A 185,372-nucleotide genomic window follows, 5' to 3' on the forward strand; every position below is an offset into this window, starting at 1 on the left:
ACAGCACTGGGCGGACAGCCCGGCAAGGTACGGGTACAGGTCGTGCCGGGGAAGGGAGAGGCGGAGCCACCGTTCGACGTGGAGGTGCCGGCGGCGCGGACGCGAAACGTCCCGCTGAAGGCGAAGGGCGACTTCGCGGTCGTCGTCACACCCGTTTCTGGGGAGGTGTACGGCGGGAGAGTGGTGGAGGAGCGCCTCAAGACCGGCCTGCTGATCACGGCCCAGCCCCTGGCGCCGGCCCGCATGTGGACCTTGCTCCCTCCTCTCACCGACACGCCTCACGTGGTCCAGCCGTAGCTCTTCGGCGCCGATGACCCTGCCTCCAGCGCTCTTCGCCGAGGTCAGTGGCCGACGCTCTGGTAGTGGTCGAGCTGACGCCGCCAGATGAGGTAGGCCAGCGCGACCAGGACCACGCCCAGCAGCGGGGCCGCCAGGGCCCAGGGATTGTCGAGCTTGCCCAGCACGACGCCCGAGGGCACATACGCCACGAAGGCGACCGGCAACACGAAGGTGAGCAGCCACTCGACCGTGCTACCGAAGATCTTCATCGGGTACGAGCCGAACTTGCTGAAGATGTCGTCGACGAAGACACGCAGGGCGAATGTGTCGATCATGCGCAGCGACAGCGAGCAGAGGGCGACGAAGAAGGCGGCCTCGATGAGGGCGCCGCCAATGATCGCCACGAAGCAGAAGGCGATCAGCCAGGCGTTCCACTGGACATGTGCGTTCTGGCCGGCGACGGCGAGCAGTGTGACGCCCACGAGCAGGTCGCCGAACTGGCTGATGCCCATTCGGTTGCCCATGAGCTGGACGAGGGGATTGAGCGGACGGAGGAGGAAGCGGTCGAACTCCCCGTTGCGTACCACCGAGTGGATGTCGTTCACGCTGATCAGGGGGATCATCGCCAGGGCGTGGGCGGTCAGGCGCAGGCCGTACAGGAAGGCGATCTCCGCAAGTCCCCAGCCCGCCAGCGATGGGAAGGTGTGCATCACCACCCAGATGAAGGCGAACCCGGTGCCCTGCCAGATGGCGCCGCTGATGATGCCGATCACGGTGTTGAGGCGATATTGCATGGCGCCGCGGGCCGAGGCGCGCTGGAGGAGCACGTACAGGCGTAGGGCGCGGAGGACTTCAGCCACCCTGGATCACCACCCTTCGATGGGCGCGGGACCAGGTCAGGACGAGCACGGCCCACAGCCCTGTGATCCAGGCGAGCTCAACCACAACAGGACCTGCGATATCGGAAATGTGCCCGACGTAGACCGCCGCGGGCACGTACCCCATGTACTTGAAAGGCAGGATCTCGGCCACCTCGCCCAGGACGCCGGGGAAGAAGGCGAGCGGCACCATCGTCCCGGCGAAGAACTGGCTGACGAGCCGGTAGAGCAGCGAGATGGCGCCGATCTCCATGGTCCAGAAGCCGATCAGACTGATCAGCAGCGCCAACTGCACGGCGATCACGTACCCGAGCACGAGTGTGAGCACATAGCCCGGACCGTTGACCGGCACGGTGATCGAGCCCACCAGCAGGACCACCGGGATGACCGGCGCGAGCATCAGCAGCCCGCCCAGGGTGTTCCCGATCTGGAAGGCGGCCATCTGCCGCAGGTAGCCGATCGGCCGGGCCAGGTCGAAGAAGACCATGCCGGTACGGATGCGGTGGTGGATCGTGCTGGAGACGATGGTGTGGGTGGCGAAGGCCTGCAAGTTGGCCAAGGTCAGGTAAGCCAGCAGCGCCTCCAGCGTGAGGCCGGCGGCTGCGGGGCGCGAGCCGTACACCGACGTCCAGATCATGCGCAACAGGAACACCTGGGCGACGAGTGCCACACAGGTCATGATGATGTTGCTGCGGTAGGCCAGGGCCAGGCGGAAGCCGATGCGGGTCATCGGGTGTAGATCCCCTTGATCACGCTCTCCAGGTCAGGCTCCACGATCGACATGTCGCGGATGGTCTGCTCGGCGGCGATCGAGGCGATCAGGCCTGGCAGGTCGTCGTGGATGTCGAAGACGTAGCGGCCGTCGGCGTCCCGGGACACGCCGCGTACCTGCTCCGGCTCGGACTCCAGCAGGACCACCAGCCGCCTGGGCTGGTTCACCAGCGCGTCGATGGTGCCGTCGAAGAGCACCCGGCCGTGGTCGATGAGGATGATCCGCTTGCACAGCGCCTCGACGTCGGCCAGATCATGCGTGGTCAGGATGACGGTGGTCCGCCCGACGCGGTTGGTCTCGACGATGAAGTCGCGGACCGCCTCCTTGGCCAGCACGTCCAGCCCGACGGTCGGTTCGTCGAGATAGAGGAGCGGAGGTTCGTACAGCACGGCCGCCGCCAGGTCGCCGCGCATCCGCTGGCCGAGGCTGAGCTGGCGGACCGGAGTGTCGAGGAAGTCGTCCAGCCCCAGCAGGTCGCGCAGCTTCTTCAGCGACGTCTCGAAGCGCGGAGCGGGAACGTCATAGAGCGAGCCCACCAGGCGTAACGACTCGATCAGTGGCAGGTCCCACCACAGTTGGCTGCGCTGGCCGAAGACGACGCCGACGTGGCGCGCGTTGGCCGAGCGGTCACGCCACGGCACCAGGCCGTTGACCTCCACGGTGCCCTTCGTCGGCGTGAGGATCCCGGTGAGGATCTTGATGGTGGTGGACTTGCCGGCGCCGTTGGGCCCCAGGTAGCCGATGACCTCGCCCTCTTCGATCTCGAAGCTGACATCGTCGACGGCTGTGGTCTCCTCATGCTGGCGGGTGACGAGCGTGCGAAAAGCTCCGAAGGGTCCGGCGAAGGTGCGTGGCCGGCGGAAGACCTTGGTTAACCCATCGACCCGGATCATGCAGAAATCTTTTCTCTGCCGTACCCGCGCTGCAAGTTGTTTTCATGGCTATCCGGGCCACCGGCATCACCGTCCCGGCCGTTTGAACGAGCACCGGGGAACGACCTCGTGCGGAGACCGCTACTTGATCCGTTCCTCCAGATGAACGGTTACGGTATCGCCGACTTCATTCCCGAGGAGCTTGCGGAGATCGTTCTTCACGGGCAGCTTGTGCGTGCCGAGCCCGGCATCACGACGTACGTCCAGCCCCCCTGGCTCGGGCTCTTCAGCAGTGTCGCGGTGAACTCCTTGTCGAGATTGCTCGCCATGGCGAAGCCCCTTTCGCTATTCGACGATCACGAGACCGTTGCCGTCCGGGTCGCGGAAGGTGAACATCGGCGGGACGCCTTCCCAGAGCAGCAGCTCGCCCACGTCGACCCCGCGCTTCACAAGCTCATCCACCGCCCGCCAAGCTGCTCGATCGGGGCGTCCAGGAGCTTTTCCAGACCCAGGGTGCTCACGTAGAACTCGACGGCGCGGTCCTGGTCGGTGACGGGGATGGCTACAGTCCTGATGCCGGTGACCGCGGTGCTGACTCGCTCGCCCATGCCGGGCCTGCTGTCTTTCGGCTCGCAGGGTTTGACTTGTTGAGCCGGCAGAACTCATCGCTGTGTCTGTGAAGCGATCTACGCTTGTTGCGCTGAGCCAGGAATTGGGCATGTGAGCAGTACAAGCCGTTGATCGAGGGACTGAGGTGGTGTCATCGAGTCTGCGGATGCCCTTCGACGCCCGTTCAGCGGCGGTCGTCGTATCCGGGGTCGACGGTTTCGGGAGAGAGGCCGAGCAGGACGGCCACTTGTTCCACCACCGTGTCGTGAACCATGGCGCCCAGCATGTCGCGGTCCCTTGCCCGGGCCTCCAAAGGTCGCCTGTAGACCACCACCGATGCCGGGCTCTGGCCGGTGGCCGCGTCGGCGCGGCCGAACGGGATCGGGTCCGAGGTCAGGCGCGGGCCGTCGTCCAGCTCGCTCAGCGGCGGCACTTCCTCCACGGCGAACTCCACGGCCGACAGTTGCCGCTCCCAGCGGGGGCGAAGGCGGTCGACGGCGTCGAGGACGAGGTCGTCGAAGCGTTCGCTGCGGGACTTGGCCATGGGAACGTGGGAGGGGGCGAGCGGGCCGCGGAGGCCGCGACCGTGGCGATCGCGCCGTCTGGGACCGCGCTTCGGAGTCACAGGGGCAAGTCTAAGGGGAGGCCGCTCCCGTTCTCAGGGTGGCGGCGCCGTTTCGGTGGGTGATCGTCATCTGATCGTTGCGCCGGGCAGTGGGGCCGCGTGGTGCTGCTCGTGTGAGGGTGACCGTTAAGTGATCCTTTTGTGGGGGACAATTGCGGTGGTCTCGGGATACGGCCAGGTTGTGGGCGGTGGTGTCATCGGGGCATGTAGGTGGAAAGGCTGCGACAGGTGTCCGAATTGTGGCGACACGCTCGTTAAGAGCGCTCAGGTAGTGGCGCCTCGCACGCTTACCAGATACGGTCCCTCCGTGAGCCCCGTCCGCCGCTGTTCCCGCACCGCTTGCAGCCAGCCTGCCGTCTTCACGCTCACGTACGTATACGCCGACTCGACCGCGGTTCTCGGCCCCCTGGCGACGTACGCGGAGCCACACTGTTACGACCTGTGCGCCGAACACGCCGAGCGGCTGACCGCTCCCCGCGGTTGGGAGGTGGTGCGGCTGCCGACGGACGGCGCCTCGCCCAGCTCCGACGATCTCGAGGCGCTGGCCAACGCGGTCAGGGAGGCCGCCAGGCCGGCACGGGCTGGTGGTGAGCCTGTCGGCGACGCCGTCGAGGTCGGACGACGCGGCCATCTTCGGATCCTGCGCTCGGCCAATCCGAACCGGGATCGATGAAGCGCGTCGCCTGCCTGCGCCGGTAGAGTCGAGTCACGTTCCCGCGGTCGATTTCGTAGGAGTTCCGATTAACCGCCAATTCTCCCTGCTCGCTTTCGATCTGGATGACACCTTGGCGGTGTCCAAGTCCCAGATTGATGATCGAATGGCGGAGCTCCTGGCCCGTCTGCTCGATGTGGTGGATGTCTGCGTTATCTCCGGCGGCCAGTTCAGCCAGTTTCAGAACCAGGTGCTGAGGCATCTGCCGGTCGGCGACCGGCAACGCGCCAGGCTGCATCTCATGCCGACGTGCGGGACGCGCTACTACCGTTGGGAGAAGGCCGAGTGGCGCCTCGTCTATGCCGAAGACTTCAGTGACGCCGAGAAGGCTGAGATCATCCAGGTGCTCACCCAGAGCGCCAAGGAGCTCGATCTGTGGGCTGATGATCCCTGGGGGGAGATCATCGAGGACCGAGGCAGTCAGATCACCTTCTCTGCCCTGGGCCAGCAGGCCCCGCCCAGCTCGAAATATGCCTGGGATCCCGACGGCTCCAAGCGCCGCAGATTGTGCGCGCATGTCGCGGAACGCCTGCCTGGTCTCGAGGTTCGCAGTGGCGGCTCGACGTCGGTCGACATCACGCGAAAGGGTGTCGACAAGGCGTATGGCATCGGCCGTTTGCTCGAAGCCACTGGCCTCGGAATTGATGACGTGCTGTTTGTCGGTGATCGTCTCGACGAGGGCGGCAATGACTATCCCGTCAAGGCGATGGGCGTGGAGTGCATCGCGGTAGAGGGCTGGGAGCAGACGGCGGAATTCGTCGAGAGCTTCCTCGGCATCGAGGCTCGATGAACCAGCGAAGGTAGGTTACATAGATCGCACCGTGGGCCCACAGGGCTCTCGAGGGGCGGCACGAGCAATTTCGCGGCCGGACTGCCGCACTACGGGATCATGGTCGGGTTGTTGGAGGACGCGACGCCCATCACCGGTGGCGGCGTCGCCGGTCGAATGCTCTGTTACGGCATTGACGCGGATCCGGCGCACCCCCAGGTCGCGCGGGCCGAGTGTGCCCTTCTCGCCGAAATCCTGCTGGCCGGGCCGTACAGGCTCCGGGGCAGCAACTCCGCGTTCGACATCGCGATGGTGGCGAGAGGGCGCTACGGTGCGTTCTTGAACCGGACCTCCAAGATCTGGGACAATGTCGCGCCGCAGATCATCGTGGAGGAGGCGGGGGCCGTTGGACGGCGTTCGACGGATCGCCGATCGACTATTCCAGCGCCGTGACGCAGGCCGAGCGCAACTTCACGCACTGTGGTGCGAGTCAAGCGGTGTTCCACCACATACAGACCATCATTCGTCGGACTCGATCCGCCTGACCGGTGACACCGTGATGTTACGGTCGAGCTAACGAGTGAAAGCGAGATTGGTGAAAGAGTGAAGATCGACGACTGGCTGCTGGAGATCCTGGCCTGTCCGGCGTGCAAGGCGCCCTTGCGTGCCGACAGCGAGGCCGAGGAGCTGGCCTGCACGGGCTGCGGCCTGATCTATCCGGTCCGGGATGACATCCCCGTCCTGCTCGTCGACGAGGCCAGGAAACCGTGACCTGGGAGCCCGGCCGGCTCGACGACCAGGCTCACCTCAGTGAAGGCGACCCTGGCGGGATGTTGCCCGCGGTCGCCTCATCCGCGGCTCACATACGCACCGGCCACCGTGTGGCCGTCGAGGCCCGCCTCGACCGGCTGGCCGCCCACGGGCGGCCGCGCGCCATCGTGGTCGCGGGCATGGGCGGTTCCGGCCTCGCGGGCGACATCCTGGCGGCGGTGGCCGGCAACGGCGTGCCGTTGCCCATCGTGACCTTGCGTTCCTATCAGCTCCCCGGCTGGGTCGGCGCCACCGACCTGGTCATCGCCGTCTCCGGCTCGGGCGACACCGAGGAGACGCTGTCCGTCGCCACCCAGGCCGTGCGGCGCGGCTCGACGCTGCTCGGCGTCGGACCCTCGGGTTCCCCGTTGGAGGCCATCGCCGTGCAGGGATCGGCCTTCTACGTGGCGGTCCCGGTCGACGGGCAGTCCAGGGCGAACGTCTGGCTCCTGACCATCCCCCTGATCGTGGCCGCCGCCGAGCTGCGGCTCGTGCCGGCGGAGGCGGACCTGTTCGAGCGGGTGGCCAAAGCTCTGGAGGACATGGCGCACCGGTGCCGGCCGTCCAGCGAGTCGTTCATCAACCCCGGCAAATCGCTCGCCATGGACCTGGCCGAGAGCGTCCCGATGATCTGGGGGTCGTCGCCGGTGGCGGCCGTGGCCGCGTACCGGCTGGCCTGCCAGCTCAACACGAACGCGAAATATCCCGCTGTTTACGGAGAGCTGCCCGAGGCCGGCCACAACCAGGTGGCCGCCCTCGACGGGCCGATGGCCGAGCACGACATCTTCGCCGACACCGCCGGACTCACGCTCCGGCTCGTCGTCATGCGTGACGTCGAAGAGCACCCCCAGGTGACGCGGCGGCGCGAGGCGGTGCTGCGGCTGGCGCGCGAACGCGACGTCAGGGTCACCGAGCTCACGGCCGAGGGGGTGCATCCGCTGGAGCGGATCGCCTCGCTGATCGCCCTGGGCGACTACGCCAGCACGTACCTGGCGCTGGGATATGGCGTGGATCCGACCCCTGTGTCAGCGATCACTGAGCTGAAGGCCAGAATTTCGCAATAGGATCCTTTTCCAGGCCTTAATACGTGATCTTTATGAGTGGAGAAGTGCCGTGAGCGCGAGCGGCGGAACCAAAGCGATCGTTGCGGCATTGGCCGCGAACCTGGCCATCGCCGTGTCCAAGTTTGTGGCCGCGGCATTCACCGGGTCCTCGTCCATGCTGGCGGAGGGCATCCACTCCGTCGCCGACTCGGGCAACCAGGTGTTGCTGCTGATCGGCGGTAAGCGGGCGCAGCGGGCCAGCACCAGGGAGCACCCGTTCGGCTACGGGCGTGAGCGCTACTTCTACGCCTTCGTGGTGGCCGTCGTGCTGTTCACGATCGGCGCGGCGTTCTCGCTCTACGAGGGCTACCAGAAGATCACCCATCCGCATGAGCTCTCCTCGCCGATCTGGGCGTTCGCCGTGCTGATCTTCGCGATCGGCGCGGAGACAATCTCGTTCCGCACGGCGATCAAGGAGTCGAACGCCGTGCGCGGCCAGCAGTCGTGGTGGGCGTTCATCCGCCGGTCCAAGTCGCCCGAGCTGCCGGTCATCCTGCTGGAGGACTTGGGCGCGTTGTTCGGCCTGGTCTTCGCGTTGTTCGGTGTGACGATGGCCGTCGTCACGGGCGACCCCGTCTGGGACGCCATCGGCACCCTGATGATCGGCGTGCTGCTCGCCGTCATCGCGATCGTGCTGGCCATCGAGACCAAGTCGCTGCTGGTCGGTGAGGGCGCCTCGCCCGAGATCGAGGACCAGATCCGCCACGCGCTGGAGAGCGCGCCCGAGGTGGACAGGATCATCCACATGCGGACGCTGCACCTCGGGCCGGAGGAGCTCCTCGTGGGCGCCAAGATCGCCGTGTCGCACGACGAGACGGCCTCGGAGGTGGCGCGCGGCATCGACGAGGCCGAGCGCCGCATCCGCGAGGCGGTGCCGATCGCCCGGGTCATCTACCTGGAGCCGGACCTGGACCGCGAGCGCGCCACGGCCGCCGAGACGACCTCATGACGTTCACGGCCGCCGAGACGACCTCATGACGTTCACCGCCTGAGGAGCCGCAGGGCCTTCTCCTTCTCGAAGTCGAGGGCCCTGCGGGGCACCTGGATGCGGCCGATCCGCACCCCCAGGTCGCGTACGGCGGCCGCCACCGTCGGCTCGCTCAGCACCCGCAGTGCGAACGCCAGCTCGGCCGGCGACACGTCGAACCGCTTCTCCAGCTCCACCCCCTGAGCCACGGCGGCCAGCTCATCGGGGCCGAACCGCCGGTGCGCCCCCTGCTCCCGCACCGGCGGCAGCAGCCCGAGAGACTCCCGGTATCGAAGCATTCGTGGGGACATGCCGAGCCGCTTGGCTGCTTCCGTGATGCGCATTCTTACATTCTTACGTCAGTTTCAGCGTGCTGGGAATGCGATCCCGGTCATGCGGGGCCTAGACTCGTCCCCGAGAATCACCGTCAGCGCGAGGGGACACCCGATGGACTTCAAGGTCGCCGACCTTTCACTTGCCGAGTTCGGCCGCAAGGAGATCCGGCTCGCCGAGCACGAGATGCCCGGCCTCATGTCGGTCCGCAAGGAATACGCGGCCTCACAGCCCCTTCGCGGTGCGAAGATCATGGGCTCCCTGCACATGACGATCCAGACGGCCGTCCTCATCGAGACGCTGGTGGCGCTGGGCGCCGAGGTCCGCTGGGTCAGCTGCAACATCTTCTCCACGCAGGACCACGCCGCCGCCGCGGTAGTCGTCGGACCCAACGGCACCATGGACAACCCGCAGGGTGTGCCGGTGTTCGCCTGGAAGGGCGAGACGCTGGAGGAATACTGGTGGTGCACCGAGCAGGCGCTCACCTGGCCCAACGGTGACGCCCCCAACATGATCCTGGACGACGGCGGCGACGCCACGCTCCTCGTGCACAAGGGCGCCGAATACGAGAAGGCCGGCGCCGTGCCGCCCGCCACCGCCGACGACCCGGAGGAGTGGCACGTCATCATCGACCTGCTCACCCGCACGGTCGGTTCGGACAAGAGGTGGACCCGGATCGCCGAGAGCATCAAGGGCGTCACCGAGGAGACCACGACCGGCGTGCACCGGCTCTACGAGATGCACAAGAACGGCCAGCTGCTGTTCCCGGCGATCAACGTCAACGACTCGGTCACCAAGTCCAAGTTCGACAACAAGTACGGCTGCCGCCACTCCGTCATCGACGGCCTGAACCGGGCGACCGACGTGCTGATCGGCGGCAAGGTGGCCGTGGTCTGCGGCTACGGCGACGTCGGCAAGGGCTGCGCCGACGCGCTGCGCGGCCAGGGCGCCCGGGTCATCGTCACCGAGATCGACCCCATCTGCGCGCTCCAGGCGGCCATGGACGGTTTCCAGGTGACGACGCTGGACGAGGTCGTCGGCATCGCCGACATCTTCGTCACCGCCACCGGCAACTTCAACATCATCACCGCCGAGCACATGGCGAAGATGAAGCACCAGGCGATCGTGTCCAACATCGGCCACTTCGACAACGAGATCGACATGGCGGGCCTCGCCAAGCTGCCCGGCATCGTCAGGAACACCATCAAGCCGCAGGTCGACGAGTGGGTCTTCGCCGACGGGCACTCGATCATCGTGCTCGCCGAGGGCCGGCTGATGAACCTCGGCTGCGCGACCGGGCACCCGAGCTTCGTCATGTCCAACTCGTTCACCAACCAGGTGATTGCGCAGATCGAGCTGTTCACGAAGACCTCCGAATACCCGATCGGGGTCTACACGCTGCCGAAGCACCTTGATGAGAAGGTCGCCCGCCTGCACCTCGACGCCCTCGGCGTCAAGCTCACCGAGCTCACGAAGGAGCAAGCCTCCTACATCGGCGTCCACGTCGAGGGCCCCTACAAGTCCGACCACTACCGCTACTGAGTCTTCTTCTCTCGGAGAAGATTCAGGAGCTCCGGGAGGGGTTCTCTTCTTCCGGAGCTCCTTTGGAGCTCCACAACCGGGAGGGGTTCTCTTCTCGTGGAGCTCCTTTGGAGCTCCAACCACCTTCTTTTACGGTCGCCCAAGGTCACCGCACGCGCCGCACCCGGTTCCCGTCTGTCATGGCCGGTCGTGAAGGCTCACGGGGTGCTCGCCGTGACGAGCGTATTCTTGGCCGTCTTCTTCGGTTAGCAGGCACCCATGGACGTCAGTGAAAGCGGTGAGCGGCAGATCTCGTGGGCTGCTCGTTCGATGCCGGTGTTGACCGCGATCGGTGAGCGGTTCGCGCTCTCACGGCCGCTTGACGGGCTGCGGATCGCGGCGTGCCTGCACGTCACCGCTGAGACGGCGGTGCTCATGGGGGCCTTGAAGGCGGGCGGTGCGCAGATCGAGCTGGCCGCCTCCAATCCCCTCTCCACGCAGGACGATGTTGCCGAGGCCCTGCGGACCTATGGCATCGGCGTGCACGCGCGGGCTGGAGTGGACCGGGCCACCTACTACCGGCATATTCATCAGGCGCTTGATCTTGAGCCCGACCTCGTGCTCGATGATGGATGTGATCTTGTCAACATCCTGCACACCGAGCGGACTGATCTGCTCGAGCGGGTGAGCGGCGGGTGTGAGGAGACCACGACGGGGATCATTCGGTTGCGGCAGATGGCGGCCGAGGGGGCGCTGCGGTTTCCTGTGGTGGCGGTCAACGACACGCGGACCAAGCGCATGTTCGACAACCGGTATGGCACCGGGCAGTCGACGCTTGACGGGATCATGCGGGCGACCAACACCATGCTCGCCGGGCGGACCGTGGTCGTGGCCGGGTTCGGCTACTGCGGGCGTGGGGTGGCCGAGCGGGCCAAGGGGTTCGGGGCGCGGGTGATCGTGACCGAGATCGACGCGGTCAAGGCGCTCGACGCCACCCTGCAGGGCTACGAGGTGCGGCCGATGGCGCAGGCCGCGATGCTCGGCGATCTGTTCGTGACCGTGACCGGCAACCGGGACGTGATCAGAGGTGAGCACCTGTCGGTCATGAAGGATGGGGCGATCCTGGCCAACGCGGGGCACTTCGATGTGGAGATCGACGTGCGCGCGCTGGACGAGCTGGCCCAGGAGGTGCACCGGGGGGTGCGCCCCAACACCGACGAGTACGTGATGCCCGACGGCCGGCGGCTGCTGCTGCTGGCCGAGGGGCGGCTGGTCAACCTCACCGCCGCGGAGGGGCATCCGGCGGCCGTCATGGACATGTCGTTCTCCGCCCAGGCTCTCGCCGTGGAGTGGCTGGTGGGCGCGCGGGCGGAGTTGTCGCCTGGCGTCTACGACGTGCCGGGCGAGATCGACCATGAGGTCGCCAGGCTCAAGCTGGCCGCCACCGGCATCGGCATCGACACGCTCACCCCCGAGCAGGAGGACTACCTGCATTCGTGGCGGGCGGGCTCCTGACACTGCACTCGTGGCAGGGCGAGGGCTAAAGGGCCGACTGCATTTCCTGCATGCGGCGGATCTCGGCTGCCTGGGTGACGCTGACGTCGCTGGCCAGTTCCTCGATCCTGATGTGGGAGCCGCTGCTCAGCACCTGCTCGGACATCTTGATCGCGCCAAGGTGGTGGTTGATCATGAGCTCAAGGAACATCCGGTCGAAGTCCTTGCCCGTGGCGGCCTTCAGCGCCTCGAGTTGCTCGGGCGTGGCCATTCCCGGCATGCCGTCGTGCGCGGCGTGATGGTCGGGCACCTTCTGGTCCAGCTCGCGTAGCCAGCCCGTCATGAACTGGATCTCCGGCCCCTGAGCCGCCTTGATCCGGTCGGCCAGGCTCTTGAGCTTGGCCGAGTCCGCCCGGTTGGGCGCGAGCAACGCCATGTCGAGCGCCTGCTGGTGATGGACGATCATGTCCTGCACGTAGGTGACGTCGGCGGCGTTCGCGGTGGGTGAGGGCACGGCGGTGGCGGCCTCGCCAGGCGAGAGCGTCTTGGCCAGCTCGCCGGGGCGGCCGGGGGCGATCACGGGTGCGGTCGAGTCGGCCCGCGGGGCTTGCGGCGGCGTACTGGAGGTGCAGCCGGAGAGAGCGATGACCGTGCCTGCAAGGACCGTGCTTGCAATGAACCCGAGCGCGGCGCGCACTCAGCCCTCCCTGACTGATGTGGTGGAGAATGCGCACTCTAGGTGAAAAACGCCCCAATTGAAAGGGGGTGAACCGGAACAAAAATTGACAGGTTGGACACTGGCCCTTCAAGGCCGAAGACGCGAAGATTACGTAGATTTATGCCCCCTTTATTGGAGGTTGACCAGTGTTAACCCCGCGCAGGGCCCTCATCCTCGTGGCGGCGGTCGTGGCGCTGGCGGGCAGCACCCTGCCCGTCCAGGCCGCAGACATCCCTGCTCCCGGTCAGATCGTCATGAGCCCCAACATGGAGCACGTCACCAACGTGCCCAAGCCCGAAGCGCTGGCCGACATCCACACGGACATGGCCTTCCAGGGCGACTACGCCTATGTCGGCAACTACTACGGCTTCTCCATCTACGACGTCAAGCACCCGAAGCGGACCTCGCTCGTCAGCTCCGTGGTCTGCCCGGGCGGCCAGATGGACGTGTCCGTCTACGGCAACCTGCTGTTCGGCTCCGTCGACTCCTCCCGGAACAACGACTCGTGCAGCAGCACGTCGCAGTCTGCGACGATCAAGGAGTCGTGGGAGGGCATACGGATCTTCGACGTCTCGGACAAGGCCAATCCGAAGTATATCAAGGCGGTCGAGACCAACTGCGGTTCGCACACCCACACACTGGTGCCCGACCGCTCGCGTCAGAACGTCTACATCTACGTCTCGTCCTACAGCCCGAACGACACGTACCCGGACTGCAAGACGCCGCACGACCTGATCTCGATCATCAAGGTGCCGCTGAACAACCCGACGGCTGCGACCGTGATCGCCACGCCGAACCTGTTCCCGCAGGGCGGCTACGGCGGTGTCCCGCTGCCCTATCCCAACGGGAAGTCGGCCACGACCGGCTGCCACGACATCACGGCCTACCCGGAGAAGGGCATCGCGGCGGGCGCCTGCATGGGTGACGGCATCCTGCTCGACATCCGCAACCCCGAGCAGCCCCGGGTCACCGCGACCGTGCGCGACGAGGCGAACTTCGCGTTCTGGCACTCGGCGACCTTCAACAACACGGGCACGAAGGTGATCTTCACCGACGAGCTCGGCGGCGGCACCAGGGCCACCTGCAACGAGGCCATCGGGCCGAACAAGGGCGCCAACGCGTACTACGACATCGTGAACGGGCAGCTCCAGTTCAGGAGCTACTTCAAGATCGCACGGCACCAGGCCGACACGGAGAACTGTGTGGCCCACAACGGCTCGCTGATCCCGGTCAAGGGCCGCGACATCATGGTGCAGGCGTGGTACCAGGGCGGCATCTCGGTGGTCGACTTCACCGACTCGGCGCACCCGCAGGAGATCGCCTACTTCGAGCGGGGACCGGACAACACCGCGCCGGCCCTCAGCGGCGGCTTCTGGTCGGCGTACTACTACAACGGCTACATCTACGGCTCAGACTTCAACCTGGGCCTGGACGTGGTGAAGATCAATGACCCGCGGACGAACCAGGCGAACTGGGTCAAGATGCGTTCGCTGAACGCGCAGACGCAGGCTTCGTACCCCGGCCACCACTGACCGTTCTCATCGGCTGACGAGGGCCCCTGACCCGGGGTCCTCGTCGGCGTTGCTCCATCGGGACATAAGTGATCAAGGAGGCTCCCGAGTGTCCACTCCGCGTCGTACCCTCGTAGCGGCAGCGGCGGCTTTCGCGTTAGCGCTGACCGGAATGCCCGCGCTGGCCGCCGACATCCCACCCCCCGACACGGTGGTCATGAGCCCCAACGTGACCCACGTGCTCAACATCCCCAAACCCGCCCCGATCGCAAGCACCATCAACACCGATATCGCCTTCCAGGACGGCTACGCCTACGTCGGCAACTACGGCGGCTTCTCGATCTACGACATCAGGGACCCCAAGAAGGCGACGGTCGTCAGCTCCACCGTCTGCCCGGGCGCCCAGATGGACGTCAGCGTCTACGGCAACCTGCTGTTCGGCGCCGTCGACAGCTCGCGCAGCAACGATTCGTGCCAGAGCACCAGTCTGACGGCCGACCACAAGGAGGCCTGGGAAGGCGTACGGATCTTCGACATCTCCGACAAGGCCAACCCGAAGTACATCAAGTCGGTCGAGACCAACTGCGGCTCCCACACCCTCACGCTGGTGCCGGGCAAGGGGCGCGACAGGCACAAGAACGTCTACGTCTACGTGTCGTCGTACCTGCCGGCCGCGAACTTCCCCGACTGCATGCCGCCGCACGACAAGATCTCGATCATCAAGGTGCCGCTGAACAACCCGACCGCGGCGGCGGTCGCGGCCACCCCGGTCGTCTTCCCTGACGGCGGTAACGAGACCCAGCCGGGCCTCCTCCTGCCGACCCAGGGGTGCCACGACATCACCGCCTACGCCGAGAAGGACATCGCGGCGGGCGCCTGCATGGGCGACGGCGTACTGTTCGACATCTCGGACCGGCTCAACCCGAAGGTCACCGCCAGGACCACGGACCCGAACTTCGCCTTCTGGCACTCGGCCACCTTCAGCAACAACGCCAGGAAGGTCGTCTTCACCGACGAGCTCGGCGGCGGCGGCGGGGCCACGTGCAACGAGGCGACGGGCCCGAACAGGGGCGCGGACGCGATCTACGAGATCGTGAACGGGCAACTCGTCTTCAAGAGCTACTTCAAGATCCCGCGCCACCAGGCGGACTCGGAGAACTGCGTGGCCCACAACGGCTCGCTGATCCCGGTCAAGGGCCGCGACATCATGGTCCAGGCCTGGTACATGGGCGGGCTGTCGATCTGGGACTTCACCGACGCCGCCAACCCGAAGGAGATCGGCTACTTCGAGCGCGGTCCCCGCTCGGTCCCCGGCGGAGGCGGCATCTGGTCGGCCTACTACTACAACGGCTACATCTACGGGGCCGACTTCCACCAGGGTCTCGACATCGTCAAGATCAACGATCCGCTGACGGACAGCGCCAAGTACGTTCGCACCGGCCGGTTGAACGTGCAGACGCAGGAGTCGTACCGGGGCGGATGGCACTGATCCTTTACTGAGGTGGCGCGAACCCACCCGGAGTCGCCTTCGGCGGCTCCGGGGCGGGCGCCGGGGGCCTGGGCTGCGCATAAGGCCCCTGGTACGGGCCCGGCTGGGGCGTCTGGTACGGGCCTGGCCGCGGCACGCCGTTGGCGGAGGTGGCGCCGGCGCGCTGTGCGAGGCGCGTCTCCTCCCGCCGGCGGCGCTCGGCCAGGACGGCGCTCAGGTACGCGTGCGGCGGCACCCCCGGCGGCGCCGCCGGGGAGACGGACGCCGCCACCTGGGTCGCGATCCGCACCCCCATCTCATGCTGCACCTGCGGCGAGAGGTCGTGCCACCGCGACAGGTACTGCCGGGCGGCCTGGACCACCTCGTCGGGCAGCTGGGACAACTCCAGCCTGGCCGCCCAGCTCGCCAGCGGCGGCGGCATCACGATCAGCTGGCCCCTGTCGCGCGGCGCCCGCTCGGAGATCACGATCGTGCCCGCGAAGATGTCGCCGAGCCGCTTGCCCCGCTGCGACACCAGCGAGGAGATCAGCGCGGGCGCGCCGTACAGCAGCCAGAACTCCACCACCCCGGCCAGCCCGCGGAACAACGCCTGTCTGAACCGCTCAGGGCTGCCGTCGTCGCTGACCACGCGCAGTCCGAGCGCCAGCTTGCCGAGGCTGCGTCCCCTGCTGAACGACTCGAACAGCACGGGATAACCCACCATCACCAGCACTACCAGCGCGATCATGACGGCTGTGAGCATGGCCGTGTCCGAGATGACGGCGAACGCGCCTAAGAGCGCGTACGCGCCCACCAGCACGGTCAGCTGCACGGCCATGTCGATGATGATCGCCACCGCGCGTGAGGGCATCTGCGCGATGCGCACCTCGACGACGACGGCGTCGCCGGTCACAACCTCTGACATATGTGGAGCCTAACGGCTATGTACGGGTGATCGAGCGGCCAGAATGTTCAGGTGGACATCGACGCGTTCATCGCAGCACACCGCCAGGCCTGGGACAGGCTCGACCACCTGGTCAAGCACCGCTCGTCGCTGACCGGCGCCGAGGTGGACGAGTTGGTCGACCTCTACCAGCGGGTGGCGACGCACCTGTCCATCGTCCGCTCCTCCGCCGGCGACCCGATGCTGACCGGCCGGCTGTCCGCGCTGGTGGCCAGGGCCAGGTCGGCGGTGACCGGCGCGCACACGCCCGCGTGGCGGGAGCTGGTGAGGTTCTTCACGGTGTCGTTCCCCGTGGTGGCCTACCGGGCGCGGTGGTGGTGGCTGGCGAGCGCGCTGGCGTTCGTGGCGGTCTCCTGGGTGATGGGCGCGTGGGTGGCGGGCAATCCCGACGTCCAGGCGTCGATCTACACCGAGGACGAGATCACCCAACTCGTCGAGCACGACTTCGCCGACTACTACTCGGAGAACCCGGCCGCGTCCTTCGCCAGCGCCGTGTGGATCAACAACGCGTGGGTCTCCGCATTGATGATCATCTACTCGGTCCTCCTGGGGTTGCCGATCCCGTACGCGCTCTACGCGAACGCCGAGAATGTCGGCGTCGCCGGCGGTCTCATGGCCTCCAGGGACAAGCTGGATATCTTCTTCGGGCTGATCATGCCGCATGGGCTGCTGGAGCTGACCGCCGTGTTCCTGGCGGCGGCCGTGGGCATGCGCCTGGGCTGGACGGCGATCGACCCCGGGCCTCGGCGCCGGGTCGACGCGCTGGCCGAGCAGGGCCGGGCGGTGATGAGCGTGGCGCTCGGGCTGGTCGTGGTGCTGTTCGTGTCGGGGCTGATCGAGGCGTTCGTGACCCCGTCGGGGCTGCCCACCTGGGCTCGGGTCGGGATCGGGGTGCTCGCGGAGGCGATTTTCCTGACGTACGTGATCGTCTTCGGCCGCCGGGCCCTGCGGGAGAACGAGACCGGCGACCTCGAACGCGCCCCCGACGTCGCCCCCACCGCCTGACGGCCTACAGCCGTCCGGCGGCCTTCAGCGCCAGGTACGCGTCCGCGAGGGCGGGCGCGATGTCCTCCGGCGGTGCGTCCACGACCTCCACCCCGTGCCGCCGCAGCCGGGCTGTGATGCGCCGGCGTTCGAGCTGGCTGTGCTCGGCCGCCGCCGCGTCGTACACGTCCTCGGCCGATCCCCGGCGCGCCGCCATCGCCGCCACCCGCGGATCGGACACGCCGGCCACCAGCACCAGATGGCGCGACGACAACTGCGGCAGCACCGGCATGAGCCCCTCGTCCAGGGCCGCCGAGTTCAGGTCCGTGAGCAGCACCACCAGGCAGCGCCTCTTGGCCCGCGACAGAATGGCCGCCACCATGCCCTGGGAGTCGGCCTCGATCAGCTCGGCCTCGATCGGCGCCATCACGTTGACCAGCGACGACAGCAGCTCGGTCCGGGACGCCCCGGCCACCCAGGCGCGTACGGCCCGGTCGTAGGCCAGGAAGTCCACCTGGTCGCCGGCCCTGGCGGCGAGCGCGGCCAGCAGCAGCGCCGCGTCCATCGACCAGTCGAGCCGCGGCCAGCCCGGCCGAGCCTCGGCGGGCCGTGGATCCGGCCTGACCAGCAGCGCGCCGCCGCCCGCCGCCGCGCCGGCCATGGGGATCGGCGCGTCGCCCACCCGGCCCGCCGAGGTGCGGCCGGTGTCGAGCACGATCAGGACGCGGCGGTCGCGTTCCGGGCGCCAGGTGCGCACGACCACGTCGTGGCGGCGCGCGGTGGCCCGCCAGTCGATGGAGCGCACGTCGTCGCCGACCACGTACTCGCGCAGCGAGTCGAACTCGGTGCCCTGCCCGCGGACGAGCGCCGGGTGCTGGCCCTCCAGCTCCCGGAGCCTGGCCAGCCGCGACGGCAGATGCTTGCGCGACAGGAACGGCGGCAGCACCCGCACCGTCCACGGCGACCGATGACTGCCCTGGCGGGCGGCCAGGCCCAGCGGGCCCAGCGAACGTACGGTGACCGCCACCGACGACCGGTCGCCGCGCCTGGTCGGGTCCAGCGTCACGACGATCTTGCGGCGCTCGCCCTTGGGGACGTCCACCGCGGCGACCCGCGGGGTGGCGTTCGCGGACGGCGGCCAGGCGTCCCTCAGCACGCCGCGTACCCGCCTGCCGCCCGGATTCTCCACGATCAGCTCGACCGTGGCCCGCTGGCCCAGGCGTACGAGCGTGTCGCCGGAGCGGTGGAACCGCAACGGCCGCACAGCCCCCGCGAACACCAGGTCCACGACGATCGCGGCGGCCAGCAGCAGGCATACGCCCGCGAGCGCGGGGCCGGGCTGGGGCGCGAGCAACACCACCACGATCCCGAGCGCCGCGACCAGCCCGGCACGTCCCGTCAGAGCCATCGGCTCACCGCCACGCCAGGTTCGGTCGGACATGGGTTCACCGCCATGGCGGTTTCCGTCAGAGCCGACATCAGCGGGGGACCGGGACCGAGGCCAGGATGCCGTCGAGCAGGCCGTCCGCGGTCGCGCCCTCCAGCTCGGCCTCCGGCCTGAGCTGCACGCGGTGCCGCAGCGCGGGCCTGGCCAGCGCCTTCACGTCGTCCGGCGTGACGTACGTGCGGCCGGACAGCCACGCCCACGCCCGCGAGGCGGCCAGCAGCGCCGTCGCGCCACGCGGGGAGACACCCAGCTGCAGCGAAGGGGAGCTTCTGGTGGCGCGGGCCACGTCCACGATGTAACCGAGCACCGCGGGCGCCACGTGCACCTTACCGGCCGCCTCCCGTCCCGCCGCCAGGTCCTCGGCCGACGCGACCGCCTTGACCTCCGACAGGTCACGCGGGTCGAATCCGCTGGCGTGCCGCTCCAGCACCATGATCTCCTGCTCGCGCGGCGGCAGCGGCACGGTCAGCTTGAGCAGGAACCGGTCGAGCTGCGCCTCGGGAAGCTGGTAGGTGCCCTCGTACTCGACCGGGTTCTGGGTCGCGCACACCACGAACGGGTCGGGCAGCGGCCTGGCCGAGCCCTCTACGCTGACCTGCCGCTCCTCCATCGCCTCCAGCAGCGCGGCCTGCGTCTTCGGCGGCGTACGGTTGATCTCGTCGGCCAGCAGCAGGTTCGTGAACACCGGCCCCTCGCGAAACTCGAACTCCGCGGTCTTCGTGTCGTAGATCAACGATCCCGTCACGTCGCCCGGCATCAGGTCGGGCGTGAACTGCACCCGCTTGAAGTCCAAGGACAAAGCCGACGACAGCGTACGCACCATCAACGTCTTGGCCACGCCGGGCACGCCTTCGAGCAGCACATGCCCTCTGCACAACAGCGCGATGACCAGCCCCGTCACCACCGCGTCCTGCCCCACCACGGCCTTGGACACCTCGGCCCGCAGCGCGCCGAGCGCGTCCCTGGCGGCGTCGGCCGAGGTCGTCACGCGGAAAGTCTCCTCAGAGTTCACTGACCTGCCTTTCGATGAAGTCCAAGTATCCGGCCAGGGCCACGAGGGCGGCGTCGTCAGCCGGGGGTGGTCCGTACAGTGCCGCGCCGACCTGGTGGGAGTCCTGCCGGGTACGGGCGGCGAGCGCCGCGACGACCTCCTGCGGGCCCGCGCCGGACGTGAGGCCCAGCCTGGGGGTCAGGCGGTCGATCGTGCCCGCGCGTAGCGATTCGGCGGCGCGTTGCCTGGCGCGTCGGGCCCGGTAGAGGCGGCCACGGCCCTCGACCGTCTCGGCCGCCCGGACGATGACCGGCAGCCGCTCGGCCACCACCGGGCCCAGGCGCCTGCCCCGCCAGAGCGCGGTGACGCCCACGGCGATGATCGCCATGTAGATGGTCCAGCGGATGTTGTCGGGCATCAGGTCGTACATCGACTGGCCGCGCTCGCCGGGCAGCTCCGTCGCCGGTGGGCGCTCGGGGCGGATCAGCCAGGTGACGGGGCGGCCGGTGCCGATCAGGTTGAGGGCGAGCGCCGCGTTGCCGTCCTCGGCCAGCCGCCGGTTCGTCATGAACGAGCCGTCGCCGACGACCGTCGTGACGCCACCCGCGTTCGGGTAGCTGACCAGCGTGTGTCCGCCGCCGGACGCTGGGTAGCAGCCGGTGCCGCCCGCCGGGGCGTCGAACACCACGCCGCCCATGTACGCGCTGCCCGCCAGCCTGGCCGCGGGCAACTGGCACTGCGGCTCGCGGGAGCGGGGGCGGGCCGCTTCCGGGCGGGTGCGTACGCCGGGGGCGAGGGCCTGGAGGCCGAAGACGTCGCCGGCGATCAGGCGGTCGCCCGGGATCCTGGACAGGGCATGTTCGTCGAAGTACGTGGTGTCCGTGATCAGGAGTAGGCGGTTGCCGCCCCGTGCGGCCAGGTCGGCCGCCGCCTGCACGGAGTCGGCCCTGTCCACCTGGACGCCGCGCGAGCGCAGGAGCTCGGCCAGCGCCTTGGAGCCGGCCACGGAGGTGTCCGTGGGGTCGAAGGGGCGGGACGGGCCCTGGGACGGGGTGATCAGGACTCCTATCACGGCTGCCAGGATGAGAACGACGCCGAGCAGCACGATCATGCGGCCGGCGGTCCAGATGGAGCGGGCGGTGGGGGAGGTGGGTTCTGACCCGCCGGGCGCGGTGCCGGCCTGCGGCCCGCCGGGCGCCGCCGTCTGACGCGTGATCACGCTCACGTCTGCCCTCCACCGGACTCGGGCGCGCGCCGCTCCCCGGCCTCGTCAGCCTCACCCTGCGCTGCGCCGGATTGGTCCGCCGCGCCTCCCGGCGGCCTGCGGTCGGCTTCGTCGGAGGGCCCCTCACCGGTCGGGCGGGAAGCGTCCTCCGGCCGCCCACCCGATGGCTCCGCCGGCGGATCGCCATCCGGACCTGCAGCGGACCCTGCAGCCGGACCTGCGGCCGGGCTCACCGCAGGGTCGCCCACCTGCGCCCCGCGCGGCCCCGCCACGGGCATCGTCGGCAGCGCGTCGGCCCCTGCTTCCGGTGGCGCGGCGGCCGGGTTCGGTGGTGGTGCTGTGGCGGGGCTTGCTGGTGGCGTCGCGCTGGGGCTTGCTGGCGGTGCCGTGCCGGGGCTCGCTGGCGGACCAGCGGGCGAGCCCGCCGACGGCATGCTCAGCGGTCCCGCGCCGGGCCCCCGGCTCAGGCTGCTCAGCGGCCCGCTGGCCGAGCCGCCGACAGGGCCGTGCGGCGCGGGGCCGAGGCCGGGGCCAGGGCCGGGCGGAACCCCGGCGCCGGTGGGAGCCCCGACGCCGACCGGGACGCGGGCCGCGGCCGTGGCGGTCAGCGGGGCGGGGCGGGCCTGGCGGAGGTGGTCGTCGAGGAGCGCCATGGACTCGTAGGCCTCGCGGGTCCCGGGCACGCCGCCGTACGTGACGTCGTCGAACGAGCGCGCCGCCGCAGCCAGCTGCGTGGCGAACCCCGGCAGGGCCACCGCCGCCTCCGCGGCCAGCTCGTCGGCCGTGCGTCCCGGCATGCCGTCGACCAGCGCCCGTTCTTCCAGGTCACGGGCGATGGTCCGCAGGCGTTCCTGGATGGCCTCGCCCCAGCGCCCCTCGAGGGCGAGCCGTTCGGCGGCCCGCCGGTGCTCGGCCGCGGTCATCGCCCGCTCCCCGAACAGCCCGCCGCCGGCGAGCGCGTTCTTGCGCGCGGTCTTGCGCAGCCGCCAGGAGATCAGCACGATCAGGCCCACGAGGATGAGGACGATCAGCATGGCCGCGATGATCCCGCCCGCCGGCCCGCCGCCCGTGGCCGCGTCGACCAGGTCGCCCAGGAACTGGGTGAAATGCCGGTAGAACAGGTCGGCCAAGGATTCTTTCTCGTAGTCAGGCTTGAGGAGCTCCGCCGCGGCCCGGCGCGCGGCCTCCTCCCTGTCGATCGGGCTCACGACCTGGCGGAGTTGGACGGGTGCCAGAGCTCGTCGGCCGAGGCGTGCACCCAACCCTGGCGCTGCTGCTCGATGGCCGCCGTCTGCAGCACCAGGTCGAACGCCTCGCTGCGCATGCGCCGGTCGGCGTAGAGCAGGCCGGCCACCCCTGCCTCGAAGGGATAGGTGAACATCGCGCTGAGCGTGGCGCCGAGCGCGATCAGCACCGCGGACACGACGGCGTTGGCCACCGAGCCGGTGCCGAGCATGCCGAACAACGTGCCCGCGAGCGTGAAGGGCACCGACACGACGAACGCCACCAGGCCGACGAGCAGGGAGGTGAGCAGCAGGATGCCGAGCACCCGCCAGAAGTCGCCGGTGACCAGGCGCCACGAGCGGCGCATGGCCTCGATCGGGCCCTTGCCCTCCAGGACCACGATCGGCGAGGCGAACGCGAAGCGGGTCCTGATGAAGAGGTACAAAGCGAAGTAACCGATGACGAACAGGAAGATCAGCCCGATCATCAGGCCGATGGTCCCGTTGCTGGAGGAGCCCGCCGAGATCGCCGTCATGAGCAGCACGAAGAGCAGCACGAAGAGCGCCATGGGCACCAGCATGATGGCGGCCAGCAGCCCCACGACGCCGAACAACGCCGGGATCCGGCCCTTGACGAGCTGCCATGCCTGGCCCGCCGTGAGGTTGCCGCCGAAGACGGCCCGGCCGAGAATGCGGGTCAGCACGCCGGTCAGCAGGGTGACCACGACGAACTGGATGGCGTAGGAGATCAGCGTGCCGCCGTACTGGGCGGCGACGCCGTAGACGCCGGTGAGCTCGCCGGGCGGAGTCGTGGGGTCGGCCAGCGCGCCGCCCATGGTGTTGAGCACGAACGCCTGGCCGATGGCCAGGGGCACGGAGACGAGCAGGGCGGCGATGGCCGACAGGCCCAGCACCGACTTCGGGTTGGACCGGATGAACTTGATCGTGCCGTCGAGGATGTCGCCGAGGCCGAGGGGGCGCAGCGGGATGATGCCCGGCCGCAGCGCCGACGGGGGCGGAGGCGGCATGTAACCGTAACCGGGTTGCGGCTGGGGCGGATATGGTGTTTGGGGCCCAGGTCCGTAAGACGGCTGCTCTCCGTACGGCTGCCCGTAAGGAGCCTGCTGCTGTGCGCCCGGGGCGGTCCACGGGGAGGCCGGCGGGGCGCTGTAGGGCGGGGGCTGTTCGGCCGACCAGCCTGATGGCGTCTCGGGCGTGGGACCGTGACCGTCTGACATATCCCAATCCTGGCACGCTGTACGAGGCATTGGTGTCACGGAAGCGATTCCCTGTCCCATCTTGCCCGCATTCTCGGGCGAATCGGGTCAAGGTTCACGTCCGGGGATGGCCGAAAGTTGCCCTGTTACCGCAGACTGAGATTGCGGTCGCGTGGCGGGCCTAAAATTCGCCTTTTGTGGGTCTCAGGTCACACTCATAGGCCGACCAAGGGTAACCTTCAGCGATCGTGCGGGTATGTCCCACAATGCGTAGAACGAATGAGGGGCCATGAAAGGTCGCGTGCTGGTCGTCGACGACGACGCCGCTCTCGCCGAGATGCTCGGGATCGTGCTGCGGGGAGAGGGCTTCGAACCATCCTTTGTCTCAGACGGCGACAAGGCCCTCGACGCGTTCCGGGATACACGCCCGGACCTGGTGCTGCTCGACCTGATGCTGCCCGGCGCGGACGGCATCGACGTCGCGCGCAGGATCAGGGCTGAGTCGGGGGTTCCGATCGTCATGCTCACGGCGAAGAGCGACACGATAGACGTCGTGCTGGGCCTGGAGTCCGGCGCCGACGACTACATCGTCAAGCCGTTCAAGCCGAAGGAGCTGGTCGCGCGGGTGCGGGCGAGGCTTCGCCGCACCGACGAGCCGACCCCGGAGATCCTGCAGATCGGCGACATCACCATCGACGTGGCCGGTCACTCGGTCAAGCGGAGCGAGGAGACCATCAACCTCACGCCGCTCGAGTTCGACCTGCTCGTCGCGCTGGCCCGCAAGCCGCGCCAGGTGTTCACCCGCGAGGTCCTGCTCGAGCAGGTCTGGGGCTACCGGCACGCGGCCGACACACGGCTGGTCAACGTGCACGTCCAGCGACTCAGGGCCAAGATCGAGAAGGACCCCGAGCACCCCGAGATCGTCGTCACGGTCCGCGGCGTGGGCTATAAAGCCGGCCCTGCCTGACCTTCGCCTCCCCCTGACATGCCCCCGACGAAGCAGAAGAGGTCCCGCCGACGGACACTCCGCCAGATTCTCGGCGGAGTCCGCCGGCGGGTGCGCCGTGCGGCCGGCCGGGCCCGCCGCGTCTGGCGGCGCTCGCTCCAGCTCCAGGTGGTCACCAGCACGCTGGTGATCTCCATGGTCGTGATGGTCGTGCTGGGGGTGTTCCTGTCCACCCAGATCAACAAGTCCGTCGTCGACAGCAGGACCCGGTCCTCTGCCAGCGAGGCGATGGCCGACCGCCTGCAGATCGCCGACGCGCTGGCCCCCGAGGTGGACGACCAGGCGGCCAAGGCCGCCGACGGCGGCAAGATGTCGGCCAACCCGCTCGACGACGTCATGGACACCGTCACCGGCTCCGGCGACGACGGCTCCAAGAAGCGCTACGACGTGCTGATACTCAACGAGGCCAGCCCGGGCCAGTCCCGCGCCTCGGGCACCGTCGTGCCCGCCAACGTGCCGCACAACGTCAGCGCCGGCGTGCGGCGCAACGTGGACAAGCTGGAGTACGGCAAGACCGTCCACTCCATCGACCGGATCATGTTCAGCGGTCAGAGCCAGCCCCGGTTGACGTTCGTGGTCGGTGGCGTCGTGCACTCCTACACCGGCGACAACTACGAGGTCTACCACTTCTTCCCGCTCGATGAGGAAGAGGAGCTGCTGTCCAGCGTCCGGCTGGCCCTCGTCGTGGTGGGCCTCGGGCTCGTGCTGCTGCTGGCCGCCATCGCCTACCTGGTCGCCCGCCAGGTCGTCACCCCGGTACGGCTCGCCAGGCAGGCCGCCGAGCGGCTGGCCTCCGGCAAGCTCGACGAGCGGCTCAAAGTGCGCGGTGAGGACGACCTCGCCCGGCTGGCGAACTCGTTCAACGAGATGGCCGCGAACCTGGCGCTCAAGATCCACCAGCTTGAGGAGCTGTCGCAGGTCCAGCGGCAGTTCGTCTCGGACGTCTCGCACGAGCTGCGCACCCCGCTGACGACCGTGCGCATGGCCGCCGACCTGCTGTATGACGCCCGGGAGGACTTCGACCCGATGGCCGCCCGCTCGGCCGAGCTCATGCAGGCGCAGCTGGAGCGGTTCGAGTCGATGCTGGCCGACCTGCTGGAGATCAGCCGCTACGATGCCGGCGCCGCCACGCTGGACCTCGACTCCGTGGACGTGCGCCAGGTGGTGCTGCGCGCGATCGAGGACTCCGAGGCACTGGCCGAGCGGCACGGCACCCGCTTCGACCTGCGACTGCCCGCCGAGCCCTGCATGGCGGAGATCGACAACCGCCGGGTCGAGCGGATCCTGCGCAACCTGCTGTTCAACGCCATCGAGCACGGCGAGGGCAGGGAGATCGTGGTGACCGTGGGTGCCGACCGGGACGCCGTGGCCGTCGCCGTACGCGACCACGGGATCGGACTGAAGGCCGGCGAGGACACGATGGTGTTCGACCGGTTCTGGCGGGCCGACCCGTCGCGGGCACGGACCATCGGCGGCACCGGCCTGGGGCTGGCGATCTCCCGCGAGGACGCCACGCTGCACGGCGGCTGGCTGCAGGCCTGGGGGCAGCCGGGCGAGGGCTCGCAGTTCAGGCTGACGCTGCCCAGGACGGCCGGGGCCGAGCTGAAGGGCTCGCCGCTGTCGCTGGTTCCGCCGGAGATCGAGATGCGGCGCACGTGGCGCGGGGCGATGACGCCCGTGCTGCTGCCTGCTTCGGGGGCTGTCCATGACGAGGATTAGGCGGCTCTGGGTGGTCGTCGTGCTCGCGGCCGCCGTGGTCTGCGCCGGGTCGGGCTGCACCGTGATCCCGGTGAGTGGCCCGTACACCATGAACGACGCCGCCGGCGCCGATCCGCTGACCAAGCCGTTCCAGCGCCTGATCGCCACCTCGCCGCAGCCCGGCTGGGGTATCGAGCAGACGATCAGCGGCCTGCAGGCCGCCATGGCCGCCTACGCCGACGACCCGACGGTCCTGCCCCAATACCTGACCGCCGACGCACTGAAAGGCTGGACCCCTTCGGGGGCGGTGACGGTGCTCGACGACCGTCTGCAGGTCGACCTGCCCGAGCAGGACGGCGCCGCGTCCGCGCAGCGGGTCACGCTCAAGGCCAAGCAGGTAGCTCGCATCGAAGAGGACGGCACCTACGTGCCGCAGTCCGGGAACTGGGGGAGGCCCTTCGACCTGGTCAAGGTCAAGGAAGGCGGCTACCGGGTCAGCGGCCTGCCCGATGGGCTCATCCTCACCAGGTCGGACGTGGAACGCGCGTACCGGCCGACCAAGCTTTATTACCTCAACGGCAGCACGCAGGACAGGCTCGTCGTGGACAACGTGCGCCTGCGGCTGAAGCCGGCGGAGACGTACGCGAAGGTCATACTCGAGCGCCTGCTGAAGCAGCCGAGCGGGGCCCTGGTGGGCGCGGCGACCACGGCCTTTCCGCCCGGCACCAAGGTCGAGTCGGTCAGATCGGCCGAGGACGAGAGCGTGGTGATCAACCTTTCGGGCCCGCTGGACCTTTTGGACCTGAGTGGCGAGGACGCCCTCATGGCGCAGATCAGGTACAGCCTCAACAACAACGACGTCGCCAAGGGCCGCAGCATTTCGGTGCTGGTGGACGGGGAGCCGTACACGAGCCACCACCCCAATACCGACGACCAGCGCTGGCTGGACAACAGCGGCAACAGCGCCTACTACGTCAGCAACGGCGCCGTCCACTACCTGACGAAGGACGGGCCGGGCGGCGCCGTGGCGGGACCGGCCGGCGAGCGGCGCCAGGGCTACTCCGACTTCGCCATATCCAAGAAGGGCGCCTACGTCGCGGCCAGGACCTCCACCGGCATCTCGGTGGCACCCCTCGCGCAGGGAGGGCAGTGGCAGGAGGTCATCCAGGGCACCGACCTGACCCCGCCGTCGTGGCACCGGGACGGGTCGTTGTGGACCTTCGACCGCAAGAACAGGGCCGTGCTGCGGTACGACCCGGCAGCCAAGCGTGGGCCGGAAACGGTGTCCGCGCCCGGGGTGGAGAAGCTGGACGTCACCAACCTGCGCGTCGCCAGGGATGGAGTGCGGGTCGTGGTGACGACCGGCAAGAACACCGTCTGGCTCGGCGCGCTGACGGTCATGGGAGGGCTCGAGCTGAGTAACCTCCGGTCTCTGACCACGACCGAGGCGGGGGACGAGATCCGGGATGCCGCGTGGCGAGATGACGAGCATCTGCTCGTGCTGGTCCAGACCAAGGCGGGGCAGATACTGAACGAGATCGACGTTGGTGACGGGGCGGTCGCCGAGATTCCGCTGAAGGATCCGCTCCAGGCCCTGGCGGCGCTGAACGAGCGCGTCCTGGCGGAGTCCGAGCCGGAGAAGAAGGGGCCGGGGGCCAAGCTCCTGGAGCTCAACGAGGACCAGAGCTGGACCTCCAAGATCGACTCTGACGTCGAGACCCCGCTGTTCCCCCTGGGCTGAGGCCAGAGCCCGGGCCGGCGTCCCTGCCCGGCGGTCATGTGGTCGCGGGACGGGCGGGAATTGTCGGTGGCGGGCGGCATGCTGGGCCGCGTGCTGAGCGTCGTGCTCGATCTCGTCCTGCCGCAGACCTGCGCCGGCTGCGGTGCGAAGGGGGCGCGTTGTTGCGGCCGCTGCCTGGCCGAGCTGACCGCCCGGCCGGCCCGGCGCCTGCCCAGGCCGCGGCTGCCCGGCACGCCGGACTGCTGGTCGGCGAGCCCCTACGAGGGGGCGGTGCGCAAGGCGATCGTGGCGTACAAGGAGCGGGGCGCGGTGGCGCTGGCCGGCGTGCTGGCGGAGGCGCTGGCCTTCACCGCCCTCACGGCGATCGGCCGCACCGGCGCGCCGTGGGCGGCACGGGGGTTCGCCGTCGTGCCGGTGCCCAGCGGGCGGGCGAGCATCGGCGCCAGAGGGCATGACCCGGTGGGCCGGTTGGCAGAGCTGGCGGTGCGCAGGCTGCGGATGTTCGGCATCCCCGCGGTGTCGTGGGCGGCGCTGAGCCAGGCACGACGGGTGGTGGACCAGGCGGGCCTGAGCTCGCCGGAGAGGGCCGCCAACCTCGCCGGGTCCCTCAGAGTCGCGCTCGCCGCGAAAGGGCCTCCAGTGGCCTCTGTGCTGCTCGTGGACGACATCGTCACGACCGGCGCCACCGTCGTCGAGGCCGCCAGGGCGCTGCGAGCGGCCGGGGTGAGCGTGCCCATGGCCGTGACTGTCGCGGCGACACGCCGAAGATCTTGAAAAGCATTACGGTCACGGTGAGTAAAGAAAGATCCAAATCAACAGTCTCACCGGAAGGTCACATGTCACTTCCTCCGGGTACGTGGTGGGGCAGCTAGGCGGAAGGGAAGCCCGTCCTGGTAAGGGTTGCTGATCGGTTAAATGGGGTATCAAACAGGCCTCGCGGACCATCCGAAAATCACGGAAAGTGATCCTTTGGCCGATCCTCCGGCTGACATTCGCCCTGGATGCGGATAGCGTTCTGACATGGCACCCGTTCGGGTCCGTGGTTGCGCAGGGTCGGGGCTCCCGGCTCTGCTAGCCGATGCCAGCCGCAGGCAAAACGGTCCACGTAAGGCGACTCTTTGTCGACCGATCACGGTGCGGCTTAGGGATAAGTCCTGCCTTCCCGAGGGGTCAGATACCTCTCGCCAGAAGAGAAGGGCAGTAGTGGCAACAGAGCTGCGAAATCCTCAGCAGGCGGATGTGGGGTCGAAGACCAGGTCGGCCGGACGGGTGCCACCCGAGTTCCCGGAGACCGTGAGTCGGAAGAGGGTAACGGTGACAGAAAGGCAGACAGAAGACCCCGCCCGGCAAGCACGTCGTCGGGCGCTCTTGCTCAGTCGTTAGACCGAAAGGGGGGCTGTTGCATGGACATCATCGTCAAGGGCCGGCACACCGGAGTGAGTGACCGGTTCCGTGACCACGTGACGACCAAGCTGGCCAGGATCGAACGTCTGGACAACAAACTCATCCGAGTTGATGTGGAGGTGTCGAAAGAACGCAACCCGCGCCTTGCCAGTCAGCGCGAGCGCGTAGAGCTCACCATTCACTCCCGAGGACCGGCCATCCGCGCCGAGGCCTCGGCCGACGACCGATTCACAGCCCTCGACGTCGCCCTCGACAAGCTGGAAGGCCGCCTCAGGCGGCTGGCCGACCGGCGCAAGGTCCATCACGGCAGCCACTGCCCGCCCTCTGTGGCGGAGATCACCGCGACGCTCCCCGAGGCCGCAGGCCTGGCACCGCGGAAGGAGGCCCTCGTCCCCGAGCAGGCGGAGCCGAGCGAGGACGAGCTGCAGGAGCGCAGCGACCAGCTCTACGACGACATCGTCCCGATCGAGATGGACGGCGAGGGGCCACTCGTCGTCCGGGAGAAGTTCCACAAAGCGGAGCCCATGACCATCGACCAGGCTCTGCTCGAGATGGAGCTGGTCGGGCACGACTTCTACCTGTTCCGCGACAAGGAGAGCGGCCAGCCGAGCGTCGTCTACAACCGACGCGGGTACAACTACGGCGTGTTGCGGCTCGTAGAGCCCTGATCGCGCGCTAAAAGATCTTCTCGACCACCCAAGAACCGCTGGTTACATGCCATCATGGCGGTTCAACGGCTCTGGCCCCCCGACGAGGAGGAGACGTGAGCGAGCTCAGTCAGGTTCGGATGAGCGAGCGAAGTGCAGGCGCGAGGCGGATCAGGGAGGCCTCGTGACTGAGTCAGGCGAGGCTCGCACGTCAGCGAGCGAGCCGATCCGCGTGCTGATCGTCGACGATCACGAGCTGATCAGGCGAAGCCTGGCACTGGCGCTGGCCGCTGAACCCGACATCGAGGTGGTCGGTGAGGCGAGCGACGGGCAGGAGGCGGTCGAACTCGCCGATCGCCTCATGCCTGACGTCGCGCTCATGGACGTGCGCATGCCACGGCAGGACGGCATCGAGGCGGCGAAGGGCATCAAGGCCTCCGTCCCGAGCACCCGCATCATCATGCTGACGGTGAGCGACGAGGAAGAAGACCTCTTCGAGGCCATCAAGGCAGGTGCCACCGGCTATCTGCTCAAGGACGTCCAGATCAACGACGTCCCCGCCGCGGTGCGCGGCGTGCACGAGGGCCAGTCGTTAATCAACCCGGCGATGGCGGCCAAGCTCATCAGCGAGTTTCAAAACATGAGCCGCAAGGAGTCCGAGCGCCCGCCCCAGCTGCCCGTGCCCCGTCTGACGGACCGGGAGATGGAGGTCCTGCGACTGGTGGCCAAGGGCATGAACAACCGCGAGATCGCCAAGCAGCTGTTCATCTCCGAGAACACCGTGAAGAACCACGTACGCAACATTCTCGACAAGCTGCAACTGCACTCGAGGATGGAGGCCGTGGTCTACGCGGTGCGGGAGCGCATGCTGGAGATCACGTAGCGAGGTCGTGGCCCGCTGGATCGTCCAGCGGGTTACGGGCCGGCCGTGTTGAGGATCGGCACGAGCTCTGGCGGGTCGGCGCGTTCGACGCGGATCGCGTCGCAGCCCACCCACTCGGCGGCCGACCACAGGGCATCGGCTAACGCGCCGGCCCACTTGGCCGGGGACAGGCCAGGCTCCAGGCTGACCTGCCTGGCCACCAGGGTGGAGCCCTCGCGGGCCGGGTCGACGCGGCCGATCAGCCGGCCGCCGGCCAGCACCGGCATCGTGAAGTAGCCGTGGACCCTCTTGTGCTTGGGGACGTAGAGCTCCAGCGTGTAGGTGAAGCCGAAGACGCGCTCGGTGCGGCCGCGGTGCCAGATGAGCGAGTCGAACGGCGACACCAGCGTCGTGCGGTGGCGGCCACGCGGCTCGGACTCCAGGGCCGCGGCATCCGCCCACGCGTTGGCCTGGCCCTTCTTGCCCGGCCAGCCCGCGACGGTCACCGGCGTCAGTCCGGCCGCGCCGCTGAGCAGCACGTCGTCGAGTATCGCCGCGTAGCGGCCCTTGAGCCGCAGGAAGTCGATCAGGTCGGTCCTGCTGGCCACGCCGAGCGAGCGGCCGGCGATGGCGGCCAGGCGGACGACGCACTCCTCGTCCGTCAGGTCCTCGGCGAGGAGGTCGGCGGGGACCACGCGCTCGGCCAGGTCGTAGACGCGGCGCCAGCCGACGCGGCGGCTGCAGACCAGCTCGCCGATGTCCAGCAGCCACTCCAGGCCGATCTTGGAGTCCGACCAGTCCCACCAGGGGCCGCCGTTCTTGGCGCCGCCCACGTCGGAGGTCATCAGCGGGCCCGACTCGCGCACCTGCTCCAGGAGCTTCTCGACGTTGTCGGGGACCTCGTGCCAGCGGTATTTCCGGTCGCGGTAGGCGCGGCGGCGGAACGCGTAGAGCGGCCAGTGCTCGATGGGCAGGATGCAGGCCGCGTGGCACCAGTATTCGAAGCTCTGGGCGGGGTTGTGCCAGTAGGCGCGCTCGACCTTGGCCCGGCCCACCGCGCCCAGGCGCGCGTAGGCGACCAGCTCGTGGGAGCGGGCCAGGACCGAGATCGTGTCGAGCTGCACGGCGCCCAGCCTGCGCAGCATGGCGTGCACCCCGCCTTGGCGCGGCCCGGCGCCGATCAGGCCTTGCGAGCGCAGGATGATCCGGCGAGCTTCGTCGGCCGTCAGGTCCGTCGGGCCGGTCATGTCAGCGTTCGTGTAGGGCGATGCATACGCTGAAACCTAGCGCCGGGCACCGACAAAACGCCGAGGGCGAGCGCGGCCGGTGGGTGACCGAGCCGGCTCCGGCATCCCGCGGCGTGCCGGCCCTGCTCGGCGGGAACGCAAAAAGGCGGGCAACCGATGGGGTTCGGGGGCCCGCCTATGAAGCGCGGTTCAACGATGATCTTCGGCGCGCATGCCCACGCGAGGCGCGTCGATCACGACATCGGTGAAGATGTCGAAGACGAGAGCGAGGATGCCGCCAACGACGAAGAGACCGGCGCCGACCCAGATGAGCGTCCAACTGGTGGCGACCAGCCCGAAGCCGGCGGCGGTGAATCCGACCAGCATGATGGTCACCGCCAGCCACGATGACGCACGCCCGCCGTGGCTGCCCAGATTCTCCGAATGCTCCGACTTCTTCCCCTCAACCATGACCAATCCTTCCTTTGCCGGTTTTGCCGCTATTGATGCGGGCCGGCGCTCAACCGGCATACCCTCTGCCTTGCCCCCATTCTCCCAGACGCGTACCGCGCCCTTGTCGGCACGGTGGCTGTGTCTGGTTGCTGAACCGCCTACGATGGCAGGCGGGGAAGTTTGTCTCGGCCTCTCCTCCTGGCGGCGCCGCCGGGGTAGACCTGCGAGGAGCTTTACATAAAGTGGCAGCCATTCTCGACAAGATCCTACGTGCCGGCGAAGGCAAGATCCTGCGCAAGCTCAAGCGGATCGCAGACCAGGTCAACTCCATAGAGGACGACTTCACGAGCCTGTCCGACGCGGAGTTGCGCGCGATGACGGACGAATTCAAGCAACGCTACGCGGATGGCGAAACGCTCGATGATCTGCTTCCCGAGGCGTTCGCGACCGTGCGCGAGGCGTCCCGCCGCGTGCTCGGCCAGCGGCCCTTCGACGTGCAGATCATGGGTGGCGCGAACCTGCACATGGGCAACATCTCCGAGATGAAGACCGGTGAGGGCAAGACCCTCACCTGCACGCTGCCCGCCTACCTTAACGCGCTGGCGGGCAACGGTGTGCATGTCATCACCGTCAACGACTACCTGGTCAAGGTCGGCGCCGAGAACATGGGCCGGATCTACCGGTTCCTCGGCCTCGAAGTCGGCATGATCCTTGCGGGTCAGCAGCCCGACGAGCGCCGTAAGCAGTACCAGGCGGACATCACCTACGGCACCAACAACGAGTTCGGCTTCGACTACCTGCGCGACAACATGGCGTGGTCGCTCGAGGAGTGCGTGCAGCGCGGCCACCACTTCGCAATCGTGGACGAGGTCGACTCCATCCTGATCGACGAGGCCCGCACGCCGCTGATCATCTCCGGCCCCGGCGAGCAGTCCGGGAAGTGGTACCAGGAGTTCGCCAAGATCGTGCCCCGCCTGCGCAGGGGCGTCGAGGCGAAGAACCCGGGCGAGGAGAGCACCGGCGACTACATCGTCGACGAGAAGAAGCGCACGGTCGGCATCCTGGAGTCCGGCGTCGAGAAGGTCGAGGACTGGCTCGGCATCGATAACCTCTACAAGCCGGAGCACACCCACCTCGTCGGCTTCCTGAACAACGCGCTCAAGGCCAAGGAGCTGTTCAAGAAGGACAAGGACTACATCGTCGCCGACGGCGAGGTCCTGATCGTCGACGAGTTCACCGGCCGCATCCTGCACGGCCGCCGCTACAACGAGGGCATGCACCAGGCCATCGAGGCCAAGGAGAGCGTGAAGATCAAGGACGAGAACCAAACTCTCGCCACGGTCACGCTGCAGAACTACTTCCGCCTCTACGAGAAGTTGTCCGGCATGACGGGCACCGCCGTCACCGAGGCCAACGAGTTCCACCAGACGTACAAACTGGGCGTCGTCCCGATCCCCACCAACCGGCCGATGATCCGCAAGGACCAGGCCGACGTGGTCTACAAGACCGAGGACGCCAAGTTCAACGCGGTGGTTGAGGACATCAAGGAGCGCTACGAGGCCGGGCAGCCGGTCCTCGTCGGCACCACCTCGGTGGAGAAGTCCGAGCGGTTGTCCAAGGCGCTTAAGCGCCGCGGTGTGCCGCACGAGGTGCTCAACGCGAAGAACCACGCACGCGAGGCCGCGATCATCGCCGAGGCGGGCCGCAAGGGTGCCGTCACCGTCGCCACCAACATGGCCGGTCGAGGCACCGACATCATGCTCGGCGGCAACTCCGAGTTCCGCGCCGACCTCGAGCTGCGCCAGCGCGGGCTCGACCCGATCGAGACGCCGGAAGAATACGAGAAGGCCTATCCCGAGGCGCTGGAGAAGGCCAGGGCGGCGGTCAAGGCCGAGCACGACGAGGTCACCGCACTCGGCGGCCTCTACGTCCTCGGCACCGAGCGGCACGAGTCGCGCCGCATCGACAACCAGCTCCGCGGCCGCTCCGGCCGACAGGGTGACCCCGGCGAGTCGCGGTTCTACCTGTCGCTCGGCGACGACCTCATGCGCCTGTTCAACTCGGCCAGGGTCGAGATGATCATGACCAGGCTCAACATCCCCGACGACCAGCCGATCGAGTCCGGCATCGTCTCCAAGGCCATCGCCTCCGCCCAGCACCAGGTCGAGCAGCAGAACTTCGAGATCCGCAAGGAAGTTCTGAAGTACGACGAGGTGATGAACCGCCAGCGCAAGGTCATCTACGCCGAGCGCCACCGCGTGCTCGAGGGCGCCGACCTGCACGAGCAGGTGCAGGGCTTCATCGGCAACGTGATCGACGGTTACGTCCAGGGCGCCACGGCCGAGGGCTTCGCCGAGGAGTGGGACCTCGACAAGCTGTGGAAGGCCTTCGGCGAGCTCTACCCGGTCTCGGCGCGGATCGACGACCTCGTCGAGGAAGCCGGCGGCCGCGAGGAGCTCAGCGCCGAGTTCATCAGCGAGAAGATCAAGAACGACGCGCTGGAGGCGTACGCCCGACGCGAGGCGGAGTTCGGCGCGGAGGCCATGCGCGACATCGAGCGCCGGGTCATTCTGTCCGTCCTCGACCGTAAGTGGCGCGAGCACCTCTACGAGATGGACTACCTGCGCGAGGGCATCGGGATGCGGGCCTACGCGCAGAAGGACCCGCAGATCGAATACCAGCGTGAGGGCTACGAGATGTTCACCGCGATGCTCGAGGGCATCAAGGAGGACTCCGTGGGCTTCCTGTTCAACCTCGAGGTCGAGGTGCAGGAAAACCCGATCGTGGAGGAAGAGGACGCGGTCATCGCGGAGACCCGTTCGATCATCGCGCGCGGGCTGCGCGGGCCTGAGCGGCCGGCCGAGCTCGAATACACCGCGCCCGGTGAGCAGGGCGGGGTCGAGCACACCAAGGTGCGCACCACTCAGGCGGAGCGGGCCGCGTACGGCAACGTGGAGCGCAACGCGCCGTGCCCGTGCGGGTCCGGCAAGAAGTACAAGCGCTGCCACGGCGACCCGAAGCACGCGGCCTGATCACCTGGGTCATTCGCCAGGACCCCCGCCTTCACCAGCCAAGAAGGCGGGGGTCTTCGTTGTGCTACGCGGTCTCGAAATCGGTGCACAGCCAGTGGATGCCGCGGCGTTCCAGTCGTACGGCGAGGACGTGGTTACGCTCGCCGCAGTGGACGAGCACGCACATCTCGACCGCCCCGTCCCGGGGTTCCTTCACGTGCATGCTCCCGGCGAACGGCGGGCGGCTCGTCCGGATCATTCGTCCCGCCTTGAGTAGCTCGCGGTAGGCCCGGGAGGTGAGCCGGTCGGCGAGGGTCTCCGGGGCCCGCCGGCCCGCGAGCACCTCGGCCAGGGCCTGCCCGAAGTGGCGCAGTTTGCGCTCATCCGGTGTGGCGCCCGGCGGTCCCCATATCAAGGGCTGGCTGTCCAGTGCCAGGGCTCCATCGACCTGCGGGTTCTGCGGTGCTGCCGACACGCGTCCTCCAAATTCCTGGGCGGGAAACAATCGCCTATAAGAGTTTTCGGCTCGGCCGGGATATACGGAGGCCGCCAGCTTCCATGGCTTCCAATCCCTTTTGCACGTTCCGGCGAGGAAAGTGATAGGCGAGTTGGGTCCCTTCGCCGTTGTTATGGGCCGGGGCCGCCGGACGCTATGACTCGCCCGTAACCTCGCGGCCGGGTGTGGGCAGGTTCAGGGCACGGATGAGCACGGAGAAGATCACGTAGTAGATGAAGAAATAGGCGATCCCAAAGGCGATGAGCAACCCCAGGCCGTGCGTGTTCGACTTGCTGGCGTTCAGCAGCAGGTCGATGGCGCCGCCCGAGAACGTGAAACCCAGGCGGACGCCCAGCTCGGCCATCAGCGCCATCGACAGGCCCGTCAGGACGGCGTGCACGGCGAAGAGCACCGGCGCCACGAAGATGAAGGCGAACTCCAGCGGCTCGGTGATGCCGGTGACGAAGGCCGTCAGACCGGCCGACAGCATGATCCCCCCGACCGGACGGCGGCGGTCGGGCGGGGCGGCCCGCCACATGGCGATGGCCGCGCCCAGCAGGCCGAACATCATGACGGGGAAGAAACCGGTCATGAAGCTCCCCGCGCCTTGTTCACCGGCGAAATAGCAGTTCAGGTCCCCGGCCGCGTCGCGGATCGCGCCGTTCACGCCCGCGTGGCACTCCGGGAGCGTGAACCAGACGATGGTGTTGAGGAAGTGGTGCAGGCCCACGGGGATGAGCAGGCGGTTGGCGACGCCGTAGATGCCGGTGCCGGCGGTGCCGTGGGCCGAGAGCCAGTCACCGGCCGCGGTCAGCCAGTCGCCGACCGGACGCCACAGCAGGCCGAAGGCCACGCCCAGGAGCAGGGCGGCGACGGCGGTGACGATGGGGACCGAGCGGCGTCCCCCGAAGAAGGCCAGCCATGCCGGCAGTTTGAGCCGGTAGAAGCGCTGCCACAGCAGGGCGGCCGTGATGCCGATGACGATGCCGCCGAGGACGCCCGTCGGGTTCTGCGCGCCGACGTTGAGCGTACGGGTGCCGTCCCGGAGTACGAGGAGGACCTTGTCGTACACGGCGCCTCCGCCCGCGTCGAAGAACAGGGTCTTGGTGACGCGGTCGAAGACGAGGTAGCCGACGACGGCGGCGAGCGCAGTGGTGCCGTCGGACTTTCGGGCGAAGCCGATCGCCACACCCACCGCGAACAGCAGCGGCAGATTCTCGAAGAGGGCGCCGCCGGCCGCCGCCAGCACCTTCGCCACGGGAAGCAGCCACGGCAGCACGCCGCCGAGGCCGTTCGCGCCGAGGAGGTCGTCCTGGCCGAAGCGGAAGAGCAGGCCGGCGGCGGGCAGGACGGCGATGGGCAACATGAGCGAGCGCCCGATGCGCTGCAGCATCCCGAAGATCGATGACCAGGCTGATGACTGGGCCGAGCCGCCGCCCATCGCCGCACTCACCCCCGCTCGGTGATCCGTTCGCAGGGGAATGGTGGGTTCCTACCACGGGCGCCCGGGGAGAAAACCGCGCTAGGTCGCGCCCGGGGCGACCCGGCCGGTCTCGCCCGAGTCGACGTCGGGCTCGGGCTCCCGGCCGGGGGTCATGATGTCGAGGCGGCGGATCAGGAACGTGAACACCACGTAGTAGACCGCGCCGTAGATCAGGCCGAGCAGCAGGATGCCGGGAAGGTTCTCGGTGTTGGACTTGCTGGCGTTCAGCAACATGTCGAGCAGCCCGGCCGAGAACCCGAAGCCCAGTTGCCCGCCGATCAGCGTGGTCAGCGCCATGGCCAGCCCGGTCAGGACCGCGTGCACGGCGAACAGCAGCGGCGCCACGAAGATGAAGGCGAACTCGATCGGCTCGGTGATGCCCGTGACGAACGACGCCAGCGCCGCCGACAACATGATGCCGCCCACGCTCGCGCGCCGGTGTTTGGGCGCCGCTCGCCACATGGCCAGGGCGGCGGCGGGCAGGGCGAAAATCATGATCGGGAAGAAGCCGGCCATGAACTGGCCGGAGTGCGGCGCGCCGCCGAAGTAGCAGTTCCAGTCGCCGCCGAGCACGCGGCCGCCCACGTCGCACTGCGGGACGACGTACCAGACGACCGAGTTGACGAAGTGGTGCAGACCGAGCGGGATGAGCAGGCGGTTGATCAGGCCGTAGATGCCGGTGCCGACAGGGCCGATCGCGGCCAGCGCCTCGCCGCCGTGCCGGATCCACTCGCCGATCACCGGCCAGAACCAGCCGAAGAGCACGCCGATGACCAGCGCGACGATGGAGGTGATGATCGGCACGAACCGGCGCCCGCCGAAGAACGCCAGCCACGACGGCAGCTTGATCCGGTGGAAGCGCTGCCATAGCAGCGCGGCGACCAGGCCTATCACGATGCCGCCGAGCACCTTGGTGGGGTTCTGCATGCCGTAGTTGATGATCTCTACGACGCCCTGGTCCTGGACCTCTTTGATCGAGACGGTGTCCCGGATCTGGGAGCCGAAGAACATGACCTTGGTGACGCGGTCGAAGACCAGGTAGCCGACCACGGCGGCGAGCGCGGTGCTCCCGTCGGCCTTGCGGGCGAAGCCGATCGCGACGCCCACGGCGAACAACAGGGGCAGGTTCTCGAACAACGCCGCGCCGGCCGCGGCCAGCACCTCGGCGACCTGGTTCATCCAGGCGAAGCCCGCCACGTCGGCCAGCCCGCCGGGCTCGCCGCCGTTGGAGCCGAGCATGTCGGGCTGCCCGAAGCGCAGTAGCAGCGCGGCCGCGGGCAGGGCCGCGATGGGCAGCATCAGGGAGCGGCCCAGCCGCTGGAGCACGGTCATGACGCGCGCGAGCGGCGAGGGCCGGGCGGCGGCGGTCTCGTTCACCGGCGTTCCTCCGGGGGGTGGGATCCGGGGACGACCCCGGCAGCGTACGGCCCTCAGCCCCGTCTTACGGGCATTTCCAGAATGGTGCGCAACTGGTAGCGGTCGGCGCGATAGGTGGACACGCCCAGTTCCGCGCAGACGCCGCCGGAGAACGACCTGCGCTGCAGCAGCAGCACGGCACCGCCACGCGGCAGCTTCAGCAGATCGGCGTCGCTCGGGTCGGCGATGCCGCCGTCGATGGTGAGCTCGCCGGCGTCCATGACCAGGCCGTAGCGGCTCTCCAGCAGCTCGTACAGCGACTTGTCCGACAGGTTGTGCTCGGCCAGGTCGGGGGCGAGTTTGACCGGGATGTGCGCCCGCTCGATGGACAGCGGCTCCCCGTCGGCCATCCGGAGCCGCTCGATGAAGTGCACCTCCTCGCCCGGCTGGATCCCCAACTCCTTGGCCAGGTGGGCGCTGGCGCGCACGATCCTCCTGTCGAGGTCGCGCGATCCGGGAACCATTCCGCGGGCCCTCATGTCGTCGGTGAACGACGTCAGCTGCAGCGCCAGCTCGATCTTCGGCCGGGCCACGAACGTGCCCTTGCCCGGCACGCGGTGCAGGCGGCCCTCGGACACGAGGTGGTCGACGGCCTGCCGCACGGTCATGCGGGACAGGCCGAAGCGCTGGCACAGCTCGCGCTCGGACGGGATGGCGGCGCCGATGCTCAGCTCGTCGCTGTCGATGAGGTCCAGCAGGATCTCGCGAAGCTGGAAGTATTTGGGCACGGGGCTGTCCGGATCGATGTGCGCCACGCATCCTCCTCTCGTCTCGTCGCTATCTGGACAATAGGCTATGGTTCGTACTGGTCTAGTCCGGACTAGACCACATCACGCGAAAGACGGTCAAGCCCGAAGGGGAACGAGCCCACGATGACCACGAAGATGCGCAGCGAGATCGCCGAGCAGCCGGCCGCGCTGCGGGCCACACTGGACTCCCTGCTCCCCAGGATCGACGAGGTGAGAGCGGTGGGCGAGCAGACTCGCCAGCTGCTGTTCATCGCGCGGGGCACCTCCGACAACGCAGCAGTGTACGGCCGCTACCTGGTCGAATCGCACACGGGCCGGCTGGCCGCCCTGGCCGCGCCGTCGATCGCGACCACGTACAAGCGCAAGCTGGACCTGGACGGCGTGCTGGCCGTGGCGATCTCGCAGTCGGGGCGGACCGAGGAGATCGTCGAGACGCTGGCCTGGGCCAAGGACTGCGGGGCCGCGACGGTCGGCATCACCAACGGAGGCCCGGACAGCCCGCTCGCGCAGGCCTCCGACGTGGCGCTGTGCACGGAGGCGGGGGAGGAGAAGGCGGTCCCCGCGACCAAGACGTACACGACGCAGCTGGCCGCGCTGGCCGTGCTCGCGCTGGGGCTGGGCGCCGACGTGGACGTGGCCGAGCTGCTGCGGGTGCCGGAGGCGGTGGAGAAGCTGATCGCCGAGCCGGGTGAGGTCGAAGCGGTGGTCGAGGGGCTGCTGGACAAGCCGGGCGTGGTCGTCTCCGGGCGCGGGCTGGCGTTCTCGACGGCGCTGGAGACCGCGCTCAAGCTCAAGGAGGCCTGCTACCTGCACGCCATGGGCCTGTCGTACGCCGACCTGCTGCACGGCCCCATCGCCGTGGTCGACGCCGACACCCCGGCGCTGCTGGTCGCCGCCGAGAACAGCCCGACACTGTCCGGCACGGTCGCGCTGGCCGAGCGGGTGGTGGCCGCAGGGGCGGCGGCGTACACGATCGGGGGCGGGGACGCGCTCGCCAAGGCGGGCACGGCCGCGCTCAACGGCCCCGACCTGCCCGAATGGGTGGCGCCGATGGGGCTGATCGTCCCTGGGCAGCTGCTCACCGAGGCGCTCGCCCGCCGGCTCGGCATCGACCCCGACGCGCCGCGCGGTTTGAACAAGGTCACCCAGACCGACTGATTTAACCTGGTCACAAGAGCTAGGGAGGCCGGATGGCGGCGGATGCGAACGCGATCATCGCCGGGCTCGGTGGCGCCGACAACATCATCGACATCGAGCCCTGCATCACCCGCTTGCGTACGGAGGTCCACGACGCGTCCAAGGTCGACCAGGCCGCGCTCAAGGCGGCCGGCGCGCATGGCGTGATGGCCGCGGGGAATGTGGTCCAGGTCGTCGTCGGGCCGGAGGCGGACACGATCGCCAGCGACATCGAGGACATCATCGGCTGAGGCGAGACCATGACGACTGTTCTCGCCCCGGTTGAGGGGGCAGCTGTGGGGTTGGCCGCCGTGCCCGATCCGGTGTTCTCCGCGGGCATGGTGGGGCCGGGAACGGCGATCGATCCGCTGCGGGGGCCGGGCAAGGCCGTGGCCCCCATCGCGGGAAAAATCATGAAGTTGCATCCGCATGCGTACGTCATCGTGGGGGACGACGGCAAGGGTGTGCTGGTGCATCTGGGCATCGACACGGTCCAGCTCAAAGGGAAGGGGTTCCAGCTGCTGGCGGCGGAGGGCGACAGGGTGAGCGCGGGCCAGCCGGTCGTGGCGTGGGACCCGGCGACGATCGAGGCGGGCGGCCGCTCGCCGGTCTGCCCGGTGGTCGCGCTCGACGCCCTGTCGGAGGCCGTGACCGGGGTCGCCGAGGGTGCCGTGCACGTCGGAGACGAGCTCTTCCGATGGGAATAGGACTCGCGTTTTTCGACACAATATGCACGGCAGTCGCAACCACGCGTCCAGCTGGTCTGGACCGGCACAGAAGGAGAAGTCGATGGGTGAGCGCAAGGTCACCGTGGCGGCGGAGGTGGGGCTCCATGCCCGCCCCGCGGCGACGTTCGTGCAACGGGCGATGAAGGCCCCGATGGACATCACGGTGGCGAAGATGAACAGCGCGAAGGCCCCCGTCAGTGGCAAGAGCATCCTCGCGATCATGGCGCTGGACGTCAGGCAGGGTGAGACCGTGGTGATCAGCGCGGAGGGCGAGGGCTCGGAAGAGGTCCTCGACGAGCTGGCCGAGATCGCCGGTACGCCGTGAACCTCCGGGGGGTGGGGGTCAGCCCGGGCATCGGGCACGGCCCCGCGTACGTGTTGACCGTCTCTGTGCCCGAACCCCCCAAGGGCGCCACGTACACCGGTGAGGCGGATCAGGAGAAGGAGCGCGCGATGGCCGCGCTCCGGCAGGTCGCGGGCGAGCTGGAGGCTCGCGGCAACCAGGCGGGCGGCGAGGCCGAGGAGATACTCAAGGCCCAGGCGCTGATGGCCGAGGACCCTGGTCTGGTCGTGAAGGTGCGTACCCTCATCGACCGGGGCTTGGCCGCGCCTAGGGCGGTTTTTGAGGCATTCACGAAATATCGGGACGTGCTGGCCGGCTCCGGGGGTTACCTGGGCGAACGGGCCGCCGATCTGAACGACATCAGGGACCGCGTGATCGCGCTGCTGTACGGGCAGGCGATGCCGGGGTTGCGGGGGGCGCCCGCGGAGCCGTACGTGCTGGTCGCCAGGGATCTCGCGCCCGCCGACACCGCGTTGCTGGCCAAGGGGCAGATCGCGGCGTTCGTCACCGAGGAAGGCGGTCCCACCAGCCACACCGCGATCCTGGCCAGGGCCATGGGCGTGCCTGCCGTCGTGGCCTGCCGGGGCGCGACCGGCATCCCGAACGGCGTCCGGGTGATGGCCGACGGCACCTCCGGCGACGTACGGGTGGAACCGGCCGAGTCGGACGTCGCCGACGCGCTCAGCGCGGCCACGGCCAGGCAGGCGGCGATGGCGTCCGCGCGGGGGCCGGGCAGGACCGCGGACGGGCACCCGGTTCCGCTGCTCGCGAACGTCGGCGGGCCCGCTGAGCTGGAAGCCGCCGTGGCTGCGGGAGCCGAGGGGATCGGGCTCTACCGGACCGAGTTCCTCTTCCTCGACCGGGCCGAGCCGCCTTCTCTGGAGGAACAGACGCGGGCCTACCGGGCGGCTGTGGAGGCGTTCCCCGGGGGGAAGGTGGTCGTGCGGACGCTGGACGGGGGTGCGGACAAGCCACTGGCGTTCCTGCCTACCGCGGCCTCGGATTCGGCCGCCTCGGCTTCAGCCTCAGCCTCGCCCTCTGCCTCAGCGTCGCCCTCTGCCTCGGCCTCGGTTGAGCCGAATCCGGTGCTCGGGGAGCGCGGGCTGCGGAGGCTCAGGAGATTTCCCGAGGTGTTGGACGCGCAGCTGGCGGCGATCGCGGCCGTGGCGTCCGAGGATCTCCTGGTGATGGCGCCGATGGTGGCCACGGGGGAGGAGGCCGCGTGGTTCGCGCGGTCGTGCCGGGCCAGGGGGCTGGCAGGTGTCGGCGTGATGATCGAGATCCCGGCGGCCGCGCTGCGGGCCAGGGACCTGCTGGCGTCTGTGGACTTCGTCTCGATCGGCACCAACGACCTTGCCCAGTACGCCTTCGCCGCCGACCGCCAGTTGGGCGCCGTGAGCGCGCTGCTCGATCCGTGGCAGCCCGCGCTGCTCGACCTGGTGGCCATGACCGCGCGTGCCGCGTCCGTGGCGGGCAAGCCGTGCGGGATCTGCGGCGAGTCGGCTGCCGATCCGGCCATGGCCTGCGTGCTGGTCGGGCTTGGTGCCTCGACGTTGTCGATGGGGGCCGGCGCGCTTGCTGCCGTACGCGCCGCGCTGGCCGCGCACACGCTCACGCAGTGCCGGCTGGCGGCCGACGCGGCGCGGGCGCGTACGACGCCGGCCGACGCCCGTGCCGCGGCCCGCGTCCACCTCCCCGCGCTCGCCCATCTCGGGCTGTAACGGCCCGCGACGCTTCCTCCGGCCCGGGATGGCAGCACGTCGGCCGTCCGCCGTGACCGCCGACCCGCTGTCGCCGACCCGCTGTCGTGGACGCGCTGTCGTGGACGCGCTGTCGTGGACGCGCTGTCGCCAGGCCGCTGTCGCCAGGCCGCTGTCGTCGGCCCGTTGTCGTGGACGTGGTGTCGTCGGCCCGCTGCCGGTCGTCCGCCGCCGTGATCGTCCGCCGCCGTGATCGTCCGCTGCCGTGATCGTCGGCCCGCTGTCGTGGACGTGGTGTCGTTGGTCTGCGGTCGTGGACGCGGTGGTAAGTCTGCGTGGTCGCGGGCGCGGTGTCGTCGGCTTGCGCGGTCGCTGACCTGCTCTCACCGGCCTGCTCTCACCGGCCTGCTCTCACCGGCCTGCTCTCACCGGCCTGCTCTCACCGGCCTGCTCTCACCGGCCGGTGTGGCTCGGCCGTATCGGGCTGTGGCGCGCTGCTCGCCGAGCGGCTCGGCTCGGATCGGCCGACCTGAGCTGTGGCTGGTTGCTTGTGTGGGCGGCTGGGCTGGGCTGTGGCTGGTTGCTTGTGTGGGCGGCTGGGCTGTGGCGTGGGCGTCCGCGTGGTGCCGGCCCGGTGGGTTTCGCTGGGCGCGGAAACGGACGGGTCGGGCGTAGCGGGGCGCTTCGCTTGCGCGCCGGCCCAGCAGGGTCGTCGGATGGATACCTTTGGAGGCATGTTTCGACGGATCGGTACGGCAGGCCTCCTGGTGATCGCTCTGGCGGCCTGCGGCAATGGCGGCGGCTCGGCGGGGGCGACCCCGATCGGGGGCAAGGCCGCACCGCCCGCGCCCACCACGCAGAGCCCGTCCCAAGCGCAGGCCCAGCCGGACCCGGTCGAGCGCGTCCTGTCGAAGATGAGCGCCGAGGAGAAGGTCGGCCAGCTGTTCATGCCCGTCCTCTATGGCTCGTCCGCCGACACGGCCTCGGGAGAGAATCAGGCGAGATACGCCGCCCAGACCCCCGCCAAGGTGATCGCCAAATATCACCTTGGGGGCGTGATCCTCTTCCCGCACAATGTCAAGAGCGTCGGCCAGGTCGTCGGCCTCACCAACGGCATGCAGCGGGCGTCGAAGCAGGTCCCGCTGCTGATCGGCACCGATCAGGAAAACGGCCTGGTGTCGCGGATGTCCGCGCTCATGACCGACTTTCCCGGCGCGTCCCGGATCGGCGCCACCAAGGACGCGGAGCTGTCGCGTGCCGTGGCCGAGGCCACCGGCCAGGAGTTGCGTGCGCTCGGCGTCAACCTCGACTTCGCTCCGGTCGCCGACGTGAACGTCAATCCGAATAACCCGGTCATCGGCCCGCGGGCGTTCGGCAAGGACCCGAAGCAGGTGGCCACGATGGTCGAGGCGGCGGTCAAGGGGTTCGCCGACGCGAAGGTGGCCGCCACCGCCAAGCACTTCCCCGGCCACGGCGACACCACCGTCGACAGCCACACCGGCCTGCCCGTGATCAAGCACTCGAAGGCCGAGTGGGAGCGCATCGACGCGCCCCCGTTCAAGGCCGCGATCGACGCCGGGGTGGACGCCGTGATGAGCGCCCACATCGTCTTCCCCAAGCTGGACCCGTCGGGCGACCCGGCCACGTTGTCCAAGCCCATCCTGACCGGCTTGCTTCGGGAGAAGCTCGGCTTCAAGGGCGTGATCTCCACGGACGCGCTCAACATGGCCGGCGTGCGGCAGAAATACAACGACGGCGAGATCGCGGTCCGCGCCGTGCTGGCCGGCGCTGACCTGCTGCTCATGCCGAACGACCTGCCCAAGGCCTACCAGGCGGTGCTGGCGGCGGTGAAGTCAGGGCGGATCAGCAAGGAGCGCCTCGACCAGTCGGTGACCCGGTTGCTCACGCTCAAGCAGGCCAGGGGATTGCTGACCGAGGCGCCCACGGCGTCGGCCGAGGAGGCGGCCCGCGTGCTGCGCTCCGCCGAGCACCGCAAGCTGGCCGCCCGCGTCGGGGGTTAACGCGCACGGTTTTCGGTCAGGCGTCACGCCGCCGCAGCAGCAGCCAGCCGGTCAGCAACGCCGTGGCCGCCCACGCGGCGAGCACGCCCAACCCTGCCCACGGACCGAGGGGCAGGACGGCGGTGTCGGTGGTGGCCTGGACGGCCAGTCCCGCGTTCGTCGGCGAGATGCTCCAGAGGAAACGCTGGGTGTCCTCGTCGGCGACCATGCGGATGGCGATCGGGAACAGATAGAGCAGGCCGAGCACGACGCCGGTGGCCGCCGCGGAGTCGCGTACCGCGATGGCGACGCCCACGCTGAGCAGGCCGATCAGCCCGAGATAGAGCACCGAACCGACGGCGGCGCGCAGCGTCGGCCCGTCGGCCAGAGACAGCAGGGCGTAGCCGTGCTCAGCAGTGAAGCCGCTCCCCGGCAGGAGCAGCCGCCCGGCCAGCACGGATCCGAGCACCGCGATCGTTCCGGCGGCCAGCGTCAGGGCGGTGAGCACGCCGGCCTTGGCGGCCAGCAGGGTGGTCCTGCGCGGCATCGCGGCAAGGCTGGTGCGGATCAGGCCCGTGCTGTACTCGCCGCAGACCGCCAGCACGGCCAGCAGCGCGACCATGGCCTGGCCCAGCTGCACGCCCATGAGGCCGAGCCGGGTGGCGTCATGGCCGCAGCCGGCCGACCCGCAGGTCACGGTAGTGGCGGCCACGGCGCTCAGTGCCACGGTGAGCACCACCATCCCGGCCAGCAGCCAGCCGGGCCCCGGGACGGTGCGCAGTTTCGTCCACTCGGCGTGGATCGCCCGCCTCATACGTCGCTCCGGCGCAGCCGGTGCACGGCCAGCGCGAGGGCCAGCGCGGCGTACCCGCATGTCACGGCGAAACCGGCCCACGGCGCGAGCGGGTAGTAACCGGCCACCGGCGCGTAGTGGGCGGTCACCTGTGGGTACTCGGGGATGCTCTGCTGGATCGCGAACCCGGCGGCAGGCGTGACCCGCAGCAGCCAGTCCGACACCGACTCGGGCAGGATGGACGCGGTCGCCAGCACGTACGGGACCAGGATCGCCGCAATCGCCACGATGACCGCCATCGCGCTGCGCCGGAACAACGAGCCGAGGGCGAGGGCGAAGACGGCGGCCACGGCGAGCAGCGCCGCGACGCCGGCGACGACGCGCAGCTCGGTGAGCGTGGACACCGGGAGCGTGTAGATGTTGTTGCCCCGCAGGACTTGCCGGCCGATCGGCAGCGTGACGGCGGTGGCGGCCAGCCCGGCGACGAAGGTCACCACGCCGATTACCAGGGCCTTGGCCGCCAGCACCCGGCCGCGCCGCGGGCTGGCGAGCAATGTCGTGCGGATCAGCTGCCGCCGGTACTCGGCGGTCACGAACAGCACCGCCACCACGATCACCACGATCAGCCCGAACATCGTGCCGGTCAGCGTGCGTTCGACGGTGCTTTCTTCGGTGATCGGCGCGATGTCGCCGACTCCGGTGATGGTGAACGTGCCACCGGAGCGCTCCAGCCTGCCCGGGTGATGAGGCGTCACACCGTCGAGCCCCGTCGTGACTCCGATGTCGTCGATCTTCCACGTGCCGCCGGTTCCCGTCCCCCGCACGTCGACCTCGTCCAGGACGGCGGTGGCCTCCGTGAAGCGCGACGCCGCGGTGGACCCGCCGATGGTGTTCTGCGTCACGGTCAGGTCGCCGGGGGAGGCGGCGAACAACCCGATCCGGGCCTGAGTGGGCAGCCCGGCCAGGCGGGCCGTGCCGACCCGGGTCCACTGCCTGCCGTCGGGCGACTCCTCGCCGGTGATCGTGTCGCCCGTGCGGGTCAGCCGCAGCCAGCGTGGGGACTGCGCCGACACGCCGCCCGGGCGGCCCGCTACGTCCTTGGTGAAGTTGTGCTGCATCCGCACGCCGTGGCTGCCGGTCATCATCACGGCCGCGTAGGGAGCGCCCTGCTCGGTGCTCTCCTTGATCATGACGCCGGCCTTCGCCCAGGGCACGACACCCGTGACGACGTTCCTGACGCCGGGGGTGGCGTCGGGCTTGCGGATCTGGCCGGTCATGGAGTTCACGCGTACGGTGATGCTGCCGTCCCCGTCCAGCGGCTGGTGCACGAAATAGAACCTGTCCCGCACCGCCTCGCCGCCGGGTCCCAGGATGGGGGCGGGACACGGCACCTCGACCGGCCCCTTCATGCAGGAGGAGTGGCTGCCCGTGGCGAACAGCAGCCCGAGCCCCACGATGAGCAGCGCCGCGACCACCGTGCCCGCCACCCAGCCGCGGACGGTGCGGAACTTGGTCCACTCGGCGCGCAGCAACTGCGCGAAGCCGTCGCGCCCGGGCCGCAGGTCCGAGCGGTAGGGGGTGACAGTGCTCATCGGGCCGCTCCACGGAACTCGACCGCGTCCCTGGTGAGGTCCAGGTACGCCTCTTCCAGCGTCGCGCGGTGCGCGCTCACCTCGGAGAACGGAATCGACTGCGCGCCCAGTAAGCGCACGATGTGCTCGGCCGCCAGCCCGGACACGGTGAGCGTGTCGCGGTCGGTGACGGTGACCGTGCCACCGGCCTGGGCCAGGGCCTGCATCGCCGCCGGCCGTTCCGGCGTACGCAGGGTCACCCGGCCGTCGGACGCGGCTGCGATCAGATCGGCCACGCTGGTGTCCGCCACCACCCGGCCCCGGCCCACCACCACGAGATGGCCGGCGGTGTCCTGGAGCTCGCTCATCAGGTGGCTGGACACCAGCACGGCACGTCCCTCGGCGGCCAGCGAACGCAGGAAGCCGCGGATCCACACGATGCCCTCGGGGTCGAGGCCGTTGAACGGCTCGTCCAGCATGAGCACCGGCGGGTCGCCGAGCAACGCCGCGGCGATCCCGAGCCGCTGGCGCATGCCCAGGGAGAATCCGCCCGCCTTGCGCTTCGCCGCTGAGCGCAGGCCGACCTGCGCCAGTACCTCGTCCACCCGGCCGGCGGCCAGCCCTTGGGAGTGGGCCAGCCAGAGCAGGTGGTTGCGCGCGGTGCGGCTGGGTTGCAGCGCACCGGCGTCCAGCAGCGCGCCGACGTGGCGGAGGGGGGTGGGCAGGTTCTGGTACGGTCGCCCGCCGATCAGGGCGCGGCCCTCGTCGGGCGCGTCCAAGCCGAGCACGACCCGCATCGTGGTGGACTTGCCCGCGCCGTTCGGCCCGACGAAACCGGTGACCTGGCCGGGGCGGACGGTGAAGGTCATCCCGTCCAGCGCCAAGGTCTGGCCGAACCGCTTGCGCAGCCCGCTGACTTCGATGGTTGCTTCCACGCCAGGCAGACTAGGCATCCGGCGTGGCTGTGGTCGTCACGCGGCGGAGCGATCTCCGTCGTCGCTGGCGGCAGCTACGGGGGGTCCCTCGTGTGAGGGATGCCAGGATGCGGCGGGGACCGTGACAATGGCTTTCGTGGAGCGCGCGCGAGACCGGGGCTGGACCTGGCGAGGACACCGGGACCTGGCCGTCGGAGTGCTGCTTGCACTGCTCGTGCTGCTCGCGCTGGCCGAGTCGATCGGAGGGGGCAGCGAGACGCAGCCGGTCATTGGCCACACGGTGAGCGCCCCGGCCGGCGAGGCGGCGCCGGTGGAGGCCGCCTTCGGGCCGCGCACCGGCGGCGGCGACCCGCCTCTCAACATCATGATCTTCGCGTTGCTCGCCCTGGCCACCACGCTCCCGCTCCCGCTGCTGTGGTCGCAGCCGCTCGTGGCCGCCGTCCTGATCTGCATGGCGAGTGTGTTGTCGATCACGGGTTTCCACACGCTGACCGTGGCCGGCCTGATCGCGCAGCTGATCGCCGCCTACCGGTGCGGCCGCCATGGGCCGCCGATCCCGGCTGTGCTCGTCACCGTGCCGTTCCCGATGCTGGCCTTGGCGCTGGAGCTCGCCGGCGCGACAAGCGGCGGCCAGGTCTGGGTCCTGACGCTGCTGGCGGCCTGCCTGGCCCCTGCGGCCGCGCTGGCCGGGATCGCCCGCCGGGCCCGAGGCAAGGCCATGGCCGACACCGCCGCGCGGCAGGTGGTCGCGGACAGCCTGCTGGAGCACACCGCCCGTGGCGAGCGGGCCCGCATCGCCCGGGAGTTGCACGACGTCGTCGCCCACCACATCTCCATGGTCGCGGTGCAGGCGGAGACCGCCCGGCTGGCCGTCCCAGGGATGCCCGATGCCGGCGCTGAGCGGCTGCTGGCGATCGGCGACACTGCCAGGGCGGCGCTGACCGAGATGCGGCGGCTGCTCGGCGTGCTGCGCGAGGACGCGCAGGCGGAGGCGACCTGGCAGCCGCAGCCAGGCCTGCGGCTGCACGAGCTCAACGAGTTGCTTGACGAGTCACGCGAGGCGTCGGGTGCCGGGACTCGGCTGATACTCCGCGGCGCGCCGGTCGAGCTGGATCCGGGGGTGGAGCTGGCCGCGTACCGGATCATCCAGGAGGCGCTGACCAACGCGCGGCGGCACGCGCCCGGTGCGGCCGTGGACGTGGAGTTGCACTACGCTGACGACGCCCTGCGGGTGACGGTCCGCGACAACGGGCCGGGACCGTCCGGCGGCAACCAGGCCGGCCATGGCCTGGCGGGTATGAGGGAGCGTGCCGTGGCCGTGGGCGGCGAATTGCGGACCGGACCCGCGCCCGGCGGCGGCTTCCTCGTCGAGGCACGCCTGCCCGGAAAAGACGCCGACGACGCGTCCATGACCGGCAACGCCCCCGTGACCGCCAACGCCCCTGTGACAGGAAAGGACGCCAGCGCCTCATGATCCGTGTGGTCATCGCCGACGATCACCTGGTCGTCCGGACCGGGTTCGCCGAGTTGCTCGACACCCAGCCGGACTTCGAGGTCGCCGGGACCGCAGCCGACGGGGCAGAGGCGGTGCGGATCTGTCGGGAGCTGGCCCCCGACGTCGTGCTCATGGACGTGCGCATGCCGGGTATGGGCGGGATCGAGGCCACCAGGCAGCTCGCCGGAGCCGGTGCGGACGGGCCGCGGGTGCTCATCCTGACGACGTTCGACCTGGACGAGTACGTCTACGACGCGCTGCGCGCCGGAGCCAGCGGCTTCCTGCTCAAGGACGTCACCGCCGAGCGGCTCTTCGACGCGGTACGCGTGATCGCCGCCGGCGAGGCGCTGCTGGCGCCGGCGGTCACCAAGCGGCTGATCAGCGAGTTCGCCCGCCTCGGCCCGAGATCGCAGGCGCCCGCGCTGTCGACGCTGACGCCGCGCGAGACGCAAGTGCTCCGGCTGGTCGCCGAGGGGCTGTCCAATCCGGAGATCGCGGTCCGGCTGGTGGTCACGGAGGAGACGGTCAAGACCCACGTCAGCCGGGTCCTGAACAAGCTCGGGCTGCGCGACAGGACGCAGGCCGTCGTCACCGCGTACGAGACGGGCCTGGTCGTGCCGCGCAGCCGGTCATGAACTTAGAAATCGAAGTCGTCGATGTTGTCCTTGTTGAACACGGTCGGCTTGCCGAGCAGCACCTCGCCCTTGGCCCCGATCGTGTACTCGCCGAGCTTGCCCGCCTTGAACTTCTCGCCCTCGGCGCCGGTGATCTGCCCGGAGGCCAGGGCGGCGCCCGCGTACGAGGCCAGGTAGCCCAGGTCGGCCGGGTTCCACAGCTCGAACCCGTCGATCGTGCCGTCCTTGACGAACTTGCGCAGCTGGTTGGGCGTGCCGAGCCCGGTCAGCTTGACCTTGCCCTTGTACGGCGAGTCCGACAGGTAGCGGGCGGCCGCCGCGATGCCGACGGTCGTGGGCGAGATGATGCCCGCCAGGTCCGGGTACGAGCGCAGCAGACCCTGGGTCTCGGTGAAGGACTTCTGGTCGTCGTCGTTGCCGTAGGCGACCTTGACCAGCTCCATGTCCTTGTACTCGGGCTTCTTGAGCTCGTCCTTCATGAACTCGATCCAGGTGTTCTGGTTGGTCGCGTTCGGCGTGGCGGACAGGATGGCGATCTTGCCCTTGTGGCCGATCTGCTCGGCCAGGAGCTGCACCTCCGTACGGCCGAGGTCCTCGGGGCTGGCCTGGTTGACGAACACGTCCCGGCCCTCGGGGGCGGTGTCGGAGTCGTAGCTGACGACCTTGATGCCGGCGGCCCTGGCCTGCTTGAGCGCGGGCACGACGGCGTTGGGGTCGTTGGCGGAGATGACGATGGCGTCCTGCTTCTGCTGGATCAGCGTGTTGATGTAGGACACCTGCGAGGAGGCGCTGGCCTCGGACGGGCCGACCTCCTTGCCCTCGCCGCCGAACTCCTTGGCGGCCTCGACGCCGCCGTTGTCGGCGATCGTGAAGTACGGGTTGTTCACCTGCTTCGGCAGGAAGGCGATCTTCAGTCCCTGCTTGAGCGGGGCGTTCGGGTTGGCCGCGGCCGACGACGCGGCGGTGGCCGGGGCGGAGGACTGCTGCTGTTGCACGTCGGTCCTGGTGGTGCCGCCGCACGCGGCCGTCATCAGGACGAGCCCGGCCAGGAGTGCTGTATGACGCATTCCCATTTTCATCATGGGGACTTCCCTTCCATTTGTAGTGATGTGCGCCGTCGCCAGACCGCCCCCAAGTTAGGCGCCAGCACGGACGCGACGAGGAGCAGGCCCGTCACGAAATTGAGCACCTCGTTGGCCACGTCCGCCAGGATCAGCGCGTTGCGGACGACGCCGAGGAGCAGGACCGCCATGAGGACGCCGGGCAGTGAGCCGCGGCCGCCGAAGATCGACACTCCGCCCAGCAGCACGGCGGCCACGACGGCCAGCTCCAGGCCGACGCCGTTGTCGGCACGTGCGCTGGCGTACCTGAACGTGTAGACCAGCGAGGCGAGCGAGGCCATGACCCCGGAGGCCACGAACAACCAGAACTTGATGCGCTTGACCCGGATCCCGGAGAAGTACGCCGCCTCCTCGTTCGAGCCGAGCGCGAAGATCGACCGGCCGAGGCCCGTCGCGTGCAGCACCACGGCGGCCACCGCCGCCAGCAGCGCCACGAGCACCGTCATCAGCGGCACCGGGCCGATCGAGGCCGTCGCCAGGCTCGTGTAGGCCGGCGGCAGGTCAGCCACCGCCTGGTCGCCCAGCATCACGTACGCCAGGCCGCGGAACAGGGCGAACGTCCCGATCGTCACCGCCAGGGAGGGGAGGCCGAGGCGGGTGACCAGCAGGCCGTTGAACGCGCCGCACAGGGCGCCGACCAGCAGGCAGATCGGCATGATCGCCTCGATCGGCAGCCCGGAGTTCCACAGCCAGCCGAGCACGGCGCAGGACAGGCCGAGCGTGGAGGCCACGGACAGGTCGATCTCGGCGGCCACGATGACCAGGGTCATGGTCAGGGCCATGAGGGCTATCTCGGTGGTGTCGAGCAGCAGGAACGAGACGTTGGAGCCGTTGGCGAACCCGTCCACGCCCAGCGACGCCCAGACGACGACGCCGACGAGCAAGGCGAGGATCAGCGTCTCCCACCGGCGGAACAGATCAGTGGTCGCCGACTGGCGGAGCCGGTCAGTGGTCGCCGACTGGCGGAGCCGGTCAGTGGTCATCGTGGAACCTCCGGCGGCGGAGTGCGGCGGCCACCCGCAGGGCGAGCAGCCGGTCGAGGACGATGGCGGCGATCAGCAGGGCGCCGTTGATGGCGGTCTGGGCGAGTGCGTCCACCCGGAGCACGGCCAGCGCGCTCGTGATGCTCGCCAGCAGCAACGCCCCCAGGGCGGCCCCGTAGACCGTGCCGCCGCCGCCGAAGATCGCCACGCCGCCCACCACGACGGCCGCGATCACGTCGAGCTCCTTGCCGGTGGCCACGGTGGCGTCCACGGTGCCGAAGCGGGCCGCCCACATGACGCCGGCGAGCCCTGCCAGCGCGCCGTTGGCGACGAACGCCGCCATGATCCGCCGCTGAACCCGGATCCCGGCCAGCACCGCGGCCTCGGGGTTGGAGCCGATGGCGTACAGTTCGCGGCCGGCGCGCAGGTTGCGCAGCATCCAGCCGACGACCAGCAGGACGATCAGGGCGACCAGCGCGAGCAGCGGCATCCCGAGCACCGAGCGCGAGCCCAGGGACAGGAAGCCGTCGGGCATGTCGGCCGCGTTGACCTGCCGCCCGCCCGCCCAGGCGTAGTCGATGCCGCGGAAGGCGTACAGGGTGCCGAGCGTGGCCACCAGGGCGGGCACCTTGGCCACCCCGACGAGCAGCCCGTTGATCGCCCCGCAGGCCGCGCCGAGCACCACGCAGCCGGCGATCACGATGGGGATCGGCACGCCGGGGTTGTCGGCGAGGACGAGCGCGCCCCCGAACGCCGACAGCCCGACCACCGAGCTGACCGACAGGTCCACGTTCCGGGTGATCACGACGAGTGTCTGGCCGACGGCGAGCATGGCCACGATGGCGGAATTGAGCAGGATGTCGCGCAGGCTGCCGTAGGTCAAGAAGCTCGGGTTCACCGCCCCCGTGACGCCGAACAGGGCGGCGAGCGCGACCAGGATGCCCAGCTCTCGCACCCGCGCGACAATGTCGACGAGCCGCCGGCCGCCGTTGCGCGTGGCGCTCACGGGCCGGGTCGCGGTGGCGGTCATCCGAGATCCCTCCTTTCAGTGGTGGTCCTTCCGGTCGCGGCGGCCATCACGTTCTCCTCGGTGGCCTGCGCGCGGTCGATCTCGGCGACCAGCCGTCCTTCGTGCATGACCAGCACCCGGTCCGCCATGCCCAGCACCTCGGGCAGCTCGGACGAGATCATCAGCACCGCCACCCCGGTCCCGGCCAGCTCCGACAGCAGCCGGTGCACCTCGGCCTTCGTGCCCACGTCGATGCCCCGGGTCGGCTCGTCCACGATGATCACCGACGGCTTACGGGCCAGCCACTTGGCCAGCACGACCTTCTGCTGGTTGCCGCCGGACAGCACGTTCACCGGGTCCGTCAGCTGGGCGAACTTCAGTTGCAGGCGTACCGCCCAGTCCTTGGCCCGCTGCCGCTCGGCGAGCCGCGAGATCAGCGGCCCGCGGTGCAGGGCGGCCAGCCCGGCCAGGCCGATGTTGCGCTCGATCGACAGGTCCATGACGAGCCCCTGCTGGCGGCGGTCCTCGGGGACCAGGGCCAGACCGGCGGCCATCGCCGCCGTGGGGCTGGCGGGCCGCAGTCGCTTGCCGTCCACCTCGACGCTGCCGGCGTCCCACCGGTCGATGCCGAACACGGCCCTGGCGACCTCGCTGCGCCCGGCTCCCACGAGCCCGGCCAGCGCGACGATCTCGCCTCGACGCACGTCGAACGACACGTCGGTGAAGACGCCCTCGCGGGTGAGCCTGCGCACGCTCAGCGCCACCGCGCCGGCGGTCGTCTCCTGCTTGGGGAACAGGGCCTCCAGCTCCCTGCCCACCATGCGGCGCACCAGGTCGTCGGGCGTGATGTCGGCGATCAGGTCACTGGCGACGAAGCCGCCGTCCCGCAGGGTGGTGACCCGCTGGCACAGCTCGAACATCTCCTCCAGCCGGTGCGAGATGAACAGCAGCGCGCACCCCTGCTCGCGCAGCGCCTTGGCGACGCCGAACAGCCGGGCGACCTCCTTACCGGACAGCGCGGCGGTCGGCTCGTCCATGATGAGCACCCTGGCCTGCCGCGACAGCGCCTTGGCGATCTCCACGAGCTGCTGGTCGGCGATCGACAGACCGCGGGCCGGCTGGTCGGGGTCGAGCTGCAGGCCGAGCCTGGTGAACAACTCGGCAGCGCTCGCGCGCATGGCCCGCCGGTCGATGCCGAGGCGGCCACGGGGCTGGCGCCCCATGAAGATGTTCTCGGTGACCGACAGGTCGGGAAACAGGGTCGGCTCCTGGTAGATCACCGCGACCCCGGCCTGCTGCGCGTCGGCGGGACCGGCGAACTCCACCGGCGCGCCGTCCAGCAGGATCTCTCCGGAGTCAGGCCGGTGCACGCCCGAAAGGATCTTCACGAGCGTGGACTTGCCCGCGCCGTTCTCGCCGGCGAGGGCATGGACCTCGCCCGCATACAGTTCTAGAGAAACCTCGCGTACGGCCCGCACCGCGCCGAACGCCTTGCTGACCCATGAGAGGGACAGCACGGGAGTATCTGGCATGCCACACCCTGGCAAAATCGTTTTAATCGGTGGATGGAAAGTAAGGCAGTAACCAGGGGCGCGTCAATGCCCTGTTAAGGGCGGCTTTCCAGAAAGTTGCGATGTGTCCGGGCGTTACGCTGATTGTTACGTTTTAACAACAGCTCTGGTGGGAGCCGTGGGAGCCGCCGGCGCCGAGCAGGGGTTGCGGCGGTATCTACCGGGCGCCAGGCCGTACTGCCGCTTGAACGCGTTGGCGAACGCGAACTCCGAGCCGTAGCCCGCACGGACCGCGATCTCGCTCAGCGGCGCGTCCGACTCCCGCAGTAGCCGCCCCGCGCTCGACAGGCGCCACCAGGTCAGGTACGCCAGCGGTGGCTGCCCCACCAGGGCGGTGAACCGGCGCGCGAACGCCGCCCGCGACGACCTCGCACGGCCGGCCAGCTCCGCCACCGTCCACGGATGCGCCGGATCGCGGTGCATGGCGTCGAGAGCGGCGCTGATGCCCGGATCGGCCAGCGCCTGCGCCCAGCCCGAGACCGCACAGTGCCCGTGCTCGGCGTCGAACCAGGCCCGCAGGATGAACAGCAGCAGCATGTCCAGCAGCGACGAGACCACCGTGTCGGCGCCCAGCCGGGGGCGCTGGATCTCCGCGCCCAGCAACTCCACGGCCGCCCGCAGCTCCGGGTTGCCGCCGAGCCTGGCCGGCAGGTGGATCAGCGCCGGTAGGTCGTGCAAGATCGGATGGGTTTGGGTGGGGTCGAGCCGGTATCCGCCGCAAAGGAGGACCGTCACGGCGCCCGGGCCGCCGCCGGCCGACGCGGACGAGAACAGGTCGAGGTCCTCCGTCAGCGGGTCGCATTGCGGCTCGGCCACCGGCGTGGACGGGCTGTCGGCCATGGCGTAGCTGCCGCCGTGCGGGAAGAACACCACGTCCCCGACGGACAGCGCGATCGGCTCCTCGCCAGGAGGGAGCAGCCAGCCCGACCCCTGCAGGACCACCTGGAACCCGGCCGACCCGGGGACGTCGGGGAAGCGCTGGCCCCAGGGCGCGCGCCATTCGACGCGGGCCGAGCGGGGCCGTCCGGCGCGCATGACGGCGATCACGTCGCTGAGTACGTCCATAGCGTGACTCTAGCGTCTGAGACGATGACGTATTAATCTCAGATAACAACGCATTGGGCATCTCTCCCGGCATCTCTACGGTTGTGCCCATGAAGCGAGTCCTGGTGACCGGCGCGACCGGAACCGTCGGCCGGCACGTCATGGCGTTGTTGAAGGAAGCCGGGGCCGAGCCCCTGGCCCTGAGCAGGAGCACGGGTGATCTGACCGATCCGGCCACGATGCCGCTCGACGGGGTGGAGGCGGTGTTCCTGGTGTGGCCGTTCGCCACGGCCGAGGGGGCGCGGGCGGTGGTCGAGGCCGTCGCCGGGCGGGCCCTGCGTGTCGTTTACCTCTCGTCGGTGGCGCGGCGCGATCACGAACGCGAGGTCGAGCGGCTGATCGAAGAGTCGGGCACGGAGTGGACGTTCCTGCGCCCGCACGCCTTCGCGGCCAACGCCTTGCGGTGGGCTCGGCAGGTGCGGGCGGGTGCGGTGCGCGGCGCGTACGGGCAGGCCGCCGGCCCCGTGGTGCACGAGCGGGACATCGCGGCCGTGGCCGTGCGGGCGTTGCTGGACGAGGGGCACCACGGCGCGGCGTACGAGCTGACGGGCCCCGAAGTGATCACGCAGGCCGACCAGGTGCGGATCATGTCTGAGGTCACCGGGATACCCGCCCGCTGGGAGGAGATCCCGCTGGACCGCGCCCGCGCGGACCTCCTGGCCAGGGGCTGGCCACCTGAGGCGGTGGACGGCGTCCTCCAGGCCCAGGCCGAGGGGAGCCGGGTGCAGGCATCGGTCACCTCGACGGTCGAGGAGATCACGAAGAGGCGCGCGAGCACGTTCCGGCAGTGGGTGGCGGAGCACGCCGGCGAGTTCCGCATCCCTCCCGAGGCGGCGTCCACGATGCGGGCGGCACGTATCCACCGGTTCGGTGACGCCTCGGTGATCCGCCAGGACGAGGTTCCCACGCCCCGTCCTGGACCCGGGGAGGTACTCGTCGAGGTGGCGGCCACCTCGTTCAACCCGTCGGAGGTCGGCCTGCGCTCCGGGCTGCTCCCCGAGGTGTTCCAGGCGACCCTGCCGCACACGCTCGGCTGGGACGTCTCCGGCACGGTCGTCGAGACCGGTGCGGGCGTCACCACCCTGGCACCGGGGGATCGCGTCTTCGGCGTGGTGAGCGGCGCGGCGGCCGAGTACGTGACCGCCCCCGCGGACGTCCTGGTCAAGGCGCCGGAGAGCATTCCGCTCGCGGACGCGGCCGCCATCCCCGTGGCCGGGCTCACCGCCTGGCAAATGATCTTCGAGCACGCCCGCATCACGCAGGGGCAGCGCGTGCTGATCAACGGCGCGGGCGGCGGCGTCGGCCGGTTCGCCGTGCCATTGGCCAAGCTGGCAGGCGCGCACGTGACCGCCACGGCCGGCCCGCGCAGCGCCGATGCGGTGAGACGGACCGGTGCCGACGAAGTCGTCGACTACACCGAGGCTCCGCTGCCCGGCGGCATGGACGTGCTGCTGAATCTGATCCCGATCCCCGAGGACGCGGCCAAAGCTCTGGCCGGGCTGGGCCGGGTGATCGTCACCATCGCCACCCCCATCGAGGGCGGCACACATTTCGTGATGCGTTACGACCCCGGGCAACTGGGCGCGATGGCGGCCCTGATCGACGAGGGACGGCTCGCGGTGGAGGTCGCGGAGTCACACGCCCTGTCCGAGCTGCCCGAGATCCACCGCAGGGCGGAATCGGGCGACACGCACGGAAAAATCACGCTCTATCCCTAAGTGGTCTGCGGCGATCGGGCCAGCGGGAGGGGATGGGTGGTGCCGGTTACGCGGCGGCGTACAGTAGCGCTCTGGTCGAGATCGGGGCGGAGCCGCACTCCGTGGCCGGGGGCCGTTCCCGGGCTCAGCCGACCGGCGGAGATGTCCGGCAGGCCGGTGACAAGCTGCGGATACCAGCTGGAGTAGTAGGCCCTGGTGGTCTCCTGGATGAACACGTGCGGCAGCTGGACGGCCAGGTGTGCCGAGGCGCCCAGCACCACGGGCCCGCTGCAGTCGTGGAGCGTGAGGGGCACTTCGGCCGCGAGCGTGCGCTCGGCCAGAGCCAGGACCTCGCTGATCCCGCCACACCAGCCGAGGTCGGCGATGAGGACGTCCACCCCGCGCCGATCGAGCAGAGGGGCCACGGCCGTGCGGCCACCCAGCGTCTCACCGGCGGCGATCGGAACCGGGCTGGTCGCTCGGAGTTCGCCGAGCTCGGCGTAGCGATCCGGCCGTATCGGGTCCTCGACCCACAGGGGATCGAACTCCGCGAGCGCCGCCAGAATGACCCGCGCCACGGAAGGCTCCCACAAGCCGTGCAGCTCCACGAGGAGGCGCATGCGATCGCCGACGGCGTCGCGCACCTTGCGCAAGGGGCCGAGTCCGGCATCGAGGTCGGCCCGGCTGATCTCGCGTCCCGCCGAACGTTCGGCGTAGACGTCGAAGGGCCAGATCTTCATGGCCGACACCCCTTCGGACAGGAGATCCTCGGCCAGTCGGTCGGCGTGGTGGAGGAAGCCGTAGAGGTCCTCGTAGCGTCCTTCGCCGGCCACCCCCCAGTTGGCCGACTTCTGGCCGCTGGGGTGGCGCATGTAGTGCGGGCCCGCACAGGTGTTGTAGATCTGCACGTCGCTCCTGACGCGGCCGCCGAGCAGTTCGGCCAGCGGCAGGCCGGCCTCCTGGCCCATCGCGTCCCACAGTGCCAGGTCAATGGCCGACAGCGCGCGGACCTCGGCGCCGCTGCCCAGGTAGCCGACATAGCCCACCAGCTCCGTCAGCAGCGCCCGCAGCTCGTCCGCGTCCCGCGGCATGGCGCGCCCGACCAGGGCGGGCGCCAGAGCCTCGTAGAGGTGCGCCTCGGCCGCTGAGGCCCCGTAGTAGGTCTCGCCCAGCCCGACGATGCCCGACTCGAGGTGCACCTGAACCAGCAGCAGGTTGGGCAGTTCCTCGACGACGAGTGTCTCGATGCCTTCGATGCTCATGCATGTCTTCTTATCGGCCAGACTGGTCTGACCGCAACTCCTGGATGACGGTCGGCATGGTTGACGAAACCTCCCGTTTACCTAGATGGTGGTCTGACCGGTAAGCCCGCAAAGGAGTCTGCGATGACGTTGACGACACGTACGATCGCCGGCCTGGCCCTCATAGCCGCCACCGTGACGGCCTGCGCCCCTGGTGCCGCACCCACCGAAGCCCCCGACGCGGGCAAGGCCGTGTCCAGTGCGCTACCGACCGAGCCGGTCACGTTGACACTGAGCCACTTCGAGGAAGGTGGCCAGGGGAAGGCGATCGAGCAGCTGGCCGCCAAGTATCAGCAGCTTCACCCCAACATCACGATCAAACCGACTTACACGGCCTTCGCCGACTACGGCAAGAACATCAAGCTGCAGATGTCCTCGGAATCGGCGCCCGACATCGCCCAGGCGGGCCAGGCGCAGACGATGCAGGGCCCGCTGGTCCAGGCGGGCCTGCTCCGGCCGCTGGATGAGTACGCCAAGCTGTACGGCTGGAGCGAGCGGTTCAAGCCTGGCCTGCTCGACCAGGCCCGGTTCTCCAAGGACGGCAAGACCTTCGGCACCGGCGAGCTGTACGGCATAGCCTTGGGCGGCAACCTGGTCGGCATCTACTACAACCGGGACAAGCTCGCCAAGCTCGGCATCACCACCCCCTTCAAGGATCTCGCCGCCTTCCAGGACGCGCTGGCCAAGGCCAAGGCGGCGGGCGAGACGCCGATCCAGCTCGGCAACCTGGAGGCCTGGCCGGGCAATCACGTGCTGTCCGACCTGATCGCTCAGTACGAGCCGCACGAGAACGGGCTCAACTGGGTCTACGGCCGCAAGGGTGCCACCTTCGACAGTCCCGGTGTGCAGCAGGCCACCAAGACCCTCGCGGAATGGGCCAAGGCCGGCTACATCGACTCCTCCGCCAACGGCACCTCCGACAGCGACGGCGTCGGCAAGTTCATCAAGGGCAAGGGCGTCTTCATGGTCTCCGGTAGCTGGAACCGGTCGCGTATCGACGAGAACATGGACGGCAAGGCAGGATTCACCGCGATGCCGCCGGTCAAGGCCGGTGACCCGGTCCGCGCGACGGGCGCGACCACCTCGCCGTTCAGCATCTCCGCCAAGACCAAGTACCCCGACGTCGCCGCCAACTTCATCGACTTCATGACCCGGCCGGAGAACGCGGCCACGCTCTTCCAGGGCGGTTACCTGCCCGTCGCCGAGCGTGACGCGGGCGAGCCCAAGGCGGGCAGTGCCCAGGAGGGTTTGGTGGAGACCTGGCAGCAGGTTCTCGCCGACGACGGGCTGGCGCTCTACCTCGACTGGGCGACCCCGTCGATGGGCGACACCCTCTTCCCCGCGGTCCAGCAGCTGATCGCCGGTAAGACGACGCCGGACAAGCTCATCTCCACGGTCCAGGAGAACTGGGCCGACGAACGCGGTAACGGCTAGGGCGATATGAGGGCCAACTCCAGAGTCGCCTACCTGTACATCCTGCCCGGTTTCCTGGTCTTCGCGCTGTTCGTTCTGGTGCCGCTGGGGCACACCGCCTGGCTGTCGCTGTACGACTGGGACGGCATCACCCTCGGCACCTGGACCGGGCCGGACAACTACACCGAGCAGCTGGCCGATCCCGACGTCCGCACCGCTTTCAGCCACTCGATGGTGTTTCTGTTCTTCTTCGCCGCGCTGCCCGTCGGCCTGGGACTGGTGCTGGCCTCGGTACTGTCGCGGTTCCGGCTGCGTGGGCTGGGCTTCTTCCGCACCGTGATCTTCCTGCCTCAGGTGGTGACCGCGGTGGTGGTCGGCATCGCGTGGCGGTGGATGTACGCCGACGAGGGGACCATCAACCAGCTGCTGTCCGCGGTCGGCCTGGACGGGCTGGCCCGCGCCTGGCTGGGTGACTTCACCTGGGCGCTGCCCGCGCTCGGGCTGGTCGGCACCTGGGTGATGTCCGGGCTGTGCATGGTGTTGTTCCTGGCCGGCATCAGCAAGATTGACGCCAGTCTGTACGAAGCGGCCCGCGTCGACGGAGCCGGACCGGTCAGGGAGTTCTTCGCGGTGACCTTGCCAGGACTCAAGCAGGAGATGGCCGTGGGGCTCACGCTCACCACGATCGCAGCGCTGCGCTCCTTCGACCTGGTCTACGTCACCACCGGTGGCGGCCCGGGCAACGCCACCAACGTCCCCGGTTTCGAGATCTACAAGCTGGCCTTCCGCCAGGGGGCCGTGGGCGAAGCCTGTGCGGTCGCCGTGATGCTCACCGTGCTCATCTTCACCGTGGTCCTGTTGATCACCCGGTTGCTGCGGGAGAAGCTGTGAACGCCCGTTTCGAACGGCTCGGCGCCTACACCTTCCTGTGCCTGTTCGCCCTTGCCGTAGTGCTCCCCCTGTTCAGCATCCTCTCGGTCGCCCTGCAGCCCCAAGGGGCGCCGGTCGCCGGCCTGAGCTGGCCAGACGATCCGCAGTGGGGCAACTTCGCGCGGGCGTGGACCACCGGTTCCTTCGGCGACCTCATCACCTCGAGCGCGATCGTCGCGGTGGTGGTGGTCCCGGTCGCGACGGTGCTGTCGATCATGACCGGGTACGCCTTCGGCACCATGCGGTTCCGCGGCAGCACCCCGCTGTTCTACGTGATGCTGATCGGCATCGTCATGCCGTACGAGGCCACCGTCGTGCCGCTCTACTACGACCTGCGCCAGTTCGGTCTCACCGACAACTACCTGGGCCTGATGCTGCCCGAGATCGGGTTGTCGGTGTCGTTCGGCACGTTCTGGATGCGGGCCTTCTTCCTTTCCACGCCCCGCGCGCTGATCGAGGCGGCCCGCATGGACGGCGCCAACTCCTTCACCGTCCTGTTCCGTATCTTGCTGCCTGTCGCCCGGCCCGCCGTCACCACGCTCATGGTCCTGTTCTTCGTCTGGAGCTGGAACGAGTTCCTGCTGTCGCTGGTGCTGCTGCAGGATCCGGCCGTCCGCACCGCGCCCGCCGGCCTGGGCCTGTTCGTCGGCCAGCGCACCACCGACGTCGCCGGCCTGTCGGCCGGGGCCCTCATCGTCACCGTCCCCGTCGTCCTCGTCTACCTTTTCCTGCAACGCCATGTGATCCGCGGCATGCTGCAGGGCGCCGTCAAGGGCTGACCCTTAGAAGGAAGGCTCCGTACGTGTCCCACGCCATCGACTTCCGGTTCGCGCCTCCCTCGCGCTGGACAGCGATCTGCCTGCCCGACGACCCGCACAAGACCCTGGTCCGCGAGGACGGCGCCCTGCTCTACGGCTTCACACAGACGCACCTCGCGGCCTGGCACTTCGCCACCGTCGTGGAGTTCTCCGCCCAGACCGCCGACCGGCCCGTGTCGGTGACCCAGTGCACCGAGTCCGCCGCACGCCCCATCGTGGTCACCACCATGCGCTACCCCCGGCTGGAGCTCACGCTGACCGCCTTCGCCCACGAGCACGACGGCTTCCGCGCCGATGTCGTGATGTGGGAGCTGACGCACATCGGCGACGACGGCGAGGTGCTCACCGGACTGCACATCGACCACCACGACCGCGACGCGGTGCTGACGGGTGGCACGACACCGTTCCACGTCGCCTACTCGGTGGCGCCCGAGCAGGCTCCTGTCCAGCCGATCTGGATGGACGACACCGCCGAACAAGACGGCACGCCGCTCGGCCCTGTCGCCCTGGTCCACCGGCCGCAACGGCTCCATCTCGCCCACCCGACCGGATTCCACCCCGCCACCGGCCTTGACGTCACCCCCGAGATCCTGCGACCAGGCGGGCGGACCGGCGGGGCACTGGTCCTGCCGCAGCCGGCCGTGGCCGAGACGCCCGCCATCGCGGACCTGGCCTGGGCCGAGGCCGCCCTGACCCGTGCCCGCGCCTTCTGGGACGAGCTTCCAGCGCTACGGCTGCCGATCACCGTGCCCGATCCGGCCGTGCAGGACCTGCTGGTGGCCTGCGTGCGCAACCTCCTGCAGGCGCGGGAGATCCGCGACGGGCTGCCGGTGCCGCAGGTCGGCGCCACGGTCTACCGCGGCTTGTGGATCGTCGACGGCCATTTCATCCTGGAGACGGCCCGCTACCTCGGCTTCGCCGCCGACGCCGACGCCGGTGTGCGCGTCCTCCTGCGCCGGGTCAGACCCGACGGCTCCATCACCGGGTTGGAGCTGGCACCGCACATCAAGGAGACCGCGATCGCGATCGCGACGCTGGTGCGGCAGTCAGAGCTCAGCGCCGACCCGCGCGGCGCGCTCAGCTCGCACTGGCCGGTGGTGCTGCGCGCCATCGACCACATCGCCGACCTGCGTCGCCAGGCCGACGCGTTGCCCGTCGGTCACCCGCTGCACGGCCTGATGCCGCCGGCGTTCGCCGACGGAGGCGTGGCAGGCGTACGGGCGGAGTACACCACCACGCTGTGGACGCTCGCGGGGCTGCGCGCCGCGGCCAGGGGAGCGACGATGCTCGGCCGCGCATCCGATCGCGACGCGATTCACGCGCAGTACCTCCAGTTGCGCGCCAACTTCGACAAGGCGGCCCGCCGACACCGCGAGGAAGGACTCGCGTACCTGCCCATGATCCACCCGGAGAGCGGCTCGCATCACTACCACGCGGGTCCCGTCGAGGCCGACGTGGCCGCATGGCATCGGATCCGGCCCGGCAGCGCCACGTGGGCGCTGTGCCAGGCCATCTGGCCAGGAGAGGTGTTCGAGCCCGGCGACCACGTGGTCACCGACCTGCTGGCGCTGTTCGACGCGCTCGATGACGAGCAGGGGATTCCTGCCGAGACCGGCTGGCTGCCCTACCGCGCCGTCTGGCCCTACGCCGCCTCGTTCGCCGCGCACGCGTGGCTGTACGCCGGCCGTGCCGACAAGGCGGTCGACTACCTCTACGCCTTCGCCAACCATGCCGCGCCCACCCGCGTATGGCGGGAGGAGCAGTCGCTGACCGCCACCGGCAACGGGCAGCTGTGGGGAGATATGCCGCACAACTGGGCCTCGGCCGAATTCGTGCGGCTGGTCAGGCATCTGCTGCTGTTCGAGCGGGACGACACACTCGAACTGCTGCCTGCCGTACCGGCTGGGTGGTTCGGGGCCGGTCAGACCATCGAGCTGGAGCGCAGCGCCACCCGCTTCGGGCCGGTCAGCCTGCACGTCACGACCGAGCACACGGACGTGATCACGGTCACCGTCCGCTACACCCGCCAAGGCGACAGCCACCCGGCACCGGACCGGCTGTCCCTGAGCCTGCCCCTTCCCGAGGGGACCGCGGAGCGGCCCACCGAGATCACCGTCGACGGCCGCGCGGTGCCGCCCGCCGACGGGCGGATCCCGCTGGCCACGGTCGACGACGTCACCGTCCGCATGACCTACCGTCGGCTACCATGATCAGGGGCGTTTGCCTCCGGCGGGGACGGGACATAGCATCCGGTCTGACCGCGCGGGGTGCTGTCGGGGAGGATCACCGGTGACGATTGACGCCGTTCCGCGTGACATGCTGTCCACCTATCTCGAGGACGCCCTGCTCACCGGGAAGATCAGCCCGGGCAGCCGGCTTCCCTCCGAGCGGCTGCTTGCCCAGCGTTTCGGGCTCAGCCGCCCCTCCGTCCGCGAAGTCATCAAGGAACTACAGGAGCGTGGGCTGGTCCGGGTCATTCCCGGGCGCGGCACGTTCGTACGCGAGCCGAGCAGCGTCGACAGCATCCGCCCGCTGGAGGCCTATTACCGCCGGCGCAACGCCACCCCGCGTGAGGTGACCGACGCGCGGATCATGCTGGAGACCCACGCCGCCGTGCTGGCCGCGCGAAACGCGACCGAGGACGATCTGACCGCGCTGCGCAAGATGCTGAGCGCCTTCGAGATGGCCGGGAATGTCGTCGAGAAGGCCCGCGCCGACATCGCCTTCCACATCCTCATCGCGCGGGCCGCCCGCAACTCCGTGCTGGAGGTGATGTTCCTGTCGATCGCTGGGCTCACCTTCGAATACATGCTGCGCAGCCTCGCCGACCCCACGATCGTCCGAGAGGGCGCTCCATACCACGACGACATCCTCGCGGCGATCGCCGACCGCGACACCGAACGGGCTCGCCGCGCCATGGAAGGACACCTGTCAGTGGCGCATTACCACTACGGCGAAGACCTTGACAAGGGGCTCGACACGCTCGCCCGCCGCGAGCTCACCCGGCTGATGGGGCCGGGTGTGTCACTCGACGGCATCATCGAATCGGTGCTGACCGCGCTCGACGGCCCTGACGACGACCTGCTGCGACTGGAGCCCAACTCCCGTCAGCGCTAGGGTCTGTTTCAAATTGATCTTCAACTCCTGGTCAGTCCTGGTTGAACAGCGAGCAGCCGCCGTCGGCCAGCAGGGTCGTGCCGGTGATGTAGTCGGCGTCGGGTGAGCACAGGAACGCGGCCACCCTGGCCACCTGCTCGGCGGATTGCGGAACTCCCAGCGGAATGGCCTGGGCGGCCCGCGCGGCGTAGGCGGGCTCGTTGTCGAACTGCCACTTGGCCAGCCCCGCGGCCACAATTCCCGGCGCGAGGGCGTTGACGAGGATGCCGTGCGGTGCCAGCTCCTTGGCCATCGACCGGGCGAGCATCGCCACGCCGGCCTTCGACGCGCTGTAGGCCGCGATCTCCGGCCACGGCACCGTGCCGACCCAGGATCCCGTCAGCACGATGCGCCCGCCAGATCCTTGGGCCACCATGCGCCGTGCGGACGCCTGGGCCGTGTGGAAGCAGCCGGTGAGATTGATCGCCAGCTGTTGTTCCCAATCCTCGACAGAGATCTCCAGGAACGGGGCGGATTTGACGACGCCGGCGTTGGCGATGGCGATATCGAGATGTCCGACCTCGTCGACGGCGGCGTCCAGGGACGGCCGATCGCGCACGTCGGCCTGCACATAGCCCACCTTGCCGTGCGCGGATGCGGTGGCGATCCACGGGCCGGCCTCGGCCGGCGACTTCACGTCGAGGAGCGTAACGCGAGCTCCCCTGCGAGTCAGCTCGGCGGCCATCGCGGCACCGATGTCTCCTGCGCCACCGGTGATCAACGCGGAGCGTCCCGCCAGTACGGGCATGATCCATCCTCCTCTGGTTTGACCGGTAAAACCAGAATCCTATGCCGGAGAGGAGGTGTTCTCCCTCGAGGCCAGCCGGTGGGAGGCGCAGACTCGGAAGCACGCCGTCCCACCCGCCGGCCCGATGCGGTCAGCGTTGCGGTTGCTCGGCGAGATGGTCCAGCTCGCCGGCCACGTCCGGAATGGTCCGAACGCCGATCGGCGGGTTGTCCGCCGTCTGGTGCAGGCCGGGGTTGCCCGCCTCCACCGCGAACGACGCACGAGTCGAGATGGCCGCCCCCGGCCGCGTGACGTAGGGCACGATCCGGTAGTCGACGGTCAACGCCTCCGGAGTCGCCGTGGCGCGCACGTAGCCACGCTGAACGTTGTGGAACTTCAGGTGCGGATTGGCGGCGAGGAACGTCTGCCCGAGCCCGTCCTGGTCGGCGCCGTCCTTACCGGAGGCGATCGAGGTCCCGGCGAACTCCACGCCCATGACCGGAGAGTTCGGGTCGTCGAAGTCGGGCCTGAGCTCAGCCGCCAGGCTGCGGTGGATGTCACCGGACAGCACCACCGGATTGCGCACGTTGTGCTCCACCATCCCCGACAACAGCCGGGCGCGGGCGGAGGCGTAGCCGTCCCACAGATCCATGCCGAAGGCCTGCACGTCAGGACTGGCGTCGTGATCGAGCGGCGCCATGAGCAGTTGCTGCGCCAGCACGTTCCACGTCGTACGCGAGCGCGCGAGGCCGCCGAGCAGCCACTCCTCCTGCCTGGCGCCCAGCATCGTCCGGTTCGGGTCCAGCCGGTCCGCGCATCCGACGTCCAATCCGTCGCCGCACGGCTGGTCGTCGCGATACTGGCGGGTGTCGAGCACGTTGAAGGTCGCCAGCCGTCCGAAGGACGCGCGCCGATAGAGCCGCATGTCAGGCCCTCCGGGCATGGAGGCGCGACGCAGCGGCAGGTGCTCGTAGTACGCCTGAAAGGCGGCGGCCCGCCGTTGCAGGAAGACCTGCGGGTCCTGGTCGGGCTCGGTGTCGATCTGGGAGATGTCCTTGGCCCAGTTGTTCTCCACGTCGTGGTCGTCGACCGTCACCATCCAGGGGAACGCCGCGTGCGCGGCCTGCAGGTCAGGGTCGGTCCGGTAGAGGGCGTGCCGGTTGCGGTACTCCGTCAGGGTGAAGGTCTCCTTCAGGTACTGCTCGGGCAGGCTGAGCCCGCGCACCCCGCCGGTGGCGCCCACGCCGTACTCGTAGATGTAGTCGCCGAGGTGGAGGACCACGTCCAGGTCCTCCTGGGCCAGGTGCCGGTAGGCGGTGTAGAAGCCCTCGTACCAGCACTGACAGGAGACGAAGGCGAAGGCCAGGGCGCTCAGGTCCGCCCCCGGCGCAGGCGCGGTCTTGGTCCGGCCGACCGGGCTGATCTCGCCGCCCGCGCGGAACCGATAGAAGTATTCCCTGCCGGGACGCAGGCCGTGCAGCTCAACGTGCACGCTGTGCCCGAGCTCCGGTCTGGCCAGGCTGATCCCCTCGCGAACGACACGCCGGAACCGGTCATCGGCGGCGACCTGCCACTGCACCTGTACGGCCTGCTCTGGCATACCGCCGCGGCCGTCCACGGCGAGCGGCTCAGGAGCCAGCCTGGTCCATAACACGACCCCGTCGGGCGCCGGATCGCCCGACGCCACCCCAAGGGTGAACGGGGTGCTCGCGGCAGCCGCCGTTCCCGTCCCCGCCCAGCCCGGTATTGCGGCGGCCGAGCCCGCCACCAGTGTCGCTGTGAGGAATCCTCGACGGCTGTACCTGTTCATGCGCGAGCTCCTGTCGATCATGGGGTCTACCCCACCATGACTGCAGGAGCCGAAAGTGATCAAGAGGTTGAAATATCGTTGCTTTGTGCTAAATGAACGTCGCCCGCTGGGTGCACGACCTGGCCGTCAAGCGCGTCGGCTACGGCGTGGACGGCGGCGTGCGGGCGACCGAGCACCTGCCGCTCAGGGCCGCGGCCTGAAGTGTTGCAGCACCTCGGGGTTGGCCATGGCGTCGGGATTGGCGGCCTCCTCCACCGGCGTGCCGAGCAGGATCTTGCGTACCGGCACCTCCAGCTTCTTCCCCGACAGGGTGCGGGGGATGCCGGGCACCACGCGGATCTCGTTCGGCACGTGCCGGGGTGACAGCTCCTCGCGCAGGGCCGCGCAGAGCTCGCGTTCCAGCGACTCGGTGAGCTCGGCGCCCTCGGCGAGCGTCACGTACAGGAGCAGCCGCCCTTCCTGCCCGAGCTGGCCCGTGTCGATCACGAGGCTGTCGGCGATCTCCTCGAACCGCTCGACGACGCGGTAGAACTCGCTGGTGCCCATCCGGACGCCGCCCCGGTTGAGTGTCGAGTCGGAGCGGCCGTAGATCACGCAGCTACCGTCCTCGTTGATCTTGATCCAGTCGCCGTGCCGCCACACGCCCGGATAGACGTCGAAGTAGCTCTCGGCGTAACGCTCGCCGCCGGGGTCGTTCCAGAACATCACCGGCATCGACGGCATCGGCTGCGTCAGCACCAGCTCGCCGACCTCGCCGACGACCGGCTTGCCCGAGGGGTCGTACGACTCCACCTTCGCGCCCAGCGACCGGCACGGGATGATCCCCGCCCTGATCGGGTGGAGCATGGTCGCCCCGACGAAGCCCGTGCACACGTCCGTGCCGCCGGAGAACGACCCGATCGGGATCCCGGGCAGCTCGGCCGCCACCCACGCGAACCCCTCCGGCGGGAGCGGAGACCCGGTCGAGCCCACCCCGCGCAGCCGCTCCAGCCCGGACGGCCGCACACCGCTCTTCAGCGAGGCCATGATGTACGGCGCCCCGACTCCGAAGTACGTCACGTCCTCAGAATCGGCGATCCGCCACAGCGCGGCCGGCGACGGATGGGTGGCCGAGCCGTCGTACAGCACCGGCGTGGCACCCACCAGCAGGGCGCCGATGAGGTAGTTCCACATCATCCAGCCCGTGGTGGTGTACCAGAAGAACACATCGCCCTCGCCCAGGTCCTGGTGGAAGGCGAGCGACTTGAGATGCTCCAGCACCACCCCGCCGTGGCCGTGCACGATCGGCTTCGGCAACCCGGTCGTGCCGCTGGAGTAGAGGATCCACAGGGGATGATCGAACGGCACCCGCTCGAACTCCAGCGGCCCCAGCTCGGCCCGCAGTCCCTCCCAGCCGACCACCTCGCCGTGCGGCATCTCCTGGGTGTGCGCCGGAGTGGGCTCGGCCTGCTGTGGCGCGCGGCCCTCGTCGGCCGCCGCCAGGTAAGGGATCCACACGGTGGCACGCAGCGAGGGCAACTCGGCGGCGATCTCGTTGACCGCGGCCGAGCGGTCGTAGCTCTTGCCGTTGTAGTGGTAGCCGTCGACCGCGATCAGCACCTTCGGCGCGATCTGCTTGAACCGGTCGACGATGCTCGGCACCCCGAAGTCGGGCGAGCCGGCCGACCAGATGGCGCCCAGTGAGGCGGTGGCCAGGAAGGCGATCAGAGCCTGCGGGATGTTCGGCAGGTAGCCGGCGACCCGGTCGCCCTGTTGCACGCCGAGCCTGAGCAGCCCGGCCCGCACGCGGGCGACCTCCTCACGCAGCTCGGCGCGGCTCAGCTCCTGGCGGGCGCCGTCCTCGGAGACGAAGACCAGCGCTGTGCCCTCGGCCCCGCGCAACGCGTTCTCGGCGTAGTTGAGCGAGCTCCCGGCGAACCACCGGGCCTCAGGCATGGTGCCGGACAACACCGGCCCGCCGCCGCGCTCCCCGATGACGTCGAAGTAGTCCCAGATCGACGTCCAGAACTCAGCCGGCTGGTCGACCGACCACCGCCACACGTCCTCGTAGGACTCCTCCCGCCGTCCCAGCCACTCCAGGTAGCGGGTCAGCCGGGCCCTTTCGACCACCTCTTCGCTCGGCTCCCAGAGAAGCTCGCCCTCAGCAACCATGTGCCCATCCTGTCGCCCGATCAGTGGGAGGACATACCTGTACCCCCCACACAACTGACTATCTCCGTAGGTGGTCCACCGCCATACGCGCGGCCGTGCCGATGACGGCGTCGGCGCGCGGCTGGTTGAGCGCGGTGCTGAAGGAACGGGTGAAGACCGCCACCGCGTAGCGCCTGCCGTCGGGATATTCGACGACGCCGGACTCGGTGCGCAGCGTCGGCAGCGTGCCCGTCTTGCCGCTGACCGCGACGTCGTCGTACGGGAAGCCGGAGGCCAGCCGGTGCGGCCACACCTGCATGTTCAGAACAGTACGCATCCAGGCGCAGGAGGCAACCGAAGCCGCCTCGTCCCGCCAGATCAGCCCGAACAGCCGGGCCATCTCCCGCGGCGTGCTGCGGTTCGCCCGCGCCGGGTCCAGCGCGCTGAGCCGGGCCACCTCGTCCGGATCCAGGTACGGCCACCCGTGCCCGGTGTCCTTTCGCATGCTCTCGTTGAGCTCCTTGGCGCTCTGCGTCACGCGGGTCGCCGTCAGCCCGTGGCGCGCCAGCATGGCGTTGACCGCGTCCATCCCGACCCGCCCGAGCAACACGTCGGCCGAGCTGTTGTCGCTCACCGCGATCATCAGGTACGCCAGGTCGCGCAGCGAGATCGTCACGTCGTCGAGCATCGCCGAGATCCCCGTCGGCCCTGCCACCCGGTCGCCGGCCGTCACCGTCACCCGGCTCGTCGGGTCGAGCAGCCCGGCGTCGGCCTGCCGGCAGAACTCGACCAGCAGCGGCACCTTGAACATCGACGCCGTGGGCAACGGCTCGTCGGCCCCGTGGCCGATGCCCCGCCCGGAGTCGATGTCGGCCGCGTACAGCCAGCCGGCGACGCCCGCCATCCGGAACAGCGTCTCGAAGTCAGGACTGCTCATGCCAGCATCCCCGGCCTGCGGCTGACCCGCCGCGCGGGCACGGCGCCTGCGTCCGTCATCCCGGCGCTCTCCTTCAACGTCCGTACGGCCACGGCCGAGAAATCGTCGATCGGGCCCGTGGCCACCCGCCAGGCCGTGGAGACCCGGTAGGCGATCGGCGAGCCTAGCAGCGGCCGCCACGCCAGCCCCGGCACCTCGGCCTTCGGCGCGAACGCCACCGCCGCACCCGCCAGCACCAGCCCGAGCCCGGCGCCCTGGTGCATCTGCGGGGGGACATAGCCGTGGCGACGGCACTCCGCCAGCGTCTCGGCGTACATGCCGGGCTCGCCGTCCTTGGGCGGCATCAGCAGCTCCCGCCCGGCCAGGTCGGCCAGGTGCACCTCGCCCGCGCCGGCCAGCGGGTCGCCGGCGGCCAGCAGCACGCCCTGCACCTGGACGAGCGGATCGCCGAAGCGCAGTCCCGGCGCGGTCACCGGATGCCGGACGAGCCCGACGTCGATCATGCCCTCGGCCAGCGCGGTCACCTGGTCGGCGGTCCAGATCTCGGTGGGCGCGAGGCGTACCTCGGGATGGGTCTCGCGGAAGTCCGCGACCAGGGCGGCGATCACGGCGGCGGCCAGGTCGGGCGGGACGCCGACCTTGAGCACCGTGTCCTCGCCGTGCCTGGCCAGCTCGTGCAGGCGGTCCACCCTGGCCACGATCTCGCGGGCCTCGCCGAGCACCAGCCTGCCCGCCTCGGTGAGCCGGACCTGGCGGGCGGAGCGGTCGAACAGGCGGGTGCCGAGCTCCTCCTCCAAGCGCTTGATGCGCTGGCTGAGTGGCGGCTGGGCCATGCCGAGCCGGATCGCGGCGTTGCCGAAGTGCAGCTCTTCCGCCACCGCGATGAAGTAGCGAAGATGGCGGACCAGGTCCATAACCAGCAACTATATCTAGATTTATATGAGTGAGGCAGCCATATCAATATTGGACACTCCCGCCGCGCTTCTGGTGTCCTCTCGGTCATGGCACCACAAACGGGGACAATACGACGACGGCCGCGGTCGCGAAGGTGGCCGTGGATCACGGCGGGGCTCTTGGTTCCCGCCGTCGCGGCGGGCGGCGTGATCTGGGCACTGCGTACCCAGGGCACGCCGGAGGAGACGGCCGACCGGTATCTCACCGCCTGGACCGCGCAGGACTATGCGGCGATGCGGGCGCTCGTCGCCGACCCGCCCGCCGACTTCGAGGCCCGGCACCGACGGTTCCACGACGACCTCAAGGTCACGGAGGCGACCTTCCGCAGACACGTGCCGACGGGGGTCTTCGCGGCCACGGCCGAGGACATGGGCGGCGTCGTGACGTTCCAGGCCAGGCTGAGCGGTCGGCAGCTCGACTGGGACTACGACGCAGAGCTCAGGTTCGTCGAGCGGGACCGCACGTGGAAGGTCGCCTGGAGCCCGGCCGCCCTGCACCCCCTGCTCAAGGCGAGCCACTCGTTGCGGGCGGTCGCGAAGCAGGGCGACCCGCTGCGGGTCCTGGCCGCCGACGGCACCCCCCTCAACACCCCGGAAGCGCCCGGCTCGGTGCAGCAACTCGTCGAGGGCCTCAAGCAGACCTACCCCGACCGCTTCAAGGCCCCCGCCCGCTACAGAATCGACCTCTACCAGGGGGACCAGCCCATCAAGACGGTCGTCGAAGCAGGCGGGAACCGGCCGCTCAAGACCACGCTCGACCTGGCCGTCCACCGGGCCGGGGCGGCGTCTCTGGAGGGCGTGCGCAAGCCGGCCTCGCTGGTGGCGCTGCGGGCCTCGACCGGGGAGATCCTGGCCGTGGTCAACAAGCCGGGCGGGTTCAACCGGGCGTTGCTCGGCAAGTATCCGCCGGGGTCGACGTTCAAGGTCGTCACGGCCTCCGCGCTGGTCGCGGGCGGGGTCTCGCCGGGGGAGCGGGTCGCGTGCCCGGCCGAGAAGAACATCGGCGGCTTCCCGTTCCACAACGCCGGCTTCAAGGACTATGGGACGTTGACGTTCCAGGAGGCGTTCGCGCACTCGTGCAACACGACGTTCGGTGAGATGAGCGTGGCCTCGCTGGGCGGTGCGCGGCTGGCCGAGGTCGCCAGGAGCTTCGGCTTCGGGACGGCGATCACGCCCGGCGTGCCCGCTGTACGGGCCGAGTTCCCCGACCCCAAGGACGACACGGACCTGGCCTCCGCGTCGATCGGTCAGGGCCGGGTGCTGGCGAGCCCGCTCAACATGGCCTCCGTGGCCGCCGCCGTCGCCTCCGGCGCCTGGGTCCCGCCCCGGCTCGTCAGCGAGGAGCCGACCGGGCAGGACTCTGGGCCCCGGCCCCTGGAGCCCGCCGTGGTGTCCGCGCTGCGCAAGCTCATGCCCGCCGTCGTCACGGACGGCACCGCCCACGCCGTACGCTTCCCGGCGGGCACGGCCGGCAAGACCGGCACGGCCGAGTACGGCTCCGGCAAGGAACCACCCGCGCACTCGTGGTTCATCGGTTACAAGGGCGACCTGGCGTTCGCCGTGATCGTCGAAGGCGCCGGCGCCGGCTCCGCCGTGGCCGCCCCCATCGCCTCCCGCTTCCTCACCGCCCTACCCTGACCCCGTCCCGTCACCCCGTCCCGTCACCCCGGCCGACTGGCCGCGCCCCTCCGGGCCGGTTGGCCGTGTCGGGTCGGGTCGGGCCGGTCGGTCGTGTTGGTTTGGGCTGGTCGGCAGGCGCTATCGCGGCGGGGCGGGGGCCGGGCGGCTTTGTGGTCGAGCCGGGGAGGTGAGTCCGGCGACCGCGGCCACCACTTCCGAGGCGTTGGAGAGGTCCGGCAGGACGACGTCGGCGCCGGCCTCCCGAAGCTCGCTCGCCATCGAGCGCCCCGAGGCAACGCCGATCATGGCCGCGCCGCCGATCTTGGCGGCCTGCACGTCCCGCGTAGAGTCCCCGATCACCACGGTGTTGGCCGCCGTGAACGCGGTCCCCAGGCGCTGCTTGGCCCGTCCCTGGGCCACCTGGAGCAACGTCGCCTTGGGATAGGGCTCCTCGCCGTAGCCTCCAAGCTCGAAGTCGATGTATTTGTCGAGCCCGAACGCCTTCAGCTTGTGCACGGCGTTGCTCTTGATCGTGCCCGTCAGCACGGTCTGCACCACACCGTCCAGCCTGGACACCGACTTCAACGCATCCCTGGCCCCCGGCATCATCCGCCCTTCCTTGGCCAGCCGCCCGCGCCGGTCGGCGAAGGCTGCGGCGAGCGCCGACAGGAACCGGGGCAGGTGATCGTCCTCGGACTGGATCCCGTTGACGGCGAGCGTCTCGAAGACGATCTCGGAGTCCGGGCGGCCCATCGGCGCTACGAGTTTGACCAGCGGCCGGCCGGTCACGGCGCGGAAGGCTTCCGCGTAGGCGTCTCTGGACACGATGGCGACGTCGACCAGCGTCAGGTCGACGTTCCACAGCACAAGGCGATTAATGGCAGCCTCCTGAGGGGGACACTGCAAGGGTACGGGCGGCGCCCGGCCGACGTTCGCCCCGTGCGCGATTTCGGTGGTATTAGGCGTAATCCAGGGCGTCGGCCAGCGTGTCGACCACCGGCAGCCCGGTGCTCTGCAGTTCGGCGCGCGTCGTCATGCCGCCGGTGTAGAGCACGGCCTTGGCCCCCACGTATTTGGCCGCGAGCCCGTCGTCCACGCTGTCGCCGATCACCAGGATCTCGCCCGGGTCCACGCCCATGGCCTGGATGTGGGCCGTCATGTGCGCGGCTTTCTCGCCGCCCGTGGTGCCGAGCAGCCCGTCGATCCTGGTGAAGTGCCTGCTGATGCCGAACGAGTCGACCTTGGGCACCAGGTGCGCGTGCGGCGCCATCGAGCAGAGCGACTGGCTGCCTGTCCAGCCGGTGAGCACGAGCTCGGCGTCGGCGGCCAGCCCGCAGGCGTCGCTCAGCCGGTAGTAGTGCTCGTGGAACCCGTCGTCAAGCAGCTCCCACTCACCGTCGGCGAGCGGACGGCCCAGCAGGCGCTCGTAGGCGACCCAGATGGGCCGCGTGTAGACGGCTCGGAAGCCGTCGGCGGTCAGCGCGGGCAGCGCGTATGGCTTGAAGACCTCGTTGGTGGCCCCGACCACGGCGTCGATGTCGTGGAACAGCGTGCCGTTCCAATCCCAGACAATGTGCTTCGTCATCGCGTCCAGCCTAGTGGGTGGCCGTGACATTCCTGTGAACGGCGAGGGGCCTCGACCGGTCGCGGCCCCGCGCCGGCGGGGGAGCTCACGACGAGGGTGACCTCAGCAGGTCTGGGATCTCTTGCGTCGCGTACCACATGAGCTCGTGGGCCTCCGCCCCGTCCACCGTGAACCGGGCGTCGTCGTCGCCCTGGTCGGCGGCGGGCAACGCGCCGATCGCCGCCTCGATGTCGGAAGTCGCGGTGGAATCGTCGATGTGCACCGAAGCCACCTTGGCCAGCGGGACCGGCTCGGACAGGCGGACCCGCGCGCGTTCCTCGAGATCGACGCCCGCGGAGACCGCGCCGTCCGGCACCTCGGCGGCCACCACCACGCGGCGGGGCGCTGCCGCCACGCCGTCGGCGCGGTCGGCGGCCAGCATCCGCAGCGAGGCGCGGGCCGCCTCGGTCAGTGCGACGTACTCGAGCTCCTCGGTGTCCCCCGAGGCGTACCACTCGGTCAGGGCGGGGGTCACCGAGTAGCCGGTGAGCGGGGCCGGGCCCAGCTCTCCCGCTTCGACTGCCCTGGCCAAGGCCGGGAGAGTGCACGGCAGATAGACGCGCATCAGGAACCTTTCGTGCTTTCTGGCCGAGCTCCGCTCGGCGCGCTGAGACGGAGGTCCTCGCTTGGCCGCGAATTCGTCTCAACCGTTGAGGTCACTATGATGCCCGCCGCAACGTGAGGCGTAGGAGAGACTCGAGTTCCGAAAGGGTCGAGTCCGTGTCGCGGTGGTGGATCCCGGTCATGCCGAGCGCGCGGGCGGCCACGATGTTGGCCTCGATGTCGTCGATGAACACGCACTCCTCGCCCGGCAGCCCGACCTGGCCGAGCGCGTAGTGGAAGATGCGCGGCTCGGGCTTGCGCATGCCGATCTCGCCGGAGATCACCACCGCGTCGAAGAGCCCGTCCCAGTCGTGCCGCGGGTATTCATTGGACCAGGAGTTGGACACCAGGCAGGTCTTGACGCCGTGCTCGCGCACGTCGCGCAGCATGTCGTACATCGCCTCGACCCGCTCGAACCCCGCGAACATGCGGGCGAGCAGCCCGTCGGCCACCGGCGGCACCCCGTCCAGGGTCAGCAGGCGGGCGGCGAGATCGCGCTCGAAGGAGGGCCCGTCGAGCTCGCCCCGTTCGAGCGCGTGGATGGTGCTCTCGCCGTCGCCGTTGTAAGCGTGGTCGACCATCTCGCGCATCACGTGACGATAGTGCTCGCCGTCGATCCGGTCCGCTTCGATCCATTTGGCGATGGCGTCGGAGAGGCTGGTCGTGAGCACCCCGCCCCAGTCGATCAGCACACCCGTGACCACGAACACCTCCTGGCTCGAATCTCGTTCTAGGGTAAGACCTCCGCGGGATCGGCGGGCCCGGCGACATGCGCCAGCGACGCCGATGGCCGATCGCCCAGCGGCCGACCCGCTCACGACTTATTTTCCGAAATGACGCATTTAGTGGGACTCATTAGATCGACGAGCCTTTGCTTGCCAAAACCTCTATTGGAGGTGGATTCTCGGCGATCCGGGTACGCGTCGATATATGAGCACAAAGGTACGGGGAATTGCCGCTCTGGTTCTCGCCTTCGGCCTGCCTTTCCTGGTGAGCAAGCCCACCGGAGCGGAGGAGGAAATGGGCACGGAGACGGCGGTCCTGAAGCCGGGCGACCGCGGCGAGAGCGTCACGCTGCTGCAGCAGCGGCTGCACAACCGCGGCTACTACTACGGCAAGATCAACGGCGTCTACGACGAGCAGACCATGTTCGCGGTCTGGGCCTTGCAGAAGAGCGGCAGGCTGAAGCCGAACGGCACCGTCGGCCCAGAGGTCTGGAAGGCGCTGGAAGGGCCGAGCCGCAACCGCCCCATGGTGCCCAATGGGGGCGCGAACAGGGTCGAGGTCGACCTGCGCGACCAGTTGCTCACCCTCTACCGCCACAACCGCCCGGTCCTGATCTCGCACATCTCCTCGGGCGCCGAGGAGCCGTACTGCCTCAACGGGAAATGCGGGAACGCGGTCACCCCGGTCGGGGACTTCCGCGTCACGAAGCGGGCGCCCGGCTGGACGACGGGGCCGCTGGGACCGATGTACAACTCGCTCTACTTCGTCGGCGGCGTCGCGCTGCACGGCGCGATGCGGGTGCCGCCGTGGCCGGCCTCACACGGCTGCGTACGCCTGCCGCTGGCCGTCTCCAAGCGCCTGTACGAGCTCGTCGGGGTCGGCGACCGCGTGTACGTGCGCGGCAAGATTTGATCTACAAGCCCTGAGGGAGCCGGAAGAGCCTGCCGGGATCGTAAGTGGCCTTCACCTCGGCCAGCCGCGCCGCGTTCGGCCCGTAATACGCGGTACGCCAATTTTCCAGGTCAGGATCGATGTAATTCACGTAGGCATTAATACCGAAATATTTGGACATGTCGGTGTGGAGTGCGCGCAGCCACGACCGATCCATTCCGTCCTGGTAATACTGAACGCTGAAAAGCGCCGCCCGATGCGGGAACGCCGTCGCCGTCGGATCAACCCGGCGGATCGCGCCTCCCATGGCGTCCATCAGCACCATGTGCCGCCCGCCGCGAGCCACCCCGCTCACCAGTGCCCGGATCCCGTCCTCGGGCAGGCTTCGGTACGCCATGTGCGACTTGGCGGAGAATGTCGTCCGCGGGATCCGCCGGCACTCGGCCACCGGCTTCGACGAGCAGCCACCCATGATCTTCATGGCCTCCAGATGGGAGACCGTCCGCGCCGAGCGCGACGAGGGCCGGCCGATCCGCCGCACGAGCGGGGCCAGCAGCCGGTCGAGCGAGGATTTGCGGCCGAGATAGGTGCCGACGAGCTCCACGTCCAGGCCGCTCCCCGACCGCGCCAGGTGCAGCGACGACCACAGCTCGTCGGGCGCCGACGGGGCCCACGACTGCCACGCCCGCACCGCCGCCCGCGCCCTGGACCACGGCCAGTGCAGGAAGAACACGGTCGCGTCGCCTGTCTCGAAGGTCCGGAACGTGAAGGACACGGCCACGCCGAAGTTACCGCCGCCGCCACCCCTGCAGGCCCAGAACAGCCCGGGATTGCGGGTGGCGTCGCAGTCCAGGACCCGGCCGTCCGCGGTGACGACCCGTACCGACTCAAGGGCGTCGCAAGTCAGGCCATGCTTGCGGGACACGACCCCGATCCCGCCGCCCAGCGTGAGCCCGCTGATCCCCACTGTGGGGCAGGTGCCCGCGGGCACGCTCACGCCGTGCCGGGACAGCCGGTCGTAGACGTCGATCAGCTTGGCGCCCGCGCCGATCGTGGCCCGGCCGTTCGCGTAGGCGACCGAGCTCATCCTGGACAGGTCGATCACCACCCCGGTGCCGGTGGACCAGCCCGCGTACGAGTGACCGCCCGAGCGGGCGGTGACGGGGACGCGGGCGGCCTTCGCGAACGCCAGGCACGCCGCCACGTCGGCCGCGTTCTCGGCGTACACGACCCCGCCCGGCCTGATGCGGTCGTAGGCCGGGTTGTACAGGCGGCGGGCGGTGGCGTACCCCGCGTCCCCCGGCAGCACGAGCGTCCCCGCCAGCCGCCGGCGCAACCGCGCCCAGTCGGGCGGCGGCGCGGCCAGTGCGGCCAGCGGGGCCAGTGCGGCGGCACGCAGGAAACCGCGCCGGTCCACGGGCGTCTCCCGGCGTGGCGAATCCCGGCGGTCCATCGGCGCCTCCTCGTCATCGACGTCAATCGACTGGTGAGACGCCCGGATGGCCCACCGGGTTCGGCACTGCCCATGCGTTCACCCAGAGGTCATCCGGCCGTCCCTCGGGCTCTCACGCTCGGAGCGGCGCCTACCCGCGTCAGCCGTGGCACACTCGAACCTGCTTTCATCATGCCGTCCTTGACCAGCCGCAACGGCGACCCGCTCGTCTTCGGTCCCGGTCCGCCGTGTCCGTCGCCGCTGCTGGAGGCCAGCCGGAGGGCCAGCGCCGGGCACATCTCGACCGCCCGCCGCGCCTCCTTGGCCATCCACCCGGGGACGCTCCTGAACGACGGGAACCCGTAGTCGTCCAGGTCCACGAACTCGGGCAGCAGGTGCGCGCACAGTCCGTGTCCCTGACAGCGGGACCAGTCCACCTCCAGGCGATAGGAGATCTCGGCCTCGCGCTCGGGCATCGGCAGCACACCGCGCACCGGCCGCCCGCACGAGCCGTGCTCCAGGTGGATCGCGATCTCGGTCTCGAACGCGTCCAGCGCCGACAACACGAACTTCGCCGTGCCGTCCGGGTGGAAGCACGCGCCGCGCCGCTCGACCAGGCGTACGGACCGCCGGATCGCGTCCACGGAGCCCTTGCCCTCGACGAGGTCGCACATGAGCCTGGCCACGTCCGGCAGACCGAGGCGGCACGGACCGCACTGGCCCGCCGACTCGGCGGCCAGGTAGGAGGCGACCCTGGCGGCCTCGCCCAGCGAGCACGTGGACTCGCCGAGCGGGACGATGATCCCGGCCCCCAAGGTGGCGCCGGCGGCCTTCATGCCCTCGCGCGAGATCACGGCCGTCTGGACGGCCTCGGCCGACACCCACGCGCCGTGGTAGCCGCCGATGAGCACGCCGTCGCCGATCTCGGCCTCGCACAGGTCGAGCACGTCGGCCAGCATGGTGCCGGTCGGCGTCTCGATGACCGCCCCGTGGGCCGCGCCGCCGCTGACGGTGAGCAGGATCGTGCCGGGCTCCTTGCCGGTGCCGACCTCGGCGTACTTCTGCGGCCCGTACTCGGCGAGTAGCGCGAGCTGCGCGTAGGTTTCCGTGTTGGACAGCAGGGTCGGCAGCCCGTCCACGCCGCTCGTCGCGGCCCGCCTCTTGCGGCCGGGCGGGATGCCCATCTCGCCGTTCACGGCGTTGACGAGCGCGCCGCCCTCGCCGGAGATGAAGCTCTCCTTGATGCCGACCACGCGGATCGGCACCCGGCTCTCGGCCCCGCCGGACACGTTCGCGGCCCGGCGCTCGGCCACGGCGGCGGCGACGGACGCCTCGGCGACCTCGCCCCCGGCCGTGGCGAGCACCACCTCGCGGGCGCCGAGCGCCTCGGCGGCCAGCACCGCGCCGTCGAGGACCAGGTGGGGATTGCGGGTGAGCAGCATGGCGTCCTTGGAGCTGGCCGGCTCGCCCTCGGCCCCGTTGACGAGGATGACGCACTCGCCGCCCGGGCCCACTGCGTCGGCGACGGCCCGCAGCTTGCGGGCGAAGGGGAAGGCGGCGCCGCCCCGCCCGCGCATGTCCACCTCGTTGGCGTACGAGATGAGCTCGTCCAGCGTGCGCGGCTCCACGACGCCGTGGAGCGTGCGGTGGGCGGGCAGGTCGAGGCGGCGGCAGTGGTCGAGCCCGGCGGTCAGCCGGGCCGGACCCATGCGTAACACCCGTGGCACTCGAGCCGGAATCACGGTCGCTCCTTTGCGATGACGTTCGGGCTCATCCGGCCTCCCGGTATCTGCGTCGAGCCTCGGCGAGGCTCACCGGCGCGTTCGTCCTGGCCGACTCGGCGGCGGCCGCCCTGGCGGCCTCGGCGGCGGCCGCGTTCCGCGTCGCGGCCGTCTCGGGCCGTTCGGCGGGCACGCCGACGGCGGCGGGGGAGGTCACCGCGGGCGCTTCGACCATCTCGGGTACGACCGGCGGCCGGCGCAGCGAGGCCAGCACGCGCACGATCAGCGCCCCGCCGACCGCCGCCAGGCTGGCCACGTAGGACCAGGCCACCCATCCGGCCGGCGGGCGGCCGGCCGTCAGTCCGTGCATGATGCCGATGGGCCAGGCCACGTACGCGGACGAGTGCAGCACCCGCCACATCCACGGCTTGGCCCGTACGGCGAAACGACCCCTGAGCATTCCCGTGACCACGGCCACGATCATCAGATCGAAGGCCAGCGTCCCGAGTGCCACGTAGATCCCGGCCACCGGCACGACCGCGGCCCCCAGCGGCACGTGCCCCAGACTGATCATGAGTGAGATGTGCGTGACCAGATAGGCCAGCCCGATGAGGGCGGTGGCCCGGTGCGCGAGCTGCGCCCTGACCCGGTTGGCCGGCGACAGGAAGACGCGTTCCGTGGTGATGATGCCGAGCGCGACCGTCGCGGTCAGCAGCACCAGACCGAACACGCCCGCGTAGTACTCGAGGAAGCTCACCCCGCGGCCGAGCAGCGTGATGCCACGTTCCGTCCTGGTCAGCGCGAACGCCGACAGCAGGAGGGCCATGACGGTCGCGCTTGCTCCCAGCCGGATGCTTCGGGTATCCAGCATCGTGGGAGCGTGCCGGGGGTGTCGTCTGTGGAGCATCTCATTCCCTCCAAGGTCGAGTGAGGGTGCGACTCGGAAGGCGGAATTGCCCTTCAGGGCGCGGTTTTCAGGGTCAGCAACGGCGGCCCCGGTTGATGCAATCGACGACGAAGCGCATCAGCCGATCGGGCATGACGTTGGCGAAGTCGGCGTGGTCGGTGACCGGGTTGTGCTTCTGCTCAGGGAAGGCGTCCACCGCGAATGACTGGCCCTGCGGCACGGAGTACGCGAGGGTCATGCGAAGCTGCGGAATCGCCCGGGTGCCCTGAGGACAAGCACCGTTCTGGCCGGGGAAGACCACGTGTGTGCGGTGGTTGGCGCTGTCGGTGTTCTGACCGTCCCAGCAACTGGGGAAGTCCAGAATACGAAGAACGAGGCTGCCGCGCGGGCAAAGCGGATATTTGTCGGTCGCTATACGGTTTTGGAATCCCGTGCAGCTCCACGCGGCCCGCGCGTTGGCCCCGCCGTTGGTGGCGGCCTTGGCGTCACCGGTGATCAGCCTGAGGAACCTCGGCATGGCGACGACCCTGGAGGTCGCGTTGCCGCGGAACTGCAGCTGCACCGCGCGGGCCGTCAGCACCTGGCCGACGTTGCCGTCGGGGTCGTTGGAGTTCTGGTCCGAGTTGCGGTCTCTGAGCACGGGCCAGAAGTAGGTCGACCGGTCGTTCAGCCGGCACGTGGTGCCCGCCGCCGCCAGGCTCTCGTCGGTGGAGAACCCGTCCGTCGACACGTTGCCCACGTAGTCGTGCAGGTGGTGCGCCCCGTTGCTCACGCCGGGGGCGACGATGAAGTTGTCGGGGTTGTTGTGGCGGTTCTCGTTGCGGCCGCACTGGGAGACGAACGTGCCGCGCGAGCCGCTCCTGCCGATCCGCGCGCCGAGCTGGCGCGGCGGGACCTGGCGGATGTCGATGAAGTCCTCGGGGAAGGGGCCGAGGTCGGCGCACGCCTCCTCCTCGCCGTTCCCGGTCTCGGTGGGCGAGGGCGACGCGGTTCCGCTCGGCTGCTCGTCGGGGGCCTCGGACTGCGTCGGGGTCGGTGTGGCCGTCCTGGTGGGCCGGCCGCGGCGGGAGAACGTCGAGGCGCTCTGCTCCTCCTCGGGAGCCTGGGCCTGGTCGTCGCCCTCGGGGGCCTGCGTCTGGCCGTCGCCCTCGGGGGCGGGGGACGCGGCCGGGTCCAGGATCGCGGCGCCGCCGCCCTGGGGAGCCTGCTGATCGGCGTCCTGCTGCTGGCCGGTGCCTTGCTGCTGGTCAGCGCCCTGCTGGCCCTGGTCCTGCTGCTGGCCTGGGTCCTGCTGCTGGCCCTGGTCCTGTTGCTGTCCTTGATCCTGTTGCTGGTCCTGATCCTGCTGGTTCTGGTTCCCGTTCCGCTGCTGCGCCGAGGGACTCGGGCTCGCGGTGGCCTCTCCGGGGACGCAGTGGTCGGCGATCGCCGGGCCGACGCCGATCACGGCCGCGGACACCAGCCCGGTGGCCGCCATGGCCAGGACGGACACGGCCGCGGCCATGCGTCTGGATCTACTCATACGTGTCTCCTTGTTTCGACCGCCAGAGCGACGGGTGGTGCAGGCGGGGGCGTTGGGGCCTCGGGCAACTGGGTGTGGTCGACCATGCCGGTGGACTCCAGATACGCCATGTGGCGCATGACGGCGTTGATGCCTTCCTGGGCGAACTTCCGTATCTCGGAGTTACGGGTCCCGGACCGTACGCCCGCCACGACGGTGAAGACCTTGCCGTGCGCGGCACGCAACAGGTTCACGTAGTCCTTGTCGAAGGCAGGGCCGCTCTCGGCTGCCAACTGCGCAAGCCACCGCTGCTGATCGGCGTTGGGCTCGTCGGGCAGGGCCACGCCGAGCTTCTTCGCCGTTTGGCGGACCATCTGGTCCAGCCTCGCGTGCTCCTCCATGATCAGCCTGCCGACTTCCTTCACGCGCGGGGACTCGGCGCGAGTCCTGGCGTAGTCGCCGGCGGGCATCTCCCAGAGGCCTGCCTGTCGCACCTTGACCAGCAGGTCGCGGTCGGCTGCCGTGAGCGGTCCCGAGGGTGTCTCAGTGAACTGAGCGGCCGCGGGGTCGATCGACGGCGGCATGACCAGCACGATCGTCACCGCAGCGGCTAGGACGAAGCCGCCGAGCATGAAGAGCTCGCCACGCAAAAGCCTGTGCATGGTCGGAGGTACGCGGGCTCCCCGGGCCAGGTTCACCTATGGCCGGAGATAGTTAGAAATGACTGGAGTTATCGGAGTGGCTACCGAACCAATAACAAAGGTGTAAAGATGTGCCCCGTGCTAGGTCACCTCGACGGCAGGTTCGAGAGTGCGGATGCCGAGGCGGAGCATCGCATTGCGGTGCTTTACCAGGAGTTCGGCGGCCCTCTGCTGCGCCACGTACGCAAATCTACAGGTAACGACCTTCAATGGGCTGAAGACGTCGTGCAGGAGACGCTCGTCAGAGCCTGGCGTAACTCGGCAAGACTGCAATGGGAACCAAGCCTCATATGGGCGTGGCTACTGACAGTGGCCCGCCGCATCGTTATCGATGGGCGTCGGCGGAAGAGCGTGCGGCCTCACGAGGTCGAACCGCCCGAAGTCGACATGATGGCGGTGCCCGACGGCTCCGAGCGAGCCCTCTCGGCGATCGTTGTCGCCGACGCGCTCCGGAGTCTGTCCGAAGAACACCGCGAAGTCATTGAGCAGACCTACCTTCGAGACCGTACGATAAGTGAAGCGGCGGAGATTCTGGGGATCCCGCCGGGCACGGTGAAGTCCCGGCTCTACTACGGGATCCGGGCTCTCCGCGAGCTGCTGCGGGACAAGGGGGTAGCCGGCTGATGCATGACGAGGTGGCCGCCTACGTCCTTGGTGTCCTCGATGAAGAGGAGCACGAGGCGTTCGAACGCCACCTCGACACGTGCGAGCAGTGCCAGGCGGAGCTCATCCAGCTCGCCGAGCTGCCCGATCAGCTCGACGTGCTCAAGAACACCCCCTCGGCCTCCGACGACGACCCCCCGATGTCCATGTCACGTTGACGTCTGTCCCCTTTTCGGGTGGTATCGGTACGGCGAGGCTTTACGCCCGGCAACCGGAAAAGCCGGGTGGTTCAGGGGGAGGTGTTCGGTGGGCATCGACGGTGATGCGCCCGGTCCCCCGGATCGGCAGTTCGGAGAGGAAGGCGGCCGGCTGTCGTACGGCGGCTACCTTTGCCTGCCCGCGTTGCTCGAGCAGCAGCAGCCGCAGTCCGAGGCGCCGGACGAGCTGCTCTTCATCACCATCCACCAGGTCTACGAGCTGTGGTTCAAGCTGCTGCTCCACGAGCTGGAGGCCGCTCGCGCCGCCATGTTCGGCGGCGAGCTGTGGCAGGCCAGGCACCTGTTCCAGCGGGTGCACGCGGTCGAGCGGGTGCTGATCGAGCAGATCGAGGTCCTGGAGACGATGACGCCCCAGGACTTCCTGGAGTTCCGCGCAAAGCTGGCGCCGGCCAGCGGGTTCCAGTCGGTGCAGTTCCGCGAGCTGGAGTTCTTGTCGGGGCTGAAGGACGAGCGCTACGTCGGCAGCTTCCGCCATGCCTCGGACACCGAGCTCGCCAGGCTGCGCCGCAGGCTGGAGGAGCCCACACTGTGGGATGCTTACCTGGCCGCCCTCGCCCAGCGTGGCCTGCCGGTCTCGGACGACGAGATCATGGCCTCGCTGCTGGCCGTGGCCAGAGACCGCCGGTCCCACGACGACCTGTGGCAGCTGGCCGAGGACCTCCTCACCCACGACGAGACCACCGCACTGTGGCGGATGCGTCACGTTCAGATGGTCGAACGCCAGATCGGCACCAAGTCCGGCACCGGCGGCTCGACCGGCGCACCCTATCTGCGCAGTAGGGCGCGCCTGCACTACTTCCCGCTGCTGTGGGAACTAAGGGCCTGGCTATGAACGCCACGGCGAACCCTCACAAAGGAGTGAGACCTACGATGCCCCTCGACGAGGCCAAGGATGAGCTGCTGCAGCGAGCCGCCGAGAGCTGTGCGGCGAGCAGCGAACACGTGACCACCGAGGAGGCGCTGTCCTTCCTCCGGTTCTACTACCGTCACGTGGCGCCCGAGGACCTGCTCGACCGCAACCCGGTCGACGTTTACGGCCCCGCGATGTCGCAACGCCAGCTGGCCGAGGTCCGCCCGCAGGGCCGGGCGGTGGTCCGGGCCTATGCGCCCACCTTGGAGGAGCACGGCTGGGACCCGGGCCACTCGGTGGTCGAAGTGGTCACCGACGACATGCCGTTCCTCGTCGACTCGGTGACGATGGAGCTCGACCGGCACGACCTGGGCACCCACCTGGTGGTCCACCCGCAGATGCGGGTGCGCCGCGACATGACAGGCCGCATGCTCGGCCGCGGCCAGGAGGACGTCACCGGCCAGATGCTGGTCGAGTCGTGGATGCACATCGAGATCGACCGGCAGTCCGATCCCGCCGTGCTCAAGGGACTCGAGGCCGACCTCCAGCGGGTGCTCGAAGATGTGCGCCACGCGGTTGAGGACTTCAGGAAGATGCGGGCACTGGCCGTGCAGACCGCCGAAGCCCTGAGCATGAACCCGCCGCCGCTGGAGCCGGCAGAGGTCGAGGACAGCATCGACCTGCTGCGCTGGCTGGCCGACGGGCACTTCACCTTCCTCGGTTACCGGGAATACCGGCTCGAGGACACCGACGAAGGCGAGGCGCTGCGCTCGCTGCCGGGGGCGGCGCTGGGCATCCTGCGTGACGACAGGCCCGGCTCGGCCAGTTTCTCCGTGTTGCCGCCCGAGGTGCGGGCCAAGGCACGCGAGAAGCACCTGATGATCATTACCAAGGCCAACTCCCGTGCCACCGTGCACCGGGCGACCTACCTCGACTACATCGGGGTCAAGACGTTCTCGCCCGAGGGCGAGGTGATCGGGGAGCGGCGCTTCCTCGGCCTGTTCACGCATGTCGCCTACAACGAGTCGATCTCCAGGATCCCGGTGCTGCGGCGCAAGCTGGCCGACGTGCTCGACGCGGCCGGGCTGCAGCCCGACAGCCACGACGGCAAGGACCTGATCGAGATCCTCGAGACGTTCCCGCGCGACGAGCTGTTCCAGACCTCCGTCGAGCAGCTGCTGCCGATCGCGATGGGCGTGTTGCGGCTGCGTGAGCGCAAGCAGGTCAAGCTGTTCCTGCGGCGCGACGACTACGGACGCTACATCTCCTGCCTGATCTACCTGCCGCGCGACCGCTACACCACCAAGGTGCGGCTGAAGATGCAGGAGATGCTGCTCAAGGCCCTGGGTGGCAAGTCGCTGGACTACAGCGCGATGATCGGCGAGTCGGTGCTCGCCCGGCTGCACGTGGTGGTGCGGGGCGAGCGGGGCAGGCAGCTGCCGCCGCCGAGCGGGGACGTGGAGGAGCTGGAGGCCAGGCTGGCCGCGCTCACCCGTTCCTGGGAGGACGACCTGGCCGCCGCGCTGGGGGAGATGACCTCCGAGGAGGAGTCGCCCGCGCTCATCCGGCGGTACGCGTCCGCGTTCCCCGAGGGATACAAGGCGGACTTCCCGCCCAAGGTGGCCGTCGTGGACCTGCGCCGCCTGGAGGAGCTCGTCGCCGCGGGCGACGACGAGCAGGTCGGGATCAACCTCTACGAGCCGTACGACGCGACCGAGGGGGAGCGGCGGCTCAAGATCTACAAAGTCGGCTCGCCCATCTCGCTGTCCCAGGCGCTGCCCCTGATCCAGCGGCTCGGCGTCGAGGTCGTCGACGAGCGGCCCTACGAGATCGACAGGGACAACGACCCCAACACCAAGAATGCCTGGATCTACGACTTCGGGCTGCGCTACACGCCCTCCGACGAGGTGGACAGGAACGACTTCAAGCGGTTCTTCCAGGACGGGCTCACCGCGCTGTGGAAGGGGCGGGTGCAGGCAGACGACTTCAACGCGCTCATCCTGCGGGCCGGGCTGACCTGGGAGGAGGTGGAGATCCTGCGGGTCTACGCCACATACCTGCGTCAGGCCGGGAGCACGTTCTCGCAGTCCTACATCGAGCGGGTGCTGAACGGCAACGTGCGGCTGGCGCGGCTGCTGGTGAGCCTGTTCGAGGCCAAGCTGGATCCGCGGCGGAGCGACGACGTGCGGGCCGAGCTCCTGGACGCGCTGCACGAGGAGGCCCTGGGGGCGCTGGACGAGGTGGCCTCGCTGGACGAGGACCGCATCCTGCGCGCGTACCTGGAGATGATTCAGGCGACATTGAGGACGAACTACTTCCAAACGGTAAATGGACGGCGCAAACCGTATATTTCACTTAAGTTCGATCCGCAGGCCATCAGCGTTCTCCCGTTGCCGCGGCCGAAGTTCGAGATATTCGTTTACTCGCCCCGGGTCGAGGGCGTGCATCTGCGATTCGGGAAGGTGGCGCGCGGCGGGCTGCGGTGGTCCGATCGGATGGAGGACTTCCGGACGGAGATATTGGGCCTGGTTAAGGCGCAGATGGTGAAAAACACCGTCATTGTTCCGACTGGGTCCAAAGGTGGATTTGTCGTGAAACGTCCGCCAGTGGGCGGCACTCGCGAGGATCTGCTGGCCGAGGGCGTGGCCTGCTACCGGATCTTCATCTCTGGACTGCTGGACGTCACCGACAACCTCGTGGACGGCAAGGTCGTGCCGCCGCCGGACGTGGTCAGGCACGACGGCGACGACCCCTACCTGGTCGTGGCGGCCGACAAGGGCACCGCCACCTTCTCCGACATCGCCAACGGCGTGGCCAAGGACTACGGGTTCTGGCTGGGCGACGCGTTCGCCTCCGGGGGGTCCATCGGCTACGACCACAAGGCCATGGGCATCACCGCCCGAGGCGCGTGGGAGTCGGTCAAATACCACTTCCGCACCATGGGTGTGGATACGCAGACCACCGACTTCACGGTGGCCGGCATCGGTGACATGTCGGGCGACGTGTTCGGCAACGGCATGTTGCTGTCGCAGCACATCCGGCTGGTGGCCGCGTTCGACCACCGGCACATCTTCGTGGACCCGTCCCCCGACGCCGACCGCTCCTACGCCGAGCGGCAGCGCCTGTTCAACCTGCCGCGCAGCTCGTGGGAGGACTACGACACCAAGATGATCTCGGCGGGCGGCGGCGTCTTCCCGCGTACCGCCAAGTCCATCCAGATCACGGCTCAGATGCGCGAGGCGCTCGGCATCCCCGCCGGGGTGAGCTCGCTGGCGCCGAACGACCTGATCAGCGCCATCCTGCGGGCCCCGGTGGACCTGCTGTGGAACGGCGGCATCGGCACGTACGTGAAGGCCGCCTCCGAGTCCCACACCGACGTGGGCGACAAGGCCAACGACGCGCTCCGGGTCAACGCCGCCGACCTGCGCTGCAAGGTCGTCGGCGAGGGCGGCAACCTGGGCTTCACCCAGCTGGCCAGGATCGAGTTCGCGCTGAACGGCGGGCTGGTCAACACCGACTTCATCGACAACTCGGCCGGCGTGGACACCTCCGACCACGAGGTGAACATCAAGATCCTGCTCGACCAGGTCGTCCGGGACGGCGAGCTGACCGACAAGCAGCGCAACCAGGTCTTCACCTCGATGACCGACGAGGTCGCCGCGCTGGTGCTGCGGGACAACTACGCGCAGAACGTGGTCCTGGCCGCCGCCCGTGCCCAGTCTGTCGAGATGCTCCACATCCACGCCCGCTACCTGCGGCGGCTGGAGCGCGAAGGGCTGGTCAACCGGGAGCTGGAGTTCCTGCCCTCGGACAAGACGCTGGCCGAGCGCCGCCAGGCCAGGCTCGGGCTGACCGCGCCCGAGTTCTCCGTCCTGCTGGCCTACACCAAGCTGGTGGCCGACGCCGAGCTGCTCGCCTCCGACCTGCCCGACGAGCCGTACCTGGAGTCGTGGCTGGTGTCGTACTTCCCGTCGGACCTGCGGGAACGCTTCAGGACCTACATGGACGGGCACCCGCTGCGGCGGGAGATCATCACCACCTGTGTGGTGAACGAGCTGGTCAACTCCATGGGCACCACGTTCATGCACCGCTTCGCCGAGGAGACCGGCGCCTCGACGCCCGACATAGCGCGGGCCTGGCTGGTGGCGCGGGAGGTCTTCGACCTGCCGTCGTTCTACCGGGCCGTGGAGTCGCTGGACAACAAGGTGAACACCGATGTCCAGATCGCCATGTTGCTGGAGGCCCGCAAGCTCGTCGAGCGCGGCACCCGCTGGCTGCTGGTCAACCGGCGCCCGCCGCTCGACCTGGCCGGGTCCGTCAGCTTCTTCATGAAGGGCGTCAACGGGCTCGTCGCGCACATCCCGAAGATGCTCACCGGTCCCGACCTGGCGGCGTACGAGGAGCGCCGGGACTCGTTCGTGGCCCGGGGCGTGCCGCTGGAGCTGGCCGAGCGGGTGGCCGGCATGGTGCCCGCGTACTCCACGCTGGATCTGGTCGAGGTCTCCTCGCTGACGGGACGGCCGGTCAACGAGGTGGGCGAGGTCTACTTCGACCTGGCCGACCGCCTCCAGATGGCCCGCCTCAGGGAGCGGATCATCGCCCTGCCCAGGGACAACCGGTGGAATTCCATGGCCCGCTCGGCCCTGCGCGACGACCTGTACGCCGCGCACGCCTCGCTGACCAGGGATGTGCTGGCCCACAGCAAGCCGGGGCTGCCCCCGGAGGAGCGGCTGGCCCGCTGGTCCGAGGCCAACTCCGCGGCCGTCTCCCGGGCCAGGCAGACGTTGTCGGAGATCTGGGAGAGCGACAACTTCGACCTGGCCACGCTCTCGGTCGCGCTGCGTGCCATCCGCACGCTGGTGGCCGCCAGCAACCTCCCGCACACGGAGGCGTAGCCCTTCGCCATCGGCGCTGCGACGGCTCTGTCCGCCGCCGCAGCGCCGTGGGCCGTCACGGCGCCGCTCCCAGGCGTGCGCTCAGCCGACGCGCCGCAGGGCGCGCTCGCGGCGGGCGGCCACGCTCGACCCCGACTCCCCGCGTGCCATCCTCCGCAACACCACCGGCGCCACGAGCAGCCCGAGCACCGCCCAGGCGCCCAGCACCCCGGCTGTCTCCAGGTGCCGCCAGGACTCGCCGATCTCGATGGCCGCCGCCGCGTCGGGCAGCAGGGCCGAGCGCATGCCGAGCCCCATCCAGTAGACCGGGAAGATCTGGGCGATCCACTGGAGCCACTCGGGCAGTGCGGTGATCGGATAGAAGATGCCGGAGATCCCGATCACGCCGAGGAACGGCAGCTGGAGCAACCCCTGGGCCCGGGCGCTGGCGAACGCCGAGCCGAGCACCGCGCCGATGGGCAGGGTCGCGACCAGGCCCAGCACCAGCACCCAGGCCAGGGTGGGCCAGGAGCCCGGGCCGACCGCCAGGCCCTCGACGATGAGCACGCCGGGCACCAGGAAGATCATCAGATCGGCGAGCAGGCCGCCGGAGACCGAGATGACCTTGCCGATGAGGTAGGCCGGCATGCCGTGTGGGGTCGCCTTGGCCCGCAGCAGCGTGCCGTCCTCGCGGTCGGCGGTCAGCTGCTGGCTCATGCTGATCATGCCGACCGCGGCGTTCATCCCGAGGATGCTCGGCAGGGCCAGGGTGCTGAGCAGGAGCCCGCTGGAGCCGAACGACAGGTCCCTGATGAAGAACATGGTGGCCACCATCAGGCCGGGCCAGAGGACATGCGAGAAGAGCTCGGGCCCATTGGTGAAGGACTGGCGCAACTCGATCAGGCCGCGGGACCAGCCCGCGCGCAGTGCCGTCGTGGTGGGGTTCATCGGCTCGCCTCCGGGGTCGATTCGGCCTGGCGGACCAGGGTGAGGTACGTCTGCTCCAGCGAGGCCCGGTGGATCTCGAGCTCCTGGACGTCATCGCCGTACCGGGCGAACAGGTCCTGGGCGAACCGGGTCGAGTCCGCTGTCTTCTGGACGAACCGCTGCCCGTCGAGGAGCCAGCGCACCTCGTCCTCACCGGCGATCCGCCGCGCCAGTTCGCCGGCCGTGCCATCGGCGATGATCCGGCCGCCGTTCAGCACGACGATGCGGTCGGCCAGCTTCTCGGCCTCGTCCAGATCGTGGGTGGTGAGCAGCACGGTGGTCTCGTGGGCGTCGACCAGGCCGCGTACGAGGTCGTGGAACTCGCTCCTGGCCTGCGGGTCGAACGACGCGGTCGGCTCGTCGAGGAACAGCAGCTCAGGGCGGCCCACGATGCCGATCGCCACGTCCAGCCTGCGCCGCTGTCCGCCGGACAAGGTCTTGATCTTCTTGCCCGCCTGCCCGGTGAGGCCGACCGCCTCGATCAGCTCGGCGCCGTCCCACGGCCGCCGGATGTGAGGGGTGGTGTAGCCGGCGTAGTAGCCGCCGAGGTGGTCCAGGAGCTCGCGGACCCGCCAGTTGCCGTGGTCGCGCCAGGACTGCAGCACGACCCCGAGCCGGGCCCGCCACCGCTCGTCGCCGTGCGCGGGATCGGCGCCGAGCACCTCGACCCGGCCCGCCGAGCGGGTGCGGAAGCCCTCGAGGATCTCGATCGTGGTGGTCTTGCCCGCCCCGTTCGGCCCTAACAGGGCCACGACCTCGCCGTGGCGGACCTGGAACGTGACATCGTGCAGCACGTCGACCGGGCCGTAGCGCATGCGCAGCCCGTCGACGTCGAGCGCGGCTTGGTCGCTCATCGTCATGAAATGACCTCTCTTCGTGATCGGACGTCCCCGTGACGGGACGCGTGCCGGCGGCACCCGTCGCGAGGGCATGACTGGTCGCGACCCGAACCGGCCGGACCGCATCGCTACGCGTGGGCGGTCCGCGGCAAGGGCCGGGACGACAGGGGGATGGGGGTGGTGAATCGGGCAGCTCGGAGACCCGAGCTACCAGCTCTCGTGCGCGAGGGTCTCCCGGGCGCGTGCCATCAGGCCCGCCCGGTCGGCGCCGGCCAGAGTGAGTGCACGGGGCACGGTGCCGATCTCGGTGTCCAGGATGCCGAGCAGTAGATGCGCGGGTCGCAGGTCCTTCTTGCCGGTGGCGGCGGCGAAGCCGCGTTCCAGGGCGAGCCTGGCCGAGGCGCCGATCTTCGGCAGCTTGGGGTCGCGGCTCGGCTTCGGGAGGTCGTAGGAGGCGAGGGACACCCCCACCGTGCTGAGGCTGTGCTCGAACTCCCGGTCCAGCGCCTCCCTGATCGCCTGCCGCCCCAGGCCGGCCGCGAGCAGCACACGGTGGGCGGCGGTGCCCTCGTGCGCGGCGATCGCCAGCAGGAGGTGGTGCGCTTCGATCACCGCGGAGCCGTCCTCCAGCGTCTCTGCCCCGCCTCCCACGATGATCGCCTGGATGTAGTGGTCGATCGCGCTCATTGTCGTCTCCTCAACGTGACGCCGGCCGCGATGAGCCGCTTGGAATGCTTCTTGTGGACCGCCTGCCGGGTGACGCCGAGCGCCTCGGCCACGTCGGGCCAGCTCCAGCCCGCCCGCATGGCCTGCTCGACGGCGGCGTCCTCCAGCTGGTCGGCCAGGCGCCGCAACGCCATCACGGCCGCGAGCGCGTCCGCGGGGTCCTTTGGTACGGAAACATCATCTGCCGGCATACAAGCAACCGTAGTTGACTAATGGAAGGTTAGTCAACTGCGGTTGCTTAGCGCGTGCGGGCAAGGCGGGCTTGCCGTAAAAATAGGCCTCTTCTTGGGCTTTATTGACCGGAGGCCCGGGTGAGAGCGCCTTCGTGGGCGATCACGGCCGCCGCGGAGGGGCGGGACAGCGGCGGGACGGCGGTGGCATATTGGTGGGTTTCGATCAGGCGCAGCGTGCGGCGCAGCACCGGCGCGCTGATCGCCCATCGGGCCGACTCCGGCACCGGGATGTAGTCGTCCTCGGCCGTCTTCGTCGTCGTGGTCGACGTCCGCGACAGCGAATACTGGATCAGCGCCCCGCCGTTCTTGGTGCGCAGCGCGTACACAGGGAAGTTGTCGGCGCTGAAGATCGAGTCGTAGCTGTAGCCGCCGACCTTTCTGTCGCCCTTGGCCTTCTGCCGCAGCTCGGCGATCTGCTCGGCCACCTCGGTCGTATAGGGCCCCGGCGCGAGGAGCCCGGCCGTGACCCCGGCCGTCCCGGTTTCGGCCACGCTGGCGTGCACGGGCTGCATGAACTGCGGGCTGATCGTGACGGTCTTGTCGTCGGGAGCCAGCGCCGTCGCATAGCCCTCGGAGTCCAGCTCGATCTCCGGCAGCTGCTGTCCCGGCAGGAGCTGCGCCACGGAGCTCAGCCGCCAGTCGTCCGCCGACTTGGCGAACGTCAGCAGCGTCGGCCGCCCGTCGCGGGTCGCCAGCGCGCTGAACCAGGGCGCCTTCTCCGTCGGGACGAACCTGGGCACGTAGAGCGTGGGCGGGCCCCACTTGTAGCGGGGCGGCGCGTAGTCGGTCGACAGGTATGCCGCCACGGTCAGCAGCACCTGCCCGCCGGTCGTGAGGTCCTTGGCCGCCAGATCCAGGCGGCCCTCCAGGTCCTCCTCGTCGCTCTTCACCCGCAGCGCGTCGTCGGTGGCCAGGATGTCGTGGAACTCCTTGGCCGCCTCGGCCCTGGTGATCGCGACCGCGCTCGCGGAGGGCGTGGGCGTCGAGGAGGCGGACACGGCCTGCTTCGAGGGGGAGGGCGGCGGCGCATTGCCCGTGCAGGCGCTCGCCGCGGCCAGCACGCCGGCGGCGAGCGCCAGCACCTTCCGCCGCCCGAATACACGCACGTCGCCATCGTATTGGGTGCGCGGGAAGACGACGCCTTGGGCGGGTCCGGGGTTGGAGGACGGAGTTCTCCCGTGAGGCGCGTACCCTAGGGAGACGTGGCAGGCATCGATCCGGCAGAAGAGATCAACGAGCTCGCGGGCACGGTCCGCAGCATCCAGGACGTGCTCGACCTCGACGCGCTGCGCAAGCAGATCGCAGAGCTGGAGCAGCAGGTTGCCGCGCCCGACCTCTGGGACGACCCTGAGCAGGCCCAGAAGGTCACGAGCAAGCTCTCCCATCTCCAGGGCGAGCTCAACCGCGTCGAGGGCGTCGCGCGCCGCCTCGACGACCTGACCGTCCTCTACGAGCTGGCGGCCGAGGAGGGCGACGACGACACGCGCGTCGAGGCCGACAAGGAGCTCGAGTCGCTCAAGTCCGATATCGGCGCGCTCGAGGTGCGCACCCTGCTCTCGGGCGAATACGACGCCCGCGAGGCGCTGGTCACGATCAACTCGCAGGCCGGCGGTGTGGACGCCGCCGACTGGGCGGAGATGCTGTTCCGGATGTATCTGCGGTGGGCCGAGCGCAAGGGCTACGCCACAGAGGTCTACGACACCTCCTACGCGGAGGAGGCCGGCATCAAGTCGGCCACGTTCACGATCAAGGCGCCCTATGCCTACGGCACGCTGCGCGGCGAGCACGGCACCCACCGTCTGGTCCGCATCAGCCCGTTCGACAACCAGGGGCGCAGGCAGACGTCGTTCGCTGGTGTGGACATCGTGCCGGTCGTCGAGCAGACCGACCACATCGACATCAACGAGGACGAGCTCCGCATCGACGTCTACCGCTCGAGCGGCCCGGGCGGCCAGGGCGTCAACACGACCGACTCGGCCGTGCGGATCACGCACCTGCCGAGCGGCATCGTCGTCTCCTGCCAGAACGAGCGTTCGCAGCTGCAAAACCGCGCCAGCGCGATGAACGTGCTCCAGGCCAAGCTGCTCGAGCGCAAGCGGCAGGAGGAGGCGGAGAAGATGTCGGAGCTGCGTGGCGCGACGACCACGTCGTGGGGCACGCAGATCCGCAACTACGTGCTGCACCCCTACCAGATCGTCAAGGACCTGCGCACGGGCACCGAGGCAGGCAACCCGTCGGCCGTGCTGGACGGCGACCTCGACGGGTTCATCGAGTCGGAGATCCGCTGGATGCGGCGGCAGGAGTCGGGGGCGGAGTCCTAGGGCCCTAGAGCCCGCTGAGGTGCTTGAGCGCCAGGCTCGCGAAGAGCAGGACGACGAGCAGCAGAATGATGAGGGCGGGTGACAGCCCGGCGAAGCCGTGGTGGTGCATCCGCTCTCTGTTGGCGCGGCAGAGGGCGCAGCGCCCCTCGATCACGGGGTGGGCGCACTGCGCGCATACGAGGTGTTCACAACTCATGACAGCCCCAAGTGTAGCCGCACAATCGTTTTGTTTCCGTTATGGACGTTCCATGCCAGTCTTCCCCCTAGACTGTGCTCTGGCCAATCGGAACGTCGATCATCAGTAAAGACGAGGTCCCCGATCGGCCAGCGGCGGGAAGTGGGCATGTGCCACCCTCGCTTCCGTCCTGACCCCTAGACTGGCATGCCGTGATGCTCTCGTGATCCATTTCGATAATGTCACCAAGGTCTACGCGAACCAGAACCGGCCCGCTCTCGACCACGTCTCCGTTGACGTGGACAAGGGCGAGTTCGTGTTCCTCGTCGGCCCTTCGGGGTCAGGCAAGTCCACGTTCCTGCGTCTGATCCTGAAGGAGGAGCGGCCCAACTCCGGCGCGATTCACGTCGCGGGGAAGGATCTGGCCCGCCTCTCCAACTTCAAGGTGCCGCACCTGCGCCGCCGCATCGGCTGCGTCTTCCAGGACTTCAGGCTCCTGCCGAACAAGAACGTCTACGAGAACGTGGCGTTCGCCCTCGAGGTCATCGGCAAGCCCCGGCGGTTCATCCGCAAGGTGGTGCCCGAGGTCATCGAGCTGGTGGGCCTCGAAGGCAAGGCCCACCGCATGCCCGACGAGCTGTCCGGCGGCGAGCAGCAACGCGTCGCCATGGCCCGCGCGTTCGTCAACCGGCCGATGATCCTGTTGGCCGACGAGCCCACGGGCAACATCGACCCCGCGACGAGCATCGGCATCATGAAGGTGCTCGACCGCATCAACAGGACTGGCACCACGGTCGTCATGGCCACGCACGACGCGGCCATCGTCGACTCCATGCGCAAGCGTGTCGTGGAGCTGGAGGACGGCAAGATCGTCCGTGACCAGTCGCGTGGCGTTTACGGCCAGGCGTACTGACAGGGAGCTGCAGACACAACATGCGGGCGAATTTCATCTTCTCCGAGGTCTGGATCGGCCTCCGTCGCAACCTGACCATGACGATCGCGGTCATCATCACCGTGGCGGTCGGAATGGCGATGCTGGGCGTCGGCTTGATGATCAACGCCCAGGTCGGCTTGATGAAGGGCTATTGGGGCGACAAGGTCGAGGTCTCGGTCTTCCTGTGCAACAAGGGGACCGCCATGCCGGCGTGCAACGGCAAGGCGATCACGCAGACCCAGATCAAGGCGCTCGAAGCGCACATCCGGGGCACCCAAGGGGTCAAGGACGTCTTCTTCGAGAACCAGGACACGGCTTACCAGAACTTCCAGGAGGCCTACGCCTCCAACCCGGCTCTGGTCAAGGCCACCCAGGTCGAGGACATGCCGCAGTCGTTCCGCATCAAGGTCGCCGACCCGGACAACTACCAGCCCATCATCCAGGCGGTCCAGGGCCAGCCGGGCGTCTCGCAGGTGACCGACCACAAGCAGCTGATCGGGCCGTTCTTCCAGATGCTCGACAAGCTCGCCTTCTACGCGCTGGGCGTCGCGATCACCCTGGTGCTCGCCGCGGCGCTGCTGATCGGCAACACGGTCCGGCTCTCGGCGTTCAACCGGCGCAGAGAGACGGGCATCATGCGGCTGGTCGGCGCGTCCAACCTCTACATCCAGCTGCCGTTCGTCATGGAGGGCGTGATCGCGGGCCTGATCGGCGGCGTGTTCGCCGCGGTCATCCTGATCGTGACCAAGGTCCTGCTGTTCGAGGAGCTCGGCAAGTTCTTCGGCGATGCGACCGCTCAGCTGGGCTGGGACACCGTGGCGCAGACGATCACGTACACCATGATCATCGGTGTGTTCATCTGTATCCTGGCTTCGTTCGTCACGCTCCGCCGCTACCTTCGGGTGTAGCCGCCGCGACGTACCCGAGGTACGGAGGATCGCCGGTAAAGTCGAAGCATGCCACGTGAGACCGGGCGGAAGGTCATCGCCCAGAACAAACGTGCTCGGCACGACTACCACGTCGAAGACACCTTCGAGGCGGGTCTCGTGCTGCAGGGCACCGAGGTGAAGTCGCTCCGCGAGGGCCGCGCCTCGCTCGTCGACGGCTACGCCAGCATCGACGGCAACGAAGCGTGGCTGCTCAACGTGCACATTCCCGAATATGCGCAGGGCACGTGGACCAACCACGCCGCCCGCCGCAAGCGCAAGCTGCTGCTGCACCGCAAGGAGATCGACAAGCTCGCCGCCAAGACCAAGGAAGGCGGGCTCACGATCGTGCCGCTGGCGCTCTATTTCAAGGACGGCCGCGCCAAGGTCGAGATCGGTCTCGCCCGAGGCAAGAAGGACTGGGACAAGCGGCAGTCGCTGGCGGAGCAGCAGGCCAAACGGGAGATGGCCCGCGCCCTGCGCCACCGCAACCGATGAGATCGGCATGAGACGCCTGCGCCGCACGCTCTCCGCGACCGCCACCCTGGCGGTCGCGTGCACGATGCTGACCGGCTGCTTCGAGGAGCCGTCGCCGCACGACGCGGTGCGCGACTTCCTCGTGGGCTGGCAGACGGAGGACTACGACCTGGCCGCGGGACGCACCGACGGCGATCAGGCGACCGTACGCAAGGCCCTGTCCGACGCCAAGCTGGAGCTGGACGCGGCCTCGTTCCGCTTCAAGATCAAAAACTTGAGCATGAACGGCGACGAGTCCACGGCCGCCTTCCACGCCGAGGTCGACCTGGGCGAGAACAACCCGCTCTGGCAGTACGACGGGATGTTGCCGCTCCACCTGGTCGACGGCGCGTGGAAGGTGCGCTGGTCACCCTCGGTGCTGCATCCGGAGCTGAAGGAGGGGCAGCGGTTCGCGGTCGACATCGATCCCAAACCGCGCCAGCCGGTGGTCGACTGGACCGGCGAGGCGCTGCAGACCGACTCCGTGGTCTACAGCGCCGGCGTCTATCCGGCCAAGCTGGGCGATCAGGCCGAAGAGGTCGTCGCGAGGTTGTCGGAGATCACGGGATACGCCCAGGACCGGCTGCTGAGCCGCATCCGCTCCTCGCCGCCCGACAAGTTCGTGCCGCTGGTCACGTTCGGCGGCTCGCTTTATCAGAAGATGAAGCCCAAGCTCGACGCCATCTCGGAGATCGAGACCCAGAAGCAGGACCAGCCCGTCAACCCCGACGCTCCCCGGCAGATCGTCGGCACCGTCAGCGCGCTCACCCCTGAATACGAGCAGAAGCTCGGCGGCCCGCAGCGGGCCGGTGACTCGGTGGGCAAGAGCGGGCTGCAGCAGGCCTACCAGAGCTACCTGACCGGCTCCACGCAGACGAGGGTGATCACGCTCGACCTCAAGACCGGCAAGCAGGCCGCCCTGTTGGAGGAGTGGCCGGGCCGGCAGAACGTGTCGGTGCAGACCACCATCGACCGCGGCATCCAGGCGGCGGCCGAGCAGGCGGTGGCCGACAGCGACACGAGCGCGCTGGTGGCCGTGGACCGGAAGACCGGCGAGATCCGCGCGGTGGCCACCAACGGCGGCATGCATCAGGAGAAGGACGCGCTGGCCGGCAAATACCCGGCGGGCACGGCGTTCTCGATCGTGGCCGCGGACGCGCTGGTCAGGGCTGGGATGGACCCCAAGCAGCGGCTGGACTGCCCGCAGGAACGCACGGTCGGCGGTGCCAGGTTCGTGGCCGCCGGTCAGGCGGCCGGCAGCACGACGTCGGCCACGTTCCAGGACAACTTCGCCAAGGGCTGCGTCACCGCCCTGGCCTCGCTCGCCCGCCGCGTCGAGGCCGACGAGCTGCGCAAGAGCGCCGAGGCGTTCGGCGTGGGCCAGTCGTGGCGGCTGCCGCTGAAGTCGTTCAGCGGCTCGTTCCCCAAGTTGTCCAGCGACGCCGACAAGGCCAAGGCCATCGCGGGCCAGAACGTCGAGGTGAGCCCGCTGGGCATGGCACTGGTGGCCGCGGCGGTGTCCTCGGGCACCTGGCGCTCGCCCGTGCTCGTCACCAACCCCAAGTCGCCCGACCCGTCGGTCGAGACCGCGCCCATCACCCAGCCCGCCCCTGTGCCCGTCGATCCGCGGGTGCTCGCGGCGCTCAGGCCGATGATGCGGGCCGGCGCCTTCGGCACGCCCGCCCAGGCGGGCAAGGGCAAGGTCTACGGGGTGACGGCGACGGCCGGGGACCAGCTGACGTGGTTCGTCGGCTGGCAGGGGGACGTGGCCGTTGCGGTGTTGTCGAAGAACTACAACGCCTCGGCGGTCGCGGGCGGCTTTTTCCAGGCCCTGCAGGACCCGTCGTGAGCCGTGGTGAGCTCATCGTGAAAATGTCGCGACGCTGAGCAACCATCCGGGGCCGCGGTGGCGTCTTACAGAGTGACTGGGCCCGCTCGGGGGGTTGCGGATCCAGTCGCCGTGATGAGATCAGGACTTCATCTCGGGGGAAGTCCTGCCGTCCGGACCGGCTCGACCCTGCCGGTCGGCCCCCGGGAGCGCGAGCTGCTGTGCCACTCTCCCGGGGGTTTCGCCATGGGGAATTAAGGTGGCGTTGAGGGCGTTGTCCCCTGTAGATTCATGTTGCGCGCCTTCCCCGGAGGGTGTGTTGACAACTGCACAGGGGGTGACTGGCTTCGACTTCGACTTTGCAAGCCAGGTGAAGCGGGCCGAGGACTGCGGACATAACCTCGTTAATCCTGTGACCGCAAACAACAAGTGCCAATTCCAAGAGCACTGTGGCGGCCAGGGACTCCCTGGCCCTCGCTGCCTAAGCAGCGAAACCACTGTCAGCCCGGGAGTGCCTTCGGCCCGGGATCTGGCATCGCTAGAAGGCTCAACCGATCGACCCGGCCACGGGGGAGATCGGGAAACCAAACAGTGGCTGGGCCCGTCGGCGACTCGCCTGCGTGATCGCCGGGGCCGAGAAAAGCACAGCAGGCTGCGCCCGGAGAAGCCCTGACTTGGGGTTGAAGGACGCGGGTTCGATTCCCGCCACCTCCACTCACACGGCATTACTCGAACGCGGCTCTTCCAGAGCGATGGCGAGTAGTGTTGAGGTGTCATCAACGGCGGTGTCCTTGTGGACGCCGCCGTTTTTGCGTTCGCACGCTCAGGACGTGACGCCCAGCGCCAGAGTCGTGACGACCGGCGCCATGGAGAGCAGCGGGAACGGCAGGTGCGCGTACGAGCGCGCGCGGGCCACCGTGAGCGGGGCACACCATAGTCGGCCAGTGGCCGCACCACCCAGGCGGCGTGGAGGGTCATGCCCAGGACGCGCCGGCGGGCTCCTTGATGGTGGCGTTGATGCGGTTGAAGAAGTTGGTCATGGAGATCGTCAGGATGATGGCGGAGAGCTGCTTCTCGTCGAAGTGGTCGGCGTGCCCACGAGGGCCTGGCGCACGTCCATCGCGATCGGGGCCGCGTCGACGCGGCCCGCGATCATGCCAAGCAGGCGCTGGACCTCTACGCCGAACTGGGCGTGCCCGACGCAGGAGCAGTCGAGGTGTTCCTGGCGGAGCTGGGTTGACGGGACTCAGCGGCGCAGCCGCAAGGTCAGCACCTGGAACGGCCGCAAAGAAATCGGGATACCGCCGTCGGCCTCCACGGTGACGGGGTTTGCTGGCAGGGGACGTTCGAGCAGGTCGGTGATCGTCACGCCGGTGACCGGGAAGGAGGCGCGCAGCCGGGTGGTGGCCCGGCCGCCGAGCGCCTCGTAGACCCGGACGACGACATCGCCGGACTGGTCGTCGGCGAGCTTGACCGCCTCGATGCAGGCGGCGGTCCCCTCGAGTGTCACCAGCGGCGGCGGCGTCGCAGCCGCACCGCCGCTCGTCACGCGGAGCGGGAGGTTCAGCGCGTAGCCTGCCGCCACGGCGTCGCTGATGGCGGCGCCGGGGACGAGCGCGTAGGTCATCCGATGGCGCCCCTGGTCGGCTTCCGGGTCGGGGCAGCGCGGCGCGCGGACCAGGCTCAGCCGCACCGTGGTCGTGGTGCCGCCGTCGGCACGCGTGGTACGGGTCACGTCGTGGCCGTAGGTGGCGTCGTTCGCCAGCGCGACGCCGTATCCCGGCTCCCCGAGATGGACCCACCGGTGGCAGGAGATCTCGAACCTGGCCATGTCCCAGCTCGTGTTGACGTGCGTGGGCCGGAACACGTGACCGAACTGGATCTCGGCCGCCGAGCGGTCGGCATGGACGTCGAGCGGGAACGCCACCTTGAGGATCTTCTCCCGCTCGTGCCAGTCGATCTCGGTTTCGATCTCCACCCGGGGACTGCCCGCCGTGAGCCGGACCGTCTGGGCGATCCTGGACGCCCCGAAGCGGCGCTCGACGCGTACGGCGCCGACGAGCGGGCCCGCGTTGACGACGGTGATCGCCTCCGCCTCGTCGAGGTCGGTGCGCCGGCGGCGATAGTGCGCGTCGAGGTCCCAGGCGTCCCACTGGTTGGGCAGATCGGTGTGCAGCTGCAGCTGGTTGCCGCGGGAGCCGGGGGCCAGCAACTCGCGGTGGGCCGCCACGTCGAGGACCGACGAGAGCAGGCCGGCCGCGTCCAGCTCGACGCGGATCAGGCCGTTGTAGAGCACCGTCCCGGTCTCGCCGGTGGTCGTGGTGACCGGGGAAGGGGACGATGGCGCCTCGAGGCGTACCATGCCGGAGGCCGGGACCTCGACGAAGACGGCCGAGCCGTCGGGAGCGGTCACCACTTCGGCGCGCGGCCGCGGCGCCGCGTTGCAGACCCAGGTCGCCTCGCCGGCGCCGGTCAGGGCGGAGACGGCCGAGGTGATGATCTCCTCCAGCTCCGCACGCACGCGGGCGTAGGTGACCTCGGCCTCGCGATGGACCCAGGCGATCGAGCTGCCGGGCAGGATGTCGTGGAACTGGTGCAGCAGGACCGTCTTCCACAGCCGGTCCAGCTCCGCGTAGGGGTAGGGGACGTCGGCGTGCACCGCGGCGGTCGCCGCCCACAGCTCCGCCTCGCGCAGCAGGTGCTCGCTGCGCCGGTTGCCGGCCTTCGTCCTGGCCTGACTGGTGTAGGTGGCGCGGTGCAGCTCCAGGTAGAGCTCGCCGGACCACACGGCCGCATCCGGCAGCTCCGCGTGGGCGGCGGCGAAGAACTCCTCCGGGCTCTCGATCACCACGCGGGGGGAGCCCTCCAGGTCGCGCAGCCGCCGCGCCTTCTCCAGCATCTCCCGGGTGGGGCCGCCGCCCCCGTCGCCGTGCCCGAAGGGCAGCAGCGAACGGGTGCCCGCGCCCTTCTCCGCATAGTTGCGTACGGCGTGCGCCAGCTCAGCGCCCTCGAACGTGCCGTTGTAGGTGTCGGCCGGCGGGAAATGGGTGAAGATGCGGGTGCCGTCGATGCCCTCCCACCAGAACGTGTGGTGCGGGAACTTGTTGGTCTGGTTCCAGGAGATCTTCTGGGTGAGGAACCACTCCATGCCGGCAAGCCTGGCGAGCTGCGGATAGGCCGCCGTGTAGCCGAAGGAATCGGGCAGCCACACGCCGCGGCACTCGACTCCGAACTCCTCCATGAAGAAACGTTTGCCGTGCACGAGCTGCCGGGCCATGGCCTCCCCGCCCGGCAGGTTGCCGTCGGCCTCCACCCACATGCCGCCGATCGGCACCCACTGCCCGGCCTCGACCGCCTTGCGCATGCGCTCGAAGATCTCCGGGTGGCGCTCCTTGACCCACGCGTACTGCTGCGCCTGCGGCCCGGCGAAGACGAACTCCGGATAGTCGTTCGCCAGGGCCGTGACGTTGGCGAAGGTGCGGGCGGCCTTGCGCTTGGTCTCGCGGATCGGCCAGAGCCAGGCGCTGTCGATGTGCGCATGGCCGGCCGCCGAGATGGTGTGGGCGCCGGCGTGGGCAGGCGAGGACAGCACACCGGTCAGGCAGGCGCGGGCCGCCCCGGCCGTGCCGGCCACGTCGTGGATGTCGAGGGCGTCCATGCTGCGCTCCAAGGCGCGCAGGATCTCGTGCCGCCGGGGATCGCCGATCGGCAGCTCGGCCATCAGCTCGCGCAGGACCTCGACGTCCAGCCGAAGGTGCCAGACTTCCTCGTCGAGCACGGCCACGTCGGCACGGGTGAGGCGGTAGAGCGGCTCGTCACCGGCCGTGGCCTTGTCGCCCAGAGGGGTCGGGAGGAAGCCGTTCGCCAGGATGTCGGGGTTGGCGGCCATCTCCAGCAGCAGGCCCACCCGGTCCCCGGCGATCGGGACGTACTGGTTGCGCGGTTCGATGCCCTTGATCGGCCGGCCGCTCAGGTCGTAGACCAGCGCCTCGGCCTGGCTGCCCGGCCAGTCGCCGACGAAGCCCAGGTCGAAGACGGCCTCCACGCGCCGTCCCGCCCACCGTTCGGGAACGGATCCGGTGGCGCGCAGCCACGTCGTCGACCAGGGGCGTCCCCAGCGCGTGCCCACCTCGAACGGCTCGTAGCCGGCGGCCAGCGCCTCCGCGACGGGCACCGGCTCGTCGGGGACGTGCCAGGCGGCCAGCTCGAGCGGCACCGTCTCCGCGTACACGGCGGGAGCGATGCGTTCCCGGAGCACGCGGTCGATCCGGTCCTCGACGAGGCTCCTGTCGTCGTGCATCGGGGTGTCAGTTCCTTCCGCGGAGGTAGCCGAGCTGAGGCAGCTCGCGCTGGTATCGGTCGAGGAGCCGGTCGGCCACCGTGACGGAGTCGACCAGCGGGTGGAGGGCGAAGGCACGCAGCGCCGCCGCGCGCGAGCCCGTGGCGGCCGCCTCGATGACCGCCTGCTCCACCTCCTTCACGGCGCTCACCAGGCCGAGCGCATGGCCGGGGAGCGGATCGACCGAGATGGGGCGGGCGCCGTTGGCGTCGACGAAGCAGGGCACCTCCACCACGGCGTCCGGATCGAGGCCGCCGATCGCGCCCCGCCCGCGGACGTTGAGGATGAGCGTGGTCCGCTCGTCGAGCGCGATCGCGCGCATGAGAGCCAGGGCGACCTGTTCGTAGCCGCCGGACTCGAGGTCTCCGGGCGCACGCTCGCCGGCGCCCGAGGCCTCGCGGGCCTCCGCCATGTAGGTGGCCTCCCGCTCCAGCCGGACGCTCTCCCACGCCGCCAGCGCCGAGCCGCCGGTGTGCGTGTAGAACCGCCGTTGCTGGTCGATGAGCACGGAGCCGCGAGTCTGCCTGGCGGCGCGCGCGGCGGCCACCGCCTCGCGGGTGAAGTAGTAGTAGTGCAGGTATTCGTTGGGGATGCAGCCGAGGGCGCGCAGCCACTCGACGCCGAAGAGCTTGCCCTCTTCGAAGGAGCCCAGCGCGTCGGCGTCCCGCAGGAGATCGGGGAGCAGGTCGCGGCCCTTGACGCGCAGGCCGCGCAGCCAGCCGAGATGGTTGAGCCCGGCGTAGTCGAGCCACACGGTCGCGGGGTCCACGCCGAGCGCTCCGGCCACCCGACGGCCCAGGGCGATCGGCGAGTCGCAGATGCCGATGACCCGATCGCCGAGGTAGTGGGACATCGCCTCGGTGACCATGCCCGCTGGGTTGGTGAAATTGATGACCCACGCCTCGGGCGCCGCCTCGGCGATGCGTCGCGCGAGCTCGCAGGCGACGGGGACCGTGCGCAGGCCGTACGCGATGCCGCCCGCGCCGACGGTCTCCTGCCCTGGCACGCCCTCGTCTAGGGCCACCCGCTCGTCGATGGCGCGCCCTTCGAGACCGCCGACGCGGACGGCGGAGAAGATGAAGTCGGCTCCCGAGACGGCCTCGGTGAGGTCGGTGGTGGCATGCACCTCGGGCGCGTCGGGCACGCCGTCGGCCAGCTCGCCCAGCACCCGCTGGATCGCCGAGATCCGCGAGGCGTCGAGGTCGTGGAGCGTGACGTGGGTGACCCGGCCCTTGCCGCGATCGGCGAGCAGGGCACGGTAGACGAGCGGTACGCGGAACCCGCCACCGCCGAGAACGGTCAGCCTCATACCGTGATCACCTCGACCCCCGCCTCCCGCATGGCGGTGAGCGTTGCCTGGTCGCCCGGGGCGTTGGTGACGATGACGTCGAGATCCTCAGGACCGCACACCCGGGCCATCCCGGTGCCGGGGAACTTTCCGACGTCCGCGACCAGGACCACCTGGTCACTCGCCGCGATCATGGCCCGCTTGACCGGCACCTCCACCACGGTGGTGTCCATGACGTGTCCCCCGGGACGCACCCCGCTGGTGCCGAGGAAGAGCCGGTCGGCCTTGATCTGGCGCAGGTTGTCCTCGGTGAGGAAGCCCACCAGCGACCGGTAGTCGCGACGGACCATGCCGCCCAGCATGATGAGCTGGATGTTCTCCTCGTCCTGCAGCTCCTCGAGGACGGCGAGGCTGCTGGTGACGACGGTGAGAGGCCGGCCGCGCAGGTAGCTGGCGACGCGGTGCGCGGTGGTGCCGATGTCGAGCAGGACCGTCTCCTCGTCCTTGACCATCTCTGCGCACCTTTGCGCGATCCTGTCCTTCTCGGCTCCGCGGACCGCGGCCACATCCACGAACGGATCGTCGCGCTCGTCGATCGGCATGGCGCCGCCGTAGACCCGCCGGAGCAGCCCGTCATCGTGTAACTGCACGAGGTCGCGGCGGATCGTCGCGGGACTGGCATCGAGGCGCTCGGCCAGCGCCTCGACGGTGGCGGGGCCTTCTGAGCGCACAATGCGCACGATCATCTCGTGGCGTCGGTCCCGGAGCATGACTGGGACAGTAGCGCTCAAACACGATCATTGCCAGAGGAATTTTTAGGAATTCTCGAGCGAACTATTGCACAGTCGCTCAGCAGGGTGCACGATCCTGCCTAAATTCGGCAAGGTGCCAGTGCGCCAGAAGTGGGCGGAGCGATGCCAGACAACGCGGTCCAGCCGCAACTCGATGTCTTCGTGTCCGGCCTGCTCTTCTTCGACGTGGTCTTCGCCGGCCTGGACCAGGGGCCCAAGCCAGGAATGGAGATCTGGACCACCGAGATGGCCTCGGGGCCCGGCGGGATCGCCAACTTCGCGTTCACGCTGGCCCGGCTCGGCCTGCGGACCGGCCTGGCGGCGGCCTTCGGCGACGATCCCTTCGGCCGGTACTGCTGGACGGCGCTCAGCGAGGAAGAAGGCGTGGACCTCAGCCGGTCCCGTCTGTTCTCCGGATGGTCCACCCCGACCACCGCCTCCCTGGCCTACGAGGGCGATCGCGCCCTGGTGACCCACGGCGCCCCGCCACCCCTGGGGGCGGACCAGATGATCGGCGATCCTCCGGCGGCTCGGGCGGCGATCGTGCACCTGGGCCCGCAGCCGGTGGAGTGGCCGGCGCGGACCGGCGGCCTGGTCTTCGCCGATGTGGGCTGGGATCCCACTGAGGAGTGGTCGTCGGCGATGCTCGATCAGCTCGCCGGGTGCCACGCCTTCATGCCCAACGCTCATGAGGCCATGAGCTACACCAGAACGCACACACCCGCGGCGGCGCTTTCCAGGTTGGGGGATCTGGTGCCGCTCGCGGTCGTCACCTGCGGAGGTGACGGTGTCCTCGCCGTCGATGCGATCAGCGGCGAAGACGCGAACGTCCCCGGACTGCCGGTGGACGTCCACGACCCCACCGGCGCCGGAGACGTGTTCGGCGCGGCCCTCGTCGTGGGAACCCTGGCCGGCTGGCCGCTCGCCGAGCGGATCCGGTTCGCCAACCTCGTCGCGGCCCTGTCGGTGCGGCGGGTGGGCGGCGCGCCCTCGGCGCCTGGCTGGGCCGATGTGGCCGGCTGGTGGCGGGATCTCACCGACCAGCGGCTGCGCCACGAGTACGGCTTCATCCCCGATGTCATCCCCCATAACCCGGAGGGTTAGAAATGGAACTTTCCCGCAGAAGGCTCATTCAGTCCGGACTTCTCTCCCTAGCGGCGGCAGGCATCGGGGGCACGGCCGCCTGCGGTGGCTCAGGCGGCACCGCTGCCGGCAGCGGCGGCGGCGCCACGGAGCTGACCCTCTGGTACTGGGGTGGCGGCCTGAGCGACAAGGTCGTGGCCGACGCCGTCAAACAGTTCGCCCAGACCACGCTCAAGCCGTCGGTGATCGGCGGCGACTTCAAGCAGAAGCTGATCGCCACGATGAACGGACGCAAGTTCGTGCCCGACATCACGGGGATCAAGGGCGAGAACATCGCCTCCATGCTGGCGGAGTCCGACCGGTTCATCGATCTCAACACCCTCGGCGCGGGCAAGCTGGCCTCGCAGTACGTCGAGTGGAAGTGGAAGCAGGGCTCCACCACCGACGGCAAGCTCATCGGATTCCCGATCGACATCGGACCCACCGCGCTGTTCTACCGCGACGACATCTTCGAGAAGGCAGGCCTGCCCAGCGACCCCACCGAGGTCGGCACGTCCATGTCCACGTGGGACACGTTCTTCGAGGCCGGGGTGAAGCTGAAGAAGGCCAACCCGGACGCGTTCATCATCGACTCGGCCGAAGGGCTGTTCGACAAGATGGTCGGCCAGGGCCCCAAGCGCTTCATCGACGAGAGCAACAAGTTCATCGGCGACCAGCCGCACATCCGCGGCGCCTGGGACATGGTGATCAAGGCCAACGGGCTGGGCATCATCGCACCCAAGTACGATGGCCCGGACTGGAACGCCGCCGCCGCCCAAGGCAAGATCGCCGGGACCGTGGGAGCGGCCTGGTTCGCGCTGGACCTCAAGAGCGGCGTGGAGGCCACCTCGGGCAAATGGCGGGTGGCGCCCATGCCGGGCGGGCCGGCGAACATCGGCGGGTCGTTCCTGGCGCTGCCCAGGGAGTGCCGGGATCCCCAACTGGCCTTCCAGATCGTCACCTGGCTGCTGAGCGCGGACAACCAGGCGCGGGGATTCACCGACGCGGCGCTGTTCCCCTCCACCCCCGCCTCCTATGACCTGCCCGCGCTGACCGGAGGGGACCCGTTCTTCGGGGACCAGAAGACGATCGAGGTGTTCGGGCCGGCCGCGAAGAGCATTCCTGTCCAGTACGAGGCGCCCGCGGACGCGGCCGTGGCCCAGCCCTTCAAGGACGAGATCATCAATGTCTGGACCAAGGGCAAGAACGCCGACACGGCGTGGACCGACGCGGTGAGCGCGGCCAAACAGATCGCCGGGCGCCAGGGCGTGAGCTGAGAGGACGGCATCCCCCTCATGTCCGCCCGCACCTCCACGAATATGCCCCGACCCGCCGCGGCCGCCTCCGGCCGCGGCGGGCCCGCCCACGCCCGGCACTCCCGGCCGGAGAGGGCATGGCGCCGCTATTGGCCGCAATATCTGTCCATCTCGCCCTTCTTCCTGCTCTTCACCGTGTTCATGCTGGTGCCAGTGCTCTTCTCGCTCTATCTGGCGTTCCACAAGTGGGACGGCCTGGGCGAGATGGAGTTCGTCGGCCCGCGTAACTTCGAGCTGCTGATGCAGGACGGCATGTTCTGGCAGGCGCTGCAGAACACCTTCCTGATCTGGTTCATGTCCACGATCCCGATGCTGTTCCTGGCTCTCGTCGTGGCGAACATGCTCAACTCGGCCGTGCGGTTCGCCGGGTTCTACCGGATCGCCTACTTCGTGCCGAACGTCACCTCGGTCGTCGCGGTCACGATCTTCTTCGGCTCGGTGTTCAGCACCAACTTCGGGCTGATCAACGCCATCCTGCAGGGGCTGTCGGCCTCGCCGGTCCCGTGGCTGGTCAACGAGTGGACGATCAAAATCGTCATCGCCATGATCATCGGATGGCAGTGGACCGGCTACAACGCGATCATCTACCTCGCCGGCCTGCAGGCCATCCCGAGCGAGCTGTACGAGGCCGCCAAGATCGACGGCGCGGGTCCCGTGCAGCTCTTCTTCCGCGTCACGATCCCCATGCTGCGCCCGATCATCCTGTTCACGGTGGTCGTCTCGACGATCAACGGCATGCAGACCTTCACCGAGCCGCAGGTGCTCTTCGGCATCAACTCGGCCAACAACGCCAGCTCGGGCGGTCCCGGCGGGGCCGGGCTCACCGCGATCCTGTACTTCTACCGCGAGGCGTTCAACAACAACGACTACGGGTACGGCGCCGCCATCGCGTGGGCGGTGTTCGTGGTCATCCTGCTGTTCACCGCGATCAACTGGCGCCTCGTGCAGCGCCGGGAACGGGGCTTGTGATGACCGCCACGCGGCTGAGGGCCGCCGCCCTGCACCTGGTCCTGGTCGCGGGCGCGCTCGTCTCGCTGTTTCCGTTCTATTGGACCGCCGTCATGGCGACCAACACCACCAAGGACATGTACCAGGTGCCGCCGAAGGTGACCTTCGGGCCCGCGCTGTTCGATAACCTCGGGCGGCTGATCAGCTCCATCGACCTCTTCGGCTCGATGCTGAACACGTTGATCGTCGCGTGTTGCACCACCGCGCTCGTCCTGTTCTTCGACTCGATCGCGGCCTTCGCCTTCGCCAAGTACGAGTTTCCCGGGCGGCGGGTGCTGTTCGGCCTGCTGCTGCTCACGTACATGTTGCCGATGCAGCTCGCCCTCATCCCGCAATTTGTGATCATGGTGGAACTGGGCTGGGTGGGCACGCTGAACGCGCTGATCGTCCCGGCCGCCGCGAACGCGTTCGGCATCTTCTGGATGCGTCAGTACATCAAGGGGGCGGTGCCCGACGAGGTGCTCGCCGCGGCGCGCATCGACGGCTGCGGGTTCTTCCGGCAGTACTGGCACGTGGGGCTGCCCGCCATCCGGCCCGGCCTGGCTTTCCTCGGCATCACCACGTTCATCGCCGCCTGGAACGACTACACCTGGCCGCTGATCGTCATGGTCGACCCGTCGAACCTCACCCTGCAGGTCGCGCTCTCCCAGCTGAACACCGTGCACAACCTGGATTACAGCCTGGTCCTCACGGGGGCGCTGGTCGCCGTTCTCCCCCTCGCGGTGGTCTTCGTGCTGTTCGCCCGCGGCTTCATCCGCGACGCCATGAAGGGGGCGCTCCGTGGGTGATCTTCCTTCCGGAGACGAGGGCCGCCCGATGCCCGCCTGGTTCGCCGACGCCAAGTTCGGCGTGTTCATCCACTGGGGCGCGTACTCGGTGCCGGCGTGGGCCGAGCCCACCGGTGAGCTGGGGGCCGTCGACCCGGAGGTGTGGTTCGCCCACAACCCGTACGCCGAGTGGTACTGGAACACCAGCCAGATCGAGGGCAGTCCCGCCCATGAGCACCACCGCACCGTGCACGGCGGCCTTCCCTATGACACCTTCCTCGACGCGTGGAAGGCCGAACTCTTCGACCCGGCGGAGTGGATCGATGTGTTCGCCCGTGCGGGTGCCCGCTACGTCGTCGTGACCACCAAGCATCACGACGGCATCGCCCTGTGGGACGCGCCGGGCACCGGCACCCGCAACACGGTGCACCGCGGCCCGCACCGTGACCTGGTCGCCGATCTCGCCGCCGCCACCCGGGCCCGCGGCCTTCGATTCGGCGTGTACTACTCCGGCGGGCTCGACTGGCACGCCGGCCGCCGGGCCGTCATCCAGCACGAGGATCTGATCGACGAGTGCCGCCCCCACGAGGCCGCCTACGCCGCCTACGCGTTGCGCCAGGTCCACGATCTGATCGACCGTTACCGGCCGGACGTGTTGTGGAACGACATCGGCTGGCCCGACGCGGGCCTGGCCGACCTGCCGGGCCTGTTCGCCCACTATTACGCCACCGTCCCGGACGGCGTGGTCAACGACCGGTGGGACGGCGCCCACGCCGACTACCTGACCAGCGAATACCAGGCGAACCGCCAGAACGAGACGGCCGCGCACTGGGAGCAGTGCCGCGGCATCGGCCTGTCCTTCGGCTACAACAGCAACGAAGGCCCGGAGCACCTCCTGGACCCGGCAGGCGCCGTCCGCCTGCTGGTGGACGTCGCCGCACGAGGCGGCAACCTGCTGCTCAACGTCGGCCCGAAGGCCGACGGCACGCTGCCCGGAGAACAGCGTGCCGTCCTGGAGGGCATCGCGTCGTGGATGGCCGGCCACGGCAGCGCCCTGTACGCGACCAGGCCGCTGGAACCGGGCGCCACCGAGCCGTGCGACGGCGCTGCGTGGATCCGCTGGACCCACGACGACCAGCACGCCTTCGCCTTCCTCGCCGACGTCCCGGACTCGGCCCGCGGCCAGGTTGTGCTGAAGACCCGGCCGGGACTGCTGGATCCGGCCACGGTGGTCCGCCTGGACGACCTCCCGGTACGGGCCGACGCCGTGCCGGACGGCATCCTGGTCTCGTCCGTCGAACTCGGCACACCGCTGCCCGCAGTGCTCCGATTCGCCCTCCTGCGAGGCCCGGCTACCAGCGCAGCGGGAGTGTGGCGATGAAGGCGTCGAGCCGTTCGGCGATGATCTGGTGGTCGTGGACGGACGGGTGCCAGTGGCAGCCCATGTAGTCCAGGCCTGACTCGCTGTAGTACCAGTAACGGACGCGGTCGTCGCCGCTGCTGTTGCGCTCCTGGACGATCCGCTGAGCGGTCTCGGCGAAGACGGTGGTGTTGGACATGTAGGTGGCGCTGACCACGATCATCGTGCCGGGGCCGTACTGGGCCCGGAGCTTGTCGAGGAATGTGTGGTAGGCGGTGCGGTAGGCGGCCGCCAGGGTTTCCGGGGTCCACTGCTCGCCTGGGTTGATGGCGGTGGAGAAGTCGTTGATGCCCAGTCCGACCACGACCAACTGCGGCCGCCAGGTGCCCGGGTTCTGCCAGACATCGCCGTCGACGTTCAGCAGCGCCCGGTCGTAGTACGTGCGGTAGGTGACCTGGGGGTTGCTGCCGTTGTAGTTGCGCACCATGCCGAGGCCGGAGAAGGCGTTGATCTGGTAGTCGGCGTTCAGGCGGCGCGCGGTGAGGGCGCCGAAGCTGAGGTTGGCATCGGTGGTTCGGTGGAGCTTGTCGTTGGTGCAGTCGCGGCTGTCGGAGCGGTTGCCGTACCCGACGGTGTAGGAGTCGCCGATGAACTCGATCTGCCGGTGGCGGGCGGCGGGCTTGCCGAGGATCACGCCACCGGGGGCGGCGACGAAGCCGCCGAAGGCGCTCGTGGCCCACGGGCTCTCGGTACGTTTGACGAGTCGCACGCGGTGTACGCCGCGCGTGAGACCGTTGACCCAGTACGTGGTCCGGCCCGGGGTCACCATGGTGGCGACGGTCGCGCCATCGACCTCGACGTCGTAGTCGTTGTCGGAGTCGTTGAGGATGATCCCGACGCCGGTGCCGCGGAAGCGGCCTTCGAAGGAGACGCCGGGCCAGCTGTACTGAACGGAGTCCCCGGCAACCTCCACGCGTCCGGCGGTGTGCGCTTTGGCCAGGACACCAGATGCCGGCGCTTGCGGGACAGCGGCGCCGGCCGTGCCGGGCAACGCCATGGCGGCCACCAACGCGGCCAAGACTGCGGTCAGACGTGAGGGTCGCACAGATTCTCCTTCAGGACATCACGGCTTTCGATCTGGCTGGGCTTGCCGCGCCTACCGGCAGATCGCACATCCGACGAGAACCCCCGATATGGCACCACACTGTCACCCAAAGGTTGCTTTCCGTGTGCTTAGGTGGGTCTTTGACAATTAACGTGTCGGATGGGGTTCAAGGGTGTCAAGGTACGGTTGGCGTCACTCGGCGTTCGCGCCCGTGGTGGGGTTGATAGTCTCCGCGCTGCTCATGGTGGCCGGGTTTGTGGAAATGTTGCTGGTGTCCGTGGGCGCGACCACGGCACCGCCGGCCGCCGAGCTGGTGGTCACCCTCATCATCGGGGTGTTCCTGACCACCGTTCTCAGGATCGCCAGGGCCGTGCCGGACATCCGGCGGGAGAGCGCGGCGACGGCGCGGGCCGTGGTGAGCGTCCAGGCGGTGCGACCGACCGATGACACGCTGGTGGCGCGACGGCTCAAGCTGTTCAAGGAGGCCGCCGAGGCCGGCAACGACTGCGAGGCGGTGTTGAGCGCCCGGTCCGCGCTGGACGAGGGCGAGATGGCCAACAAGCACCACCTCGACCACGCGCTCATCTGGGCACTGCCGGTCTTCGGGTTCATCGGCACCGCGCTGACGATGGGCGCGATGGTCAACTCGTTCTCGAACGCCCTGGACAACCAGGCGGACCCGGGCGTGCTGATCGCCGCGCTCAAGCAGCACGTGCTGCCCGAGCTGGCCTCCGCGTTCGGCGTCACCCTGGTCGCGTTGTTCCTGAGCGTGCTGGCGTTCGGTGCGATGGCCCTGGTGGAGCGGGCGGAGCGGGCCGGTGTGGCGGCCGCCGACGAGGTGTTCCTCACCTACATCGCGCGCCTGCCGGCGAAGCAGGCCGCTCCCGCCATGCACGGGCTCACCCAGGAGCTGGCCCTGTCCAGGGGCAGGACCGAGGAACTCGTCAAAGGGCTGGACGCGCTGCGTACCGCGGTGGAGCGGTTGAGCGCCGTGGAGAGCCGGCCGCAGAAGTACACGCTGGTGAGGGAGCCGTGAGGAAGCGGGCCGCCAGGCCGTTCGCGCCGCCGCTCGACCTGCGCTTCATCGACCTGTTCATGGCCATCGTCCTGGCGTTGTCGTTCGTCGCGATCATGCTGACCGTCGTGGCGCGGATGTTGCCGACGGAGGACTCCTCGCCGCCGACGCGGCAGGAGAAGAGCGTGGCCCAGCTGCAGCGCGAGCTCGACGCCGCCGAGCAGGCCAGGCAGAAGGCCGAGGTGGAGCTGCGTACGGCGCAGGCGCAGATCACCGCGCAGACCGCCTTCACCCTGCCCTGGTGGCTGATCGGGTTCTGCGCCCTGCTCGGCGTGCTCGCCGTGTTCATGAGCTGGCGTATCCGGTTGTGGAACGAGGGGAGTCTGCCGCGCCTGCGTAGTTGGTTACTGGTCACCTTGATCGTGGCCGTGGTGACGATGGTGATCAGGTCCCTGAGCGACAGCGACGGGAACCTGCTGCTCGCGGAGATCCCCTGGTGGGCGGCCGACGCCCTCTGTCTGGGGCTGCTGCTCGTCGCGTACGTGTTGATCTCCGACATCCGGTCCAGCCGCGCGACGCTCGGCGAGATCAGGAGGCGGCCCGCGAAGAGCCATGAATTCCGCTGAACTTCACTTCTGTCACATCTGACGCAAATAGCGTTACCTGCATCCCCTGACCTCGTAAGGAGATGCGATGTTGCGCCGAGTCCTGGGTGCGCTGGCCGCCGCCGGAGCCGTCCTGCTGACGGCCCTTCCCGCCGCGGCGGCCAGCGGTGCCGAGCCCCTTCCCCGGGCGCACGCCCACAACGACTACGAGCACGAACGGCCGCTCCTGGACGCCGTCGACCACGGGTTCACCAGCGTCGAGGCGGACATCTACCTGGTGGAAGGCGAGCTGCGCGTCGGTCACGACCCCGAGGACCTGCGGCCGGGGCGCACACTCCAGTCGCTCTACCTGGATCCGCTGGCCCAGCGCGTACGCCAGGGCCACGGGCACGTCTTCCCGGGCAGCCGCCAGCAACTCCAGCTCCTGGTGGACATCAAGAACAACGGCGCGGCCACGTACACCGAGCTCGACAAGGTGCTGGCGTCGTACCGGAAGATGCTCACCACCTACCACAAGGGCAAGGTGAAGCCGGGCGCGATCACCGTGGTCATCAGCGGGGACCGGCCGCGCGAGCTCATGGCCGCCCAGGAGCGGCGCTACGCCTTCTACGACGGGCGCCTGGCCGACCTCGGACAGGGCAACCCGGCCCTGATCCCGCTGATCAGCGACAACTGGACGAGGCACTTCACCTGGCTCGGCGAGGGTGAGATGCCGGCCGCCGAGCGGGACAAGCTGCGGCAGATCGTGGCCACGGCGCACCGCGACGGGCAGCGGGTGCGGTTCTGGGCCACCCCGGACGCGGCCGGTCCGGCCCGGGATGCCCTCTGGCGTGAGCTGATCGCGGCGGACGTGGACCACATCAACACCGACGATCTGGCGGGGCTCCAGCAGTTCCTGCGCGAGCACGACGGAGAGCGTGCGGCTGCGTAAACCCGTCGCGTTGTCCAAAAACGCCCGGTAAGGTCCGGAACCAGACTGGCCGCGGGACTTCGGTGCGACTTCCGGAACCCGCCTGTACAGCGATGCTTCGCAGCTCGTGCCCCCATTCCCCGGCCAGTCCGCGACCCCGGGGGAGCCCATGGACACCTACGCCGACCTGATCGAGTGCGAGGACGTGCTGCTCTTCGCGAACGCGGCGATCACCTCGACCGGCCAGCGCGAGTTCCACAGCGCGGCCGGTCAGCAGCGGCTGTCCCTCGGCTTCCTGCATCGCTACATCCACGGCAACTACCCGGACCTGTACGCGGCCACGCTCGCGCTCGACATCAACGACCACAACGCCGCGATCGTCATCGCCACCTTGCTGGCCCACCCGGGGCAGGGCGACGGGCGGCTGATCGCGCGGCGGCTGGCCAGGATGAGCCCGCCCCGCGTCTACCGGCTCTTCCAGCGGCTGCGCCACGACGGCGTCAACAACCGGCGCACCCGCGCCCTCGTCCGCGACTGGCTCGCCGGCCGCCCCGACCTGGCCTTCGACGCCGTCAAGTACCGCGCGGCGGTGAAGTCGGCGGTGCGGCACGCGCACCTGCGGCTGCCGGGCGAGCTGGGCGACTTCCTCTTCGCCCCGTTCAGCCGCGCCCGTTATGAGACGCCGGTGCTGGAGGCGTGGCGGCGCTCGCATTACGACAAGGCTGCTCTGTACGAGCTGCCGTACACCGTCGCCGAGGGCTTCGCCGCCCGCCACGGCATCAGCAGGACGGTGTTCCTCGAACGCATCGCCCCCAAGCTGACCAGGCTCGAACGACTGCGCCTCGCCGAGTCGGCGAGCAAGGACGGCCTGGACACCGAGGCAGACCTGGCCGCGATGCCGCTGGTCCGGCTGGCCTCGTACGTGATGGCGCTGCCCGCGGACACGCGCACGCGGCGCCGTGCCGAGCTGGTGGGCGCGCTGCGGGCCGTGGCCGCCCGAGTGGCCGGGGCGCGGGCAGGCACGTGGGGCAGCGTAGCTGCCGTGCTCGACGACAGCTTCTCGTCGTTCGGCTCGCCGGTGAAGAAGCGCCGTCCGCTGGCGGTGGCGCTGGCCTGTCACTACCTGCTGGAGGCGCTGGCCGGTTCCTACCGCGGTCTGTGGTTGTCGCTGCGGACCGATCCGCTCCAGACCCGGCCGTCCGGGCCGACGCCGCTGGGGCAGCGGGTGCTCGACGCGCTCGAAGCGCGGCCCGGCATGCTCGTCATCGTCTCCGACGGCTGGGACAACGCGCCGCCGGGGCTGGCGGGCGAGGTGCTACGGGTCTGGCGGCGCAAGCTGGACCCCGGCGGTGACGTGGGCATCGTGCACGTGAACCCGGTTTACGATGCGGACCAGTTCGACGTGCGGCGGTTGTCGCCGATGGTGCCGACCGCCGGCATCAGGGACGCCGAGGACCTGCCGGCGCTGGTGGAGCTGGCCAGGTTCGCGGAGGGCAGGACGGGGCTCGCCGAGCTGCGGGCGTACCTGGCGGACCGGGCGGCGCAGCTGGAGGCACGATGATCGATCTCACCGGTCTCGACACGCGGCCCGCGCAGACCTGGGGTGCGATGCGGCTGGTGCCGCTCGTGCGCCGCGAGCCCATCGAGGACCTGCGGCTGCACGCCAAGGTCTACGGTGACGAGCCGTCCGTGGTGTTCCTGCCCGACAAGACCGTCTACACGTCGTACGTCCCCCACGCCTTCGTCGCGTCGTGGACCGGCGACGGCACCCCGGCGGCGGCGTACGGCACCCAGCTCGGCCAGCCGCTGCGCCACATGTGCATCAGGACCCGGCGCAGGATGGCCCGCCGGGTGGACAAGAACCGGCTCAGGTTCCTGCCGCTGCACCTGGCGGTGGAGGGTTTCCTCGCGCTGCACTTCGGCGGCCCCGTGATCGCCTGGGAGGAGTGGTCGCGCCAGGCGATCGCGCACGGCCTGTCCGCCCGCGCCGAGGACGCCTACACAGGCGCCGAGGTACGCGGGCTCGACGACGCGCTCAAGGTGTTCGAGATCTACCCGGGGCAGTGCGGGCTGCTGCTGCACGCGGGCGACACGCTGGCCAGCGCCTTCGTGGTGCCGCACCCGGAGGACTACCGGGCGCTGCACCCCACCCTCATCAGGGACCTATACGGCGAGCTGGTCTACGAGTACGCGCTCTTCTACCCGGCCAGGGACTTCCCCGCCGTCATCGACGAGACGACGGTGACCACCCTGGCCGACCTGCGGGCTCAAGCCCTGCTGCGGGAGCGCGAGTGGGCCGCCTTCCACGACTCGGTCATGGCCACCGGCCTCCTCCAGGCCCCCGTGCACGTGGAGGAGGTCTACCGGCTCGGCCGGTTCACGCTGAGCCGTTTCCTGCCGGCGTTCGAGCGGAAGAGCGAGAACCACATCGGCGAGATCATCACCGACGGGGACGGGCGGCTGGCCTACCTGAAGACGTTCCGGCTGTCGGAGGCGCAGAGCAGGCGCGGCCACCTGCTGAGCAAGCTGGCCGAGCACGGCTGGAGTCTGCCCGCGACGGCCGCCGCGCTCGGGACCGACGCGGCGGCACTGGGGCTGCGGCTGGAGCGGGCCGGGTTCGGGCATCTGCTGCGGCAGGACGTCCTGGACGGCTACCGCAAGGCGGTCAATGGCAACCGGCGTACTCGTCGAGGCGGCGGAACATCGCCGCCAGCATGAGCGGGAACATCGCCACGTGCGCGACCATCATCACCCCGTGGCCGTCGATGACGCCGAGCCACAACAGGGGGAAGAGCGGCACGACCGGGACGAACATGGCCGCGCACATCTCCAGCGTCGCGGCCCAGCCGTGCCCGCGGATGCGCATCCACACGGCCATACCCACGGACATGTTGAAGGCCATGATCAGATAGGCCGGCTCCGGGTACTCGCTGGAGGAGACGCCGAGGCCCAGGACGTCGAGGAGGGCGCCGAGCGCGAACATCCCGACGAACATCGCGATGATCATCTCGACGTAGTGGAGGGTGAACCTGCCCCAGCGGCGGCGGGGCTTGGTAGCTGCTGTCGTCGTCATGTCTTCGACTGTCCCGGAGGGCATGGCCACGGGCCAAGGCGCGGGGAAGGGGAGGTCCGGAAACTTGGGTTGTACGTCTTTCGGACCTACAGTCGGTCCTATGGACCGACGACGGGTCGTGGTGGTGGCGTACGAGGCGGCGGAGCTGCTGGAGATCGCCTCCATCACCACGACGCTGGAGAGCGCCAACTGGCACGGCGCGTTACCGTACTACGAGTATCGCGTCGCCACGCCCGGCGGTCACGCCGTCACCACCGCCACTGCGCTCATCCTGCAACCCCAGCTGACCCTGGAGCGGGTCACCGGACCGCTCGACACCCTCGTGGTGGCGGGCGGGATCGGCCACGAGGACGCCGCCGGCAACGCGCTGGTCGTCAGCCATGTCCGCCGGCTGGCCCGGGAGAGCCGCCGCGTCGCGTCCGTGTGCACGGGAGCGTTCGTCCTCGCCGCAGCCGGCCTGCTCGATGGGCGGCGCGCCACCACGCACTGGGATCAGGCGCGGCTGATGGCCAGCCGATACCCCGAGGTCGTCGTCGATCCGAATCCGATCTTCGTCCGCGACGGCAACGTCGCCACCTCCGCCGGCATCACCGCCGCGCTGGACCTCATGCTGGCCTTCGTCGAAGAGGACAACGGCCCCGAACTGGCCAGAACCGTGGCCAGGAACCTGGTCACCTACCTGCAGCGGCCCGGCAACCAGGCGCAGATGAGCATGTTCGTCAGCCCTCCCTCGCCCGTCAACAGCCTGGTCAGGCGGACCGTCGAGCACATCACGGCCCACCTCGCCGACGACCTGTCCACGCTCGCGCTCGCGGAGGCGGCCGGCGTCAGCGAGCGGCACCTCACCCGGCTGTTCCTCAAGCATCTGGGGCAGACGCCGGGCCGGTACGTCCGCCAGGCCCGCGCCGAGGCCGCCGCCCATCTGCTGGCCAGCACGTCGCTGCCGATGGCGTCTATCGCGGTCCGGTGCGGGTTCGGGACGGCGGAGACGCTGCGGCAGGCCTTCATCGACCGGTACGGCGTCCCGCCCTCCCGCTACCGGCTGACCCAGTCCTCAGCCGCCGGATGACCTCTGCGCTCACCTGGCTAATGTGTCTGGGATGAATGGTGACCGGCTCATAGGCGGGTACGCGCTGCGGCGCCTGCTCGGCCGGGGCGGCATGGGCGAGGTGCACCTCGCGGCCACGCCCACCGGCGGCCTGGCCGCCGTCAAGGTCATCAATCCGGCGCTGGCCCGCGATCCGGCGTTCCGGCGGCGGTTCGAGCGGGAGGTCGCGGCGGCCCGGCGGGTTGCCAGGTTCTGCACCGCGCCCGTGCTCGACGCGGGGATCGACGGGGATGTCGCCTATCTCGTCACGGAATACGTGAAAGGGCCGTCGCTGGCGGAGGTCGTACACGATCAGGGGCCTTTGTCCGGTGGGAACCTGGAGGCGCTGGCGGTCGGGATCGCCACCGCGCTGAGCGCCATCCACGGGGCCGGGGTGATCCACCGCGACCTGAAGCCCTCCAACGTGCTGCTCTCGCCGCTCGGGCCGCGTGTGATCGACTTCGGCATCGCCCAGCTGGTGGACCACGACAGTCTGGCCAGCCAGGCGATTCTCGGCACGCCTGCGTTCATGGCGCCCGAGCAGGTGCGCGCCGAGGTGCTGACGCCTGCTGCCGACGTCTTCGCGTGGGGCGGGGTGATCGCGTTCGCGGGGACCGGGCGGCTGCCGTTCGAGGGCGGGGCGCCTGGTGAGGTGCTGTACCGGATCATGCAGGAAGGGCCGCGGCTGGACGGGCTCGACGAGGGGATCAGGGAGGTGGTGTCACGGGCGCTCACCAAGGACGCCCGCCTCCGGCCCACCGCCCAAGGGCTGCTGTCCGAGCTGGTCGGTGGCACTCGCCTGGCCACGGCCACCGAGGTAGTGGAACGTACGTGGACGGGCACCCCGATGGCTGCCCCTCCCGTCGCCGCGCCATCTTTCGGCGCGCGGCCTGCCGATGCGCTGACGCCCGGCGCGCGGCCCGCCGCCGGCGCCGGTTTGGACGAGGCGCAGCCGCACCGCCCGCCGGTGGGCGGCACGCATTCGGGCGGCACGCAGTCTGGCGGTGCGCCGGAGGGCAGGCGGAGGAGGCGGTGGTGGCCGTGGGCGGCCGGCGTCGCCGCGATGGCGCTTGTCGGCGGAGCGGCACTGGCCGTGCCCGGACTGTGGCAGGAGACCTGGCCGTACGAGGCGGACTTCGGCGACGCCTGGGCGGTCGGCACGTCCGAGGGCGGAAACGCCCGCCAGGCGGGCGCCGGCTACGAACTGACCGTCAACCCCGGCTGGCGCCTGTGGAAGTCGGCGCCCCGGCGGGAGCCCGGCGGCGGCGTGATCGTCAGTACGAAGGCCACCCTGACCCAGGGAAGCGGGGAGTACGGTGTGTGGTGCCACGGCTCGGCCGGCTCCGGAGACCGCTACGAGTTCGCGGTGACCGGCTCGGGAAAGATCACGATCGTCAAGCGCCGCACGGGCACGCGCGGCACGACCCTGCACGGCCCGGCGAATGAGCCCGTCACCGCCGTCAACCGCATCGTGGCCGAGTGCGCGAGAAGCGGGGACAAGGTGACGTTGCGCATGTGGCTGAACGAGCGCCTGGTCGCCGAGGCGTCCGACGCCGACGCCCCGTACACCCCGGACGAGGCAGGCGTGCACGCCGCCGCCGGCGCCACCGCCTCCGCCTCCGCACGCGTCCGCTTCGACTCCTTCGCCCTCCGGCCGGTAGGTCGATGACATGCCGGTTGAGGGGTGAGTGAGGGTGCGGTTCGGCGTGCTGGGGCCGCTGCGGGTCGACGGGGCCCGGGCGCCGGGACCGGCCAAGCACCGTACAGTGCTGGCCGCGCTGCTGGTGTCCGCTCCCGAGCGGGTCCCCGTGGAGCGGCTCATGTCCGTGGTCTGGGACGACCGGCCGCCGGTGTCCGCGGAGTCGGTGCTCAGGGTGTACGTCAGCGCGCTGCGCAAGCTGGTCGACGGCATCCGCACGGTGCCCGGTGGCTATCTGATCGAGGTCGGGCCGGACGACGTCGACTGCCACCGGTTCGAGCGACTGGTCGCCGCGGCGCGGCGGGCCAGGGCGGCGGGTCAGGCCGCGGAGGCGGCGGACGGGTTCCAGGCGGCGCTGGGGTTGTGGCGGGGGCAGGCGCTGGCCGACATCAAGTCGTCGTCGTTGCGCCGGGCGCACGCCGTACCGCTGGAGGAGTTGCGCCTGACCGCGCTGGAGGAGCGCGTTGAGCTGGACCTGCGGCTGGGCCGGGGCGCGGAGGTGGTCGGCGAGCTGCGGGCGCTGGTCGGCGCGCACCCGCTGCGGGAACGGGCCTGGGTGCGCCTCATCGAGGCCCTCCACCAGGCGGGACGCCGGTCGGAGGCGCTCGGCGCCTACCAGGACGCGCGCCGCACGCTGGTCGAGGAGCTGGGCCTGGAACCCGGCGCCGACCTGATCGCCGCCCAGCAGCGGGTCTTGTCCGACGCCGCCCCGCAGCCATCACATGACGACCTCTCGTGGCCGGCGCACGGAGGCCATCAGCCGCCGGACGGTGTGGGTCTGGGGGTGGCGATCGACGGCGGGCGGCGTGCCGCTGCGGTGAGTGATGAGCTGCCGCCGGACATTTCCGACTTTGCTGGGCGGCAGGCGGCGCTCGACTGGATTCACCGGACGGCCGGCGAGCAGGCGCCGGCGGCCCCCGTACACCTGGTCCTGCACGGCCCGCCGGGCTGCGGGAAGTCGGCGCTGGCCGTGCACGCCGCCACCGGGATCGACCTCCCGGACGGCCGGCTCTACGCCGCGCTCGGCACCCGGCCGCCCAGCGCCGTGCTGGAGGATCTGCTGCGCTCGCTCGGCTGCCCGGACGGCGCGGTGCCTCCGGCGCTGGACGACCGCGTACGGCTCTACCGCACCATGACGGCCCGCAGACGGCTGGTGGTGGTGCTGGACGACGCCGCCGACGAGGCCCAGGTACGCCCCCTGCTGCCGACCGGGCCGGGCAGCCTCACCCTGGTGACCAGCCGGTCGTCACTGCCGGGCTTGGAGGCGGCGCGGGCGTACGAGCTGGGTGTGCTCGAGGAGGACGAGGCCGTGGCCATGCTCGGCGGAGTGGCCGGGCACGAGAGGGTCCACGCCGAGCCCGAGGCCGCCCGGCGCATCGTCCGCCTCTGCGGTCACCTGCCGCTGGCACTGCGCATCGCCGGGTCCCGGCTGGCCAGGAAACCAGGCTGGACGCTCGAGCACCTGGCCGGCCGCCTCGGGGACGAGCGGCGCAGGCTCGACGAGCTGAGCGCGGGCGACCTGGCCGTACGCGGCAGCCTGGCACTCGGCTACCGCGGCCTGCCCGACTCCGAACGCCGCCTGCTGCGTGAGCTCGGCGCGTGGTCCGCACCCGACTTCGCCTCCTGGGTGCTCGGCGCGGAGCTGGAGTCGCTGGCCGAGGCCGGGTTGCTGCAGTCGCGCGGGCTCGACGAGGCCGGCCAGGAACGCTACGGCTGGCACGACCTGACCAGGCTCTACGCCGCCGAGCGGCTGGCCGAGGAGGACGGCGGCCCGGGCGGCGTGCTGGCAGTGCGGGCGGAGGCGATCGTGGAGCGTACCCGCCAGGCCCGGGCGGCCCTTCTACCTGCCGAGCCCGGCACTGGCCGCACCGAGGTCCACCGCCCCGACCATGACCCGCCGGGGAACCATGCCCTCAAAACCGGATCGGCGGGAGGACCGCCGGTGGACCCGGTCGTGGAAACCGGGTGGTTGCGGCAGGAGGCGCGGTGGTTGAGCGCCGAACGCCGCTTCCTGGTCGCGACCGTCGACGACTTCTACCGGGCCGGCCTGCATGAGGCGGCCTGGCGGCTGGCGTTCTACCTGACGCCGCTGTTCGAGCTGGGCGCACACCACGACGACTGGCACGCGACCACGGCGATCGGCCTGGACGCGGCCAGGGCGGCGGGTCACCGGCGCGGAGAGGCGCTCCTGCTTCGGGGCCTGGCCGACCTGCACAGGGCCGAGGGGCGCACGGAGGCGGCCGCGGCGGCCCTGCGAGCGGCCCAGCCGCTGGCGGAAGGGCTCGAACTGGCCAGGATCACGCTGCGGCTCGGCCTCGTCCAAGCCCGCCGACCCCAGTCCTGTTCCGGCTCCACGCACCCGTCGCCGCAGGTGGCGCAGGCCGAGCAGGCCTTCGTGCGGGCGCTGAGCGCGTTCGAGGAAGCCGGCGATCGGCGCGGCCGGGCGGATGCGCTGCGAGCGCTCGGGGGCCTGCGCCAGGATGAGCCGCTGCTGCGGGAGAGCCTGGCCGCGTACCGGGATCTGGGAGATCCACGCGGCGCGGCGGAGGCCCTGCTCGTCCTGGCTGCGGTGGCGCGGGCGGAAGGAGCCCTCGACGCCGCCGCGAGCGCCGCCCGTGAGGCGCTGGAGACGTTCACGCAGTACGGCGACCGCAGGAACGCCGCGCAGGCCCTCATGCTGGTAGCCCGCACCGCTTTGGATAGTGACGATACTGATGGTGCTGTTGATGCTCTTGTGAGTGCTATGGGAGAGTTTGACGGCCTCGGCGACCAGGAAGGCAAGGCCGAGGCCGTACGGCTCGCACAGGAGGCTCGCAGGCGACGTGGTCAGCGCATATAGCGGACTATGCGGATCCTGAAGGTCGCCTCCCTAGGGTGAGGGCCACATCCCCGAACGACGAAGGTGATCACATCATGCGAAGGACGATCGCGCTGGCCGTCGCGGCCGCGAGCTCCGTCGCGCTGGCGGGCTGCGGAATGCTTCCGGGCCAGCAGGGCGGCGGTGGCGAGGAGAGGCAGTCGCACGCTGTCTCGGACGAGAAGGTGACGCCCACCCAGACTCGGCAACCGCGGAGCGCGCCCGCGCAGCAAGGCCAGGTGATCGCCAGTCGCGAGGCCAAGGTCGGCGCCGGGGACATGTTCGGCAAGGCCCGCGTCGAGATCACTGCGCTCAAGCGCCAGGGCAGGACTGTCAGCCTCAACTGGACGGTCACCGCGACCGACGGCAAGGTCAACGTGCACAACGGCCTGGGCACCGCCGCGCTGGACTTCACGGTCTCCGGCGTCTCCCTGATCGACCCCGTCAACGCCAAGCGCTACCGGGTCGCCCGCAACGGCACCGGTGAGGACGCGAAGTGCGTCTGCTCCGGCACCCAGGGCCAGTTCCTGGAGTCGGGAGAGGCCTCCACGCTGTACGCGGTCTTCGCCGCGCCGCCTGCGGACGTCACCAAGGTCAACGTTGAGATGCCCATGATCGGCGTGTTCACCGATGTTCCGATCTCTTAGCCTGACCGTCGCCCTCGTCCTGTCCCCGACCCCGGCGCCGAGCGTGCCGGAGCTCCCACCCGACGCCACCGGTCCGGTCGAGAACCTGGTCCTGCCCGTCGAGGACATCATCGGCGAGGTCGAGTCGATGGACGGCACCGAGAGCGAGACCAAGCAAGGCCGCCAGGTGACGGTCGCGTTGACCAGCGACGTGCTGTTCCCGCTGAACAAGTGGCAGCTGACCGCCAAGGCCCGGCAGCGGCTGCGGCAGGTGGCGGAGAAGGTCAACGCCGAAGGCGCGGGAGGCGTGGTCAAGATCGAAGGGCACACCGATGACCAGGGGAGCGACGCCTACAACGTCGCGTTGTCGCGGCGGCGGGCGCAGGCCGTGCAGCAGGCCATGCGCGCGCTCCTGACCGGCCCGGGCATGACACTCCAGGCCGGCGGGTACGGCGAGAGCCGGCCCAAGCTGCCCAACATCGTGCAGGGCAAGCCGGTGGAGAAGAACCGGGCCAAGAACCGCCGCGTGGAGATCGTCTTCACCGCCAAGCAGTGACCGGTCAGTCGCCCGGGAGCTCCCCCAGCGTCACGTTGAGCGTCTGCCGGGCGCCGGCCCGCATCACCGCCACCCGGGCCTGGTCGCCCGGTTTGAGAGTGGTGAGGATCTCGGACAACTCAGCCATGGTGGGCGTTTTCTTGTCGTTGACCGACACGATCATGTCACCGGGCCGGATGCCCGCCTTCTCCGCGCCACTGCCCGGCTCCACTCCGACCACGCCCACCCCGCTGGGCTCGTCGTCGGGGCCGACGACGGTGCGGCCCCTGATGCCGAGCGCGGCCCGGCGGGTGTTGGTGACCTTGCCGTCCTTGACGATCTGGCCGGCGATGTCGGTGGCGGTGTTGCTCGGGATCGCGAAACCGATGCCGGGTGCGGCGCCGCCGCCCAGCTCCGGGTCTCTGGCGGCGAGCGTCGGGATGCCGATCACCTGGCCGGACAGGTCCACGAGCGCGCCGCCGCTGTTGCCCGGGTTGATCGCGGCCGAGGTCTGGACCGCGCCCGCGATCGTGGCGCCGGGGGAGCCGGGGTTCTCCGGCTCGGTGACGGTACGTCCGACCGCCGAGACGATCCCATTCGTCACGCTGCCGGACAGACCGAGCGGGTTGCCCATGGCGAGCACGATCTGCCCGACCCGCAGCTTGGAGGAGTCCCCGAACTTGGCCGGCCGCAGCCCGTCGGGCTTGTCCACCTTGATCACCGCCAGGTCGCCGGCGGCGAAGGAGCTCACCAGGCGGGCGGGGCGGGGCGCGCCTCCGGTGGCGATCGTGACGTTCATCTGCGTGGCCTGCCCGACCACGTGGGCGTTGGTGACGATGTGCCCCTGAGAGTCGAAGACGATGCCGGAGCCGAGCCCGACCTTGGTGTTGATCTGCACAATGGAGGGCAGGACATCCGTGATCACCTGCTCGTACGCCGCCTCCAGCGACTGCGCCGGGCCGGCGGCCGTCGCCGTCGGTGATGGCGACGGTGACGGTGACGTGGCCGTGGGCGAGGCGGCGCCGGTCGTGGTGATCGTGCCGCAGCCGGTGAGCAGCACGGCAAGCAGTCCCGCGATGATCTGCCTGATGGGCTCCCTCATGGGAGGTCCCTGCCCAGCTCAACTGGAAAGATACGCTTCACGGAATATCCGCAGACCTTACAGAATTAGATTCTGCAGGGGGAGTAGGGGAATTATCCCTCTCTGTAGTGACGTAACCTCAAGGCCATGGCGGACGTCGGCGACCAGAAACCTTCCTTCGATTCACCCACCACCCCGTTCCGCAAGGTCGTCCTGCCTGCGGAGGAGACGATCAGGATCCCTCGCCCTCCGGCGCCGGGGAATTCTGTGCCGATCAAGCCCTCGACCCCGCCCCCGACCGGGCCTCCCATCCAGCCGCCGGTGCAGCGGCCACCCTTGCCGCCCATGCCGCCGGTGCTGCCGCCCGAGCCCCCGGCCCGCCGCATCGGGGACCTGCCGATCAAGGTCGTCTACCTGTTCGGCGCCATCCTCGCCACCGTCCTGGCGGTCGGGCTGATCTTCGTGGTCTTCTCCGGGGACGTGCCGACCAACAACCAGCCGGGCGAGCAGGTCGTCCGCGTCGCCCCCATACCGACGTCGTCGGCCACGCCCACGGCGGCCTCGCCCAGCCCGACCGTCAGCGAGAGCCCGATCGTGTTGCCGCCGGTGCCGGAGAGCAAGGCGTACAAGAACCTTTCGGGCACGGCGTCCGTGGTCACCGGCACCATCACGGACACCAAGTCCGGGATCAGCTATCCGCGGCTGGCCTCGCCGTGGAAGGCCAGGTCCTACCCGCCGTACTCGATCGCGCAGCGGATCGGCAAGGTCGAGATGCCGTTCACACTGATCGCCTCGGCGATGTATCCCGGCGAGTCGCCCGAGAAGAAGCCCAGCTCGGACGCCGACTACCGGGAGATCGCCACCCAGGCCGTCCGCTGGAGCATCCGCACCCAATACCCCAAGGGCGCCACGGTCGAGTGGACCGCCTCCAAGAAGATCCCGCTCGGCAAGGGCTGGACGCTCGGCTACAAGGTGACCTACACCAATGACGGCGAGCAGGGGGTCGCGCAGGCCATGGTGACGGTGGTCGAGGTGGGCAAGACCAAGCCGGCGATGCTCATGGCCTCGATCCCCGAGTCGAACAAGGCGCGCTGGCGCGATCTGAACACCCTCGCCCTGCAGGTTCGCCCGATCTAGCCGGGGAGTCAGAAGCATCCTCTAGAATATGGTTCTGGGCATGACTCGGACCTGGCTGGAGGATGAGCAATGGCGATCGGGTTGAGCGAGGAGCATGAGGCGCTCCGCGAGTCGGTGAGCGGCTGGGCCGAGCGGAACATCCCCTCGGAGCTCGCGCGCGCCGGTTCGGACGGGCGTCCGCCGTTCTGGGCCGGCCTCGCCGAGCAGGGGCTGCTCGGCCTGCACGTGCCCGAGGAATACGGCGGCTCCGGCTATGGGCTGCTGGAGACGGCGGTGGCCGTCGAAGCCCTGGCCGAGCGCGTGGCCCCCGGCCCCTACGTGCCGACCGTGCTGGCCAGCGCCGTGATCAACGCGTCGAAGCGCCCCGAGCACCTCGAATCCTTCGCCGACGGCACCCGCACCGGCGCCGTCGCGCTGGCCGGGGACTTGCACGGCACCCTTGCCGAGGACGGCTCCCTCGTCGTCTCCGGCACGGCCGAGCCCGTGCTCGGCGGCTCGCTCGCCGACGCGCTGGTGTTGCCGGTCGCCACGGCCGAGGGCGAGGAATGGATCCTCATCGACGCCTCCTCCGCCACGGTCACCGAGATCAAGTCCCTCGACCTGACCAGGCCGGTGGCCAAGGTCGAGCTGTCGAAGGTGGTCGTGCCCGCCGAGGGCATCCTGGGCGGCGTCCAGGCCTCCGACGTACGCAACCTCGCCGCGATCCTGCTCGGCGCCGAGGCCACGGGCCTGGCCTCCTGGTGCCTGTCCGCCGCGGCGGACTACGCGAAGGTCCGTGTGCAGTTCGGTCGCCCGATCGGGCAGTTCCAGGGCATCAAGCACAAGCTCTCCCGCATGCTGGTCGCGCTGGAGCAGGCGCGAGCCACCGTCTGGGACGCCACCCGCGCCGCGGAGCGGCGAGCCGGGCCGGAGAGCGGTAGGGCGTTCAGCCCGTGGCCAGCGGAGGCCCGAGGGAGCGCGACCATCAACACAGGTAAGGAGCTGGACTACGCTGCCGCCATCGCCGGCGTGATGGCCCCCGACGCCGCGGTCCAGTGCGCGAAGGACGCTATCCAGACGTTCGGCGGCATCGGCTACACCTTCGAGCACGACGTGCACCTCTACTACCGCCGCGCGCTCACCCTGCGCGCCCTGCTCGGCTCGTCGGCCGAGTGGGCCGCCACGGTGGCCTCGCTGGCGCTCCAGGGCGTCTCCCGCGACATGGAGATCGACCTGCCGGAGGACGCGGAAGAGCTGCGCGAAGGCATCCGCGCCGAGATCGCGGAGATCGCCCGGCTCGAGGGCAAGGAGCAGAAGCGGGCGCTGGCCGCGCGCGGCTTCGTCATGCCCCACCTGCCCAAGCCGTGGGGCCGCGACGCCAAGCCGCTGGAGCAGGTGCTGATCGCGCAAGAGCTCAAGGCCGCCAAGGTCCGCACACCCGCACTGATCATCGGCGCGTGGGTGGTGCCGTCCATCGCCGTGTACGGCACCCCCGAGCAGCAGGAGCGTTTCCTGCCCAAGACGCTCAGCGGTGAGATGATCTGGTGCCAGCTGTTCTCCGAGCCCGGCGCGGGGTCCGACCTGGCCTCGCTGCAGATGAAGGCCGAGAAGGTCGAGGGCGGCTGGAAGCTCACCGGGCAGAAGATCTGGACCTCGGTCGCCCACGTGGCCGAGTGGGGCATCTGCATCGCCCGTAACTCCAGCGAGGGCACCAAGCACGAGGGCATCACCTACTTCCTGGTCGACATGAAGGCCCCCGGCGTCACCGTCAGGCCGCTGACCGAGATGACCGGCGAGAACCTGTTCAACGAAGTCTTCCTCGACGACGTCTTCGTCTCCGACGACCTGGTCGTGGGTGAGGTCGGCGAGGGCTGGAAGGTCGCCCGCAACACGCTGTCCAACGAGCGGGTCTCGCTGTCGTCCGGCTCGGGTGGCACCGGCGCGTCCGTGCCCGACCTGCTCGGCCTCATCGGGCGGCTCGGCCGCGAGCTGACGCCGGCCGAGGCGCAGACGGTGGCGGCGGTCGTCTGCGAGGGCCACTCGATCAACGCGCTCTCGCTGCGGGTCACGCTCAAGCAGCTCGCGGGGAACGAGCCGGGCGCGGACGCCTCCGTACGCAAGCTGCTGTCCACCTCCCACGCCCAGCACGTCTCCGAGACGGCCGTGGAGTTGCTGGGCGCCGCCGCCACGACGGCGGCCGACGCCAGGCTCGGCGACGCCGGCTACTGGACCCGGGCGGTGCTGGCCACCAGGGCCATGACGATCTACGGCGGCACCACGGAGGTGCAGCTCAACATCATCGGCGAGCGGATGCTCGGCCTGCCCAGGGACCCCGAGCCCGGCAAGTAACGCATGTGACGCTGCGGCGGCTACGCTCCCCTGTGCCTGGAATGTCCGGGAGCAGGGGAGAGGCGGTGCTTCGATGGAGGTCGAGCGCCCCCTGCGTGTGCGGCTGATGCCCGCGCTCCTGGGCATGGTGCTGGCGGCGCTGGCGCTGGGGCCCGCCTTGGGCTGGGGACTGGTGCTCCGCTACGACCTGTTGTTCGTGCCCGATCCGCCGCTGTTGCCGGACAGCGGCGGCTTCCCTCGTGCCGTGCCCAGCGATCTGGTGGTGGCGCTGCTGTCCCACGTGCTCCCCGTGGAGATCGTGCAGAAGGGCGTGCTGGTCGCGATTTTCGTGCTGGCCGCGACCGGCGCGGCGGCGCTGGTGCCGCCGGAGCGCAGGCTGGCGCGGCTGGTCGCGGCCGCCTGCTACGCGTGGAACATCTATCTCGCCCAGCGGCTCATGCTCGGCCAGTGGGCGCTGCTCCTCGGCGTGGCCGGCCTGCCGTGGGCGGTGCGGGCCGTGGGCATGCACTGGACGCGCCTCGCCCTGGCGCTGCTCCCCGCGGCGATCGGCGGGTTCCAGGCCATGCTGGTCTCGGCGCTCACCCTGATGCCGATCGCCGTCACGCGCCGCGCAGTGCCGGTGGTCGCCGCGATCCTGATCGTGTTCAGCCTGCCCTGGGCGATTCCCGCGATGGCCTCGGGTGCGGTGACGGACCCGGCGGGGGTCGACGCGTTCGCGGCGCGCGCCGACGGGCCCTTCGGCGTCGTGGGCAGCCTGCTCTCCCTGGGCGGCATCTGGAGCGCCGACGCCGGGCTGCCCGGCCAGGAGTCGTGGTGGCTCGCCACCGCGCGCCTGCTCCTGGTCGCGGTGGGCGTCTTCGGCTACGGACGGCTCCGCGCCGCCCCGGACCGGCCGGCGTGGTGGGGCGGGCTGGCCGTGGCCGCGGCGGCCGGGCTCTGCCTGGCGGCGCTGGGGGCGTTCACGGCCGGCCGCGAGGCGCTCAAGTGGCTCATCGCCCTCTGGCCGGGATTCGGGCCGCTGCGCGACGGCCAGGTCTATCTGGCGCCCCTCGCCCTCCTGGTCGCGGTCGGCCTGGCCGCGGCCTTGAAGGAGGGAGCGCCCGCGCTGGTCGGGATCGTGGCGCCGGTGCTGGTGCTGCCCACGCTCGCGTTCGGGGGGTTCGGGCGGCTGGCGGCGGTCACGTACCCGCCGGAGTGGACGGCCGTGCAGCGGATCGTCAACGCCGACCCCGTCCCCGGAGCGCTGCTGTCGCTGCCCTGGGGCGCGCACCGTGCCTTCGCCTGGAACGGCGGCCGGATCGTGCTGGACCCGGCCACGAAGCTCTTCGAGCGCCGGGTCGTCTGGGACGACTCGCTGTACGTCGGGCTGCCGGACGGCGTCCGGCTGCGGGTGCGCGGCGAGGACCCGCTCAACCGGCACGCAGGCGAGCTCCTGGCCGCCGGTGATCACGCTCGGCTGCCCGTCAGGTACGTCCTGGCGCCGGCAAGTCAGAACGGGTTCCTGCTTGAGGTGGCCGGCTTCAAGACCATTTTCCGCGGCCAAGAGCTCCACTTGCTGCGGCGTTGACCCGGCGTTTCGTGATATACCAGAGAGTAACTTGCTTTATCACGGTTTGACCAATCTTATGGATTCAAGCCGGAACACGTTCTAGTCTCGGCACACTGCGCCACCGATCGGAAGGAGTGCTCTGTTGTTGCGACTTCTCGTGGCCTTGGCCATCGGAGCTCTGCTGGCGGTCGGTGCTTCCGTTGCCGTGGTCAATGTGGCGTCACCTTCGCTGACCCCGCCGAACCAGCCGCTCTACAACTACGGCACCAGGTGACCCTCCCCGCTTGACGGGGCCATACCAGCTCAGCAGCACGGAGTGTGGCTCCGCCATGCCCGCATGCCAGCTGACGAGGAGTGACGGTGGTCTTTACCGGTGAGCAGCGGGCCGAGGCGGCAGGCCTGGCAGCGCTGACCTCTTCCTCGGGGGACGAGCAGCCGCTCGCGGGGGTCCGCGTCGCCATGCTGAATTTTCGCGAGCCCCGGCAGTCGACCGCCGGCGGCGCAGAGGAGTACGCCTGGCAGGTCAGCCGGTTCCTGCTGGCTCAAGGAGCCTCGGTCGTCTTCGTGACCGGCCGCCAGCGGGGGCAGCGCCCCGGCGAGGCACTGGAAGGCATCCAGGTGCGGAGGATGGGCAATCCCTATCTGGTCTACCTGCTGGTGCCGCTCTGGCTGCTGTTCCACCGGCGCTCGGTCGACATCGTGATCGACACGATGAACGGCATCCCCTTCTTCTCACCGCTCGTGGTACGCCGCCGCACCCCCGTGCTCTGCCTCGTGCACCACGTCCACGACCGGCAGTTCCACGCCTTCCTCCCACAGTGGCTGGCCAGGATCGGCTGCTTCATCGAAGGGCCCGTCGCCCGGCTGCTCTACCGTAACTGCCTGACGATCACGGTCTCGGAGTCGTCCAAGCAGGAGCTGGTCAAGAGGCTGCGCTGGCTCGCGGCGATCGCCATCGTGCCCAACGGCTGTGCCGCGCCCGAGAGCGGGCCGCCAGAGTCCGGCCATGGCGACCCCGCGATCGTGTACGCCGGGCGCCTGGTCGGGCACAAGCGCATCGAGCGGGTCGTGGACCTGGCCGCCGATTTGCACGCCGCCTGGCCGCGGCTGACCGTGCACGTCATCGGGCGCGGACCCGAGCAGGGCCCGCTGGCCAGGCAGGTCGCGGACAAGGGGCTGTGCGGGCGGGTCGTGTTGCACGGATTCCTGTCAGAGGAACGCAAGAATGCGCTGCTCGCCGCCGCGCGGCTCAATGTGACGGCCTCGGAGTTCGAGGGCTGGGGGCTGACCGTGATCGAAGCCGCCGCGCTCGGGGTGCCGACGGTGGCCTACGACGTGGCGGGGCTGCGCGACTCCGTACGCCACGGCGTCACCGGATGGCTCGTGCGTGAGGGGGAGACCCTGCCGGACGTCGTCGAACGCGCGCTCAAGGAGTTGTCGGACCCGGCCCGCCGGACAGAGGTGGCCGACGCCTGCCGCGCATGGGCGCGGGAATTTACGTGGGCTCGAACGGGGGCTAGCATAACCGGACTTATCCTGGCAAAACTCCAAGATTGCGGCGGAGCCTATCAGTGACCCAAGCCTCGCCTGGACTCCGGGGGGAGCTCGCGGAGTCCACCGCCGAGAGCTACGAGACACGGATCAGACACAGGCTGCGATTGCTCGCATCCTGCCTCCTGCTCGGCGCCATCGCGTTCAACACCTCAGCCGAGAAGATCATCCCCGAGACCAAGCTCGACATGGCGGTCAACCCGCTGGGCTTCCTCGGCCGGGCCCTGCACCTCTGGGACGGCGCCTACTTCGGCCACCTGCAGAACCAGGCCTACGGCTACCTCTTTCCGATGGGCCCGTTCTACGCGCTCGGCCTCGAACTCGGCATGGAGGCCTGGACGGTCCAGCGGTTGTGGATGTCGCTGGTGTTGTGCACCGCGTTCCTCGGCGTGGTCCAGCTGGCCCGCGCGTTCGGCATCGGCGGCCCGCTCACCCGCGTGCTCGCCGGCTTCGTGTACGCGCTCGCGCCGCACGCCCAGGCGCTCATCGGCATCAACTCCTCGGAGTTCCTGCCCAGCGCCGTCCTGCCGTGGATTGTTCTCCCCCTGGTCAAAGGGGCCAGGCGGGAGTTGTCACCGCGCCGGGCGGCCGCGTTGTCCGCGCTCGCCTTCCTCTCCTGCGGCGGAGTCAACGCCGTGGCCGAGGCCGCCGTCCTCGTCGTCCCGCTGTTGTACCTGCTCACCAGGCGCGGCGGGCTGGAGAAGTGGCGGCTGACCGCATGGTGGCTGGCGCTCATCGCCTTGGCGTCGATGTGGTGGGCCGCCCCGCTGCTGACGCTGGGCGGCTACATCTTCTCCTTCCTGCCCTTCATCGAGACGGCCAGCGCGACGACCGGCGTCACGTCGCTGGTCAACGCGCTGCGCGGGACGTCGAGCTGGCTCAGCTTCCTGACGGTGGACGGGCAGACCTGGCTGCCCGACGCCAACCAGCAGTCCACGGTTCCGTGGCTGATCGTGATCACCGCGGCCGTGGCGGCGCTCGGCTTCGCCGGCCTCACCCTCCGCAGGCTGCCCGAGCGGCCCTTTCTCCTGATCAGCCTGCTGTGCGGCGTCGCCGTCATCACGACGGGCCACCCGGGCACGCCCCACCACGAGCTCATGGTCGAGTTGCTGGACGGCCCGCTCGCCGTCTTCCGCAACCTGCACAAGTTCGACGCTCTGGTCAGGTTGCCTGTGGCGCTCGGCGTCGCCGGGCTGCTGTCCCTGGTCCGGCTGCGCTGGCGCACGCCGCTGACCGTCGCCGCTGCCGGGCTGATGGGGTTGTCGACCCTGCCCATCCTGTACGCGGGGCTCGCGCCGGCCGGCGGCTTCACCGCGATCCCCGACTACTGGAAGCAGACCGTCTCCTGGCTGGGGCGCAACGCCGGAGACGGGATGGTCCTGGCCGTGCCCGGCGCCAAACGTGGTGAGTACCTCTGGGGGCGGCCCCTGGACGAGCCGCTGCAGGCGCTCTCGCAGGGTCGCTGGGCCACGCACACCATCGTGCCGTGGGGGTCGGCCGGCATCTCGCGGCTCATGGCCGCCATTGACGAGCGCCTGTCCACCGGCAAGGGATCGGCGGGGCTCACGGCCACGCTGCGCCGCATGGGAGTGACGTACCTGGTGGTGCGCAACGACCTGGACCGCGCCACCATCGGCACGGCCTGGCCGATCCGCGTGCACCAGGCACTCGAGGACTCGCCCGGTATCTCGCTCGCCGCCCAGATGGGGCCCGGCGTCGGCATCGGCCAGTACGGCAAGGCGGCCGCCTGGGTGGACCAGCCCTATCACGCGGTCGAGATCTACAAGGTGGCGGACGCCGCGCCGCTCGTCGGCACCGTCGAGGCCACCCGCCCGCTCCGCGTGGGAGGCGCCCCCGAGGCCCTGCTCGACCTGGCCGAGCAGGGCCTCCTGGACGATGACCGCCCGGTCCTGCTCAACGACGACCAGGGCCAGGTCGAGGTGCCCGCCGGCGACACGGTGCTGACCGACACCCTGCGCCGCCGCGAGCTCTCCTACCCCGACCTGCGCCGCAACGCCAGCGCCACGCTCACCGCCGACGAGCCGTTCCGCGGCGACCTGCCGTCGAACGACATCCTCGATCCCGGATGGGAGAAATACCTGGCCACGGCGACGCTCACCGGGATCGCGAAGGTCACGGCGTCCAGCTCCGAGGCCGATGTCACGGCGTCCCCACGCTCCAGGGAGCCCGGCCGTCAGCCCTTCGCCGCCCTCGACGGCGACCGGCGGACCAGTTGGCGGTCCACGGGCTGGAACGGCGCGGTCGGCGAGTGGCTGGAGGTCACCTTCACCCAGCCTCTGACGGTCGCCACGATCAAGGTGACCTTCGAGAACGCGCCCATCGGCCCCCCGCCCAGTGAAGTGGTGGTGGAGACCGACACCGGCTCGCTGCGCCAGCGGGTACGCGCCACCGCGGACCCGCAGGAGCTGGTGGTGCCGAGTGGCCCGATCAGCCGCTTGCGCGTGAAGGTCACCGCCACCGGCTACGAGCCGCAGAGCAGGCTCGGCGGCCGCGTCGGGATCACCGAGCTGACCATCCCCGGCGTCCAGGCCGGACGGTCGATCACCGTGCCCGACCCGGGCGCAGGCTCGGGCGAGCCGGTCTCGGTCGCGGTCAGCAGGACCGGTGACGTCCCCGGATGCGTCAAGGGCTCCGTCGCCTGGAGCTGCGCCAAGGGCCACGAGGTCCTCGGCGACGACGGCAACGGCTTCGACCGTTCGTTCACCGTCAGGAAGGACGGCTCGTACGCCGTCTCCGGCCGTGCGGTGCTCACCGAGCGCACCGCCATCGAGCGGCTCAGCACGCTGCCCGGCGACGCCATAAAGGTGCAGGCGTCCTCGACCGCGGTCGAGCACGGCGCTGCCGCCGGCCGTTGGGCGTTCGACGGGGACCCGAAGACCGCCTGGTTCGCCGATCCGCTCGACCCGCGGCCCACGCTGAGCGTCGAGTTGGCCCGCAGGACGCGGCTGTCGCAGATCCGCGTCGTCACACCCGACTCCTACCTCGGCGCCCCGCCCATCCGGGTGACGATCCGGGCCGAGGGCGGGGTGCGGCAGAGCTGGGTGGGTAAGGACGGCCTCATCCGTTTCCCCGCCATGGAGGCCCAGAAGGTCAAGCTGGAGTTCGGCGCGTCCGGCGGCCGCTCCATCGAGATCAGCGACATCGCCTTCCCCGGGGTGCGCCCGCTCGGTGCGCTGACCGGCTTCCCGCTCAGGATGCCCTGCGGGTTCGGCCCGACGCTCATCATTGACGGCGACGCCGTGCACACCGAGGTCGTCGATGGCACGCTCAACGACGTGGTCATCGGAAAACCCATCACGTTCAGGAGTTGCGAGCCGCAGCGGCTCGCTGCCGGTCAGTCCCGCATGTCCGTACGCCCTGGAGAGTCCTACCGCATCGAGTCCGCCATCGTCAGCCCCCAGCCGGGCGTCCGCGCCGCCGCCCTGGACATGAACCCCGTGGACATGAACGACGTCGCCGTGCAGTCGTGGGACGCCGCCGAGCGCGTGGTCAAGGTCGGCGTCACCGTCGACTCCTACTTGGTCGTCAACGAGAACTTCAACGCCGGGTGGCGGGCCAAGCTGGGAGCGGTCGAGTTGAAACCCGTCCGGCTCGACGGCTGGCGGCAGGCGTGGTTCCTGCCCGAGTACACCGTGGGCACCGTCACGCTCACCTACGAGCCCGACGGTGCCTACCGGGCCGGGCTGGCCGCGGGCGGCGCCCTGGCGCTGCTGGTGGCGCTCCTCGCCCTGGCGAGAACGGGCCTGCCCCCGCGGCACCTGGCGCCGATCCGGCCCGCTCGCCTGCGCCCGGCCCATGTCCTGCCCTTCACCGTCGCCCTGGGGTTCTGGGTCGGCGGACCGGCCGGCGCGGGCGTCGTCGGCGTGGTCTATGCGCTCGGAACCCGGTTGCGCCCGCTGCGCGAGGCCGAGCACGGGCGCCTGCGGACCCGTGGGCGCCTCCTGCTGGGCCCGCCGGCCGGTGTCGCCCTCTACCTGTCCGCCGCGGTGCTGGTCGCCGCGGGTGTGGGCGGTCTGTGGCCGCAGCTGCTCTGCCTACCTCTGCTGGCGCAGCTGCTCGCCGAGGTCCCCGCCAGGCGGGCGCCGGCCAAGCGGATCGAGATCCCCGTACCCGTCGCCGCGGGCGGCCCGACCATGACGAGCGTGTCATGACCGAGACCACCAAGCCGCGCACCGGGTTCGCCCTCACCATCCCGGGGCCGATGGCCCGCAGCGCCGGGGCGGCGTCCCGGTGGGCGCGGCGACACGGCGTCCTGCTGGCCGCTCTCGTGCTCATCGCCGCGGCCCTGGCCTGGAAGACGGCCATCGTCCAGAGCTCCTACTTCAAGGAGGACGACTTCGAGTTCGTGGCCAGGGCGATGGAGAACGATCTCTCCTTCGACTACCTGACCCGGATCCACTTCGGCCAGTTCATGCCGGGCGGTTTCCTGCTGGCCTGGCTCACGTCCAGGCTGGAGCCCTTCGGCTGGGGGTACGCGGCCGGCGGGATCCTGGTGCTGCACGCCTGTGCCGCCCTCGCCGTCCTGCGGATGCTCCGCGTCGTGTTCGGCGAGCGGCCGGCGATCCTCGCGCCGCTCCTGGTCTTCCTCGTCGCGCCGATCACCGTGCCGGCGCTCGTGTGGTGGGCGGCGGCGCTCAACACCGTCTTCCTGCAGATCGCCCTGCCCATGGCGATCGCCTCGCACTGGCTGCACCTGCGTACCGGGCGGCTCCGGCACGCCGTGGCCGCGGCGTTGTGGGTGCTGTTCGGGCTGCTCGGCTTCGTCAAGGGGTTCGCTCTGCCGCTGGTGCTGCTCGCGCTGACGGTGATCTATCACGGCGGTCTGCGCGCCGCGCTACGCAAGTACGTGGTCGCCTGGTCGATGTACCTGCTCGTGCTGGTGGGTTTCGGGGCTCTCTACGTGTATCGGGCGCTCTCGTCGCCCAACACCGGAGCACTGCCGATCTTCGACCAGGCCGCGGGATTCCTGTGGGAGCTGCTCGGCAAGACCTTCGCCACCACCGTGCTCGGCGGCCCGTGGCGGTGGTTCGCGGGTGGCGACTGGGGAGTGGCCTCGCCGCCGCTGCCGGTGGTGATCGCCTCCCTCGTCACCCTCGTGGCCCTGGTGGCGGTCACCGCGTACTACCGCAGGCGGGCGGGTCTGGCCTGGGCGCTGTTGCTCGGGTACGTCCTCGTGGCCGACGCCCTGCCGGTGTTGTGGGGCCGGGTTCACCTGCTCGGCTCGTTCGCCGGCACGGACACGCGGTACGTCGCCGACGCCGTACCGCTGATCGCGCTGGTCGTCGGGCTCGTGCTGCTGCCGCTTCCCGGTGAGGCGGAGCCGTACCGGAGGATGCTGCCCGGCAGGGAACGGGTGAGCGGGATCTGCGGGGCGGCGCTCGGCCTGTTCGTGGGCGCGTCGCTGGTCACGGTCACGCTCTTCACCGGCTACCTGGGCGCGGACCGGCGCTACCACTACATCGAGAACGCACGGGCCGACCTGGTCAAGGCGGCGCCCGGCACCGTGATCTACGACCGGCTCGTGCCGTCCGACGTGCAGCCGGCGGGCTACAAGACCTACAGCCTGACCTCCAGGGTGCTGGGGGCCATGGCCACGCCTCAGCTCCGGGCCATGATGCAGGCGCCGCCCGCGGCGCTCGGCGGCATGGTCTTCGACGACCAGGGCCACCTGCGGCCCGTGGACGTCCAGGGCATCCCGCTCGCCCCCACGACGCGGGACCGGTGCTGGCCGGTCACCAACGGAACCGTGCAGGTGCCGCTGGACAATCGCGTCAGCCGCCTGGAGGGCACCCTGGTCAAGCTCGGGTACGCCGCCCGCGCGGACACGAAGATCACGTTCTGGATGGGCGAGCGCGCCGTTGACGTGCAACTGCGCTCCGGCCTGGGCAAGGTGTTCATGCTCGCCCAGCCGGGCGCCGACCGCATCGTCGTGCACGACATGCCGCCAGGCGTCTGCATCGGCGACGTGACGCCGGGACAGGCGGTGCCGCGACCGTGAACGTCATGAGCCGCAGGAACCTCGCGCTGGTGCTGGCCGGCGTGGGCGCCTTCCTGCTGACGCTCATCCCCCTGACCCGCCTGTATGTGTACGGCCAGCTGCTCAAGGCGCCGCTGGAGCAGCAGAGCATGACCAGGTCGGTGGCGGAGTCTGCGACCTACCTGGACCCGGCCACGATGCGGCCGGCGGCGGGGGAGCTGGTGCAGACCCGGTGGCTGATCGGTGATGTGCTGGCCGGTGACGACGACCGCGCGGTGTGGGGCGAGTCGATCTCCATGGCCACGCGGGACGGCGAGCGGCTGGACTACCACGAGCGGCGCCTTGCCTTCGACCGCCGCACCGGCGCCATTGTCAACTGCTGCGCCGAATACCTGGACGAGGACACCTCGATCGAGCAGTCGGGACAGGCGTTCCGCTGGCCCTTCAACGCCCAGCGCCGCGACTACACGCTGTTCGACCTGCGGCTGCGCCAGCCGGTCACGGCCGCGTTCGACGGGGTGGAGCGGGTGCGCGGCGTCGAGACCTACCGCTACGTCCAGCGCACACCGCGCCGGCTCCTCCCCGGCGAGACCGCGCCGCTGCCGCGCCACCTTCTGGGGCTGCCGGGCAAGGGCGACGTCGGGCTGGGCCGGTACGCCGAGATCCGCCGCACGTACTGGGTGGAGCCGGTCAGCGGCCAGCCGATCAAGACACTGGACGAGGTGAAGGAGACGCTGGTCACGGCCGACGGGCGGGGCCGGCTGACCGCGCTGGAAGCGGCGTTCCGCACCGCCGAGACCGACGTCGTGGCGGCGCTGAACACCGCGGCCGCCTACCGCCGCTGGATCCTGCTGCTGGGAACGGTCGCGCCGGTGGGCGGCGGCGCGCTCGGCGCCGGCTGTGTGGTGACCGCCATCTGGCTCATGCGGCGGCGCTCACCTGCGGCGCAGGACGAGGAGCAGGTTCCAGGTGACCAGCTCGCGGATGCCAGGTAGGTGGACGACATGCCGGGCCCAGCGGGGATGGTAGCGAGGGATCGCATCAAGGATCTCCGCGTCGCGGCACCGGCGGGCCCAGGCCAGCGGCTTGGCCACCCCGATGGCGTACATGCTCTCGCCGTAGACGTTCTTGGGCGGCTTGCCGTGCCTGCGCGCGTACCGCCGGGCGGCGTAGTGGCCGCCCAGGTAGTGCCAGGGAGAGGTCTCGTGGCCGCCCCACGGCCCGAGCCAGACGGTGTACGACAGGTAGACGATCCCGCCGGGACGGGTGACCCTGACCATCTCGTCCGCCATCCTGAGCGGGTCGGGGACGTGCTCAAGCACGTTCGACGAGAAGCACACATCCACCGAGCCCGTGGCGAGGGGCAGGTCCAGGGCGCTGCCCAGGATCGAGTCCCGCGGCGGCACCCCGTCGCGCAGGCGCATCTCCCCGGCGTCGCAGTCCACGCACAGAGGCCGGGCGCCGACGGCACGCAGCGCGTCGGCGAAGTAACCGGGGCCGCCCCCCACGTCGGCCACCGTGGCGTCGGCCAGATCCGTGTAGGTCGCCAGCTGGGCGACCGTGTCACTGGCCAGGGTGCCGTAGAAGAAATCCGGATCGCTCTGCTCCAGGCGGAAGGCACGCAGCAACCGGACGGATCTGCCGAGATCCGCTCGGAACGGTTCGGGGGTGTCCACGGCGCGGAGCTTACTGCAGCGGAAGGAAATGACGATGTCCGAGCACGTCAAACGCTCCGACACGGAAACGACGCAGACCGAGGACGTCGAGCGGTCGGAAGCGGGCACGACGCCGGCTGAGGAGGTCGAGCGCTCCGGCACGGAAGCGACGCCGGCTGAGGACGTCGAGCGCTCCGAAACCGAAACGACGCCGCCTGACGACGCCAGACGCCCTGAGCCGGTGCAGATCACGTTGCCCGCGATCCGCACCGGGCCCGTCATGGGTGTCGGCCTGCTGCTCATCCTGGTCTCGCTGGTCTTCAAGGCCGGCGTATTCAGCAAGGCGTACTTCGTCGAGGACGACTTCCTCTTCGTGGCCGGCGCCAGTGACAGCGGGCTGACCTGGGAGTACCTGACCCGGGTGCACAAGGGCCATCTGATGCCCGGCGCGCTGGCCCTGGTGTGGGTGCTCACGTCGGTGGCACCGTACACCTGGGTGTTGGTCTCGTTCGTCACCCTCGCGCTCCAGGCGGCGGCCTCGATCGTGTTCCTCGTGTTGTTGCGGCGGCTGTTCGGGGACCGCGCGGTCGTGCTCGCCGCGCTGACCGTCTACGTCTTCGCCCCGCTCACCGTGCCCGCGATGAGCTGGTGGTCGGCCGCGCTCAACGCGGTGCCGCTGCAACTCGCGCTGATCGCCGCGCTGGCCTCGCACATCAGATACCTCCGCGAGGGCAAGGGCCGCTGGCACGCCCTCATCTGGACCGCCGTCGGGATGGCCTTCTCCACGAAGGGAGTGTTCATCCCCTTCGTGGTGCTCGGGATCACCAGCGCCTACCTGGGCAAGGGGTTGTGGGCTCGCGCGCTGCTGACGGAGCTGCGCAGGCCCGTCTGGTGGGCGCACGGCCTGCTGCTGGCCGGGTACGGCGTGCTGTACTGGCTGCGCGGTGACAGCGCCGGCTCCGACGGGCTGACCGGCCCGAAGGCCGAGATCGTCCCCGGGCTGCTGCGCCGGTTGCTGGGGGAGACCTTCCCCACGGGCGCGGTCGGTGGCCCACTGCGCTGGGGCGGGCTCACCGCCACCGGAGGGCTGGCCGACCCGGCCCAGGCCACCGTGATCGGCTCATGGGCCGTGATCGTGTTACTCGTCGTGGTCACGTGCGTTTATCGCAGGCGGGCGTGGCGGGCGTGGGCGATTCTGGCCGCCTACGTCGTCGTGGCCGACGCGGTGCCCACCGTGATCGCGCGGGCCACCGCGTGGGACCTGGTGGGCGCGGAGACCAGGTACGTCGCCGACGCCGCGGTGCTGGTCGCCCTGTGCCTGGCGCTGGCCTGGCAGCCGGTCGAGGGCGAGCCCGACGACACCCGCCGCAGGCCGGTTCCTGGCACGCTGTCGCTGGCCGCGGGCGGGCTGACCGTCGCCTTCGTGGCCGTGTCGCTGGTCTCGATCAACGCCTTCGGCGACACGCTCAGCGGGGACAAGGTCAGGCGCTACCTGGACAACGCGCGGGCCTCGCTGGCCACCGCCGCGCCGGACGCCGACATCTACGCGCGTCCCGTGCCGCCGGAGATCGTCCTACCCTGGAACGGGCCGCGCCGCCTGACGTCCTACGTGCTCGCGCCGCTGGCCGACCCCGAGATCAGAGAGCGCATGCGCGAGCCGCAGCCGTCGGCCGAGCCGTACGTCTTCGACGCCACGGGCAAGCTCGTCCTCGTGGGCCGGGTGGCGCCCTTCTTCGACGCGGTCAAGGGCAGGAAGTGTTACCCGGCGGCCCGGGTCTTCCCCGTCGAGTCCTTGGGCGGTCCCGGCATGGTGGTGGCCATGGCGTACGTCAGTCCCCAGCCGGTGCAGGTCGTGGTGGACCTCGGCGGCACCCAGCGGGCGGCCACGCTGCCCGCGACCGGCGCCATGGGAGCGCTGTTCTACGTCCCGCACGACGGGGCGGGCAGGGGCATGCGGATCAGTGCGGCCGGCGGCCAGGGTCAGGCGTTCTGCCTGAGGGCGGTGGCCTTCGGCGAGCCGGGACCGGCCCCTCCGGCGCTCTGAGGGATGAAGCGGATCAGCCGCCTTGCGGGCTCCTCCACGTAGCGGTAGGTGAGCCCGGAGAGCGCGACCGTGATGGCGCCGACGGCGGCCAGGTTGAGTAGCAGGTTGCCGGACCACGGCTCTTGGCCGGTGAAGTCGTACCAGAGGTAGATGACCACGAACTGCCACAGGAAGACGCCGTAGGAGATCCGGCCGAGATAGCTCATGACACGCCCGCCGAGCAGCGCGCGCACCGGCGTGGCGCGCTCCGGCTCCAGGGCCGCGGGCGCGACGAGACAGAAGGCGATGACCGTGTAGAGGGCCTGCTCGTAGAACGCGGTCCAGATGCCGCCCAGACCGACGAAGCGCGGCCCGGTCACCGGGGTGGCGGCGATCAGGTACGCCAGCCCCGCGATGAGCCACAACGTGCCCCACGAGGAGGCCAGGGCCGCGCACAGGCGGCGGATGCGGCCGTCATCCGCCCGGGCCCAGACGGTCAGTACTGCCAGCGCCATGCCCGGCACGAAGAACGTCCACGAGCGCGGCAGCCACACGTTCATCCACGGCCGGTACTCGGGGAAATACTCGAAGATCGTGTACACGTAGGAGACGGCGGCCATGGCCACCAGCCCGATCAGCAGGCGCCTGGCCCTGGCGCCCAGGTCCGGTCCCGCCCGCAGCGCGAACCCCCGCAACGCGGCCGCTACCAGCGGGAGCGTGAGGTAGAACGTCAGCTCGACCGCCAGGCTCCACATCTGCCCGAGCCCCTTGGGCCCGAGGCCGAACCACCACGGGTTCGTGTCGTAGATATGCACCAGGAACAACATGTTCCCCCACGTCCACGGATCCGACCGGTGGACCTCGCCCCACAGCAGCAGGGCCACGGCCACCACCAGCCAGTAGGCGGGGATGATGCGCAGGAAACGCCTCCACAGGTAGCGGCGCTTGCTGGGAGCCGGGTCTCCGATCAGGACCTCGGCGGCCCAAGCGCGGTAGAGCAGCAGGCCGGACAGCGTGAAGAAGATCGGCACGCCGATCTCGCCCCTGGACAACACGCCACCCAGGAAACCCGGTTCCAGCGCCGTGCCCGCCTCCATCGCCACGTGGAAGACCAGGACGGCGAACGCGGCCACCGCACGTATGCCATCGAGAGACGCCTGGTGTCCGGAGACCGCGGGCACCCCCGCCGATGTAGAACCTGTTTCGGTCACGTTTCCGCATCCCTGGTGACGTCGGTCACTCACCGCAATAACATACCGGCGAGTAGGAACTAGTTTCAGTTACTTAATCACCCAGACAGGCGTCCGTGCACCTGCACATGGAGGGTCGATGAACCGGGTCGTCGTAGGCAGCGTCCTCATCGCCGTCGGGGCATTCCTCATCGTTCTGGCTCCGCTGATGCGCCTCCAGGTGGCGCCCGCGCTCATGGCCGCCGCGGGCGACCACTACGGGATCACCAAGCTCCAGGCGACCGGCGCGCAGTACTTCAGCATCCCCGACGGCAAGGTGCTCACCGCCGACCTCGACATCATCGTCACCACCCGTGGTGACGTGAAGGAGGCGTCCGGCGACCGGGTCGTGTGGGACGAGTTCACCGCCGTGAACGACGTCACCAACGGCAAGCCCGGCATCAACTTCACCGAGCGGCGCAGCGCTTTCGACAAGCGCTCCGGCGTCGGGCTCAACTGCTGCGGCGTCAGCATCGACAAGGCTCCGGTGCAGTTGCAGGGCCAGATCTACAAGTTCCCGTTCGACGTGGAGAAGAAGACCCACCTGGTCTTCAACTCCAGCGCGGGCAAGGCGTTCGAGGCCAAGTTCGTCGGCGAGGAGCAGGTCAACGGCCTGAACACCTACAAGTTCGAGCAGGTCGTCCCCGAGACCCAGACCGAGACCCTGAACGTGCCCGCCGCCTTGTTCGGCATGGGCGAGTCCGGTGACGTGCAGCTCAACCGCGTCTACTCCGGCACGGTCACCTACTGGATCGAGCCCACCACCGGCGCCCCCGTCCGTCAGGAGCAGCAGCGCAACGAGGTGCTCAAGAGCCAGGACGGCATCGAGCGCTCCAAGGCCTTCGTGGCCACGGCCAAGATGACCGACGAGACCGTCAACGAACTCGTCACCAGCGCACGCGAAGGCAAGAGCCAGATCAACCTGATCAGGACCACCTTGCCGATTGTGCTCGCGGTGGTCGGTATCGTGCTGTTCGTGGGAGGCGTTTTCCTGACCGTGCGCGGCCGCAGGACCTCATGAGCCAAGGCGTGGTGTCGCGGCCCCGCACGGCCGCGCCCGCGCTCGCGTTACTCAGAGCGGCCAGGCCGCGCCAATGGGTGAAGAACGTGCTGGTCCTGGCCGCGCCCACGGCCGCCGGGGTGCTGGGCGAGCCGGGCAGCCTGCTCGCGACGTTATTGGTCTTCGTCGCGTTCTGCCTGGCGGCGAGCGGCGCCTACCTGCTCAACGACGCCGCCGACGTGGAGGCCGACCGGCTGCACCCGCGTAAGCGGCACCGGCCGATCGCGGCGGGTGCGGTGTCCGTGCGGACGGCCCGGGTGACCGGCGTCGCCCTGCTGATCCTGGCGCCCGCGGTGGCCGCGCTCACCGGGAGCTGGCAGTCGCCGGCCGTGGTGGCCGGCTACGTGGCGCTGACGCTGTCGTACACGGTGTGGCTCAAGCACCAGGAGGTCGTGGACCTGATCGCGGTCGCCGGGTGCCACGTGATCAGGGCCTACGCCGGGGCCGTGGCGGTGGACGTGCCGGTGACCGGATGGTTCCTGGTGGTCATCTCGCTGGCGGCCCTGCAACTGGTGGTGGGCAAGCGCGAGGCGGAGCTGCGGACCCAGGGCGTGACGGGGACCCGCGCGACGCTGGCCGCCTACTCTCCCGCCTACCTGGCCCAGGTCCGGATCATGTGCTCGGGCGCGATGATCGTGACGTACTGCCTGTGGGCGCTCAACGCGCACGCGGACCTCTTCTACGGGCTCAGCATCATCCCGTTCCTCCTGCTCGTGCTCAGGCATAATCTGCTGGTGGACCGGGGGAGGGGCGAGGAGCCCGAGGAGCTGGCGGCCCGTGACCGGCCGACCCTGCTGTTCGCCGCCGGGCTGATCGTGCTGGTGGCCTTGGGGATCTACACATGACGACGTTCCTGACCGGCTGGGGGCGTACGGCGCCCACGCCGGCCACGCTCGCGCGGCCCCGTTCCGTCGAGCACCTGAGCGAGCTGGTGGCCTCGGCGCCACGGCGGGGCGCGGTGGCGCGCGGCCTGGGGAGGTCGTACGGCGACGCCGCACAGAACGCCGGCGGCCTCGTCCTCGACTGCACCGGCCTGGATGCGTGGACCTTTGACGAGGCGGCAGGCCTGGTGACCGCCTCCGGCGGGGTCAGCCTGCACGACCTGATGACGGCACTCGTCCCCCGGGGCTGGTTCGTCCCGGTCAGCCCGGGCACCCGGCACGTCACCGTCGGCGGTGCCATAGCGGCCGACGTGCACGGCAAGAACCACCACCGCGACTCCTCCTTCGGCACGCACGTCCGCTCGCTCACCCTGGTGACCGCCGGCGGGACGGTCCGCACGCTGCGCCCCGGCGATCCGCTCTTCTGGGCCACCGTCGGCGGCATGGGGCTGACCGGGGTGATCGCCGAGGCCACGTTCGCCTGCGTGCCCGTCGAGACCGCCCTCATGCGGGTGGACGTGCAGCGGACCGGCGACCTGGACGAGACGCTGGCGACCATGGCGGCCACCGACGACCGCTACCGCTACACGGTGGCCTGGATCGACCTGCTCGCCCGCGGCCGTGCGATGGGGCGCAGCGTGCTCACCAGGGGCGATCACCTGCCACGTGCCGAAGGGAAGGAGTCGCCGGCCTTCGCGCCGGGCGCGCTGCTGCGGGCGCCCGTATGGGTGCCCGGCGGGCTGCTCAACAGGCTGAGCGTGCGCGCGTTCAACGAGGTCTGGTATCGCAAGGCGCCGCGGCGCCGGACCATCGTGCAGGGCATCGCGCCGTTCTTCCACCCGCTCGACTTCGTCGAGGACTGGAACCGGGTCTACGGCTCGCGAGGCTTCGTCCAGTACCAGTTCGTGGTGCCCTTCGGCGCGGAGGACACCCTGCGCGACATCGTCGGGTCGTTGTCGGCGCACGGCACCGTGTCGTTCCTCACCGTGCTCAAGAGGTTCGGGCCGGAGTCGGGCGGGCTGCTGTCCTTCCCCATGCCAGGCTGGACTCTGGCCCTGGACATCCCCGTCGGGCAGCGCGGCCTCGCCGGCCTGCTCCGCGGCTTCGACCGGCAGGTCGCCGAGGCCGGCGGACGGGTCTACCTGGCCAAGGACTCGAGGCTGCGCGCTGACATGATGGCGGCGATGTATCCCGAGCTGGAGCAGTGGCGGGGGATCAGGGACGAGGCCGATCCCGCCGGGCTGTTCCGCTCCGACCTGGCCAGGAGGCTCCGGCTGTGAAGAACGCTCTCGGCGCCGTCGACACCGTGCTGCTGCTCGGCGGACGCAGCGAGATCGGCCTGGAGATCGTCCGGCTGCTGGTGGCCCAGGGCGCGAGCCGGGTGGTGCTGGCCGTGCGCGGCGAGTTCGTCCCGCCCGCGCTGGGCGCGGAGGTCCATGTCCTGCCGTTCGACGCGCTGGACGTCCACGGGCACGGCGCCGTCTTCGACAAGGCGGTGGAGCTGGTCGGCGATCTCGACGTGGTGATCTCGGGTTTCGGTGTGCTGGGGAGCCAGGCGGACTACGACGCCGACCCGGCGGCCGCCGCCCGGGACGTGGCGGTCAACTACGGCGCCCACGTGTCGGTGGGGCTGCACGCGGCCAGGGTGCTGCGCGAGCAGGGACACGGCACGCTGGTGATGTTGTCGTCCGTGGCGGGCGCGCGGGTCCGCAAGGCCAACTTCGTGTACGGCTCGGCCAAGGCCGGGCTCGACGGGTTCGCTCAAGGGCTGGGCGACGCCCTGCACGGGTCGGGCGCCCGGGTGCTGATCGTGCGGCCGGGCTTCGTGATCGGCCGGATGACGAAAGGGCTCACCCCTGCCCCGCTGTCCTCCACACCCCGGCAGGTGGCCTCGGCCACGGTGCGGGCGCTGCGTGAGGGCACGTCCTCCGTCTGGGTGCCGCGCGCGCTCGGGCCGATCTTCGTGGTCATGCGGCTGCTGCCCCGCGCTCTGTGGCGCAGGATGCCGCGTTAGAACCCGTTCCATCTGACGAACCGACCAAAGGTTCTAGAGTAGAACGCGTTGCAGTTTGGTGGGTGCGCGACTTATCGTCGGCTCATGCGGACACGTGTCACGGACATGTTCGGAATCGAGCTCCCGATCTTCGCCTTCAGCCACTGCAGGGATGTCGTGGCCGCCGTCAGCCGCGCGGGCGGTATAGGGGTGCTCGGGGCTCTCTACTTCACGCCTGAAGAGCTCGAGATGGAGCTCAAATGGATCGACGATCACGTGGACGGCAAGCCGTACGGCGTGGACGTCGTCATGCCCGCCTCCTACGAGGGTGCCGAGTTCGCGCCCGAGGAGCTGGTGGGCCGCCTGCAGTCGATGATCCCCGACGGGCACCGCTCGTTCGTCGAGAACCTCCTGGCCAAGCACGGCGTGCCGCCCCTGTCCTCGGACGCCGACGCCGGCAAGGTCCTGCTGGGCTGGACGGACGCCACCGCCCGCCCGCAGGTCGAGGTGGCCCTGCGCCACCCGATCGCGCTCCTGGCCAACGCGCTCGGCCCGCCTCCCGCCGACGTCGTGGACCTGGCCCACGCGCACGGGGTGAAGGTCGCCGCCCTCGCCTCCACGCCCCGCCACGCGCTCAAGCAGGTCGAGGTCGGGGTGGACGTGGTGGTCGCCCAGGGCACGGAGGCCGGCGGTCACACCGGTGAGATCTCCACGATGGTCCTGATCCCTCAGGTGGTGGACGCTGTGGACGTCCCCGTCCTGGCCGCCGGCGGGATCGGCAACGGCCGCCAGATGGCGGCGGGGATGGCGCTGGGCGCGGAGGGCGTCTGGACGGGCTCGTTGTGGCTCACGGTCGAGGAGGCCGACACCCCGGAGATGGCCAAGCGCCGCATCCTGGAGGCCACCTCCCGGGACACCGTCCGCTCGCGCAGCTGGACCGGCAAACCGGCGCGGCTGCTCAAGAACGAGTGGACGGAGGCGTGGGAGTCGGAGGAGTCGCCGGGGACGCTGCCGATGCCGCTGCAGTTCATGCTGGTCTCGGACGCGCTGCGGCGCATCGGCCGCTCGGACGCCAGCGAGCTGGCGACCTTCCCCGCCGGGCAGATCATCGGGGTGATGAACCAGGTCCGCTCCACGAAGGACGTGGTGTTCGGGCTGGTGGAGGAGTACGGCGAGGCTCTCGACCGGCTGTCCCGCATCACTGAGGACTGAGCGCGACGGTCTCCGGCCGGAGCCGGGGACCGTCGCCGGCCTCAACGGCCCTCGTAGCGCGGCGCGCGCTTCTCGCGGAAAGCGCGCGTGCCCTCCTTTGCGTCTTCCGAGCCGATGACCGGCCATCCGAGGTCGTCGGAGACCTTCAGGGCCTCCGGCTCGGAAAGCCCCAGTGTGTCCCGGTACGTGCGCAGGATCGCCTGGACCGCCAGCGGGCCGGAGGCGGCCACGTCGTCGGCCAGCTCGCGGGCCGCCGCCAGCGCCTGGCCGTCCGGGACCACGCGATTGACCAGCCCCATCGACAGGGCCTCGGCCGCCGTGACCGCGCGGCCCGTCAGCAGCAGGTCCATGGCGTGGCAGTACGGGATCTGCCGGGGCAGCCGGACGGCGCTGCCGCCCATGGGGAACAGCGCGCGCTTGGCCTCGAACAACCCCAGCGTGGCCGACTCCGCCACCACCCGCAGATCCGTGCCCACCAGCAGCTCGGTCCCACCGGCCACCGCGTAGCCCTCCACCGCGCTGATGATCGGCTTGGTGGGCAGGTCTTCCCGCAGCAGGCCCTTCCAGTGGAAGTTGGGGATCTGCGCGGCCCTGGCCTGGACCTCGGGGTCCGCCGACGGCTGTCCCATGGCCTTGAGGTCGGCGCCCGCGCAGAACGTGCCCTCCGCGCCCGTCAGGATCGCCGCCCTGATCCCGGGCTCCGCCGACGCGTACGCCCATGCCGAGGCCAAGCCGATCAGCATGTCCGAGGAGAGCGCGTTGCGGGCCTCCGGCCGGTTCATGGTGACGATGAGAACGTGGCCGTCGCGTTCCACTCGGCAGTGGGGGGTGCTGATCGGCAGAAGCTCCACGGATGCCTCCGAAGTCTCTAATCAAGCGCTTGCTACGCACTTCGGCCCCAGGATACGCTCCCACCAGCGAACGAGAACAGGTTCCTGTTTTTTGCCGGCGCCGCGAGGGAGTGCATATGGGCACGCTCGGTTTCTGGAGGCTCGCGCAGGCGGATCCCGAGTGGATCGCGGCCGTGGATCCCGACGGTACGGAGCACCGCGCGGGCGAGCTCCTGGCCCGATCGAACCGCCTCGTCCACGGCCTGCGCGACCTCGGGCTCAAGCCCGGCGACGGCATCTGCGGCCTGGTGCCCAACGGCGCCGACGGCCTGGTGCTCTACCTGGCCGCGATGCAGGCCGGCTGGTACTACACGCCGGTCAACTGGCACCTCACCGGCTCGGAGATCGCCTACATCGTCTCCGACAGCGAGGCCAAGGCGTTCTTCGTCCATCCCCGCTTCGCCGCGACCGGGGCCGAGGGCGCGCAGGCCATCGAGCCGGACCGCCGCTTCCTCCTCGGAGAAGGGCCGGGATTCCGGGCGGCGAGTGAGCTGACCGACGGACGGCCCGACAGCACGCCTGCCGATCGCACCGCCGGCGCCACCATGCACTACACGTCGGGCACCACCGGCAAGCCCAAAGGCGTCAAACGCCCGCTGAGCGGCCTGGATCCGGACGACTCCGCTGAGCTCATGACGTTCTTGCTCGGCTTGTTCGGCATCACGCCGGGCCGGCCCAACGCCCACCTGGTCACCTCGCCCTGCTACCACACCGCCGTGACCCAGTTCGGCGGCACGGCCCTGCACATGGGGCACACGCTGGTCTACATGGACAAGTGGGACGCCGAGGAGCTGCTGCGGCTCTGCGAGCGGCATCGCGTCACCAACTCCCACCTGGTGCCGACGCATTTCAAGCGGCTGCTCGCGCTGCCCGAGCCGACCCGCAAGCAGTACGACCTGTCCTCGCTCAGGTGGATGATCCACGCGGCCGCCCCCTGTCCGATCCCCGTGAAATGGGCGATGTTGAACTGGTGGGGAGACTGCGTCTACGAGTACTACGCGGCCACCGAGGGCGGCGGCACCCTGGCCACGCCCGGGGACTGGAAGACGCATCCGGGCACGGTCGGCAAGGCCTGGCCCATCAGCGAGCTGCTCATCGTGGACGAGCAGGGCGAGCCGGTGCCCACCGGCGCCACGGGCACGATCTACATGAAGATGATGGGCGCCTCGTTCGAGTACAAAGGCGACCCCGCCAAGACGGCCGCGAACCGGCTCAAGGACTTCTTCACCGTCGGCGACATCGGATACCTGGACGAGGACGGCTTCCTCTACCTCTGCGACCGCAAGGCCGACATGATCATCTCTGGCGGCGCGAACATCTACCCGGCCGAGATCGAGAACGAGCTCATGATCCACCCGAAGGTGGCGGACGTGGCCGTGTTCGGCATCCCCGACGAGGAGTGGGGCGAGCAGATCAAGGCCGTGGTCGAGCCGGCGGCGGGTGTCGAGCCGGGGTCGGAGCTGGCCGCGGAGCTGCTGGCCTCGCTGGAGGGCCGGCTGGCCCGGATGAAGTGGCCCAAGAGCATCGACTTCATCGCCGAGATGCCCCGTGAGCCGAACGGCAAGCTGCTCAAACGCAAACTCCGCGCCCCTTACTGGGAGGGACACGACCGTGCCATCTGATCCGCTGGTCGCTCAGCACGTCCTGGAGTTCCCCGGCGGTTACACCCGTTCGACCGGGCCGGTGGTCGGCCGGTTCCTGAGCGAGCTGCGCGCCCGCCGCATCGTGGGGGCGCGGACGGCGGAGGGCCGGGTGCTGGTGCCGCCCCTCGAGTACGACCCCGCCACCGGCGAGCCGGTCACCGGCGAGTACGTCGAGGTCGGCCCGGTCGGCACGGTCACCACGTGGTCGTGGGTACACGAGCCCCTCGACGGTCATCCGCTGGACCGGCCCTTCGCCTGGGCGCTGATCCAGCTCGACGGCGCCGACACGGCGCTGGTGCACGCGGTGTGTCCCGAGCACATCAAGGTGATGAAGACCGGGATGCGGGTCTGGCCCGTATGGCGTGACCAGCCCACCGGGCACATCACCGACATCGCGCACTTCGTCCCCGAGGTCACGCAGATCGTCTCCCAGGTGCGTGCCGAGTACCGCCTTCAGGCAGGCGGCGCCCTCCGCGTCTTCCTCGAGGGCATCGAGCGGGGTGTCTTCCTCGGCGGTCGCTGCGACCACTGCGCCAAGGTGTACGTCCCCTACCGCGCGGCCTGCCCGGAATGCGGCAACGCCATCCCCGACACGCTCGAGCTTCCCGACACCGGCACGATCACCACATTCGCCATCAACAACCTGCCCGACCCGCGGGCCCCTGAAGTGCCCTTCGTGTCGGCGTACATCCTGCTCGACGGGGCCGACATTCCCATCATCGCCCTGACCGGCGACGTGCCCGCGCACGAGGTGCGCCAGGGCATGCGGGTCAAGGCCGTGTGGGTGCCCGAGAGCGAGCGCACGGCGTCCATGGCGAACATCCGCTGGTTCGCCCCCACCGGCGAGCCCGACGTGGAGTTGTCATGAGAGAGGTCGCGATCGTCGCGTTCGCCCAGACGCGGCACACCCCCCACGACACCGGCCTGACCGAGCCCGAGCTGATCCTGCCCGTGATCAAGGAGGTCAAGCGGCGCACCGGGCTGGAGCGGTTCGGCTTCACCTGCTCGGGCAGCTGCGACTATCTCGCGGGCGCGCCGTTCTCGTTCGTGTCGGCGCTCGACGCGCTGGGCGCCTGGCCGCCCATCTCGGAGAGCCACGTGGAGATGGACGGAGCCTGGGCGCTGTACGAGGCGTGGGTGCGTCTCCAGCACGGCGACGTCGACTCGGCCCTGGTCTACGGCTTCGGCAAGTCGTCGCTCGGTGACCTGCGTACGATCATGACGCTCCAGCTCGACCCCTACTACCTGGCTCCGCTGGGCCTCGACCAGCTCTCCTACGCCGCGCTGCAGGCCGCCGCGGTCGACGCGGACCGGAAGGAACTGGACGAGATCGTGCGCCGCAGCCGGGCCGACGGCCGCGCCAACCCGTACGCGCTGGACCTGTCCGAGCCGGAGGACGAGGACTTCGCCGTCCAGCCGCTGAAACAGACGGACGTGCCGCCGATCACGGACGGCGCGGCCGCGATCGTGCTCGCGACCGGCGACCTGGCCCGTGAGTTGTCCGCCAGTCCGGCCTACATCAGGGGCATCGCGCATCGGATCGAGCCTCACTACCTGGGCATGCGCGACCTGGCCCGGTCGGCCTCCGCGGCCGACGCCGCGCGTGCCGCCGGGGTGGGCAAGGGGCCCGTCGAGGTGGCCGAGCTGCACGCCCAGTTCCCGCACGAGGAGATCATCCTGCGCGAGGCGCTGGAGTTGACCGGCGACACGGTGATCAACCCGTCGGGCGGGCCGCTGGCCGCGAACCCCGTCATGGCCACCGGGCTCATCCGGATCGGCGAGGCGGCGCAACGCATCCTCGATGGCCATGCCCGCCGCACCGTCGCCCACGCCGCCGGCGGGCCGTGCCTGCAGCACAATCTCGTCACCGTACTGGAGGCCTGATCATGGGGAACCGCTGTGCGGTCATCGGCGTCGGGCAGACGTACTACACGACCAGGCGCAGGGACGTGTCGATCGCCGGGCTGGTGCGCGAGGCGGCGCTGCGGGCGCTGGAGGATGCCGGGCTGACGTTCAAGGACATCGACGCCGTGGTTATCGGCAAAGCGCCGGACCTGTTCGAGGGCGTCATGATGCCGGAGGCGTACCTGGCCGACGCGCTCGGCGCGGCCGGCAAGCCGATGATGCGGGTGCACACCGCGGGCAGCGTCGGCGGCTCCACCGCGCTGGTCGGCGCCAGCCTCGTCCAGGGCGGCGTGCACGACCGGGTGCTGGTTGTGGCGTTCGAGAAGCAGTCGGAGTCCAACGCCACCTGGGCCCTGTCCACGCACCTGCCGTTCAGCTCGTCGCTGGTGGTGGGCGCGGGCGGCTACTTCGCGCCGCACATCCGCGAGTACATGCGCAGGTCCGGCGCCCCCGAGCACATCGGCACGCTGGTCGCGGTCAAGGACCGGATCAACGCGCTCAAGAATCCGTACGCGCACCTCAAGATCCCCGGCATCGACCAGAAGATGGTCGAGTCCACGCCCATGCTCTGGGAGCCGATCCGCTACCTGGAGACCTGCCCGTCCAGCGACGGCGCCTGTGCCATGGTCCTGTCGTCGGAGTCCGCGGTCACCGGCACCCCGGCCTGGGTGCACGGCACCGCCATGCGCTCCGAGCCGATCTTCCGGGCGAGTCGTGACACGGTCAACCCGCAGGCGGGCAAGGACTGCGCCGCCGACGTCTACCGCCAGGCCGGCATCGCCGACCCGCGGCGGCAGATCGACGTGGCCGAGACGTACGTGCCGTTCTCCTGGTACGAGCCGATGTGGCTGGAGAACCTGGGGTTCGCGGCGGAGGGGGAGGGATGGAAGCTCACCGAGTCGGGCGCGACCGCGCTCGACGGTGACATTCCGTGGAACGCCTCGGGCGGGGTGCTGTCCAGCAACCCGATCGGGGCCTCGGGGCTGATCAGGTTCGCCGAGGCCGCGCTGCAGGTGCGCGGGATGGCCGGCGAACACCAGGTGGACGGCGCCCGCACGGCGCTCGGTCACGCCTATGGCGGGGGAGCCCAGTTCTTCGCGATGTGGATCGTCGGACGGGAGAAGCCCTAATGGAGTTCAACCATGCGGACTTGTACGAGGGGTTAGCGGACGCGATCGGGGACCGGACCGCCGTCATCTGCGGTGATGATCGCCGCACCTACGCAGAGCTGGACACCGAGGCCAACCGGCTCGCCCATTACCTCATGGATCTGGGCATCCAGCCGGGCCAGCACGTCGGCATCCAGCTCTACAACGGCATCCCGTACATCGCCGGCATGCTGGCCGCGCTGAAGATCCGGGCGGTGCCGATCAACGTCAACTTCCGGTACGTCGAGGCCGAGCTGCTCTACCTGTACCGGGACTCCGACATCCGGGCGCTGATCTACGACGTCGAGTTCGACGCGCGGGTGGCCGCCGTCGCCGGCGAGGCGCCGCTGCTGCAGCACCTGATCTCGGTGGGCGGCGAGTCGGCGATCGGCGCCGCGGTGCCGTACGAGATCGCGCTGGAGCAGGGCAAGCCTGAGCGGGGCTTCCCGCCGCGCTCCGGGCAGGACGTGTACATCATCTACACCGGCGGCACCACCGGCATGCCGAAAGGCGCGATGTGGCACGTCGAGGACCTGTTCATGGGCTTCGGCGGCGGCAACCCGTACGGCGAGCCGCGCGCCACCCCGCAAGAGGTGATCGACGCCGCGGTCGTGTCAGGACCCTTGCTGATGTTCCCCGTCGCGCCGCTGATGCACGGCGCCGCGCAGATGGCCACGTTCATCACGTGGTGGATGGGCGGGAGCGTCGCGTACATCCGCAAGTTCGACGGCGCCGAGGTGTGGCGGACGGTCGAGCGCGAGCGCGTGAACACGATCAACATCACCGGCGACGCCATGGCCAGGCCCATGGCCGAGGCGCTGGCGCAGGGCTCCTACGACGTCTCGTCGCTGATCGTGATCAGCTCGACCGGCGCCATCCTGTCCGGCGCGGTCCGCGACCGGCTGCAGGAGCTGCTCCCGAACGTCATGATCCTGGACAACTTCGGCTCGACCGAGTCCGGCTACACGGCGTCGGGCACGGCCGGGTCGTCGCCGGAGACCGGCCTGCGCTACCAGCCGAACTCCGTGGTCAACCTGGCCGTCCTCGACGAGAAGGGCCGGCCTGTCGAGCCCGGGTCCGGGCAGCTCGGGACGGTGGCGCGGTCGGGGCGGGTCGCGTTCGGCTACTACAACGACCCGGACAAGACCGCCCGCACCTTCGTCACCGACGACCAGGGCGCGCGCTGGTTGCTGACCGGAGACCTGGCGACCGTCGACACCGACGGGACCGTGAACGTCTTCGGCCGGGGCTCGCAGTGCATCAACACCGGCGGTGAGAAGGTGTTCCCCGAAGAGGTCGAAGCCGTGCTCAAGGGGCATTCTGCCGTGTTCGACGCGGTGGTGACCGGGGTACCGGACGAGCGCTGGGGGAACAAAGTGGCGGCCGTGATCGAGCCGCGGCCCGGTGTCGAGGTCACGGCCGAGGAACTGGACGCGCACTGCAGGAAGCTGCTGTCCGGGTACAAGGTGCCGCGAACGTACGCGTTCGTCGAGAAGATGGTGCGCTCGCCGGCCGGCAAGGCCGATTACCGGTGGGCTCGGGAGACGGTGCAGGCCATCACGTCCTGAGGGCGCGCAGGTCGTCCTCGACCTGCCGCACCTCCTCGCCCTTGCCGGCCTTCTCCAGGAGCGTCAGCCTGCTGCGCAGCACGTCGCGCAGCAGGTCCGCCAGGCCCTCGTCGCGCTCGCCGGCGAGCAGCTCACGCAGCAGCCCCGCCGCGACCCGGAGCGCGGCGTCGGCCGCGTCGTCCCTGCCCAGCTCCTGCTGGCACAGGCCGAGCCGGGCGTGCGCGACGGCCCTGGAGAGCACGTCGCGCGTCACCTGCGTGCCCCGGTGGAAGACCAGACCGGCCTCCAGCGGACGGCCCGCCTCCATGAGGGCGTCGCCCAGCATGAGCATCCCCCTGGCCAGCAGCCCGGACAGCGGCGGGTTGCCCGGCGCGTACCTCTCCAGCGCCGCCACCGCCTCGCGGAGCGGCCGCACCGCATCCGCGGCGAGGTCGCGCATCCGCAGGGCGGCGGCCAGCGTGAGGCTGGCTCCTGCCCGGCTGGTGTGCAGGGCCTCGGCGTTCATGCCTGTGGTCATCAGGTCGTCGTAGATCGCGATGGCCTCTCGGGCCCTGGCCTCGGCCTCGGTGCCGCCGTCCAGCCGCAGCAGCGGCAGCAGCTCCGAGCTCTGGGCCAGGGAGTCGGCCAGGATCGCCCGGTACGTGAGATCGTCCGGCGACCGTCTGGCCAGGGGGATCAGCTGCTCCACGAGGGCGTTGGCCTCGGTCAGCTCGCCCAGCATCATGTGACACCTGGCCAGCCGCTGGAGGGCGAGCGCGTGCTTGACCGTGCCCGGCTCGTGTCCGGTCGTGGCGGTCCTGGCGTACTCGGCGGCCTCCTCCGCGCGGCCGCCGGCCAGCAGATCGTCGGCGATCATCGCGGCGACCTCGGCGGTGGCCGACGGGTGCGACAGCCGCGTGTAGATCTGCAGCGCCTCCACCAGATGCGCCAGCGCCTCGTGCGTCCGCCCCGAGGCCCGCAGCATCCTCCCACGCACCACGATGGCCTGGGCGCGCACCTGCGGCAGCTCCTGCCCCCGCTGGGTCGCCCGTTCCAGCTCGGCCAGCGACCAGGTGACCGCCTCCAGCGCGGCGTGCGGCCGGTCCAGGGCGGCCAGGCTGTCGCCCAGCTGGGCGTAGACGGCGGCGGCGACGGCCGGGTCGTCCAGCTCGTCGCACAGGTCCGCGGCCCGTTCGCAGTGGGCCAGGGCCTCCACAGGGCGGCCGCGCTCGAGCAGCTCGGCTGCGTACCGGGCGAGGGTGGAGGCCAGCTCCCTGCCGTGCTCCGCGTCGTCGAGCAGCGCGATCGCCTGCTCGGCGGCGGCCAGATCGGTGCGGTCGAGCCTGGCGAGAGCAGCGAGCGCCAGTCCCAGCCGGCCGCGGTGTGCGCTGGAGAAGGCGGTCAGGTGCCGGTGCACGCGGACGGCCAGCCCGGCGGCCTGAATGGCGCTCTCGGTGTCGCTCGCCTGCGCGGCGGCGGTGCTGAGGCGAGACAGGCAGCGGGCGTGCCTGTCGTGCAGGTCGGCGTCGGCGCTCAGCGGCACCTCGCGTTCGAGCGCCTCGGTGAAGGTCGTGAGCGGTGGCAGCAGCACGGCCAGATCCGCGCCGTCCGGCAGATCGCTCAGGTACGCGGTGAGCTCGTCGATCAGGGTCCTGAGCACGCCGGCCTCCGGGAGCGGGCGCGTCTGCAGGATCCGGGCGTACATGTCGATCCCGGCGGCCGGGCCTTCCTCGCCGGCCCGCAGCCTGGCCAGGCGTACCAGGGCTGACAGGTGCACCTCCGCCAGATCGGCGGGCGCGGGACCGTGCTCGGCCATCAAGGCGGTGCCCTCGGCCAGCTTGGCCCTGGCGGCCTCCTCGTCGTGCAGCTCGGCCAGGCACAGGCCGCTCAGCTCCAGGCAGGCGGCGCTCACCAGCCGATCGCCGCTCGACGGCTCCTGCGCGAGGACGTCGAGGGCCCGGGTCGCCGACTTGAGCGCGCCGCCCACGTCCTGCCGGCTGAAGCGGAGGCCGCCCTGGAGGAGCAGCGCCCCGGCGAGGGCCAGGGGGGATTCGATGCCTTCGGACACGAGCGCGGCGTACAGCCTGACCAGCCGATCCGCCGACGCCTCCGCGTCCGCCGCGCAGGCGGCGTGGGACAGCGCGACGGTCTCCAGGATGAGCAGCTCGGCCAGCTCCTTCCCCGACGCCGGGCTCGCCCCGGCCTGCCCGTGGGACTCGATGGCGGTGAGCAGGTGGGGCACGGCCTCCTTGTGCCGCCCGAGGCCCACGAGTGTGCGCCCGAGCGCCGCCGCCACCTGGCCGACCGCCATCGCGTGCGGCCGATCCTGTCCCGCGTGCCGCTGGAGCAGCTCGGCCGCCCGCATCGCCAGCGCGAGCCCGTCCGCCGCCCGGCCCGCGTCCGACCAGGCGCGGGCCAGCATGGCTTGGGCGGACAGGTATGCGTGGATCTCCTCGAGCTTCGGCTCGCCGGCGCCTTCGACGGACTCGCGGCGCTCGGCCACCAGCTGCTCAGCCCGTGCCACGGTCTCGTCGGGCCGGGAGGTGACCAGCGCCAGCATCCAGTGCCGCGCGCCGCCCGGCGCCGGGACCGTTCGCGTGCGGCCCAGCCGGGCTCGTATCTCGGCGAGATGGCGCCGGTAGGCGTCGTCGTCCGCGCTCAGGACGTCGTACAGCTCGGCTGCGATCTCGAGCTGCGCCAGGGCGTCCGCGGAGCGTCCCAGCTCGTCCAGGCACAGGCCGAGCAGCCGCCTGGCCCTGGCCTGCGGGTGCCGGCCGTCCGCCACGCCCATGGCCTCGTGCAGCGGGTCGAGCGCCTCCTCGGGGCGGTCGTCCAGCAGCAGGAGCTCGCCCAGGTCGAGTAGCTGCCCGGCCAGCGCGGGGCGATGTTCGCCGGGGTCGAGCACGACCAGCGCGCGCAGGTTGCGCGCGGCCTCGGCGGCGGCCCGCGCGGCGGCGTCCAGGTCGTCCAGAGCGCCGTGCAGCCGGGACAGCAGGCCGGCCGCCGTGGCCAGCAGGAACCGCAGCCCGGGCTCCTCGGCCGCCAGGCCGCGCAGCCTCGCCACCGCCTCGACGGCAGGGACGAGAGCGTCGGTGGTCCTGCCGCGGTCGTGGAGCCAGGCCGCGAGCAGGTGGAGGCGGTGGGCCAGATCGCGGTCCATGGGAGCGACGGTCCTGACGGCCGCCGTGGAGGCGATGGTGAGACAGGCGGCCAGCTCCGCAAGCGCGGCGGTGGGCGGCCCGTCCTCGAGACCCTCGAACGGCGTCAGCGGCGCGGCGGTGATGAGCTCCTCGAACGGGGGCAGCGGCTCGGCAGCGGATAGGACGCCTGCCACGTTCGCCGCGACCTCGGGATCGCCGCCTGCTGCCGAGAACGCCTCGACGGCCTCGTCCGCCCGCCCGACTCCCAGCAGTGCACACGCCAGGTTGTAGTGCGACCGCGCGGCCCGCCCCGCATACCGGGCCTCGTGCTCCTCTTCGGCGAGGATGCGGAACCTGGTCGCCGCCTCGTGCACGGGCTTGAGCGCACTGCCGGGCTCGCCCGCGAGCAACAGGCAAGCGCCCAGGTTGTCCAGAGCCTCCGCCTGCGCGCCCGCCGCCTCGTACGGGGGAGCGGCGGCGAAGATGTCGACGGCCTCGGCGGCCGCCACGACCGCCTCACCCACCCGGCCCGCGGCCGCCAGCCGTTCCGACAAGACCGACAGCGCACCGGCCAGCGCGATGGGCCCGCCCTCCGCCCGCAGGTGCCGCACGGCCAGCTCACCGATCGTCACGTGGAGGGCTCGCAGCCCCAGTCGCACGTCCCGCCGTACCGGGAGTCCGGCCGCTCGAGCTCCGGCCCGCGCGATCTCCCGATCGCCGGCGAACAACCCCACTGCCGCATGGAGCGCGTCCCCCAGCCGCGTCCCCGACGCCGCCGCGGCCTCCGTCACCATGCTGTCGATCCTGGCCACCACCAGCTCCCGCAGCGCCGACCTGACCCGAGCCGAGCCCGCCGACAGCCGGAGGGCGTCGAGCATGCGCACGAGGTGCCGCGCCGTACGGCCCTCGTGATCGTGCAGGGCGAGCACGAGCCGGTCCAGGTCCTGCGTCTCGGCCAGAAGCCGCTCGGCCAGCACATCCGGCCCCAGCGGCCGGCCGTCGTCGAAGATCCGGCCGAGCCACTGCACCGCGGCGGCGATGTGGAGACCCGGCACGGCGGTCAGCAGGCCGGGCAGCTCGGCTGGGGCCGGGGCGGTCAGCGTGACCACCGCCACGGCGTGCCGCGCCGCCAGGTCGTTCACCCGTTCGCCCGGCCATACATGCGCCCACTGCTCGAATTCGCGCTCCAAGAGCCGGTCTACCAGCCCGCCCGCCTCGACGTTGCCGTGAGCTCCGTCCCGCAGACGCGTCAGGGCGGCCAGGTGGACATGGAGCGGCAGACCGTAGTCAGGGTCGTCGAGAGGAGGCGGCCAGGGAAGGGCGGCCCTGCTGGGTGCGAACGCCTTCATGGCCGCGTGCGCGTGCTCCGTCCGTTCGTCCAGGGTGAGCGGACGGGCGTTGAGCTGGACGGTCGCGGTGTTGAGCCGCCGCAGCCAGCCTCCCGCGGCCGTGTCGAGCCGCCTCCACCATTCGGGCTCGCCCGGCTCACGGACCAGCAGCAGGATCCGTACGGGTGGGTTGTGCTCGTGCTTGGCCAGCCGCCGCACCAGCTCTCCGACCAGCGGCGAGGACGGCTCGGGGTGGTCGACCACCAGCAGGGTCGGGCGCAGCACGTCCAACGTCACGGCCCGGCCCTCCGCCTCACCGGACAGGGCGGCGCAGGCGGAGCCCAGCGGCAGGAACCCGGCGTCCCACCCCGCCCGCGCGAGCACCTCGCACAGCTCGCCCGCCAACCTGGTCCGCCCCGTGCCGGGGCGCCCGCTCAGCACGGCGATCGACAGCGCCCCAGGCTCCTCGGCCCACTCCCGTAACCGGGCCAGCTCCTCCGCCCTGCCCAGGAACGGCACCACCGCGTGCCGCGGCATCAGCAGTCTCCAGTCGGGGCAGTCCGGCGGCAGGTCCTCGCGGGCGGGCGAGAGCAGATCGGGCAGGAGCACCGACGGATCGCCCTCGGCCACGGTTTCGAGCCGCCCGGGCGGCACGTTCGCCAGCTCGCGGAAGCGTTCGTCACTCAGCAACGCGGTCACCGGGATGACGTCGAGGCGCCGCTGGGCGTACCCGTCGCGGCCGGTGACGATCACGCCGATGACCTGCCCGGCCGGCTCGGCCAGCAGGGCGGCGCCCGACATGCCCTCCCAGAGGGCGATCGGCGAGGAATCCAGCACGCCGGCCGCCAGCGCCTTCGACACCGCGCCCGCAGGCGGGTCCACCAGACCCGACAACGTTTGCGCGGCCCCCTCCCCGTCCCTGGGAAAGCCCCTGGCCACGCAGCGCAGCCTGTACGGTCCCTGACCGACCCGGGCCCAGCGCACGTGGTCGATGCCCGGCACCCCACGCCAGGGTGCTTCGTCGGACGAGGCGCCGGTCACCCGCAGCAGCACGGCCCCGGTGCCGCCGCGCCCCCGCCAGACCTCCTCGGCGCGGACCCACCGCGGCGACCACGCCGCGCGCACCCGGCACGGCGCCTCGGGGTCGACGAGGTCGCCGGAAGTGAGCACGAGATCGGCGCCGATGGCATAGCCCGAACCGGTCACGCCGACGAGGTCATCGTGACCGGAATAAACCTCGACGGCCCGCTCGAGCCCGAGGCGGTGCGGTGGCGTGTCCATGGGGTCCGCCTATAGGCCTACTTGGTACGTCCGGACGTGCCGTCCCCTCGATCAGCGTTTGATCTCACTATCGCACTAAGGGCCAGAAATTTCCTGGCTTGTCACGCCTTCTCGGTGGTGAGCCAGGCCGCCAGCCCGAGGTACACGAGCCCGCTGCCCACATCGAGCCGCCGCCGTGCGCGGGCCGAGCGGCGTACCCTATCGGCGAGCGCCGAGGCGAGCATCGCGTACGTGCCGTCGGAGGCCATGCCGAGGACGATCCACAGCAGCCCGAGCAGCAGCATCTGCGGCCCGACCGGGCCGGCGTCCGGCTTGACGAACTGCGGCAGGAACGCCAGGAAGAAGATCGCCGTCTTGGGGTTGAGCACGTTCACCACGAACCCCTCCCAGAACAGCCGCTGCTTCGACTGCACCCGCAGCTCGATCGCCTGCTCACCCTCGGACCGCCGCACCAGCTTGCGTACGCCGAGCCAGACCAGGTAGGCGACGCCGACGTACTTGACCACGGTGAACGCCGTGGCGGAGGCGGCCAGCAGCGCGCTGATGCCCAGCGCCGCCGCGGCCACGTGCACGACCGAGCCCGCGTGCACGCCCAGCACGGAGATCATGCCTGCCGCGCGGCCTTGGGAGACGCTCCGGGTGACGATGTACAGGACCGCCGGCCCGGGCACCACGAGCAGGCCGAGCGTGACCACACTGAAGAGGGCGAGTGTCGAAATATCCGGCATGAAGCCATCGTAGGAGCGGCGTCAAAGCCTTTCTTTCAGCGCCTCCCGCAGGGCCTCCAGCAGCGCACCGGTGGCCGGTGGGTGGGGCGGGTCGCCGTAGACGGCGGCGTACACGTGCCTGGTCGAGGCCGGCACCTCCGCCACCTCCACGCCGGGATGCCGGTGGGCGCGCAACGCCAACCCAGGCAGCATCGTCAGCCCGAGCCCCGCCGCCACCAGCGCCTGCACGGCCACGATGTCGTCGCTGGTGAACGAGATCCGCGGCTCGAACCCCGCCTTCTCGCAGATGTCCAGCAGGTGGCTGCGGCACCGGTCGCAGCCCGCGATCCAGGACGCCTCGGCGTGCCCGGCCAGCTCTCCGTCCGTGGGCGCGCGGGACACCAGGTAGCTGGGGTCGTCGAGGAGATGGATCATGGTGATGCCGCTGTCCTCGGGCGCGGTGTCGTCGTACCTGAACACCACCGCCACGTCCACCCGCCCCGCCCGCAGCAGCCTGAGCGCCTCCGGGGGCTCGGTCTCGGTGAGGTGCAGGCGTAGGCCGGGATGCGCCTCGCCCAGCACCGTCGCCGCCTTCGGAACGAAGGTGCCGAGCGCGGAGGGGAAGGCGGCCAGCCGCACGCGGCCGGACCGCAGCCCCACGTGCGCGGCCAGCTCCTCGGCGGTGGCGTCGAGCCGGCCGATGATCTCCGCGGCCCGCTCGGCGAGCAGCCTGCCCGCGTCCGTGAGCCTGATGCCGCGGCCCGCTCGCTGGATGAGCCGGGCGCCGGTCTCGGCTTCCAGCCGGGCGAGGTGGTGGCTGACGGACGGCTGCGAGTAGTGCAGCTCCTTGGCGGCCGCGGTCAGCGAGCCCTTGCGGGCGACCGCGAGGAGGACACGGAGACGGACGACATCCAGCATTCATCAATCGTATCTATGGCTCGCCCATAAGACTTCTGTTGGACCTATCGGTCGCGGCGTAGGACCGTAGAAGGGGAAGGATGATTATCCTCATTCCCTAGGGGGACACCATGAATATGCCCGCCACCACTCTCGCCAGACCGGGCCTCCAGCCGCTCGTGACCGGCATCTCTGACATCGTGGCCGTGCGGCTCGGGCCACGCCGCACCGCCTACACCGTCGCCGACCTGCTCCGCGACCGCCTGCCCCGCCTCGACATCCTCACGCCGCAGGAGCGCGAAGGCTCGCCCGACGGGTACGTCTCCCGCCCGCTCTACGCCCAGGAGGACTTCTCCATCGTGTCGGTGGTGTGGCGCCCCGGCCAGGAGACGGTGATCCACGACCACGTGGCGTGGTGCACGTTCGGCATCATCAGCGGCATCGAGTACGAGACCCTCTACCAGGACATGGGCGACCATCTACTGGAGATCGGCCGCGCCGACAACCGGCCGGGGGAGGTCAGCGGGTTTGCCCCGCCCGGGGACATCCACAAGGTCCGCAACACCAGCGGCGAGGTGGGGGTGTCCATCCACGTGTACGGGGCCGACGTGAGCCGGCTCGGCAGCAGCGTCCGCCGCGTCTACGACCTGCCGATCAGGTAATCGGCCAGCTCCTTGGGACGCGCGAGCATGGGGGCGTGCCCGCCGTCGATCTCGTCCAGTGTGATGCCGAGCCGGTCGCGGACGACACCGCGCATGAATTCAGGCGTGAAGAACCGATCGTCGCGGCACAACAGGAACCTGGTCGGCACGTCCGGCCACGCCTCCAGCGGCCACGGCTCCCCGTACGCCATGCCCACGTGCTCGCGCTCTCTCCTGACCGCCTCCTCTGCCAGCTCCCTGGGCACGTCGTGCAGGAACAACCCGATCGGGTCGCTGATGTCCTTGTGTCCGAACCCGGTGTTGCCCCACCAGTCGCTCGGCGGTTCGCCCGGCACCGGGATCATAGCCGTGACCAGTACCAGGAGGTCGGCAGCCAGGCGGTCGCAGACGAGCGGGCCGACGAACCCGCCCCACGAATGTGCCACCACGACCAGGTCCCGCCGCTCCCCGACCGCGTCCACCACGGCGTCGGCATAGTCCCACAGCCCGGCGGACTCATCGTCGATCGGCAGGTCCACCGCCACGACCTGGTGCCCCCGCCCGCGTGGTTCCTCCGCCACCAGATGCCATTCCCAGGCGGACCCGCCGCCGCCGTGAATCAGCGCGAACGTCGCCATCGCTTCACCTTCCGCCGATGAGTTCCTGAGCTCCGGTAGGTCCATCCAAACGTAGGAGCCCGGCTTAGGAGATGCCATGGAACCGACCATGAAACTGGATGCCCGTTTCAGCGATCCGAACGCCACCGCCACTTCCTGGGCGCAGGCCCGTGACCAGCTGGAAAAGGCGGAGACGTACTGGCTGACCACCGTACGCGCCGACGGCCGCCCGCACGTCACCACGCTGCTGGCCGTCTGGCAGGACGACGCGATCTACTTCTGCACCGGCGCCGAGGAGCAGAAGGCCAGAAACCTGGAGTCCAACCGCAACTGCGCGCTCACTACCGGCGCGAGCGCCCTGCACGAAGGGCTCGACCTGGTGGCCGAGGGCGCCGCCGAGCGCGTCACCGACCCGGGCAAGCTCAAGGGCCTCGCCACCGCCTGGGAGGCGAAGTACGGCAGCGCGTGGCACTTCGACGTGGGGGACGGCGTGTTCACCCACCCGCAGGGCGGGGAGGCGCTGGTGTTCGAAGTGCGGCCGGCCAAGGTGCTGGGCTTCCGCAAGGGCGAATACAGCCAGACCAGCTGGCGCTTCCCGAGATAGACCAGGTGGACGAGGCTGTCTCCCGCGACGCCCCGGAGCGAGCCGCCGCCCATTCCGCTTACTGATCCAGCTGGAGTTGGTGCCGCATCGCCACCGCGTCCCGTATGGCCCAGTGCTCGACGATCCTTTCGTCCCGCACCCGGATCATGTCCATTCCCCGCACCTCGTAGCGCCGCCCCGACGCGGTGTGCGTACCCCGGCTGAGGTAGACATTCGCCGACAAATCATCTGTCGCGACGTTCTGCTCGACGACGACGGACACGTCATGGAATCCGCTCTCTCCGGAGAGCACCTGCTCCCACTTCTCCCGCCACGCGTCCATCCCGTGGTGGTCGCCGTCCGCGCCGCCCCGATGGTCGATCACCTCGGGATCGACGAGCGCCAACGCCTCCTCCATGCGCCCGCTCGCGATCATCTCCGGATAGAGCGCGACGATCCGCCGATGCACCTCGCCGGCTGTCATCACCAACACCCGCCTCTCTAACTGGGGAAGTCCCCATTTATGGAGATGTCGCTACACTAACCGGGGAGTTCCCCAATTAGCAAGGAGGCGAATGTGGCAACGCGCCCCCGCCGCGCGGACGCGCAACGCAACTACGATCTGCTGCTGGCCGCGGCCGCTCAGGTCTTCGCCGAGCGCGGCACCGATGCTCCTCTCGACGAGGTGGCCCGTCGGGCCGGCGTCGGCAACGCCACCATGTACCGACATTTCCCGACCCGATCAGACCTCCTGGTAGCCGTCTACGCCGACGAGGTCGCGCGCCTGTGCGCACGTGGCCAGGCACTCCTGGCGGCCGACTCCCCAGCGGAAGCGCTCCACGAGTGGCTGCGCCTGTTCATGGCGCACATCACCACCAAACGAGACCTGGCCCTCGCCGCCACCGAGAGCCGGAGCACTGACCTGGTCGTGGAGTGGCACCAGTCCATGCTCACCACCGCCTCCGCACTGCTGGACGCGGCCAAGCAGACGCATGCCGTTCGCGCCGACCTCGACGTACGGGACCTGCTGGCCCTCATCAAGGGCATCGCCCTCACCGCAGCGGACGCGGCTCAGGCGGAACGGCTCCTCACCCTCATCGGCTGGCGAAGCGGAACATCTTCTCACCGACCGCCAGAGGCCGAGGCTGCCTGGTGAAACGATGAACGCCCACACCGAAGCCCGCGTCCGGATCCGACACCCATTCCCGCTCGAAACCGAGCTCTTCGAACCAGGCGCAGATCACCGGAACCAGGTCAGGCGCACGGCGATTGCGCGTCCAGATCACCGCGCCGCCGCCGGCGCACAGCTGTGGGGAGAACCCGACGGCGCGCTTGATGTCGTCATCGGCGATGTTGCCGAAGATCCCGCACAACATCACGATGTCCGCCGGCGCCATGCCGTGATACTGGTCGGTGAGCGTCGCGTCGCCCGTCACCACGTCGACCTGATCCAGCCCGGCGGCCTCGGCCGCGGATCGCGCGGCCGCGGTGTTACCCGGACCCAGCTCCACAAGACGCGCTCGCACGTCACCACGGCGTGGATGGTCGGCCAGCACGGGCAGTAGGTCGCGGCCCTGCCCCGCGCACAGGCTGATCACCTTCACCGGCCCCGGCGCCGCGGCATCCAACGCCTGCCGGACACGGCTCTGGACGACCCGCAGCCGCTGGGATAGGCGTGAGTCCGGGCGATCGTATTCGTCATGCCATTCCTGCCAGTCCATGAGACAGACTCTAGGGAACGATCACGTCGAAGGGGGCACATTGCTACGGCTGCTCACCCGGGTGTGGCGGTCTCTGGGCGGCCGCTTGCAATGGCGGCTGGTGTGGCTGAAGCACGCCACGTTCATGGTCGGTGTCACGGGGGTCGTACGGGACGACGAAGGGCAGGTGCTGGTGCTCAAGCACCGGCTCTGGCCGGAGGGCCGCCCATGGGGATTCCCCACCGGGTACGCGAAGCGGTCGGAGACGTTCGAGCGCACCGTCGAACGGGAGGTCTTCGAGGAGACGGGTCTGACCGTGAAAGTGGGCCGGCTCATCCGGCTGAAGAGCGGCTTCGCGCTGCGGGTGGAGGTGGCCTACGAGGCCGTGCTGACGGGCGGCACGCTCAAGCTCGACCCGCTGGAGATCCTTGAAGCGAAGTGGTGCCGGCCCGATCGGCTCCCGGAGGGAACACAGGGTTCCCACCGGGAGCTTCTCGAGCTCTGCTCACACCTCTGACGGCCGACTCAGATGCCCAGCACCGAGGGCAGGCTGAGCTCCTGGAGGAACAGGGCCTCCGTCGTGGCCACCTTGCGGAGCTCCTCCAGGTCCACCCGCTCGTTCGGCGCGTGGATGGCCGCGTCCTCGTCCTCCGCCCCGAACAGCAGGATCTCCGCCGCGGGGAACTGCCGCAGCAGGGTGTTGACCAGCGGGATCGAGCCGCCCGCGCCCACGTCGCGCGGCGGCCGGCCGAAGGCGCGCTCCATCGCCCGGTTCAGGGCCGAACGGGCCTTGCCGCCCGAGTCGGCCTGGAAGCCCGAGCCCACCGTGAAGTCGCCGAACGCCACCTGCACACCCCACGGGGCCACCTGGCGCAGGAACTCCACCACCGCGTTCACGGTCGTCTTCGGGTCTCCGGCCGGGGGCACGCGCACGGTGACGCGGGCGCGCGCGACCGGCTGCACGGCGTTCACGGCGCCGGACACCGTCGGCACGTCCAGGCCGGTGACGGTGATCGCGTAGGAGGACCAGAGCCGGTCCGCCAGCGACCCCGAGCCCACCAGCGACACGCCGTCCACAACGCCCGCCGTCTTCCTGAACTCCTCCTCCGACGGCCCCTGCCCGAGGAAGGACCCGCGCGGCAGCCCGGGCACGCGGATGTCGCCGTTGTCGTCGTGCAGCGCGGTCAGCATGCGCATCAGGGCGGCCAGCGCGTCAGGAGCGGCGCCGCCGAAGGAGCCGCTGTGTACGGCCTCCCTCAGGGTGCGGACCTCGATGGTGAACGCGGCCATGCCGCGGAGCGAGGTGGTGACGGCCGGGTCGCCGACGCGCGGGTTGCCGGTGTCGGCCACCACGATGGCGTCGGCCCGCAGCAGGTCGGGGTTGCGCTCGGCGAACGCCTCCAGACGCTCGCCCGCGTACTCCTCCTGGCCCTCGATGATGACCTTGATGCCCACGGGGAACCGGCCCTGGAAAACACGCAGGGCGGTGACGTGGGAAATGATGCCCGACTTGTCGTCCGCGCAGCCGCGGCCGTAGAGGCGGCCGTCGATCAGGGTCGGCTCGAAGGGCGGCGTGCGCCAGGCGGCCGGGTCGCCGGCGGGCTGCACGTCGTAGTGCGCGTACAGCAGGACCGTCGGCGTGCCGGGAGGCGCGGGCGCCTCGCCGTAGATCGCGGGGAAGCTGCCCTCGACGGCCACCTGCTGGACGTGCGGCAGGCCGACGGAACGCAGGAGCTCCTCCGTCACCGCGGCGGCGGCGAGAACGGGCTCTTGCGGGTGCCCGGGGAAGGCCACGGAGGGGATGGCGGCCAGCCGCTTGAGCTCCTCGACGGCCTGGGGCATCGAGGCGGCGACGGCGCTCTCAATCTGATCAGGAGTCACGGACGGGTCCCCCGGTAAACAAATCTGGACAGTTTGTCTCTCATTGGATCACACCAGGACCCCTGGGTGTGGGAACACGCGTGACCCCCGGGTCAATCTACATGCGGATTTCGTTGCCGTTACATAGTGGTTCTGCGGATCTCGACTTTCATCCACAATGGCGCGACCGATTCGCTTGGCAAACCGCAGGTGAACATGCAGACTGTGGGGAGTTCAGAGACGAGGGAAGATAACCATGACGCAGCCGGAACACGACGTCCTGAAGGCCGCGCAAGACCACCTGTGGTTGCACTTCACCAGGCACAGCGCCTATGAGCAGTCCGAGATCCCCACCATCGTGCGCGGTGAGGGGTCGTACGTCTACGACATCCACGGCAAGCGCTACCTCGACGGCCTGGCCGGGCTCTTCGTGGTCCAGGTCGGCCACGGACGCCATGAGCTGGCCGAGGCCGCCGCCAAGCAGGCCCAGGAGCTCGCGTTCTTCCCGCTGTGGTCCTACGCCCACCCCAAGGCCGCCGAGCTGGCCCAGCGCCTGGCCGCCCTCGCTCCCGGCGAACTGAACCGCGTCTTCTTCACCACCGGCGGCGGCGAGGCCGTCGAGACCGCGTGGAAGCTGGCCAAGCAGTATTACAAGCTGATCGGCAAGCCGCTCAAGCACAAGGTCATCAGCCGCCAGATCGCCTACCACGGCACCCCGCAGGGCGCGCTGTCGATCACCGGCATCCCGGCGTTCAAGCAGATGTTCGAGCCCCTTGTGCCCGGGTCCGTGCGCGTGCCCAACACCAACCACTACCGCGCCGACGAGATCACCGGCGTCAAGGGCATGACGCCCGAGGAGTACGGCATCTGGGCTGCCGACCGCGTGGCGCGCGCCATCGAGATGGAGGGCCCCGACACGGTGGCCGCCGTCTTCGCCGAGCCCGTGCAGAACGCCGGCGGCTGCTTCCCGCCGCCCCCCGGCTACTGGCAGCGCCTGCGCGAGATCTGCGACGAGTACGACGTGCTGCTGGTCTCCGACGAGGTCATCTGCGCCTTCGGCCGGCTGGGCACCATGTTCGGCGGCCAGAAGTTCGACTACGTGCCGGACATCATCACCTGCGCCAAGGGCATGACCAGCGGCTACTCGCCCATCGGCGCCATGATCGCGCACGATCGGCTGTTCGAGCCGTTCAAGAACGGCGACGAAATGTTCGCGCACGGCTACACCTTCGGCGGGCATCCCGTGTCCGCGGCCGTGGCCCTGGCCAACCTCGACATCTTCGAGCGCGAGGACCTGCTCGGGCACGTGACGAGGAACGAGCCGCTGTTCAAGCAGACCCTCGACGATCTGAGCGACCTGCCGATCGTCGGCGACGTGCGCGGCGCCGGTTACTTCTGGGGCATCGAGCTGGTCAAGGACAAGGCCACCAAGGAGACGTTCACCGCGGACGAGTCGGAGCGGCTGCTGCGCGGCTTCCTGTCGAAGGCCCTCTTCGACGCCGGCCTCTACTGCCGCGCCGACGACCGCGGCGACCCCGTCATCCAGCTCGCACCCCCGCTGGTCGCCGGCCCCGAGGAGTTCAAGGAGATCGGCTCGGTCCTGCGCGGCGTGCTGACCGAGGCCTGGTCCCGGCTCTGATACCCCTCCATCCGGCACATCGCTGTGCCGGTTCCCGAAAGGAACCACTCCAATGAAGATCGGCGTCCCTGCCGAGGTCAAGAACCATGAGTACCGCGTCGCCGCCACGCCCGCGGGCGTTCACGAACTGGTGCGCAACGGCCACGACGTCCTCGTCCAGCGGGGCGCGGGCCTGGGCTCGCACATCACGGACGAGGAATACCTCTCCGCGGGCGCGAAGATCCTCGACGGCGCCGACGCCGTGTGGGGTGAGGCGGACATGGTGCTCAAGGTGAAGGAGCCGATCGCCGAGGAGTACCACCGGCTGCGCGAGGGGCTGGTGCTGTTCACCTATCTGCACCTGGCCGCCTCCCGCGCCTGCACGGACGCGCTGCTGAGCGCGAAGACGACCGGCATCGCGTACGAGACCGTCCAGGTCGGCAACGCGCTGCCGCTGCTCGCCCCGATGTCCGAGGTCGCGGGGCGCCTGGCGCCGCAGGTGGGGGCGTACAACCTGATGCGCTTCAACGGCGGCCGCGGCGTCCTGCCGGGCGGCGTGCCGGGCGTGGCCCCGGCGAAGGTGGTTGTGATCGGTGGCGGGGTCTCCGGGCTGAACGCGGCGCAGATCGCCGTCGGCATGGGCGCCGAGGTCACCGTCCTCGACACCAACATCGACCGCCTGCGTTACATCGACGCCATCTACCAGGGCCGGCTCAAGACCCTGGTCTCCACGCGGTACGCGATCGAGCAGCAGGTCCTGCAGGCCGACCTGGTCATCGGCGCGGTGCTGATCCCCGGCGCGAAGGCCCCGACGCTGGTCTCCAACGACCTGGTCGCGCGGATGAAGCCGGGCTCGGTGCTCGTCGACATCGCCATCGACCAGGGCGGCTGCTTCGAGGACTCGCGCCCGACCACGCACGCCGAGCCGACGTACAAGGTGCACGAGTCGGTCTTCTACTGCGTGGCCAACATGCCGGGATCGGTGGCCAACACCTCCACGTACGCCCTGACCAACGCGACCCTCCCGTACGCGGTCAAGCTCGCCAACCAGGGCTGGCGCGACGCGGTCAAGGCCGACACCGGCCTCGCGGGCGGCCTCAACACGCACGCCGGCCTGCTGACGAACCAGCCGGTCGCCGAGGCGCTCGGCCTGCCGTTCACCCCGGTCGCCGAGGTCGTTTAGTCCTCTGGGCGGTACGTCGTGCCCCGCACGATCTCGTCGGGCGTCAGCTGCTCCCTGGCCGTCGTCACCGCCCACCGGTGGCCGAAGGGGTCGCGCAGCACGCCGTAGCGCTCACCCCAGAAGACCTCCCGCACCGGCTGCTCCACCTCGGCCCCGGCGTCGATAGCCTGCTCGGCCACCGCGTCGGGGTCCGCCACCTCCAGCAGGATCAGCACCGGGCTGCCGCCCAGCGTCGGCGGCGCCAGCGCGCCCAGGCCCGGCGTCTCCTCGCTCACCAGCAGCCGCCCGGCCCCGAGCTGCAGCTCGACGAAGAGGATCGTTCCGTCCGACAGCGTGTTGCGGAACACCTCCACCGCGCCCAGGCCCTCGCGGTAGAAAGCGATCGCCGCTTGCGCGTCGCGCACGAACAGGTGCGGGCACAGCCCCTGCGGCCGTAGCGATGTCATGCGATCAATCCTGCCTCACGTGCCGCGCCGACCACGCGGGCCATCAGCTCGGCCTCGGCTCGCGCGGCGCGCTCGCCCTCCGGTGTCAGCTTGTAATAGCGCCGCCTGGCGTCGTGCGGCGCCGCGGGGTCGGCGACGTCGGACTCCTCGACCAGACCGTCGGCCATCAGGCGGCTGATCGTCCGGTAAAGGGTGCCAGGGCCCAGCCGGATCGCGCCGCCGCTGACCTCCTCGACGAACCGCATCACCGCGTAGCCGTGCCCTGCGCCGCTGGCCAGGGCGAGCAGCACGTGGAACCCGGCCGCGGTGAGCATGATTGACACGATAGCACCGCGATGGTTATATCCAACGTGGATACAATCAGAGGAGGAGCAATGGCGCTCGGCATCAGCCAGGTCACCATCTACGTCGAGGACCAGCAGCGTGCCCTCGACTTCTGGAGCGGCAAGGTGGGCTGCACGGTCACCAGGGACATGCCCTACGGCGAGGACCGCTGGATCGAGGTCGAGCCGCCCGCCGGCGGCACCAGGCTGGCCATCCTCAAGGCCGACCCCAAGTGGCCCGCGATGGTCAAGGACATGCCCAACTACGTGTTGTTCGAGGCCGACGACATCGTCAAGACGCACGAGGAGCTCGCCGCCCGCGGCGTGGAGTTCACGCAGGCGCCGAAGCAGGAGCCGTGGGGCTGGTCGGCGGTCTTCAAGGACGAGGACGGCCACCTGTTCCACCTCGGCCAGCGTTAACGCACGCCGAGCCGCTTGCGCAGGTCCCTGGCCGTGGCCAGGACGTGCTGGATCTCGCCGGGGCTCGGCCACGGCGCGCTGCCGGGACGCAGCAACGTGCCGCGTACGGACGCCAGGTGCTCGATGGCGCTCACGTGCACTCCGCTGCGCCGCACCAGCCACCCCACCACGTCCGAATGGTCGTGCAGCGGCCTGGTCACCACGTCCCAGGTGCCCAGGACCTCGGTCAGCTCCGCCACGTCCAGCGGGACCCCGCCCCTGCGGCCGGTGGCGGCCGCGGCCAGCTCGGCCCGCGCGGCCAGCTCGGGCTCCGCGGGGCCGGCCCACGCAGGCGGCGGCGGGTCGGACAGCCACTCCCGCGCCTCGCCCAGCTCGCCGGCCACCGACAACAGCCCGCCCAGCTCGAGCGCCGCTCCGTGGTGGCCGGCCAGCGCGGCCTGGCGGAACCAGTGCCGGCCGCCGGCCAGGTCACCGAACTCGGCGATGAGCAGCAGGCCGTAGTTGAAGGCCGACTCGGCGTCCCCGCCGGCCGCCGCCCGGCCGAACCAGTGGCTGGCCGCCCCGCAGTCGCTCAGCTCCACGCACACGAACCCGGCCATCCGCTGGTCCTCGACCCGGCCCGCGTTCGCGGCCTGCTCGAACCAGGCCCGTGCGGTACGCAGGTCGCCCCTGGACAGCGCGATCCCGCCGAGCCAGGAGGCGGCGCCCGGGTGCTCGCTCTTGGCGGCCAGCCGGAAGTACGCCTCGGCGCCCTCGGGGTCGCGCCCGGCGTTCAGGTAGAGGCCCATGCAGTACGCGGACTCGGCGTGGCCGGCCCTGGCGGCGTACTCCCACCACCGCACGGTCTCCTCGTCGTCGCCCGCCGCGTAGGCCAGGAAGCCGAGGTCGTGCGCCGAGGCCGGGTCGCCGTCGATCGCCGCGCGGCGATGCCACTCGCGGGCCCCGCCGAGCTCGCCCGCGTCCTCGCACACCAGCGCCAGCCTGCGCGCCGCGGCCCGGGAACCGGCGAGGGCCGCGCTCTCGAACCACCTCCTGGCCCCGGCGACGTCGCCGCGCTGCTCCAGCAGAAGCGTCGCCAGGTTGGTGGCGGCCTCGGCGTCGCCGGTCGCGGCGGCCGTCTCGTACCACGTGATCGCCGCGTCCAGGCTGCCGTGTTTCTCGTGCCAGACACCCAGGTTGAAGGCGCTGTCGACGTTGCCGCTCAGGGCGGCCCGCTCCCACCAGTGCCTGGCGGCCACCCGGTCGCCATGCTGCGCATAGAGCTTGCCGAGCCGGTGCGCGGCCTGCGGGTCGCCTGCGCGCGCGGCGGCCAGCAGCTCGGGCTCATCTCCCACGCGGGGCGCCGGTATGGCAGGCGCCGCCACTTCTCCTTGCCAGGCCATGGCGACAGGGTGGCACGTGATCACGCGATCGCGAACCGTAATGGCCGACACACTAGGAGAAGTTGATGAAGCCCGCGTACATGCCCATCCCGCAGACGTACCGCAGCGTGCCGGGTGGCTGGGGTGGCAGCCGTACGGTGGCCGGCAGCGCCACGTCGCGCCCGCCGATCACGACCGTGCCGGTGCAACCCCGGTCGGCCTGCTTGAAGACGATCTCGACCGGCACGCCGGCAAGCGCCGGCACCATGGCCGGGCGGTAGCCGTCCCGGGTCGCCCACACGGTGACGGTCGTCGAGACGGGGCGCGCCGCGGCCGGGGGCGCGGCCGGGGGCGTGGCCGCGGGCAACCAGCCGCCCAGGTTGAGCCCGGCACCGATGGTCCAGAGCCCCGCGGCGATCGCCACGAGCCCGGTGAGTCTGGCGAGCCTGGTGCGGGAGACCCGCCGCAACACGTAGCCGAGCAGCGCGAACGCCGGGGCGGTGCCGGCCACGAAACCTGCCATGGCCGCCGCGCCCGCCAGCGGCGAGCCGCTGGAGACGGCGATCATCTCCATGCTCAGCGTGACGCCGCACGGCACGAGGATGGTGGCCGCCCCCAGGAGCGGGGCCTTGTAGCGGGAGACCTGGCCGTCGCGCGGCGCCGCGCAGTGTCCGCGCCGCATGACCCTGACGGCGAAGACGATCACCGTGACACCGGCGGCGACCAACAGCGCCGCACGGGCCGCGGGCGGCGGGCTGATGGCCGAGCCGAGCAGCCCGAGCAGCGCCCCGGCCAACGTGTACGAGGCCAGCCGCCCGGCCAGGAACCACCCCACGAGCGCCGGATCACGCCCGTGAGGCCGACCGGCCAGGCCCATGAGCAGCCCGCCCTGCGTCGCGGTGCAGGTCGCGGTGCCTGCGACCAGTCCCGCAGCGAGCCCGCCGGCCAGCAGGCCGGCCGCCTGGGCGCTCAGTGGACGAGCGCCAGGCTGTCCAGGGACCTGCTCTTGGCTTGGCGCTCCTCGGGCGCGTCCCGGTCGACGAACAGTTCAGGGCAACCACAGCTGCACTGGCCGCAGAACCTGGCGATGGACTGCATGCGTGTCCCCACTCATTCGGAAGCCGTATACGCAACGTAACGCGACCTCCTGGACGCGGCCAGTGACAGTAGTTGCACCCTTGGTGAGGTCTATCTGGCCGGCACCACCACCATCGCGCTGCCGCCGCCTCGTCTCGCCGGCTCGGCCACGGCCTGGACGCGGCCCCCGCCGAGGAACTCCAGCGCCGTGGCGGCGCCGATCTCCGGGTTGGGAGCGAAGCTGTGTCCGCGGTCCATCAAATCCTTCTGGTGCAGGGCCAGGAACGCCGGCTCGGCCTGCGTCTGCGCGGTGTTGCGCTGCGTGGCGCGCGGCGCGGCCAGCGCCTCGGGCAGCTTCATGCCGAACTCGTACCGGTTGAGGAGGATCTGCAGCACGGTCGTGATGATGGTCGAGCCGCCGGGGGAGCCGACCGCCAGCACCGGCCTGCCGTCGTCGAACACCAGCGTGGGCGCCATCGACGAGCGCGGCCGCTTGCCCGGGCCCGGCAGGTTCGGGTCGCCGGGGGCCGGGCCGGGCGTGAAGTCGGTCAGCTCATTGTTGAGGAGCACGCCGCGGCCCGGCACCACGATGCCGTTGCCGCCGGTGGACTCGATGGTCAGGTTGTAGGCGATCACGTTGCCCCAGCGGTCGGCCACGACCAGGTGCGTGGTCTCGGGGCCTTCGTCCGCGACCGGGGTGGCACTGCCCGTCGGCTGGGCGCAGGGCTCGTACGAGCCGTCCGGGCTGCCCGGCGCGGCCGGGTGCGTCATCGCCCGCTCGCCGATCAGGCACGCCCGCTCCTTGGCGAAGCCGTCGGACAGCAGCTCCTCCAGAGGGACGCCGGGGATGTCGCCGACGTACTTGCCGCGGTCGGCGAAGGCCAGCCTGGACGCCTCCAGATATTCGTGCAGGCCGACCTCCGGCAGGGACTCCAGGATGTTGAGCGCCTCGCCGACGGTGGATCCGCCGGAGGACGGGGGAGCCATGCCGTAGACGTCCATGCCCTTGTAGGAGATCTTGGTTGGCTCGCGCATGAGGGCGCGGTACGCACGCAGGTCCGCCAGCTCCATCAGGCCGGGCCGCACGTTGCGGGTGCTGCCCGGGGTGACCGGGGGCTGCTTGACGGTGGCCACGATCTCCTCGCCGAGCCGGCCGCCGTACAACCAGCCGGGGCCGCGCTTGGCCAGCTCCCGGTACGTGTCCGCGAGCTCCGGATTCCTGAAGACCGAGCCGACGGGCGGCGGGGCGCCGTTCGGCAGGTACAACGCGGCCGTGGAGGTGAAGTCCTTGAAGCGGGCGGCGTTGGCGGCCGTCTGGTCGTAGAACGTCTGGTCCACGACGAAGCCCTTGGCGGCCACCTCGATGGCCGGCTGGAGCGCCTGCTTGAGCGAGATCGTGCCGAACCTGCGCAGGGCCAGGTCCCAGTTCGCGACCGTGCCGGGCACGCCGGCCGACAGCCCGCTGGTGACGGCCTGGTCGAACGGGATGCCCTCCAACGCGGTCGACGTCATGGCCTGCGGCGCGGTCTCCCGGCCGTCGATCGTGAAGACCTTACGCTGCCTGGCGTCGTAGTAGACCATGAAACCGCCGCCGGCCAGCCCGGCCGAGTACGGCTCGGTGACTCCGAGTACCGCACCGGCCGCGACCGCGGCGTCCACGGCGTTGCCGCCCTTTCTCAGCACGGAGATGGCGGCCTTGCTCGCGTCCAGGTCGACGGTGGAGACGGCGCCGCCGTACCCCTTGGCGACCGGGACCTTCTGCTGGGGCTCGGCCGACACGGGAGCCGTGGGCACGAGCGCGATGAGGACTGCTGCTGCTGCGGGAATGAGCATTCGACGCATGATCTCCACCATCTACCAGGTACGCCTGTCGTGGTAGGGCCCCCTGCGACATGAGGGTGATGCGCCGGTCGGAGTGGTGACCTAGCGTTGAGGCGTGCGCTCGAAGTCCGGCTTCGCCCCTTACCTCGCCCTGATCACCGCCGTGTTCCAAGTGGGGCTGTCCCAGGGTGCGCAGCGCGGGCAGACGTTCAGGGAGCCGCTCGACCCGTTCGCCTACGGGCTGCTGCTGGTCGGGCCGCTGATGATCGTCCTGCACCGGAAGTTCCCGATCAGCACGGCCGTCGTCACCTTCCTGGCGACCTACGTCTACGTCTGGGGCGGTTACCCCTACGGCGGAGTGTTCGTCGCGCCGATCGTCATGTTGTTCCTGCTGGTCCTGCGGCGCCATCGGCTGGTGGCGTGGATCCTGGCCGGGATCACGCTCGCGGCCTTCATCCTCTATTCCTGGGTCACCCTCCAGCCGCAGCGTGGGCTCTTCCACGACCTGGCGGTTTCCTCATTCATCCTACTCACCATGGTCGCGGCGGAACTGGTCAGGATCGCCCGCGAGCGACGGGCCCAGCAGCAGCGCGCCGCCGAAGAGGAGAGCAGGCGGCAGGCCAGCGAGGAGCGGCTGACCATGGCGCAGGAGCTGCACGACGTGCTCGCGCACAACATCTCACTCATCCACGTCCAGGCGTCGACCGCGCTGCACCTCATCGACGACAATCCCGAACAGGCCAGGACGGCCCTGGCCACCATCAAGACGGCGTCCAAGGAGGTCCTGGGCGAGATGCGCTCAGTGCTGAACGTGTTGCGCGAGGGCGCCCCGCGCTCGCCCACGGCCGGGCTCGACCGGCTCGACGAGCTGATCGAGCGCTCGGGGCTGGAGGTGACGCTCAAACGGGTCGGCTCACGCCCACTGCCGCCTTCGGTGGAGCGGGCCGCCTACCGGATCGTGCAGGAGTCGCTCACCAACGCCGCCCGCCACGCCCCCGGCTCCGCGGTGACCGTGCGGCTGGAATACTGCTCGAGCGAGCTCGTCATCCGCGTGACCGACACGGGCGCCACCACGCCTGCTGTCCTGTCCGAGTCCGGCAGCGGCAACGGCATCCCCGGCATGCGGGAGCGGGCCGCCGCGCTGGGCGGCACGCTCGTCGCGGGCCCGTCAGGCGGGGGCTTCCAGGTCGAGGCCCGGCTGCCCCTACCCGAGGAGACCTCATGATCAAGCTGCTGCTGGCCGACGACCAGGCGCTGGTCCGGGCGGGCTTCAAGGCGCTGCTCGACGCCCAGGCGGACATGACCGTGGTGGCCGAGGCCTCCGACGGCGCGGAGGCCGTGCGGCTGGCGGCCCAGCACCAGCCCGACGTGGTGCTCATGGACATCCGCATGCCCGGCACCGACGGCCTGACCGCGACCCGTCAGATGCCCGAGGGGCCGCGCATCATCATCCTGACGACGTTCGAGCTGGACGAATACGTCTTCGAGGCGCTGCGCGGCGGCGCCAGCGGCTTCCTGGTCAAGGACACCGAGCCGGCGGAGCTGATCCAGGCCGTCCGGGTGGTCGCGGCCGGCGAGGCGCTGCTGTCGCCGAGCGTGACCCGCCGTCTGATCGCCGAGTACGCCTCGCGCGCCAAGGAGCCGGTCACCACCGACGGCCTCGATCAGCTCACTGAGCGCGAGCGCGAGGTCCTCTCCCTGGTCGGCACCGGCATGACCAACGACGAGATCGCCGCCAAGCTCTTCATGTCGCCGGCCACCGCGAAGACCCACGTGTCCCGGGCGATGATGAAGCTGCACGCCCGGGATCGGGCCCAGCTGGTCGTGATCGCCTATGAGTCGGGGCTGGTCAAGCCGGGCTGGGTGTGAACCATGCGGACACCGCTTCCGGCATGCCGGACGAGCCTGCCCAGGCCACGTAGCCGTCGGGACGGATCAGCAGCGCGTCGGCGGGTGGATCGTCGGCACGCGCGCTGACCACGTCGATCCAGCCGCCGCCGACCTCGGCGCGGCCGCCGAGCTCGCTGCCGTCGAGCTCGCTGCCGTCGAGCGCGGCGCCGTCGAGCTCGGCCCCGCCGCCGAGGTCGAGCAGCACCGGCCGGCCCGCGCGCATCAGCTCGGCCAACCGGCGGCCGTCCTTCAGGGCCAGGTCAGGGACGAAGTGGCCGACCAGCGGATGCGGCGCGGAGCCGTAGCGGCCGTCGGAGCCGTGCAGGAGCGTGGCCAGGTGGCGGGCCGGCTGCTCGTACGCGAACACCTCGGCGAGCAGCTCACGCAGCGCGGCTCCGTCCTCGTCGTCCAGGCGGTCCAGGGCCGCCTGCGCACGGGTCTGGACGAGGGCTCGCTCGGCGGCCGGGCGGCGCTCGGCCTCGTACGTGCCGAGCAGTCCTTCCGGGGCGCGGCCATGGAGCGCGGCGGCCAGCTTCCAGCCCAGGTTGGCCGCGTCGGTCATGCCGACGTTGAGCGCGGAGCCGCCCGCGGGGAACAGGTGCGCGGCGTCCCCTGCCAGGAACACCCGCCCGGCCTGGTACCGCTCGGCCAGCCTGGCCTGCGCGGCCGTGCTCGACAACCAGATCGGCTCCCCCAAGGGCAGCTCGCGGCCAAGGACGCGGCGCACCGCCGCGTGGAAGTCCTCGATCGTCACGGGCCCGTCCTGGGGCTCCCCTTTCTCCCGGACACCGGCGATCAGCACGCCGTGCTGGAGCGAGGTGAGCAGGACACGCCCGCGCGGCGTCCGGTTCCAGCCCGGTTCCAGCCCGGCCAGCTCCAGGGGCTTGAAGGGATCGGCGACGCCATCCGTACTGAAGTGGCCCAGCCGCAGCACGTGGTCGTCAGTGGTGCCGGGGAAGTCGATCCCGGCCAGCTCGCGCAGGAGGCTGCGACCGCCGTCGCAGCCCACGACGTAGCGGGCGCGCCGCACCTGGCCGTCCGCCAGGCCGAGCGTCACGCCCTCGGTGTCCTGGGCGAGGGACACCACCTCACACCCTCGCCTGATCTCGGCCCCGAGCTCGATCGCTCGTTCGGCCAGCAGCCGCTCTACGCGCGGCTGCTGGATCAGCAGCAGGCGTAGGGGGATGTCGTCCAGCCCATCGAAGCGCAGCGGCACCGAGCCGAACGGGAACCCCGGCGCCCGGCCCGCGAACGGGCTGCCCTCGCTGAAACGCTCCAGCAGGCCCCGGTGGTCGAGCAGCTCGATGATCTGCCCACCCAGGCCGTTGGCCCTGGGCTGCTCGCTCGGCTCGGTCCTTTTCTCCAGCACGATCGGGCGGACTCCCGACAGGCCCAGCTCGCACGCGAGCATGAGGCCGACGGGTCCGGCCCCTACGATCAACACGTCATCCATGCCTGTCAGGCTAGATTGACAAATCGGTGGCTGTCAAGCTAGCCTGACAGCGTGGACGTAACAGAGCTCTCCGAGCGGATCAGGTCCGGCGACCCCGCCATGGGTCTGCGGGCGGTGGGCGCGCTGCACCGGCTGGCCGAGCAGGTCGAGGCGGTGTCGGTGGCGCTCGCCAGGGAGCAGGGCTGGACCTGGGAGCAAATAGGCGACGCGCTCGGCATGTCACGGCAGTCTGTGCACGCCAAGTACGGGAAGTGAGGATTCGCGATGTTCGGCAGACAGAAGACCCCGTTCCATGTGGTCGTCACGGCCGCGTTCGAGGAGGCCCGGCTGCGGGGTGACCGGCGACTGGGCACCGAGCACCTGTTGCTCGGCCTCCTCCACCACCCGGACGCGGCACGGGCGCTGGGCGTGGACCTGGAGGGGGCCCGGGCGGCGCTCGACGACCTCGACAGGGCGGCGCTGCGCATGCTCGGCCTCGAGGCCGGCGACCTGCCGGCGGCGCCGCGCAAGCACCCGCGGGTTCCCTCCACGGCGCTCACCTCCAGCGCCCGGGCGGCCATCAACCAGGCCATCAAGGCCACAACGGCGAGGAATAGAGCCAAGGAGGCGCCCCGGCAGCTCGCCCTCACCCTGCTGGCGCAGCGGCGACCCGACCCCGTCGCCCAGCTCGTCGACCAGCTCCGGATCGACCGCGCGGCCGTAGGCGCTCGCTGGGAGGGGTCCGCGGCGTGACCGTAATTTGGTTGAACGCCGGGCGGGGCCGCTGACAAGGTCAAACCATGCATAGCACGTACGAGGACCTTGTCCGGGAGGCGAGCACGGTCTCCGTGGACGGCTGGGACTTCTCCTGGCTCGACGGCCGGGCCAGCGAGGAGCGGCCCTCGTGGGGCTACGCGCGCCTGCTCGGCGAGCGGATGGCGGGGGCGCGAGCGGCACTCGACATCCAGACCGGCGGCGGCGAGATCATCGCGGGCCTGCCCACCCTGCCGCCGGTGACCGTGGCCACCGAGTCGTGGCCGCCCAACCTCCATCTGGCCGCCGCCCGGCTGCGCCCGCGCGGGGCGTGGGTGGTGGCCGACGACGAGGAGCCGCGCCTGCCGTTCCGCGACGGGGCCTTCGACCTGGTCAGCAGCCGCCACCCGGTGACGACGTGGTGGGCGGAGATCGCCAGGGTGCTGCGGCCCGGTGGGTCCTACTTCTCCCAGCAGATCGGGCCGTGGAGCGTGGCCGAGCTCACGGACCACTTCCTCGGGCCCCACGACGGCTCGGGCCGCGACCCCGAGCGAGCCAGGGCGGCGGCCGAGTCCGCCGGGCTGGAGGTCGTGGACCTGAGGCATGAGCGGTTGCGGATGGAGTTCCGCGACATCGGCGCGGTGATCTACTTCCTGCGCAAGGTGATCTGGATCGTGCCGGGGTTCTCCGTGGAGCGCCACCGCGACAAGGTGCGGGCGTTGCACGAGCGCATCGAGGCCGAAGGGCCGTTCGTGGCGCACTCCAGCCGGTTCCTCATCGAGGCGAGGCGGCCCGGTGGCCAGGCTGCGTGACATCGTGATCGACTGCCGGCACCCGGCCTCGCTGGCCAGGTTCTGGGCCGCCGCCCTGGACGGCTACGCCGTCGCCCCCTACGACGAGGCCGAGCTGGCGCGGCTGCGTGCCGAAGGTATCAACGATCCGGAGGACGATCCGACGGTGCTTGTGGAGGGCGGGCCGCTGCGGCTGTGGTTGGTGCGCGTGCCCGAACGCAAGATCGTCAAGAACCGCCTTCACGTGGACCTGGAGAGCACCGACCCCGACGCCGAGCTCGCCCGGTTGACCGCGCTGGGCGCCACCCTGCAGGCCACGCACGACGACTGGGTGACGCTGGCCGACCCCGAGGGCAACGAGTTCTGCCTGTTCAGCACCGCCTAAGGGGAGTCACACGGCTTCGGACAGGGCGGCCGGGATGCGGTCGAGCACCGGGTGCGGTACCAGCCCGTACGCGTAGAAGTCCACCGCCTGCGCCCCGGCGGCCTTCGCCCCGCGGGCCTTGGCCACCAGCCGGTCGGCGGAATCGCTGTCGGGATGGCCCGGCCGCAACACCGCCCGCACCTCCCGGTCCTTGCCCACGGACCGCAGATAGGCGCCCACGTCGTCGGCCACCCGCGCCGCGTCCCGCGCGTACGCCAGCACCCCGAACGCCGGCACGAGGTCCCCCAGAGCCACCAGATCGACCCCGAACTGCCAGGCGTCGTGCGCCGCGAGGCCGGGCGTGGGCAACCCGTCGGCATACCCCTTGACCGCGCCCGTCGAATCCACGAACACCAGCTTGGAGCCCTCCTCGGCGACCGCGGACGCCACCTCCGACACCAGCGTCGTGACGGTCTCGGACCGGGCTCTGGCGTAGGCCACGACGTCGGGCCCCGCGTACGCGGTCAGCGCCGCCCTGGTCACCTCGCCCTGCGCGGGCGGGTCGCCATCGAACACCCGCCCCACGATCCCGGCGCACTCCTCCCGCGCCATCTCGGCCCGAACGCCCAGGTCGGTGGCCCGCCGCATGCAGTAGTCGCAGAAGCAGAGCCCGAACAGGTAGGCGTCCATCGGCCCGAGCGGCACGAACGACCGCTGTGCCTTCAGCGGCCGGAAGTGCAGCGACTCGGCCACCACGCTGTCGACCCCCAGCCTGGCCACCGCCCTGGCCAGCGCGACGGCGTAGTCGCGCACGTCCGGATGGGCCGGGCACAGGTCGGTGGGGGAGCCGCGGTCGCCGAAGCAGTCGCGTACGGTCACGTCCGGATGCTCCATGCCGATCGTGGCGTTGCGCAGGAACACCGTCCATCCGTGGAGCTTCATGGACCGTTTCGCACAGGCCTCGCGAAGCCCGTCGAACGCCTCCAGATAGCCAGGCACCGGGGCCAACCGCAGTCCGGCGAACAGATCGGCCGGCGGGGCGAAGTGCGCCCCGTCGTGCCGGACGGTCAGCCTGGACAGCCCGTGCGGGGTGACGTCGCGGGAGGCGTGGTGCACGGCTCCGACGGTGATGCCGGCCACGCCGTACCCGCTGATCCTGTCGAGCACCCGCTCGACGCCCTCGCCGCGCAGGTCCTCGACGAAGACGTAAACCGAACTGTCCACGAGCCGACCTTATGCGCTCTTGTGCGCGACGAAGTCGATCTCCACGAGGATGTCCAGCAGCTTGGACCCCACAGTGGTGCGTACGGGGTAAGGCGCGTTGAAATAGGACTTGTACACCTCGTTGTAGGCCGCGAAGTCCCGCTTGAGGTGCTGCAGGTGGACCGTGGACTTGATCACGTCATCGAAGCCGAGGCCGTGCGCGGCGAGGATGGCGCCGAGATTGCGCATGACCTGGTGCGTCTGGGCGGCCACGTCGTCGCCGACGATCTCGCCGGTCTGCGGGTCGAGCGGCCCCATGCCGGAGGTGTAGACGAAATCGCCCACCACGAGACCCTGCGAGTATGCGCCGATGGGGGCGGCGCCCTCGCTCGTCCGGAGCTCCTTTTTCACGCGATCTCCCTGAGAAGTTGGTCTTTCCCTAGAAGTTGGTCTTTATCGTGCCAACGACACGGTAGTCCCGGTCCACCAGGGGAAGCACGCGCCACTTGTCGAAGGCGGTGCAGGGATGGGAGATGCCGAAAGCCAGCAGGTCACCGGGCTTGAGCCCGGCGGCCCGCACGATCGTGTGCTGGTCCTGCATCCGCACGACGGTGACGCCGTCGCGGCGCGGGATCGGCAGCCCCTCGTCGAAGGGCGCGTCCCGCTTGCCCATGCCCACGATCGCCAGCCCGGGCTCGGGCGTGGACAGGACGTGCGCCCACACCTCCAGCGCCGGGCGCAACTCGCCGTCGATGCGGTTGAACGGGGTGCGCTCGCGGTAGTAGCCGTCGTCGTGGCTGACGTACGCGCCGCTGCGCAGCAGGATCCTGGCCTGGGCGGCGACGAGCTCCCGCCCGATCACGTCGAACCACTGGCTGCCGCCCACGCTGAGGATGGGGCTCTTGACACGGACGTATTCGACGGCCTCCTGCAGGGAGTCCAGATATTTCCGGACCTCGTCGGCGCTCGTCAGCGCGCCCTCGTACCCGGCCACCCCGGCCAGCTCCACCCCGGGCGTCTCCTGCACGTGCCCGGCCACCCGCAGCAGCTCCTCGAGGGTGCGGCAG

Annotated in this window: 165 protein-coding genes, 1 other RNA gene and 1 pseudogene (1 of these 167 cut by a window edge); 92 read left to right on the forward strand and 75 right to left on the reverse strand. The window is 70.1% G+C overall.

Annotation, left to right across the window (positions count from 1 at the left end; genetic code table 11):
- Positions 1-297: the 3' end of a DUF5719 family protein gene (locus ACTWQA_RS09440; RefSeq protein ID WP_443158885.1), read on the forward strand. 1,014 nt of this gene lie to the left of the window's left edge; only the last 297 of its 1,311 coding nucleotides appear in the window; its start codon lies beyond the left edge, outside the window; it ends in the stop codon at positions 295-297.
- A gap of 44 nt (positions 298-341) precedes the next feature.
- Here the strand turns inward: ACTWQA_RS09440 and ACTWQA_RS09445 are convergent, their stop codons facing one another.
- The 6 genes from ACTWQA_RS09445 to ACTWQA_RS09470 form a co-directional block, all read right to left on the reverse strand.
- The gene (locus tag ACTWQA_RS09445; RefSeq protein WP_443158886.1) at positions 342-1,139 is read right to left on the reverse strand and encodes an ABC transporter permease; all 798 of its coding nucleotides are present in this window, start codon (positions 1,137-1,139) and stop codon (positions 342-344) included.
- Complete coding sequence (locus tag ACTWQA_RS09450) at positions 1,132-1,887, reverse strand: ABC transporter permease (RefSeq protein ID WP_443158887.1); 756 nt, start codon at positions 1,885-1,887, stop codon at positions 1,132-1,134. Before ACTWQA_RS09450 ends, ACTWQA_RS09445 begins: the two co-directional genes overlap by 8 nt.
- The gene (locus ACTWQA_RS09455) at positions 1,884-2,822 is read right to left on the reverse strand and encodes an ABC transporter ATP-binding protein (RefSeq protein ID WP_443158888.1); all 939 of its coding nucleotides are present in this window, start codon (positions 2,820-2,822) and stop codon (positions 1,884-1,886) included. The genes ACTWQA_RS09450 and ACTWQA_RS09455 overlap by 4 nt, the downstream gene beginning before the upstream one ends.
- 120 nt (positions 2,823-2,942) lie before the next feature.
- Entirely contained in the window at positions 2,943-3,023 is an 81-nt protein-coding gene (locus ACTWQA_RS09460) for a hypothetical protein (RefSeq protein WP_443159023.1), read from the reverse strand.
- 224 nt (positions 3,024-3,247) lie between these two features.
- Complete coding sequence (locus tag ACTWQA_RS09465) at positions 3,248-3,409, reverse strand: VOC family protein (protein ID WP_443158889.1); 162 nt, start codon at positions 3,407-3,409, stop codon at positions 3,248-3,250.
- A 185-nt stretch (positions 3,410-3,594) separates the two neighbouring features.
- Positions 3,595-4,035: a metallopeptidase family protein gene (locus tag ACTWQA_RS09470; RefSeq protein ID WP_442942024.1), complete on the reverse strand. Its 441-nt coding sequence runs from the start codon at positions 4,033-4,035 to the stop codon at positions 3,595-3,597.
- 307 nt (positions 4,036-4,342) lie between these two features.
- Between ACTWQA_RS09470 and ACTWQA_RS09475 the strand changes: the two genes are divergently transcribed.
- The 6 genes from ACTWQA_RS09475 to ACTWQA_RS09500 all read left to right on the forward strand — a co-directional run bounded on the left by ACTWQA_RS09475 (position 4,343) and on the right by ACTWQA_RS09500 (position 8,378).
- The gene (locus ACTWQA_RS09475) at positions 4,343-4,708 is read left to right on the forward strand and encodes a DUF3499 domain-containing protein (protein WP_443158890.1); all 366 of its coding nucleotides are present in this window, start codon (positions 4,343-4,345) and stop codon (positions 4,706-4,708) included.
- Positions 4,623-5,537, forward strand: coding sequence for an HAD-IIB family hydrolase (locus ACTWQA_RS09480; protein WP_443158891.1), 915 nt, complete (start codon positions 4,623-4,625; stop codon positions 5,535-5,537). The genes ACTWQA_RS09475 and ACTWQA_RS09480 overlap by 86 nt, the downstream gene beginning before the upstream one ends.
- A gap of 99 nt (positions 5,538-5,636) precedes the next feature.
- Positions 5,637-5,969, forward strand: coding sequence for an inositol monophosphatase family protein (locus ACTWQA_RS09485; protein WP_443158892.1), 333 nt, complete (start codon positions 5,637-5,639; stop codon positions 5,967-5,969).
- 150 nt (positions 5,970-6,119) lie between these two features.
- Positions 6,120-6,287, forward strand: a complete 168-nt coding sequence (locus ACTWQA_RS09490; RefSeq protein WP_127939884.1) for a Trm112 family protein — start codon at positions 6,120-6,122, stop codon at positions 6,285-6,287.
- A complete protein-coding gene (locus ACTWQA_RS09495) occupies positions 6,284-7,390 on the forward strand; it encodes an SIS domain-containing protein (protein WP_443158893.1) in 1,107 nt (368 codons plus the stop codon). Before ACTWQA_RS09490 ends, ACTWQA_RS09495 begins: the two co-directional genes overlap by 4 nt.
- A gap of 49 nt (positions 7,391-7,439) precedes the next feature.
- A complete protein-coding gene (locus ACTWQA_RS09500; protein ID WP_443158894.1) occupies positions 7,440-8,378 on the forward strand; it encodes a cation diffusion facilitator family transporter in 939 nt (312 codons plus the stop codon).
- A gap of 32 nt (positions 8,379-8,410) precedes the next feature.
- Here the strand turns inward: ACTWQA_RS09500 and ACTWQA_RS09505 are convergent, their stop codons facing one another.
- Complete coding sequence (locus ACTWQA_RS09505; RefSeq protein ID WP_305919305.1) at positions 8,411-8,740, reverse strand: MerR family transcriptional regulator; 330 nt, start codon at positions 8,738-8,740, stop codon at positions 8,411-8,413.
- A 103-nt stretch (positions 8,741-8,843) separates the two neighbouring features.
- On the opposite strand from ACTWQA_RS09505, the gene ahcY reads away from it, so the two are divergent.
- Both ahcY and ACTWQA_RS09515 read left to right on the forward strand, forming a co-directional pair.
- On the forward strand, positions 8,844-10,271 hold the full coding sequence (gene ahcY, locus ACTWQA_RS09510) for an adenosylhomocysteinase (protein ID WP_443158895.1): 1,428 nt from the start codon (positions 8,844-8,846) through the stop codon (positions 10,269-10,271).
- Between the two features lie 258 nt (positions 10,272-10,529).
- Entirely contained in the window at positions 10,530-11,765 is a 1,236-nt protein-coding gene (locus ACTWQA_RS09515) for an adenosylhomocysteinase (RefSeq protein WP_443158896.1), read from the forward strand.
- 25 nt (positions 11,766-11,790) lie between these two features.
- Here ACTWQA_RS09515 and ACTWQA_RS09520 read toward each other — a convergent pair whose 3' ends face one another.
- The gene (locus ACTWQA_RS09520; protein WP_443158897.1) at positions 11,791-12,441 is read right to left on the reverse strand and encodes a DUF305 domain-containing protein; all 651 of its coding nucleotides are present in this window, start codon (positions 12,439-12,441) and stop codon (positions 11,791-11,793) included.
- Positions 12,442-12,608: 167 nt separating this feature from the next.
- Between ACTWQA_RS09520 and ACTWQA_RS09525 the strand changes: the two genes are divergently transcribed.
- Entirely contained in the window at positions 12,609-13,994 is a 1,386-nt protein-coding gene (locus tag ACTWQA_RS09525) for an LVIVD repeat-containing protein (protein ID WP_443158898.1), read from the forward strand.
- Positions 13,995-14,082: 88 nt separating this feature from the next.
- On the forward strand, positions 14,083-15,462 hold the full coding sequence (locus ACTWQA_RS09530; protein ID WP_443158899.1) for an LVIVD repeat-containing protein: 1,380 nt from the start codon (positions 14,083-14,085) through the stop codon (positions 15,460-15,462).
- A 4-nt stretch (positions 15,463-15,466) separates the two neighbouring features.
- On the opposite strand, the gene ACTWQA_RS09535 is transcribed toward ACTWQA_RS09530, so the two are convergent.
- Entirely contained in the window at positions 15,467-16,366 is a 900-nt protein-coding gene (locus ACTWQA_RS09535; protein WP_443158900.1) for an RDD family protein, read from the reverse strand.
- 51 nt (positions 16,367-16,417) lie between these two features.
- Here ACTWQA_RS09535 and ACTWQA_RS09540 point away from each other — a divergent pair, with 51 nt between their 5' ends.
- Complete coding sequence (locus tag ACTWQA_RS09540) at positions 16,418-17,410, forward strand: stage II sporulation protein M (RefSeq protein WP_305919298.1); 993 nt, start codon at positions 16,418-16,420, stop codon at positions 17,408-17,410.
- 4 nt (positions 17,411-17,414) lie between these two features.
- Here ACTWQA_RS09540 and ACTWQA_RS09545 read toward each other — a convergent pair whose 3' ends face one another.
- From ACTWQA_RS09545 to ACTWQA_RS09565, 5 genes are all read right to left on the reverse strand, one after another.
- Positions 17,415-18,797 (reverse strand): DUF58 domain-containing protein, encoded by a 1,383-nt coding sequence (locus ACTWQA_RS09545; protein WP_443159024.1) that lies wholly within the window; start codon positions 18,795-18,797, stop codon positions 17,415-17,417.
- A gap of 70 nt (positions 18,798-18,867) precedes the next feature.
- The gene (locus ACTWQA_RS09550) at positions 18,868-19,824 is read right to left on the reverse strand and encodes an AAA family ATPase (RefSeq protein WP_443158901.1); all 957 of its coding nucleotides are present in this window, start codon (positions 19,822-19,824) and stop codon (positions 18,868-18,870) included.
- Between the two features lie 13 nt (positions 19,825-19,837).
- A complete protein-coding gene (locus ACTWQA_RS09555) occupies positions 19,838-21,052 on the reverse strand; it encodes a DUF4350 domain-containing protein (protein ID WP_443158902.1) in 1,215 nt (404 codons plus the stop codon).
- Positions 21,049-22,260: a DUF4129 domain-containing protein gene (locus ACTWQA_RS09560; RefSeq protein ID WP_443158903.1), complete on the reverse strand. Its 1,212-nt coding sequence runs from the start codon at positions 22,258-22,260 to the stop codon at positions 21,049-21,051. The genes ACTWQA_RS09555 and ACTWQA_RS09560 overlap by 4 nt, the downstream gene beginning before the upstream one ends.
- A complete protein-coding gene (locus ACTWQA_RS09565) occupies positions 22,257-23,303 on the reverse strand; it encodes a glycerophosphoryl diester phosphodiesterase membrane domain-containing protein (protein ID WP_443158904.1) in 1,047 nt (348 codons plus the stop codon). The genes ACTWQA_RS09560 and ACTWQA_RS09565 overlap by 4 nt, the downstream gene beginning before the upstream one ends.
- A gap of 478 nt (positions 23,304-23,781) precedes the next feature.
- Here ACTWQA_RS09565 and mtrA point away from each other — a divergent pair, with 478 nt between their 5' ends.
- The 6 genes from mtrA to ACTWQA_RS09595 all read left to right on the forward strand — a co-directional run bounded on the left by mtrA (position 23,782) and on the right by ACTWQA_RS09595 (position 30,871).
- Positions 23,782-24,459 carry an MtrAB system response regulator MtrA gene (mtrA, locus tag ACTWQA_RS09570; protein WP_026213951.1) on the forward strand — a complete coding sequence of 226 codons (678 nt, stop codon included), beginning with the start codon at positions 23,782-23,784 and terminating at the stop codon, positions 24,457-24,459.
- A gap of 18 nt (positions 24,460-24,477) precedes the next feature.
- Positions 24,478-26,217, forward strand: coding sequence for an MtrAB system histidine kinase MtrB (gene mtrB, locus ACTWQA_RS09575; RefSeq protein ID WP_443158905.1), 1,740 nt, complete (start codon positions 24,478-24,480; stop codon positions 26,215-26,217).
- Positions 26,204-27,937, forward strand: a complete 1,734-nt coding sequence (locus tag ACTWQA_RS09580) for an LpqB family beta-propeller domain-containing protein (protein ID WP_443158906.1) — start codon at positions 26,204-26,206, stop codon at positions 27,935-27,937. The genes mtrB and ACTWQA_RS09580 overlap by 14 nt, the downstream gene beginning before the upstream one ends.
- A 36-nt stretch (positions 27,938-27,973) precedes the next feature.
- Entirely contained in the window at positions 27,974-28,711 is a 738-nt protein-coding gene (locus tag ACTWQA_RS09585; RefSeq protein WP_443158907.1) for a ComF family protein, read from the forward strand.
- 629 nt (positions 28,712-29,340) lie between these two features.
- Entirely contained in the window at positions 29,341-30,009 is a 669-nt protein-coding gene (gene hpf / locus ACTWQA_RS09590) for a ribosome hibernation-promoting factor, HPF/YfiA family (protein ID WP_305919290.1), read from the forward strand.
- A 163-nt stretch (positions 30,010-30,172) separates the two neighbouring features.
- Positions 30,173-30,871, forward strand: a complete 699-nt coding sequence (locus ACTWQA_RS09595) for a response regulator (RefSeq protein WP_127939903.1) — start codon at positions 30,173-30,175, stop codon at positions 30,869-30,871.
- A gap of 32 nt (positions 30,872-30,903) precedes the next feature.
- On the opposite strand, the gene ACTWQA_RS09600 is transcribed toward ACTWQA_RS09595, so the two are convergent.
- Together ACTWQA_RS09600 and ACTWQA_RS09605 are read right to left on the reverse strand one after the other, a co-directional pair.
- Complete coding sequence (locus ACTWQA_RS09600; RefSeq protein WP_443158908.1) at positions 30,904-32,097, reverse strand: winged helix-turn-helix domain-containing protein; 1,194 nt, start codon at positions 32,095-32,097, stop codon at positions 30,904-30,906.
- A 189-nt stretch (positions 32,098-32,286) separates the two neighbouring features.
- Complete coding sequence (locus ACTWQA_RS09605) at positions 32,287-32,607, reverse strand: HGxxPAAW family protein (protein ID WP_443158909.1); 321 nt, start codon at positions 32,605-32,607, stop codon at positions 32,287-32,289.
- 164 nt (positions 32,608-32,771) lie between these two features.
- On the opposite strand from ACTWQA_RS09605, the gene secA reads away from it, so the two are divergent.
- Positions 32,772-35,561 carry a preprotein translocase subunit SecA gene (gene secA / locus ACTWQA_RS09610; protein ID WP_443158910.1) on the forward strand — a complete coding sequence of 930 codons (2,790 nt, stop codon included), beginning with the start codon at positions 32,772-32,774 and terminating at the stop codon, positions 35,559-35,561.
- 64 nt (positions 35,562-35,625) lie between these two features.
- Here the strand turns inward: secA and ACTWQA_RS09615 are convergent, their stop codons facing one another.
- The 4 genes from ACTWQA_RS09615 to ACTWQA_RS09630 all read right to left on the reverse strand — a co-directional run bounded on the left by ACTWQA_RS09615 (position 35,626) and on the right by ACTWQA_RS09630 (position 39,690).
- Entirely contained in the window at positions 35,626-36,015 is a 390-nt protein-coding gene (locus ACTWQA_RS09615) for an Rv3235 family protein (RefSeq protein WP_443158911.1), read from the reverse strand.
- 175 nt (positions 36,016-36,190) lie between these two features.
- Positions 36,191-37,489, reverse strand: a complete 1,299-nt coding sequence (locus tag ACTWQA_RS09620) for a PTS transporter subunit EIIC (RefSeq protein ID WP_443158912.1) — start codon at positions 37,487-37,489, stop codon at positions 36,191-36,193.
- Positions 37,490-37,558: 69 nt separating this feature from the next.
- On the reverse strand, positions 37,559-38,896 hold the full coding sequence (locus ACTWQA_RS09625) for a PTS transporter subunit EIIC (protein WP_443158913.1): 1,338 nt from the start codon (positions 38,894-38,896) through the stop codon (positions 37,559-37,561).
- 53 nt (positions 38,897-38,949) lie between these two features.
- Positions 38,950-39,690, reverse strand: a complete 741-nt coding sequence (locus ACTWQA_RS09630; protein ID WP_305919284.1) for a GntR family transcriptional regulator — start codon at positions 39,688-39,690, stop codon at positions 38,950-38,952.
- A 117-nt stretch (positions 39,691-39,807) separates the two neighbouring features.
- On the opposite strand from ACTWQA_RS09630, the gene ACTWQA_RS09635 reads away from it, so the two are divergent.
- From ACTWQA_RS09635 to nagZ, 6 genes are all read left to right on the forward strand, one after another.
- A complete protein-coding gene (locus tag ACTWQA_RS09635; RefSeq protein WP_443158914.1) occupies positions 39,808-40,842 on the forward strand; it encodes an SIS domain-containing protein in 1,035 nt (344 codons plus the stop codon).
- Between the two features lie 32 nt (positions 40,843-40,874).
- A complete protein-coding gene (locus tag ACTWQA_RS09640; protein ID WP_305919282.1) occupies positions 40,875-41,111 on the forward strand; it encodes a PTS glucose/sucrose transporter subunit IIB in 237 nt (78 codons plus the stop codon).
- Positions 41,112-41,120: 9 nt separating this feature from the next.
- Positions 41,121-41,567: a PTS sugar transporter subunit IIA gene (locus ACTWQA_RS09645; RefSeq protein ID WP_327585389.1), complete on the forward strand. Its 447-nt coding sequence runs from the start codon at positions 41,121-41,123 to the stop codon at positions 41,565-41,567.
- Positions 41,568-41,649: 82 nt separating this feature from the next.
- Positions 41,650-41,913 carry an HPr family phosphocarrier protein gene (locus tag ACTWQA_RS09650; protein WP_305919280.1) on the forward strand — a complete coding sequence of 88 codons (264 nt, stop codon included), beginning with the start codon at positions 41,650-41,652 and terminating at the stop codon, positions 41,911-41,913.
- Positions 41,914-41,924: 11 nt separating this feature from the next.
- Positions 41,925-43,652 carry a putative PEP-binding protein gene (locus tag ACTWQA_RS09655; RefSeq protein WP_443158915.1) on the forward strand — a complete coding sequence of 576 codons (1,728 nt, stop codon included), beginning with the start codon at positions 41,925-41,927 and terminating at the stop codon, positions 43,650-43,652.
- Between the two features lie 713 nt (positions 43,653-44,365).
- The gene (gene nagZ / locus ACTWQA_RS09660) at positions 44,366-45,652 is read left to right on the forward strand and encodes a beta-N-acetylhexosaminidase (protein ID WP_443158916.1); all 1,287 of its coding nucleotides are present in this window, start codon (positions 44,366-44,368) and stop codon (positions 45,650-45,652) included.
- Between the two features lie 16 nt (positions 45,653-45,668).
- Here nagZ and ACTWQA_RS09665 read toward each other — a convergent pair whose 3' ends face one another.
- Genes ACTWQA_RS09665 through ACTWQA_RS09675 form a run of 3 tightly spaced genes read right to left on the reverse strand, consistent with a single transcriptional unit; the run spans position 45,669 to position 48,930 of the window.
- Entirely contained in the window at positions 45,669-46,445 is a 777-nt protein-coding gene (locus ACTWQA_RS09665) for an ABC transporter permease (RefSeq protein ID WP_443158917.1), read from the reverse strand.
- Positions 46,442-48,016, reverse strand: a complete 1,575-nt coding sequence (locus ACTWQA_RS09670) for an ABC transporter permease subunit (RefSeq protein WP_443158918.1) — start codon at positions 48,014-48,016, stop codon at positions 46,442-46,444. The genes ACTWQA_RS09665 and ACTWQA_RS09670 overlap by 4 nt, the downstream gene beginning before the upstream one ends.
- Complete coding sequence (locus ACTWQA_RS09675) at positions 48,013-48,930, reverse strand: ATP-binding cassette domain-containing protein (RefSeq protein WP_443158919.1); 918 nt, start codon at positions 48,928-48,930, stop codon at positions 48,013-48,015. The genes ACTWQA_RS09670 and ACTWQA_RS09675 overlap by 4 nt, the downstream gene beginning before the upstream one ends.
- Positions 48,931-49,066: 136 nt before the next feature.
- Between ACTWQA_RS09675 and ACTWQA_RS09680 the strand changes: the two genes are divergently transcribed.
- Positions 49,067-50,404: a sensor histidine kinase gene (locus ACTWQA_RS09680; RefSeq protein ID WP_443158920.1), complete on the forward strand. Its 1,338-nt coding sequence runs from the start codon at positions 49,067-49,069 to the stop codon at positions 50,402-50,404.
- Positions 50,401-51,060: a response regulator gene (locus tag ACTWQA_RS09685; RefSeq protein WP_305919273.1), complete on the forward strand. Its 660-nt coding sequence runs from the start codon at positions 50,401-50,403 to the stop codon at positions 51,058-51,060. The genes ACTWQA_RS09680 and ACTWQA_RS09685 overlap by 4 nt, the downstream gene beginning before the upstream one ends.
- Before the next feature lie 2 nt (positions 51,061-51,062).
- On the opposite strand, the gene rhaS is transcribed toward ACTWQA_RS09685, so the two are convergent.
- From rhaS to ACTWQA_RS09710, 5 genes are all read right to left on the reverse strand, one after another.
- Positions 51,063-52,127, reverse strand: a complete 1,065-nt coding sequence (gene rhaS, locus ACTWQA_RS09690) for a rhamnose ABC transporter substrate-binding protein (RefSeq protein WP_305919272.1) — start codon at positions 52,125-52,127, stop codon at positions 51,063-51,065.
- A gap of 11 nt (positions 52,128-52,138) precedes the next feature.
- Positions 52,139-53,164, reverse strand: a complete 1,026-nt coding sequence (locus tag ACTWQA_RS09695; RefSeq protein WP_443158921.1) for an ABC transporter permease — start codon at positions 53,162-53,164, stop codon at positions 52,139-52,141.
- Positions 53,154-54,194 (reverse strand): ABC transporter permease, encoded by a 1,041-nt coding sequence (locus tag ACTWQA_RS09700; RefSeq protein WP_443158922.1) that lies wholly within the window; start codon positions 54,192-54,194, stop codon positions 53,154-53,156. The genes ACTWQA_RS09695 and ACTWQA_RS09700 overlap by 11 nt, the downstream gene beginning before the upstream one ends.
- Entirely contained in the window at positions 54,191-55,705 is a 1,515-nt protein-coding gene (locus ACTWQA_RS09705) for a sugar ABC transporter ATP-binding protein (RefSeq protein WP_443158923.1), read from the reverse strand. The genes ACTWQA_RS09700 and ACTWQA_RS09705 overlap by 4 nt, the downstream gene beginning before the upstream one ends.
- A 126-nt stretch (positions 55,706-55,831) precedes the next feature.
- Positions 55,832-56,809 carry an AraC family transcriptional regulator gene (locus ACTWQA_RS09710; RefSeq protein WP_443158924.1) on the reverse strand — a complete coding sequence of 326 codons (978 nt, stop codon included), beginning with the start codon at positions 56,807-56,809 and terminating at the stop codon, positions 55,832-55,834.
- A gap of 89 nt (positions 56,810-56,898) precedes the next feature.
- On the opposite strand from ACTWQA_RS09710, the gene ACTWQA_RS09715 reads away from it, so the two are divergent.
- Positions 56,899-58,566 carry an alcohol dehydrogenase catalytic domain-containing protein gene (locus ACTWQA_RS09715; protein WP_443158925.1) on the forward strand — a complete coding sequence of 556 codons (1,668 nt, stop codon included), beginning with the start codon at positions 56,899-56,901 and terminating at the stop codon, positions 58,564-58,566.
- Here ACTWQA_RS09715 and ACTWQA_RS09720 read toward each other — a convergent pair.
- Positions 58,563-59,807, reverse strand: coding sequence for a mandelate racemase/muconate lactonizing enzyme family protein (locus ACTWQA_RS09720; RefSeq protein WP_443158926.1), 1,245 nt, complete (start codon positions 59,805-59,807; stop codon positions 58,563-58,565). The two genes, ACTWQA_RS09715 and ACTWQA_RS09720, sit on opposite strands and share 4 nt — an antisense overlap.
- A 123-nt stretch (positions 59,808-59,930) precedes the next feature.
- On the opposite strand from ACTWQA_RS09720, the gene ACTWQA_RS09725 reads away from it, so the two are divergent.
- The 5 genes from ACTWQA_RS09725 (at position 59,931) to ACTWQA_RS09745 (ending at position 66,124) form a co-directional block, all read left to right on the forward strand.
- Positions 59,931-61,280: an ABC transporter substrate-binding protein gene (locus ACTWQA_RS09725; protein ID WP_327585368.1), complete on the forward strand. Its 1,350-nt coding sequence runs from the start codon at positions 59,931-59,933 to the stop codon at positions 61,278-61,280.
- Positions 61,281-61,286: 6 nt separating this feature from the next.
- Entirely contained in the window at positions 61,287-62,150 is an 864-nt protein-coding gene (locus tag ACTWQA_RS09730; RefSeq protein WP_443158927.1) for a carbohydrate ABC transporter permease, read from the forward strand.
- Positions 62,147-62,968, forward strand: a complete 822-nt coding sequence (locus ACTWQA_RS09735; protein WP_443158928.1) for a carbohydrate ABC transporter permease — start codon at positions 62,147-62,149, stop codon at positions 62,966-62,968. The genes ACTWQA_RS09730 and ACTWQA_RS09735 overlap by 4 nt, the downstream gene beginning before the upstream one ends.
- Positions 62,969-62,991: 23 nt before the next feature.
- Positions 62,992-65,217 (forward strand): hypothetical protein, encoded by a 2,226-nt coding sequence (locus ACTWQA_RS09740; protein ID WP_443158929.1) that lies wholly within the window; start codon positions 62,992-62,994, stop codon positions 65,215-65,217.
- A 79-nt stretch (positions 65,218-65,296) separates the two neighbouring features.
- Positions 65,297-66,124, forward strand: coding sequence for a FadR/GntR family transcriptional regulator (locus tag ACTWQA_RS09745; RefSeq protein ID WP_305919261.1), 828 nt, complete (start codon positions 65,297-65,299; stop codon positions 66,122-66,124).
- Between the two features lie 31 nt (positions 66,125-66,155).
- On the opposite strand, the gene ACTWQA_RS09750 is transcribed toward ACTWQA_RS09745, so the two are convergent.
- The 5 genes from ACTWQA_RS09750 to ACTWQA_RS09770 form a co-directional block, all read right to left on the reverse strand.
- The gene (locus tag ACTWQA_RS09750; RefSeq protein WP_443158930.1) at positions 66,156-66,911 is read right to left on the reverse strand and encodes an SDR family NAD(P)-dependent oxidoreductase; all 756 of its coding nucleotides are present in this window, start codon (positions 66,909-66,911) and stop codon (positions 66,156-66,158) included.
- Positions 66,912-67,041: 130 nt separating this feature from the next.
- Positions 67,042-68,700, reverse strand: a complete 1,659-nt coding sequence (locus ACTWQA_RS09755; protein WP_443158931.1) for an alkaline phosphatase D family protein — start codon at positions 68,698-68,700, stop codon at positions 67,042-67,044.
- 183 nt (positions 68,701-68,883) lie between these two features.
- Positions 68,884-70,851 (reverse strand): acetoacetate--CoA ligase, encoded by a 1,968-nt coding sequence (locus tag ACTWQA_RS09760; RefSeq protein WP_443158932.1) that lies wholly within the window; start codon positions 70,849-70,851, stop codon positions 68,884-68,886.
- Positions 70,852-70,909: 58 nt separating this feature from the next.
- Entirely contained in the window at positions 70,910-71,767 is an 858-nt protein-coding gene (locus tag ACTWQA_RS09765; RefSeq protein ID WP_443158933.1) for a serine hydrolase, read from the reverse strand.
- The gene (locus ACTWQA_RS09770; RefSeq protein ID WP_443158934.1) at positions 71,764-72,681 is read right to left on the reverse strand and encodes a LysR family transcriptional regulator; all 918 of its coding nucleotides are present in this window, start codon (positions 72,679-72,681) and stop codon (positions 71,764-71,766) included. Before ACTWQA_RS09770 ends, ACTWQA_RS09765 begins: the two co-directional genes overlap by 4 nt.
- Before the next feature lie 159 nt (positions 72,682-72,840).
- On the opposite strand from ACTWQA_RS09770, the gene ACTWQA_RS09775 reads away from it, so the two are divergent.
- Entirely contained in the window at positions 72,841-74,358 is a 1,518-nt protein-coding gene (locus ACTWQA_RS09775) for a penicillin-binding transpeptidase domain-containing protein (RefSeq protein ID WP_443158935.1), read from the forward strand.
- 120 nt (positions 74,359-74,478) lie between these two features.
- Here the strand turns inward: ACTWQA_RS09775 and ACTWQA_RS09780 are convergent, their stop codons facing one another.
- The 4 genes from ACTWQA_RS09780 to ACTWQA_RS09795 all read right to left on the reverse strand — a co-directional run bounded on the left by ACTWQA_RS09780 (position 74,479) and on the right by ACTWQA_RS09795 (position 77,271).
- On the reverse strand, positions 74,479-75,207 hold the full coding sequence (locus tag ACTWQA_RS09780; protein ID WP_443158936.1) for an HAD family hydrolase: 729 nt from the start codon (positions 75,205-75,207) through the stop codon (positions 74,479-74,481).
- 91 nt (positions 75,208-75,298) lie between these two features.
- A complete protein-coding gene (locus tag ACTWQA_RS09785; RefSeq protein WP_443158937.1) occupies positions 75,299-75,925 on the reverse strand; it encodes an HAD family hydrolase in 627 nt (208 codons plus the stop codon).
- 85 nt (positions 75,926-76,010) lie between these two features.
- The gene (locus ACTWQA_RS09790; protein WP_443158938.1) at positions 76,011-76,529 is read right to left on the reverse strand and encodes a DUF6912 family protein; all 519 of its coding nucleotides are present in this window, start codon (positions 76,527-76,529) and stop codon (positions 76,011-76,013) included.
- Between the two features lie 94 nt (positions 76,530-76,623).
- Positions 76,624-77,271 (reverse strand): HAD family hydrolase, encoded by a 648-nt coding sequence (locus ACTWQA_RS09795; RefSeq protein WP_443158939.1) that lies wholly within the window; start codon positions 77,269-77,271, stop codon positions 76,624-76,626.
- 226 nt (positions 77,272-77,497) lie between these two features.
- Here ACTWQA_RS09795 and ACTWQA_RS09800 point away from each other — a divergent pair, with 226 nt between their 5' ends.
- On the forward strand, positions 77,498-78,205 hold the full coding sequence (locus tag ACTWQA_RS09800) for a L,D-transpeptidase family protein (RefSeq protein WP_443158940.1): 708 nt from the start codon (positions 77,498-77,500) through the stop codon (positions 78,203-78,205).
- Position 78,206: 1 nt separating this feature from the next.
- On the opposite strand, the gene ACTWQA_RS09805 is transcribed toward ACTWQA_RS09800, so the two are convergent.
- The 5 genes from ACTWQA_RS09805 to ACTWQA_RS09825 form a co-directional block, all read right to left on the reverse strand.
- On the reverse strand, positions 78,207-79,637 hold the full coding sequence (locus tag ACTWQA_RS09805; RefSeq protein ID WP_443158941.1) for an FAD-binding oxidoreductase: 1,431 nt from the start codon (positions 79,635-79,637) through the stop codon (positions 78,207-78,209).
- Positions 79,638-79,726: 89 nt separating this feature from the next.
- Positions 79,727-81,358: an NADH-ubiquinone oxidoreductase-F iron-sulfur binding region domain-containing protein gene (locus ACTWQA_RS09810; protein WP_443158942.1), complete on the reverse strand. Its 1,632-nt coding sequence runs from the start codon at positions 81,356-81,358 to the stop codon at positions 79,727-79,729.
- 28 nt (positions 81,359-81,386) lie between these two features.
- A complete protein-coding gene (locus ACTWQA_RS09815; RefSeq protein WP_443158943.1) occupies positions 81,387-82,208 on the reverse strand; it encodes a hypothetical protein in 822 nt (273 codons plus the stop codon).
- Between the two features lie 109 nt (positions 82,209-82,317).
- Complete coding sequence (locus ACTWQA_RS09820) at positions 82,318-83,766, reverse strand: DUF1996 domain-containing protein (protein ID WP_443158944.1); 1,449 nt, start codon at positions 83,764-83,766, stop codon at positions 82,318-82,320.
- Positions 83,763-84,407, reverse strand: coding sequence for a DUF4142 domain-containing protein (locus ACTWQA_RS09825; RefSeq protein ID WP_443158945.1), 645 nt, complete (start codon positions 84,405-84,407; stop codon positions 83,763-83,765). Before ACTWQA_RS09825 ends, ACTWQA_RS09820 begins: the two co-directional genes overlap by 4 nt.
- A gap of 108 nt (positions 84,408-84,515) precedes the next feature.
- On the opposite strand from ACTWQA_RS09825, the gene ACTWQA_RS09830 reads away from it, so the two are divergent.
- The 4 genes from ACTWQA_RS09830 to ACTWQA_RS09845 all read left to right on the forward strand — a co-directional run bounded on the left by ACTWQA_RS09830 (position 84,516) and on the right by ACTWQA_RS09845 (position 91,072).
- Positions 84,516-85,070, forward strand: coding sequence for a sigma-70 family RNA polymerase sigma factor (locus ACTWQA_RS09830; protein ID WP_241564703.1), 555 nt, complete (start codon positions 84,516-84,518; stop codon positions 85,068-85,070).
- Positions 85,070-85,267: an anti-sigma factor family protein gene (locus ACTWQA_RS09835; RefSeq protein WP_443158946.1), complete on the forward strand. Its 198-nt coding sequence runs from the start codon at positions 85,070-85,072 to the stop codon at positions 85,265-85,267. Before ACTWQA_RS09830 ends, ACTWQA_RS09835 begins: the two co-directional genes overlap by 1 nt.
- A gap of 88 nt (positions 85,268-85,355) precedes the next feature.
- Positions 85,356-86,159: a tryptophan 2,3-dioxygenase gene (locus tag ACTWQA_RS09840; protein ID WP_443158947.1), complete on the forward strand. Its 804-nt coding sequence runs from the start codon at positions 85,356-85,358 to the stop codon at positions 86,157-86,159.
- Between the two features lie 38 nt (positions 86,160-86,197).
- Positions 86,198-91,072, forward strand: a complete 4,875-nt coding sequence (locus tag ACTWQA_RS09845) for an NAD-glutamate dehydrogenase (RefSeq protein ID WP_443158948.1) — start codon at positions 86,198-86,200, stop codon at positions 91,070-91,072.
- Between the two features lie 81 nt (positions 91,073-91,153).
- On the opposite strand, the gene ACTWQA_RS09850 is transcribed toward ACTWQA_RS09845, so the two are convergent.
- The 5 genes from ACTWQA_RS09850 to ACTWQA_RS09870 all read right to left on the reverse strand — a co-directional run bounded on the left by ACTWQA_RS09850 (position 91,154) and on the right by ACTWQA_RS09870 (position 94,942).
- Entirely contained in the window at positions 91,154-91,999 is an 846-nt protein-coding gene (locus ACTWQA_RS09850) for an ABC transporter permease (protein WP_443158949.1), read from the reverse strand.
- Positions 91,996-92,898 carry an ABC transporter ATP-binding protein gene (locus tag ACTWQA_RS09855; RefSeq protein WP_443158950.1) on the reverse strand — a complete coding sequence of 301 codons (903 nt, stop codon included), beginning with the start codon at positions 92,896-92,898 and terminating at the stop codon, positions 91,996-91,998. The genes ACTWQA_RS09850 and ACTWQA_RS09855 overlap by 4 nt, the downstream gene beginning before the upstream one ends.
- 186 nt (positions 92,899-93,084) lie before the next feature.
- Entirely contained in the window at positions 93,085-93,564 is a 480-nt protein-coding gene (locus ACTWQA_RS09860) for a Clp protease N-terminal domain-containing protein (RefSeq protein WP_443158951.1), read from the reverse strand.
- The gene (locus ACTWQA_RS09865) at positions 93,561-93,794 is read right to left on the reverse strand and encodes a hypothetical protein (protein ID WP_305919240.1); all 234 of its coding nucleotides are present in this window, start codon (positions 93,792-93,794) and stop codon (positions 93,561-93,563) included. Before ACTWQA_RS09865 ends, ACTWQA_RS09860 begins: the two co-directional genes overlap by 4 nt.
- A 101-nt stretch (positions 93,795-93,895) precedes the next feature.
- Positions 93,896-94,942, reverse strand: coding sequence for a hypothetical protein (locus ACTWQA_RS09870; RefSeq protein WP_443158952.1), 1,047 nt, complete (start codon positions 94,940-94,942; stop codon positions 93,896-93,898).
- Positions 94,943-95,038: 96 nt separating this feature from the next.
- Here ACTWQA_RS09870 and prfB point away from each other — a divergent pair, with 96 nt between their 5' ends.
- Positions 95,039-96,157, forward strand: a complete 1,119-nt coding sequence (gene prfB, locus ACTWQA_RS09875) for a peptide chain release factor 2 (RefSeq protein ID WP_305919238.1) — start codon at positions 95,039-95,041, stop codon at positions 96,155-96,157.
- A 4-nt stretch (positions 96,158-96,161) separates the two neighbouring features.
- Here prfB and ACTWQA_RS09880 read toward each other — a convergent pair whose 3' ends face one another.
- Positions 96,162-96,353 carry a hypothetical protein gene (locus tag ACTWQA_RS09880; protein ID WP_305919237.1) on the reverse strand — a complete coding sequence of 64 codons (192 nt, stop codon included), beginning with the start codon at positions 96,351-96,353 and terminating at the stop codon, positions 96,162-96,164.
- A 202-nt stretch (positions 96,354-96,555) separates the two neighbouring features.
- Here ACTWQA_RS09880 and ftsE point away from each other — a divergent pair, with 202 nt between their 5' ends.
- The 5 genes from ftsE (at position 96,556) to ssrA (ending at position 101,253) form a co-directional block, all read left to right on the forward strand.
- The gene (ftsE, locus tag ACTWQA_RS09885) at positions 96,556-97,245 is read left to right on the forward strand and encodes a cell division ATP-binding protein FtsE (protein WP_091079803.1); all 690 of its coding nucleotides are present in this window, start codon (positions 96,556-96,558) and stop codon (positions 97,243-97,245) included.
- Between the two features lie 20 nt (positions 97,246-97,265).
- Positions 97,266-98,174, forward strand: coding sequence for a permease-like cell division protein FtsX (gene ftsX / locus ACTWQA_RS09890; protein ID WP_305919236.1), 909 nt, complete (start codon positions 97,266-97,268; stop codon positions 98,172-98,174).
- Between the two features lie 48 nt (positions 98,175-98,222).
- The gene (gene smpB / locus ACTWQA_RS09895) at positions 98,223-98,690 is read left to right on the forward strand and encodes an SsrA-binding protein SmpB (protein ID WP_327585343.1); all 468 of its coding nucleotides are present in this window, start codon (positions 98,223-98,225) and stop codon (positions 98,688-98,690) included.
- 7 nt (positions 98,691-98,697) lie between these two features.
- Positions 98,698-100,557 carry a penicillin-binding transpeptidase domain-containing protein gene (locus tag ACTWQA_RS09900; RefSeq protein ID WP_443158953.1) on the forward strand — a complete coding sequence of 620 codons (1,860 nt, stop codon included), beginning with the start codon at positions 98,698-98,700 and terminating at the stop codon, positions 100,555-100,557.
- A gap of 312 nt (positions 100,558-100,869) precedes the next feature.
- Positions 100,870-101,253: a transfer-messenger RNA gene (gene ssrA, locus ACTWQA_RS09905) on the forward strand.
- 529 nt (positions 101,254-101,782) lie between these two features.
- Here ssrA and ACTWQA_RS09910 read toward each other — a convergent pair.
- Genes ACTWQA_RS09910 through ACTWQA_RS09920 form a run of 3 tightly spaced genes read right to left on the reverse strand, consistent with a single transcriptional unit; the run spans position 101,783 to position 106,933 of the window.
- Complete coding sequence (locus tag ACTWQA_RS09910) at positions 101,783-104,836, reverse strand: alpha-mannosidase (RefSeq protein ID WP_443158954.1); 3,054 nt, start codon at positions 104,834-104,836, stop codon at positions 101,783-101,785.
- A gap of 7 nt (positions 104,837-104,843) precedes the next feature.
- Entirely contained in the window at positions 104,844-106,184 is a 1,341-nt protein-coding gene (locus ACTWQA_RS09915; protein ID WP_443158955.1) for a 6-phospho-beta-glucosidase, read from the reverse strand.
- Positions 106,181-106,933, reverse strand: coding sequence for a DeoR/GlpR family DNA-binding transcription regulator (locus ACTWQA_RS09920; protein WP_443158956.1), 753 nt, complete (start codon positions 106,931-106,933; stop codon positions 106,181-106,183). Before ACTWQA_RS09920 ends, ACTWQA_RS09915 begins: the two co-directional genes overlap by 4 nt.
- A 144-nt stretch (positions 106,934-107,077) precedes the next feature.
- Between ACTWQA_RS09920 and ACTWQA_RS09925 the strand changes: the two genes are divergently transcribed.
- Genes ACTWQA_RS09925 through ACTWQA_RS09945 form a run of 5 tightly spaced genes read left to right on the forward strand, consistent with a single transcriptional unit; the run spans position 107,078 to position 112,548 of the window.
- Positions 107,078-108,058 (forward strand): carbohydrate kinase family protein, encoded by a 981-nt coding sequence (locus ACTWQA_RS09925; protein ID WP_443158957.1) that lies wholly within the window; start codon positions 107,078-107,080, stop codon positions 108,056-108,058.
- A 2-nt stretch (positions 108,059-108,060) separates the two neighbouring features.
- Positions 108,061-109,353 carry an ABC transporter substrate-binding protein gene (locus ACTWQA_RS09930; RefSeq protein ID WP_443158958.1) on the forward strand — a complete coding sequence of 431 codons (1,293 nt, stop codon included), beginning with the start codon at positions 108,061-108,063 and terminating at the stop codon, positions 109,351-109,353.
- Between the two features lie 42 nt (positions 109,354-109,395).
- A complete protein-coding gene (locus ACTWQA_RS09935; RefSeq protein WP_443158959.1) occupies positions 109,396-110,361 on the forward strand; it encodes a carbohydrate ABC transporter permease in 966 nt (321 codons plus the stop codon).
- Positions 110,361-111,188 (forward strand): carbohydrate ABC transporter permease, encoded by an 828-nt coding sequence (locus ACTWQA_RS09940; protein ID WP_443158960.1) that lies wholly within the window; start codon positions 110,361-110,363, stop codon positions 111,186-111,188. Before ACTWQA_RS09935 ends, ACTWQA_RS09940 begins: the two co-directional genes overlap by 1 nt.
- On the forward strand, positions 111,181-112,548 hold the full coding sequence (locus ACTWQA_RS09945; protein WP_443158961.1) for an alpha-L-fucosidase: 1,368 nt from the start codon (positions 111,181-111,183) through the stop codon (positions 112,546-112,548). Before ACTWQA_RS09940 ends, ACTWQA_RS09945 begins: the two co-directional genes overlap by 8 nt.
- Here the strand turns inward: ACTWQA_RS09945 and ACTWQA_RS09950 are convergent.
- Positions 112,520-113,632 (reverse strand): SGNH/GDSL hydrolase family protein, encoded by a 1,113-nt coding sequence (locus tag ACTWQA_RS09950; protein WP_443158962.1) that lies wholly within the window; start codon positions 113,630-113,632, stop codon positions 112,520-112,522. The two genes, ACTWQA_RS09945 and ACTWQA_RS09950, sit on opposite strands and share 29 nt — an antisense overlap.
- A 172-nt stretch (positions 113,633-113,804) precedes the next feature.
- Between ACTWQA_RS09950 and ACTWQA_RS09955 the strand changes: the two genes are divergently transcribed.
- The 5 genes from ACTWQA_RS09955 (at position 113,805) to ACTWQA_RS09975 (ending at position 118,880) form a co-directional block, all read left to right on the forward strand.
- The gene (locus tag ACTWQA_RS09955) at positions 113,805-114,668 is read left to right on the forward strand and encodes a hypothetical protein (protein ID WP_443158963.1); all 864 of its coding nucleotides are present in this window, start codon (positions 113,805-113,807) and stop codon (positions 114,666-114,668) included.
- Complete coding sequence (locus tag ACTWQA_RS09960; protein WP_443158964.1) at positions 114,665-115,273, forward strand: hypothetical protein; 609 nt, start codon at positions 114,665-114,667, stop codon at positions 115,271-115,273. The genes ACTWQA_RS09955 and ACTWQA_RS09960 overlap by 4 nt, the downstream gene beginning before the upstream one ends.
- A gap of 67 nt (positions 115,274-115,340) precedes the next feature.
- Positions 115,341-116,183 carry a phosphatidylinositol-specific phospholipase C/glycerophosphodiester phosphodiesterase family protein gene (locus ACTWQA_RS09965; RefSeq protein ID WP_443158965.1) on the forward strand — a complete coding sequence of 281 codons (843 nt, stop codon included), beginning with the start codon at positions 115,341-115,343 and terminating at the stop codon, positions 116,181-116,183.
- A gap of 148 nt (positions 116,184-116,331) precedes the next feature.
- A complete protein-coding gene (locus ACTWQA_RS09970) occupies positions 116,332-117,723 on the forward strand; it encodes a hypothetical protein (RefSeq protein ID WP_443158966.1) in 1,392 nt (463 codons plus the stop codon).
- Complete coding sequence (locus ACTWQA_RS09975; RefSeq protein WP_443158967.1) at positions 117,720-118,880, forward strand: ARPP-2 domain-containing protein; 1,161 nt, start codon at positions 117,720-117,722, stop codon at positions 118,878-118,880. Before ACTWQA_RS09970 ends, ACTWQA_RS09975 begins: the two co-directional genes overlap by 4 nt.
- Here ACTWQA_RS09975 and ACTWQA_RS09980 read toward each other — a convergent pair.
- A complete protein-coding gene (locus ACTWQA_RS09980; RefSeq protein ID WP_327585323.1) occupies positions 118,828-119,235 on the reverse strand; it encodes a hypothetical protein in 408 nt (135 codons plus the stop codon). The genes ACTWQA_RS09975 and ACTWQA_RS09980 overlap by 53 nt on opposite strands.
- A 100-nt stretch (positions 119,236-119,335) precedes the next feature.
- Here ACTWQA_RS09980 and ACTWQA_RS09985 point away from each other — a divergent pair, with 100 nt between their 5' ends.
- The 5 genes from ACTWQA_RS09985 (at position 119,336) to ACTWQA_RS10005 (ending at position 126,060) form a co-directional block, all read left to right on the forward strand.
- Positions 119,336-120,304 (forward strand): GlxA family transcriptional regulator, encoded by a 969-nt coding sequence (locus ACTWQA_RS09985; protein WP_443158968.1) that lies wholly within the window; start codon positions 119,336-119,338, stop codon positions 120,302-120,304.
- A 31-nt stretch (positions 120,305-120,335) separates the two neighbouring features.
- Positions 120,336-121,991, forward strand: coding sequence for a protein kinase domain-containing protein (locus tag ACTWQA_RS09990; protein ID WP_443158969.1), 1,656 nt, complete (start codon positions 120,336-120,338; stop codon positions 121,989-121,991).
- 19 nt (positions 121,992-122,010) lie between these two features.
- Positions 122,011-124,860, forward strand: a complete 2,850-nt coding sequence (locus ACTWQA_RS09995) for a BTAD domain-containing putative transcriptional regulator (RefSeq protein WP_443158970.1) — start codon at positions 122,011-122,013, stop codon at positions 124,858-124,860.
- Between the two features lie 74 nt (positions 124,861-124,934).
- Complete coding sequence (locus tag ACTWQA_RS10000) at positions 124,935-125,525, forward strand: hypothetical protein (protein WP_443158971.1); 591 nt, start codon at positions 124,935-124,937, stop codon at positions 125,523-125,525.
- The gene (locus ACTWQA_RS10005) at positions 125,509-126,060 is read left to right on the forward strand and encodes an OmpA family protein (protein ID WP_443158972.1); all 552 of its coding nucleotides are present in this window, start codon (positions 125,509-125,511) and stop codon (positions 126,058-126,060) included. Before ACTWQA_RS10000 ends, ACTWQA_RS10005 begins: the two co-directional genes overlap by 17 nt.
- A gap of 4 nt (positions 126,061-126,064) precedes the next feature.
- Here the strand turns inward: ACTWQA_RS10005 and ACTWQA_RS10010 are convergent, their stop codons facing one another.
- Positions 126,065-127,141, reverse strand: coding sequence for a S1C family serine protease (locus ACTWQA_RS10010; RefSeq protein ID WP_443158973.1), 1,077 nt, complete (start codon positions 127,139-127,141; stop codon positions 126,065-126,067).
- Positions 127,142-127,267: 126 nt separating this feature from the next.
- Here ACTWQA_RS10010 and ACTWQA_RS10015 point away from each other — a divergent pair, with 126 nt between their 5' ends.
- From ACTWQA_RS10015 to ACTWQA_RS10050, 8 genes are all read left to right on the forward strand, one after another.
- On the forward strand, positions 127,268-128,257 hold the full coding sequence (locus ACTWQA_RS10015) for a hypothetical protein (protein ID WP_443158974.1): 990 nt from the start codon (positions 127,268-127,270) through the stop codon (positions 128,255-128,257).
- Positions 128,258-128,326: 69 nt separating this feature from the next.
- Positions 128,327-130,585 (forward strand): acyl-CoA dehydrogenase, encoded by a 2,259-nt coding sequence (locus ACTWQA_RS10020; protein ID WP_443158975.1) that lies wholly within the window; start codon positions 128,327-128,329, stop codon positions 130,583-130,585.
- 73 nt (positions 130,586-130,658) lie between these two features.
- Positions 130,659-132,152, forward strand: coding sequence for a hypothetical protein (locus ACTWQA_RS10025; protein ID WP_443158976.1), 1,494 nt, complete (start codon positions 130,659-130,661; stop codon positions 132,150-132,152).
- A gap of 124 nt (positions 132,153-132,276) precedes the next feature.
- On the forward strand, positions 132,277-132,408 hold the full coding sequence (locus tag ACTWQA_RS10030; RefSeq protein WP_260477562.1) for a hypothetical protein: 132 nt from the start codon (positions 132,277-132,279) through the stop codon (positions 132,406-132,408).
- 86 nt (positions 132,409-132,494) lie between these two features.
- The gene (locus ACTWQA_RS10035; RefSeq protein WP_443158977.1) at positions 132,495-133,709 is read left to right on the forward strand and encodes a glycosyltransferase family 4 protein; all 1,215 of its coding nucleotides are present in this window, start codon (positions 132,495-132,497) and stop codon (positions 133,707-133,709) included.
- Positions 133,706-137,857 carry an alpha-(1->3)-arabinofuranosyltransferase domain-containing protein gene (locus ACTWQA_RS10040; protein WP_443158978.1) on the forward strand — a complete coding sequence of 1,384 codons (4,152 nt, stop codon included), beginning with the start codon at positions 133,706-133,708 and terminating at the stop codon, positions 137,855-137,857. The genes ACTWQA_RS10035 and ACTWQA_RS10040 overlap by 4 nt, the downstream gene beginning before the upstream one ends.
- Positions 137,854-139,704 (forward strand): hypothetical protein, encoded by a 1,851-nt coding sequence (locus ACTWQA_RS10045; RefSeq protein ID WP_443158979.1) that lies wholly within the window; start codon positions 137,854-137,856, stop codon positions 139,702-139,704. Before ACTWQA_RS10040 ends, ACTWQA_RS10045 begins: the two co-directional genes overlap by 4 nt.
- Positions 139,705-139,709: 5 nt before the next feature.
- A complete protein-coding gene (locus tag ACTWQA_RS10050) occupies positions 139,710-140,678 on the forward strand; it encodes a DUF3068 domain-containing protein (RefSeq protein WP_443158980.1) in 969 nt (322 codons plus the stop codon).
- Here ACTWQA_RS10050 and ACTWQA_RS10055 read toward each other — a convergent pair.
- Positions 140,619-141,359: a class I SAM-dependent methyltransferase gene (locus tag ACTWQA_RS10055; protein WP_443158981.1), complete on the reverse strand. Its 741-nt coding sequence runs from the start codon at positions 141,357-141,359 to the stop codon at positions 140,619-140,621. The genes ACTWQA_RS10050 and ACTWQA_RS10055 overlap by 60 nt on opposite strands.
- A 34-nt stretch (positions 141,360-141,393) precedes the next feature.
- On the opposite strand from ACTWQA_RS10055, the gene ACTWQA_RS10060 reads away from it, so the two are divergent.
- A complete protein-coding gene (locus ACTWQA_RS10060; RefSeq protein WP_443158982.1) occupies positions 141,394-143,382 on the forward strand; it encodes an ArnT family glycosyltransferase in 1,989 nt (662 codons plus the stop codon).
- On the opposite strand, the gene ACTWQA_RS10065 is transcribed toward ACTWQA_RS10060, so the two are convergent.
- Positions 143,319-144,572, reverse strand: a complete 1,254-nt coding sequence (locus ACTWQA_RS10065) for an acyltransferase family protein (RefSeq protein WP_443158983.1) — start codon at positions 144,570-144,572, stop codon at positions 143,319-143,321. The genes ACTWQA_RS10060 and ACTWQA_RS10065 overlap by 64 nt on opposite strands.
- A 118-nt stretch (positions 144,573-144,690) precedes the next feature.
- Between ACTWQA_RS10065 and ACTWQA_RS10070 the strand changes: the two genes are divergently transcribed.
- From ACTWQA_RS10070 to ACTWQA_RS10090, 5 genes are all read left to right on the forward strand, one after another.
- Positions 144,691-145,611, forward strand: coding sequence for a DUF3068 domain-containing protein (locus ACTWQA_RS10070; protein ID WP_443158984.1), 921 nt, complete (start codon positions 144,691-144,693; stop codon positions 145,609-145,611).
- The gene (locus ACTWQA_RS10075; protein WP_443158985.1) at positions 145,608-146,495 is read left to right on the forward strand and encodes a decaprenyl-phosphate phosphoribosyltransferase; all 888 of its coding nucleotides are present in this window, start codon (positions 145,608-145,610) and stop codon (positions 146,493-146,495) included. Before ACTWQA_RS10070 ends, ACTWQA_RS10075 begins: the two co-directional genes overlap by 4 nt.
- Positions 146,492-147,811, forward strand: a complete 1,320-nt coding sequence (locus ACTWQA_RS10080; RefSeq protein WP_443158986.1) for an FAD-binding protein — start codon at positions 146,492-146,494, stop codon at positions 147,809-147,811. Before ACTWQA_RS10075 ends, ACTWQA_RS10080 begins: the two co-directional genes overlap by 4 nt.
- Positions 147,808-148,545 carry an SDR family NAD(P)-dependent oxidoreductase gene (locus ACTWQA_RS10085; protein ID WP_443158987.1) on the forward strand — a complete coding sequence of 246 codons (738 nt, stop codon included), beginning with the start codon at positions 147,808-147,810 and terminating at the stop codon, positions 148,543-148,545. The genes ACTWQA_RS10080 and ACTWQA_RS10085 overlap by 4 nt, the downstream gene beginning before the upstream one ends.
- Before the next feature lie 84 nt (positions 148,546-148,629).
- The gene (locus ACTWQA_RS10090) at positions 148,630-149,736 is read left to right on the forward strand and encodes an NAD(P)H-dependent flavin oxidoreductase (protein ID WP_443158988.1); all 1,107 of its coding nucleotides are present in this window, start codon (positions 148,630-148,632) and stop codon (positions 149,734-149,736) included.
- 41 nt (positions 149,737-149,777) lie between these two features.
- On the opposite strand, the gene ACTWQA_RS10095 is transcribed toward ACTWQA_RS10090, so the two are convergent.
- The gene (locus tag ACTWQA_RS10095; protein WP_443158989.1) at positions 149,778-150,587 is read right to left on the reverse strand and encodes a crotonase/enoyl-CoA hydratase family protein; all 810 of its coding nucleotides are present in this window, start codon (positions 150,585-150,587) and stop codon (positions 149,778-149,780) included.
- Between the two features lie 116 nt (positions 150,588-150,703).
- Between ACTWQA_RS10095 and ACTWQA_RS10100 the strand changes: the two genes are divergently transcribed.
- The 5 genes from ACTWQA_RS10100 to ACTWQA_RS10120 are packed head-to-tail and all read left to right on the forward strand — an operon-like array spanning position 150,704 to position 156,890.
- A complete protein-coding gene (locus ACTWQA_RS10100; protein ID WP_443158990.1) occupies positions 150,704-152,248 on the forward strand; it encodes an acyl-CoA synthetase in 1,545 nt (514 codons plus the stop codon).
- The gene (locus tag ACTWQA_RS10105; protein ID WP_443158991.1) at positions 152,238-153,137 is read left to right on the forward strand and encodes a Zn-ribbon domain-containing OB-fold protein; all 900 of its coding nucleotides are present in this window, start codon (positions 152,238-152,240) and stop codon (positions 153,135-153,137) included. The genes ACTWQA_RS10100 and ACTWQA_RS10105 overlap by 11 nt, the downstream gene beginning before the upstream one ends.
- On the forward strand, positions 153,134-154,153 hold the full coding sequence (locus ACTWQA_RS10110; RefSeq protein WP_443158992.1) for a thiolase domain-containing protein: 1,020 nt from the start codon (positions 153,134-153,136) through the stop codon (positions 154,151-154,153). The genes ACTWQA_RS10105 and ACTWQA_RS10110 overlap by 4 nt, the downstream gene beginning before the upstream one ends.
- Before the next feature lie 2 nt (positions 154,154-154,155).
- Entirely contained in the window at positions 154,156-155,304 is a 1,149-nt protein-coding gene (locus tag ACTWQA_RS10115; RefSeq protein WP_443158993.1) for a thiolase domain-containing protein, read from the forward strand.
- A complete protein-coding gene (locus ACTWQA_RS10120) occupies positions 155,304-156,890 on the forward strand; it encodes an acyl-CoA synthetase (protein ID WP_443158994.1) in 1,587 nt (528 codons plus the stop codon). The genes ACTWQA_RS10115 and ACTWQA_RS10120 overlap by 1 nt, the downstream gene beginning before the upstream one ends.
- On the opposite strand, the gene ACTWQA_RS10125 is transcribed toward ACTWQA_RS10120, so the two are convergent.
- The 3 genes from ACTWQA_RS10125 to ACTWQA_RS10135 all read right to left on the reverse strand — a co-directional run bounded on the left by ACTWQA_RS10125 (position 156,880) and on the right by ACTWQA_RS10135 (position 164,243).
- Positions 156,880-162,618 carry a hypothetical protein gene (locus ACTWQA_RS10125; protein ID WP_443158995.1) on the reverse strand — a complete coding sequence of 1,913 codons (5,739 nt, stop codon included), beginning with the start codon at positions 162,616-162,618 and terminating at the stop codon, positions 156,880-156,882. The two genes, ACTWQA_RS10120 and ACTWQA_RS10125, sit on opposite strands and share 11 nt — an antisense overlap.
- Before the next feature lie 101 nt (positions 162,619-162,719).
- Positions 162,720-163,346 (reverse strand): LysE family translocator, encoded by a 627-nt coding sequence (locus tag ACTWQA_RS10130; protein WP_327585294.1) that lies wholly within the window; start codon positions 163,344-163,346, stop codon positions 162,720-162,722.
- A gap of 21 nt (positions 163,347-163,367) precedes the next feature.
- Entirely contained in the window at positions 163,368-164,243 is an 876-nt protein-coding gene (locus tag ACTWQA_RS10135) for a LysR family transcriptional regulator (protein ID WP_443158996.1), read from the reverse strand.
- Positions 164,244-164,353: 110 nt separating this feature from the next.
- Between ACTWQA_RS10135 and ACTWQA_RS10140 the strand changes: the two genes are divergently transcribed.
- The gene (locus ACTWQA_RS10140; RefSeq protein WP_443158997.1) at positions 164,354-164,884 is read left to right on the forward strand and encodes a cysteine dioxygenase; all 531 of its coding nucleotides are present in this window, start codon (positions 164,354-164,356) and stop codon (positions 164,882-164,884) included.
- On the opposite strand, the gene ACTWQA_RS10145 is transcribed toward ACTWQA_RS10140, so the two are convergent.
- Positions 164,863-165,501 (reverse strand): alpha/beta fold hydrolase, encoded by a 639-nt coding sequence (locus ACTWQA_RS10145; RefSeq protein ID WP_443158998.1) that lies wholly within the window; start codon positions 165,499-165,501, stop codon positions 164,863-164,865. The two genes, ACTWQA_RS10140 and ACTWQA_RS10145, sit on opposite strands and share 22 nt — an antisense overlap.
- Before the next feature lie 76 nt (positions 165,502-165,577).
- Here ACTWQA_RS10145 and ACTWQA_RS10150 point away from each other — a divergent pair, with 76 nt between their 5' ends.
- Entirely contained in the window at positions 165,578-166,084 is a 507-nt protein-coding gene (locus tag ACTWQA_RS10150; RefSeq protein WP_443158999.1) for a pyridoxamine 5'-phosphate oxidase family protein, read from the forward strand.
- A gap of 58 nt (positions 166,085-166,142) precedes the next feature.
- Here the strand turns inward: ACTWQA_RS10150 and ACTWQA_RS10155 are convergent, their stop codons facing one another.
- Entirely contained in the window at positions 166,143-166,547 is a 405-nt protein-coding gene (locus tag ACTWQA_RS10155; protein WP_443159000.1) for an ester cyclase, read from the reverse strand.
- A 93-nt stretch (positions 166,548-166,640) separates the two neighbouring features.
- On the opposite strand from ACTWQA_RS10155, the gene ACTWQA_RS10160 reads away from it, so the two are divergent.
- Complete coding sequence (locus ACTWQA_RS10160; RefSeq protein ID WP_443159001.1) at positions 166,641-167,219, forward strand: TetR/AcrR family transcriptional regulator; 579 nt, start codon at positions 166,641-166,643, stop codon at positions 167,217-167,219.
- Here the strand turns inward: ACTWQA_RS10160 and ACTWQA_RS10165 are convergent.
- Positions 167,158-167,784 (reverse strand): class I SAM-dependent methyltransferase family protein, encoded by a 627-nt coding sequence (locus ACTWQA_RS10165; protein ID WP_443159002.1) that lies wholly within the window; start codon positions 167,782-167,784, stop codon positions 167,158-167,160. The genes ACTWQA_RS10160 and ACTWQA_RS10165 overlap by 62 nt on opposite strands.
- On the opposite strand from ACTWQA_RS10165, the gene ACTWQA_RS10170 reads away from it, so the two are divergent.
- Complete coding sequence (locus ACTWQA_RS10170) at positions 167,783-168,280, forward strand: NUDIX domain-containing protein (protein ID WP_443159003.1); 498 nt, start codon at positions 167,783-167,785, stop codon at positions 168,278-168,280. The two genes, ACTWQA_RS10165 and ACTWQA_RS10170, sit on opposite strands and share 2 nt — an antisense overlap.
- An 8-nt stretch (positions 168,281-168,288) precedes the next feature.
- On the opposite strand, the gene ACTWQA_RS10175 is transcribed toward ACTWQA_RS10170, so the two are convergent.
- Positions 168,289-169,644: a dipeptidase gene (locus ACTWQA_RS10175; RefSeq protein ID WP_443159004.1), complete on the reverse strand. Its 1,356-nt coding sequence runs from the start codon at positions 169,642-169,644 to the stop codon at positions 168,289-168,291.
- Between the two features lie 235 nt (positions 169,645-169,879).
- Between ACTWQA_RS10175 and ACTWQA_RS10180 the strand changes: the two genes are divergently transcribed.
- A complete protein-coding gene (locus ACTWQA_RS10180; RefSeq protein WP_443159005.1) occupies positions 169,880-171,262 on the forward strand; it encodes an aspartate aminotransferase family protein in 1,383 nt (460 codons plus the stop codon).
- A gap of 52 nt (positions 171,263-171,314) precedes the next feature.
- Positions 171,315-172,424, forward strand: coding sequence for an alanine dehydrogenase (ald, locus tag ACTWQA_RS10185; RefSeq protein ID WP_443159006.1), 1,110 nt, complete (start codon positions 171,315-171,317; stop codon positions 172,422-172,424).
- Here the strand turns inward: ald and ACTWQA_RS10190 are convergent.
- The gene (locus ACTWQA_RS10190; protein ID WP_443159007.1) at positions 172,421-172,870 is read right to left on the reverse strand and encodes a VOC family protein; all 450 of its coding nucleotides are present in this window, start codon (positions 172,868-172,870) and stop codon (positions 172,421-172,423) included. The two genes, ald and ACTWQA_RS10190, sit on opposite strands and share 4 nt — an antisense overlap.
- Complete coding sequence (locus ACTWQA_RS10195; RefSeq protein ID WP_443159008.1) at positions 172,867-173,184, reverse strand: PadR family transcriptional regulator; 318 nt, start codon at positions 173,182-173,184, stop codon at positions 172,867-172,869. Before ACTWQA_RS10195 ends, ACTWQA_RS10190 begins: the two co-directional genes overlap by 4 nt.
- A 60-nt stretch (positions 173,185-173,244) precedes the next feature.
- Here ACTWQA_RS10195 and ACTWQA_RS10200 point away from each other — a divergent pair, with 60 nt between their 5' ends.
- Positions 173,245-173,613 carry a VOC family protein gene (locus ACTWQA_RS10200; protein WP_327585281.1) on the forward strand — a complete coding sequence of 123 codons (369 nt, stop codon included), beginning with the start codon at positions 173,245-173,247 and terminating at the stop codon, positions 173,611-173,613.
- Here ACTWQA_RS10200 and ACTWQA_RS10205 read toward each other — a convergent pair.
- The 4 genes from ACTWQA_RS10205 to ggt form a co-directional block, all read right to left on the reverse strand.
- The gene (locus ACTWQA_RS10205) at positions 173,610-174,995 is read right to left on the reverse strand and encodes a tetratricopeptide repeat protein (RefSeq protein WP_443159009.1); all 1,386 of its coding nucleotides are present in this window, start codon (positions 174,993-174,995) and stop codon (positions 173,610-173,612) included. The two genes, ACTWQA_RS10200 and ACTWQA_RS10205, sit on opposite strands and share 4 nt — an antisense overlap.
- Positions 174,996-175,047: 52 nt before the next feature.
- The gene (locus ACTWQA_RS10210) at positions 175,048-175,947 is read right to left on the reverse strand and encodes an urease accessory protein UreH domain-containing protein (protein WP_443159025.1); all 900 of its coding nucleotides are present in this window, start codon (positions 175,945-175,947) and stop codon (positions 175,048-175,050) included.
- Positions 175,944-176,072: a hypothetical protein gene (locus ACTWQA_RS10215; RefSeq protein ID WP_443159010.1), complete on the reverse strand. Its 129-nt coding sequence runs from the start codon at positions 176,070-176,072 to the stop codon at positions 175,944-175,946. The genes ACTWQA_RS10210 and ACTWQA_RS10215 overlap by 4 nt, the downstream gene beginning before the upstream one ends.
- A gap of 90 nt (positions 176,073-176,162) precedes the next feature.
- Positions 176,163-177,893 (reverse strand): gamma-glutamyltransferase, encoded by a 1,731-nt coding sequence (gene ggt, locus ACTWQA_RS10220; RefSeq protein ID WP_443159011.1) that lies wholly within the window; start codon positions 177,891-177,893, stop codon positions 176,163-176,165.
- 94 nt (positions 177,894-177,987) lie between these two features.
- On the opposite strand from ggt, the gene ACTWQA_RS10225 reads away from it, so the two are divergent.
- Both ACTWQA_RS10225 and ACTWQA_RS10230 read left to right on the forward strand, forming a co-directional pair.
- Entirely contained in the window at positions 177,988-179,097 is a 1,110-nt protein-coding gene (locus ACTWQA_RS10225; protein WP_443159012.1) for a sensor histidine kinase, read from the forward strand.
- Positions 179,094-179,741: a response regulator gene (locus ACTWQA_RS10230; RefSeq protein ID WP_443159013.1), complete on the forward strand. Its 648-nt coding sequence runs from the start codon at positions 179,094-179,096 to the stop codon at positions 179,739-179,741. The genes ACTWQA_RS10225 and ACTWQA_RS10230 overlap by 4 nt, the downstream gene beginning before the upstream one ends.
- Here ACTWQA_RS10230 and ACTWQA_RS10235 read toward each other — a convergent pair.
- Positions 179,722-181,215 (reverse strand): FAD-dependent oxidoreductase, encoded by a 1,494-nt coding sequence (locus ACTWQA_RS10235; RefSeq protein WP_443159014.1) that lies wholly within the window; start codon positions 181,213-181,215, stop codon positions 179,722-179,724. The genes ACTWQA_RS10230 and ACTWQA_RS10235 overlap by 20 nt on opposite strands.
- 51 nt (positions 181,216-181,266) lie before the next feature.
- Here ACTWQA_RS10235 and ACTWQA_RS10240 point away from each other — a divergent pair, with 51 nt between their 5' ends.
- The 4 genes from ACTWQA_RS10240 to ACTWQA_RS10255 are packed head-to-tail and all read left to right on the forward strand — an operon-like array spanning position 181,267 to position 183,123.
- Positions 181,267-181,470: a hypothetical protein gene (locus ACTWQA_RS10240; RefSeq protein WP_371825826.1), complete on the forward strand. Its 204-nt coding sequence runs from the start codon at positions 181,267-181,269 to the stop codon at positions 181,468-181,470.
- A 9-nt stretch (positions 181,471-181,479) separates the two neighbouring features.
- Positions 181,480-181,947 (forward strand): Clp protease N-terminal domain-containing protein, encoded by a 468-nt coding sequence (locus ACTWQA_RS10245; protein ID WP_443159015.1) that lies wholly within the window; start codon positions 181,480-181,482, stop codon positions 181,945-181,947.
- Between the two features lie 47 nt (positions 181,948-181,994).
- Entirely contained in the window at positions 181,995-182,759 is a 765-nt protein-coding gene (locus tag ACTWQA_RS10250) for a class I SAM-dependent methyltransferase (protein WP_443159016.1), read from the forward strand.
- Entirely contained in the window at positions 182,743-183,123 is a 381-nt protein-coding gene (locus ACTWQA_RS10255) for a VOC family protein (protein ID WP_443159017.1), read from the forward strand. Before ACTWQA_RS10250 ends, ACTWQA_RS10255 begins: the two co-directional genes overlap by 17 nt.
- Before the next feature lie 6 nt (positions 183,124-183,129).
- Here ACTWQA_RS10255 and ACTWQA_RS10260 read toward each other — a convergent pair whose 3' ends face one another.
- From ACTWQA_RS10260 to ACTWQA_RS10270, 3 genes and pseudogenes are all read right to left on the reverse strand, one after another.
- Positions 183,130-184,326 carry a hypothetical protein gene (locus ACTWQA_RS10260; RefSeq protein ID WP_443159018.1) on the reverse strand — a complete coding sequence of 399 codons (1,197 nt, stop codon included), beginning with the start codon at positions 184,324-184,326 and terminating at the stop codon, positions 183,130-183,132.
- A gap of 9 nt (positions 184,327-184,335) precedes the next feature.
- Positions 184,336-184,716, reverse strand: a complete 381-nt coding sequence (locus ACTWQA_RS10265; protein ID WP_443159019.1) for a RidA family protein — start codon at positions 184,714-184,716, stop codon at positions 184,336-184,338.
- 28 nt (positions 184,717-184,744) lie between these two features.
- A pseudogene (locus ACTWQA_RS10270) lies at positions 184,745-185,372 on the reverse strand (alanine racemase); the annotation flags it as partial.

It is taken from the genome of Nonomuraea sp. 10N515B (assembly GCF_052245915.1).
Classification (GTDB): domain Bacteria; phylum Actinomycetota; class Actinomycetes; order Streptosporangiales; family Streptosporangiaceae; genus Nonomuraea.

Bases quoted from the DNA above. Each gene is read 5' to 3' on its own strand.
- ACTWQA_RS09450 (WP_443158887.1), bottom strand. From the start codon at position 1,887: ATGACCCGCATCGGCTTCCGCCTGGCCCTGGCCTACCGCAGCAACATC.
- ACTWQA_RS09455 (WP_443158888.1), bottom strand. From the start codon at position 2,822: ATGATCCGGGTCGATGGGTTAACCAAGGTCTTCCGCCGGCCACGCACC.
- ACTWQA_RS09465 (WP_443158889.1), bottom strand. From the start codon at position 3,409: ATGGGCGAGCGAGTCAGCACCGCGGTCACCGGCATCAGGACTGTAGCC.
- ACTWQA_RS09485 (WP_443158892.1), top strand. From the start codon at position 5,637: ATGGTCGGGTTGTTGGAGGACGCGACGCCCATCACCGGTGGCGGCGTC.
- ACTWQA_RS09505 (WP_305919305.1), bottom strand. From the start codon at position 8,740: ATGCGCATCACGGAAGCAGCCAAGCGGCTCGGCATGTCCCCACGAATG.
- ahcY (WP_443158895.1), top strand. From the start codon at position 8,844: ATGGACTTCAAGGTCGCCGACCTTTCACTTGCCGAGTTCGGCCGCAAG.
- ACTWQA_RS09515 (WP_443158896.1), top strand. From the start codon at position 10,530: ATGGACGTCAGTGAAAGCGGTGAGCGGCAGATCTCGTGGGCTGCTCGT.
- ACTWQA_RS09535 (WP_443158900.1), bottom strand. From the start codon at position 16,366: ATGTCAGAGGTTGTGACCGGCGACGCCGTCGTCGTCGAGGTGCGCATC.
- ACTWQA_RS09545 (WP_443159024.1), bottom strand. From the start codon at position 18,797: ATGGCTCTGACGGGACGTGCCGGGCTGGTCGCGGCGCTCGGGATCGTG.
- ACTWQA_RS09565 (WP_443158904.1), bottom strand. From the start codon at position 23,303: ATGCCGCCTCCGCCCCCGTCGGCGCTGCGGCCGGGCATCATCCCGCTG.
- mtrA (WP_026213951.1), top strand. From the start codon at position 23,782: ATGAAAGGTCGCGTGCTGGTCGTCGACGACGACGCCGCTCTCGCCGAG.
- mtrB (WP_443158905.1), top strand. From the start codon at position 24,478: ATGCCCCCGACGAAGCAGAAGAGGTCCCGCCGACGGACACTCCGCCAG.
- ACTWQA_RS09580 (WP_443158906.1), top strand. From the start codon at position 26,204: ATGACGAGGATTAGGCGGCTCTGGGTGGTCGTCGTGCTCGCGGCCGCC.
- ACTWQA_RS09585 (WP_443158907.1), top strand. From the start codon at position 27,974: ATGTGGTCGCGGGACGGGCGGGAATTGTCGGTGGCGGGCGGCATGCTG.
- hpf (WP_305919290.1), top strand. From the start codon at position 29,341: ATGGACATCATCGTCAAGGGCCGGCACACCGGAGTGAGTGACCGGTTC.
- ACTWQA_RS09600 (WP_443158908.1), bottom strand. From the start codon at position 32,097: ATGACCGGCCCGACGGACCTGACGGCCGACGAAGCTCGCCGGATCATC.
- ACTWQA_RS09605 (WP_443158909.1), bottom strand. From the start codon at position 32,607: ATGCCGGTTGAGCGCCGGCCCGCATCAATAGCGGCAAAACCGGCAAAG.
- ACTWQA_RS09635 (WP_443158914.1), top strand. From the start codon at position 39,808: ATGACCACGAAGATGCGCAGCGAGATCGCCGAGCAGCCGGCCGCGCTG.
- ACTWQA_RS09640 (WP_305919282.1), top strand. From the start codon at position 40,875: ATGGCGGCGGATGCGAACGCGATCATCGCCGGGCTCGGTGGCGCCGAC.
- ACTWQA_RS09645 (WP_327585389.1), top strand. From the start codon at position 41,121: ATGACGACTGTTCTCGCCCCGGTTGAGGGGGCAGCTGTGGGGTTGGCC.
- ACTWQA_RS09650 (WP_305919280.1), top strand. From the start codon at position 41,650: ATGGGTGAGCGCAAGGTCACCGTGGCGGCGGAGGTGGGGCTCCATGCC.
- nagZ (WP_443158916.1), top strand. From the start codon at position 44,366: ATGTTTCGACGGATCGGTACGGCAGGCCTCCTGGTGATCGCTCTGGCG.
- ACTWQA_RS09665 (WP_443158917.1), bottom strand. From the start codon at position 46,445: ATGAGGCGGGCGATCCACGCCGAGTGGACGAAACTGCGCACCGTCCCG.
- ACTWQA_RS09670 (WP_443158918.1), bottom strand. From the start codon at position 48,016: ATGAGCACTGTCACCCCCTACCGCTCGGACCTGCGGCCCGGGCGCGAC.
- ACTWQA_RS09685 (WP_305919273.1), top strand. From the start codon at position 50,401: ATGATCCGTGTGGTCATCGCCGACGATCACCTGGTCGTCCGGACCGGG.
- rhaS (WP_305919272.1), bottom strand. From the start codon at position 52,127: ATGCGTCATACAGCACTCCTGGCCGGGCTCGTCCTGATGACGGCCGCG.
- ACTWQA_RS09695 (WP_443158921.1), bottom strand. From the start codon at position 53,164: ATGACCACTGACCGGCTCCGCCAGTCGGCGACCACTGACCGGCTCCGC.
- ACTWQA_RS09700 (WP_443158922.1), bottom strand. From the start codon at position 54,194: ATGACCGCCACCGCGACCCGGCCCGTGAGCGCCACGCGCAACGGCGGC.
- ACTWQA_RS09705 (WP_443158923.1), bottom strand. From the start codon at position 55,705: ATGCCAGATACTCCCGTGCTGTCCCTCTCATGGGTCAGCAAGGCGTTC.
- ACTWQA_RS09710 (WP_443158924.1), bottom strand. From the start codon at position 56,809: ATGGACGTACTCAGCGACGTGATCGCCGTCATGCGCGCCGGACGGCCC.
- ACTWQA_RS09715 (WP_443158925.1), top strand. From the start codon at position 56,899: ATGAAGCGAGTCCTGGTGACCGGCGCGACCGGAACCGTCGGCCGGCAC.
- ACTWQA_RS09720 (WP_443158926.1), bottom strand. From the start codon at position 59,807: ATGAGCATCGAAGGCATCGAGACACTCGTCGTCGAGGAACTGCCCAAC.
- ACTWQA_RS09725 (WP_327585368.1), top strand. From the start codon at position 59,931: ATGACGTTGACGACACGTACGATCGCCGGCCTGGCCCTCATAGCCGCC.
- ACTWQA_RS09730 (WP_443158927.1), top strand. From the start codon at position 61,287: ATGAGGGCCAACTCCAGAGTCGCCTACCTGTACATCCTGCCCGGTTTC.
- ACTWQA_RS09750 (WP_443158930.1), bottom strand. From the start codon at position 66,911: ATGCCCGTACTGGCGGGACGCTCCGCGTTGATCACCGGTGGCGCAGGA.
- ACTWQA_RS09755 (WP_443158931.1), bottom strand. From the start codon at position 68,700: ATGAACAGGTACAGCCGTCGAGGATTCCTCACAGCGACACTGGTGGCG.
- ACTWQA_RS09760 (WP_443158932.1), bottom strand. From the start codon at position 70,851: ATGGTTGCTGAGGGCGAGCTTCTCTGGGAGCCGAGCGAAGAGGTGGTC.
- ACTWQA_RS09765 (WP_443158933.1), bottom strand. From the start codon at position 71,767: ATGAGCAGTCCTGACTTCGAGACGCTGTTCCGGATGGCGGGCGTCGCC.
- ACTWQA_RS09770 (WP_443158934.1), bottom strand. From the start codon at position 72,681: ATGGACCTGGTCCGCCATCTTCGCTACTTCATCGCGGTGGCGGAAGAG.
- ACTWQA_RS09785 (WP_443158937.1), bottom strand. From the start codon at position 75,925: ATGACGAAGCACATTGTCTGGGATTGGAACGGCACGCTGTTCCACGAC.
- ACTWQA_RS09790 (WP_443158938.1), bottom strand. From the start codon at position 76,529: ATGCGCGTCTATCTGCCGTGCACTCTCCCGGCCTTGGCCAGGGCAGTC.
- ACTWQA_RS09800 (WP_443158940.1), top strand. From the start codon at position 77,498: ATGAGCACAAAGGTACGGGGAATTGCCGCTCTGGTTCTCGCCTTCGGC.
- ACTWQA_RS09805 (WP_443158941.1), bottom strand. From the start codon at position 79,637: ATGGACCGCCGGGATTCGCCACGCCGGGAGACGCCCGTGGACCGGCGC.
- ACTWQA_RS09815 (WP_443158943.1), bottom strand. From the start codon at position 82,208: ATGCTGGATACCCGAAGCATCCGGCTGGGAGCAAGCGCGACCGTCATG.
- ACTWQA_RS09820 (WP_443158944.1), bottom strand. From the start codon at position 83,766: ATGAGTAGATCCAGACGCATGGCCGCGGCCGTGTCCGTCCTGGCCATG.
- ACTWQA_RS09825 (WP_443158945.1), bottom strand. From the start codon at position 84,407: ATGCACAGGCTTTTGCGTGGCGAGCTCTTCATGCTCGGCGGCTTCGTC.
- ACTWQA_RS09830 (WP_241564703.1), top strand. From the start codon at position 84,516: ATGTGCCCCGTGCTAGGTCACCTCGACGGCAGGTTCGAGAGTGCGGAT.
- ACTWQA_RS09835 (WP_443158946.1), top strand. From the start codon at position 85,070: ATGCATGACGAGGTGGCCGCCTACGTCCTTGGTGTCCTCGATGAAGAG.
- ACTWQA_RS09845 (WP_443158948.1), top strand. From the start codon at position 86,198: ATGCCCCTCGACGAGGCCAAGGATGAGCTGCTGCAGCGAGCCGCCGAG.
- ACTWQA_RS09850 (WP_443158949.1), bottom strand. From the start codon at position 91,999: ATGAACCCCACCACGACGGCACTGCGCGCGGGCTGGTCCCGCGGCCTG.
- ACTWQA_RS09855 (WP_443158950.1), bottom strand. From the start codon at position 92,898: ATGACGATGAGCGACCAAGCCGCGCTCGACGTCGACGGGCTGCGCATG.
- ACTWQA_RS09860 (WP_443158951.1), bottom strand. From the start codon at position 93,564: ATGAGCGCGATCGACCACTACATCCAGGCGATCATCGTGGGAGGCGGG.
- ACTWQA_RS09865 (WP_305919240.1), bottom strand. From the start codon at position 93,794: ATGCCGGCAGATGATGTTTCCGTACCAAAGGACCCCGCGGACGCGCTC.
- ACTWQA_RS09880 (WP_305919237.1), bottom strand. From the start codon at position 96,353: ATGAGTTGTGAACACCTCGTATGCGCGCAGTGCGCCCACCCCGTGATC.
- ftsX (WP_305919236.1), top strand. From the start codon at position 97,266: ATGCGGGCGAATTTCATCTTCTCCGAGGTCTGGATCGGCCTCCGTCGC.
- smpB (WP_327585343.1), top strand. From the start codon at position 98,223: ATGCCACGTGAGACCGGGCGGAAGGTCATCGCCCAGAACAAACGTGCT.
- ACTWQA_RS09900 (WP_443158953.1), top strand. From the start codon at position 98,698: ATGAGACGCCTGCGCCGCACGCTCTCCGCGACCGCCACCCTGGCGGTC.
- ACTWQA_RS09910 (WP_443158954.1), bottom strand. From the start codon at position 104,836: ATGCACGACGACAGGAGCCTCGTCGAGGACCGGATCGACCGCGTGCTC.
- ACTWQA_RS09915 (WP_443158955.1), bottom strand. From the start codon at position 106,184: ATGAGGCTGACCGTTCTCGGCGGTGGCGGGTTCCGCGTACCGCTCGTC.
- ACTWQA_RS09920 (WP_443158956.1), bottom strand. From the start codon at position 106,933: ATGCTCCGGGACCGACGCCACGAGATGATCGTGCGCATTGTGCGCTCA.
- ACTWQA_RS09925 (WP_443158957.1), top strand. From the start codon at position 107,078: ATGCCAGACAACGCGGTCCAGCCGCAACTCGATGTCTTCGTGTCCGGC.
- ACTWQA_RS09930 (WP_443158958.1), top strand. From the start codon at position 108,061: ATGGAACTTTCCCGCAGAAGGCTCATTCAGTCCGGACTTCTCTCCCTA.
- ACTWQA_RS09935 (WP_443158959.1), top strand. From the start codon at position 109,396: ATGCCCCGACCCGCCGCGGCCGCCTCCGGCCGCGGCGGGCCCGCCCAC.
- ACTWQA_RS09940 (WP_443158960.1), top strand. From the start codon at position 110,361: ATGACCGCCACGCGGCTGAGGGCCGCCGCCCTGCACCTGGTCCTGGTC.
- ACTWQA_RS09965 (WP_443158965.1), top strand. From the start codon at position 115,341: ATGTTGCGCCGAGTCCTGGGTGCGCTGGCCGCCGCCGGAGCCGTCCTG.
- ACTWQA_RS09970 (WP_443158966.1), top strand. From the start codon at position 116,332: ATGGACACCTACGCCGACCTGATCGAGTGCGAGGACGTGCTGCTCTTC.
- ACTWQA_RS09975 (WP_443158967.1), top strand. From the start codon at position 117,720: ATGATCGATCTCACCGGTCTCGACACGCGGCCCGCGCAGACCTGGGGT.
- ACTWQA_RS09980 (WP_327585323.1), bottom strand. From the start codon at position 119,235: ATGACGACGACAGCAGCTACCAAGCCCCGCCGCCGCTGGGGCAGGTTC.
- ACTWQA_RS09985 (WP_443158968.1), top strand. From the start codon at position 119,336: ATGGACCGACGACGGGTCGTGGTGGTGGCGTACGAGGCGGCGGAGCTG.
- ACTWQA_RS09990 (WP_443158969.1), top strand. From the start codon at position 120,336: ATGAATGGTGACCGGCTCATAGGCGGGTACGCGCTGCGGCGCCTGCTC.
- ACTWQA_RS10000 (WP_443158971.1), top strand. From the start codon at position 124,935: ATGCGAAGGACGATCGCGCTGGCCGTCGCGGCCGCGAGCTCCGTCGCG.
- ACTWQA_RS10005 (WP_443158972.1), top strand. From the start codon at position 125,509: ATGTTCCGATCTCTTAGCCTGACCGTCGCCCTCGTCCTGTCCCCGACC.
- ACTWQA_RS10010 (WP_443158973.1), bottom strand. From the start codon at position 127,141: ATGAGGGAGCCCATCAGGCAGATCATCGCGGGACTGCTTGCCGTGCTG.
- ACTWQA_RS10015 (WP_443158974.1), top strand. From the start codon at position 127,268: ATGGCGGACGTCGGCGACCAGAAACCTTCCTTCGATTCACCCACCACC.
- ACTWQA_RS10020 (WP_443158975.1), top strand. From the start codon at position 128,327: ATGGCGATCGGGTTGAGCGAGGAGCATGAGGCGCTCCGCGAGTCGGTG.
- ACTWQA_RS10025 (WP_443158976.1), top strand. From the start codon at position 130,659: ATGGAGGTCGAGCGCCCCCTGCGTGTGCGGCTGATGCCCGCGCTCCTG.
- ACTWQA_RS10045 (WP_443158979.1), top strand. From the start codon at position 137,854: ATGACCGAGACCACCAAGCCGCGCACCGGGTTCGCCCTCACCATCCCG.
- ACTWQA_RS10050 (WP_443158980.1), top strand. From the start codon at position 139,710: ATGAGCCGCAGGAACCTCGCGCTGGTGCTGGCCGGCGTGGGCGCCTTC.
- ACTWQA_RS10060 (WP_443158982.1), top strand. From the start codon at position 141,394: ATGTCCGAGCACGTCAAACGCTCCGACACGGAAACGACGCAGACCGAG.
- ACTWQA_RS10070 (WP_443158984.1), top strand. From the start codon at position 144,691: ATGAACCGGGTCGTCGTAGGCAGCGTCCTCATCGCCGTCGGGGCATTC.
- ACTWQA_RS10075 (WP_443158985.1), top strand. From the start codon at position 145,608: ATGAGCCAAGGCGTGGTGTCGCGGCCCCGCACGGCCGCGCCCGCGCTC.
- ACTWQA_RS10080 (WP_443158986.1), top strand. From the start codon at position 146,492: ATGACGACGTTCCTGACCGGCTGGGGGCGTACGGCGCCCACGCCGGCC.
- ACTWQA_RS10090 (WP_443158988.1), top strand. From the start codon at position 148,630: ATGCGGACACGTGTCACGGACATGTTCGGAATCGAGCTCCCGATCTTC.
- ACTWQA_RS10100 (WP_443158990.1), top strand. From the start codon at position 150,704: ATGGGCACGCTCGGTTTCTGGAGGCTCGCGCAGGCGGATCCCGAGTGG.
- ACTWQA_RS10110 (WP_443158992.1), top strand. From the start codon at position 153,134: ATGAGAGAGGTCGCGATCGTCGCGTTCGCCCAGACGCGGCACACCCCC.
- ACTWQA_RS10115 (WP_443158993.1), top strand. From the start codon at position 154,156: ATGGGGAACCGCTGTGCGGTCATCGGCGTCGGGCAGACGTACTACACG.
- ACTWQA_RS10120 (WP_443158994.1), top strand. From the start codon at position 155,304: ATGGAGTTCAACCATGCGGACTTGTACGAGGGGTTAGCGGACGCGATC.
- ACTWQA_RS10125 (WP_443158995.1), bottom strand. From the start codon at position 162,618: ATGGACACGCCACCGCACCGCCTCGGGCTCGAGCGGGCCGTCGAGGTT.
- ACTWQA_RS10130 (WP_327585294.1), bottom strand. From the start codon at position 163,346: ATGCCGGATATTTCGACACTCGCCCTCTTCAGTGTGGTCACGCTCGGC.
- ACTWQA_RS10135 (WP_443158996.1), bottom strand. From the start codon at position 164,243: ATGCTGGATGTCGTCCGTCTCCGTGTCCTCCTCGCGGTCGCCCGCAAG.
- ACTWQA_RS10140 (WP_443158997.1), top strand. From the start codon at position 164,354: ATGAATATGCCCGCCACCACTCTCGCCAGACCGGGCCTCCAGCCGCTC.
- ACTWQA_RS10145 (WP_443158998.1), bottom strand. From the start codon at position 165,501: ATGGCGACGTTCGCGCTGATTCACGGCGGCGGCGGGTCCGCCTGGGAA.
- ACTWQA_RS10150 (WP_443158999.1), top strand. From the start codon at position 165,578: ATGGAACCGACCATGAAACTGGATGCCCGTTTCAGCGATCCGAACGCC.
- ACTWQA_RS10155 (WP_443159000.1), bottom strand. From the start codon at position 166,547: ATGACAGCCGGCGAGGTGCATCGGCGGATCGTCGCGCTCTATCCGGAG.
- ACTWQA_RS10170 (WP_443159003.1), top strand. From the start codon at position 167,783: ATGAGACAGACTCTAGGGAACGATCACGTCGAAGGGGGCACATTGCTA.
- ACTWQA_RS10165 (WP_443159002.1), bottom strand. From the start codon at position 167,784: ATGGACTGGCAGGAATGGCATGACGAATACGATCGCCCGGACTCACGC.
- ACTWQA_RS10180 (WP_443159005.1), top strand. From the start codon at position 169,880: ATGACGCAGCCGGAACACGACGTCCTGAAGGCCGCGCAAGACCACCTG.
- ald (WP_443159006.1), top strand. From the start codon at position 171,315: ATGAAGATCGGCGTCCCTGCCGAGGTCAAGAACCATGAGTACCGCGTC.
- ACTWQA_RS10190 (WP_443159007.1), bottom strand. From the start codon at position 172,870: ATGACATCGCTACGGCCGCAGGGGCTGTGCCCGCACCTGTTCGTGCGC.
- ACTWQA_RS10195 (WP_443159008.1), bottom strand. From the start codon at position 173,184: ATGCTCACCGCGGCCGGGTTCCACGTGCTGCTCGCCCTGGCCAGCGGC.
- ACTWQA_RS10200 (WP_327585281.1), top strand. From the start codon at position 173,245: ATGGCGCTCGGCATCAGCCAGGTCACCATCTACGTCGAGGACCAGCAG.
- ACTWQA_RS10205 (WP_443159009.1), bottom strand. From the start codon at position 174,995: ATGGCCTGGCAAGGAGAAGTGGCGGCGCCTGCCATACCGGCGCCCCGC.
- ACTWQA_RS10215 (WP_443159010.1), bottom strand. From the start codon at position 176,072: ATGCAGTCCATCGCCAGGTTCTGCGGCCAGTGCAGCTGTGGTTGCCCT.
- ggt (WP_443159011.1), bottom strand. From the start codon at position 177,893: ATGCGTCGAATGCTCATTCCCGCAGCAGCAGCAGTCCTCATCGCGCTC.
- ACTWQA_RS10230 (WP_443159013.1), top strand. From the start codon at position 179,094: ATGATCAAGCTGCTGCTGGCCGACGACCAGGCGCTGGTCCGGGCGGGC.
- ACTWQA_RS10235 (WP_443159014.1), bottom strand. From the start codon at position 181,215: ATGGATGACGTGTTGATCGTAGGGGCCGGACCCGTCGGCCTCATGCTC.
- ACTWQA_RS10245 (WP_443159015.1), top strand. From the start codon at position 181,480: ATGTTCGGCAGACAGAAGACCCCGTTCCATGTGGTCGTCACGGCCGCG.
- ACTWQA_RS10250 (WP_443159016.1), top strand. From the start codon at position 181,995: ATGCATAGCACGTACGAGGACCTTGTCCGGGAGGCGAGCACGGTCTCC.